Raw genomic sequence first — 205,989 nt, forward strand, 5'->3', positions numbered from 1 at the left:
TTTTCAAGCTTGTTTTGTTTCAGGTAAATCAGCTGTTTCTGATGCGTAATTTCTTCGCTCATGCCGATAGTTTTCTCAATTTTATTATACACATCTATGGCGTCTGAGTATTTCTCCTGAGCAATGTAGGCATTAGATAACTCCAGGTAGTTATCAATATCTCTGGGGAATTTATCTGCAAGTTTTTCATATACCGCAGCAGCTTCTTTAAAGCGTTTCTGCTTAATGTATATTTCTGCCAGGAATTTCCGGTAAAACTTGTTTTCTTCATCAAGTTTTGTGGCTTTTTCGCTGTAGATGGTAGCATTGGCAATGTCGTTGGTGGCAAGGTAAGTCTTGGCAATCATGAAAGTGGCACCGGGGCTGGCCGGATTCATTTCTGCTGCTTTTTTAAAATGTGTAAGGGCTTTATCGTAGGTTTCGGCAATGAAAAACTTCATGCCGTCGGTAAAAATGGCCTCTGCCTGCAGTTCCTTTTCAGAGATGGTTCCGGCATCAACTTTTTTAGTTTTCTGTGCCGTACCTGCAAAAGGCAGCAGTAGCAATGCCCAATATATGATGCTTGATAGTTTCATTAATCAAAGTTTGTAGGTACTTTAACGCCCCTAAAGCCATAATATTGCCCGGTATATTTGTTGCCCGATAACGCCGATATTCAAAGTTCTCTAAATTATCTGATAATACAAAAACCATGTATTCAATCCTGGGGAGCTTTTCAGCAATCTATGAAATCTGTGCCGGATTTACAAGTTGTAATAATGCAAACGGAAAAATGAAGGTTGGCACTATTTAAACTGAATAACTGTATCCGGCTCGGTGGTATCAGGCAATTGATAGAAAAAATCTAATGGGTTTTTGAACAGGAAACGATACCCGGACCGCTCAAGCCACTTATCAGGGTTTATTACTTTAAAAGGTTGTGGTGTTGCCGGTTCTGAAAATTCGGGCACATCAAAACCAAACTCTTCGCAATTTCTTAGGTACACTTCCCGTCGGACGGGATGCTCCGGAGATACTACATTGAAAGTTTCTCCCCAGATATCTTTTTCTATTACAGTTTCAATAATCCTGATGATGTCATCGCGATGAATATAGTTTACCGGAATGCCGCCGGTGGTAAGTCCTTTCCACCCGGCAAAATATTTAGCCGGGATGCGGTCGTAGCCCATCAACCCGGCTGCTCGTAGAATGGTTACGCCGGGTATAAAATCTTTCAGCAGGTTTTCGGCTTTTACCATAGTAGGGCTGGCCGATTCCCCGGGAGTTTGCACGTCGGCTTCCACAACTTCACGATTGAGTTCGGGATATACAGAGGTAGAACTGATGTAAATAATTTTTTTAACGGCAGACATACGCACGGCCTTTAGCAAATGTGCTACCTGCTCAACATGCGCATCTGTTTTTTGCTTGCTGATGCGTGGAGGGATGTTGATAATCAGGATTTCACTATCCAGTAGTTTATCCAACTGCGCGCCTTCCGGTTCTGGATTGAGCTTGAGAATAAAAGGCTCTATGCCGTTTTGCTGCAACTTGCTCAGTTTCTCAGGTGTGGTAGTACTGCCTTTTACCAGATAGTTTTTTTCTGAAAGATAGGCGCCCAATGGCAGTCCCAACCAACCACAACCTATAATGCTTATTGTTTTCATGTATGCCTGATGTAATTCTTAAACCAAACTGTGCTATTAAAACATCATTTCTGCCTGACTGGTTATCTCAGACACGAAAATACCTGGTAAGCCCCAGACTCTTACGCTCAAGAAAAGCAATAATGAGTATAAATACCAGGCTAAGCGTAAGGCGGAACGGAATAGAATAGTAGGGGTTGTCTATTTTGATTTGCCATACGGCAAAAATCAGAACACCTGCCGCTGTAAGATAAGCCGTAACGCTGCTTAGCTCATAGGGTATGGGGTAGTATTTTTGGCCGAACCAATAACAAAGGGCCATCATTACAAAAGAAGAGGTGGCAAAGGTAAGCGCACAACCAACATAGCCCATCTGAGGGATGAGGATGAGGTTCATGACTACTGAAATAAAAACCCCTATAAAAGTAAGAATGGTACCAAAATGGGTTCTGTTGCTTAGCTTAAACCAGATAGACATGTTCTGATACACACCTATAAACAAATTGGCCAACAATAGTATGGGTACAACTTCAAGCCCGAACCGGTAATTTTTGCCAAGCAACAGGCTGATTAAATCTATATTGAGGCTTACCCCAACCCAGATAATAATACAGGCTATGGTAAACCATTTGGTAGCTGTGGCGATCATAGCCGGAGAGTTTTTGTCTTCTGCCTTAGAGAAAAAGAAAGGGTCTGCCGCATACCGGTATGCCTGCACAACCAGCAGCATAAAAATAGACAGCTTATATACATTGGCATAAATACTAAAAGCGGCATCGGTAGAAAGGCCCTCGTAGAAACCCTCCGGTAAAATGCTTCTGAACATCAGCCTGTCGGCTAATTGATTGGTAGCACCTGCCAGACCCATAATTAACAGTGGGTAAGCATAGATAAGAACCGGTTTGAATTTCTGGAAATCGAAAGTAAACCTGAAACCGACAAACTCGCGCCAGAGCAACAACAATGTAACAAGGCTTGCAATAAAGTTTGCCCAAACGATGTAATCCGGCCCTATTTTCGGGTTATAGAAGAAATCGGCAAAGGGTTTCCAGTCTGGCAGCATGAAGCCATCATGAATGTATTTACAGAAGGTCAGGTAAAAGACGTTCAGACCTATATTGACAAATATGTTAACCAGCCGTATGGCTACAAATTTTTTGGCTCGGTTTTCGGCACGTAGTTTAACAAATGCAATGGCGGCTACGGCATCAGTAGCCAGAATAATAGCAAACCAGACAATTAGCCGTTCTTTACCGGGGAAACCCATCAGGTTAATGATTGGGGTAGCTGCAAAATAGATTATACCAGAAAAAACTACACTGGTTAGGATAACGTTTGATAATATCAGATTATAGTATTCCTGGCGGTTTTCTTGTTTACTGCCATAGCGGAAGAAAGCAGTTTCCATACCGTAGGTATACACAATGTTTAACAGCACAGCATAAATATAAAGCTGGTTGTTGTCGGCAAGTAAGCTCTGTTCAGGAAAAACCCTTGTGTGTACGGCCACCAGAAGCCAATTCAGAAATCTACCGGCAATACTACTGATACCATAGAGGGCCGTATCACTTGCTAATTTTTTTACTACGCTCATGTTTTAATTGAAGGGGGGTGTCCCGCTCAGAATCTGATTACCTGAACCTTGTCGTTATTTTTTGCCAAAATTAGCATATTTTTCTTTGCCCCTTTTACAATTTTCATGCGCCGTACCTGTCCGGTACTGAAAAGGCCTGTGGCGTTTGGTTTCATTACTTCAAATTTACCCTGTCCGGTACCGTGAAGTACTAATCCGCGGTTACTATCATAACGCCCTATTTCAGGTAGTACATCATAGAAATTGCCTGTAAGAATAACATCAAGCTGGTTGTCATGGTCGAAATCGCAGGTTTCTATGCCATAAACCGGAGAAAACTGTACTTCAATGGGTAAGGGCAAAACACTGAAATTTCCTTTGCCGTCGTTGATAAAGAAAGAAGTCTGCGGTTGTACAACCGATTTCTCAATCATGCCCTCTTTTTGAGCGCCGGTAAATATTTCATCCACCGATTTATTAGCATAGTCTTTATGATACACAAACCGTTCTTTGATAGACGGAATGGCTCTTTGTAGGTCAGGCTTTTGCATCATAGGTACCAGCTTGCCGCCGTTATACACGCAAATGAGTTGTTCTACCGAGCCGTTTTTATCAAAGTCGTTCACATAAAGCATGGCAGGTTGTTCTTTAGTGGCTCTGAGTTTAGAGTTTAAGCCCAGATTACCCACAATCAGGTCGGGGTCTCCGTCGTTATCAATGTCCGCCACTTTTATGGCATTCCACCAGCCTTGCGTGTTTGCCACAGGTTCTGGCATAAGTTTTCCTTTCTGATTTTTGAGAATCGTAACCGGCATCCAGTCTCCGGCCAATATCAGGTCTTGCCAGCCGTCGTTATCAACGTCAGCCCATGACGCATCCGTTATCATGCCCAATTCTCCAAGGTCTTCGGTAGTAAATTGTCCTTTGCCGTTATTTCTTAATATATGGCTTTTTGGGCTTTTGCCATACTGGGCGCTAATCATTCTTGAACCCACAAATAAGTCCTGGTCTCCATCTTTGTCAAAGTCGGCCGCCACTACACAAGAAGCATTCTGGTAAAGAGCAGGTAAAACTCCGGGTGTAAAATTCCCCTTGCCATCGTTAACAAAGAGGTTGTCTTTCAGTAGCGGGCTACCATTCAGAAATTCATTACCACCTGTGGCAATGTATAAATCCAAATCTTTGTCGCCGTCTGCATCAAAAAACGTAGCGGCTACCTCGTCGGCATGAGTACTGGCAAACAATTGCCCGGATACTTTGAAAGCCCCGGCTGGGGTTTGTAAAAACAGCTGACCTACTGTATTGGCAGCAGCGCCAACATATACATCTTCCAGGCCGTCACCGTTTACATCTCCTGCCGCCAAAGCAGGCCCTTCTCTTGAAAACATCTGCTTCAGGGTAGCATCACGGTTATAGTCAACAAAATCGTTTTCTATATGTTGATAGTTTAAACCCGATTGTGCAGTAATATCGGTAAAATACCTGGTTTGTGTTGCGAGTGTCTGAATGGCAGCCTGATTTGCATTTCTTTGTTCTAATACTAAATCGGCATCAGCTTTAGGGTTTTTTATGGTTTGCTTTCTGTCATTTTGCCAGATAACCGTCAGCGAGTCAATAGTTGGGTTATTGTCAAGCCCAAAGATTAAGATATGGTCGCTTGATGACTGAAACCCGTGATTAGGTATGGCCTGGAGAAACTGTATTTTGCCTTGCTGATACACATAAACTTTGGCTCCTATACCCAGCGTATTTTTATTCTGACCTTTCAGATTTATTCTCAAAAAGTGTTTTTTAAGTTTTTCTACTGTGTGGTTTTTATAGATAGATACCGGCATATTGTTGTTATTTACCACCAGGTCAAGGTCTCCGTCGTTATCTAAATCGCCATAGGCAGCACCGTTTGAGAAGCCCGGCTCTCCCAGCCCCCATGCTGCTGCTCTGTTTTCAAAGGTTAGACCACCCAGATTACGAAACGCATAATTGGCAATTGGCTGAGAAGGCATTTTCTCTACCATTTTATTGATGTTGAGCTGCCCGTTCTTGTCTAGCATTTGTGGAACCGTATTTTTATCAGCCAGAAAGCTGATAAAATCCTGGTCGGTCAGGTCATGTACTATACCATTGGCTACGAAGATGTCTTTCCGGCCGTCATTATCCATATCAAAAATTAAAGCGCCCCAGCTCCAGTCGGTGGCATATAAGCCTGACAAGGCCGCTATTTCGCTGAAAACCGGAAGGCCGTCACGGTTATAGCCACTGTTCAATTGCAGGGTATTGCGCGTATATTGATGATAGAAGTCCCGGTTTAATTTGATTTGCTCTAATTCATACGCCTCAAAGCTGGCGGTAGTTTTCAGGCGGTAATCGTCATGGGGCAGCATGTCTGTAACAAAGATATCCGGCTGGCCGTCGTTATTGATGTCACCGATATCAGCCCCCATCGAGTTAAGGCTGGTATGCCCCATCGATTCTTCAACGGCTTCTTTAAAGGTGCCGTTTTTCTGGTTAATATACAGGTAGTCGCGTTCGTAGAAATCGTTTGAAATGTAGATGTCCAGCCAGTTGTCGTTATTTACATCTCCTACGGTAATACCAAGGCCGAAACCTATCAGGCTTCCGTAAATACCTGCCTGTTGGCTTACATCTACAAAATGATTGTTATCGTTTCTGAATAATTTATGCCCGCCAAAAGGGTCGCGCTGGCCGCGCAGGTTCTGGTATTGCAGTTTATTGACCTGTATAAAACTGTTATTGAGCAGATACATATCGAGGTCGCCGTCGCGGTCATAATCAAAAAAAGCGGCGTGTGTAGAATATCCCCCATCAAAAAGGCCATATTCCTTCGCCATTTCTTTGAAAGACGGAACACCGTTCCGTCCTACGCCCTGATTAATAAACAGCTCATTTCCTCGGGTATCATTTTTTAGTTCACCAGAGTTACAAACGTAAATATCCATCAGGCCATCGCCGTTTACGTCGGCAAAGGTTACGCCGGTGCTCCAGGCCTTGGTACCCTCAACCCCAGCGAGTTGAGTGATGTCTTCAAACCGAAATGAACCATCTTTTTGAGCACCTTTATTGAGATACAGTTTATTGTCTCCCTGATTAGCCGTAAGATAAATATCAGCAAAGCCATCGTTGTTTACATCGCCAATGGCAACCCCTGCCCCGTTATAAAAATTACGGTAGTTAATGATATTCATTTCGGGGGTATCCACAATTTTATTCGTAAACTCAATGCCCGTCTGCGAGGCATCGAGCGTTTCAAACAGATAGTCCTGAGAATTTTCTTTGCAGGAAAACAGTGAAATGAGAATAAAACAATAAAGCAGTGATTTGGTCATCATGAAAATATAAGCATGTAAAATTAACAATAGAAATGGAATATTATTGCTATTGAAGAGCCAGGCGATAATTATAATTAGCACCAGATAGAGGTATTTTAATAAAGCAAAGCACAAAAAATTGACAGGCAGGGTTTTAGGCGAAAGGCTTTTTGGGGTAAATCATACATTGGCTTCCACTTTCTGACAGCGGCATGCCGAATAATTCTTTTATACTTTTTAAATTATTTAGCTTCATAATCAGTAATTTTGAGGTCTTGAAAACGCGTACAGGAAAGATAAATGACCACCGAAAGAATGCTTGATACCGAACTTAACCAGCTTGCCCGAACATTAGAAGGAGAACTCCATTTTGATAAAGTGATGCGCACACTCTATGCCACCGACGCATCGGCGTATAGAGAAATGCCATTGGCCGTTGCCATACCAAAAAATGAATCTGATTTAAAAAAACTCATATCTTTTGCCAGAGCCAACAACACGTCGCTGATACCCCGCACGGCAGGTACATCACTGGCCGGGCAGGTAGTAGGGAACGGCATTGTGGTTGACGTATCAAGAACCTTCACCCAAATACTGGAGCTTAACCGCGAAGAAAGCTGGGTAAGAGTACAACCCGGCGTAGTACGCGACGAGCTGAACATGTTCCTGAAGCAGCACGGGCTGTTCTTTGGCCCCGAGACCTCAACGGCCAACAGAGCCATGATTGGCGGCATGGTAGGTAATAACTCATGTGGTTCTAACTCGGTAGTGTATGGTTCTACCCGTAACCACCTGATGGAAGTAAAAGGATACCTCAGCGATGGCAGTTATGTAGAGTTTAAGGATTTAAGTATTGATGAATTTAAGAAAAAGGCCGGTTCAGCCGATGATAGTCTGGAAACCAGAATTTACAGGCATGTCAACCAGATATTGAGCAATCAGCAAAATCAACAGGAAATAAGGAATGAGTTCCCGAAGCGAACCATTGAACGCCGCAATACAGGCTACGCCATTGACGAGCTGCTGGAAACAGAAGTGTTTACCCCAAATTCAACAGCGCCTTTCAACTTTTGTAAGCTGATAGCAGGCTCAGAAGGGACGCTGATTTTCATTACTGAAATCAAGCTGCATGTAAATCCGCTGCCACCCAAATTTTCAGGACTGGTATGCGTGCATTTCAATTCGGTAGACGAGTCGCTGCGTGCCAATCTGATTGCGCTTCAATACAAGCCATCGGCCGTAGAGTTGATAGACCATTACATTTTAGAATGTACCAAAGAAAATAAAGAGCAGCGGCAGAACCGCTTTTTTGTACAAGGCGACCCCGGGGCGATACTGGTAGTAGAATTGTCAAGAGACAGCATAGAAGAAATTCAGCAACTGGCAGCTGCTATGGAAGCCGAAATGCGTGCTGCCGGGCTGGGCTATCATTTTCCGGTATTGTTCGGAGAAGATACCAAGAAAATATGGACTTTGAGAAAAGCAGGATTGGGTTTATTGTCGAATCTGCCAGGTGATGAAAAAGCCGTAGCTGTGATTGAAGACACGGCAGTTGATGTAAACGACCTGCCCGAGTTTATCGTAGATTTCAATAAGATACTGGCGCAACATGGTATGTCGGCGGTGCATTATGCCCATGCAGGGTCAGGGGAGATCCACCTTCGCCCCATTATTAACCTGAAAACGCAGGAAGGGCATCAGCAATTCAGGTTAATTGCTGAAGAGATTTCAACCCTTGTAAAAAAATATAAAGGCTCGCTTTCTGGTGAGCATGGCGACGGTCGTTTGAGAGGAGAGTTTATCCGCCAGCAAATAGGGGATAAAAACTACGATTTAATTAAAGAACTGAAGCAGGTCTGGGACCCTCAGCATATCTTCAATCCAAATAAGATTGTTGATACCCCGCCAATGGATAAGTTCTTGCGTTATGAGGCCGGCCAGCAAACACCAGCATTTAAAACGGTGTTCAGGTTTCATAATCAGGATATTTTGCAGCACGCCGAGCAATGCAATGGCTCAGGCGACTGCCGTAAAACAGAGTTGAGTGGGGGCACTATGTGCCCCAGCTATATGGCTACCCGCAACGAAAAAGATACTACCCGCGCCAGAGCCAATATATTGAGAGAAACCCTGACACGCTCTGACAAGCTCAATCGCTTTGATAGCAAAGAAGTAAAAGAGGTGATGGATTTGTGCCTGGTTTGTAAAGGCTGTAAGACAGAATGCCCGTCAAACGTAGACATGGCCAAGCTGAAAATGGAGTTTTTGCAACATTACCACGACGAACACGGCGTGCCGGTGCGCTCATGGCTGGTGGGTAATTACTCAAAAATGAGCAAGATAGCGTCTTATGTACCCTGGGCCTATAATCTGGTTTTCGACAACGCACCTTTACGGAAAATAGCGAATAAATTAGTGGGCTTCCATCCGGAGCGCACCATGCCCCTTTTACAGAAAGACACCCTTAAAAGCTGGTACGATAAAAACGTAGCCAGAACAAACGACAAAAGTGCTGAAAAGAAGGTTTATCTGTTTTGTGATGAGTTTACCAATTTTAATGATGTTGAGATTGGCAAAAAGACTGTGTTCCTGCTTCAAAAGCTGGGGTATCAGGTTGTTATCCCCGAGCATACAGATGCAGGCCGGGCGTTTCTGTCTAAAGGTATGCTGAAAGATGCACAAAAGCTGGCCAATAAGAATGTTAATCTCCTGAAGGGTATCATAAATGAAAATACACCTTTGATAGGCATTGAGCCGTCAGCCATTTTAACGTTCAGAGATGAATATCCTGACCTGGTTGATGCAGAGTTAATTGATGACGCCCGCGAACTGGCTAAAAATGCCCTGATGGTAGACGAGTTTATTGCCCGTGAAATAGATAAAGGAAATATCAGCAAAAACAGTTTTACTGACGAGAAAAAACTCATAAAACTGCACGGGCATTGCCAGCAAAAAGCGGTGGCATCGCTTACACCCACCAAAAAAATGCTGTCGTTCCCGGCCAATTATGAGGTCCATCTCATTCCATCGGGCTGTTGCGGTATGGCGGGTTCATTCGGTTATGAAGAAGAACACTTTGATATATCAATGAAAATAGGTGAGTTGGTGCTTTTCCCTGCGGTAAGAAAACAACCCGAAGAAGTAATTATTGCGGCACCCGGTACCAGTTGCCGCCACCAGATACATGATGGCACCGGCAGAAAAGCCCTGCATCCGGTAGAGATTCTTTGGGATGCCCTGGTCTGACCAGCGCTACCGGCAAGGGTTGGTTTGTATCCAACAATATCAAAGAATATAATTTTTTAAAGAAGGGTTGTTTTTATTATGTGTACAAACAATTGAAAATCAGTTGTTTGTAATTAAAAAATTGATTGTTTTTTTGAACTCAAACTTATAAAAGACAGTTTTGTTAGGTAAGTTTGACAGTTAATCAGGATACAAAAAGTAAAAAATGAGCAATCGCACACTGTTAAGTTTAGAGTTAACAACACCCACCGACGACGATAGACCAGTTTACCTTACCGGAAATTTCTGTAACTGGTATCCGGATATGGCAGAGTTTGAAATGCAGAAGGTAGCAAAAGGAAAATATAAGTTTAATTTTTCGCCAGAAGGGCCGCTTCCCGAAAAAATAGAATACAAATATACCAGAGGCGGTTGGGACCACGTAGAACTGGATGATTACGGTAACTCTCCGGCTAATCGGATTATCACCAGAAAACAGGGCAGTGTAAAAGACTTTGTGCCTTACTGGCGGCTAGAAGGCTCTACCGCATTTATTGCTAATCTGATGCCCGAGGTTGAATTGGTTTCCGACAGTTTTGCCATTCCGCAATTGGTAACAACCCGTGCCATTCATGTGCTTTTACCACATGATTATAAAAGAAACACAGAAAAGCATTATCCGGTATTATATATGCAGGATGCCCAGAACCTTTTCGGTGAGGGCTCTGACTACGGTAACTGGGAAATAGACAAACGCTTGTCATTACTGGCCAGGCAAAAGAAAGGCGATGTTATTATTGTAGCCATAAACCATGGAGACAAAGACCGCTTTAAAGAATACTCGCCCTACACCGTGCCCTCAAAAGGCAAAGGGTTGGGCATGAAATATGCCAATTTTGTAGTTCGCACACTGAAACCTTATATTGATAAAAACTACCGTACCAAACCAGAGGCTACCGCAACGGGTATAGGTGGTAGTTCAATGGGCGGATTAATCAGTTTATACGCAGGTTTGATGTACCCGGAGACCTTCGGTCGATTAATGGTATTTTCACCTTCTTTGTGGGTATCAGGCAAGATTTATTTTGATATCGGCGAATTCTTTAGCCCCGTTAGCAGTAAAATATACCTTTATGGTGGCGGCAAAGAAGGTACTCCTATGATACCTGATTTGAAAAAACTAAAGCAGACCATGGAGGCACAGGGCTGGAGCCAGGAAAAACTGGAAATAAAGATTTCGCAAGACCCGAAAGGCGGGCATGACGAAAAAAGATGGGGGGAAGAGTTCCCGAAAGCCCTTGAATGGCTGTTTTATTAATGCCATGATGCTATTTAATTGTTTTTTACCACTGCTTTATTAAGTCATTGGCATTGGTGTATTTATTGTACAGGTCTTATTACTGAACACAAAGCTTATGAAAATTAATATCTCTTCTCAACTGAACAGCCCGCAGGCGATTGTATATCCATTGTTAGATAACGAGGAGCTATCAGCTAATCTGGTTAAAATTGCCGGTGAGGCCGGGCTCAGTGCAGACGCATTGCAACAAGATTTTAAAGCAGGGCTGAAAGAGATTCTGCCACTTTACACAGCCAAACAAGACCTTCAAAAGATTTATCTTATTGGGCTTGGCAAAGAGCCTAAACAGGCTGATTTTATCAAAGTTTTACGTTCATTCTTTTATAAGCATAAAAAAAGGCTACCGTTGGCGGTAGGCATAGACCTGAATGCAAGCAAGCTGGAAACCAGCATTGAGTATATAATCAACGGTGTTTGTCTGGCCGAATACGAAATCGGAGTTTTTAAAACAGATACAAAAGCGGAGGCTGATTTCTTTTCAGCTGATTCGGAGCTGACTATCGTCGTTCCTGAAAAAACTGTGGAAAAAGCTCGTACATCAGCGGAGATAGGGGAGGAGACTGCCAAAACGCAAATCAGGATTATGAGCCTGGTAGATGCCCCGGCCAATATCAAATATCCGCAAAAAATGGCTGAATACGCCCTGCAGGCAGGCGAACTGTATGGCTTTGATGTAAAGGTATTTGACGAAAAAGAATGTGAGGGCCTTGGCCTCGGTGCCTTAGTGGCCGTTGGCAAAGGCAGCACCGAAAACCCGCCGCGATTCATAGTGCTTGAATATAACCTGTCAGCACTGGCTGAAAAACCCCTCAGAAAAATCGGTCTGGTAGGTAAAGGCGTAACTTTTGATACCGGAGGGGTTTCTATTAAAGGTTCGGGTAGCATGAGCTACATGAAGTCTGACATGGGCGGGGCTGGGGCCGTATTAGGTACTATTGAACTGGCCGCTAAGTTAAAACTTCCGGTACATCTGATTGGGGTGATTCCTGTAACAGAAAACTGTGTGGATGGCAATGCTTTAAAACCCAGTGATGTAATCAATACTTATTCAGGCAAAACTATTGAGGTAATTGATACTGACGCCGAGGGTCGCATCATTCTGGCTGATGGTCTGTCTTATATAAAAAAGGTATACGAACCGGAAGTAATCATAGATTTGGCAACGCTTACGGGCAATTGCATTGCGGCACTGGGGTATAATGCTGCCGGGCTGTTATCTAATAACGATGAACTGGCAGAGCAACTATTGGCTACCGGACAACTGAGTGGCGAGAAACTCTGGCGCCTGCCTTTGTGGGATGATTACAAAGACATGATGAAGTCTGACATTGCCGATGTGAAGAACCTTTCTTCATTGCCCATTGCAGGGGCGATTACGGCGGCCAAATTTCTGGAGATTTTTATCGATGGGCACAGCAACTGGGCGCATTTAGATATCGCCGGTATGGCCTTTGCAGACTCTGAGTACGGCTCTATGAAGTCGGCCACTGCCTATGGTGTAAGGTTGTTGACCACCTGGCTGAGAGGGTTGTAATTTCAGCTTAGCTAAAACGTAATTTTCATCAGATTTTGTTTAAATTTGACCACTACCTAAACAAAATCTGATGAAAAACATTTCTCTCTTTCTTCTCCTTTTTGTTCTTTCTCCTGCCTTTGCTCAAAAGAAAAAAGCAAAGGCGCCTGTTGCTCCCGATACACTGCAACAACTGGATGTAATTGTTAATAAAATGCTCACTGAATGGAGCGTGCCAGGTGCGGCTTTGTGTATAGTGAAAGACGGAAAACTGCTATATGCCAAAGGATACGGGGTTAAAGATGTAAAGACCCAGGCCCCGGTAACTGCGCATACGCTTTTCGGCATTGCCTCATGCTCTAAGTCTTTTACGGCTGCCTGCCTGGCTATTCTGGCTGATGAAGGTAAGCTGGACTGGAATAAACCTGTAAAAGAATACATGCCGGATTTTCAGCTGAATGATGAATACGCCACGCGCACCATTACAGCGCGAGACTTGGTTTCGCATCGTTCAGGTCTGCCTCGTCATGATTACGTCTGGGTATCGGCTCCACTGAATAGAAAAGAAATGTTCGACAGGCTCAAATACCTGCCACTTAACAAACCCATATATGCCCAGTATCAATATAATAACCTGATGTACATGGCAGCAGGTGTGTTGATAGAACGCCTGTCGGGTAAAACCTGGGAGGCGTTTATGCAGGAGAAAATCCTTGACCCCCTGGGCATGAAAACCACAGTATTGACCTACCCCGAAATGCTGAAAAGTAGTGATTATGCCCTTTCTTATGATGACGAGAAGAACCCCACCAAAGAAGCAGGCTTTGATAGCAATGTAGACGGCATTGGCCCTGCCGGGGCAGTAAAAGCAAACGTAACCGAAATGAGCAACTGGCTTATGCTGCAACTCAATAAAGGAAAAGCCGATGGTAAGGTAATAGTATCAGAGAAAAACCTGAACGAAAACCACACCCCCTGGGCGGTTGTGCAGCCTGCCGAAGCAAAATACCCTGAACTGGGCTTTAGCACCTACGGTATGGGGTGGAACATCAACACCTATCGCGGGCATCTCCGGCGGCAGCATGGTGGGTCTATAGAAGGTTACCGGTCTTTAATGACCGTTTTCCCGAACAATAACTTGGCGGTATTCATAACCACCAACACCGGTGCAGTGGGCTACAATTTGGTAAACACTGTTACCAATTACATTGTAGATACATACCTTGAAAAAAACGTAATAGACTGGAACAGCCGTTTGAGAAAAGATTTCACGGATGCCAAAGAGAAATCGGCCAAAGCAAAACTAGATAACGAAGCCCAACGCCAGAAAGATACCAAACCTACACACACGCTCAGCAGCTATGCAGGTATTTATGAACACCCTGCCTACGGAACGCTTACATTGGCAATGGATGGTGAAACACTGAAGGCCGACTTCCACACTGAAAAAATAGCGTTGCGCCACTATCATTACGATATCTTTGAAGGCCAGGGCGATTGGGAGGGTATTAAATTCAAATTCCTGATGAATGCCAAAGGAGACATCGACCGGGTTTCTGTTGAAATGCCTGCTGCCACGATGGACATTGAGTTGAAGAAGAAGTGAAGTTTATCTAACCTAACTGTCTGTTTCAAATTGATTTTCTGCCAAATAATATTTTTAACTTTTCTTTTTGAAACACCAACCTGAAAAACCATTTCGCTAGACTATTCTGTTTTAATCTACTCATCAACAGGCTTTTAGTAAGGCTGTTCAGTTAAAAAATCTTAATTCCAATCTATCTACGAAAAAATTCGTAATAAAATTTGGAAGTGTAATTCCTTTTATACTACATTTGTTACGAAATAATTCGTAGATGATTTCTTCGGTCCGGAAAGAAGAAAACAAATTAAGGAAAAAGATAATTATGGAAAAGCCAATCAAGATTAAACCCACAGAGTCGGAACTGGAAATATTGCAGATACTCTGGGCATTAGGTAAAGCCACAGTTCGACAGGTGAACGACGAGCTGTCTAAAACCAGAGAAGTGGGCTATACGACAACACTCAAACTGATGCAGATTATGTTTGAGAAACAACTGGTAAGCCGCACCGACGAAGGCCGGTACCATGTCTATGAAGCCGCAGTAGGTGAGGAGTCAACCCAGGGCATGCTTCTCGATAAATTTATTGACACCGCGTTTCGCGGCTCTGCTACCCGCATGGTAATGCAGGCTTTGGGCAACCAGCAGGTAAGCAAAGCAGAACTGGATGAAATCAAAAAACTGATTGATTCTATCGAAAAAGCAAAGTAACCTATTACTAAACGTACAATACAAATACTTAACAAATTATGAAAAAGCTTTTTGACTTTACTACGGGTATCCCCGAAAACATCAGTTCTGCACTGGGCTGGACCCTCTTTCATTCGTTATGGCAGGGCATTGTTATTGTAGTTGCATTCGGCATTTTACGCCAGGTTTTCAAAGTATCTCATGCGCGCTATTGGCAGGGTATAGGTGCATTAAGCCTACAATTTATTAGTGCTATTGTAACATTTTTTGTTGTGTTCGAACCAGCTGAAAATCTGGTTGAAGGCAAAAAAAGATTCACGGCATTTTTTATTCAGAACGCGGCCACCGGCCTTGACAACGTTTCCGTCTTTGGTGCAGCCACCCGTTTATCGTTCATTCAGCAGGCAGAACTTTTCATACAGTCCAACCTCAATTCGTTCGTTCTTTTCTGGTTCATTGGCGCTAACCTGCTTTTGTTGCGCCTAATTGTAGGCTTTGTGTATGTACAACAACTGAAAGTACAATCTATTAATCCGGTAAAAGATGAAATACTGGGCATGATGGAAGATTTACAAGCTAGAATGCAGTTGAAATTACCCATACGTTTGTTCGAATCGGCTAAGGCAGTTGTACCTATGACCATCGGCTGGATAAAACCTATCGTTCTGCTACCGGCAGGTATTATGTCTGGTCTTACTGTTTCACAACTAGAGGCCGTTCTGGCACATGAGCTGGCGCACATTAAACGTTACGACTACCTCGTTAATATCTTCCAGAGTTTTGTAGAAATTCTGTTTTTTTATCATCCGGCTACCTGGTTTATTTCAGCACAGGTGCGTGATGAAAGAGAAAACTGCTGCGACGATTACGCCGTTAACATCTGCGGTGACAGACTGGCCCTTGCCAAAGCACTGACCCAGGTGGCTACTTTTCAGCAGCAACCACGCCTGGCAATGGCCTTTGGCGCCAAAAGACAAACTTTTATGGACAGAATCAAGCGCATTGTAGGCATTAACGACGCCAAACCAATGAGCTACGGCAACTGGGCTGTTTTTGTAGGATTGGTTATGATTATTGCAGTTGGGGTAGCTTATGGGCAGGAGAGAATTGCCACAACTGATAAAACAACCCGAAGCAGTGCCAGGCCAGATAAAACCAGAGAAGAGATGGACTTCTACTTTTTTGAAAAAGATAAAAAGGATGTGGGTGTTTATAAGAATAAAAAAGGTGAAATAGTAAAAATTATAGAAGAAGGTAAAGTACTTGAAGGCCAGGAGTTTGATAATATGAAGCTTTTTGCTATTGATTTTCTGAGGTCAAAAAACGCAAATTTTGCAGTAGTGCCAGGTATTCATGAATCTGAAATGGATGCAGTAAGGCAACAGTTTTTTGAGTACGGAGGCTATACAGCCGATACTACAAGATTGCAACAGGTAGAGAATGAGATGGAATTGCTAAATAAAGAGATGGAGAAATACAACCAGCTAAGAGAAAAACACTGGCAAAAAATAGAGGATAAATATAGTAAGCAGATGGAGAAGCATAGCAAAGAAATGGATTTGATATCGGCTAAAATGGAAGTGCCACAAAGAAAGATAGAGAACATATCCATAGAAATGCAGGAAGTCGACCTTGCGATAAGAAAACTCGAAAACCAGTATCGTGGTTCAAAAATGCCGGCAGATGCCGAACAAAAGGTAAAGGCTTTACAGAAAAAAGAGCGGGAGCTAGAAAATCAGATGCGCCTGGTTGAACAGGAAATGAAGAAGGTAGAACAGGAAATGATGTCTGTTCAGCAAAAAATGGAACAACTGAACGCTCCTATGGACAGTATGCAAAGGTTAGTAGAGCGTTTTGACAAACCAATGGACAGCCTTAGCCACCTGATGGAAGAAAAAGGCCGCATAATAGAAAAGCTGGCCAATGAAGAAGAAGCCCGTTTCAGGAAAGAGTTTGCCGATTTTACGGAGTCGCTCTATAAGGCAGGATTAATTAAAGACAAGAAAGACTACGAGATACGGCTGAAAGGCGAAAAGCTGCTGATAAATATGGAACCACAGCCACAGGCAGTTTATGAAAAAGTATGGAACCTGATTAATAAAAACTGGGGCAGCCAAATGAGAGGTTTGAAAGATAAAGATTTCAGGATAGAAGTAAAAGGTGAAAGTATTAATTTCAGTACTTATGCTAATGGCGGAAACATCAATCATTACTTCGGTAAAGCCCTTCCTCCTGTGCCACCCAAGCCACACCTGATTGGCAGGGCCGGGGTTTTGCCACCTGTGCCACCGGCGCAGTTAGATGCCCCCATTGTTCCAAAATCGCCGATAAGACGTGTCCCTCAACCTGCAGCCGCCCCTAAAGCACCTCCTGCACCAAGAGAGGGAGTTGTAAGGTATTGATTTCTGAATTTGTCTTAAGAATTGTATAGAGCCACCTTTGAAGTGGCTCTATGCATTTTAACCTTAGCCATTTAAGAATTGCATACTGGCAGCCGGATAGCGGTCGCCCACAGCAATGTTCTTTGGGGCAATGCTATTTATTTCAGTTAGTTCTGCTGCTGTTAATTTAATATCGGCAGCAGCCATGTTTTCGTCCAGATATTTGATGCGTCTGGTACCCGGAATCGGGAAGACGTCGTCTCCCTGAGCCATTACCCATGCCAATGCCAACTGAGAGGCCGTACAGCCCTTTTGCGCAGCCAGTTGTTTTATTTTATCTACCAGAACCAGGTTTTTGTTGAAGTTTTCTCCCTGAAAGCGTGGTGAGAATCTTCTGAAATCGTCCGCAGCCAAATCATCAAAGCTCTTGATTTCTCCTGTCAGAAAACCCCTTCCCAGCGGGCTGTAAGGCACAAAACCAATGCCTAGTTCACGGCAGGTAGGTATAATCTCATCTTCAGGTTCTCTTGACCACAACGAATACTCAGTTTGCAAAGCAGACACCGGATGCACCTTAAATGCCCTGCGCAGTGTGGCAGGAGCTGCCTCTGATAAACCAATGTACCTTACCTTGCCTTCTTTCACGAGGTCGGCCATTGCGCCTACCGTTTCTTCAATGGGTACGTTCGGGTCTACCCTGTGCAGGTAATACAGGTCTATGGTGTCAATACCCAGCCTTTGCAGGCTGTTGTCGCAGGCTTTTTTACAATATTCGGGCGTGCCGTTAAAACCCCTTACGGTAGGGTCTGTCGCACTTCTTACAATACCAAATTTGGTGGCAAGCACCACTTCGTGGCGTCTTTCTTTTAAAACCTTGCCAAGCAGTACTTCATTTTTAAAAGGGCCGTAAATATCTGAGGTATCAAGTAAATTTATACCTGCATCAATAGCGTGGTTAATGGTGCGCAAAGATTCGGTGTCATCACTATTACCATAAAATTCTGACATGCCCATGCAGCCAAGACCCATCTGCGAGGCTACCAGCCCCTGATTCCCGAGTTTACTTTGTTTCATTGTAATCTATTTGAAGTGTAAGAAAATAGTGCGATGCAGGCAGAAAACAGGCCAAAATCATAAACACCTGCCTGTATATCAACAACAGGTGCAGGGGTTTGGTTTATGCTTAATAGCAGATTAAAACAATTTAATATTTCTAGTGGCATTAGTTGGTATCAAACATAAATGCCGCTCTTTTGTGGAGGCGGCATTTGTGTTTAACTTTATATGTAAGCTGTTAATATTACAGCTTTCTTATCCAGATGTTTCTGAACTGTGTTTTGTTACCGTGGTCTTGCAGGTGAATTACGTCATCACCATGCGCCTCAGGATACAAGTGCAGGCCGATGTAGTTGGTCAGACCCAGAATGGTTGTATTGTTCTGAATCAGCACACCGTTATGCAATACTGTAATGCGGGCTGGGTAATCCAGGCGGCCATCTGGTTTAAAACGAGGTGCGGTATAGATTACATCATAGGTGTTCCACTCTAATGGTCCACGCATGGCGTTTACTAATGGAGCTGCGTCTTTATATATACTACCCGCCTGACCGTTACGATAAGTGCGATTCTGGTAAGAGTCTAATACCTGTAGCTCATAACGGTCCTGGAAGAAAACCCCGCTGTTACCACGGCCCTGGCCTGCGCTTGCTACTTCATCCGGGGCGCTCCATTCAATATGCAGTTGGCAGTCGCCAAATTTCAATTTGGTTTTAATGTCGCCCGATCTTGGAACTACCTCTAATATGCCGTTTACGATTTTCCATTTTGCAGGGCTGCCGTCTTTAGCGCTTACCCATTGCGACAAGTCTTTGCCGTCAAAAAGCACAATGGCATCAGACGGAGCATCGGCATTGGTCTTACCTGGTGTAACCACTACTACCTCAGGATTCCAGATTTCTGTCATTTCAGGTTTCATGGGCATAGGCGAAACTTCCGGAGGGTTAGACGGGTATCCGTTCTGAGCGTAGGTGTTACAACTGGCTAAAAGTGCAATGGCAAAAGAAGCAGCTAGAATCTGTATTTTTTTCATCTTGAATATATAAGGTTGAATGTTACTGTATCTGCCTGTAGCAGGCATAGATTTCTTTGCAAGCTACAAGTTTTTTAAAAAGAATGCTTCAAAAAAATTATAAAATTTATTCTTTATTTCTCTTTCAAATAGCCTCTGCACGCGCTTTTGGCTAATAATTATGGATGAAAAATCCCCGCGAATAAAGTGTAGAGTGTACGGAAACGGAATATAAACGTACGATAACGGACAAATTTTTGTAGCTGTTGTTTTTTTTTGGCACGCAAAAATGTATTTAAGTTGTTGACTATAAGTCTTTTATGTGTTTTTTAAAGAATTTTAATTTTTTTTGGCACGAGTTTGTCATATATATATAACGAACGGATGAAGGAAAGGGCTCGAAAACGATTTTGCCGGAATATTATTTTGTTTGTAACCTTTTTTTTAAAGTAAAGTATATACAGATAGAATAAAATTTTGTGAAACCAGTGAATCAAGCCAATGACACATAAATCTTTAACCGTTCATGAATTAGCTTTGACCGCTCATAAATTTGGAGTTAACTAATTGAAAAAGACACTCTAGATTTGAATCGTCAAAGCAGCAATAAAAACAAAAGAGCAGTAAAAGTAAAAATTAGAGATTTTAACAATATTTAACTTTTTGCAGAATAAAATTTTGTTTTTGTTGCGAATGAGTAAAATAATTAAAAATTGACAAAATAAAATTCTGATTTCAATGACAATTAAGACTATCAAATCTACTAACCGTTTATCCTTTTAAAATAACCATTCAAGTAGTTTGTATAGCATAGTACCAAGTAAAACACATAACTTTGAATCAACAAAGAAAAACAAGTACCGGTTGAGGCAAAAAAACAGAGGCATAATAAAATGAAGATTGAGAACAAAAAATCAGGTATTCATCACAAAAGCCAAACTGACAACTAAAGCCCGACTAATTTTAAATCATCAAAAATTATTAAATAAAATCTTAAAAAATAAAATTATGAAAACGTTAACATCAACCATCGCCATCGCTTTATTAGCAACATCAATCGCATTCAACGCCAATGCTGATGATAAAAAAATTGAATATAAAAGTAGTAACCTTAACGTAGGGATGTACGAAGCCGGTTATACTAATTCAATGAAACTGAACATGAATCTTACTAAAGATAAAGGGGTTTCGGCCACTATCAAATTAATGGATGCTGACGGAAGCCTGCTACACGAAGAAGTACTCGGTAAAAAAGTTACCGCATACAAATTGTGTTTCGATATGAGTAACATGAAACCTGGTAAATATTATGTTGAGTTGAAAAACGGCGACCGTATTATTACCAAAGAAATATTAAAAGGTACCGGTTCTTTAAGCTATTAAGCATTTAACCGCTCATCAGGTTATTTTGCCGATTAACTTAAATGCTGACACAAAAGTTTTTTAAGTGCATCTATTAAATTGAAAAAGCTAACATTTAAATTTTAAAAAATTACAATTATGAAAAAGTCTGTAAAAAATTTCGCTTTAGCTCTTGTAGCTGGTTTGTTCACTATCTCATCAGTATTTGCTACTGAATTGCCTGAAGGCAAAACTTTTGATGTGGGTATGTATCGTGTGATGAACTCCATGAAAATCAATGTTATGATTGCCAAAGAGCAAGGTAACTGGGTGGAGATTCGTGTAAAAAATGCTAAAAATGAAACCATCTATGTTGAGGTGGTAAACAGAAAAGCAACTCAGTTTGCCAAGAAATTTAATCTGGAAGGCCTGGAAGACGGCGCTTACCGTTTTGAAATTACAAATGGTAAAGAAACCGTGGTGAAAGAAGTAAGCGTGCAAACGAACTCTCCGAAACCAACTGATTACAGAACTGTAGAAGTAAAATAATAGATCATTAGTATTTAGTTTAGGGTAATCAGACAGCGTTGTGGTCATTTTCCGCAACGCTGTTTTTTATTTACGTTTAGGCATAGGTGTTTCTTAAAACAAAAGCCCTGCTTGGCACGCAAGCAGGGCTTTCTGTTATGTTACGGTTTTATACCTTATTGCACATTCTGAGCGGCACGTCTCAATTCTTCAAGAATCACTTCTTTCATCAACAACTTGCGTCGCTGTGTCTGAATGTTCGAAGTCATGATTTTGTCCATGTCAGGGTTACGTGCCACACCGTCATAGCTTTCAATGAGCTGTTTCAACTCACCTCTGGCACGGGTAACAATCGTTTCCATTTCACGATACTTGGTCAGTACCTGTTGTCTTTCGCTCAGATAATTATAGTTCGGCAATTTTCTGGTGATAACCTTCATCAGGTAGCTCAATTCAAAAATCTTGTCGCAGGCAGCTCTGAAGCGCTCTGCCACGTTCCGAACAGCCAGATGAGAAGGAACCTTGATGTTTTTCCAGTCGTTCAACAATACTTTTGCTCTTTCTGTTGATGCAAAAATATCCTTCGCTTCTGCAAGTCTTTCGGCTTCCTCCATCATTTTTTGTTGTGCCTCTACGCGAGGGTCAACACGGGTTTTAATCTGAATACCCTTAGCCGCGCAGTATTTTTCATAATACGTGGTGGTAAGTTTCTTGAATCGGCGGAATTCAAACTTCAAACGTTTCGGAGGTACATCCCCCACGTTTTTCCATTCATTCTGCAATCTTTTCAATTCAGCAAAAGACAACTCCCAGTTACCCATGCGGAACAACTGCTCGGCGCCTTTAACCAGCTCGTTATATTTTTCCATCCGCTCGGCAATGATTCTGTTCTGCTCTTCGTAGAAGGCTTTTCTACGCTGATAGAACTCATCCAGTACTTCGCGGAATTCGGTTTCAATATCATCCTGATAAGGTTTGTCAACAGGGCCCGTTCTAATCCAGCGGGTTTTAATGTCCTGCAGCTTTTCAGCTACAATACCCCAGTCAACATCTTCTTTGGCTTCTTTGGCTTCGGCTATCAACGCTTGCTTAATAGTAAGGTTGTTTGCCTGGTTGCCAACAATAAGCCCACGAAGATAATCCTCTTGCTCATCTAACTTGTTGAGCAATGGAATGAAATCGCCGATACCGTCGAAGTTCAGCAGTCGCTTGCGAAGTTGCGTGAGTTTCGTTAAGAAGGAGCCCTTATTCTGGGCTTCAACGATTTCTGTTTCAAGTTGATTAACCTTATTTACCGCAATCTGGTAACGGTTAATGAAATACTGGAAAGCTTCTTCTTCTGTGCGTTTTACTTCGCCAATTTGTCGGTCGGGCATATCTAAATAGCCCTTTAAGAATACCTTACCGTCTTTGATGTAAGCGTATTCGTTTTCTAATGTTGCGCCGTCCATAATTAAAATCACATGGCTTGTGAGTCAAGGGTTGTGGTTTGAAAAGGTAAAATTCGCAGTTTTTTTGTATAATGCAAACTTGAATGACGATATTTGAAACAAAATTTTATTATTTGGAGAAAAAAAACAGATTTTCCCTTTATTATTCAAAAAATTTAACTTAAAACAACTAATCTTTCTTAGAAACCACGTTTAAAGATGAGTGAGCAAATAATTTTTTCTATGGAGCGGGTGAGTAAAATCATACCTCCCAATCGCCAGATTCTCAAAAATATCTACCTGTCTTTTTTTTATGGAGCCAAAATCGGCGTACTTGGGCTCAACGGCTCGGGTAAATCTACCTTGCTAAAAGTAATTGCCGGCTTAGATAAGAACATCAATGGCGATGTGGTTTTTTCGCCCGGCTATACAGTAGGTCTTTTAGAACAAGAACCACAACTGGACACGAACAAAACCGTGAGAGAAGTAGTGGAAGAGGGCGTACAGGAAATTGTGGATTTGCTGAAAGAGTTTGATGATATTAACAATGCCTTTGGTGAACCCGATGCCGACTTTGATAAACTTCTTGAAAGACAAGGCGTGGTGCAGGAGAAGCTGGACCAACTGGATGCCTGGGAACTGGACACCCGCCTGGAGCGCGCAATGGATGCCCTGCGTTGCCCGCCGGAAGATGCCAGGATTGAGACATTGTCTGGAGGGGAGAAGCGCCGTGTGGCACTTTGCCGCCTCTTGCTGAAACAACCTGATGTGTTGCTGCTCGATGAGCCTACCAACCACCTGGATGCCGAGTCGGTATTATGGTTGGAAGAACACCTGCGTCAGTACAAAGGAACGGTAATTGCCGTTACCCACGACAGGTATTTTCTTGATAATGTGGCCGGATGGATTCTTGAACTGGACAGGGGAGAGGGTATTCCGTGGAAAGGCAACTACTCTTCATGGTTGGAGCAAAAACAGAACAGACTTGAGAAAGAAGAGAAGTCGGAATCTAAACGCCAGAAAACCCTGCAACGTGAGTTGGAATGGGTGCGCATGGCGCCCAAGGCTCGTCAGGCTAAATCGAAAGCCCGTTTGGCAGCCTACGACCGCATGGTGAATGAAGATAGCAAAGAAAGAGAAGATAAACTGGAGCTGTTTATACCGCCGGGGCCGCGTCTGGGCAACAAGGTAATTGAAGCCAAAGGTGTAAAAATGGGCTTTGGCGACAGGCTGTTGTATGAAGACCTGAATTTTAGCCTGCCGCAAAACGGTATCGTAGGTATTATCGGGCCCAATGGTGCGGGTAAAACCACTTTGTTTAAACTTATAACCGGGCAGCTGCAGCCACTTGAGGGCAGCTTTGAGGTAGGTGATACCGTGAAACTATCTTATGTAGACCAGGAACATAACCAGTTGGAGGGCAGTAAGTCTGTTTATGAGATGATATCAGGTGGTAACGACTGGGTAATTCTGGGTAACAAACAGGTAAATGCCCGTGGCTATGTGAGCCGTTTTAACTTTCAGGGTGCAGACCAGGAAAAGAAAATAGGCAATCTATCTGGCGGTGAAAGAAACCGCGTGCATTTAGCCATGATGCTGAAAGAAGGCGGAAACTTGTTGTTACTGGATGAGCCCACCAACGACCTGGACGTAAATACCCTACGTGCTTTGGAAGAAGGTCTTGAAAACTTTGCTGGTTGTGCGGTGGTTATCTCCCACGACCGCTGGTTCCTTGACAGAATTGCTACGCATATTCTGGCGTTTGAGGGAGATTCGCAGGTGTATTGGTTTGAAGGCAACTTCTCTGAATACGAAGAAAACAGAAAGAAACGCCTGGGTACTGATGTAACACCTAAGCGTATTAAATATAAAAAATTGCAATAGAGTTAGTTTAAAAACGAAGAAGCCCTGTCATCAGACGGGGCCTCTTCATTTTTATAGATGTTTGTTATTTCTGTCTGAAAAAAACCGTGATTGGTACACCATCAAAACCGAAGTGCTCGCGTATCTTGTTTTGTAAGAATCGCTCGTAGGCATCCTTGATGTACTGCGGCAGATTACAGAAAAACACAAACGTAGGCGACGGCGTTGGCAACTGAATACAATACTTAATCTTGATTTGCTTCCCTTTCAACATCGGCGGTGGCGTGTTCTCTATAATTGGCAGCATTACCTCATTCAATTTTGAAGTGGTAATTTTTTTGGTTTTGTTTTCAAAAACCTCCATGGCCTTTTCAATTACCTGAAAAATACGTTGTTTTTCTATAACCGAGGCAAATATCACGGGCATGTAATTCATGGGCGCAATGCGTTCAAGCATCTCCTTTTTCATGGTATCGGCAGTTTTTGAGTCTTTTTCTACCAGATCCCATTTATTAATCATCAGCACAATACCCTTTTTAGAATTATGCGCGTTGGCTATAATGCTGATGTCCTGCGCCTCAATTCCTTTGCTGGCATCAAGCAGAATAATACATACGTCAGAGTCCTCAAGGGCTTTAATAGAACGCAAAACCGAATAAAACTCAATGTTTTCGTGTACTTTCGCTTTTTTACGGATACCGGCTGTATCGGTCAGAATAAAATCTTTGCCATAAAGTTTGTAGTGGGTATCAATGGCATCGCGGGTAGTACCGGCAATATCGGTTACAATGCTGCGGTCTTTACCGGTAAGGGCATTCAGAAAAGATGACTTACCCACGTTCGGCCGACCCAGAATTGCAATTCTCGGTATACCTTCGTTCGGGTTTTCAATACCATCGTCTTCAAATTCTTTTACCACGGCATCCAGCAAATCACCGGTTCCGCCTCCGTCTACTGCCGAAATAGCAAAGATTTCGTTACTTAAGCCCATCTCATAGAACTCTGATGCCGTTTGCTGGCGCTCAAAAGTTTCGGCTTTGTTGGCCACCACAAAAACAGGTTTCTTTGAGCGACGCAGAACGTTGGCAAAATCTTTATCCAAATCGGTTAATCCGGTCATGGTGTCTACCACAAACAAAATAACACTCGATTCCTCAATAGCAATTTCTACCTGATCACGGATGGCTTCTTCAAAAGTATCTTCCGAGCCCACCACGTATCCGCCGGTATCAATTACTGTGAAATACTTCTCTGTCCATACGGCATGTCCATAGTGGCGGTCGCGGGTAACACCCGGCATATTATCTGTGATAGCCACACGGCTCTCAATTAAACGATTAAAAAGTGTAGATTTACCGACGTTCGGCCGGCCTACAATTGCAACAATATTTGCCATAAACCCCTAACCCTTAAGCGGGTATAAATTATAAATGAAGACCTCTGAACTAAAAAAAACAAAATTTCAAACACCTTTAAAGAGAGAGGTCTGTGAGTCTCTTTGGGTATTTGCCATAATTGGGGGAACAAAGATAGGGAAAACAGAGGGAATTCTGTTGAGTATCAACATAGTACTATGGCTTTGGGTTCACGTATACCTAAAAAATTCCCCGAATATCCTGCCAGGAAATCAAAGCTATGGCCACAATGGCAAGCATAAGCCCTGCTTTGTTGAGATCCGTCAGCTTTTCTTTAAAAAACAACCAGGCAACCGTGGCCGAAACCAGTATTACGCCAATGTTGTAAATGGGGTAAACAAATGCACCACTGTTACCATAGGCCGAGAGTGTAAGTATCAGGAAATAGAACGATAAAAAATTGGGTACCCCCAATGTAATACTGGCAAGCAGGTTTTTACCGGCTAGTTTTTCTTTGCCTCTGACAACCTGAATCAGTAACGATACCGCCCCGGCTATTACTGCCCCCAGCACCATTACAAGCGTAACGGGTACGGTGCGGTCGGTAGAGGTGATGTATTGCATGTTCAGGTAATTGATAGCCGTATTGGTAACGCCATATAGCAAAAACACAGCAATGGGCAGCAGGAAATCCAGCCCTTTGCCTGAAATCTTTTCCTTGTTGGGTTTATAGGTACTTAACCCTACGGCCACAACAGCCAGAGCCAGGCCCAGATAATTGAGCCAGTCGAAGGCGCGACCAGTATTTTTTAACACAAAAAGGCTGAAAAGAACCGGAATAACCAACGAAATATTATTGGCCAGTGAGGTTACCGTAATACCCATTTTTTGGGTAGAAACACCAGACAGAATAAAAGTGATAATAAACCCCACACCCAGCAACAAGGCATAAATAGGCCAGTCCTCAGTAAAATTCAGTTCGAAGTGCTGCCCTTCGGGCATCAAAGCCAGTCCTGTTAAAAAACAGACCGGATAATTGAAAGCAATAGCCTGAAAAGTGCTGATTTGGTATTTCGGGTAAATCCGGAAATTAATCAGCAACAAGACCGAAAAAACAATACTTAAGATAAGGTATAACATTGGTAGCCGGGTTTAAAACTTCTGCCTGAATTATTCGTAACCAAATTTTTCTAATTTATTGCGCTTGTTTCTCCAGTCAGGTTCAACTTTTATGTACTGTTCCAGAAAAATCTTTTTGCCGAAAAATTTTTCCATTTCCTGTCTGGCCTCTACTCCGACTTTTTTTATTCGCTCGCCCTTGTGGCCAAGCAGAATGGCCCGTTGCGTGGTACGTTCAACATAAATCTCGGCACTTACCACAATCATATCTTCTTTTTCCTTGAAGCTCGTTATTACAACCTCGCAGCTGTAAGGAATCTCTTTGGTATAATTGGTAAAGATTTTCTCACGAATAATTTCTGCCGCAAAGAATCGCTCCGGCTTATCTGTCAACTCATCTTTCGGGAAATAGGGCGGGTGATTAGGCAGAAAATCAATGATTTTATCAAGCAGGCCTTCTACATTCTGTTGTTCCAGCGCCGAAATGGCAATTACATCAGTAGCTTTGAAGTTTTCTTTCCAATAGGCTATTTTTTCTTCTATCTGCTCTGGTTTTGCCAAATCTATTTTGTTGATGATTAGCAGAATAGGAGATTCTATGCGCTGAAGTTTCTCTAGCACATCGTTCTCATCGTGTTTTTCGAAAATATCGGTTACAAACAAAATCACGTCGGCATCATCTAAAGAGCCATGCACAAAGTGCATCATCGATTTATGAAGCTCATATACGGGTTTGATGATACCGGGGGTATCAGAATACACTAGCTGAAAGTCGGTGCCATGATGCACACCGTTAACAATACCCATAATGCGGTGGCGGGTAGTTTGCGCCTTAGAGGTAATAATTGAGAGGCGTTCGCCCACCAGAATATTCATCAGGGTAGATTTACCCACATTGGGCTTACCGACAATACTGATAAACCCGGCTTTATGATTCGGAGAAATGATGTCCACAAGAAAAAATATTTGTTTTTTTGCAAAGATAGTTTTTTTATTTCGAATAAAGCTGTACCTTTGCAGTCCGATTTAGGAACAACATCGCGGGATGGAGCAGTTGGTAGCTCGTTGGGCTCATAACCCAAAGGTCACAGGTTCGAGTCCTGTTCCCGCTACTCTGATTATCAGGCAGTTACATGTAAAAATGTAGCTGCCTTTTTTTGTTGGTACAACATAGGTACAACAATTTGCTGTTTTCTTCATTCTTATTTTTGGGGATTTTTGTGTTTTTTTGCTTGTATTTTTACTACATTAGCAGTCCAAAAATCATTTTATATGCAGGTAATTTGTCTTGAAGATAGTGCTTTTTACGAACTTGTTGACCAGGTAGTTCAAAGACTAAAGGAAAAAAACGATATTAAAAATGATAAATGGGTTACTGACGAAGTGGCAATGAGGAGGTTAAATATCAAATCCAAAAGCACTCTTCAGAAACTTAGGGATGAAGGCAGGATACGATTTTCCCAACCCCAGCCTAGAATAATACTTTATGATACAGATTCTATTGATATCTATCTTGAAAGGAACGCCAAAAACCCATTTAGAAAATGAATAACAATGAATATATTGACCCAGAAATAGTACAGGGTTGCAATGATGGTTATCCGCTGCTTTCCGCAATTACTTTTCATGGGATTCTTCCGACTCTATTTTCTCTCTAATAATTTAATTGGTATAAAAGCGGTTTTTTACGCTAAATTAAAACACAATACCTGATTAGAAATAGATAACCTGTGAAACATATTATTTAGAAAACGTGATAGTCTATTAGTTGGTGAAAAGGAGTATGATTGTGTATTAATGCTCAGTAAATTATTACATTAAATCAGTTCAACTATGCAGGTTATCTGTCTCGAAGAATCAGCCTTTTATGAATTAATAGAAAAAGTTTTTGCCAGGCTGCAAGAAAAGCAATATCCCAAAAAGGATAAATGGGTGTCTGATAAAGTTGCCATGCAAATGTTGAATATCAAATCAAAAACAACTTTGCAGAAATTGCGTGATGAAGGAAAAATCCGTTTCAGTCAGCCACAGAAAAAAGTCATTCTATACGATACAGATTCAATAGACACTTATCTTGAAAGAAACACCAGAAACACTTTTTAGTTATGGACCAAAACAATACAACTGACCCAAAATTAGTACAGGGTTTCAATGATGGTTATATCATAGCCAAATTTGAACCAGGACTTGCAGAGAAGCTTTCTAAGATTGATGCAGTAAGTTCATATTTAATAGGCATCCAGAATGGCCGTGAACAATATCTCAAAGACCAGCTAAAAACGAAACTGCCAGACTACCTTAAAGAAGACTCTGCACCAGATAAGAACCCATATCCGTCAAAAGATAAAGACAAGGGAATGGAAAAGGAATTTTGAGTTATTCCATTTCCTGTGTTTTATCATCTTTTCGTTTGTCGATATTCTTATCGTCTGGTGTCTTATAAACGGGCTTCTGAACATTTATCTGATAATTGAGGTATCCAGGATTGGGAGTTTTAGGATTAAGTTTCTCATCATTCATTTGTTTTTCCTCTTTCACTTTATTCTGTCCCAGCTTTATTTTATTTTTCTCAAGCAAATAAAAATAATAATCAGTATCTACAGGAATATTCTCTTTAATGTTATCCCTTATTTCTCTTGCCTCATTTGGCTCCTTATCCTGATAAGGGTTTTCTATAGTAATGCTATTTTTTCTACCAATCTCCTTTTCTTCCTCCGGGCTTTTGTTCTCATATTTTTCCGGGTGAATCTTCTCGTCTAGAATGGTCATTACCTGTTTTGCCTGTTCAGGTTCAACATCATTCTCCTTTAAAATTCCCTCCATGTATCCAATTGTCCTTGCCTCCAATTTTTCAACTTGGCCTTCCAAATCTTTTATATTTTGCATTAGGCCTCTCTCTAATGACTCCAGATTTTTATAGCTGGTATGGAAGATAGTGATCTGTTCCAAATTCTTTATGACTTTCTCCCACTTATTTTTATTATGTTCCAACTCCTGATAAGCATTTTGAAGATTGGCAATATGCGGGTCCAATTCCTCATTGAAAACTTCAAATGGTGGAGGAAAAGAAGGTTCACTAGCAGATTTATCAGGCTTATTCATACAGAAAAGATTTGACATTAAATGAATATGCTAATATAATAAAAGTGTTCTTATTTCTCGGAGCAAATAATGGGGATTTTGGAAGAGACACTTACCAGCCTAGAAATAGATATCGGGAACGGATTTGAAGATTCCGTTTCATGGGACGAATTAGTATTAAAAGAAAAAGTATATCCTGAACTGGATGGCAAGATTAAAGAGTTGATTGAAAAAAGATTAGGTTATCTACCCAGACCGGCTGTAACAATTGCACAGGAACCTGACTTGCGTATCCTGTATAATCAGTATCGCTTTGGGTCACTAGGCCAGGCTGACTTCTATGAACAGGCTGATAGATTAATCAAACATATCCGTAATAAAGATGTAAGCCCTGAACAAAGATTGTTTGATGCACCTGAAATATATAAGCTGTACTGCAAAAACTACATGACCTATGTTCACAGAGCGCATGAAAGAATAAATCAATTTCTGGGTTATGAACCACCCCTGGAATATTCAATGGCAGCGGTTATCTGGTTGACCCATCAGCTTTCAAAAGAAAATGTCAATCTTTCGTCTAAAGAATTATTGCCAATAGACTATAAAGTAATGACCAGTATTCAATACAGGGAATTAATGCTTACATATGGTGAAGATATGGCCATTCAAGCACCGTTGTTGGCGATGAATCCTATTTAGTAGCAGCCGAATAATAAATTTCCTGAAAAGCATTTTCAGTACCAAATGATAAATCGTATTTTAGTCTCATCCATTTTATGTGACTAAAAATTTCTTACGTGATGAGTGAATTCGATTTAGATAATCCACTTATTGAAATCTCCACGAATGCATCAACCGGCTACTGGACTATTCGCAACGCTGTTGAAGGTGTTCAGATTTTCGGCGGTATAGGCTCGGGCAAGACTTCCGGTTCCGGTCGGATGCTGGCTTTGAAATTCCTGAATGCCGGATTTGGTGGATTGGTTTTGACTGTCAAGCCGGACGAAAAGGAAGTATGGGAGGAATACTGCAAGATTACAAACCGTGAAAAGGATCTGCTGGTTATTGAACCTAATGGACAATATCACTTCAATTTTTTGCAATATGAAGCCGAACAATCCAGAAATGCCATCACCGAAAATGTAGTAGAGGTCCTTAAAACTGTTATCAAAGCAAGCGAAGAAAGAAACGGGAAAAGCAATGATGGCTTTTGGGAGACAGCATTGGACATGCTGTTATTCAATACAATTGACCTTTGCTTATTAGCCTACGGCAATATTTCCATCAAGGTTCTCTATGACATTGTGCAGTCAATCCCCAAAACAAAGGAGGAAGACGATTCGATAGCAACCAATGCTTATAATACAGCTTTTAAAAAAGCCCTCAACATAGTCAATGAAAAAGTAGATAACTGGTATATAAAACTATCGCAGGAGGAAAGAGACAGAATAGATGAAGAAGGTTCTTTGGAATTTGAAGTTGAAAACCAGTTTCCAGAGGTAAGGGTTTATAATTCTGTCAGGCAGTTTTTCAAAGATAATTATATTGATATGCCAGATAAGACCCGTTCCATCATCGACTTTACCTTTTCAGGTTTTCTTTTTCGTCTGCTGCGTGAACCAGTCTATTCTTTATTCTGTCGGCATGAATCAAATATAAGCCCAGAAGATTGCCTGAATGGAAAGATTATTCTTATCAATCTTCCTGTGAAAATCTATAACAAGGTTGGGCGCGATTGTCAGATTTTATTTAAGTACATCTGGCAAAGAACAATGGAAAAACGGTCTATCAAAGAGAATAACCGACCCTTATTTTTATGGGCAGACGAAGCCCAAAATTTTCTACATGAGCATGATGCCGATTATCAGGCAACTGCCCGGAGCAGCCGGATTTCTACCGTATATATCTCTCAGAATCTACCCAATTACCATGCCTGTATGAGCGGTGAAAAGGCTGAATACCGCGTCAAAAGTTTTCTGGGAACATTAGGAACCAAGATATTCCACGCCAATGCTGATTTAGAAACCAACCGGTATGCCTCTGAACTGATTGGAGATATCTATGTAGTTGATGAAACTTCCAATGTTACCATCACACAGGAATTTACCCAAAGCCGTGGGAAATCAATCAAACTTGAAAGGGCTGTCAGACCCGAGGATTTTAGTAAACTCAGAACAGGCGGGAAAAAAAACAATGCACAGGTTGATGGCTATTTCCATCAACAGGGAGACAGTATTTTCAAAGGGAAAAACCACATCAAGATGAGTTTTGATCAGAACTATAAACCTTAATTTTCAAACTTAAATCTTCCCGTTTATGAAACAGAATTTATATTTCAAAGGTGTTTTGCAACCCGGCGGCCAAAATCTATTAGTTACTGCAACTATACTACTACTTTTATTACCCACCTCATTTCTGGAAACTTTCATAAGAAGGAATATGGGTGTCCGGCGTTACGAAAGGTTTATTGTAATAATCAATTTTTTAATACTTATATTTTTTGGGTACAAGATGTTTAGTATTACCGGCGGCATCATGTATTTTGCGATTGACCTAGGTATATTACCTTGGCAATTAGGCCCGGGTCAATGGCAAGCTATTTTCGCACCGGCTCCTCTCAAAGAATTTGGTGATTTTGTGATAACTTTTTGGAAGTTTAGCATTCTCCAAATGGCCTCATGGTTTATTGTTAGCATCTGGTTGTTAATTGCGGGTCGCCAAAGAAGACTTGAAATCAAACGTCTTCCTTCTGTTTTTGATATGGCCCGCACTAGTGTTTATTCAGGTGATATTCACCCGTTTTTTATTAGGTGGAGTGGAAAAAATAAAGAACCGGATTTACGAGAGATTGAAACCAAACTGGAACCAGGGTTCTTTTTCCTGCTGGGTTTGGCTCTGGTCCTATTGCTTCAACCAATCGGCCTTGTTTTGATTTTCTGTAGTTTGGCATATGGATTGCATTATCGCTTGTTATACAGACTAGGAGATACATTCATTATGAATGTGATTGATAACAAGCTTTTCAATGAAGAAAAAGAGGAAGCCTTTGTCGAATTGGGTATCAACAATGCAAAAGGGGTAAGATATTATGGTCGCAAACCAGCCGACCCTGACCTACGCCGAGAGCTGGCAGATGAGTTCACAGACGATGAAATTGCGGTGGCAAAATAACACCTAAGCTGTGCTTAGGGAAGATGTCTGATACTAAACTTGAACTGCTCCATACAGAAAACACAGCACAGCCCCAGGGCAGATAATTCAGGCCATTCATTATACCAGATTTAACGAACCGACCGATTATCTAATTAACCAATCCGGCAAGCTATAAATTCAATGGCTCATGATACGGATGATACAAAGCACGTCTGCTGCGCATGCCAAAGCCTACTTCAAAGATGAACTCTCAAGGTCGGATTACTATGTAACTGACCAAGAGTTACAAGGGGTCATACATGGCCGTTTGGCAGAACGTATGGGGATTACCGGACAGGTCACCAAAGACCTGTTCGATAAGCTATGCGACAACAACCACCCCGTAACCGGCCAGCCCTTAACCCCCCGAACAAAAGACGACCGGACGGTCGGATATGACATCAACTTCCATTGTCCGAAGTCCGTCTCCATCCTGCACGTCCTGTCCAAGGATGGTCATATCCTGACCGCTTTTGAAAAAAGCGTCAGGGCGACCATGCAGGACATGGAGCGCGACAGCAAGACAAGGGTGCGTACCAAAGGCCAGGATTACGACAGGTCAACAGGTGAGCTGCTGTGGGTCGATTTCACCCATCAGACGGCAAGACCCGTGGACGGGTCAATGCCGGACCCACATCTGCATGCCCATTGTTTCGTATTCAATGCGACATGGGATGCAGAAGAAGACCGCATCAAGGCTGGTCAGTTCCGCGACATCAAGCGGGATATGCCTTATTATCAGGCCCGTTTCCATAAACGGCTGGCCGATGAACTGATTAAGCTGGGCTACGAAGTACGCCTGACCAAGAACTCGTTCGAGGTCAAAGGTGTTCCGAGACATGTGATTGAACTGTTCTCCAAGCGCACCGATGAAATCGGCCGCGCGGCCAGAGAAAAAGGAATCACTAGCGCCAAAGAACTGGACGAACTTGGCGCGAGAACGCGCAGCGCCAAGCAGAAAGTTCATTCAATGGATGACTTGAATGTGGAATGGGTCAGGCAAATTCACGAACAGTCCGCCCGAGAGGGCCGGACTGAAAACTCGGTCGTCCGTTTTGCGAAGCAAAAAGACGAGCAAATACTGACCCCCGAAATCTGTGTGGATTATGCCCTGAAGCATGGCTTTGAACGGGCCTCCGTCCTTCAGGACAGGAGGCTGCTCGCATCAGCCTATCGCTACGCGACAGGCCATACTGAAGTAACGCTGGACACCATCACTCAAAATTTTGAACAGGATGCCCGTCTGATATATGTACAGGAAAAAGGCAGATTAATGACCACCACAAAAGAGGTGCTGGCAGAGGAAGAAAGGATGGTCAGGCTGGCAAGACAGGGACAGGGGAAACTCCGGCCTTTGTATAGCCAATTGCCAGAAATCAAACTGAAAGGTGAGCAGAGAAACGCCATCGAACATGTATTAAGTACCACCGACCGGGTTTCGATTGTGACCGGCAAAGCCGGCACAGGGAAAACCACCACCTTGCAGGAACTGGTGCCTCTGATTGAAAAGGCCGGTAAGACCGTCACCATCGTTGCCCCATCGGCGGATGCATCCCGTGGGATGCTCCGGCAGGAGGGCTTTACACAGGCAGACACCATTGCCAAATTGCAGCAAGACAAAGAGATGCAAGCCAACCTGTTAGGCCAGGTCTTGATTGTCGAAGAAGCAGGCATGTTAGGAACCCGGAACATGACAAGCCTGCTGGAATTGGCGACCTATCAGAACGCACGGCTGATACTGGTAGGCGATACCCGGCAACACGCAAGTGTGGATCGGGGGGATGCCTTGCGGATATTAAATACCGTAGGCGGTATCAAGACCGCAGAAATCAGCCAGGTTTATCGGCAACAAAATGCCAGATACAAAGAGGCAGTTGAGGATTTATCGGTGGGTGATGTGCAAAGTGCCTTTGAAAAGCTGCATGAAATGGGTGCCATCAAAGAAATAGATAGGATGAAACCCTACGAAGGGTTGGCGAATGATTATATAGAAACCGTCAAGAATAAAAAGTCGGTATTGGTGATTTCACCAACGCACAAACAAAGTGATGAAACGACCGAAGCCATCCGAAAGAAAATGAGAGCCGCAGGCATGCTAGGCAAAAAGGAGCTGGAAGTCTCACGCCTGCAAAACCTGAACCTGACAGAAGCGCAGAAAGCCGACTGGCGCAATCTGCATGAAGGACACGTGATACAATTCAACCAGAACCGACCCAGTATAAAAAGAGGCAGTCAATGGACAATCAAAAACAGTTCAGCAAAAGGTGTTGAAATACAAAATGAAGAAAGCACAAGTGTTCTGTTGCCCTTGGATAAAAGCAGGGATTTTGAGGTTTACGAAAAAAACAAAATCCTGCTATCCAAAAATGATGTTGTGAAAATAACAAAGAATGGTTTTGACGAACAGAAAAACAGGCTTAACAACGGGCAAATGATGGAAGTGATAAGGGTCAGTAAAAACGGCAAAGTACAATTAAGAAATGTCATCAGCAATGCGGAATATGAATTAGATAAGGACTATGGACACCTGACCCATGCCTATTGCATTACCTCCCATGCATCACAGGGCAAAACAGTAGATGAAGTGCTGATTGCGCAACCGGCATCTACATTCCCGGCCACCAGTTCTAAGCAGTTCTATGTATCAGTCAGCAGAGGTCGGGAACGTGTCAGAATATATACAGACGATAAAAAAGAATTGATGGAACATGCCTCCAGGATTGGCGACCGTCAATCAGCCATTGAATTGGTAGGAAATAGGAATAAAGGCAATACTATAATCCAGCAGCAAATCCGGGATAAAATGAATAAGGACATGCCAAAGGATATACAGAAGACCACCATAAAACAGGTAAAGAAACAAACACCGGATAAAGATAAAACTTATGAACCAGGACTTTAAGCTGCGCATCGGTCAGATGAAAGAAAACAATCCGGCACAATCAGAGACAGAGCCGCAAGGCGATGACGATGAACAGTACCAGAGCAAAGGTTCAATCCGAACCTTTGCTCTAATCTGGAAAGACGGCAGAATGCTCGGAATTCCGTATGCCTATGTCTCTGGCTTTAAGTTTGCTATGGAGAACGAAAAGAATGTCATTACCATTGAACTGTCATCTGAAAAAATCAAGTTATACGGCTACGGACTGGCAACCTTATATTGGCAATTTTTTGACCAGTTACCTAGAATTATCAGAGAAGAAGATGAGCGGTATGCAAAACAAAAAGCATGTGTAGTAACCCGAATTGAGATTGAAGAAAAGAAGTAAAGCCCGACAGGGGTTAATCTGCCGGGCTTGAAGATTATTGAATATAAGGTTCACGCTTGCGTATTGTGAAGTAATTACCATTGATAATGCTTACAATGTCATTTGAATTTTCCTGAAGCCAACCAGGGCCTACCTGAAACCATTGGGATTCATTAGGGTTTCTTCCTGAACTGATGATATGAACGCTATGTGTTGGCCGATTGGGATACTCTTCATCAGGCTGAGCCTTATTCTCACGAATTACATACATAGTTCCATTGATGCGAAAGTTGATACCTTTTCCATCTTTGTTCTCCCATCCAGAGCTGATTTTGTGCTTTCTGGGTTCGGAATAACCTTGAGTAAAGATATGTGCAAAGACATCATGCGTAGGAAGTTTTTTGGCAGTGGTTTCAGTTTGGTTTGTCATCATCAAATCTCCTTTGTTTGTGTTGATGATGGCAGCATATAAGGCCCAAAAAGCGGGGATATGCCTCCCCGGACGAAAAAAAATTGATCCGTAGCGCAGCGAAGGCATCCATTTATTTTCGGGAGTCGCTTGCGAGCTTTTTTTACGCAGTAAAAAAAGAGGGGTTAGCATATCAATGCGTTTGGGCCATGCTGACAGCAACATAAACGACAAACAAAGCAGATATTTCTATGATACAAATAATTGAAATCATCTGATAAACTTCAATCTGCCATTATTTTGTCAATGCGTATGTCTGAAAGCCGTGGAGAAACTCAATAGCTTTCTGTGCGTGGGATGCTGCGGAAAAAATCAGGCGTTTGTCATCCTGTAATGCCTTAAGCCAATTCTGAATATAAGCAGCATGGTTTTCCTCCGGCATGGGTTCAAAACCTAAATCAGCGGCCAGAAAGCATGCCCCGATTTCAGCGACCAATTCTTCTTTGGCGTATCCTTCATCCCCCCATTGTTTACGGCCAAAATCACGGTTCAAGCGTGTCGGGTGTTTTGTCCAATGGGTCATTTCATGTGCCAGTACGGAATAATAGTCTTTTGCTGCTTGAAAACTCTCAATGGGCGGCATCGTCACATAATCATCTATTGAATAATAGGCTGCCTTGTTTCCGGCACGGATATCCGCTTTGGTTTGTGCAAAGAATGTTTCCAGCTTTTCAATGCGCTGTGGTGCATCATCTGTAATTTGCAAAGCAGTTTCATAGAAATGCGCGGGCAAACCTTCAATCTGGCAGGCATTAAAGACGGTGTAAGTCTTTAAAAAAGGAATCGGCACGATTTCCTTTTCACCGTCTACGTTCTCTTCCTCTTTCAAAAATTTGTCTGCATAAATGACCTGTGAACCTTTTTCGCCTTTACGGACAGATGCTTTAAAAGTGATAGCTTGGTTAAATGTCATCCAATGCGGTAAATGATACCCTTTCTCTGCACCATAAGCCCAAAGGGCAATGGTGTTGATGCCTGTGTAAGGGATACCATTTGAGCGCAAAGGTCGCTGGACGTTTTGGGATAAATAATCTGCATTCCAGGGCTTGCGCCACGTCAATTCTCCCTTTTCAAGGTCAGTAATGATTTTATTAGTAATGCGGGAATAGATATCATCAGCCTGTTGCATGTATAAACTCCTGAATGCTAGATGGTTTGAAAGTGTGAGGGTTTAAAAAAGTTTGAGTTGCAACGCAATCGGGGCAATGTTCTCATCTGTGTTTAAATGAGTGGAATCATTCACAGATTTATCTGATTGTTGTGCATTTCCTATATCAGCACTGGAAACGATTTTCTGGAGGTTGAGAGCTTTACTTTTTTGGGACAGCTTTGTATTCCAGAAGCCTAATTGATGGGCTGGTGTGTACCAATGGCTAAATTCTTCGAGGGTTATAGTATTGCCATGTACTACAACCGCCGGAATATGAAGCAAAGAGAATTGAACAAATGCGGCATGGACACAGGTAATATCCAGGTCAACGGCTGTTACATGCATGGATTGCTGATAATTAAAACCCTGTTCTTTCAATTCCTCAGCAATGGCAATAATCATGGCACCAGTGCCACAAGCTGGTTCTGATACATTGATAAAGTCAAATTGATTGATAATGTCCTGATGTCGTTTACCAATGGTCATTTTGGACATCATCCGACCGATTGGAAAAGGTGTAAAGAATTGGCCTTTTAGTTCGTTGTGCAGTTCAAGCGCATGGAAAACATCACCAAGAATGTCTTGCGGTCTTTCTTCCAGATGATTGACAAGCAAACCCAAAAGATTAGAAAATTCGTTGAGTTCTTCTTGATTATAATTTTTCACGATTTCTAGATAACGGTCTTCTCTGGGTTCAAAATGGGCTTTATCCGTTGCATTGCTTAATGCAATGGCGGACATTTCGACAAAATCTGAAAATACCTTGTGTGTACGGTGGCGATAGGAAAGCTGGCGGATAAGTTTGACCATGTCTTGCATGGGGATTCCTTTCATATAGGGAGAGATTATTAATTTGGTAGAATTTTATTTTCTGCAAAGGAAAAGTACCCGTAACGTGACAGAATGATGTGGTCCATAATTATGATGTCTAGAAGCTTTGCTCCAGCGACAATTCTTTTGGTTGCTTCCAAATCATTCTGACTAGGTTCCAGACTTCCGGAGGGATGATTATGTGCCAATACGATGGCTGTTGCATTGGCTTTCAATGCAGGTATAAGGACAGTTCTTGCATCAAGTGGGCAAGAATTGATAGTACCAGAAGTCAGACTTACGATACCTAGACAGTGGCTGCTTTGATTAAGCAGTAAAATTTTGGATTGCTCAATCAATTCAATCTTATCTAAATCCCATGAGGAACTGAAAATGTCGTAAGCAACCGAAGGCTTGGAGACTTTAATTCTATCTTGGTAAGGTGTTGGGTTGTAGTAACTGATTTCAATTTCTGATACCTGAAACAGTTCTGAAAAAAGCGGTCTGTTCATCATCAGTTCTCCTTTGTGGGTGGTGGATGATGGCAGCAAAAATGGCTCAAAGCGCGACGATAGCTCCCCGAGCGCTTGCGCGAGTCCCCCCGGGAACCTTTTTTACGCAGTAAAAAAGGGGGGATGAGCGTCATCGGCGCGATTTGAGGCATGCTGACAGCATGCAAACACCACCCATAATGAGGTAATGAATAGATGCTTGTTGAAATGATTTGTTTCAGAAAGATTTGGAAATCAGACAGACCAACATTAGATTTGATTTTTAGTCACAGCAAAAGTTGTTTTGGTTCATGGGGAGCGTCTTCGGCTCCCTTTGACTTTTACAGGATTTACCTTAGGAACCATCAGGTCATTTTGCGCAAATGAAAAATAATCTTCTTTGGTCAATATCAAATGATCTAATATCGGGATATCAAGCAATCTGCCACCTTCTTGTAATCTTTCAGTCATTACTTTGTCACTAGGGCTTGGCATAAGCGTTCCGCTAGGATGATTATGAGCCAGGATGATACCGCTTGCATGACCTAGAAGCGCAATAGAGAAGATAATCCTAGGGTCGCTATGTGACAAGCTAACGCCCCCGGTTGAAACATCAGCCACTCCCAGACAATGATTGCCTCTGTCCAACAACAAAATCTTGAATTGTTCCAGCAATTCGATTTTGCTAAAATCCCACGCACGACGGAAAATGGAATAGGCAATGTTTGGGTCGTTTACTATAATCCTTTCTGAATGTGGAATTTTATTGTGATAAGAAATTTCAATTTTGGAAATGTTATATTCACTCGTCGGAAATGAGTCCATTTCATGCTCCTTCAATTAGTGGCTAGCCTGAGAATACCAATCATTCACATTATCGAATGGTTGGTAGAAGGCATTCATTTTGATGTGAATGAGGCTTTTTTCCGAACCCAAAAGAGAGGAAATGTGCCGAATGGCGCGTCGGCCAGTCGGGTTATTGGGAAGCCAGGAATAAACTTTCTTGTAGGCAGATTGGTAGATATATCCCAAGATTTGTGTTCTGTCTTCCAAGGAATTAAGAATGATAGCGTCAGTTTCCATCTTTTCCACTTTTAAATGAGAAAGCAGTGAAAGATAATCCAAACAAGAATGAAAGATATGTAGTGTATCAGTTTTTGGATTCTTCCCTTTAATAAAGGATAAGTATGGTTCACCAATCCAGCCTTCCATCAATGGATTGGTAATAAAGAAGCCTTCATTTTCATTAGGAAAACCAAGAGCAAAAAAATGCTTCTTGTGCCTAGCTGAATAAATCTTCAATTCAACCAAATACTGTCTGGCGATATTGATAGGAAAATTCAAGTCATTCAGATAAACCAATAAAGCCGGATTTCGGATTGAACTATTCTTTTTGATAAGTTGAACCTGATTGTCTGTTGAGGCCTCTTTTTCTTGGGAGGAACCCATAATAGAAATCCAACGTCTTGCATCGAACGGCGTATGGTCTTGTTTATGAGTTTTCAGGTATTCACAGACCAGTTCAATAAGGGGTTTATCTTCAAGAGGATTAGGCGAAAGCCGGATTTTTTCCTGAATTTCAGTAATAGACAGTTCATTCGCTGCATGAATATTCATGTTGCGCTCCAAAAATTTGAAAGAAGAAATGTTGAAACTTAGTAAGCTAACCGTTGTTCAAGGAACAAACGAAGGTCGGAAGTTCTGTATCGAACCAGTCGTCCAACTCTAATAAAGTTCAGATTGTACCGTCCTGTACTTGCCCAGACGGCTAGGGTGTTAGGGGAAATACCCAGAAACTTTGCAGCTTCTTTGCGAGATAATAGTTTTCCTTCATTATCAGGCATTTTACAGTCCTTCTGATTGCTTGTGTCATTGCAGAATCATTTCGATTGCTGTCATCTGGACTATTTGTAATTGGATTCTTTGCAGGACTGAAATTCAGTTGATACATATAACGTCAGAAAACCTAAATGAAATAATTTACACACATTTGCATGAAATGCTGATGGATTAGGCTCCATATTTATTGATTTCACTAAACCTGATTACATGTCACACAAAATAGCCAATTCACATCATGAAGCACTTAAAAGAATAATCATTCCATTTTTAAAACACAGGAATGCAACATGCTTAATAATTTAGCTCAGTTAGAGAAGATGGACGGATTTATGCGATTGAGCCAGGTATTGAAAGTTATCCCTGTTTCAAGGGCAACGTGGTGGAATGGATGTAAAACGGGAAGGTTCCCGAAACCTTATAAGATTTGTCCACGTGTGACGGCATGGAAAATGAGTGATATACAGAAATGCTTGGAGGAGATTTCTTCCTTTCAGTCAAAGAATCAATAAAATCAGCCCAATCCTGCATCATCTTAATTCTATCAGGAATAAATGTAGCCCGGTCGTAGGCCTGATTAACTTCACCCTTTGGTAGATGCGCCAATTGTCTATCTACCACTTCATGTCTGTAACCCAATTTCTCTTTCAAAATACTCATGGCCAATGAACGGAATCCGTGCCCGGTCATTACTTTTTTGAAACCGAGTTTTGCAAGACCCTGCAAAATGGTGTTATTACTGATTCGGTCATTGCCATGCACAATACTTGGCAGAATATATCCTTTTGTCCCAAACGTATCAGCTAATTCATTTAATACGGATATTGTTTGTCGTGATAAAGGAACAAGGTGAGACTTTCTCATTTTCATTCGCTCTGGTGGGATATTCCATGTGCCTGCTTTCAAATCAAACTCATCCCACCGAGCATCTATTAATTCGATTGTCCGTACAAATGTTAGCAGTAAGAGTTTCATTCCCAAAATTGTCTGTTTATACAGGCGCGGTTCGTTACGGTCTATTGCTTCAAGTAATAAATTCAATTTATCTGGTTCAATAGATGCAAAGTGCTTTTTCTTATATTTTTTCACAGCACCTTTCAAATCTGGTGTAAAATCCCGTGAGGCTCTTCCGGTTATTACTGCATATCTTAAAATTTGTCCGATGATTTGAACAATTCTTTTGGCCAGGTGAAGTGCCTCCCGTTCTTCCATTTTTTGCAGACACAGTAAAACATCCTGAATTGAAACTATGCTTATAGGTTTCTGCCCAATAAAGGGGAATACATTTCTTTGCAATCGGCGAAGTATATCTCTAGCATAATTAGCAGACCAGGTACTGTAATTGCGTTTATGCCATTCTAGTGCCACCAATTCAAAAGTTTGGGCATATTCAAGCTGTTTAAGTTTTTTGTCTTCCTGTTTTTTTTGTGCAGGGTCAACGCCATTCAAAATGTTATTCTTTGCTTCTTCATGGTTAATGCGTGCCTGTAATAATGAGACATTTGGATATCTTCCAATGGTCAACAGCTTTTCTTTTCCATAAAACTTATATTTGAAACGCCAGATTTTTGTTCCTGTAGGTGTTACTTCAAGAAATAATCCACCGCTATCAAACAATTTATACGTCTTTAATGATGATTTAGCGATTCGGCAGTCCAGATCAGACAGGGGCATTACAACCTCCCTTTGGGGTATTTCTTTTGGGACATGAAAAAATACCCCAAAATCTACCCTCAAAATGAGTTGGATTTACCAAGTTTATCTTGCATCTATTTTGGTATAAGAACAGAATAAGCCAGCAAAAGCAGTGGCTTATTAGACTGTATTGGATGAGATTGGATAAAATCATGGAGCGGGTGAAGGGATTGGAGTTGAGTGGATAAATGGTTGTTGTGAAAGTGCTTTTTTCCAAGAAGATTTGAAAATACCCCAAAAAATACCCTATAACACTTGAGTACTAAATGAAGCACTACTTAATTATATGATTATCGCTTGAATTTTACAAGATAAAATCAGTTCCAGATTCTAATTGTTAAAATTGGTTTTCTCAATAAGTCCAGTCCCCATGACTGACTGGAAAACGATTTAGTTCTTCCTTATAGAATCTCCATTGAGGCATGAAACTATCCATCAATGTTAAAAAGCGGTCATTATGATGGCGTTCCAATAAATGGATAAGTTCATGAACCACGATATATTCTAAACAGATAACAGGTTTTTTGGCTAACTCCAGATTTATCCAGATTCTTTTTTGCTCAATATTGCAGGTTCCCCATTTGGTTTTCATTTGTTTAACCTGCCAATCGTTTACCGTAACCCCAATACGGTTTTGCCATTTATCAATAATACCTGGAACAAGTTTCTTTAGTTCTGTCCGATACCACTCATTGATGGTTTCCTGTCGATGCGAGGTGGTGCTGTTTGGTCTTATATACAGGTCTAAATAAGTCTTAGTTTTTAATAAAACCTTCGGTGCTTCATTTTGCTCTGTTATGCGTAGCAAGTACCGTTTACCCAGAAAGTAGTGGCTCTCTCGTTCTTTATATTGTCGTGGGGGTTGTCTGTCTTGTGCTTCAAAATTGCGTTGGTTCTTTTTAATCCAGCTTAATTTTGAAATGGCAAAAAGTCTTACGCCCTCATCGTTTATACGCAAAGGTGCTGCAATACGCACCCTGCCGGTTGGTGGATAAACTGCCAGGTGCATGTGCTTGATGTTTTTACGGATAATATCAATAGATATTTCAGGAGTGATATTTAAAACTTTTGTTTCTTCCATTATCACTTATATCCGTGCTGTTGTTTAATGATTTCAAAAATTAGGTCTAATTTTTCTGATTTCCCAAACTCTTCCAATACAGGCTTAACAACTCTATTCTTTAAATGTTTTTCTTTTGATAGCGTACCTTCCCAATCATCATGTTTGCCTTCAATAATGGCACTATCCAAGCCAAGCGTTAGTAGTTCGTCCTTGTCCAGATTATCATATAACGCTCTTTTGGCTTGTGTATTTATACTTATCGGATATTCCCGACTTGTTTCAGGTTTTTTCACTTTTACAGCTAAATCAACTATGCTTTTCAAATAGGTTTCATATTCTGTGGCTTCTTCATTTCTTAACTGGATTAGTTCGTTTAACAAAGTACTCATTTTCTCATAATAGATGGGGTTGGTCGGGGTTTCTTCTATTATTACCTTTCGTAAGTTATTTTCAATGGTTTCTGCCATTGCTTCTTTGTTCTTCCTGATGTTATCAGGTAATTTATCCAAGGCACTTTCGCCATCTTTTACCAGGAGTTCTACCAGACTAAAATCATCAAAAGAGGAAACTTTTTTGCTTTCTTCTGCACCTATATAGCTGTCAATCAGGTGTCGCATAGCCGGTTCATATTGTTTCAAATCGACCCAGTCGCCGCTAGCCAACTGAATTTCCTCGCGAACACTCTCAAAATGCTGTAAATCCTTTTTAATAGAGGCTATTTCAGCAGTATTATAACCTGCTTCTAACATTTCATCCGCAATGTTAGCATATGCCCGAATCAAAGAAATTACAGCTTTGTATAAAGCTACCCGCTTAGGTTCGGTGTCTTTCAGGTCTTCTTTTATTTGGGTATTACCACAGAAGTAAGCAATGTAATCTTTTGTTTCTTTAGGTGGTGCTACCGGTTCACAAAGTGCTTTAATGATTTCTAGGGCATCATCAAGGCGTTCTTTGCCTTTAGTCAATCGGTCGCTTAATAAGCCTTTCACATCTTCCTTATCGTAATCTTCAAAGGCTTTTGAAGTAAAGTCGTTATAGGCATTTTCAAGACTGCCGAATAAATCTTTGTAGTCAACGATATAGCCGTATTCTTTATCCTCCCCATCCAGGCGATTTACCCGACAAATAGCCTGGAATAAGCCGTGGTCTCTCATACTTTTATCAATATAGAGATAGGTAGCACTTGGGGCATCAAAACCTGTCAATAGTTTGTCCACTACTATCAGGAGTTTCATTTGTGCAGGTTCATCTATGAATCGCTTTTTTGCATCATCTTCAAAATCTTCCGGTGTTTTGCCGTTGAGCATTCTTTGATAAATCTCATACTGCATTATCTTTTCAGTATAATTTTCACCTTCGCCTTTAATATTGGTATGCGTAGGGGCAAAAGAGGTAATAATGGCGCACCTAGTAAAACCACTCTCCTGAAATAACTGATAATAACGACAGGCATTGTATATGCTGTCTGAAACCAAAATGGCGTTTCCTCGTCCGTTTTGTAACCTTTCCCTGGTCTCCATGTCTAAAAGAATATCCGCAACAATTTTTTGAAGGCGACCAACGGAGCTGAAAACCTTTTTCAGAGTTCCCCATTTTTGCTTGAGTTCAATTTTGGCAAATTCAGTTAATCCTTTTGTTTTGCTTTCAAACCATGCATCAATTTTGTCTAATGAGGTAATCTTTTGCTCTATATCTCTTGCTTCATAGCGTAAATCCAGCACCACACCATCTTTTACAGCTTCATCAAATTTGTAAGTGTGAATGTACTTGCCAAAAATTTCGATGCTTTTTTGCTTATCGGCTTTCATTAGGGGTGTTCCCGTAAAACCAATAAATAGGGCATTTTCGCCCAGTAGTTGGCGCATGGCTTTGTTTAAGTCTCCGCTTTGGGTTCGGTGACATTCATCTACAAATACATAGAAATCGCCTTTGGGTTTGAAATCTTTAGGTAAACTGTTTTTTAATTCAGCCAAATAGTTATCGTAATCAGAGGCGCGGCCTTCTTCCTTGTTCCCGAACTTATGGATGAGGGAACACAAAAGCCAGGGTGCGGTAGCATTTAATTTTTCAATGAGGTCAGCACCGCTTTTGGTTCTTACTATCTGTTCATCAACCCCTTTGAAAACCTTTTCAATTTGTTTATCCAACTCGTCACGGTCGGTTATGATTAGCACCCGTGCATTGGGGTTGTATTCTCTTATCCATTTGGTGAGCCAAACCATTGTTAAGCTCTTACCGCTACCCTGTGTATGCCAGATAATGCCTCCCTCTTTTTGGCGAATGCTTTCCTGGGCTGCTTTTAAACCAAAGTATTGATTGGGGCGGCAAAGCTTCTTTTGCCCTCTGTCATATACCACAAAATCGTGCATCAGTTCGAGCAAACGTTCTTTGCCCAACATTTCAATGATATTCTTATCTAATAGATTATCAGCTTTGTCTGCTATTTCCCTGATAGGTTGGGTAAGTGACAAAAGATAAGTGTCATTCGGATTAAAGTCTTCATTGATTTCCTTCCATTTAAGATAATATTTTTCAGGCGTATCAATGGCAGCGTATCTTAGACCTTCTACATTCTGGCCGGCCATGACAATCTGAATCGTTGTGTAAAAGGGTTTTATAAAAAGATGTTTTTGGTTGTCGTTATTCTGCCGGATACCTTCTGAAACGGAAACCGTACTACGCTTCAATTCTAAAACGCCAATGGCAATGCCATTGATGTAAATGACAATGTCAGGGCGTTTATTGTACTGCCCTTTGATAGTTACTTCTTCGGCAATGGCAAAATCATTGTTGAGCGGATTCTTCCAGTCAATCAGATAAACGGTTTCTTTGTTTTGTCCGGTTTCTTCTTTTACATTAATGCCATAGCGGAGAGCGACGTAAACATTTTTATTGGCCTGGTACAGGTCGTCATTAGTGTTGATGGTTACTATCTTTTTAAATTCAAACAGGGCTTTGCTAATAAGTGCCGGACTATACCCTTGCTTGGTTAAATGTGCTTTCAGTAAAGTTTCATCAACATTACTATTGACTTCCTCCTTTTCTAAATTGCCCAGATAGCGGTAGTTCAGTTGTTGCTGAAACAAGGCAACAATGCGGTTTTGGGTAGCACGTTCTATTTGTCCGACTTTGCTCATATCAATCTTATTTTTCCGGTTAAAAGGTTTTGCATCATTCCTAATTTAACTTTTCTGTATTTCTCTAATTTGGCTTCTAAAGCTGTTATTTCATTATCCATATCAGAGAGGATGGTGGCAATGCGGATTTGTTCTTCAAGGGGCGGTACTGGTATTTGGACGGTTTTAAGATTGTTTTTTGAAACGCCATATACTTTTAAGCCAGTTGCAAGTCTATCAAATTGTTCCTTTACATTTTTACAAGAATGTATATAACCTCGAAATCCATTTGTAAAAACACTTGTATTATCTCTCAATAAAAATGTATGCAAGCCGGAAATAATTTTCATAGCTCCGACATTTCTAACTTCTATACTTTTACCAATTCCATTATAATCTTCTGAGGCATCAGCCATAATTAAATCACCTTCTTTTATAAATGGATAATTTTTTAGCAGCTCATTTTTTATTGTTGGTAAGGTGAAATTTTGAACATTTAAGAATGAATCCCATTTAGTGTGAATGTCTCCATAATGGATATATTTTACATTTCCTGATTCAGTTAATTCAGCTCTTGAATAGGTTGCGGTTGGTAAAAAGGTAAATACCTCTCCATAAGTCTTTACTTCCCAACCCTCTTTAGGATGCAGCAATTTTTGCATTACTCCTTGCTTAATATTACGTTTTTTAGCAATGAGTTTTTCTAAACTACTTATCAGTGCATCAGCTTCTGATAGGGCGGAGGCTATGGCAGTTTGTTCGGCTTTGGTGGGCGGAAAAGGAGCCTTTATTAGACTAATTAATCTGGTGTTTAGGTTTGGTTGGCCATTACCTGTCGCCACTACTTCACGTAAATATTTAATTTTAGTATTTAAGAAATGTACTAAATATTCTTTACTGACATTGCTATTGAAATTTTGAAGTGCTGCAATTCCGTCATTAGCACAACATTTAACTCCTAAAATTTTTGCAACACCTAATGTTGCCCCACTATTTGCTATAATTATTGTGTCTTTTTCTAATATCCTGCTGTATTGTGAACCCTCCTCAGTAAGTTTGCTTTCAGTATTATTAACGTAAATTTGAGATACTGGAATGTTTGTTAAGGCAGCTACGGTAAGCCAAGGAATAAAATTTCCATTGAAATATCTTGGGTCTCCGGCCGGTCTTGGAGAGCCTCCTCTGACAGATGTTGAAATTTCTCCAATAGTTTTCACTTCCCAATCCTCAGGAAAAACCCCTACTTCTGTATTTTTATAACCCGCGCTTAGTTCCATACAAATCCCATTTCTTGAAGGTGAGCAATTACTTTTTCTTCCAATTCTACTACAACTTTGGTTTGTTGAGGTAATGGCATTTCGTAACGTTCTGCCAATTCTTTTATCCTTTGGGTGAGGCGTTGACTTATACGTTCCATCTCTGTTTTTATACTTCGCTCTATATTTGCCATCCACTTATCATCTACTACCAATTGTTTTATTTCTACTTCAGTCAATGATTTGTAGCGTTCAATCACCTTAATATCTAATGCAGTTGTGTCTTCTTTGAGTTTTTTGTTCAGTTCTGACTGGTCATCAACCAGTTTTAGGTATTTTTTTAAAACCTGCAATTCTTCGGCATTTTCGGCTTGGGATTTTGAGTTATCAATGGCTTTCAAACGCTTTTGAATGTTAGCTTTGTTTACTTTGTCAAATTCTGCAAAATATCCCTCTTCGGTATTATGTTCTTCTTCTAATTCAGCAAGTTGCGTGGCAATGGTCTCCTTATCAGCTTCCAGTTTTTCAATTGCTTTTTTCTCATTAAAAAAATAACGGTCAATTACTAAGGACTTTGGCACAAGATCACAATCCCAACCTTTATCGGTTGTTTTGTCTGTGTTTTTGTTTTTGACTAAAATCCGATAAGGTTCAGCTTTCCACCCATCTGTTGCAATCAAATAACAATCATCCTGCATTACTTCATTCCAAAAGTTCATCAAATGCTGATAAACATCGTATTTATCAATTAATGCTTTATCTGTGTAGGTAGTAAGTATATCCTCTGAAATACGTTGAATTGTTTGCTTAGGTTTGGTTCCAATTGTTAGGCCTTTTAAGAGCTTTGTATTTCGGATTTTCCAATCGGCAAATAATGCGTCCATTTCTTCACTAAAACTTACAAATTCGGGGTGATTAAAAATAGTTTGCTTGATTTGCTCTTTGCTTATTTTCAATTGGCTGTAATTCGGTCTGCTGCATGCAGCAAACAATTCAGTTTTTAAAGTCTTGTACACTTCCCAATACTGGTTCAATGCTTCAATATCAGCATTCGGAATGCCGCCTAATAGATGCGCTTCTATGTCCTGAATATCTTCCGCCACCTGGCTATCAATGTACCGTGGTATATTTAGGTTAAAATCATTCTTAGGGTCGCTGATTTCTTCTACACTCACCAAACGGCTATATTTTGGCACATCAGTTTGTTTGTTAAAAATATCCACAATTTTGTGAATATCCTGCTCACGCAAGCGGTTTTTATTACCATCTTTTATAAAGCCTTTGCTGGCATCAATCATAAAGATATGTTTGCGTTCACTTGCGCCTTCTTTGTCTAATACAATTATACAGGCCGGAATACCTGTGCCATAAAACAAATTGGCAGGTAGGCCGATAATGCCCTTGATGTACCCTCTTTCAATAAGGCTTCGGCGTATCTCTGCTTCTGCATTTCCCCTGAACAATACTCCATGCGGTAGAATACAAGCTCCTTTACCAGTACTTTTTAGAGATTTGAGGATGTGTAAAAGGAACGCATAATCTCCGTTTTTTTCTGGGGGCGTTCTATAGACTGTCTTACCTGTTTTTTTACTTTCAATCTCATCCTTTTCAAAGCGTCCATAGATATCGTCTTGTGGATTAAATCCAGTTGCCCAGTTTTTGGACGAGAAAGGAGGATTGGCTACCACAAAGTCAAAGGTTTTCAGATAACCGTTACTGTCTTTAAAAAACGGGTCTGAAAGCGTGCTTTGCCCTCTGTGAATTTGTATGGCTTCTTGTCCATGTAAAATCATATTCATGCGAGCAAGCGCAGCCGTTGCTACATCTTTTTCTTGCCCATAAATAGTGCCTTTCCCATCAGCCTCATCTACGGCTTTTAGAAGCAACGAACCCGACCCACAGGTGGGGTCGTAGAAAGTCGTTTTATTAGTAGCATGATGAATATTAAGCACTTTTGCCATTACGCGGCTTACCTCGCTTGGCGTATAAAACTGCCCTTTACTTTTCCCGCTTTCAGTTGCAAACTTTTTCATCAGATACTCAAAAGCATCCCCTAAAATATCATCTCCATCGGCACGATTTTTACTAAAATCAAGGGCAGGGTTCTCAAAAATAGTGATAAGATTAGTGAGCCTATCGACCATTTCTTTACCCTTGCCTAATTTGTCGTCATCGGCAAAGTCAGCTACATCAATCACTCCCTTCAAATCATTTGCACCGGCTAATTCTCCAATAATAATATTAATTTGGTTGCCAATATCTTTGTTGCCCTTTAGGGCTTGCATATCTTTAAAACTACCGCCTTTGGGTACTTCAATAATGGCATCTGTATCACCAGCATATTTGTCTGAAACATATTTTACGAATAATAAAACCAATATATAGTCCTTATATTGACTTGGGTCCATTCCCCCTCTTAGCTCATCGCAACTTGCCCAAAGAGAACTGTATAACTCTGATTTCTTGATTGCCATTTTTCTCTATCCTTTATTTCTGATTTATGAGTATTTATAAAATTTATTAACTATCTGCTAAATGTATTAAATTGTGAAAAAAGACCAGATAAATGCCTTGCTGGCCGGTTCGTTTTCTGTAGTAAGCGTAAATCGGTTTTTTTTATTCATTTGCGAAATTACCAAAAATCGGACATCAACTTTCAATGTGGAATTACGTTAGGAAAAATAATTATTTTTAAGTCATGGGTTCTCCAAATTGGTTTTTATCCTATCCGCAATATTTCTTATAATTTTAGAGAGTTTTGCAATAATCAGAAAAGATGTTGTCGAAATATCTAAATTCTATCAGTATTTTGTTCAGTCTAAATAAGTAATAGAATGTGCTACCACCTCTCCTTCCTGGTCAAAAAACTATCCGATTTAGCCATCAGGTACAATGATGTGCTTGCGCCAAACTGGCAAGCAAAGATTGATGATTTTCATGTGAACATCGAGAACCCCAATCCTGGCCAGCCGATTTCCACTGAATTAATAGAAGAATGGCAAGCCAGACTGGATGCGATTGAATTACCGACCTACCACCATGTTACTGGTATGGTGCATCCAAGACTGCCTGTCATTGTAAAACAGGGTATTTTTCTGGTTGAATGGGGGCTTATTCCTTCCTGGGCTCAAGCGGGGTTTAACAGTATTCATACCTTGAATGCCAGAAGCGAAGACATTTTTACTACCCCATCCTATAGGGATGTAATCATGAAAAGAAGGTGCATTATACCGGTGAGTAGTTTCTTCGAGACCAGACATGTCCATTCAGAAACAGGCAAGAAAAAAGACACACTCAAAGTCCCCTATAGAATATTCAGAGAGCATGACCTGTTAAGCCTTGCCGGGGTTTGGGATGTATGGCTAGACCCGGTATACGGTCGCCGTGCCACTTTCTCAATTGTCACCACCAAAGCCAGTCCGCTCATGGCGCAGATACATAATAATCCAGACCGACAGGGGCCACGGATGCCCCTCATTCTAACAGAAGAAAACAGGAACGACTGGCTCAACCTGAATTTACCAAAAGAAAACCTAAAGGAAATCATGCAACCTTATACAGGGGTTCTAAACGCTTATACCGTTTCAACTGATATAAACAATTATCGCAGGGAACCCAACCGACCCAATATAGTAGAAAAGGTCGAATACCCCATTCCGCCATTAAACGACTAACCGACAAGGATTTTCAGTTGCTACGAGCGACTATCTCTTCCATCCGTTCCTTAAACTGGTCGATGTTGTGGGTCAAACCACGCATCTGAAAAAACAGATTTTCAAAGGAAAACTCATCTTCCTTATAAACCTTTGCGCTAAAATAACCTTTATATTCCCACAGCTCATAGATGGTTTCAGGAGCAATCTTGTAAGGTTTGTATAATTTATTGTCAGACACTAAATGAAGGAAACCATTCTCAGCTATTTTATCAAACACACGCTTGAAAACAATCCCATCTTCGGAGACAATAATATAACAATGGCCATTTTTGATAGCCTTTAAGCTCTCCACATGCCTTCCGATGATGATGGCATCATCAGGAATAGGAAGCATAGAATCTCCCGTAATAGGAAATGCCCTGTGCATACCACTACCCTTTGCAATAAACGGCACATTAATCGTGGGCAATTTTTCAATGAACTCAGGGTCAGCATATCCTTTCAGATAACCCGCAGACGCTTTAACCGGAACAACCTCTATTCCCTGGTATTTTTCATTTTCCGATATGAGAATAGGAAAGAGTAATCTGTTCTCACTACTCTGCATGATTCCTCTCATATCAATCTTACTCAAATCAGATTTGGTAATCGCATCAAGAGCAATGTGAAAGTGGCTTGAAATCATATTTAGCAGGTCAATGGGAATAGCCCGGGTTCCGGTCTCATAATTAGATAGTCGGGAAGGGGATATTCCGAGGGTATCCGCTAACTGCTCTTGTGATACACCCTTATGCAGCCGTAAAAGCTTGATGTTTTGGGCTATCTGTAATTGCGTTTTGATATTCTTTTCCATTGGTTCACGGTTTGTGGATACAAACATACACAAAGTGTTAATACTTTTATTTTGAAATCTCAAAATAAATTTTCCAGGATATGCCTCATTTGACTGATAAAGCGATTGTTCACTATGACCTTGATAGCTTTTTTGTTTCAGTAGAGCGATTAAAAAATTCATCACTCATCGGAAAACCAATCGTTGTTGGCGGGACAGGTGAACGGGGTGTAATTGCTTCGGCCAGCTATGAAGCCCGTAAATTTGGTGTTCATTCAGCCATGTCCTCCCAAATGGCCAGGCGACTCTGTCCCGATGCCATATTTGTGAAAGGAGATTATGAATCTTATTCTAAATATTCCTCAATGGTCACTGAGATTATCAGCGAGTCGGTGCCTGTGTTGGAAAAGGCCAGCATTGATGAATTTTACTGTGATTTCACAGGCATGGAAAAATTCTTTGGTTGCTACAAATGGGCTTCCATGATTCAGGACAAAGTCAAAAGTGAAACAGGCCTGACGACCACCTTTGCCTTAAGCAGTAATAAAACAGTCAGTAAAGTTGCCACCAATGAAGTAAAGCCCAATGGAAGAACACAGGTACTTAACGGAAGAGAAAAGACATTTCTTTCCCCATTGCCGGTGGGCAAATTGCCCCTGGTCGGCGAAGTAGCTACCAAAACCCTGCGAAACATGGGCATTCAGCAGATAGGAGCCTTGGCTTCCATGCCCCTGAATTTACTGGAGGGCGTTTTTGGCAAACTAGGAAAGATTTACTGGGAACGAGCGAACGGAATAGATGATACGCCCATTGTTCCTTTTCATGACCAGAAATCCATTTCAAAAGAACTGACCTTTAATGAGGACACCACCGATACCGCCAAAATCAAAAGCCTCTTGGTTCATATGGTGGAAGGCATCACTTATGATTTAAGAAAACAACAAAAATGTGCCGGAACCATTGCCGTCAAGATACGCTATTCCAATTTTGATACCCATACCAAGCAGGTGAATGTATTCTATACTTCTGACGATCAATTAATTATAGAAAAGGTCATGGCCTTATTTGATAGTCTCTATGACCGTCGCCTGTTAATCAGGTTGGTTGGGGTAAGGCTTACCAAATTGGTTCAGGGGTATTCTCAGATTAATCTATTCGATGATTCATCCAAATTTGCTTCTCTTCATCAGGCGATGGATAAAGTCAGACACAAATACGGAGAAAGAATTTTAGGACGGGTTTGGGGTATGCAACTCAACAAGCCCAAGATTTTGACAAGGAAAGCCCGCAAGTACCTGAAATAATAAACTGCTCAATAAAATGTATATAAACTGCCATTCCTACTTTAGCCTGTCATACGGGACATTAAGTATCAAATCACTTGTGCAACGCGGAAAAGAATCAGGTTGCAAGATCATGGCCTTAACGGATATCAATGCTTGCAGCGGTGTCTTTGATTTTGTCTATGAGTGCCAACAGGCAGGCATAAAACCGTTGGTGGGTATTGAGTTTCGCAATGGGGATGATTTCAAATACATCATGCTGGCTGCCAATGCAGCCGGTTTCTATGAAATGAACCAATTTCTCACGGATTATCTCGAAACAGAAAAGCCCTTTCCCACCAAAGCACCTGAATCAGAAAATGTATTTACCATTTATCCGCTCTCTCACTTCAATGCCGGTCGTGATTTGCGGATGGGTGACAATGAATATATCGGCATCCGGTTTTGGGAAATAAATCAGCTTTTCAGATATAAAGACCATCCGGTCATTCACAAAGTGCTTGCCTATCACACCTTAACTTTCGATGATAAAACCTCCCATAATGTGCATCGACTGCTACGGGCAATCGGTAAGAATACCCTGCTTAGCAAACTGGACAAAAACATTGAAGCAAACAATCATGAAACGTTTTTTACCATTCCTGATTTGCTAGACAAGTTTCAGAACTGTAAAGCCTTCCTTCGGAATACGGCCTTGGTAGTGAATGGGTGTGATTTCCAATTCGATTATAAAACCAACAAAAGCAAGCAGGTTTTTACCACCAGCAAGCCGGCAGATATGGCCATGCTTCGCAAACTCGCCTATGACGGTGCAGAGAACCGCTATGAAAGGATTACCCAGGAAGTAAAAGAACGCATAGAAAAAGAACTGGCCATCATTGAAACCCTGAATTTTGCATCATATTTTCTTATCACCTGGGATATTCTGCGTTTTGCGCGTTCCAAGGGCTATTTCCATGTTGGCAGAGGTTCAGGGGCTAATAGCATTGTGGCGTACTGTGTCGAAATTACAGATGTTGACCCCATCGAATTGAATCTTTTTTTTGAGCGTTTCATCAATCCTGAACGGACTTCGCCACCGGACTTCGATTTGGATTTCAGTTGGGATGAACGCGATGAAGTTATAGAATATATTTTCACCAGATATGGTAAAGACCATGTTTGCCTGATTGCTACCTACAATACATATCAGAAGAACAGCGCGGTCAGGGAGCTGGCGAAAGTATTCGGACTACCCAAGCGTGAGATTGATGATTTGATTGATTATCCTGAAAAGGTGAGTACTAACCCGCATGTCAGATATATTTTAAAGTATGCCCCCTTACTCATTGACCTGCCGCACAACCTCTCTATCCACGCGGGTGGGGTGCTTATTTCTGAACTTCCAATATACCATTACACCGCCTTGCTGCCTATGCCCAAAGGGTTCCCTGTCAGTATGTGGGACATGTACGTCGCAGAAGATATTGGCTTCCCCAAGTTTGATATCTTAAGTCAGAGAGGCTTGGGACATATCAAAATGACGGTTGATATCGTCCGGCAGAACCATCAAATCAATATAGATATTCATCAGGTTCAGAAATTCAAAAAGGATGAAAACATCAAAAAACAGCTTCAGAAAAATGAAACGATGGGCTGTTTTTATATTGAGTCACCTGCCATGCGTCAATTGATGAATAAACTGCATGTAGATAATTATCTGCTGCTGGTAGCTGCCAGTTCAATTATCCGCCCAGGCGTAGCCAGTAGTGGGATGATGGGAGAATTTATCAGACGACACCACAACCCACATAACATCAGCTATCTGCATCCCCGGATGGCAGAATTATTGAGCGAAACCTATGGGGTAATGATTTATCAGGAGGATGTATTAAAGGTAGCCTCGGGATTTGCGAACCTTAGCTTATCGGAAGCCGATGTGCTAAGAAGGGCCATGTCCGGCAAATATCGGTCGCGTGTGGAATTTCAGAAACTGGTAGATAAGTGGTTCGCCAACTGTAAGGAAATGGGATACCCTGAAGAACTGGCCAAAGAAGTATGGCGACAGGTGGAAAGTTTCGCAGGATACAGTTTTTCAAAAGCGCATAGTGCGTCGTATGCAGTTGAGAGTTATCAGAGCTTGTTTCTGAAAACCTACTATCCACTCGAATTTATGACCGCAGTTATCAACAATCAGGGAGGCTTTTACAGAGCGCAATATTACTTTCATGAAGCCAAACGATGGGGTGCAGAGGTAGAAGTGCCGGAAATCAATGAAAGCGAATATATCACTACAATACAGGGAAAAATTATCTGGATGGGCTTTATGCATGTGAAGTCCCTGGAATATAATCTGATAACAGAAATCTGCCGGGAGCGAAAGCAGGGAGGGGTGTACAGGTCATTTGATGATTTTGTGAACAGGGTCAATGTTGACCTGCAACAATTGATAATTCTTATTCGGGTAGGAGCCTTCCGAAGATTGGGCTCTTCCAAAATAGAACTGCTCTGGACAGCCCATTTATTGTATCATGGCCGGTTCAAACCTATTACTTATAAAGAAACGCTGTTTGAAAAGATTGAAACCCCGACATATAAACTACCCGTTTTTTCAGAAGATTATAAAAGGATTGAAGATGCCTATGACGAAATGGAACTCATTGGCTTTTCAATGCTTTCCCCGTTTGAATTGGCAGATGAGCCTATTTCAAGTAATCTTGGTGCAGACGATTTTCAAAGTCTGTATAATCAGAATATCAGAATCTATGGTTACTATGTGACCAATAAAACCATACGAACTAAGAATAAAAAATTGATGGCCTTTGGGTATTTCATTGATGTGTATGGGAAGTTCTTTGATACCACACACTTCCCACAGGTATTAGAAAAGCAAAAATTTACCGGTACTGGTGTCTATGAGATCAAAGGAAAAGTAGTGGAGGATTTCGGCTTCTATTCCATTGAAGTGCATCACATGCGTAAACTGCCAGTCAAGCCAGACCCGAGGACTGTCGGTAACTTAGAGCAAACGGAGACAATTATGCTTGCGGAGTAACACAAAAATTAAAAGATTAAAATTATGGATTTTTAGCATTAGAGCCTTTATCTCCAAATTTAAGAATTGAGAAACCAACACCCACTCCCAACCAAGGCCAACCTTGATATTCCCAGTTTTTACCTAAGTCCCGAGAAAGATAGTCAAAGCCCAAAACTGTAGAAATTTGTAAACCAGTTCTTTTATTTGTGAATATAAATCCTAACGCAGGAGTAATGGCAGAAGCATTTGTTTTTTCTATAACAAATCCATTTGTTGACTCCTTATCAACAGGGATGCTGCTTAATCCTATTGAGGCAACAAGATCGGTTTTGAGTGCTGCATTTCTACCAGTTAACCTAAGCGCTAATGATAGACCGATATTAATTTCAGATGAAAAATCGAATGCTCTCAATATTTTATCATTGCTGCCTTTTTCTGCAAATCTAAGTTTTAGAGGTAAAACCATTGTGCCAAATCCAAATCGTCCTTCTACTTCTTCTGCTAAATCTCCAAACTCTTTGGACGATAACACGAAAAATACGTTTGGATATGAGGCATCATCAATCAAATTTTTGATTGCTGTCTCCTTTGCTACTGCAATTGAAGCTGCACCCATACCTTTGGCATTGGCATCAACCACAACTGGAGTAGCATTGATTTCAGCAGAGGAAGGCTCATAAAAATAGACTTTATTTAATGTTACATCATCGCCAAATTTATTTATAAAGATAACTTTTCTGCCATCCGTGAATTTATTAACAACTGTAAACAACCAACCTGGCAAAACTGATTCCTTTTTTGGATTGGCTAGAGGATTACCATTTATATCACATTGGTCTAGTTTTGCGCCCAGTTTGAATTCATATGTTTGAGAGTAAACACTAGAGAAGCTCAAAATCATAATAAGTATTAGGGCAAATTTTTTCATTTCTATTTAGGTTTAAAATTTTGCCAGTAAGTTATTTCATTAAAGCCGCAAATGCGATTTGTTTTTATTTACTGGTACCTAAATCTTCAAATCCAAATCAACTAATGAGAAACTTTATGATTGCTTTAGCACTAATTGCATCTATTGGACTTGTCTACACGCCAACCCAAAGCAATTTTGAACGAGGACAAAACCATTAACATCTGTGATTCTTATTTGACATCAAAACACTTCAAATAAGAAAAGTACGCTAATAGGGTTGCCTTAAATAAACTATAAAACCTGTAGCATATCAAGTAGAACTTTTTGAAACACTTGAAATGTCAACTTATACATTACCAGCCAGGGCAAATGAAAACCAATAGATTGAGGAGTTCTTCGACGAACTTGAATATTTAGGTTTTACGAAAAGATCACCCTTTGAACTGGTGAAAGAACCTCTGAAAAGCAACTTATCTGCCAATGATCTGTTATCGCAATTGGCATGAACAATCACTATTTACCGTTATTATGTAATATGGAAACCTGTGCGCACCAAGAATAAGAAATTGATGGGTTTCGGATACTTCGTTGATCTGGCCGGAAACTTTTTTGACACCACACATTTTCCGCCATCATTGGAAAAATACCCTTTTTTAGGTCGTGCGGTGTATGAGATTGTTGGAAAGGTGGTAGAGGAATTTGGTTCTCCATCACTTGAAGTCAGCACCATGCGAAAAATGGCAATCAAGCCAGACCCCAGAAGTGTTTTTGAATACGGACATGATGAAAGTGTGATGATGATTGGTTAATTTAAAAGATGTTCGTCGGATAAGTAGTCAATTAGAGTATCAAAAAATTTATTCTTTATTATTAATGATATTCTGGACTTTACCATTTAAATCATTTTTGAATTTACTGCTCGACTGGATTGCAAGAATCAATGGCAATGTGCAAACAAAGAATGCCAAAAAACTAACAAAAAAGTTAGCCGTCGAAAGACCTGCTATTAAAGCTAAGACTATACCCACCGGAACTAATATGCCTGCTATTACTCCCATTGCAACTTCTGCGCCTAAACTTTCAAACCGTAAGTTAGACCGTATTGTACTATTGGTTGTATTATAAGAAGTATTTAAATTATTATTCATCACATGAAGAACATACCAGCTATTTTTATCCTTACGCGAAGACGTAATCATAGTCAAATTATGACCCACACTAATTGGGATTATTTCATGGATTCTATAGAAAAATTCACCATATTCGTTTTTTATAAAAATGTCCAACCATCTTTGAGTATCAGAAGATACACTACCTTTAAAAGATGAAATTTGGACATCTACACACTCTTTTACATCAGTAACTACTCCTTGTATTTTGCGAAACTCTAAGTTTTCAATCATAATTTATTCGTTTAGGTTTTTTGTGCAAAATAGTGTCTCTGGTTTTTCATTCGTCTGTATTGATCTATACAAATAGATAGACTTCGCTTTACATTTTGTCAAAAGCAGTTTTCTTTGTTGACACAAGAAGGTGTTAAACGAGAAATAGAACCGAAATAGATGTTTGATTTGCAGGTATTGGTTTTCAAAAAAAAGCGAGGGTTTCCTCGCTTTCAATGCACCTACATTTTAGTTAGTCTCCCAACGGTTAGCTGCAAAATGACCTTCTTTTTTAGATAGAACAGAGACAGCGTAACAAAGTCATTTATCATCGTCTTGTTTTTCAGGTACAAAGACTCCCCATAAATCTCGCACATAAACTGTTGGACCTGATACGATTTTAGTTGGCTCACCTCTAAAGTCAGTTTCTATGACCTGTCCAGTCATTGTCCCGGTGTTGCTTAATACTTCAGTCTCCATATGATTTTATTGGTTACAATTGACGATGATTTTCCGTCCATCGCATGACGGTTAAAAACTATATGAACAAAGGATTGATTATATAAGATAGGCTCACCGTTTTCGACCCTCAAAAAAGAGTATGTGAATTTTAAAACCTACTTGATGCAAGTTAAAGAGTTTTATTTTTTAGGTCGCGATTTTGACCCATACATGATGAAAAGCCCGGATTTACATTTTGTCAAAGTAATCCGCGCTATCAATAAAAAGTTAAAAAGAAATATGAGATAGAAGACAAGTGGCAAAGGTATAATCCTTGTAGTATTAATTTTAGGAGCGTTATTTGGCCGGTAATGCTGTAATTAATCCAGACTAATTGGCAAAGGATAATTTAAGAACTGAACAGTTTTGTGGGTGAGTAAACGTTTATTTACGATGATAAGATAGGACTTTTAACTATTGAATTTTTAATATGAGATTTTACTTTTTCTAATTCTGCGAACCATTCTTCTCACGCCAATATTTAGCTTCCAATTCTGCTTTTTCTTTTTCAGCTTTGAGTTTTTCTATCTCTAATTTTAGTTTCTCCATTTCAAGGTCTTCTTTCGTTGGATTATAATTGTTCGTAACAGAGCCATTACTCGTGTTTATTCCAATAGCACCTTTACATTGGTCAAAAAAATTATTGACTTTCTCCCCGAAGCTCAAAATATCTGCTGGTGACACACCTAAAACGTCTGCGATCTGTTGTAAGCGCGAATCTGAAACATCTGTTTTGCCTCTCTCAATTTCACCATACGCCATACGCGAAAGGTTCAGCATGTCGGCCATATTTTCTTGTGAGTATCCTTTTAGAAATCTAATGCCTCTGATTTTATCTCCTGTATGCATGCTCATGACAAAATGTATTGATTGAGTTGTCCAAATGTAAAGTTCAATGCAAAAGTAATGAAAATAAATCCACCTAACTTGCAGGGGTGTGATTTATAGAAACGTCAATCTGTTTGCAGGATTGAAAATACAAAAATTTCGGCATCAGTTTCGCAATCCAAGACATTTTTGCGAAAAAATATCAAAATTTGATTCGCCCAAAATCTGGCTCGGTAAAACTGATAACAAAAAGCAAGCATTTAGGGCGGCTTAATTTAACTATTTTTAACTCATTAGATTACAGATACTTAATTGATAAAACGACCTGTTGTTTAACCAATATAAAACCTTTGAAAACAATGGATTTCCTATGCTATAATAGACACGTCAACACCAGGAGGTTCGTGATGACAAACAAGATTATGCGCTATGCTCGTTCTGCTGCCTTGCCAGTTCTGGCACTTGGTTCCTGCATGTTTGCTCTTTCTTCCTGCGACAAAAAAGGTGACCCCGGTCCAAGCGGCGGCGGTGGAACCAAAGGTGTGAACACATTTGAAGTTGCGCATGATACGGTTGGTGTTAAAATCAGAATTAATGACGCAAGTACGAATATCTTTACGCCAAGAACTATTACAGAATCTGATGGCACTAATGCAAGTGGGTTTGCAACGGTGGTAGATGGTGATGGAGGTTCACGTTTGGCAGCAGCCTCCTCAACAGCAAGTAATATTCCGTTCTCGATGGAGATCGACACACTTAATGTGCGCCTGACAGATGACTCTAAAGAAAATGTTGTCCATGGTGCCAAGATGACATACGTTAATGCCGATCGTCCGATAATGACATTTTACCCCGCCACCAAAGATGGCCAACTTAAGGAAGACGTCATCATTGAAACGCGCCAGAAAGATGATGGCGGCACGCATACAATTGAGCGTCACAAACATATAGTAGAAGCAAAATTATTTGCCTCCAAGAACGGCACTACACTTTTCGGGAAAGCGTTTACAAAGGCAACCTTCAAAGAATTTGTTAAAAACAGCGGTAAGAACACAGCAACATTTGCAAAACGGAATGTTATGGATCTTGTAACCCCTGAAAAAAAACCTGATGGTTTTTATTATAAGCCACAAAACTGATTGTTAACGGCAATAAAATCCTGAACAGGCTGGCTTAATCATAAGTAGGCCTTTTTTTATGTATCATTTTTTACTCCTGGGGAATAACCGTGCAGGGATTCCCGGCAGAAGGTGCGTTTCTTAACCAGCTTTGCAAGGTCGTCGTGACAAGACCGCTTTCGCTAAAAATATTGGTATTCAACAGGTGATATACAGGCTTCCCTTCATTCCCCATTTTGATGTGATCAGTAAATATAACCAACTCACCTCCCTTTGCCAGATAAACGTCCACAGCATCATCCAGCATATCCCGTGAATCCGTATAAGGCTTATTCCCCAATGCCGCACATTGTCTTACCCCGTCAAAAGACGCATATTCTTCGTTATAAGTTCCAAAAATCATCAGCCGGGAGAAGTCTGTTGAAGCAATGTTACAAATGGCATTAGCATCGTTGAATAAAGGCACCGACGTACTTGGCGCAACACGAAGAATGGCATTACCGGGCGGCAACGGCGTCTCAACATAGGAAAAATAGGAATTGACTAATTGATCAAACCTGCCCCCTTCACCAATATAGAGAAGAGGCTCATTCTGGTCCTGCGAGCATACTCCTTCTCTACAATTAGCCTGGTCTTCACCCAGAATGGGATTGCATCGTTTATGTCGCGCGACTGAACAGGTCAGATTGACCATAGTAAAATTACCATCCCCAGTATAAGGCCACAGCCGGTCGCTTTCCGCCCATACTTCAATACCTGTCTGCGGGGTGGGAATTCCACATGGGTTCCCATTATTATTGCATGACACAATCGGTGCCTCTATCGATGATGGGTCGGCCTGGCGCATGGCATCGACCAGTTTTTCGGACCAGACCCGTGAATCGGATATCGAATCCAATTCCGCCCGCGTTGTTGCCGGTATCACGGCGGGCGGCTTGTTCGGCGCACTCATGGCGGCTGTTTCCCTGACCTCTGTACGGCTATCGGTTGTCGCAATCCGCGTTGTATCCCATGCTGCCGGGCCTGGCTTATTTTCACTCCAATCCAGAGCCACAGGTTTGAGCATTCTGGCATGCCGGACAACCCACAAGCGTTTATTCGGGTCTGACCCCGGCACAAGCGATGGGTCAGGACAGGCCACCGTTGTTTCAATATCGCGCTCACATTGTGCCTGGGCATAGCCAATTCGATAAATAGTCTGTGGCGTGGAAATAATTGTGGTAGAATTGTACCCATCATTTCTTTTTAGTGTGCAGCGACGAGCAAGGTAACGTGCAGTTAATCTTCCTCGCCATCCACGCCCACATTCCCGAATTTCTTGTTCATTGCCTATTAAATCCCCGTTCTCATTCATTTGAAGCGGTTCAACGGGATTGATTACAAATCGAGGGGGATTGGGTTCCACTCTGCCACAATCCAGAAAAGTTCGTGGTTCAGGCGAATAAGGCTTGGCCTCACATGCATTAGAACCGTCCTTATTCGGACGGCAAAAGAAGGTGTAATATCCCGGACCGTTGTTCTCAAGTGCTTCTTTCAGGTTGACCATCTGCATTGCCACCGCATTATCGGGAATTTTGGTGATATCGTTCGCCGGATCGCGGCAATAAACCGCGATTTCCTCCGTTGTGGGTGGTGTTTGCGGTTGGGATAAATCAGGGGTGCATTCCCAATTTTTAGTCAGTCTCTGTCTTTCATTGGGCGCATCGTTGATAATGATGAAACCGTCTTCCTTCACAGTTTCATCATCCTTTGATTTCAGCCGGCATGTCTGATCGCGTTTGATGACACCGTTTGTCCCGGCAGGACAAGGCATCGTGATAACCCGGTCAAAAACAGGTTCTGTCGTTTTCGACGGATCAGGCAAGCCGTTCATTCCATCCGTTAAAGCAAAACCAGCCACAAATATCGGCGAGCCATCCAGAATATCATTGCCCACCGTACAACCCAACTCAACTGCTTTCTTCGGTAGTTGAATCCAATATCCACTTTTCATGCCGACAGCATCATGACCGAATGTCGGAACCAATGAAGCCGCCATGGCATTTCCATGCATCAATAGGCTTCCTATGCCTGACGGTAGCGCATGATAATAGGCAATCGCACCGTAGTCGCCACAAGGGCTTGCCGTAATGGCCGATGGCGGTACCGGTACCTGAAGATTTGTCACCGTGAAATCATTGGCATCATCCGAAACAACTTGCCCGTCAGAGTCTAGTAATGCCCGTCGTTTCATTTTTGTGGCAGACAGATAGGAAGATAAATTCATGGCAGAGGTTGCCAGGTCCCGGGCGGTGTTTTCAATGACTGCGCGCTGGTTAATCCGTCTGATTCGCTCACTATCGTCTGGCAGGCAACCTGAAATCAGAATGGCAATCAAGAGAATGACGATTTTACGCATGTTATCACCGAGTAAGTGTTTTCTTATGCATGCGTATAGTTTATGACCAAAGTATTAATATTTGTTAATATGGGCTTGATCTTGGAAGTTAAACCTGTATAATTATCTGGAAGCCTTTGCAGGCTTTAGGGTTTGGAATCCCTGATTTCATAGCGGTTTGTGACCGAAATATCACTCCTCGATTTGTCGGGGAGGCCTGAATGTATGTTCAGCCCGAAAGGGTAAAGATTCAGGCGGCCTTTTCTATGAAATCGGCTTTCCAACTCCCTGACACCAATCGAGGGGGAGTGTATGGCTGAACAGAGAATAATTTATAATCCAGACACATACATTGAAGATTTAAAAAAGAGGATTGGACGTGCCAATTATGACGCACTTTATGAAGGACAATTATTGATACAAGTACGATGTTTAAAAAGTGGGCTTCATACCTACAAAGAAATTGCAGAGATATTGAATAAATCTAAAGTTCCAAGTTCCTATCAAAATAAAAACAAAAGATGGACAGATAAAAGAGTCGGAATTGTATTGCGCAGATATATGAAACTAATGAACTTGGAGGAAGACGATATTAGAGAAAGTTTTCCAGATATTGATAGGCTTTATAAAGATTTTATCGTCAGGCATTTTAGCTTTGAATGAACATTATCTGTGTCACAAATATTGCCAAAATTTGTGACAGAAAATAATTAGTATGTTCAGAAATTGCAGTTTAATAGTCCACTTATATTAGACAATTCCAAAGCCTTTAAAAAACTAATTTGATGTTCGCGATATCATGGGATTTTTGAACCATGATTTAATCTTCCTTTTCCTAGTAAGCTGGAGATTTGATGTTCATCCTTGTAAATTTAATATTCAATATTAAATTTACAAGGATGATATGGAAATTTGTACCGGTTGAATGAATCAAAAAATCATTCTAGATTTTTAAATAAAATTCAAAAGACGAATCCGTGTGCAAATTGTGTGCAAATAAAAAAAGCACTTACAAGATTTCCTCGTAAGTGCTTGATTATCAGTGTGGGAGTTACAGGATTCGAACCTGTGACCCTCTGCTTGTATGCCGGTTAATGAGAAGTTTTTTGAAGTTCAGATAAGTTCACTTCACCTTCAGACTGATATAATTTACCCATACAAGCTCACGGTCGGTGTTTGTTTTAAAGTTCTTAACCATAAAGGCCTTGTTGTAGGGAATTTTTTTGTCGAAAACCACTTTGTTATTTAAAACCACCTTAATGTTTTCGTCGATATTGACCATCGCCGGACTAATGAAAATATCAAATTCATTTACTCTTGATGTTTCCACATAAAAAGTGTTGCCCTTCAGTTCGGCCTTAATCATGCTGCTTTCTTCATTGTTGTAATAAGGTAGGGTGTCCCACTTTTTGCTTTTTTTGTTATAACTCTGCATGGCTATGGGCTTATGAAATGAAGCTCTGGGTTTTTTAGTATCAAACTTCCTGATAGCTATCCAGTCGCAGGTAGTGTTCATGTAATTGCCTGTTTCCCAGTTGATTGTTTTCTTAAAGGTATTTCTTGTGGTATTATTCAGGAAATTGATGCTATTCGGTATGTCTTTATCCAGATGTTTATCGTAGTGCTGATAACCCAGATACTCTTTATAGGTTACCGGGCTGCCTGATTCGGTAAGTTTTTTACGGATTACCCTTATCTGCTCAATGGGTCTCAGGTCGTCGCGGTCTGAATGCACAAGAAATAATGGGCGGTTTACCGCATTGCTTAAATAGGCATTGTTGGCAAATATATTGGTGAGCATAGAGTTATAGCATACAAAGCCTGCAAATGGGGTAGGGTAACCGAGTTGCAATAGAAAAGTGCCATCGGCGCCGTCTGAATGCCCGTATGAGAAAACCTTCTGGTCGTTTACATTCAGAAAAGACTTACAATAATTGACAATCTCAACCAGTGTTCGGTAGGTTTCATTGTTTTTTGATGTACTTACCGATTCACCAAAATCTTCAAAGCGATTAATCGCCCAGTCAAACTTTTTAGAGGGGTCGGCAAAAGGCCTGATTATGATATAGTTTTGTTTGGCCAGGGCATCAAAAAAAATATCATGAATCTTCGTTCGGGTATCGTAAGCACGTTGAAAATTGCTTTCGCCAACGGCGCCATGCAGCAAAAGCGCCATAGGGTTTTTTACTGCCGGATTATACCCTTTGGGTATAAACAGCCTGAAAGGTACCTTGCCAAATACCTTGTCTTCAATGGTAAGGATGTATTCTTTGCCGGTTTCGTTTATTTTTTCGTATTTATTGAATTGATGAATCTGATTGAGGGCCATTTGAGCAGTTATTTTGCCATCAGTCTCCAGCTGCCTGATAAATTCGGCGCGTGGTTTATTCAATAGTATTTCTTTATTGATACTTTGTGCTACAGAAACCTGGTTTATCATAACGATTGCTGAAATTAAAGTAAGTTTTTTCATGTTAACAGATTTTTTAAACTTAAAAAGCAAATGATTTATGCTGGTTTTATACATACAATCAATTTTTGCGGCATTCTGGCTCAGGTTTTGGGTTTAACATTTGCCCGGTTTTGAGAACTACCACTAATATTGATTGCGTAGGAAGGTGTAGTCTTCAAAACGGTTGGTAACGGAAGACATATCTGCTCTCTGGAAAGCTAATTTAGGCTTACTTACAAAGGAAAGCCCACGAGGGAAAAGTACATTTGCGTAAACCACATCGGCCGGGCCTCTTAGCTTGCTTAATTCATCTATTAATAACTGATACACCGAGCGATGAACCGCGTGGCAATGCAGGGCAAAACCATAGTTTATTTTTTCCCAGTATCCATTAAATTTCTCCTGCTCCATGGTATTTATGCCAAAGAATAATGACTCCCACCGTGCGGGTATGTTATGCAGCAAAGCTGGTAGAAGCTCGTTTAATTCAGGCAAAAACTCTATGTCATCTTCTATAATCAGGACATTCTCCCAGTTTTCTTTCAAGGCCAGTCTGAAAATTTCCAGAAGCGAGAGGCATACGCCTAAGGCGCCCCTGTTCCAATGTGCCGGAAGCTCATGTATCTCTGCTGCTGTAACCATTTGTATATCTGGTCTTTCATGCCCATTAATGGCTGCAAACCTTTCAAATTCCAATTGATTTTCTCTTAGAATTTTCTCGGATTTTTCCAGGCGGTCTTTTCTGGTATCCAGATTAAGAAGAAGTACTTTCCTGAAATGCTTGTTTAGTAAATTCATGATTTTGTTTTGGTCACAGGTAAATGAGTAATTAATGAGAAAACTTTCATATAAAAATGCGAAGATCAAATCAGCGCTAAGTCTGAATCTTTTCAGTGAACTCAAATCGTGCTATTTTTTCCTGATAAGGAATCTGAAATGCCGGACTAAAAATATACTTTATTTTAGCGGTTATACTTGCTGAAGTTTCCCTTATATTGCCTTTAAGGCCTAAAGCATTAAAATGTACACGAGCCGCATTTCCACATAAATCAGAGGTTTTATTAAAGGGGTAAATAATCATGGGGACCTTGCAATAAATACTCTCACGAATGCTGTTTAAGCCCCCATGGGTTATATACAGGTCGCACGATTTCAGGATTTTTAATTGAGGAAGCCTTTTATCAATATACAACCTGTTGTGTTGTGTGTACGAAATTTTAAAATCAATGTCTCCGGTTGCCAAAATCAAATAATAATCGGGATGCTCATTTATCAGTGTTGTCAACCTGGTAAAAAAAGGAATAATTTTTTGGCTGTACTCAGCACTTAATGTACCGAGCGAGCAATATATAAGGCGGGTATCTGAATTAATTGATTTCCTGATTATAATATTTTCTAAAAATGTCTCCAGAATTTTATTTTCCTTATTTATAAACCGGTAAGGTGCCATGTTAATAAAATTCTCATTTTTTTGGGGTAAATACCAAGGATATTCTAATGCACGAGGTGCCAGAATAATTGTTTCAGTATTTAAATGCGCAGGGTTTAACTCCAGATAAAATGAGGTTTTATACCTACTTAGGAAAATACTATCAAAATCAATATTCCTTTTTTTTGATAGATGCTTTAAAAGGGAATCATCATCCCGGCCATTATATAAGAAATAGCTTATAATTTTTTTAAAATATATCTTTATAGCATGTATAGACCACGCTAATGGCGTATAAATGGCCTTCTTGTTGATGAGCTGATGGCCAAGATATAACGGCGGGATATGTGGTTTTCTGGAGGTTGCGAGTTTTGTGTTGATTATCACTATCCTTTGCCAAGGTTTGATTATCTTTAAAATAAATAAGTAATAATAAGATAAATGCGGGTCAATATAAATCACATCGGGTTCGAGATCAGTGATTAATTTTATTGCAGACATTTCAGCATTTAATAAGTTTCTTAGCCTATTTATATTGAATTTTTTCGAAAACCGGCTTGCTATAAACAAGGATATGAAAACTTTCCAGCTGGTTACAAAGTAATGGTTGAAATAAATTATAGGCACTGGCATAAAACCTGCCTTCTTCATGTAATCGTAGTAGGAAGCAGGTGATGCCATAAAAATATTACTCCCTTCTTTTTTTAGTGCTTCAGCATAAGCAAAAGCACTATTAAAATGACTTGTAACCGGAAGAATTATGAACAGGCATTTTTTTTCATTCATACTATAAGTTATCTTGATTTTTAGTCGGTTTAAGCAAAAGCCATCAATTGCAGCATTTATTGCGTGATAATGAATCAGATTGTTAAACCAGCAAAATTTTTAGTCGCTACCATCAGTATTCTGCAATCATCATCCATGTTATTTATGCGGCCATGCATCTATCTTTAGTGAATTATATAAAACCCGCAGCATTGACTGCTTCCTGACCTTAAAATACAATTCGGTTCCAGAGATTTTTAATCTGGCAGTTGTTGCGAAACGAATTTGGATACTATCATTCCCTACTTCTTTAATTTCAACTATCCTTAAAGAAGTTATTCCAGATAGATGTTTGTCTTTTGCGCCTGAAACCTGAACAGGGTCTCCGTTTTTTAGGTAAATAACTTTAGAAGCATCTGTATAAGTAGTAATAGTGCTATCTCTTTCTATAGCTGTATTGCTATAAAAGCTGCCATCAGGCATGGTTACTGTTGATAAAATGACTAACAACACACATGGCACTAGCAGAAATAACCAGAGACCATGTTTTTCTGTAAAACTTGAAATGGAGTCAATACTTTCATAATCTTTGCTCATATCATTAGTCGCCCAACTCCAGTTGGTTTTTAATTAGTTGGTAATATGTGCCCTTTTGTTTAATCAGTTCTTCGTGGGTGCCCTGTTCAATAATTTTACCTGTTTCAAGCACTACTATGTTATGTGCGTTTTTTACTGTACTAAGCCTGTGGGCCACCACCACCACTGTTTTATTTGTAAAAAATGAGTTCAGATTTTCTATGATTACTTTTTCGTTTTTGGCATCAAGAGAGCTTGTAGCTTCATCAAGAAAAAGTATCTCGGGGTCTTTGTACAAAGCTCTGGCTATTAAAACTCTTTGTTTTTGACCGGTGCTTATTCCGATCCCGTTACCGCCTATTTTGGTTTTGAAACCCATAGGCAACGATTCCACAAAATCTGTAATATTGGTTAAATCTGTAGTGTATCTTATTTTAGCAAGCTGGTCTGAATTATATACATCAGCATTTCGCATGGTGATATTATTAGCTACTGTTTCAGAGAATAGATATCCCTCCTGAAGTACCACACCACATTTGCTTCTCCAATAATCTGAATCAATATTACTAAGGGGCAAACCACCAATGAGAATTTCACCTTCCAGCGGCTGGTAAAATTTCATCAATAACTTTAATAAGGTAGTCTTGCCGCTTCCACTGGTTCCGACAATAGCAGTTGTTTGGCCTTTTGGTATTGACAGATTCAGGTTGTCAAATATTAAATCGTCATAGGACTCTGTGTAACTAAACTTTAGATTTTTAATGACTATATCGGCCGGTGCTACTTCTTTTCTGAGTAATTCTATATTTGCATCTTCGTCTTCACGTTTATGAATCTCCCCCAAACGCTTAAAACTGATCTTTGAATCCTGATAAAACTGGAAAAAGCTCACAATTTGGTTAAATGGCCCATTCAATTGCCCTAGAATAACAGATACACCCAGCATTACACCAAGAGTCATGGTGCCTTCAACCACATAATTGGCAATCAAAAAAGTAACCAGTACATTTTTTATTTGTACAATCACATTATTGCCGATATTCTGATACTGCTGTACGGATAATATTCTGATATTTATATCGAACATTCTGATTTGGATTTTTTCCCATGATTTTTTTTTTTCATTTTGGGCATTATTAAGCTTTATCTCTGGCATTGAAACAATGGTTTCAATTAGGTTGTCGGTGCCTTCACTTGCAATATCAAATCGCCGGTAGTCTAGTAATTCTCTTTTCCTCATAAAAATGGCAATCCAGCATACAGACAATACAGTGCCTAACAGATACACGTAGAAAACCTTCAGGTCGTAAAAAATCAGTATGCCCATCAGCACTAAAAGATTGATGGATGATATAATAAATTCTAACAAATATGTTTTAATAAATAATTCTATTCTGTTGTTATCACTTATTCTTTGCATTAAATCTCCTGCCAATTTTGAATCGAAATAAAACATGGGCAGTTTCATTATTTTGGATAAAAACCTGGAGGTTAAGTTTATCTCGATTTTTGTGCCAATAAATAAGAGTATCCACGATTTAATGGAGTCAATTATTGATGCTCCGATGAAAATAAAAAGTTGGGTTAGCAATATAAGCTCTATATATGTCGGGCTTTTGTAGTGTATGCCTACATCAATCAGTTTTTGTGTAAGCAATGGGAAAGTTAAAATTAGCGCTCCGCTCAGAATCATACCGATAAACACTTTTAATAAACCGAATTTGTATTGGCTTACTAATTCCCATACTTTATTAGTGTAACTCTGTGGATTTTTTGCAGGTATTTCCGGCTCTAGATAATCTGCAAAGTTTTCGTTCGGTTCAAAAAACAGGGCTATCCCATTGCCATTTGCTTCTTTACACCAATTATTGGTAAAATCGGACAACCCTAATTTAATAATACCAAAAGAAGGGTCGGCAATGATAAACATCTCTTCACTAGTAAATAGCTTAAAGAAAAATGATCGTTTTGGTATGATGCCCTTAAGAATTACAAAATGTGATTTTCTCCAGAAAAGTATGCATGGGTATGATGCCAATTTCATGAGGTCAGGCAATGATAATTCAAGTGACATTGAATCAAGATTTATCATTTTAGCCCCTTCGCTCAATCCTTTCAGTGATGTTCCCAGCTTTGCTGTCTTACAAATACTTCTAAGGTAATCAAGGCTTATGTCACGTCCATAGTATCCTCCTATCATTTTAAGGCAGGCGGGTCCGCAATCCATGCTTTCTAGTTGTCTCGTAAACCTTAATTTGTTTTTGGAAGCGAATTTCAGATAATTCAGAATTTTTCGCATAGGTTGTTAAAGTCTGCTTTTGAAATGTCGTTGTACTTATACAAATCTGATGCACCTTTTACCGCCTTAAGCTGGTTCGGAATGTAGAGGGCATATCTGAATTCTGAATCTCTGAGCGACTCAATTTTATCCGGCTTAATCAGCCATAATCTTTTAAAATTATCTTTGTCTATTACTTTAGAAAGTGATTCGCGATTTACATTCCCAAAAGACTTTTTAAGGGATAAACAATTCTTGATATTGCCACCAATGTCTATACAAACCTTAGCATTATAATAAGGATTGTAAAAATGGCTCTCCATGAAATAATCGATATTGATGACCACCTTTGGCGACGTGTAGTAAGTAGTTGTTACTTTATCAATTGTTTTTTCTGTAAATATAATTTTACAGCTGTCAGCAAACATAATTTCCGTTTCGTGATAGCCGGCAATTACTATGAAGCCAATTTTTTTATTTTTATCGAGCAGTTCATGAATGGATTCTTTTGTCAGACCTTCATACGTACTAAAAATCAGTTCAATGCACCTGATGGTTGAATTGGCAAAATAATCTAACACTTCTTGTAACTCTTTAATATTGGCAAGAGGAGATAGATATCTCAACTCTACCATTTTGCAGTTTAGCGAATCCAACTCCATTACAAGTTTTTCAATGGAAAAACCTTTAGTGTATTCTATTACCGCCGAGGCAACATTGCTGAAGCTTTTATAGACAATTTCTGTCTTTGGAAAAAATCGGGGCGTATTTGTAAAAAATACCAAATCATGCGTGGTCAGGTAATTCATGTATTCATTAAGTGTGTTTTCCTGCCCTTTGTATAGCTTATAAACTTTTTTTACAGAATAAGTATTAAGTAGGTGAACAACTTTAGATAAGCTTTTAGGGATTCTTAAAACAACACCTTTATGAAAGTCATAAATTGCACTGTTTTCAGACCCGTCCACTACAAAGCAATGAGAAAAAAGTCTGATGTATTTCTTTTTCATCTGAATCGGATTACGAATGAGTTTTCTCAGTTTTATTAAATACCGGATACTTTGATATTAGACTTTCAGAGGTCAAAAAGATTCAGCTCAGAAACCGGTTTGTGTCCGCTATAATTGAGGTAATTCTTACTAAAGTGCCTTTTACTGGTGCCGAATCTTGCCGTAACCTTCAGTTCACCTACTTCCTCGGTTTTATAAACGGTCATACACCTATAGAAAACAGGTATTTTTAGGAGTGTTTTTTTATTGAACGGAGGTTCTTTTGTCTGCTGCATTTTTAATATCATGTTTAATTAGCCAATCTGCAATTTTTTCTTCCAGGTAAAAGTTTCCACTTGCCGACGGATGACCATATTGCCCTACAGGGTTTACTTCTATAAAATTATAATTTCCATCTTTATCAAGAATGATATCCATAGAGCCGGTATTTAGGCTGACCAGTTTCATGAATTTTGTTATCTTTTCTTTTACAATGTCAGGCAAAGAAAAAACGGTCCAGTGCTGAGTATCGGTGTTAAATCCTCTCTTGATATCCACTTCAGGGGTTTCATTACTATTTATCATTGCCATAGAATAAAAGTCACCATCCAGGTAGAACACGCGTATCTCAATGTCTCGTAGTATTTTCTCCTGAAATAATGAAGGGAAGAAAAAATCAGGCAAAGCCTCAATATCTTCGACTGAAATATCTTTTACATGGACAAAGTAGGTTTTTTCGTAATTTATAAAATAACTTGATTTATTTATTGGTTTAGTTATTACGCCATGCTTTGTAAGACTAAAGAAATGTTTTAAGTCTCTTTTATTATTAATAATGCTACTCTTTGGAACTTTAAGACCTGCGTTTTGGGCTTTGTCGGTAATGATGAGCTTGTTCACATTGGCCACGTTAGAAGCCGGAAGCCAGGCTCTGTCTTTTAGTAAATAAAAAAGGTAGTAGATAAGATTAATTGCTTCATCTGTTACCTCATTTTTGATTTGCGCACTGAATGGTTCTTCATCTGAAAGTTCAAAGTAATTAAATATCCTTCGATAAAAAATCACCCTTATTTCTGATGTAATATCCTTGCCATTGTGAAAAATTTTCCTTGTGGCTATATTTACATGAAATCTTTGTTGATTATCAACCGAGTATAAGTCTTCTATTGTCACTTTAATAAAGTTTGCCTTTTTGTGCAGCAACCAGTCTATTACTTTTTCAGTGCCTTGCTCATAAGAAGAATAGGATAAAACCAATATCATATAAAATTTAGTCAGAGGTGCTTTTAAAATGTTTCAATTGGTCCGCAAAATTGATTAATGTAAACAACCAGATAAGAAAATAAAGCTATACTAAACTAGTATTTTTGTGTTCACAAAGAATAGCTAGATGGAGTATATTAACAATTTAGAGTTGGGTGCATGGTATATACTCAAATGTTGCCGGAAACTTTAATAGCCTCAGTTTCCTAAACAAAATGGCCAAACGAAACAACTTAAAATGAGGGGAGGAGTTCTCCCTCCCTTCATTCAAGCCTCAATCGTTATTATTTGACTTATCATTACTAGTTGATGAGTCATGGTCATTTGACGAGTCATTTGAAACGGAAGTATCATGCGATACTGAGTATCCACCAAATACCCCTCTCGCCTTGTTAAGGTCAACTAATTGATAATTGTCAACTGAAGTCAATTTCTCCAATAATTTTTTCATTGTTATAAATGTTGAATATTGTGCCTACTCTATAAACGGTTTTCAGCATACCCGTAAACTCTATATGTGCACCTAATAAAGAATCATAATTAAATGGCCATTAAGACTGTTCGATTCATCAGCATGAACAAGGCTATTCTGACAGAATTGTTATTTGGAGGTCCGATATGTTTCTTGACTGTTGCTTTTCGGAGCGCGTCTTTTGTTATAATCCATACCTCTGCTTATTGAATGAACTAATGTCAATGTTACTTTCCGGGAGTTCCAGCGGTTCAGGCTAAATGTTTCCTGCTCGTCGGTATTTATTCTGACCCGCTCCCAATTAAAGTAAAAAGGGTCTTCAATGGACAGTTTGACGTAGGTTCGCTCTTTAAATGTTTTACTAATGCCCAATGATAAATCGTTGCGCCTCAAAATCATTGTTTGGCCTGTTGTGTTGGGGCTTATGTACATGCCGTTAAACTCCAGATTATAGCCTTTAGGCAAAGATAGGGCGCCTGAAATATTAATAAGTATCGAGAACGCTGACTGCCGTAAAAGCATCCCATTTCCTATTGGCCCTTTAAATTGATTATAGCTTAAACCAGCGTAAGTATTTATTGATAAAATCTTATAATTGACAGGAATACTGAGGGTCAATTCAAGATTTGAACGTTGCGACAGGTTTTCGGTAGTAGAAACAAATGACGAGTTGTCCGGATTCTGATAGGCTATTGATGTGAAAACATTGTTGTATTTTTCGTAAGCCAGTGTCAGCGAGTAATTGTTTTTATAGATATACTTGCTTTCTACTCTGTTTACAAATTCAGGCTTCAAAAACGGATTGCCTACCGAATATGCATAAGCATTGAGATAGTTTGGAACGGGACTTAACTGATGATATTTAGGCCTGGATATTCGTCTTGAATACGAAAAATTCAGGACATTGTTTTCCGCAGAATCTAAAGCATATTTAACAAATAAGCTTGGAAAAAAACTGTTGTACTTCAAGACGTACGATGTTTTATAGAAGGCATTTGACCTGCTGCTTTCAAACCTTAGCCCTCCCATCAGTTCCCATCTTTTGTATTTGGGCAAGTGTTTGTTAAAATAGGCAGCATACACTTCTTCCTGGTAGTCAAACTTTCCTCCAAAAATATTATCTCCCAGATTACTTACTAATTTCTGATAATTTAAATCATAAATAGTATTTACATTGCTGAATTTTCCACCGTACTCAAGGTAACTGCCGTTGCTTTTGTTTTTAAGAATGTCCATCTGCAATGTAAATATCTTTGAATTATTACTGGTTTTATAGATAAGATTATCCAGGGTATCCTTAGTGGATTTTGTTACCGAATAGTTATCAAAATTTCCTTTATCTGCTGAAAACCAGTAGTTGGCCTTTACATCTACATTGCTACCCAGGCTGTCGAGCCTTTTCAGATAAAAAGCGCCCAGATTATCTTCATTAGTATGGATACTCTTTTTGTTTTTTCCGAATGAGTCTCCACCTGCAGTGCTGATTAATGTATTGTTTATGTCTGTATTACTTTTATTAAAATTTTTGAAACCAGACCACACAGCCCCTATTTCCTGATTGTTACGAAGGGTATTGAAATAATCCAACTGATATGATACCAGCCTGTCAGTTCTTAGCTCTTCTGTATTCTGAAATATCCGGTTATTATTCGATTTGAATTTTCTTTCTATTTCATACACATCTAATTTGGGGTCATTTATAAGGGTAATATTGGCTTCTATGATGGTGTTCTTTCTCTTATGAGAAATTTGAGGACTATACACACCTGTATGCACACCTGAATAACCATAAGAAGCAAAATTGGTAATTTTGGTGCCCTGCTGATTATTTCTTTTAGGTACTATACGAATGATGGCCGCGGTACCTTCAGCGTCATATTTTGCTGATGGGTTTGTCATAATCTCCAGTGATGATATATTTTCTGATAAATGTGTTTTCAAAAAGGCATTAAGTGCTTCGCCACTTAATTTCATGGTTCTGCCATTAATCAGGAATGTAATATTAGCGTTCCCGTTGATACTCACAGTCCCTTTAGAGTCTATCACAACGCCTGGTGCAAGTTTTAAAATGTTGTCCAGGCTTTTACCTTTAGCCAGATAATTACCTTCTACGTTGATAATTACTTTGTCCAGTTCATGTTGAATCAATGGTTTTTTGGCTTTTATCGAAATTTCGCCTAGCATTGTTGCGGTTTCTGAAATAATGAAATCCTTGATTTCATGGCTACTTTTCGTTTCTGATAGTGCTATTAACCCTGTAAAAGTTTGGTTTGTATCGCTAAACTGTCTGAATCCCAATATGTAATCGCCGTATTCAGATAAATAAATGTTGAATTTACCAGTAGAATCTGTGTATTGTCCTCGTAATACTGATACGGTGTCAGGCATTTTATAAACAAAAATTTCAATGCTTGAGAGACTTTTTCCATGCTCGTTTGTTACATTTCCAGAAATGAAAATCTTCTTTGTTTGAGCAAAGACATCTCCGGAACTCATTAGCAAAGAGATTAGAAAAAGAAAAAATACTTTCAGATGCATCATCGTTAAATTTTATCAATACGGGCCCTTGTAAGCCGCATTTTCATGATTGAATACTCCACTTTAAAATGATCCAAACATTGCTACTGGTCGTTACACTTATGTGTTTGTCTGAAAAATATAATGTAATATTGTAAAAATTATATTTTAGAAAAGACATAGTATTTCCATAACAATGACTTCATTTAAAATTTTGTCATCGCCATTAAATGATTTTTTAATGGAGTTAGGTTTAAATCAATAATTCTTCTGCCTATAGCAAAAGAGCAAATTAAATTTTTAATACTGAATGGTTTCCATTCAGGACTTGCGTTTGATTGTTATAGATACAGTTTGCAAATAGATAACATACCATCACGGCATTGGTATGCAGAGGTAAAAAAACACTAGGGAGATTTTAGTACCAGCATTTAATTAGTAAATGAATCAGACCCTTCTGGCTATTAAAGAGATTATGAATTATTTACTTGTGCTAATGTATAAATTAAATATTACACTACAAGAACTTTGCCTTATTTTTCGGTGTAAAGTTATTTAACGGTACCTGTCTTGAATTGAGTTTAATCGAGTAGCAGGGATTGTCCTCTGATAACTGAATTAAAGAGTTCGTCAACAAATAGAGGTGCCCAAAAAAGTTATTTATTAGAGAAGTTTATAGAAGTTGATTTCTAACCAATTGTCCTATGCGTCATACGCAGAATTATTTTCATGCAAATTATGTGATGTAAGAATAAATTTTGCTTATATGGCTTACTTGGAAAAAAAGCGGTATTAAGAATGGACGTATCAAATATCGTCGCCGGAAAACAGCAAAAATATATGATATAAATATAACTCCTTCGCTGGAAAAAATACTAACAAACTATATTGAACAAAATGCTGATTCAAAATTTGTATTTCCAATTTTAAAGAGAGAGGAAGCTGCTTTTCGAGACAAGGAAATTCAATGGTCAAGGAGAAGGTACAACAAAAAACTAAAGACACTTGCAACTTTGTGTGGGATTGATTCAAATCTAACAAGCTATGTTAGCCGTCACTCATTTGCCACACAAGTAATGCTTCTTGATATTCCTTTAACAGCTATCAGCTCAATGCTTGGGCATTCAAGCATAAAAACCACCGAGATATATTTGAAAGGATTACCAGTAAATATATTGGATGATTATAATGATAGGCTTTTAGGGTAAAAGCAATATTTATTTTTGCTAGTAGATGGATAGGAGTGTACAGAGTAAACCTGATTATTGGGTTATTCAGAAGAGTGCTTTTCCAATTTTCTTTATATTTTTTACTGTTCTTAATTCAGATGATTCTTTTTATTTATATTTGCCAATGTCCCGTAGAAAAAATTGAAGAAAGCGCGATTAAGATTTTGAGTATAGTATAATTGATTATAATTTTTTTTTACTTGCATCTCCTAACTTTATTGCATTTAGAATTTAAGCAAGTACCAGCTGATTTAAAAAAAGATAAATGATGTCGACTAAATTTTTTACAAACGAAAATACACTTCTTACTAAAATAGAGGGCATATTCAAACATCGAAATATCTATTTCTTTGATGCACTAGTAGGATACTTCAGAGCATCAGGATATTTCCGCATTCGTCCTTTTGTAGAAAAAGCAAATGAAATACGCATTCTGGTAGGTATACGCATGATAGTAGTTCAGTGATATTAAGAATATGCTGAAAGTGAGTAAATATACCATATTTGTCATTTATCAAGTATAAAATCTCAACTATATATATATATATTCGTACTAAGGTATACTCGCTTTGTATAGGGGAACAGCAAATGAGTAATTATCTTTTTATTGTTAAAGTTATGAGCCTTGGAAGAGATTTAAGGATCACTTTTCAGTTTTATCCAGATCAAATTAAATACACTATAAAATTCGGTTTACAAAAAAAGAACTTACAAGGAAACCTCATAATTGCTTAATTATCAGTCTGGTAGTTGAGAGATTTGAACCCAGACCCTCAGCTTGTAAGGTTCTGAATTTTTAAAAAAAAAGATTAGTCACTAAGAACGTCTCGCCATGTCCATGGAACACGTATCATTCAAATAAGATTTAGCAGACAATCTTTTTAAAATTTTAAAAAGATTGCACGAACTTTAAATACTTATAGACGTGGATGTTGTTATCCCGAGAAAGAGAAAGGATGGACTGGAAGTAAAGTTTTGAAAGTCTATCAGCGATTTTTAAAGTTAAATTGAATCAACGAATATTATACCTGGAGCATCTTCCCAAATTTCTTATCGACAGGAATTTTAGATAGGTATAGACCCTAAGCACCAATAACAGAATCCAAAGCATCATCTTCATTTTGGTGGATAAAGTTCGCCTGATACCCGATTGTGGTTCTTAAATCTGTGTGACGATATAATTTTTGTAGAATTTTTATATCAATTTTTCCACCTGAAATATTGCCAAAAGTATGTCGGGAAATATGCATTGTTAATGGCTTTGTCAATCCAATTTCTTTTGCGATCTTTTCTAAAGATTCATTGATATTTTTATCTGCATAAGATGTTTTCCTTTGAACATGATAGCTGTCGTTTAGGTCATTCAACACTTTCAACTCTGGGAAAATTAAATCGTTTTTGTACTCATGATTGCGGTATTGGTCCAGAATTTTGAAAACTTTTTCCGGAACCTTTAAAGAACCAGGTTTCAAGTTTTTATCCATTGAGTAGAAAAGACGGTCATTTTGAAAGTCTGTCCATTTGATTTGCAGTAAATCGCCAAGTCTGATACCCGCGAAATAAAAAGAGAATAACCACAAATTTCTGGCATGATTTAGGTTTGGCTTACTACTAAGGTCTAAGTTTTCTATCAGCTTTACTTCTTCGGAGGTAAGCCCAATTTTTAGAGAGTCTGGTATTTTAATTTGTATTTTATTTTTACCGAATGGATAATTCGTTTTATCAATAATTCCACTTGCAATAGCTTGATTAAAGATTGTCCGTATAATCATCAGGTTGTTAACTATTGACCTTTCTTTTAGCTTAGACTCACCTTTTAAATAGGCTCTATATCTTTTTAGTAATGGAACTGTAATTTCATCAAAAGTAATATCTTTTTCTTTCAGGAATTTCTTAAAGCTGTTTATTCTGGATTGTTCAGGCATTTCACGATTGTATTTACCCGCTTTCTTCATATTGGCAATAAATTCATTCGCCTGGTCAAAGAAAGATTTCCCTCCTGATGGTTTTAAATTTTGTTTTATATCATTTAGGGTTACGGTTTCTGACTTGTTTTGCAGGTCTAAAAGAACATCACTTGCTTCGGCTTTTTTCTGTTGAATCAAATTATTCAAGCGTACCGAATTGGGATGCGATTTCCGTACCTTTTGGCCGACTATGTCCCAATCTTTTTCGAGTATATTATATCCTAAGTAAATAAAAGTTGTCTTACGATCTGTTGTTATTCGTATCGTAAGAGGATAGGTGTCATCAATGTTTTTCTTTTTGCGAAGAACAGCTTTTATAGACGATGCCATAGAGAAAATTATTGTCTTTATTTTTGCGTTGAAACAAAGATAATAAAAATTTGGTACAACATAGGTACAACATTTTGTGTTTTTCCTTAAATTCTATAAGATTTTAAATTTTGTAAATGGCTAATAATAAGATATTTATAATACAATAGAAACCAATAAAGACCGATTGTTTTTGGGCTCATAACCCAAAGGTCACAGGTTCGAGTCCTGTTCCCGCTACAAAAAAGAAAGCCCTGATTAGCAAAATTATTAGCTGGTCAGGGTTTTTTTAGTTTTATTTGTTTTGACTATTAGCTAATATATTCTGACTAAAAAAGATTTCGATAGGCCACATCCATTTGGTATAAAACCAACAACCTATTAAATCTTCTTGTAGACTAGAAAAAATCACAACCCAATAATAAGTATTCTGAATGAAAAAGGCCTTTCAAGTTAATCTTGAAGGTGTTTTGGATGTTCTGTCCAATCACCTCTATAGTAGTGAACACGTATTTATCCGTGAACTTCTGCAAAATGCTACCGATGCCATCACAGCAAGAAAATTTAAAGAATTTGACAGTACGCCGTCTATTCATGTTGAATTATATGAGCATGAAAATCATTACGAATTGATTTTCGAAGACAATGGTATTGGATTAACACTAGATGAAGTCAATAATTTTTTGTCAAGTATTGGGTCTAGTACCAAGCGAGGCTATTTTACCGAAAGCCGCGATACATTCATTGGCCAGTTTGGAATAGGGCTTTTGTCTTGCTTTATGGTTTCTGAAAACATTGTTATAATTACAAAATCAGAGGGAAATAAACCAATAAAGTGGGTAGGTAGAATAGATGGAACTTATGAAGTGTCAGAGTTGGATATCGAAATGGAAATTGGTACAAAGGTATTTTTATCGGCAAAAAAAGGATATGAATACTTATTTACAGAGCACGAAATTTCTTCTTTATTAAAAAAGTATGGTGAGATTCTACCATTCCCTATTTATTTTAAAAGTAACGAATCATCTTCAGAACTGGTCAATCGTATTCAACCAGTTTGGGAAACTAAATATAGCAATTCAGGCACTAAAAGAGCAGCTTATATAGAGTATGGAAGGGAGACCTTTCACCTTAAATTCAAAGAATACGTTGAAATCAATCTACCTAATGTAAAAGGGATTATGTACTTACTCCCGATGGCTGTTAGTCCGAGCAATCGTAACCGGCATAAGGTTTTTCTGAAAAATATGCTTTTATCAGATGAGATTGAGAGCATTCTACCACGATGGGCCTTTTTTTTCAAAGCCGTTTTAAATGTTACGAACCTCCGTCCTACAGCATCGAGAGAGAGTTTGTACGAAGATAAAAATCTGGAATCAACCCGATTTGAATTAGGAAAAACTATCAAACGATATTTTAAAGATTTAGCACTTGAAAATCCGGATAAACTAGCCAGAATATTTGAAATTCATTCAGAGACCTTTAAAATGGTTGCTCTTGAAGACGATGAGTTTTTTGATTTAATCATTAATGAAATTTCATTTTCCACAAACAAGGGGCCAAGGAAATTGAACGATATTAAGGAAGATGTAATTAATTACATTCATGACTTAGATGAGTTCAGAAAAGTTTCACAAATTTCGCACTCAAAAGATATTACTATAATCAATTCGTTTTATGGGTATGATTATGAACTGCTCATAAAACTTCAAAACAAGGGGTATGAAAAACCTATTATAAAAGTAGATATTGGTAGTTTTTTTAAATCATTTGGTAATCTGAATGCGTCAGAATCAGAAGAATGTGAGCTTTTGTTAGAAGTAGCAACCATTGCATTGGAAAAGTTCAGGTGTAAGCCTGATATTAAGCGTTTTTCACCTGCTGCATTGCCGTCGCTCTATTATATGTCAGAAAGTGTTGGTTTCCAACGAACCATAGACCAGGTTTCTTCTATCTCAGATAATCTTTGGGGAGGTATTTTAGATACATTTTCGCAAACATCATCCATAAATTTCTCAGTGATTTGCTTCAATTATGAGAATAAGCTTATCAAGAAACTAATTAAATCCACACACCGGGATGTTATTTATTCAATTGTTGAATTAATTTATGTCAATTCTCTTTTGCTGGGTCATCACCCTCTCAACTCAAAAGAGGTAGAAGTTTTAAATAATAAATTATATGAATTAATCGAAAAGACGGTTTAGAAATAATGGCAGATTATCAACAAGAGATAGAAGACCTTTTTGAACAATATCGTTGGGCAAATACACCTTCAGAAAAGATTATTCCCATTGAAAAAGCAATAAAAATTGCCGATGCACATCATGATCTGAATAAACAGGCGTTAGCACGCATATATTATACAGACAACTTACAGAAAAGAGGCTTTTATAAAGAAGCTTTGATACAGAATATATGGTTGTTGGCTAAATTAGACCAGAATCAAGGTGTGGATAATCTCGTTTATCAAAATAGAAAAACAATCTTGTGGCTATATAAATCTACCATTAGGTCATTACCTGATTTTCCTGAAATTCCATTTTCGAAAATTGAAGAAGCTTTGACCGATATGGAACGTCGCTTTTTGGCCTATGACTCAGGAAACCAAAAAGCTGTATTAGATTTTAAGAGAAAAGTTTATAGTTCTTTAGGGTATCTAGAAAAAGCCAAAGAACTTTTTACTGAATATAGAAAATATGAGTACAGGGAACGTAGCAGAGAAAATTTGAGTGATTGTAAGGCATGTATGTATAGCGCTGATGTTTCGTTCCTGATTTCGATAGGAAAGCATGAAGAAGCGATTAAAGTATCTGAAATAATTTTCAAGAATAATTTATCGTGCGAAGCTGTTCCAAGAGCAACTTATGAAGCACTGTGTTTTTTATATACATCATTAAATGATGCCGAAAAAGCCAAAGAGAATTATATAAAAGCAATGAGGTTGGCTACAAAAAAAGAAGATCATAATTATATAGACGAGATTTATTATTGGGCAAAATTCAAAAAGTTTTCAATTGGTTTAAAATACATCAATGCTATTTTTACTATGCAGGTCAGAGATAATCTGACACCAAAATCTATTCATAGTTTTTTATTGGCTTGCTATCATTTTTTTAACCAACTGAAAAAAAGTAGACCAAAGATTAAGACCATTGAACTTGCCTTTGGGCCCAATGAATATTTATACGAACAAAGCGGTATTTACCAAATTGAAGAAGTGATATTGAAGCTAAAAGAGGAAGTTTTTAAATTGTCTGAAAAATTTGATGCCCGTAATGGAAACGATTATTATTCTGTTCATCAATGGAATCGTTATGAGAAGTTTTTTGAAGTAACCGACTAATATTATTGCACTTTCCCTGCACCACCCCAATGCCAAACCAATTACAACTGAAAAGCCTCAACGGCATACGGGCAATGGCTGCGTTTTAGGATGGTGCTGGGAAATCCTGAGCTATTGCCTTTAAATCTGCTGCATTTTCAATAACTTGTATCTGTTATATGCCCCACAATCTAATATCTCTTCATAATCTTTATCAGCGGCTTGGCTATCAGTTCATAACCTTTGTCGGAAGGATGCAAGCCATCGTAGGTCATATCTATAGATGTTACCGGATACGGGTATTCATCGGTTTCAGGGTTGAACGGGATATTGATGAAATCCGGAAAACGATAGTTGGTGTAGGCGCCTGTCTGCGGATTTTTAAGGCGTTTAAATTTTACCAGATTTTCCATTTCCAAGCCTTTGGTATGATACAAATCAACTACCGGGAATTTCTCATATTTGCCTATTGAATCAATAGCCATGGCGAATGACTCAAGCGTTTGTCCGTTCTTGGGCTTGTAAGAGCCGTAGGCATTGTTCTTGAAATTGAAAAGATACACAAAATCTACCCGCTGCATGGGTGTTATCAGAATAATCGGCGCGGCAGGATTGAGGCTGCGTAGCTTATCGACAATGATTCTGAACGAGCCGTAAACAGTATTATTGCCGGTGTTATTTTTATAATCAGTCAGTTGGCCCAGTGGTCTGCCTTGCCACCAGTCGTTCGTGCCCAGAAAAATAGAATAAACATCGGCTTTAGTTAGGTTGAGCTTCTCAATGGAGTTGGCAATTCCGCCCGATGTCCAGCCGTTATGGCCCTGATTAACATACTTAATGTGTGGTAATCTTTCAACCACTAAGGTCATATACCCTTTTGTAATGCGGATATCGGTTTCTTTCTGATGGTCGTTCAGATAGGTGATTGAGTCGCCGATAGCCACCCACGAAAGTTCTTTGAAACTGAATGAACTGAAAAACGCCAGCAGGACGATAGCAAAGGTTAGTTTTTTCATGAGGTTGAATGTTTTAGGTGAAGTAAAGTTAAGCATTTTGAAAATGTTTTCTGTTTTTCTGTCGTCATTTTGCATTTAGAAATCATACGCTTGCCAAGCACTGCCGAATCTTCTTCAAAAGCGATAAAAACTCTTCAATATTTTTGTTTAATTTGAAATAGATTTAAATCCTCTATTCAACCAGATAAACCTTGAAATACCTACGCATGAAAAATCTGCTTCTGTGGGCATGTTGTTTGTTCACCAACTTTTCTTTCGCACAAGATGTAAGCCTCGCTCTTCAAAAAAAGCCAGATGTTACTCCCGCTCAATTATCAGCACAATGGGCAAAAGTAAATAAAAGTGTCAACGTAAGTTTTGCCTCAGCTAGCAAGCGCTTTGCTCAGGAGTTGCCTCCGGCAATTCAACAAAATTCTATATGGACAGCAAGCGCCTGGAAAGGAGAAAAAGTTCATACCCAACTTTTGGTATGGGCAAAAACAGAGGTAAATAATGTAACAGTTAGTGTAAGCGACTTAAAAGGCAGCAGCGGAAGCCTGATAAAAAAGAGCGCTATTTCAACCGGATTTGTGCAATATGTAATGACTGACGAGTTCAGAGACGGCTGCGGATACCGGAAACCTCAGAACTTCGATTCATCTAAAGTAGCTGATATTATCAATGTAGACCTCAAGAGTATTCAGGTGAAGAAAAATACTACGCAACCTGTATGGCTCAGTATTAAAGTTCCGGCCGATTGCCAGCCGGGCATATATTCAGGGACAGTTACGGTAACGGCAGATAAGAAGTATACGCTTAATGTTAACCTGAATGTGGTAGATAAAACGCTGCCACCGCCATCGGAATGGAGTTACCGACTTGATTTCTGGCAACATCCTTTTGCCATTGCCCGTGTGCATCAATTGCAACCGTGGAGCGAGGCACACTTTGCCATGATGCGAAAGTATTATACCATGCTGGCTGATGCCGGACAGAAAATCATCACTACCAGCATTGTGAATGAGCCCTGGGGGCACCAGACTTATGATGATTTCCCGAGTCTGATTAAATGGACTAAAAAGAAAAACGGCGAATGGGTCTATGATTACTCACTGTTTGATAAGTACGTGGCTTTTGTAATGAGCTGCGGTATAAAGAAGCAGATTAACTGCTACAGCATGGTGCCTTGGAAAATTGCTTTTACTTATTACGATGAAGCCGAAGGGAAAGAAGTCGTGTTCACGCAGGCCATTGGCACCCCGGCATATAATGATTTCTGGAGAACAATGCTGACAGATTTTACTGCGCACCTGAAACAAAAAGGCTGGTTTGAGATAACCACCATAGCCATGGACGAACGCCCCATGCCTGCCATGCAAGCGGTTATTAAATTACTGAAAAGCATCGATACAGGCTGGAAGGTATCTTTGGCAGGAGATTTCCACCCTGAAATTGAAAAAGATATTTTTGATTACTGTGTGGCATCCAGATGGAAGTACCCAGATGATGTTCTGCAAAGCAGAAAACAACAAAACAAAATAAGTACATGGTACACCTGCTGTGCAGAGAAATACCCGAACGCTTTTACATTCTCTCCACCTGACGAAATGGTCTGGATGGGGTGGTACACCGCTGCCACGGGCATGGATGGCTATTTGCGCTGGGCGTTTAACAGTTGGCCCAAAGCGCCTTTGACCGACAGCCGTTTTACGGCCTGGCCTGCCGGTGATACCTTTCAGGTGTATCCGGGTGCGCTGTCATCTATCCGTTTCGAGAAAATAATTGAGGGCATTCAGGATTTTGAGAAGATTCAATTACTACGAAAAGAATACCAAAGTAAACAGCAAACAGCCAAGCTTAATAAACTGGAAGCCGCACTAAAAACATTTGAAATTAAGCATTTAGAGACAGCAAGTGCAGAAGCAACGGTTGCACAGGCAAAAAGTTTATTAAATGAGTAGTTTATCTTATTCAATACCGATACCACTATGAAACATATTCTCAGTCTTTGCTTTTCGTTGTTGCTGATTAGTTTTTCCTCATTAGCGCAGCCCATCAAATGGTGGAATCCTGCCCAGGCTACTTATCCGGTTATTGAGGGGAGGGCTTGGCATACCAATTTGGTGAGACCTTATGACCGACTGCCTGCGAAGGCAGAAAAAACGGTACGAGACGCCGTGTGGTCGCTAGGGCAAAATACGGCCGGTGAATACATCAAATTCACTACCAATGCAACTGAAATAACGGTTCGGTACCAGGTAACAAAGAGCAAAAGCATGGACCACATGCCTGCCACCGGCGTTAGCGGGGTTGATTTGTATGGCTTGGATGCCAACAATAACTGGCAATGGATTCGGGGCGCTTATAGCTTTGGTGATACCGTTCATTATAAGTTTACCAATGTTATAAGCACTGTACCTTTCAAGGAGTTTCGCCTGTATTTGCCTTTGTATAATATCCCGAAATGGATGCAGGTAGGTGTGCCTGATGGAAAATCATTTACCCCTATTGAGGTGAATAAAGAACCAGCTCTGGTAATGTATGGCACCTCTATTATGCAGGGCGCCTGCGCCAGCAGACCCGGTCTGGCATGGACAAATATACTGGGGCGCAAACTTAATTTGCCAATTGTTAATCTGGGGTTCTCGGGCAATGGCCGGTTAGAGCCACCTGTTATCGACCTATTGAATGAAACCAATGCCCGTCTATTTGTACTTGATTGCCAGCCCAATCTGGTTGATAAAAAAGTGTATTCCGGTGGAGAGATAGAAAACCGGATACGCACTTCAGTAAAAAGCCTGCAGGCCAAACATCCGGATGTGCCGATTCTTTTGGTAGAACACAGCTGTGGTGTGCCGGAAGTGGGAGTGGATACCACCTTTTTTAACCGATACAAATGGAGCAGTGAGGTAATGAATAAAACCTTTACCGCCATGAAAAAAGAGGGCGTAAAGCATATTTACCTGCTCACGGCAAAAGAAATAGGCTTCGATGCTGCCTCAACCGTAGACGGCACCCATCCAACTGATATAGGCATGATGAAATATGCAGCCGCTTATGAGAAGGTGATTAAAGGGATTTTGGGGCGGAGGAAGGGAAATAAAAAAAAAGATTAAAGAAATATTCAAAGTAAGCATTTAGTAACGATTATTTTATGTATTATAAAAACAATTTATAGATTATTTGAATTTTATTACTTTTCTAGTGCCGTAAAATAATTTATGATAAACCTAATTGGTGAATTTTCTTTTCTTTGTTAGAATTTAATTAGTTATACTAAACAAAGGTGTGGTATAAGTACGTTAAAATTGGTTTAAAAGAATCCTCTAAATGAAAATACTATTTGATTATTTTAAAAGAAATAGTTTGATTTTTTTCTTAGTTATTACTCTTGCAGTTTTAATTATTACAATTAAATCAGATAAATACATTGGTAATATATATAACCTTGAGTTCAGTATTTTTATAGTTTACACAAGTGTAACTCTGGTATTGTTATTTAGATTAAATAGTAAAAATACTAATGAAATTACTCTGTCTGATGAAAAACGCCTATTCGATAAAAAGCGGGAATATTTAGACGCAATTCTTAATACTTTAAAATTAAATATTGATAAGGATTTACAAAAGAGCCTTGAAAGTGGAGACGTGGAAGAAGCGAATAATTTGATAGAAGATAAAATTAGTGCACTCAATAAGTTAGTACAAACAGTTAAGGGAGATAATTCAAAATCATTAAGAGGTACAGAAATAAGTTCAGTATCAGAATTTTATGACTCTACAAGTCTCCGCATTCGTAGAGAAATAAATAGAATACAGAATAATGCTTATGGAAATATAGTAATTGGTGTTGTGGCGTCAGCATTTGCAATTTATGTCTTATATCAAACTATTCAAGTGCACAAAATAGAACTTATTGAAATTATTCCTAGAGCCACAATTTCAATATTAATTGAGGCGTTTGCATTTTTCTTTTTTAGTCAATACCGAAAGCAACAGGAAGAAATAAAGTATTGGAATAATGAAAAAACAAATCTTGATTTAAAGATATTCGCTTTATCCATAGCTATTGATGACGAAGAAATAGGAACAAAAGATTATATGAGGTCTTTAATAACAGATTTTATAAAAACAGAAAGGAATTTTTTCGGAATCGCTCAAATCAAAGATACTAAAGAAGAAAAGCAAAGAGAGACAATAGATGATAAAAAGCTATCAGACCAGGTTTTTTCAAAAATTAAAGAATTAGCAGATTTGTTACCCACAAAATAACCAACTCCCCCTCAATCCTCCAATATATTCCCTACAAAGGTATTTTTAAAGAAAAAGGCGGTGAGTAGAAATACTACTGCCCAGTTGAGATAGATGTAGTAAAAGTCCTCAACGTCGCGGTAGATGCTGTCTTTGATTTTTACTTTTTCAAGTCGGTTAATCTGTGCAAAAATATTCTGTAGCGTCTGGTTGTCGGTGGCTGTAAAAAACTGTCCGTTACCCTGCCGGGCAATTTTCTTAAGGGTGCTTTCATCTACTTTTACATTCTGGCTGTCTTTTCCCACCAGAATGGTGTACACCTTTATACCGAACGATTTGGCTAAATCAGCAGCCGTAAGCGGGTCTAACGTTCCTGCGGTATTATCGCCGTCACTTAATATGATGGCTACTTTACTGCTGCCCGGCACTTCGCGCAGGCGGTTGATACAGGTAGCCAGAGCGCTGCCAATGGCTGTACCCGAGGTTTTTATCATGTTACTGTTTATCTCATCCAGATACTCGTTCAGCATATCGTAGTCGGTCGTGAGCGGACAGATGGAGTAAGAATCGGCAGCAAAAATAACCAGCCCGATACGGTCCTGAAAACGGCCTTTAACAAACTCCCGGGCCACATTTTTGGCGGCATCGAGGCGGTTTGGGCTCAGGTCTTTTTCAAGCATAGACTCTGATATATCCATCGCCAGCATAATATCAATACCTTCTGAAAACTGTTCTTTGCTTTCTCGTACACGTTGCGGACGCGCCAGTGATAACAAAACAAAGGCAATGCCCAGGACAAAAAAAAGTGGCGGCAGGAACCGTAAATAACTAATTAAGCTGGGTTTTAGCTGAGGGTTGCTCAACGATAAACCAAGTTTCTGTTGGCCGCGGTTGTAAAACAGCCAGCGCAACAAAAACAAAAACGGGATGCCCGCAATGCAATACAGATACACCCGCTCAGCCCATACGAACGAACGCAGGGTTTCCCATTTAAGCCAGTCTATCGAGAACCAATCCCACATTTGTAATTAGTGAATAACTATTGAGTGAATGAGTGATTTAGTGAATGAGTGATTATAAGGATTGCTTGTAATAATCTACTGCTTTTCTTACGCTGCCGTGTTGTAGTACCAATGCGTGAGCCTCTTCATGAGGGATTTTCAGCTCTTGCATAACCATTCGGGTGGCACGTTCAATCAGTTTCAGGTTGGTAAGTTGCATATCTACCATTTTGTTGCCACGTACCCTGCCTAACTGAATCATTACTGCCGTTGAAATCATGTTCAGCACAAGCTTCTGTGCCGTGCCTGCTTTCATACGCGTACTGCCTGTTACAAATTCAGGGCCTACTACGGCTTCAACCGGATATTCTGCCTCGGCTGCTACGGCGCTTCCGGCATTGCAAACCACACAGCCTGTCAGGATACCGTGCTGGCGGGCAGTTTTTAAGCCACCTACTACATACGGCGTTCTACCTGATGCTGCAATGCCAATGAGAGTATCTTTATCGTTTATTTTATATTTCGCCAGGTCTATCCATGCCTGTTCAATATCATCTTCGGCATTTTCAACGGCTTTTCTGATAGCCTTGTCTCCACCGGCCATAATTCCTACCACCATGCCGTGCGGCACCCCGAAAGTAGGGGGGCACTCAGAGGCATCTACAATACCCAAACGGCCGCTCGTTCCGGCGCCGATGTAGAAAATCCTGCCCCCGGTTTTCATGCGTGGTACTATCTGGCTAACCAATGCTTCTATCTGCGGAATGCACTTTTCTACGGCATCGGGTACCGTTTTATCTTCTTTATTAATATTGATGAGCAGTTCATGCACCGACATCTTTTCAAGATTATCGTAATGCGAACTCGATTCTGTTGCCAGTTTTTCTAAGCCAAGAGACATATTCTGCTATTCGTAGTGTTTTTAAAAGTTTTAATTTAGATGCGCCAGAGCTTATAAAACAGCAATGCACCTATTTATTCCAATATATTATCAGGTTCTTACTCGCTCTCCCTGCGGCAATAATATCCAAACGGCCGTCGCCGTCCATATCCGCACACTGCATGTCCTCGCAGGCCATTGTGTTGTCGTCAATAATGTGTTCAGTCCATTGGGTAAAAGTGGCATCAGGTATATAGAATTGAATACCTACCTTTTTATCCTTATTTGGTTCACGCCAGCCTACGGCTATTTGCGGCCTGCCCAGGTTCAGGAAATCGGCCAGTGCCAGTGCATGCCCCTGATTCAGGTTTTCGGTCAGCACTTGAGGCTCACGGTTATCGCCTACCCAAACCAGCTTATTGCCATGCATGGGCTGAACGGTTGCAAAATAGCCATTTTTGTTTACTTCTGCATATTTCAGTTCACCAATCATCATGTTTTTGTGTTCTTTACCCGCTTTCTCCCATTTGTTGGTGTACTGATAGGTGCGAAGCCCTTCCTTGCCTCCGATGGTAAGGTATGTGGTGGTATTCTCTTCTGTCACTTCAAAATTATGGGTCAGGTGCATGGTTGAATCAATCAAATTGCGCTTCCATTCCGACTTTACATTCTTTGGTACTTCATAAGCCCATATTTTCACACCGGCACCTTCGCCATTGCGGTTACCCAGGCCGTGCAGGGGTGCCACCACCAGTTGATATTTGTTTTTGGCCTTTACTCATTTCATACGGTGAATCGTTACCTCATGAGGCAGTTCTACCGCTTCCCATTTTTGTGTAGGGTCAGCAGGACGAATCAGATAATGCACCGAACCTGATTTTATGGGGTCGTTCGTCTCGGCCGGATTCCAGTTGGCGCCAACTGCTACTTCTACTTTGCCATCACCGTCTATGTCTCGCGCGGCTATGCATACATTATCTCGGGCTGTCAGGTTTTCAATCATCACAAAGCGTTTCCAGTCGCCGTTTCTATACCATACAAACTGTTTCTGGTCAGCCAATAATATATCGGGTCGTTTGTCGCCGTCTACATCACCTATGGCCAGTCCATAACCGATACTTACCTGATTATCGATAATTTGAGGTATAAAATTTGGGGCTTGCGCAAAACATAACTGTATTGAAAGCACACAGAAAAGGAGAGTTTTCATAGGTTGAAGGAGAATCAGTAAAACATACTACAAAGTTTACAATAAAATTAATTGATTGCGATTCAACCGATAATAAACTTTGTGCCAGGCAGCGATAAGATGGGATATAAACAGCAGAAAGCCCTCTTGGATGTAGAGGACTTTCTGATTGCGTAGATAGTTATTTCATTAATTCAGCATAATGCTTATAAAACAAAGGAATAGTTTCTATGCCCTTGTAGAAGTTGACTAAACCATAATGCTCATTAGGCGAATGCAGCGCGTCAGAGTCAAGCCCGAAGCCAAACAAGATAGATTTTAATCCCAGTTCTTTTTCGAACAGAGAAACAATCGGTATGCTGCCTCCGCCACGGGTAGGCACAGGTTTTTTGCCAAAGGCTTCTTCCATAGCCAGCATGGCTGCTTTATATCCGGCCGATTCGGTAGGGGTAACATAAGGTTGCCCTCCGTGGTGGCGGGTAACTGTTACCTTTACAGTAGGCGGTGCAATGCCTCTGAAATGTGCATCGAACAATTCGGCTATTTCTTCCCAGTCCTGGTCAGGCACTAAACGCATTGATATTTTGGCAAACGCCTTTGATGGTAAAACCGTTTTTGAGCCTTCGCCAGTATAACCTCCCCAGATACCGTTTACATCCAGTGTCGGGCGGATAGACGCACGCTCACGAGTGGTGTAACCCTTTTCGCCGGTTACTTCGTCAATATCAAGGTCAGCTTTATATTCTTCCAGACTGAACGGAGCGGCTTCCAGGGCGTCGCGTTCATCGGGTGTCAATTCAACTACTTTATCATAAAAACCCTTAACTGTTATTTTGCCGTCGGCGTCATGCATAGAGGCAATCATCTGGCACAATACATTTACAGGGTTTGCCACAGCGCCACCATAAACACCCGAATGCAAATCACGGTTAGGGCCGGTTACTGAGACTTCCATGTAGGTTAATCCGCGTAAACCTGTTTCAACTGATGGTATATCATTAGCGATGATAGAAGTATCTGAAATCAGAATCACATCAGCCTTTAGTTTCTCTTTGTTCTCTTTTACAAAATTACCCAGGTTTTCAGACCCCACCTCTTCTTCTCCTTCAAACATAATCTTTACATTGCACGGCAGATGCCCTTCGGCCAGCATCATTTCAATGGCTTTTACGTGCATGTAAATCTGTCCTTTGTCATCGCATGATCCGCGGGCAAAAATAGCCCCTTCAGGGTGAATCTTTGTTTGTTTGATGGTAGGTTCAAACGGTGGCGAATCCCACAGTTCATAAGGGTCAGCAGGTTGCACATCGTAGTGTCCGTAAACCAGAATAGTGGGTAGAGAGGCATCCACTATTTTTTCGGCATATACTACCGGGTGCCCGGCTGTGGGGCATATCTCGGCTTTATCAAGGCCTGCCTGCTGTAACTTTTCTTTGATGTATTCGGCTGCACGAATCATGTCAGGTTGAAATTTAGAATCGGCACTGACAGACGGAATCCTCAGGAAATCAAACAACTCGTTCAGAAAACGGTCTTTGTTCTGGTTGATGTAAGTACTCATAATATTTTGTTGAAGCGCCCTTGCAAGGCGAGGCAGATAATTATTTGCATGGTAACAGAAAGCAAAAAGCCTGCTGTCTTTTACACAAAGTAAAAGAATTGCCGCAGAGAATACAAGGAATTTGGCTAACCGCTTTTATTTCTTAGTGCCGAACTTATTTTCGGTTCCGTTCATTAAGCGCTGAATGTTGTGGCGATGAGTAAAGGCCAGAACCACAAATAAAACACAGCCAAAAGCCAGATAGTAGGGGTCTTTATCAGGGTTTATTCCCCACACATTAAAGGCTATCTGTATCGGAAAGAACAGCGCACTCAGAATGGAGCCTAAAGAAACGTATCTGGTAGTAAAAACAATAAGCAGAAAAACTGCCAGGCAGATGATAACTGTGTAAGGAAACGAAGCAGCAATAACACCCAGTGCCGTGGCTACTCCTTTGCCGCCTCTGAATTGGGCAAACACCGGGAACAGGTGGCCGGCCACTGCTGAAATACCCATGAGCAGAAAGAGATATTTATTAGCATCAGGAAAAAGCAGATGGGCTGCTTCTACTGCCAGAAAACCTTTGAGAAAATCGATGAGCAGTACGATTATGCCTGCTTTGCGGCCGAAGGTGCGTAAAGAGTTAGTTGCCCCGGCATTACCACTGCCATGTTGACGGACGTCAACGCCATGAAAAATTTTTCCGTACCAAACAGCAGTAGGAATAGATCCCAGCAAATAGGCTAAAACAACGCCCATTACAATCATAAATTTTCTTTAGTTTTGATATTGATTTGCAAAGCTATATAAATATTGTGAGATTTAAAGATTTAAAAATTCATTAAAATCTATAAAATACTTATATTCAATATTTTATGAGTATAAATTTTTTCAATAAAATTGTATATTTCGCTTAAACAGTATTCGCGCATACTAACTTTCCTGTTCATGCTTTCAAGCCTCCTGTATTCAGCATAAATAGCCCTTGCAATAGATTAACAAAATGTTTTTTTTCGTCAGTCAGTAAATTTTTTTTACTGAGGCGGTGTTGTCTTTTTAAAATCACTGTTTTAATCTGGCAATAAAGCCGGGTTGTGTGGCCATTCTTTGGGGTAACTTCCACAACATCGTATGAGTATTAATCTATTATCACCTGCTTTTCGGGACGAGGCAAAAAAAACTGTTTTACTGGCTTTGCCTATCATTGTGGCCCAACTGGGTTCTATTCTGATGGGCGTAACCGATAATATCATGGTAGGCCACTATCTGGGTAAAATCGGTCTGGGTGTGGCAGGTATAGCCAATTCAATAGCTTTTCTTATATCGTCTATCGGTGTGGGTGGGTTGGCTGTTGTGGCGCCGCTTATCTCAAAAGCAAAAGCAGAGCAGAATGCCGCAGAGGTAAACCGGTTATTTCGGGCAGCCCTTTGGGCGGCCGGATGGTTCGGTCTTTTTATGTGTATCGTTGGTTTTTTGTGCATTACTTTCTTTGAAGTATTTCAGCAATCGGCCGAAATCAATGAAAAATCGCCCGCTTTTATGGGCATCATTCTGATTTCTAATATATTCACGTTTTTGTTTATTGCTTCCAAACAATTATCAGACGGACTTTCAAAAACCAAAGTTGCCATGATGATTACCATCATAGGGCTGGTTGTCAATTTTGTATTAAATGTACTTTTAATCAATGGGTATCTGGGTTTGCCTAAAATGGGGCTTAACGGAGCGGCAGTTTCTACACTTCTGACAAAGGCTCTGATGTTTATGGTGATGCTACTGTATTTATACAGGGCAAGCGCTTTTAAAGATTACCTGAAAAGCATTTATAACCCGCTGCCGGTTGCCGATTTGGTGAAGCTGATTTTTAAGATTGGCGTACCCAGTGGTTTGCAGTTTTTCTTTGAGATTGCGGCCTTTTCGTTGGCAGTGGTGATGATGGGCTGGTTGGGCGAAACCCAGTTGGCTGCGCACCAGATTGCCATTAATATAGCCTCAACCACATACATGATGGCCTCTGGGTTGGGTGTAGCCGGGGCTATCAGGGTAGGCGAGGGCAGGGGGCTGAGGAGCATCAGAAAGATAAAGATGTCTGGCAATGTGGCTTTGCTGCTGGTGGGTACTTTCATGACCATCATGATGTTGCTTATTATTGTGCTGAACCGTTTTCTGGTAGAATTGTATATATCAGATGCCGAAGTAATTGTGCTGGCCGGTAAGTTAATGCTCATAGCAGCCGTATTTCAGTTATCTGACGGCATACAGGTAGTGGCACTGGGTATTCTGCGTGGCATTGCCGATGTAAATATTCCTACCTGGATTACCATGTTTGCCTATTGGGTTGTAGCTTTGCCACTAGGCTATTTTCTGGGTTTTAACCTCAAGCAAGATGCCGTCGGTATCTGGATTGGCCTCTTTGCCGGCTTAACCATTTCGGCCGGATTGCTCACTACAAGGTTCTATTATATGGTGGGCAAGCTGAAAAAGACTGAACATTATCAATTGGAATTACAAGATGCTTAAAAGTCACGAGTTGCTCAGGTCATATTATAACGAAAATCTGATTGAAGCAGGGCTTGACGAGGCCGGAAGGGGCTGTCTGGCCGGCCCGGTGGTGGCTGCCGCCGTTATTTTACCCAAAGATTATAAACATAACTGGCTGAATGACTCCAAACAATTAACCAAAACCCAGAGAAACAGCCTGCGTGTAGAAATAATGAAAGAGGCTGTTGCTTATCAGATAGCGGAGGCATCTGAAAAAGAAATTGATAAAATAAATATTCTGAAAGCCAGTTTTCTGGCCATGCACCGGGCGGTTGATGCCTTGGCTACCAGACCTGAACACCTGCTGATTGACGGTAATCGGTTTGTGCCTTATCCGCTTATTCCGCACACCTGCATTATTAAGGGAGATTCCAGGTTTTTATCCATAGCTGCCGCCTCAATTCTGGCCAAAACCTATCGCGACGACCTGATGGAAAAACTAAGCGCCGAGTATCCGCATTATAACTGGCATATCAATGCCGGGTATCCTACCACCCATCACCGGAACGCCATTCTGCAGCATGGGCTGTCGCCTTACCACCGGCTTACATTCAGGGGCGTAAAACAATAAAACCCCTGTAAAGTTGCCTCTACAAGGGTTTTACTTATAAAATCAGCGCTTAGAAAGAAAGAGTTTTCAGATAAGCGGCATCGTTTTTCATACTTTCAATGGGGCTAACCGGATATTGCTCCTGCTCAACCAGATAATATCTGATACCGGCATCTTTAGCGGCACGAATCAATTGTTTGTAGTCAATAATACCTTTTTCCAAATCGGTTTGTTTGGGTCTTGGGTCTTTGGTTTCCAATTGTTTAATATGGCAAAGTTCATAGCGTTTGCCGTATTCTTTCAAGTGCGCAAGCGTATCTTCCCCAGAGGCTTCAATCCAGCACATATCTAATTCAAAACATACTAAAGACGGGTCGGTATTCTCTAACAAAATACGTTGGCCTTTTACCCCGTTGGCATTCTGAAACGAATACGAGTGATTGTGGTAGCCGTAACGCAAACCATATTTTTTGCAGGTTTCGCCATGCTGGGTAAAGGTTTCTGCTTTCTTTTTCCAGGCGTCTGCCGAGGGTTGCATCCCAATACCCGGGCAAATTACATAGCTTAAACCGGCTTCGGCACATTTGGCTATCATTTCCTCGTTGGTTTCCTGCAGCCCCAGGTGCGTACTCACCATTTTTACGCCTATATCAGACAAAAACGCCTTGGCATCTTTGGGCGACATTCCCCATAGCGGGTCTTGTGAATAGCTCTCAAAATATTTATAGCCCATATCGGCCAATTGTTTCATATAACCTCTTGGGTCTTTAGGCAGCACATCGCGTATACTATAAAGCTGGCAACCAAATTGTTTAAGGGTTTCTTTGGCATCTACTCTGTTTGCTATAAGTGCCATAGCAACCAAAGAAGCAGATTGCTGCAGGAATTTTCTGCGGTTAATATTCATAGTTTTGAAAGAAGGTTTGATTTTTTAATAACACTTGGCAATTTAGCTGATTTTACAAAACCTTTAAGATTAAGATTATGATTTTTTTTGTGAAAACGCTAGAGTAAACCGCTTTTGCTCATAAAAAAAGGCACAAGCAGCAATTTGCCTGTGCCTATAAATATAAAGTGCCTGAAATCTTAGCTTTCAAAGATATTGCCCAGCCCGCCCAGAATTGAGCCGCTTTCTTTATTGGCATTGCCACCATAAGGCGACAGGCGCTGAATCAGCTTAGAAATCGGTAAAGATTGTATCCAGACCTTCCCTGTACCGCGAAGCGTTGCCAGGAAAAGACCCTCACCACCAAAAATCATTGATTTAAGGCTGCCCGAACGCTCAATGTCAAACTGTAGCTGAGGCTCAAAGCCAACCACACAACCCGTATCAATACGAAGGGTTTCATTATTTAACTGCCGCTCAATTACCACACCACCCGAGTGGATAAAGGCCATGCCGTCGCCCTGTATTTTTTCAAGAATAAAGCCTTCGCCCCCAAAGAAACCCGAGCCCAGGCGTTGATTAAAATGTATTGAAATACTAGTGCCCTTAGCTGCACACAAGAATGCGTCTTTTTGAACAATAAGCGTGTTGCCCATAATATTGGCCAGGTCAACAGCCTTGATAGTGCCCGGATACGGAGCGGCAAATGCCACTTTGCGCTTCATGTTTGAAGTTGTATTGGTAAAGTGGGTCATAAAAACAGACTCTCCCATTAACACCCTTGAGCCAGCCTGAAGCAATTTGCCGAAAATGCTTTGCTGAGGTTGCGAGCCGTCGCCCATTTTAGTTTCAAACTGTATGCCGTCTTCCATAAAAAGCATTGAACCGGCTTCTGCTATAACGGTTTCGTAAGGGTCCAGTTCTATTTCTACAATCTGGATATCTTCGCCAAATATTTTGTAATCAATTTCGTGAGAACGCATGTCTTTAATGGATTAAAATGATGAGGCGAATATATAGGTTTAAGAATAAAAACTTCAAAAAAAACTACATAAATGGGCAAGCGCCACATTGGAGTGGTTGTTTTTTTATATTGTTTTTTTCCAACCAATTGCCGGTATTCAGTATCATAGTAGAAAAACATTTTATAGACAGCAACAAAACGGCAGTTTTCAACGCAAACGGAAGGCTTAACGCTGGTGCAAATTAAATTTACAGGTTTTATGAAAAAGTTAATGGTAATTATGCTGGTTGCATTGGCAACCGCGTGCTCAAAAGAGACGGCAGAGCCTCAGGCCAATTTAGGTGGCAAAATTGAAATGTCTTACGCGCAGGCAGTAATGCTGCAGGAAGGCGTATCTGTAAAGGTTACAAAAATAGAAGACAGCCGCTGCCCCAAAAATGTGGTATGTGTTTGGGCAGGTATGGTAAAGGTTTATTTCAGTGTTACTGAAAACAACGTTACCAAAGATGCCTCGGTAGAGTTATACGCCGACAACTCAAAAACCCCCAGAACAACTGTTATATTAAATGGAACAACTTATGCAATTGAAGTAACTGAGGTTTCTCCGTATCCGTCAACGCCAGACCCTATCAGTCTTGAAAATTACCGAATCGTCTTTACAATTAAAAAGGTGTAAAAACAATTAAAGCCGGCTACCTAGCCGGCTTTAATTGTTTAATCAGGCCTGAGGTTCAGGTGATGGCGGGGTCTGGCTACCGGTATTTCTGGCAAAAAAATCCTGCAGAAATTTCTCAATACCCGGAAAATGTTCTTTCAGTGCTTCGGCTCCTTCGGTTTTCAGTTTCTCGAAATACTCAGGCGCTTTGTCAATGGCGCCTTCGGCCTCATCCTTTAGTTTACCGGCTTTGTCTTTCAGGTTTTCAAGGGCCTTTTCGCCCTCTTCGGTTTGTAAATATTTGTGTAATGCTACCCCTGCAACTGCTCCGAGTACAAAAGTGGCCAGATGTTTTGCGTTAATCATGGTCTTAATATATGCTTTAGTTTAAAATCATACTTTATTATAAAACGAAATTATCTGATAAAAGTGTCTGAAACTTGGTCAGATAATCTATATTTTTGTCTAAGCTAATAATGTTCTATTGATGACTGATAACTTGATTGATACCTACGCCAGAATACTATTTGATTACCATTTTCTTAAACAAACAATTAAAAAGGCCGACTGCATTTTTGTTTTAGGTAGCCATGACCCCTCAGTGGCCGACTACGCCTCTCAACTTTACCACAACGGCATGGCTCCATTTATTATTTTTTCGGGTGGGGTTGTGAGGCCGGCCGGCGAATTACGAAACACAGTGCCCAAAACAGAGGCCGAGGCTTTCTTTGACATTGCAGTTAAAAAAGGAGTGCCACCCCATGCCATTATTCTGGAAAATGAGGCTACAAACACAGGCGAGAACTTTATATTTACCAAGAAACTAATACAGGCTCAGCAGCTTAACTTCGGCAGCTTTATTCTGGTGCAGAAGCCGTATATGATCAGGCGAACCTACGCAACCGCTATGGTTCAGTTTAAAGAGTTTGATTTTGTGGTTTCTGCTATTGCTGATTCGTATGACACCTACCTGAGCCGTTGCGCACAAAACGGTATCAGCAAAGCAAGGGTAATCAGCAACATGACCGGAGACCTGCAACGGTTGAAAATTTACCCCGAAAGAGGGTTTCTGATACCCACGGATATTCCTGAAGAGGTATGGAATGCCTATGAAAGACTAATTGAAGCAGGCTATGAAGGGCGCATGGCAAGCTGAATTTTTTCCGCCCAATAAAATAATCGGCAAAAAAATCCATGTTTTTATTTTAAACCAGAATTTCAGAATTAATATTGTCCTGTTGACAGCATAACAAGCGTGCAGGCTTCTAAAGGCTCTATATTGTTTTTTGCAAGTAGGTCTTCAAATTCTGTATTTTCGGTTCCTGGGTTAAATATTACTCTTTTGGGTTTCAGACCCACAATGTAATCGTAATATTCAGGCTGGTGTTTCGGGCTTACATACATAGTTACGGTATCAATGCCATCCAGGTTTGGTTTGCTTGTCTGTATTTCTTTATTACCGATATTCCCTGTATCTCTACCTATCAGTTCAATTTCATGACCGTGATTCAGCAATCTGTTGGCTGCCAGGAATGCATATCGGGCGGGGTCGGTTGATGCACCAATGATTAATGTTTTTTTTGACATTGTCTTAATCTGTTATAGTTAAATAACATTACCCAAAGCCGGTTTTGTTCCTTAAAAATACATTAAGCAAGCCCATAAGAACAATTTACCGAATGAAATGCTGTTTAATATGCGAGGATAATCCTGTCTGATGTGGTGTACTACCTATTTTGCTGGCATAACTTTTTTGCATTGATTGAATATAGTTAAGATTAAATTTTTTTGTGATGAACCGAGGACTGAATAGCGAAAAAAATGCCCTGTGGGCAGAACGATGGACCCCCGTTGTAATAAATGTAGAAGGTGTTGAGAACCCTCCCCGTTATGAGGTCTCAAATTTTGGCAGGCTGCGCAGCCTGCAGAGTGACGTGAAAGGAACAATTATCAAAGGCTCGGTTATACAGGGCTACAGGTCTCTGAATGTGAGGCTGCCTAAAGGAAAAACGTTTAACCGTTATATCCACAAGCTTGTTGCCGAAACCTTTGTAAAAAGAGAAAGCCCCGACCATAAGTTTGTAATACACCTGGACTTCGATAAGATGAACAACCATTTTGAAAACCTGAAATGGGTAACCAAAGATGAAATGGTTGAGCATAACCGTGAGAATCCCGCAGTGAAAAACAAACCTGTACCCAGAAATACCAAAAATTATAAACTGACAGAGACGAAAGTTCGCATGATAAAAAAGATGTTGCAGAATGAAAATACACGCCTGAAAATGATAGCCAAGCAGTTTGGTATTACTCACACACAATTGAACCGCATACGCTCAGGAGAAAACTGGGGGCATTTAAAATTAGACGAATAATTGCACCTCTATTAATGCCCTGTGCAAATGGGCAGCTAACCCAAAAAGGCCTCCAAAGAATGCAGCTTTGTTAAACTGCCACAATGCTTAAGGTATATGCAGTGCTTTTAGTATGGTATTGGTAATTTCAACTCGGTCGGCGCCAAAAGATGGTAGTTTCTTATCTATGGGTTTATACACTCTGGTAACAAAAAAATAGGTGTTGCTTTTGGCTTCTATGTAGCCAATAAACCAGCCTATATCGGTAGGTGGGAAATTAGACCATCCGGTTTTTGCACGTAGCAGGTATTCCGGAGTTTGCTCTCGAATCATTATTTTCTTTACGATGTCAAACGTCCTTTTAGAGAAAGGTAGTTTTTCTTCATGAAGTTTTACTAAAAATTCAAGCTGGTTCTTGGGCGAAATCAGCATGCTTGAGCCCAGCCAGAAGGTTGTAAGCCCCCCACTTATATCTTGGTTTCCGTAATTACAGGCTTTCAGATATTTCCGGTATTTGTCTTCGCCTATTCGTCGGGCAAGCTCCTGATAAAACCAGACCGTTGAGTTCTTGTAGGCAATCTTCAGGTCATGGTCGGCATTCCATGCACTTTGCGACCGCTCCTGCCCGTCCCATTTAATTATTTCATTTTCATCTTTAATGGCTCCGGTTTCCAGGGCTATCAGAGAATTTAGTATTTTAAAAGTTGAGGCTGGCGAAGTTGCTTTTAAAAACTCTCCCTTATCACTTACAAGATATTCTTTCTTTTGGTAGTTGTACATAAAAAAACCACCTTCAAGGTCTTTTTCTTTAAAATAAGAGCTGAAATCCTGAACTTTCTGCGCAGAAATATCAAATAATACGCCAAGAGAAAAAATAAAAGCAAGTAGTTTTTTCATTCTAAAGAAGCGCGGGTTAATTTTGGAATGGTTTCTAACAAAAATACGCAAAAGAGACAAGAAATATAGATGGGATGATTCAATTTCTGAAGATATTTTTATTCTTTTTTGTGAGAAACAACCCAAATAAGCTGATTGTGGAAAAGACTTAAAGGCCGCTTAAATATGAATCTGAAAGTACTGTGTTTCGGGATAACCCGCGATATAATCGGGCAGTTTGAGTATAAGGTCTCATTGCCTGCCAATGCCACTGTGGCCGACCTCAAAAATCACTTGGCCGTACAGTTTCCGGCTTTTGGCAAATTGAAATCGTTACGTATTGCACTGAACGAAACGTATGCCGAAGACCCCATGCTATTAAAGGAAAACGATGAAATAGTGCTGATTCCCCCGGTTAGTGGCGGGTAATTGTGGCGTTAATAAATTTAAAAAATGATTGACATTCAACTATTGCATACAGCGCTATCTGAACAGGTCTGCCTCGACTTTGTGAAAACAGCCGATGCCGGGGGTATTGTAACTTTCGTGGGTACAGTACGAAACGCCACCCACGGCAAAGCAGTAGTGCGGCTTGATTTTGAAGCCTATGAGCCTATGGCGATATCAGAAATGAAGAAAATTGCTGATGCTGCCCTGGTAGCATTTTCATTAAAGAAAATTGCTATTCATCATAGGGTGGGTACGCTTTCAATAGGAGAAGTACCCGTGGTAATTGCAGTGTCGGCTGCTCACAGGAAGGCCGCTTTCGACGCCTGCGAATATGTAATTGATACCCTGAAGGAAACCGTACCCATCTGGAAAAAAGAAATATTTGAAGATGGTGAGGTATGGGTATCTGCCACACCCTGATAGCACTTCTGCTACCGGGCTTCCAGCTTAAAATCTCTTTTGCCTCCTGTTTTCTCAATCAAACGGGTTTCTTTTATGATAATATTATGAGAGAACGCCTTACACATATCATAAATAGTGAGTGCTGCTACGCTGGCGCCTGTAAGCGCTTCCATTTCTACACCGGTTTTACCTGTCAGTGAGGCAGTGCATTCTATTACTATTTCTTTCTGCGCATTAACGCTAATACTTACCTGGCAGTTTTCCAACCCCAGCGGATGGCAAAGAGGTATCAGCTCTCCTGTACGTTTGGCAGCCATTACCCCAGCAATAATGGCTGTCTGAAACACCGGCCCTTTTCTGGTGTGTATTTCGTTTTGTTGCAATTGGGCAAGTATCTCATCATCTACCACCACAATGCTGCGTGCTTTTGCCAGCCGTCTGCTGATTTGCTTTTCTCCTACATCTACCATGGTAGGGTTTCCGTTGGCGTCTATATGTGTAAATTCTGACATATTCATTATTGTTTTTTCTGTAAAATACCCAATTCGCTATACCACACCTCTTCGCTTTCCAGCATTCTTCTGATAACCTCTGCAATAAAGTCTTTATTTTCAAAAAAATGATAACCAATTATCTGGTTAATGTCTGCCGGTAGAATCTCCAGTATTTTCTGGCGGTATCGGGCATAAGTATCAAAAGGTACTTCTCTTTTTTTGCGCTTCAGGCAATTATCACAAATGCCACAGCTGGTCTCGGTAAATTCATCAAAATACTCCTGCAAAAACTGCATACGGCAAAGACGTTGTTCCTGAGCAAACTGCACTACGGCTTCTACTTTTTCTATTTCTTTCTTTTTACGTCGTTCAAATTCAACACGGTTAATCGAAAGATAGTCGGCATCCTGCCTTGCCGTCAGAAAAGTAAGTTGCGGGCTGCTTTTCTGTTTCTGGTAATCGGCTATTCCTGCCTGATTCAGGTACGTAAGCATTTTTTCAACTTCACCGGGTTGCGCATAGAAATTCCGGCCTATGGCGCTTTCAGATATAGTGGTGAAGTCGGTAAACAAATGCCCACCATACATACGAAGCAACAATTTAGTAAACCTGTCGTAACTCTCGTTTTTAATCTGAAAATTATATAATTCATGATTATCAACCTTGAAACGGAACTTCGAGGGGCTGAAATACGAGTCGCTTAGCTGAATGAGCCCTTCGTCTTCCAGTTTTTTCAGGGCATGGTGTGTATCGTTGGCCATCAACCCGAAAGTGCCTATGAACTCCTGAAAATCAAAATCATAACTTTCAAAGTTTTCGCCACCCATTGCCAGCCTGAAGTAGTTAGCCAATGCCTGATACGTTCGTTTAAGCGCTTCAATAGGCGGATACTTCTGCTCAATCTGCTTGTAAATATCCTTCAGGTCAGCTTTAAAATATAACAGAATGGCGTAAGACTTCAGCCCGTCACGCCCTGCCCGCCCAGATTCCTGATAATAGGCCTCCAGGTTTTCAGGCAGGTCCAGGTGCACAACCACCCGCACATTGGGTTTGTCTATACCCATGCCAAATGCATTGGTAGCCACAATAACCCTTACCTGATTTTTTATCCAGGCTTCCTGTTTTCTGAAGCGCTCAGCCATTGAAAGCCCGGCATGGTAGTACTCAGACCTGATACGGTTGCTATTCAGCCAGTCCGAAATCTCTTTGGTTCTTCTGCGGCTTCGTACATACACAATAGCGCAGCCCTGTACTTTCATGAGTATCTCAAAGAGTTTTCGTTCTTTGCTTTCTTCGCAAAAAGCCGAGTAAGAAATGTTTGGCCGGGCAAAACTCTGCTGGAAAATCTGAGTATTCTGAAAACCCAGTTTTTGGATAATATCCTGCTTTACATCTTTTGTTGCCGTTGCCGTAAGGGCTATCATAGGCGCCTTGGGCGCAAATTTTCTGAATTCCGGAATTTTAAGATACGGCGGGCGGAAATCGTACCCCCATTGAGAAACACAGTGGGCTTCATCAACCGCCAGTAAGCACACTTTCATACGTTTGGTGCGCTCTTGCATTATCTCCGTCAGTAAGCGCTCGGGCGACACATACAAAAACTTGAAGTCGCCATATACAAAGTTATCCAGAGTATAGTCAATCTCTGTCCGGTGCATGCCTGAGTAAATGGCTGCGGCCTTGATACCGCGTCTTTTCAACTGTTCAACCTGATCTTTCATCAGAGCAATCAGCGGTGTTATAACAATGCAAACACCGTCCATTTGCATGGCAGGTACCTGAAAACAAACAGATTTGCCACCACCTGTAGGCATTATAGCCAGGGTGTCGTTTCCTTGCAGCACAGAATTAATGATGTTTTCCTGTAACGGCCGGAACGAATCATACTGCCAGTATTTCAGTAATATTTCTTTTGATGCTTGCATCGTTCAAAACGCAGTTTCCGTCTAACATGCAAAGATACAGAGTTCGGCCGTTAATATATTAACTCAAGCCCGTGTATAAAAGATGTTTATTTATTTAAACAAGGGTGGAGTAAAACCAAAATGAACAGCCGATAAACTTAACGTACCAGGTATAACGTGTATCAATCATTAAATCTGCCTTTCAGTTTATACAAAATGTGATTTTATGCGTTAGAATTTATACCTTGTATAGAATTTTGTCAGCAACCTAAACCTGGCAGATTACGTAATTTAAAATAGACTTTGAAAAACAGGAATTGATATAAAAATATGAGAAAACTTTACCTTTCCGGCTTACTGGCTTTTACCGTCATGTCAGCGCTGGCTCAAAAGCCAAATAGCCCACGTGATAAAGACCTTGCAAAACCCAACACCGGCAAAATAGAGTTTATGAAGGGCAATATGATAGTGTGCCCCGGCGATTTTGTTGATGCTAACACCTACGTGCCTCCGGCTAAAGATGTTCAAGCCGCCCTGAAAGCAAAAAGCTCAAGAACAACAGCGGCTACTTCAACCACATTTATAGTTACCTATGAAGGGTTTACACCAGAAGCGCAAAAGGCATTTCAGCAGGCGGTAGATATATGGGCATCTATACTTAGTTCGCCGGTGCCTATCCGTGTGCTTGCCATCTGGCATGACATCCAGAGTAACAGTGCCACCAGCACTATTCTGGGGCAGGCAAGCCCGGCCGATTTTACACGCAATTTTCCCGGGCAGCAAAAATCAGGTACCTGGTATCCGATTGCCCTTGCTGAAAAAATTGCAGGAAAAGAACTTAACTCAATTAATGATTATGATATAAGAGCAGAGTTTAACAGTTCTGCTAACTGGTATTTAGGTAGTGGCGCTCCGGCCCGTAATCAGTTCGACTTCACATCCGTTGTATTACATGAGCTGTGTCATGGGCTGGGCTTTACCTCTTCCATGAGTTCAACGGCTACCTCTACAACGGCATCGTGGGGGTATAGCACCGGATACCCGATTATTTTTGACCAGTTTATGGAAAACGGCACCGGCCAGAAATTACTTAATACAACTTTGTTCGCCAATCCTTCTTCTGCATTGCGTCAGCAGTTAATAGGAAACAATCTTTTTTTTAACAGCCCGATGTCTCAGATGAAAGGGGACGAAAAACCCAAGCTTTATGCACCAATTGTGTATGAGCCGGGTTCCAGCGTTTCTCACCTTGACGATAACACTTATACATCGGGTAATGATAATTCCTTAATGACCTCCAGAGCCAGTTTGCGTGAGGTAATTCGTGACCCCGGCCCGCTGGTACGCAATATGTTTGCCGATATGGGCTGGAAGAGCACCTCTCTGGTACACACACCTGTTAAAAGCATTGAAAACTTTGTTTCCAGTGTAAAGATATCGGCTAAAATAACGAGTGACACCACGCTGGTGGCAGGCAGTGCCAAGTTGTATTATTCAGAAGACGATTCCATCAGTAAGGCCAAGGTTCTTGATTTGGTACGTGTAGCCAATACTGACGAATACACTGCCACTATTCCGGTTAGTAAACCCGGTGCGGTTATCAGATATTATCTGGTAGTACAAGACAACTACAAACGCACCAATACTTCTCCGGCGGAAGCGCCATCAAAAGGCTTTTATGGTTTTCAGGTAGGCGCAGCAGATATTTCAGCGCCATTTGTAACGGCTGTTCCGCTTACTTTTGTGCCACCTGCAACAAAGCCGGATGTTTTTCTGAACGCCGAAGACGACTTTGAACACGGTATAGACACCGTGTACGTAGAGTATCTGGTGAATGGGCAGGCTAAACCGGCTGTTGGTTTGAAAAAGTATAATCCGGAAACAGACGACAAGCGCTATTCGCAGGGAAGAAATGATGTATATGCCTATCTGGGCAAAGAACTCTTTGGCAACCTGCAAAAAGGAGACCGCGTTTTGTATAGAATTGTGGCCAGTGATAATTCAAAGAACAAAAACACCACAATTATTCCTTCATACTTTAATACACCCGGCAAAAATGTAACGCTTTCACCTGATTACTTTGAGTTTGTGGTTACAGACCTGAACACGCAAGTGCCGGTGAGAGAATACAGCACCGATTTTAATACCCCTAATGCTGATTTTATCGGAATCGGGGGATGGGATATCCGGCAGCCATCCGGATTTGACGACGGTGGTTTGCACTCGGCGCATCCCTATAAAAACGGTGGAAACGAGTATCTGGAATCAAATACAATGGCATTGTTCTTAAAGCCTATTGAGTTGAAAAATCAGAAAGATTCTGCCAATATTACTTTTGATGAAATTGTTTTGGTTGAGCCTGGTGAAGCCGGCGCCTCATACGGAAGTACCAATTTCTTTGATTATGTGGTGGTAGAAGGCTCTTATGACGGTGGAGCATCTTGGGAGCCCTTTGAAGATGGGTATGATGTGTCTTACAATAGTGAGTGGGTAAAGACTTATAATAATTTTGAGGAAAGTACGTATATAAATCAGGATGGCGAAACAGAAAAAGTTAATGATTCAAAAGGGGTAGGAAAGCAAAGCCTGTTTAGAACCAGAACTATCAAGATGCTTAACAGTGGTACTTTTGTAGCTGGAGAAACCATTTTGTTGCGCTTCAGATTGTTTAGCGACCAGTTGGTTCATGGCTGGGGCTGGGCTATTGATAACCTGAAAATACAGATGAAACCACCCGCCCCGATACTGGCTGTTGAACCCGGTCTTGAAAAAACAATTACACTGGCACCTAATCCATCACCTGACGAAATCCAGATTACAGCCACCCTGCCCAAACCGGGTCGTGTGAAAATGGAAGTAATGGGGGCAAACGGCAAAAAAATGATGGACCGCGAGTACCTCACCGATATTAGTATGTTTTACGAGAAAATAGATGTAAGAAGTTTGAATGCAGGTACCTATCTGGTGCGTTTGCATACAGAAAACGGCATTATTGTAAAAAGATTTGTGGTGAGCCATTAATTATGTTTTAAAGTACTATACCGACGGAGTCTGTTCCTGCATTTGGGACAGACTCCTTTTTGTTCTGATTCAGGGCAATCAGAACAAATAAGGAATGAATAATTGAATTTAGCTTGCCGGGTTTTTCCGGATTTTGTTTTTAATGCTTAAATTGGGTCAAAAATAGGCTATGTATAAAACAATACTTTGGGTGTTTCTGGCCATAATCGGCATTTCATGTACTACTTCCAACAATTTATCCCGTCGGCAGCCTTTTGCCCGCATGATAGACACCTCAGAAGTGTTTGCCCATAATTTTACCGGAATGGCCATTTATGACCCGACCGCGAAGAAAGCTATTTTTGAAAGAAATGCCGACAGGTATTTTACACCTGCCTCTAATACCAAGTTATTTACTTTTTATGCCTGCCTTAAAACGCTGGGCGATTCTATTCCGGCCTTGCGATACACCATTAATAAAGACTCACTGATTTTCTGGGGAACCGGAGACCCGACTTTTTTTCATCATGATTTAAAAAGCACAAAGGCTTTCAACTTCCTGAAAAGCCAGAAGGGTACAAAAAACCTGTTTTTTTCAGATGGTAATTTTACCAATCAGCCTATGGGGGAAGGCTGGGCCTGGGACGACTACAATGATTATTATTCTGCCGAAATTTATGGGTTACCCATGTATGGCAATGTGATACGTGTGAGTATTGATAAAGGTACCTTTGCCCCGCAACCTGCTATTTTTAGTAATAGTTTCTACAGAAAAGATGAGGGTAGCAGCATTAAACGTATCCAGACCGATAATATATTTGTTTTGCCGAAATCTACTTTGCAAAAAAACAACTATAAAACAGATATACCCTTTAAAACCTCTTCGGCACTTACCCAGCAATTGCTGATGGACACGCTCAGAAAAAATGTAAGCCTGCTGCATGTTCCGGTGCCGAAAGATGCCAGAACTATTTACAGTATGGCCTCTGAAGATGTATACCGGTTGATGATGCAAGAGAGCGATAATATGCTGGCCGAACACCTGCTGCTGCTGTGTGGCGCTGTATTGAAGGATTCGCTGAACACGGCATTTGCAATAAAATCTGTTACCGAAAAGCACCTGCAGGACTTGCCCGATGCGCCAAAGTGGGTTGATGGTTCGGGGTTGTCCAGGTACAATCTTTTCACACCCCGGTCTATCGTAAAGCTGCTTGAAAAAATAAGCGCTGAAATGCCTCAGGAAAAACTCTATACTATTTTACCGGCCGGCGGGCAAACAGGTACACTCAAAAACGTATTTAAATCTACAGGAAAGCCTTTTATTTTTGCCAAAACCGGCACCTTGGGTGGCGTTTATAACCTTAGTGGGTATCTGGTTACTAAAAAGGGCAAAACCCTGATTGTAAGCCTGATGAATAATAATTTCAACCTGCCGGCTTCTAAAATACGGCGTGAGGCAGAAAAAGTACTTACATGGGTTTATGAACTCTATTGATTATTTTACTTCGGCATAATATTCTTTGTCAAATATTCTGTAATAGAGCCAGGCGGGTACCTTATCAAAGTAAGGTTGCATGTCATTAAACGTAGGTCTTTGCGAGGCATGCAACAACATGGCTTGCTTTTTAAATTCACCTACGGTACTAATCCTGACAGCCATTGCAGGTGTTGGCAAGGTGATGTTTTTGCTGAAATTCTTCTTAAAGCTGGCCGAAATCTTCTTAGCGGTTGCTATCATAGGTGCGGGCAATGTAACCTGGTAAAGCCTTGTGGGAGAAAAGCCGTTTGTGCCTTTATCTGCCAGAAAAACCTCTTTGGTATATTGCGCCATAAGGCGGTGGTCCGGGTGGCCGTATAAACCAATTACATCATCATAAGTAATTAAAACAGTAGGCTGGTAAAGGGTTATTTTCTGGCGGATTATCTTTTTTAATGAATCAGCCGGAATATCTTTAATGCCACCATCAGGGTAATTGAGTATTTCCTGATGAGCCACACCTAATAGCTGTCCTACAGCCTGCAGTTCTTTCTCTCTGATGTCAGCCAGTGCTATTTTCTTTTTTATGGGGTCGGTTTCATTCACCGTGCCGTTACTGTTGCCTGCTTCGCCATGTGTAAAAGTAATCAGGCTGGTTTCTATGCCCTGTTTATTCAATAATTTCAGGGTTCCGGCACAGGTAATTTCGTCGTCAGGGTGAGGGAATATAAACATCACCTTTTCTCCGGTAAAACCATCGGACAATGGAACAGAATCATCCTGCAACTGGCCTCTTAAATAGAGGAAGCCGCCGGCCAGAATAATAATAATAGCTATCAGGCTGAATAGAATTACTTTTTTCATAAACAAATGGTGAAACATTGGTTAAAGTCTGCCACTAAGCTAGGAAGATAACGCTGGTTTTTCAATCATATAGCCTATTTTTGTGCGCACCTTTTAAGGTTATCAGTAAACTCATTACCCCATGAACCGAAACATAGAAGCACTTTACAACATTGCCCAAAAGCAGGAACGAACCATTATCGGTCTGATGTCAGGCACCTCAATGGATGGTCTGGATATTGCGCTTTGCAGATTCAGAAAAAGTGGGGGAGAAACCGAAATTGAACTGGTAGATTTTGATACCATTAGTTTTGCCGAAGATATAAAAGACGAAATAAGAAAGGTATTTGCCAAAAAGGAAATTGATTTCCAGCAATTGTGTGTGCTAAACCCCTGGATTGGTAACTTACATGGGCAATTGGTGAATGATTTTCTGGCCAGCAGGGGCATCAGACCCAACGAAGTAGATGTTATAGCCAGCCACGGACAAACCGTTTTTCATGCACCTAAAATTCTGCATGGCCTGGCTAAATTCCCGAACGCTACCCTGCAGATTGGAGATGGTGACCATCTGGCCGTTAAGACAGGTATTATTACCTTGTCAGACTTCCGCCAGAAACATTGTGCTGCCGGGGGTGAAGGCGCTCCTCTGGCTGTTTATGGCGACTACCTGATTTTCTCGAAGCGCGGCGAAAACCGCTTATTGCTCAATATGGGGGGTATAGCCAATTTTACCTATCTGGCCGGAAACCTGGATGCCAACGAGGTTTTTGCTACTGATACCGGCCCGGGTAACACCATAATAGACGCCTACATGAAGAGGTTTTTCAACCTGGCTTATGACAAAGACGCACAGATGGCGAGCGAAGGCACAGTGAATGAGGCACTGTTGCAAGCGCTAAAACAGGATGATTTCTTTGGTAAAGGTTTTCCAAAAACCACAGGGCCAGAGTTGTTCAATCTCGGCTATCTGGCCAATGCGCAACAAAAAGCCGGTGCAGCCCATTTATCGCATGCCGACATACTGGCTACTTTGTGCCGTTTTTCTGCTGATACCATTGCCGGGGCTATTCTAAAATTAGTAGCGCAATTGCCTCAGTACAAAGCAAATCCGGCCTCGTTCAAGATTTACGGTAGTGGGGGCGGGGTACATAATCCGTTGATTATGCAATCGCTGAAAGAGTTACTACCTGCTTTTGAGTTCTACAAAACTGATGACCTGGGGATATCAGGCGATGCCAAGGAGGCGGTGCTATTTGCCACCCTTGCCAATGAAGCGCTTGTGGGTGGCAGAACCGATTTCGGCGCAAGAAAAGGTGTACCGGGTGTATCTATGGGCAAAGTTTCTTTTCCGAATTAATAAGCAAAAAAAAGGCAAAAAAATAGCCACAGTTTGGTGTTTACTGCGGCTATTCGTATTTAAAAGGCAGATTTACGCTGAATTTCTACTGGCGTTGATGTTGCCGAACAAAGAGCGGGTAACCATTTTTTCGTAAACCAGCCTTAATTGTTCGTCTGTTGTTTCTTCTATTTTTTGTAGTGCATATTGCTGAATAGTGAGCAGGGGCAATACTATATGTTCGCGGTAATCGATAGACAATTTGCTTAGCCTTTCATTGGCCATCAGGCTTTGTTCGCCTGACACCCGCAGCATATTGGCAACAGTAAGCTTATATTCATCGTAAAGTATCTGCCAGAAATTGCCATATTCAGGGTCATTTTTCATATAGTAAGTCAACGGAAAATAGGTTTTGGTAAGTGCCATCATGCTATTTTCAATCAGCGTCTTAAAATACAAAGAGTTTTTATACAAAGTCTTGAGGTCTTCAAGGCGGCCTTCGTCTATCACTTTCTGCAGGGCCGAACCAAAACCGAAATATCCCGGCACGTTCTGCTTCAACTGGCTCCAGGACCCAACAAACGGTATGGCGCGCAGGTCTGATAACGTGAGTTGCTTGCCCGAACTTCTTTTACTCGGGCGGCTGCCTATATTGGTAAGGCCGTAATATTTCAACGGACTTTTGTTTTCAAGATAAGGTACAAACAATGGGTGAGCCTTGAGCTCAAAATATTTTTTCACGCCTACGTCGGCCAGCTCATCAATCAGGCTGCGTTCATAGTCGTTAATTACTGAGGCGTCGTCCTGAAAAACATCATTGATGATACCCGCCGATAGCAACTGCTCAAAGTTGTACATTGCCTGCGACCGCGAACCATACATAGACGTAATGGTTTGTCCCTGAATGGTAATCTGAATCTCGTTATTGGCAATGGTCGGGCCTTGCGAAGCATAGAACTGGTGGGTTTTACCACCGCCACGTGCAGGCGGGCCGCCGCGGCCGTCAAAGAATATCACTTCTACTTCATTCTTGTTCGATATGGCGGTTAGTTTCTCTTTGGCCTGATAAATCTCCCAGTTGGCTTTTACATAACCACCGTCTTTGGTACCATCAGAAAACCCAAGCATGATTGACTGCTGCTTGCTGCGGTGTTCGAGATGCTTTTTGTAGAACGGTAACTGGTAAAGCGTCGACATCGTGTTTTCTGAGCTGTCGAGCCCCTCAATGGTTTCAAACAAAGGTAAAACATCCACATTGATTTCCTCAGCCTTGTAGCCGCAGAAACGGAAAAGCGCCAGTACTTCCAACACTGAGAAAACAGAGGTGGAGTTGCTGATAATGTATCGATGGCAGGCTTTTTCGCCGTTAAGGGTCTGTATCTCCTTAATCACTTTTACGGTCTTGAAGGTGTCTTTCACAAGTGCATCTTCAAAGTCGTCTTCATTTATATCCAGTTTATACTCGGTCAGGAAGCTGAGTTTTTCATCAAAATTCCATTCGGCATAAGGCTTGGCAGATATACCATATTTCTGGTTTATCTGCTCCATTACATTTTCATGTATGCTGCTGTCCTGGCGGATATCCAGGCTGGCAAAGTGCAGGCCAAACAGCTTTACCTGCTGAATAAAGCGGTCTAGTAAATCAAGAAACAGGCCTTTATGTTGGGTTATCAGTATTTGCCTTACCTCGTCTAACGACGCAAGCAGTTCCTGCAATGTCAAGTCATTTTTAAGGCCGTTCATATTGGTATAAATGCGGTTGCTGATGGCTGTGAGCAATGGCATTACCCCTTTAAATGTTAAACGGCGGCAAATAATTTTGAAATCGTTATAATAGCATTTCAGGATGCTGGTTCTCAGTTCTGTCGAAACCTTTTTGGATATTTCGGCCGTCACAAAAGGGTTGCCGTCGCGGTCGCCGCCCGGCCAGAAACCCAACTCAAGCACAGGCTTGAAGCCCTGGCTGTTATTATTATTCTGAAAATAGGTGTTCAGTTTTTCGTGTATCTCACCTATTACCTGATAATACACATGGCGCAGGTAAAATATAATACTTTGTGCTTCTTCAAGCGGGGTTGGTTTTTTATCGTTAATAAAAGGCGTTTTGCCCAGCTGTTGCAGCAGCGAGTCAATGCCGTTAATATCATTTTTAGGAATAAGCTGTTCAAGGTCTTGAATAATTCGCAGTACACTGCTGGGGTAAAACTGCGTAGGGTGTGCCGTAAAAACTATACGTACTTTAAAGTTCTGTAGTTTTTTCTGAACTTCATCCAGCTTGTTTTGTTGTACGGCCAGTTCAAGTGTGCTTTGTAAAGTACCTTTGCCATTGAGCGGATATAGCTTTTCAAAGGCTGAGTCTTCTACACTGTCAAAAAGTACCACCTGCCGTTCTATATAAGTTATGAACCTGAACAAAAGGTCAATTTTTTCCTTTTCTTCTTTGATAGAGGTATATTGCCTGAAAAACGTGTCGATGATTTCTTTAGGTTCTTTGCCTTCTTCAAAACCGGCCTCTGACATATCGTGCAGAAAAGGCATTAATTGACCAATTTTAGTCATCTTGTCATAAGGCAACCTTGAAAAAAGCGTATTAAATACAAGGTATTTATTATGAATTTCCTGTGTAAAAATCGAATCAATAGAATTTCCCAGCATTTTTTTACTAGTATTAATGTTTTGAATGAGCAAACTACGTAAAAATCTACTGTATTTTGATTGTTTAGCCGAATAAAGTTTGGCTTTTCTTGAAAAAGTTAAAATATTTCAAAAGATAAATCAATTCTTTTGAAAGCCATTTCTTTTTCGGTAGCAGTAATCGTTAAATTCAGTATTTTTACTTTTCAAAGGTAGATATAAACACAACACAACCCGTAGGTATTAATTTTTTTAATGCATGGAGTACCCGATTTACATGGATTACAACGCTACCACACCTCTGGCCCCTGAGGTGCTAGACGCCATGTTGCCGTATCTTACCAGCCATTTTGGCAATGCCGCCAGTCGTTTTCATGCTTATGGCTGGAAAGCAGCCGAGGCAGTAACTGCCGCGCGGCGGCAGGTAGCTGGCTTAATAGGTGCAACAGAAAAAGAAATGGTGTTTACCAGTGGGGCAACAGAATCGGTTAATCTGGCTATTAAAGGCGTTTATGAGGCTTTTAGCGCAAATGGGGGGCATATCATAACAGTTGAAACCGAGCATAAGGCGGTATTGGATACCTGCGCCCATCTAGAGAAATCTGGTGCAGACATTACGTATCTGCCTGTAGATAAAGAAGGCAATATTGATTTAGAAAACCTCGAAAGGTGTATCAGACCCGATACAATTCTGATTTCTGTAATGGCCGCCAATAGCGAAACGGGGGTCTTGCAACCGCTAAAAACAATAGCGCAGATAGCCCACCGGCATCAGGCGTTGTTTCATACCGATGCAACCCAGGCAGTGGGTAAACTGCCAATAAATGTAATGGATGACCAAATTGATTTGCTGAGCCTGTCGGCACATAAGTTTTACGGGCCAAAGGGGGTAGGTGCGCTATATGTCAGAAAGAACCTGAATATCATTGCCCAGCAGGATGGGGGCAGGCATGAACGCGGCTTGCGTTCGGGTACACTTAATGTAGCAGGTATAGTGGGTTTGGGCGCAGCTGCTGAACTTTGCCAACGGGATATACATGAAGAAAACGAGCGCCTTGCCGGGTTAAGAAATAAACTTGAAGAAGGAATATTAAACCAGCTGCCGGAGGCCGGAATCAATGGCAACAGGGCTAATCGCCTGCCTAATACCACCAACATCAGATTTGGCCGGATTGATGGCGAGCAATTGCTGATGAGCCTCAACGAAATTGCTGTTTCTAATGGCTCGGCTTGTAATTCAGCCTCAACAGAACCTTCTTATGTGCTGAAAGCCATGGGGCTTGACGATGACACCGCCTACGGCTCAGTTCGGTTTAGTCTCGGAAGAAACACCACTGCCGAAGATGTTGCTTTGGGTATCAGTCATGTATGTGAGGTGGTAGGCAGAATGAAGCGCGTGGGAGTTTATGATTGAATGAGTATCTAAGCCCCGGAACTTAAAAGACCGGTAATGATTTGAAATCAAAGAATCCACAGGGTAATTGACAATAGAGTCATGGAAGACAAAAAAAGAGAATTTATGCAGAAAGCCATCCAATTATCGTTGATTGGCAGCCAGGCGGGTGTTGGGCAGGGCCCCTTTGGGGCAGTAATAGTGAAAGATGGCCAGATAATAGGGCAGGGGCATAATCAGGTTGTTGCCACCAACGACCCTACCGCACATGCCGAGGTTATGGCCATAAGAGATGCCTGCAAAAACCTGGGGACTTTCGACTTAAGCAATTGCGAAATTTATACTTCATGTGAGCCATGCCCCATGTGCCTGAGCGCCATTTACTGGGCTCGGCTTGGTAAAATTTATTTTGGTAATACACGTAATGATGCCGCCGAAATTGGTTTCGATGACGCATTCTTGTACCATGAAATACCGCTTCCGTTAGAACAACGGAAGATACCCATAGAAGCAATGAGCAGAGACGAAGCGCATGTTGCCTTTGAGCTTTGGGCAAACAAAGAAGATAAAATAGCCTATTAAATTACGGATATGCCTTTTTTTAGGATATATATGAAAGAGATTAAGCAGATTGTTGAGGCCTATCAGAAAATAGACTTTAGTAAGAATAAAGCCGCTTTGGCAACCGTGGTGCGGGTAGAGGGGTCTTCATATCGGCGAACCGGTGCAAGAATGCTGGTGATGGAGTCTGGCGAATGGATTGGGGGTATCAGCGGTGGATGTCTGGAAGGGGATGCACTCAAAAAAGCCCGGCTGGTAATGCTGCAAAATAAAGCTACGCTGATAACTTATGATACTACCGACGACGACCCCTACCAGATAGGCGTCGGGTTGGGTTGTAATGGCATAATTGATGTGTTGATAAGTCCGCTCGACCCACGAAATGAGCAAAATGCTGTTTTGCAGCTAAGCAGTTGCCTCAACCAACGCACACCCAATGTTATTGTAACCGTAACAGATGTTAAAAAACCGAATCTGCAAGAAGCGGAAATTGAATTGGGGCAGGTTTTCAGGTATGACAACCCAGACCACTTCAACAGCAGCTTCACTCTGGACACCATCAAAGCAGATGTGGTTCATGAAATAGAAACGGCACTTTTAAACACCAAATCAGTTTCTAAAACCTATGTTTTAGCATCAGAGGCAACAATAAGTTTATTTATTGAAGTGGTGCCACCACCCGTACACCTCTATGTGTTTGGAAGTAACTACGATGTTTATCCAATGGTGCGCATAGCCAAAGAGCTGGGTTGGAAAGTAACGGTTATCTGTAATCCGGCCAGAATGCATCCGTCTCTTTTTGCAACTGCCGACGCCGTAATGCCCAAGAATCACATGCCGGTTGTAGATAGATTCACCGCGGCTATTTCTATGTGCCATGATTACGAGACCGACTACGCTAATCTGCAAACCCTGCTTAATACCGGTATTTCTTACATTGGTTTGCTGGGCCCTAAAAAGCGTACAATAAAAATGTATGCACGTATGGTAGAAGAGGGTAAGGCCATTACCACTGAAGACGAAGAACGCATATTTAGCCCCGTAGGGCTGGATATAGGCGCTAGCACGCCAGAAGAGATTGCCCTTGCTGTATGTGCCGAAATACGCACAAATTTCAGCGGAAGAGACGCCGGAAAACTGAAATTCAGAAATAAACCTATTTACGAGACTTAAAATTTGCTTTTTTGTAAAATCTGAAATATTATTGTCCCCTGATTACCCCTACCCGGTTAACCTTAACCCTTTATAATTTTGCTATTGAGTTAGAATAAGCTACTGCTGATTGATCAGATGCTTTGGCTTTTGAAAAAACCGTCTTCATGTCACCCAGGTTTGTTTCATTACATGGGATAGTTGTTCTATTAACTGTCCTGTTCTTTCAGTTCTTGCCCGTACCGGAAATGCTTTCCTGGGAAGAGCTTTTGCTGTCTAAATTTTTGAATCAGGCGCCAACTTTGCTTTGCCTGGGGTACTTTCTATTTCACAGAAAAAGAGTTCATGACAGCCTCAGTTATTTTTTGTTGATTGCCTTTCTGTTTCTTGAAATCCTGGTCGAAATCTATTATTATTTTGTATCAACCGGTTCTTTGTTTGTTGCTAATCTTATCAATGATATTTTGGCCTTTGTGGTATTGTTTGTGCTATATAACCAGCAGCGTTTGCGTCTAAGGGCGTCTGGTATTTACAACAAAAAGCTGGGTTATGTTATTTTTGCGTGCTTTATAGTTGCATTAGGCTTTAGTTTTTCTTTGTCAAAGGCGTATAAAATCTATTTTTCGTCCGAAAAACTAATATTTTTCTTAATAATGGTTGAGATGGCTCTTAACATCATTACTGTGGGCATCAGCTTTTATGTAAACGGGCCTTTAAGCCGCAACCGATACAGGCTGGCAGTTGGTACAATAGCCATTGTTACCTTAAAAATTTATTTATACCTGAGCCGCTTCGTTTTTGAAGTTTATCCGGCATTTGCGTTCACTATCGGAAAAATTATTTTCTCAATGGGTATTTTGCTGATTGCCGATAGTATTATGCGCAAATGTATGGTTAAAAAAAATGCTCCTGTTTTTATTCCCCGCTAAAAAAGCCTTGCTTCAGCCTGCTGATTGGTAGCTTTTTTCTTCTTTGGCCAATTGTATGGCCTTAAATCATTCTAAAAAGCAAATATTGAATTAAGTTTGCATCGCCCTGTGTTTTTTTTTACCATTCAGGTATTTACTTATTAATAGTTTCAGAAAACAGGCTGTTGAACCGGGCAATTAAACAACAGATAAACCTGTAAAAGCCAGCAGATATGATAACAGTTGAACAGGCTGAATCAATAATATTGAGTCAGGCAATAACACCACAGGTAGAAAAATTAGCAATTGAAGACGCCACAGGAAGAATACTGGCTGAAGATTTTTATGCCGACCGCGATTTTCCTCCTTTTAACAGAGTATCTATGGACGGCATTGCATTGGCTTTTAAGCAGATAGTTGCCGGTCAGGTTAGTTTTCGTATTGAAAGCACGGCAGCCGCAGGTAAGCCACAGGTAATGTTGCAAAACCCGATGAATTGCATAGAAGTAATGACGGGCGCTATATTGCCCGATGGAACCGATACGGTTATCAGATACGAGGATGTGACCATTAATGACAGCCTGGCAACCATAAATGTTATACCGGCAGAACAGGGCCTGAGCATACATAAACAGGGTGCAGACAAGAAAAAGCAAGATAAGCTCGTAAAAACAGGTACCAGAATTACACCAGCAGAAATTGGAATAGCTGCCACTATTGGTAAACATGAAATACTGGTGCAGAAAAAGCCAAGAGCAGTTTTAATTGCCACCGGAGAAGAGATTATACCTGTTACTGAAACCCCGTTACCGCACCAGATACGAACCTCTAACAGTTATGCTTTACAGGCTTGCCTTAAAACCTGGGGCGTACTTGCCGACATCGTTTTATTGCCTGACAACCAGGAAACTATAGAGCAGAAGATTAAGGAGTTTCTGGATACTTACGATGTGCTGGTTCTGAGTGGAGGGGTATCGGCCGGTAAATTTGATTTTGTACCTGCTGCTTTAGAAAACCAGGGGGTGCATAAACTTTTTCATAAAGTGGCGCAAAGACCGGGCAAGCCATTCTGGTTTGGCGTGAAAGACACAAAGGTAGTTTTTGCTTTACCGGGTAATCCGGTTTCTACTTTTATGTGTTTGCACCGGTATATTAAACCCTGGCTTGATGTGTCGCAGGGGATGCCGCTTAAGCCCGAGCTGGCAGAGCTGTCGGAAGATTTTGAAGTAAATTTCCCACTGACTTTTTTTATGCAGGTGCGCCTGATACAAGAACCCGGCGGCATTGTAAAAGCAATACCAGTAGCAGGAAATGGCTCCGGCGACCTCACCAGTCTGATAGAAGCAGACGCGTTTATGGAGCTGCCCAGGGGTAAAGGAGTTTTCAGAAAAGGCGAACTTTACCCAGTCTGGCGGTACAGGCAATAAAATTCGTTTTGGGTACCAGCATTAAAAAACCGTTTACTCAAATTAGAAGTTGTTACCACGCAAATACAAAACTTTTTGACCGGCTGATAAGTTTAGTGTTTGTCGGCGCAGGCTGGCAGCTTACTGCTTAAAAACCGGAAGGATTACATTTACCTGAAATCTTTAATTGCTATAAACAGGCTTCAGCCTTTCTTTTTTTAGCATTTTTCAATAATTTTGAACAAAAATCTGTGGGAAAGTGAAAAATCTAAGAGAAACCATAACCAGAGTGCCTGTTGTACCGCCAAAGGCCAATCGTGAAGAACGCAAAGAACAGTTGCAGGAATCCATAGATAAATATTTAGGTGCCATTGAAACCCAGATAGGAGACCTTAAAAAAGTAGGTAAAAATGCTTTGGTTATCGGTGGAATCATTGTGGCCGTATATGCAGTTACCGAGCTACTTTTACCTGCCGGGAAAAAGACTATCGAAGACCACGAGCCACTGCCTGAGCCAGAACCTGAAAAAGCCGGCGATTCTATGTTATGGGCTGCCATGAAAGGTGCTGCTACCTCTATTCTGTTAGCTGTTGCAAAAGAAAAATTACTGGAATTGATAGATCACCTCACAACTAAAGATGCCGAAGCAACTTCTTGATAAAATATTAAATCTTAATCACCTCAAAAAAAAGGCTTTAGCTGTTTTGCTTGATCCTGACAAGGTGGAGATTGCTACATTTAATCGATTTTTATACAGCTGCGTAGAAAACCGGGTTGATTTCTTTTTTGTGGGCGGTAGCCTCATTACGAATCAGATGATGGCTGAAATGATTGCCGTCATCCGCCAGCAAACCAATATTCCTGTTGTAATATTCCCTGGCAATAGCCTGCATATTGAGCCATCTGCCGATGGCATTCTGTTACTTTCGTTGATTTCAGGCCGCAACCCGGACTACCTGATTGGCCAGCATGTGATTTCGGCCCCCTTACTGAAACACAGTGGGCTTGAAATACTGCCAACCGGCTATATACTGGTAGACAGCGGCCGGCAAACAACGGTTTCTTATATCAGCAATACAACGCCCATTCCGCACGACAAAGCAGATATTGCCGCCTGTACAGCCATAGCCGGAGAAATGCTTGGCCTGCGCCTTATTTATCTTGACGGTGGCAGCGGGGCCATTAATCCGGTATCTGCTAAAATGATTCGCATGGTAAGAGAAAACATCGCTGCGCCACTTATTGTGGGCGGTGGTATTAACTCTGCCCAAAAAGCCCATGATGCCTTAGAAGCCGGTGCTGACATCATCGTAATAGGCAATGCATTTGAGAAAAACCCTGCCTTATTGCCCGAAATAGCAGAGGTGGTTCTATCTTTCAATTTAATAACCGCTTAGTGAAAATCAATCAGGTTTATCTGGGGCTTGGGTCAAATCTTGGTAACAGACAAGAGAATCTTAATATGGCCCGTTTGCAAATTTCCCAAAACGTAGGTTCTATTATTGCGCAGTCTGCCATTTATGAGACAGCTGCCTGGGGGCTAAAAGAGCAGAACGATTTTCTGAATCAGGTAATTTGTGTTTCCACAACGTTACCACCGCTTGAGGTACTTGCAGCCGTTTTAGCTGTTGAGCTGGCGATGGGAAGAAAGAGAGACCTTAAATGGGGGGCAAGGTTAATTGATATTGATGTGCTGTATTACAACAACGAAATTATACAGCTGCCTGAGCTGGTTGTGCCGCATCCGTTTATTCAGGAACGACGATTTGTGCTGGCTCCTCTTGCCGAAATTGCCAGGGCTCTTCTGCATCCTCAACTTCAGCTAAGTAATGCACAATTGTTAGAGATATGTGCAGATACCAGCGAGGTCAGGAAAAAACAATAGCCGCAACAAGCCGTTGCAGCTATGTTTCTTATTATTTATTCCTTTACTAATTAATTCTCCATTCTCCGTCTTTATAGAAGTCCAGAATTTTTTGTTGTAGCAGTACTTCGTATTTCGCCTGAACCAGGTTGCTTCTGGCACGGTCATAATTTACTTTAGCCAGTACGTATTCTACCGAATTAACAGTTCCGGCACTGATTCTGCTTTCGGCGGCTTTTACATTCTGCTCGTTAATGGCTACCTGCTCAGTAGCTACCTTGTATCTTTCAGAGGCCGCATCAAAAGACTGGAACGATTGCTCAATAGCCTGGCGCAATTGAAGTTTAGCCGTATTTAAATTATTTTCTGTCAGTTGTTGTTGCACTCTGGCGGCTGCTACCCTTGGTCTGTTTTGCAAACCACCAAAAATAGGCACACTCAGGTTTAATGACAACGAACCATTACGCGTACCGTTTATCTGCTTTATATATGTTTCGGCTTTATTGGATGTAGAATAAAAAGCGCCATAATTGGCCGATAGCGTTAAGCTGGGTATAACATTGGCCTTTGTTGCTTTTATGAGGTTGTTGAAGCTTTTCAACTGTAATTCAGCCCTTTTTACTGACGGGAAACTGTTAATCGATTGCTCGTATAATTGATTAACAAAGTTATCATCTGTTTTGTAAATGTTTACCTCATCATTAATAGGCTCAAATCTTACATTGTTTGAGGGGGTCTGGTTCATCAGCTGAAATAAAGCCAGCCTGTTAGTTTTTAATGTGTTGCGAGTGGTTACAAGTGCAAATTCATCATTAGCCAGCTGAGATTTTATCTGGAAATATTCTGTTTGGCCCAACACTCCGGCATCAACAAGCTTGGTTATACGCTCAAGCTGGGCTTTAGATGTTTCTACCTGCTGCAGCGCTACTTCAAGCAGCTCCTGCGACGCCAGCACCTGCAAATATGCCTGCATCAAATTAATAGTAATCATATTACGGCTGGCCTCAATACCTTTCTGGCCGGCCTCTTTCAGCAATATGTTCTGTTGTATCTGATTCTTTATCTGAAATCCGTTAAACAAAGCTATTGAAGCGTCAATCCCAAAGCCATTGGTGCTGTATAGCTCTTCAATGTAGGCGTTTGTAAAACGGTCAATACTTCTACCCAGGCGTACGTCCTGGCCTATGCCAAAACCTATTCTTGGATACGCCAGTGACCTCACCCTTTGTAGTTCCACATTGGCTGCTTCAGCTTGTATCTGGCTTTCGCGATAAGTAAGGTTGTTCTTTATGGCTATGTCCAGGCATTCTTTCAGGGTTAGCCGGGTTTGTGCACTAACACCCGAGAGGCACATCGAAAACGAAAAAAGCAGTACGTATTTGCGTAAATTGTTCATTGTATTTTTTCTATCACTAATTTCAAAACAAGGGTTGTGTTAATCAATCCAGCCGTCTTTAAGCCTGATAACTCTATTACCATAGGTAGCGTTTTCTTCTGAGTGAGTTACCTGTACTATGGTTACGCCGTCTTTTTCGTTCAGTTCTTTAAACAGCTCCATAATTTGTTTGGCTTGTTCAGAATGCAGGTTTCCGGTAGGTTCATCGGCAAAAATTATCTTGGGTTCGGCCACAATGGCTCTTGCAATACCTACCAACTGTTGTTGTCCGCCTGATAACTGTGTCGGGAAAAGGTCTTTTTTAGCTACCATATTAAAGCGGTCTAATACGTCGGCTACTCTGCTTTTACGTTCCGAGCCAGACTGCCCTTTGTATAAAAGCGGGGTTTCTATGTTTTCATAAACCGTAAGTTCGTCAATGAGATGATACGCCTGAAACACAAACCCAATGCTGGTACGGTGTAATTCGGTGCGTTTTTTTTCTGAAAGTTTCTGTACCGGCATATCCTCAAACAAATACTCGCCTTCTGATGCTTCTTCAAGCAAACCCAGAATATGCAGCAAAGTTGATTTTCCAGAACCTGAAGGCCCCATGATAGATACAAATTCGCCCTGATTGATGGTCAGGTTAATATTTCTCAGCACATAAGTTTTCCCGAAACCCGCAGGGTAATATTTAGATATGTTTTTTAATTGAATCATTTTTGATTGAATTGATTAGTTCTGGTTGTTAAGATACTGTATCCTGGCCGATTTTCCGGTTTCACTCTTCTATAACTGTTTGCCAAAGTTTATGCCATTAAATTTAAATGTCTTATAGTAAGCCATTTAAGATGTTTTTGTAAAATAAAAATGTCCGAAAACGGACAGGATTTGTACGCCTTCGGACAAGGGGTTGGGTTCTTTGATTACTAAGGTCAGTTGATGTATTTCTTCCCGTTTGAGTACTTCATATCAATACCCGAGCGGAACCTGGTGTTATCAAAATTACCAGAGTCTTTAAATTCAGTATATTTAAAATCGGCATTGTTATTAAAGGTTGAACCTTTAAATGTAACGCGTTCGTTAAAATTGGCATATTTAAAGTCGGCATAGTTTCTGAAGTCTGCGCTAAAAAAATCGGCATCATACTTAAAGTCAGAATACTTGAAGTTGGCGTATTCGCCGAATCTGCAATTAGCAAAGTTTGATTCTTTCTTAAAGCCTGCATATTTAAAATTGGCTTCTTTCTGAAACTTGGTTCCGGCAAAAGAGGCTTTGTCGGCAAAATCAGAATATTTAAACTCGCTTTTTGCTTCAAAAGTACAGTTTTCTATGGTTACACTCCGTTCAAAGTCTGTTGTAGAGGTGGCACCTTCCCCAATGCTCCATGAGGTGTTGCCCCATTTACCACCTTTTTCATTTTCAGAGTTTTTGTAAGCAATGAAATCGTTTTTAAAAACGCAGTTTCTGAAAGTTATGGGTACTTCAACATAGCTTTTATACTCTTCGTATCCTTTGCTTTTTTTGATTCTCTTTTTGTTTGATAGCTCTGTCAGGTCCAGGTTACCGGTTATGGTTACACCTTCATAATTAACAGCTTTGCCCTGGTCTATGGCTTCGAAAATTGTTTTGGCCGAAACCTCTTTTTGTGCAATGGCAGAGCCGCCAATTCCGGCACATAAAAGAAAGATGAATAGTTTTTTCATGTTTTATCGGTATTAAGTAATAAATTTTATGATTTAATTCCGGATTTGCTTAATCATTAATACTGATGCTGCCAGAATTGGCATCCATTGTTACGGGTATTCCGCCACCGTTAACCGAACCTCTTACACGGTCTTTTTCGATACGACCATTGAAGTTTCTTATTTCTGGGATACGCACGCGGTTAGCATCCAAATCAAGGTTCATGCCTTTATCCAGCGGCATTCTTACCGTAATACTTCCTGCACTGGTTGATAACGACAAGTATTTACCTAATGATTTGATGTCGGCATGTATACCGCCACCACTGGTAGATGCTTTTACACTGGCAGTAATGTCTTCAAGATGTATAGAGCCACCTGAAGTTGAAGTAATGAACTCTCCACCGATTTCCTCTGCTCTGATACCCCCACCACTGGTAGAAGCTTTTACCATGCCGTTCAGCCTTTTTAGGCGAAGACCCCCGCCAGACGTAACAAGTCTGATATCGCCTTTGCAATTAGTAGCGTCAATGCCACCACCACTGGTGCTTACGTCAATGTTATCGCGGCTGTCGGTAATATCAATACCACCGCCTGATGTTCTGCCTTTAATATTACCACCCAGATTATATAGTTTCAGGCCACCACCGCTGGTAGAAAAACTCAGGTTGCCGGTAAGGTCTTTAAGGGTTATACCACCACCGCTGGTTTGCAGGTCTGTTGAGATTTTTTCAGGCGAGTAAATTTTGAATGAAATATTCAACGATTTTTTCCAGTTGTTCCAGCCACTATCATTTTTTCTTCTGGCTACGCAGTAAATGGTGCTGCCTTCTTTTTTTACACTTAGTTCGTATTCTCTTAGTCTTTCCTCAATTTCAGATTTACTTAACGAGCTCCCGTTCCAGTTATTAGGTTTTACGTATATTTCAACACGGGCTTCGCTGCCTTCCTGGCCGATAACGGTAATACTACCGCCGGAGGTTCGAACATTAACATTCTGAATTTCGGCCGAGCGATACGTTTTTACAAAATATGGTGATTCTTTGTCCTGAGCATACGAAATGCTGATAGCAGATAATGCTGTTACAAACAATAAGCGTAGTTTTTTCATAATTATGTATAGTTAGAAAATGATAATTTGATACAGTTTACCTTAAGATGCAGAAAAATAAAGGCAAGTTGCGTAAATAAGACAATTTTTTTTTGATGGTTCATTTACGGGGTCACTTCTGGCTTTGGTTTAAAAACAAACGGGCAGAATCACACCTGCGATTCTGCCCGTTTGTTGGGTGTCTTCTACCTGTTATTTGGTTGAACCCAGCAGTTCATAGAACTGGTTCAATTTTGGCATCAGAATAATTCTGGTTCTGCGGTTGGTAGAGCGCCCTTCTGCCGTATCATTGCTTGTCAGCATATTGTATTCGCCACGGCCGGCTGCAATCAGTTTATTAGGGTCTACCTTAAACTGGCCTTGTAGTGTTCTTACTACAGAAGTGGCCCTTTTTACGCTCAGATCCCAGTTGTCGGTAATACAATCATTTTTAATAGAAACGTTGTCTGTGTAGCCCTCAACCATTACTTCAAGTTCTGGTCTTGACTGCACTATCTGTGCAATTTTACCCAGCACTACGTTTGCTCTTGGGGTAATTTTATAGCTTCCGCTGTTAAACAACATTTTGTCAGAGATGTTAATCATCACCACTGTTTTATCAACCTTTACTTCAATGTCTTTATCTTCAATACCGTCTTTCAGCACGCTGGTCAGGTTAACGGCTAAGGCCAGATTAATTGAGTCGGTCTTGGTTCTGGCAGCATGAAGCCGGTTGATGTACAGGTCTTTTTGTTGCATTTGCGACAGCGTGTTGTCAATGTTAGCATTCGCGGCCCTTGATAACACCGTCAGGTCGCCCACTTGTTCCAATTGTCTGTCGCGCAGTTTTTTCAGGTCTTCCAGTTGGTCTTTCATGTAGCTAAGCTGTTGGTCGCGCTGCTGAATAGCGCTTTGCGAAGCCATATTCTGGTTTTCGGCATTTCTTGTAGCGGCGGCCAGGCGGTCTTTATAGTCTTGCACTTCGTCGCCACATTTTACCAGATTAGACTGCGAGCGATCATATTCATTTTGCAGGGCAACATATTTCTTTTTTGTTACGCACGAAGCCAGCGAAGTGGCTGCAAAAAGGATAATCAGGGGTTTTACTAAAACTTTCATGAGATTGCGTGTTTTAATATTACATATTTACGGCCGGAAGGATTTAGATATGTGATGTTGTGCTTCCGATGCCTTGATTGGATAGAAGTGCAAAAAAGTATGCCAACAGATGTATAAACGTGTCATGATTGACCATTAAAAACAATGCAGAATACACGAAAATGAGGTTTTAAAAGGTAGAAGAGCTCCATATACTTATTCCTTAAAATGGAGAAGCAGTAAGCTGCGTAGGGGAAAAAAATACTCAAAAATGGAGAGAGGCTATTATACTGAACGCGCATGGTTCAACATAATAGCCTCCTGCATATAATCAATAGACCTGCAAAATAAGCTGATATTAACTTTTTAAAAGAAACCCCTCATCTACTCACATTCACCTTCTTCACCACAGCATTTCCGTTTTCTTGTTCCAAAACAATCAAATAGGTGCCAGTAGAAAAGCCAGTAAAATCAATGGTATGCGTATCCTGCTTAACAGTAGACTTACCAACTAATCGCCCTGCTGCATCTATCAGTTTATAGGTAAACAGCCTGGCAGATTTCAGATAGACCTTATCGGCAGTCGGGTTGGGGTACATTTGTATGTAAGGAGTATGTTCTTCATTGGCCAATAACACAGGTTGAAAAACAGCCGAGATAGGGCTTTCACACCCTTTATCAAACACCTTCACCTGATAACTGCCCAATTGAGTGAATTGGATTTTAGGGCTGGTTTGAGACAACTCACCACCATTAAAATACCACTTATTTCCGCTGGCGGCACTGGATACCAAACTATCATTCGATTGTTTAATACTAGGCTGCGGAATAACTACTTCGGTAATGGTTATGGTATTGGCCGACATCGCCGAGCAACCTTTGGTGTTGGTGACTTTTAGTTTGTATATGCCTGCGGAGGTGGGGGTATAAGCTTCTTTGGTTGCCTCTGCAATGCCAGTATTATTTTTAAACCACAAATAGCTGTTTTCTTTGGCCGCAGTAGTTAAACTAACGGTTGCACCGGTACAAATCTGGGTACCGGAAGGCGATAATATGGTGGGCGCCAGCGGCTTGGCATTTTTTCTGATTTCAAACAAATCTGTTGATGCCGAACATCCGGCATTATCAAAAACACGTAGTATATACTTGTTTTCCTGGGTTACTACCAGCTTTGGTTCATAAGAAAATGTGTTGTCGGCAGAGGCCCAGATATAGCTAAATGGGGCAATACCCCCGGTAATGACAGGCTCCAGCACGGTTGAATCTTGTTCGCAAAACTCTTTACTGCCTGTTATTGCCGTTATTTGCAGGTTAGATGTACTCACTACGGTTATGGTAAACTTTAAACTGGGCGCACTCTGGCAGGTCTCATTATTGATGGTTTGCTGGCATACGGCACTATAACTGGTAGTGGCAGTTGGGGCAACCCAAAGCGTATCACCCGTATCACCGGTAGACCATACCACCGTGCCTTCGCAGCCCAGCGCTCTTAATGAGGTCTGCGTGCCCTGGCAAATGATTCTTTTATCAGTTGTTACAAAAGGCGACGTTTCATTTACTATTTTCAGTGTTACCGATCTCGATAAGGCTTCGCAATTTCCTTGCGTCACCTCCAGTCGGTAATTGCCATTAATAGAAGTGGTATAGGCACTGTCTGTGGCCGATGTTAAGGCAAAGTTGCCTCTGTACCACTGAATTGAAATATCTGTGAGAAGCGCCATGTGCTTAAACGAAACTTTGCCAAACGAAGCGCCAAGGTCTATGCTGCCGTTTTGGCAAAAAGTGGCGCTATTGCCTGTAATATCAAAAGACATTTTGCAGGGCGAAGCCGGAGCTGCGAGTTTGAAAACGAGAAAATTTGGAGAAGTATTGAACGTTGTGGCATTTTTTACTGCATTTACATACAAGCCAAAGTCTGATGCCTCATGAATATCCTGAATGATATAGTGATTACGGTTGAAGTTTTTTGTCCAGAGGGTCTCATTGTTATAATTGAGCTTGAAAATGGCGTTATCTCTGACAACGAAAATCTTATCATCGCCCGAAACAGCTATTTTGCCGGAAGTATAATCAACGTTTTTCCATTGAAGCACACCTGATGAATTATACTTATACAAACCAGTATTAGTACTGAAAACACAGCCGTTATCAGATGTTCTCTCAAAATCGCTAATGGTTTCACCGGTTAAGGACTTTGTCCAGGTTGCATTGCCATTAGAAGAATTAACCAGAACCACATAGCTGATATTTGTGGTGTTATTACGGGCTAAAACATAGAAAGATGCATCGGCAGAGGGCATAATCTGATAGCTGCCAAAGATACCGGTATTTGACCAGGCCAGTGAGCCATTGGCGTTATATTTACGAACACCGTTTGAATAGGCCACAATCAACCCATCATCAGCACTGGTTTTCAGATCAGATATGTTTATAATATCTGTTAATTCAATTGTCCATTCTTCACTGCCGTCACTTTTTATCCTCTTTATTTCAGTTACAGTCGTGTTGCTGACAAATCGGTTGGTTAATAAATAGAATCCGTTTGACTGTGTTGGTGTGGCATTTTGCACCTGGTAGCTGACATTTTTTTGCCAACTTAAATTGAGGTTATCATCATATTTTCTCAGTACCCTGTCCATCAGCAAAAATACAAGAACGCCACCATCCTGCGATGCACATTGAGTCATTACCGGAGCATTTGAAGAACCCCCTTCTGCGCTGATGTATTGGTCTTTTACAATGCCATCAGCATTAAACTTGCTAATATTTGCTGAGCCGCTGTTTGAATTCTGGTATTTGATTAATGCAAATAAATGGCCAGGCCCCTTGAAAGGTGAGATGCTGCCCCCTCTTGTACCTCCGCGATAAGGTTCGGCCCATTCAACTGCCGGGGGTTGTTCCTGACTAAAACCGCAAAAGAAAGTCAGTAATAGCAAAAGCGTAGCGAGTAAATTCTTTTTCATTTTTGAGACGTCGATGGATTCCGAAAAGTAATAGAATTTTGTTTGCAAAACAACATTTTGCCTGAAACCAAAAGGATAAATTAATGCCAGCAATAATTAAAAAAATATCTGGTATATTGTATGGCAGAAATCAGACTTCACCATTTAGAGATTAGACATTTAATCCATGACGGTATCAGTAAAACAATTAATTGACAGAGCAGACTACCAGGGTTTAAAAAGCGCGCTTTCTGCCAATCCACAATTGGCAAACGAGGGCTTGCCTTACGACGAGCTGAATACAACCAAGGCACATCCGCTACACCGGATTTGTGATGGTGTTTATAACTGCAAATATTCAGACGAAGAGGGAGTAGAAATGGCCAGACTTTTTCTGGAATATGGCGCTGATGTAAACGGAGGTGAGATGATAGAAAAAAAGGACAGCCCGCTTGTTGCAGCAGCCAGCCTGCATGCAGATAAAGTGGCGATTCTTTATATAGAGCAGGGGGCAGACATTCATCATGGAGGTTGTCACGGAGGTACGGCCCTGCATTGGGCAGCCTGGTGTGGCAGAGCCACTGTAGTTGAAAGATTGATACAGGCGCAGGCAGAAATCAATAGAAGATGTATTGACTTTCAGTCGACACCGCTTTTCTGGGCCGTTCATGGTTTATATAGCAGTGATAAGAAAGATATGGATAGTTACCTGCAATGTGTTAAGCTCTTGCTTGAAGCAGGGGCAGACAAGAGCATTCCAAACAGTGGTGGGAAAACAGTTTTTGACATGATTGAAGAAGAGGATAAAGCACTAAAAGAATTGTTGAGTTGATTAATTTAAAAAGCCTTTCAGCAGTTGCATATCTACTGCTGAAAGGCTTTTATTTTTGCTTAATTGACTGAGAATTTTAATTTTTCAACGAAGCCATATCAATTACAAACCGATACTTCACATCGCCTTTCAGCAAGCGCTCGTAAGCTTCATTAATCTCATCCATTTTAATCATCTCAATATCGGCAACAATGTTATGCTGGCCACAGAAATCAAGCATTTCCTGCGTTTCGGCAATCCCTCCAATCATTGAGCCGGCAAAGTTTCTGCGGGCAGGTATCAGGCTGAATGCAGCCACAGGCAGCGGACGCTCAGGCGCACCTACCAAAGCAAGAGACCCGTCTACCTTCAATAAACCCAGGTATTGGTTAATATCGTGTTCGGCAGAAACCGCATCCAAAACAAAGTGAAGCTTGCTTCTGTATCTGGCCATCTGCGCTTTGTCTTTCGACAACACCACGTCATCGGCGCCCAGGCGTTTGGCATCTTCAATCTTAGTTGTTGAGGTAGTAAAAACAATTACTTCTGCACCCATTGCTTTAGCCAGTTTTACTGCCATGTGGCCCAGCCCGCCAATACCCACAACGCCTACTTTCTTGCCCGGCCCGACGTTCCAGTGTCTTAGTGGAGAATACGTGGTTATACCCGCGCATAATAGCGGAGCAGTAGCGGCCAGATCAAGGTTTTCAGGCACATGCAACACAAAAGATTCATCAACTACTATGCTTTCAGAATATCCACCAAAGGTGTGTGTGCCTAAATGTACATCAGGTGCATTATAGGTGCCTGTATTGCCCTGTTCGCAGTATTGCTCCAACCCTTCCTTGCAATATTCGCAATCTCTGCAACTATCAACCATACAACCTACGGCAGCGTGGTCGCCCACTTTAAATTTGGTTACATGATTACCGACACTGACAACCTTTCCTACTATTTCATGCCCCGGAACGCATGGATAAACCGTGCCGGGCCACTCGCTTCTGGCTGTGTGCAGGTCTGAATGACAAACGCCACAATATAATATTTCAATCTCAACGTCGTGCGGTTTAGGCGTTCTGCGTTTAATTTGCAGTTGGTCTAATCGTGCATCTGCGGCTAGCGTACCAAATGCTTTTACTTCTTTTGACGGAACATCTGTTGCGCCACCGGTTACTGATTTTACGGATTCCATGGATAAGTTTTTTATAGATGTATAAGTAAAGTATTCGTGCTGTATTGGCCCATTAGCTGTAAAAACCGCCAATGTGGTATTGGAAATTTTACACGAAGTGTGTCTGGCACAGTTTGCCTGCCTGATTAGAAAAAAGGATAAGCAAAGTGCGGCACGGCCGGATTTCGTGATTGGGCCGCTGTCAGTTTAAACAACCATAGAGGGTCTGTTGGTTGGCCGAAAGGATTAAAATGTTTATTTCATGTCATTCCCGAACAAACTGTTCCAGATTACATCATAAACATCGGTTGCAGCTATCTCTTCGGTTATTTTTTGATTACTTACCAGTACAGGATAAAACTCTTTTCCTATATCGAGCGTGCCGTGTGAGCCCTTGACAAGACTGGCATCAAGCGGAATAACATCCATTCTGTATCTGAAGCCTGTTAGTTTACGAAGCAACTTGTAAGCGGCTCTTAATTTAATGAAAGGATTAGCCGGATTCATAAACATCTCAACGGGGTCATAGCCCGGTTTGTTATGAATATCAACGCTGCGGGCAAAATCAGGGGCCAGTTTATCATCAAACCAGTAATAGTAGGTAAACCAGCTGTCGGCCTTGGCCATTAACACAAAATCACCGGCTCTTTTATGATTGATGTGGTATTTTTGTTTCTCCTCTTCATCCATTATCAGGGCAATACCATCAATTTTAGATAGAATTTCTTTTACCCGTTCTTTCTGGCTTTCGTCATTAACGTACACGTGAGCAATCTGGTGGTCGGAAGCCGCAAAAGCTTTTGACGCGCCGCAGTCCAGCAGTTCCAGCCCGCTTTCTACCCGTACAGAAAGTAATCCATGCTCGCGCAAGATTCTGTTGATGTGTATAGGGTGGCTCACATTGTTGATACCGTACTCAGAAAGCAATATAACGTTTGCATTGCGTTGCTCATAGTAATTGACCAGCTCTTCTACGAGGCTATCAATTTCATGTAAATCTTTAGAGATTTTACCGAAATCAACACCGAATTTTTGCAGGCAATAATCTAAATGAGGCAGATAAATCAGCGTTAGCGTAGGGTCTTCGGTTCTGTCAACCTCCAATGAGGCATCGGCAATCCATTTAGAACAATCAATGCTTGTATTAGGCCCCCAGAACTTAAACAATGGGAAGGTACCCAACTTGGCCTGTAGTTTATCTCTTAAGTCGGCAGGATAGGTGTAACAATCGGGTACTTTTACACCATCTGAATGATATTGCGGGCGAGGCGTAGCTGAAAAATCGGCTGATGAGTACATATTGTACCACCAGAACATCTTTGAAACCGTAAAGGCCGGATTTTTTCTTCTGGCAGCCTCCCATATTTTTTCAGACTGAACCAGTTTGTTAGATTGTTTCCAGAACTTCATCTCACACGCATCGTGGTCATACCAGCCATTCCCTACAATGCCGTGTGCATCCGGGTTTTTACCGGTTATATAGCAGCTTTGCGCTGTGGTAGTAACCGCAGGGAAAGCCGGCTTAATGTGCGTAAGCGTATTTTTTGCAATGAATTTCTGTAAAAACGGTGTGTGTTCACCAATGACACTGGTACTAAGGCCAACTATATCAATAACTACAGTTTTTTGCATTTTAGTAGAATTTTAGAGCCTCTTATAATAATCCTTTTACCCAATTTAATTCTCTGATGATTGACTCGTTAAGCGGAGCCTGAAATTCTTTCGGTAAAACGCCCCAGGTATAGGTTTCTACTTCAAGATGGTTGGTAAATGGCTTTGCCTTATGTACATCAACGGTATTGACAATATCAGATTGCGTAGAACCCAGCAAACCATACTGCTCTAAAAACAAAGGCACATGAAAATGTACCCTCCACGAGCTGATGCTGTTATCAAAGCCTGCAATGGCCTCACTCAGGTCGGGGTATTTTGTAAAGCTGCCGTCATATCTTTGAGCAACAACCTGATGCAGATAAACGGGTTCGTTATACTGAGCAATTACGTCCAGTTTTTCCTGCGCTTGTTCAGCAAAGTCAACTTTCAGGGCCGAGCTTATTTGTATTTTCCCAACTTTCAGTTGCTCAGTCTCCATTTTTACAATTACATCCTTTGGCGCCTCAAAACCAACCGCAAAATGGCAAATATCATAGCAAAGCTGAATATGCGTTTTAATGGCCTCAATGGCTTGCCCGGGCGAAAAACCTTTGGTAGCCAATTGCTCAATTCCTATAGGTAACAGATAGTTATTATACCAGCTAATGAACTCTTCAGAGTTTTCCAGAATCCCGTCGGGTTCCGGTTCAATATCCAGATGAAGGGTTTTTCCGGTGCTTGCTTTTAATGCTATCAGCTCCTCAACTACCAAAATCATGTTTTTGGTAGCTTTAATGGTTGCTTCCTTTAGTGCAGCATCGTTTAACCACCAGAACCGATAGGAGAGTGGTGAGGTAGATATACCGCCCTCTTCTAAAGTGTCCGGCAATAATCGGGCAAGCAGATTAAATAACCTTATGGTATAATCCAGCCTTTCCTGTGTTGTCCAATCGGGTGCATGCACTTGGTCTTTTACTACTGTATGATGAAAGTTTCCGAACGGGAAACCGTTCATAGTAAAAACATAACAATTCTGTGCGGTCAACCAGTTTTGAAAGGTCTCAAAATTTTGTTCTGCTGATAAATCAATACTGGCCTGATTGGCTAGTCTTAAGCCTATGCCCATAGGCGCATCGGGACAAACCCCTGCCTTGATTTCCGGAATACTGCTTTGCAGAACCGCAAAATGTTCTTTCCAGTCTTCGCCGGGATGAATATTGCTACAATAACTCAGGTGTCCGTATGGTGTTTTCATTTTAATCGAGGGTTAATTTCAGGCGGTCAACGGCCAATTTCACTAAATCAAAATCCACCTCATGAATTTCTTTGCCCTTACCGAGCTTTTCTAATATGGTTATGGTCAGCCTTCCGCCCAGGTGTTCTCTGAATTCATTCAGCCCCTCCCATAAATTCAGCTTGTCATTCGCTGCAAGCGAGTCGTGGTACAAGGTAAATCCAAGCGTCTTTAAAAGTCTGATAATGCGGTTGGCATCTTCTTCTGTTATCAGCCCAGACAACTGCGAATAAACAGAATCAAGCGCAATGCCAATAGCCACGGCTTCTCCGTGTCTTATTTCAAAATTACTCAGATATTCTAATTTATGAGCTGCCCAGTGCCCAAAATCTAAAGGCCTTGCCGAACCCATTTCGAATGGGTCACCACTTGAAATATGATTGGTATGCAGGGCAGCCGAACGAAAAATCTGTTCATTCATCACATTCATCTCGCGGTTTGCCATTGCTTGTGCATGGGTCTCCAGCCACTCAAAAAAGGGCAGGTCTTTAATTAAAGCCACCTTCACGGCTTCAGATATACCCGAACGCCAGTCGCGGTCTGAAAGAGAGGTTAAGAAGTTGGAATCATTAAATACGGCCACAGGAGGCGCAAAAGTACCGAGGAAATTCTTTTTGCCCAGAAAATTGACACCGTTTTTAACACCCACGCCTGAATCGTTTTGCGATAGCACGGTGGTAGGTATCCGGATATGCTTTACGCCACGGTGTGCAATGCAGGAGGCGTAGCCTACCATGTCAAGAAATGCGCCACCGCCAATGGCTGCCACAAAAGAATGCCTGTCTATACCGTATTGATTGATAGCCAGCAGCACTTTGTCGAGATACTGGCTGTCGTTTTTAACTAATTCTCCGCCCGGTAAAACCAGTATTTCGTCTGCCAGGTCAATCTGGGTTTGGCCTTGAAAATACTGTTTGATTGATTCAGGCAAATACTGATGTTTTTCAGCAACACCGGCATCTATTAAAAACAATATTTTTTTCTGAAAACCGGGTTCGCCGAAGTTTGTAAGAAAATTGATAAACGCTTTGTTTTCAGAAGAAAAAAGGTTTTGTGTGAAAATAATATTAAAAGAAAAAGGCACCTGAAAGGCCTGTTGAATTACATTCATTGGTAGATAAAATAAATAAAATCAAAAAAAAATAGCTGCCGGGGCTATGTAACTGCAAAAAACCTGGCCAGCCATATTGAAACAGGTAACAGGCAAAGCACTGCCAGCGCCAGCAAAATATTGCCCGAAACACTTACCCACGCGGCGTTCATGACTATTAACGACAGAACCCCTGCTTTTACTGCCTTGCCAATATTGGGGCCAATCGGGTTTGCTATGGCTGCCAGCAATGGTTTGAATATCAGATAAATATGTAAAACCACAAATGCTGCCGCTACCGGAAGATTGTTTAATTGATACGAAAAATACAATTGGGCTGTACTTACCATAATATAAAGAAACGCCGCAAAGTATAAGGTGTTTTTATTACCACCATGCACTTCGCCCCGGCTAATCATTGTAATAGCAGCAATGTAGCAAACCGGCAAAAGGCCGATAAACCACCATTGCTCAATAGAGCGCTCAATGATACTCATGCCCAGTATCAGATTACCGCCGCGGCATAAACCCATATTTATAGGGCCGAAAAAGGAATGATGTTTGCCATATTTGTCATAAACCAGCGCACAGGCTGCAACCAAAGCCGCTATTATTGCACTAAGCGGGCTATTGAACCACGCCGCCAATACTCCGGAAATCAGCAGAAAGGAGCCATAAACAACGGCATTGGTCTTGCTTATCTTTCCACTTGGAATCACTCTTTCAGGGCGTTCAATGCGGTCAAGTTCCAGGTCAAAAATATCGTTAAACACAATGCCGCCACCATAAAGACCCATAGTGGCCAGGCACAAAAACAAAACACCCGTGATATTTACGTCTTCATACGAAAAAGAAAATACAGCAATAGCAACCCCGGCCAGTATATCTGATACTGCCGTTATTACGTTGGCGGGGCGGGTTATTTGTATGTAAGATTTAATATTCAAGATACAAGCGGTTGTTTAAGAGATAAAAATTGAATTTTTATCAACCCTCGGAATCTGGCCACCTCTCAGAATGGTGTTCCCGTTAAATTTCAGGCTCTGGTCAATTACTACCGGGTTTTCAAAATCTGCCACATTTATCTGGCCGCTTTGCGCAAAAGCGTCAATGGCGTTCTGATAAGTAACCAGACGGATGTCTTCGTCTGATATTCCTTTAATTTTCATCAGGGCGGCTGTTTTTGGTACAGCCAGAGGGTCGCTGATACCCCAATCGGCGGCCGAATTAATCATTATTCGTTCAGAACCGTATTTTTTTACAATTTCTACCATGCGTTCGTTACCCATTTTGGTAAACGGATAAATAGTAAACGCAGCCCAGAAACCTTGCTCCAGCACACTTTCAACAGTTTCTTCGTTGTTATGGTCAATTATTACCATGCCGGGGTCAATGCCATGCTCCAGGGCAATAGACATACTCAGTTCGGTTCCTTTTTTCTTGTCGCGGTGAGGCGTATGTACCTGAACGGGTAAGTTAGCTTCTTTAGCCAGTTCCAGTTGAAGCCTGTAGTATTTTTCTTCGGCGGGTGTCTGGTCGTCAAAACCAATTTCGCCCACACCTACAACACCTTCTTTGTAAACAAACAGAGGTAATACTTCCATTACCTGCTCTGCCAGTGCTTCGTTATTGGCCTCGCGTGAGTTCAGACCGATGGTGCAATAATGTTTGATGCCAAACTGCGAAGAGCGGAATCTTTCCCAACCAACCAGGCTGCTGAAATAATCTTTGAACGAGTCTACACCTGTGCGGGGTTGTCCGAGCCAGAAAGCCGGCTCAATGATGGCAACCACTCCGGCATCTATCAGCGCAGTGTAATCATCGGTAGTTCTTGAGGTCATGTGAATATGAGGGTCAAAGAACTTCATTCCTTTGATGTAATCGGTATAATTGGCCTGAATCTCTTTTGAAGTTTTTAGCTCTTCTGCGCTTCCTTCAAAATGTGACGGATTCTGCGATATTTCTGATTGTTTCTGGCACATAACTTACTTAATAATTTAAAATACTTCTTTGGTGGTCTTCTACCATTTGCCAGCTAAGGATTCCGTTCTGCCATTGCTCATGCAAGGCTGTTTGTTTCGTTAGCAGGTCTTTAGCGGCAGGTAAATCAGACTGGCCACATACAATTGCTGCCGCAATGGTGTCAGCGGCTGTTCCTGTTGTAAACAAATGCTCAATATCTTTCAGAATCGCCTCGTTCATAAATCTGGTTACCAGACGCCAGGCCTGAGACGGAATAGTTCTGCCTGCAGCCCAACGCTCATGCGCCAGATAAGATATTGAATCGGCCAGTTCCTGATTGGCTCTTTCATCAAGCCCGTCTATATTATGAATGGGCTTATCATTAAAAATGCATTTTAAGACTAATTGATTCCAGGCCGGTTCAGAAAAATGAATTTTAGGGAACGGGTTTCCGAATGCAATAGCATCAAAAACAGGCCCGATGTTTGACCTGACGGCGTTTGTGGCTCTTAAAAGCCAATAATCGGGGAATGCCAAGAATGGGAGAGCCGCAATTAAAGCGCTGGCTTCATTGTTTTCTGCAGTATCAAAAAGGATATCCAGTGTTTTTGTGTAAGTTTCCTTATCAGTGCTATCCAGACTAGCCAGTAAATAGACTCTTACCAGTTTATCCAGTGTCCAGTTATCGAAAGAAACACCATTGATGGTATCGGCTGCAAGTACAGGGCTTTTGCTGATAAACCTTGGTACGGCCACAAATGCTACCTGTAATGATTGTAAACTACCATTACTTTTAGACTCAATCCAACTAAGCTCTTTGGCAGATGCCTGAATTTTAATTTTTTCAAGCAACAATGCAGAATAATTCATAAGGTTAGGCACTTTGTATTAATTAGAAGCAAATCTAAAGAAGAATTCTGAGCTTATTAAAGTATTTATACCAAAAATGATATTAAAATAGACAAAAGGGGCAATTTTGTGTAAATGGTTAAGCCCCCAAAACAAAAAAGTACTTAACATGATTGCTAAGTACTTGATTATCAGGTGACCCCGGAGAGGCTCGAACTCTCGACCCACTGATTAAGAGTCAGTTGCTCTACCAACTGAGCTACGGAGTCATTATACTACTTTTAATTATTTTCTGAACTCTCGACCCACTGATTAAGAGCGAGCGACGTTCGCCGGGTGACGTTCACTCAGTTGCTCTACCAACTGAGCTACGGAGTCTCATACGCTGCAAATTTAATTTTTTTTGGCCTGTTGCTGCTATATTATTTAAAATTATTTTCAGTGCCTGCAATTGGTATTTAAAAACTAATAATTACTTCTGTTAACTCGGGTTAATGAAAGAGAATACATCATTTTCTATATATTTGTGTATCCCTTTAACCCGATCTGACCTCGCTATGATTACGTCGCTTTCAGACTTGGCTCATCGAAATGCTTCGGGCCGGAATATTATTATATTCTTTGTGCTGCAAATGGCCATTTCAGGCGTGGTTTTGCCTTACCTGCAAACCAGGTTTGACCCAATGGGCGTATTAGGTGTGCTAGATTTGAAATTTGGATTTACGCCTGATGAAGCCTATCAACTGTTGTCGGCCTATGGCGAAGAGGGTAGAAAAATTTATTTTGTGATGGAAGCCTGTGTAGATATCATTTACCCTGTTTTTTATAGCATTACCAATTTGTTGTTGTTGAGTTTTGTATTCAAAAGAGGTTTTCAGGCTGATAGTTTTATGCAGAAACTCAACGTTTTTCCGTTGCTGGTTTTCATTAGCGATATGTTAGAAAATGCTGGTAATATTGCTATGCTGATGGCGTATCCGGAAAGAATAAACGCTACTGCCAGTCTGGCTTCAACGGCAGGAATGTTTAAATGGACTACCTTTGGTATCAGTATAGCTTTGTTTTTAACAGGCTTGGTGGCCTGGGCTTCTGCAGTTGCCAAAAGGGAAAAAAACTGATGGGAGCGTTAATTTAAAATTTATTTTTAATCATATTAAATATCAATTATGGAGTACAGGAGATTTGGACGTACTGGCTGGAATGTCAGCGAAATAGGTTATGGTATGTGGGGCCTTGCGGGATGGACCGGCTCTGACCAGGACGAAGTAGGGCAGTCGCTTGACCGGTCGGTTGAACTAGGCTGTAACTTTTTTGATACAGCCTGGGGATATGCCGAGGGTAAAAGTGAGCAAATTTTAGGAAGGGTATTGAAAAAATATGCCGACAGGCGATTGTATGCCGCCACCAAAATTCCACCAAAGAATTTTACATGGCCGTCAAAATCACATTTCTTGTTGGAAGACTGTTTCCCGGCCAGCCATATCATAGAGTATACCGAAAAAAGCCTGAGTAACCTGGATGTTGATTGCATAGACCTGCAGCAATTCCATGTCTGGGAAGACGCCTGGGCAGGTAAAGATGAATGGAAAGAGGCAGTTGCCAAGTTGAAACAGGAAGGCAAAGTGAAACACTTTGGCGTAAGTGTGAACCGCTGGGAGCCCGCCAATGTGTTGGAAACCCTGAAAACCGGGCTGATAGATTCGGTACAGGTAATATACAATATTTTCGACCAGAATCCGGAAGATGAATTGTTCCCGCTTTGTCGCGAACTGGATATTGCCGTGATTGCCCGTGTACCTTTTGATGAAGGCACCCTTACCGGTTTGCTAACCAAAGACACGGTGTTTCCGGCTGATGACTGGCGGTCTACCTATTTTGTGCCTGAAAACCTGATTCCGAGCGTAGAACATGCCGATGCCCTGAAACCATTGGTGCCAGAAGGTATGACGATGCCTGAAATGGCGCTTCGTTTTATATTAGGTAACGATGATGTACATACTATAATACCGGGCATGAGAAAGATTCGCCACGTAGATGCCAATATCGGTACCAGTGATGGCAAAAAACTAGACGAAAATCTTCGTTTAAAACTCAAAAGCCACAGATGGGACAGAACCCCGACTGAGTGGTCGCAATAGTTTTAAAAGTGAGAAAGGAACAGGACATCCAAGTCATTTCTCCTTTTTTCATTCACCATAACATTCATGTCAGAAACCACAGTTTTGGCCTGCATAGCTGCTTTTTTTGCAGGTTTTATTGATTCTATTGTAGGCGGGGGCGGCTTAGTGCAGGTCCCTGCTTTGTTTATATTGTTTCCTCACTATTCGGTTCCGCAGGTTATTGGTACCAATCGTTTTGCCTCTTTTATGGGTACAGCCGTGGCCGGGTATCAATATGCCAAAAAGGTGAAGATTCCGTGGAAAACCGTTATCTATGCCGGGTTAGGGGCGGCCGTAATGTCTTATTCAGGGGCGTTAATATCCAGCCTCATGAGTGCGCGCATCTTAAAGCCAACCATATTAGTGCTGATGAGTGTGATAGCCCTTTATACCTACCGGAAGAAGAATCTGGGGCATGAAGAAAAACTCCGTTTCAGCCTGGCGGTGGTTCCGCTATATGGCTTACTGATAGGCATGGCTATTGGTTTTTACAATGGTTTTGTGGGGCCGGGTACCGGCAGCCTGTTGGTATTTGGCTTCGTGAGCATGATTGGTTACAGTTTTTTGTCGGCCTCTGCCATTTCAAAAGTCATAAATGTAATAGCCGATGTAGCCTCTCTCATTTTCTTTGTCAGCAAAGGCTTTGTGGTTTTTCAGATTGCCTTTCCGATGATGTTGTGTAATATGGCAGGCGCTTATGTTGGTAGCAGGATAGCTATCCTACGCGGCAACTCTTTTGTGCGGGTAATATTTCTGGTTGTGGTGTTTGGCCTCATTCTCCGGTTTGGGTATGACGTATGGCAGCTTTATAAATAAAACAAGCCCTTTGCTGGTAGACTGCTAACGAAATATTAGACGAAATTAGTAATAAATTTTAGAATGATGAGCTCGGTATTGTATCGGGCTCATTCCATTTAGATTGAGTTTAATTCTTTCATTGTTATAGTATTTGATATGCTGCTTAATTTCTTTTTTTATGTCATCAATTGATTGATATTTATTCAGTTAAAATAGTTCTGCCTTAAGTATGCCGAAGTAGTTTTCAATAATTGCATTATCTAAACAATTACCTTTTCTGGACATACTTTGCGTGACTCCACTTTTCTCAAAGACATGCCTGTATTGCTTCATTTGATAGTGCCAACCTTTGTCAGAATGTAATAATAATGGTGTTTGTCTGTCTGATTTTTTCAAGGCCTTCTCAAGCATAGTTATCACACATTTAAAGTCAGCACGCTCAGAGAGTTCATAGCTGATGATTTCCTGATTGAACAAGTCTATCACAGGTGAAAGATAGAGTTTTCTGCCAGCCACATTAAATTCAGTTATATCGTTTGCCCATTTTTGATTAGGCTGATTTGCCTTAACTACTCTGTTCAAAACATTAGGGGCGATTTTGCCTTGTTCTCCTTTATAGGATTTATATTTCTTCACTCTGATTATACGCTTTAAACCCAGGAATTGCATTAATCGTAAAACAGTTTTATAATTAATTACTATTCCTTTTTTACGAAGTAAGAGTGTAATACGTTTGTATCCCAACCTTCCCTTGTGCTTATGATAAATACTTTGAATCAATGCTTTAGTGTCTGCATATTTATCTGTAAGCCTGGTTTTCTTTGAATAATAGTAAAAACTGCTTCTGGTCATGTTCATACAATTTAGCAATACGTCTAAATCATATCTATGCCTTAACTCCATTATGGTTTGTGCTTTTTGTTGGTTTGAGTTATGGCTTGTAGCTTTTTTAGTAGTTCATTTTCCGCTTTTAAACGTTCATTTTCCAACAGCAGCTTTTGATAGTCTGTTAAAGGGGCAGAAGACTTTACTGGTTTTCTTTTGATAGGATGCTTCATCTTTTTAGGACGTCCTTTAGGTTGAGGTAATAAACCCGACAACCCTTTTGATTCATACTCTCGCCGCCAGCGTATAATCACTGGCTCAGTAGGTATATTGAATTTAACACAGGCTGAACACAAAGATAAACACTCTCTATTGATAGTTTCTGGCACTTTAAGCTTAAAAGATACTTCATAGGATTGTTTATTCCTCTGGTGAAGACCCAATTCGCCATATTGCTCATAGAACATTATCCATAACCTTAAATTTGATGGATCAAATCCTTTGTCAGCAGCCACTGAAATAATGGAACGATGTTCTTTTAAAACGGCTTCTACACATTGAAGCCTGAATTCGTAATCATACTTGTTCCTTTTATTCATAAAAATGCCCCCAAGAAGTGTCTGACTTTTTGGGGGCATTGTATTGCGGAGGGCTTTCTTTTTTATAAATCGCTGAAATCGAAGGTTTCAAGAAATTTGGTGGTAAAATGACCAGATTTAAACTGCTCATCGTCCATCAGTTTTATATGGAACGGAATAGTGGTTTTTATACCTTCAATTACAAACTCCTGTAATGCACGTTTCATTCTTGTAACAACTTCTTCTCTTGACTGCCCCGTTACAATCAACTTGGCAATCATTGAATCGTAGTTGGGCGGAATGGTATAGCCTGCATACACGTGGCTGTCAACCCTTACCCCATGCCCACCTGGCAGGTGCAGATTGGTTATTTTACCCGGCGAAGGGCGGAAACCATTGCCAGGGTCTTCGGCATTGATACGGCATTCCATAGCAAATAACTTAGGGAAATAGTTCTTACCCGAAATAGGCACACCGGCAGCAACTTTTATTTGCTCTTTTATGAGGTCAAAGTCGGTTACTTCTTCCGTAATGGGGTGTTCTACCTGAATACGGGTGTTCATTTCCATGAAGTAGAACTTGCCATATTTATCAACCAGAAACTCAATCGTACCTGCACCTTCATATCCGATAGCGGCAGCACCCTTGATGGCGGCTTCGCCCATTTTCTCGCGTAGTTCCTGCGATACAACTGGCGAAGGTGTTTCTTCTACCAGTTTCTGATGGCGGCGCTGAATAGAACAGTCACGCTCTGAAAGGTGGCATACTTTGCCATATTGGTCGCCCACCACCTGAATCTCAATGTGGCGGGGTTCTTCAACAAATTTTTCCAGGTATAAGCCATCATTTCCAAAAGCAGCGCCCGATTCCATCTTGGCGTCGTCCCAGGCTTTTTCAAATTCACTTTCTTCTTTAATGATGCGCATACCACGGCCACCGCCTCCGGCAGTTGCCTTAATGATAACCGGATAACCGATTTCTTTGGCCAGTCTTTTACCTTCTTCTACCGACTCTAACAGACCCTCTGAACCCGGAATTACCGGTACGCCAGAGTTTTTCATGGTTGCTTTGGCCGTAGCTTTGTCGCCCATGTAGTTAATTTGCTCGGCAGTGGCGCCAATAAACTTAATGCCATATTCGGCGCATATTCTTGAAAACTCGGCGTTTTCAGATAAGAAACCGTAACCCGGATGGATGGCATCGGCATTGGTGATTTCGGCGGCGGATATGATATTAGGAATATTGAGGTAAGATTGCTTGCTGATAGCAGGCCCTATACAAACTGCCTCATCGGCAAAGCGTACGTGCAGACTGTCGCGGTCGGCAGTTGAGTAAACAGCCACCGTTTTTATGCCCATCTCCCGGCAGGTTCTGATGATTCGCAGGGCTATTTCGCCACGGTTGGCTATAAGTATTTTCTTGAACATATAGTGTCAATTAGGAATTGTATGCTATTTAGGCTATTAAATCTATAAACAGTTTTTATAAAAAAATGTTAGAACGCCTTTTCTTGAAAAAATCATGCAGGCTCAACCAGGAACAACGGTTGGTCAAATTCAACCGGAGTGGCGTTTTCAACCAATATTTTCACGATTTTTCCTGATACCTCTGATTCAATTTCGTTAAACAATTTCATAGCCTCAATAATGCAGACTACCTTGCCGCTTGAGATTTCATCACCTACTTCTACAAATGATGGTTTATCAGGCCCGGCAGAACGGTAAAATGTGCCTATCATCGGAGATTTAATGGTAATCAGATTGCTGGCTGGTGCAGCCTGCGCAGCCGGAGCAGCTTGTGGAGCCGGGGCTGCAGCTACCGGAGCGGCTACCGGAGCCTGTACTACTACTGCCGGAGCCGGCTGAGCAGCAGCCGGAGCCACGTTTGAATAGCGCTTGATGGCCAACTTTAACTCTGATGTTTCGATATTTACTTCATCTAGTCCTGATTGTGCAATAAAATCAATCAGTTTTTGAATGTCCTTTGTTTCCATGAAGGGTAAAGATTTGTCGTTTTGTAAATGAGTATAGTTTGTTTGGTTCCAGAAGTTTTTGAGAAAACCGGCTTTTAACTGGGGCGCTTCGGGCTTTTGCCAGCAGACAAGGTCCGGATACAGTGGAAAGTTGTCTGGCGTTGGAGCGCATAAAAAACTGGTTAATCTTCTGCAAAAGTAAACATAAAGACGACACCCACAAAGAAAGCTGAGGCGCCAGGGCTTGATTTAAGCATTAAAAGTCACTTAAAATCAGTATCATGTTACGCTTGGTTTCTATAAAATGCGATGTCGTCTTTTATAAATATCTTATTTCTCTTTCACGCGTGAGTCGTACTCATACGTAGTTGTATTTACACGAATAAGCTCGTCTGTATCAATAAAAAGAGGTACTTTAATAGTAGCGCCGGTTTCTACAGTAGCCGGTTTAGACGGGCTGTTGGCGGTATCGCCTCTTACGCCTGGTTCGGTGTAGGTTACTCGTAGTTCAACATAGGTTGGTAGCTCTACGCTCAGAATAGTTTCTGTTTCTGCATGCACCAGAATATCAACCTGTTGGCCTTCTTTCATCAGGTCGGCCTGTGGCACCAGTTTTTCTTCTATATTTATCTGTTCAAAAGTTTCAACTTCCATGAAATTGAATCCTGTTTCATCTTTATATAGAAACTGGTATTGTCTTTTTTCTACCCGTGCAGTTGTAATGTTTACACCTGAAGTAAAAGTATTGTCAATTACCCTTCCTGTACGAAGGTTTCTGAGTTTAGTTCTAACAAAAGCTGGTCCTTTGCCGGGCTTTACGTGTTGGAACTCCACAATGGTGTAGAGGTCGTTATTCCACTCCATACAAAGGCCATTTCTGAAATCTGCTGTTGTTGCCATTACTGTTCAGTAAGCTTAATTATCAAATAGTTATTATCGTTCAAAATTAAAAACCACACTTATAAAGGGCAGAAGGGGGCTTTCATAACCAAACCGCCCGAACGGAACATCTTTCCGGTTTCTTCTGTATCGGGCATCATACTGGCTGAAAATCATGCTGAGGCCAACTTTGATGGTCAGTTCTTCCTGCGGCCTGAAACCAATATAAATTTCGTTATTGGTGGTTCCTCTTTGCCCCAGGCCCAAATTGTACCGGGTAGGTTTGGCGTTGAGGGTGTCTAACACTAAACCCGATTTGTTGTAAACAGTCAGGGAATCTTTTCTTTTTCCGAACGCCAGCCCCACGATGTCGAAGTTAGCGCCTATCACTATTTTCGAAGTTCTGAACTCCAGCATTAGGGGTACATTAAGCGCATTGGCATTGGCTCTGGGGTAAGGAGTAAAACTCACCCGTGTATTGCTGGACTCCAGCCCTTTAAAGGCATTGCCAGCTGTAAAAAAAGAGGTAAGTCTGAAACCCGTACCAACTGCAAAAGCATATTTACCACCTAAAACCAACGATTGCCCATACATTATTGATGGAACATAAGTGCTCTTCTCAAAGCCGTAGGTTACACTAAAATTTTCAATCACTCTTATCCGTTGTGCAAACGAGCCTCTGAAACCCAGAAGTAATAAAGTCAGTATCAGTATTTTCTTCATGGTATGCCGTTGTAGAGAAAAATCCTCAGTTGTTTGGTTTACTCAGTATGCCCACTTTATATAAGCCGAGCCCCAGGTGAAGCCTCCGCCAAATGCTGCCAGAATCAGGTTATCTCCTTTTTTGATTTGTTTTTCGTAGTCGAAAAGACAAAGCGGGATAGTTCCGGCAGTTGTATTACCATAGTTCTGTATATTGAGCATTACCTTTTCGTCGCCTATACCCATGCGGCGGGCAGTGGCATCAATAATGCGTTTATTAGCCTGATGCGGCACCAGCCAAGCAATGTCGTCGCCGGTAAGTTGGTTGCGTTCCATTATTTCCGCAGAAATGTCGGCCATGTTGGTTACGGCAAATTTAAATACCGATGGGCCTTCCTGATGGATGTAATGTAATCGTTGGTCTACTGTATCATGGCTGGCCGGGAACCTGCTTCCGCCACCCTTCATAATCAGATGATTCTCGCCTGTTCCGTCAGAGCGTAACAGAAAATCCATCAATCCGTATTCTTCGGTGGTAGGCTCAAGCAAAACAGCACCTGCACCGTCACCAAACAGTACGCAAGTAGTGCGGTCGGTGTAGTCAACAATGGCAGACATCTTGTCGGCGCCAATTACAATTACTTTTTTGTATTTTCCAGACTCAATAAACTGTGAGCCAATTGATAATGCGTAAAGGAAACCTGAACAAGCCGCCAGAATATCAAAGCTGGCAATGGTTGGAATTCCACATTGGGTACATACCAGATTGGCTGTTGACGGGAACATGTAGTCGGGGGTTACCGTTGCACATATTACCAGTTCTACTTCTTCAGGCTTAGTGTTGGTTTTTTTAAGAAGACCTTTCACGGCTTCAGAAGCCATGTGAGAGGTGGCAAGACCGTCTCCTCTTTGAATATGACGTTGTTTGATACCTGTCCGGGTAGTAATCCACTCGTCACTGGTTTCCACAATCTTAGATAAATCCTCGTTTGTCAAAATATCTTCTGGCACGTAGCCATGAACACCCGTGATAGCTGCTCTAAGTTTCATTGTACAATTTTTTCCAAGCCCATTCAGAAGAAAACGATAAGGATACTTTTCTTTTTCGGGATTAGTTTTTCAGTGGGAAAAGTGTCTGTATAAATATGATGCAGATAAACCCCGCAGGTTGTCTGCCGGGGTTTATCAGTATTCGTATGCTTCTATGATATGGTCTGTTACTTTTGATTCAATCTGGCGTTTGGCCAGCAGAATCATGTTTTTGATAGCCTCGGGGCTTGAGATACCATGTGCCACAATTACGTTACCCCTGATACCTATAATGGGGCTACCACCACCCACTTCATAATTCATGCGGTCAATGAGCGGGTCTTTAATACCTCTTTCGGCGGCGTAGTCATAAAACGACTCGCCCATTTTAAAAATCACATTGCCTGTAAAACCCTCGGTAACAATTACGTCAGCCTTGCCTTCTAATAGATCGCGGCCTTCGATGTTTCCGATAAAATTTACTTTTTTGTTGATTTTTAAGAGCTGATAAGCCGCCTGAACAACGGTAGAACCTTTTTGTTCTTCTTCACCTATATTCAGTAAGGCTACTTTGGGGCGTTCAATACCGAAAGAGAATCGGGCATATAAAGAGCCAAGTTCTGCAAACTCGGCCAGTACTTCCGGCTTGCAGTCGGCATTGGCGCCTATGTCTAGCATAAGGCTGTAGCCGCCGTTTTTAAGCGGAAAAAAACCAGCGATAGGAGGGCGCTGAATATTGCCTACCGTTTTAAGGGTAAACAAAGAGCCCACCATCATAGCACCTGTGTTACCGGCGCTACAAAAGGCATCTACCTGCTTTTCTTTTAAAAGTTTAAACCCAACTCCAATGCTGGAATTGGGTTTCTGAGAAAATGCCCTGGTGGGATGCTCACTCATTTCGATAATGTCATCGGCATTAACCATTTCAATAGCATGTGCAGGATACTTTAATGTTCTTAAAATATCTAGCATTATGCTTTGTTTTCCTACCAATACAATTTTAGTACCTTCAGGTAAATGATTAGCGGCAATTACGGCACCTTCGACAATGGCTTTGGGGGCGTAATCTCCTCCCATAGCATCAACGGCAATTTTCATAAAGGAATTTCTTTAGTGAATAAATAGTAACCTTTTCCTGAATTTCACCCGGAAGCCACCTTCCTAAAGAACAGAATCAGGTGTTATTACGAAAGTATTACGCTTTTTCGTAGCTTTCAACCACTAATTTACCTTTATAATACAAGTTTCCTTCAAATACGTGTGCACGGTGGCGCAGGTGAATTTCACCTGTAGTTGCATCAACTGACAATGCTTTGGTCGACAAAGCGTCATGAGTTCTACGTTTATCTCTTCTGGTTGTCGAATGTCTTCGTTTTGGATGTGCCATTGTTCAATTTAATTTAATTAACAGGCTTTTTTGAAGCAGCTATTAATATTTTTGTACTTTATAATTGTCTTAATTTTGTCCGTCTTTGGTGTTTTTTAATGCTAACAGCGCTTTCCAGCGTGGGTCAATGTCTTCCTCTGTTTTTACTTCTTCCTCAGCGATTTCACCTGTTGAATAGATAAATCTATCGTCATCATCTTCTTCATCTCTGAACCGCGGGTGTAGCTTTTTCATAGGAAGCGAAACCGCAATAAAGTCATAAATATGCTGTGCAAGGTTGACGGTGGCGGTATTCATCGGAATCATCTCCAGCTCGTCGGTTATTTCTTCGTGCCTGTCTCCAAACTTAAAGATATACTTTTCTTCTAATTGCACAGGTTCATCAAATAGCTCAAGGCTTCTGTCGCAGACAAGCTCAATCTGTCCTTCTATTTTAAAAAACAGCTGAATCATGGTTGAGTTTTTATCAAGCAGAACATGGGCTTTAAAGTGCCCTGATTGTATAATATCCTGCTCAAAAAACTCAAAAAATTCATCGGCTCCCTCAAATTCGTAATTATAACGTTTATTTTCGAGACCCTGAATGTGAATGTCATATTTTGATAATACCTTGCTCACGTTTTCACAGAAAGGTTGCAAATTTACTGCTAATTTTGGAATTAAGAAAGTTTTTATACAAAATGCTTAAAATTCTTAGAAATCACCGTTGGTTTTTTATCATATTTTTCATCTGGCTGGTAATTCTGGCAAGTTTACAGATTGTCTGGTCGCCTGCCGAATTGATGTTTTTTGTAAACCGGCATAACAGCCCGCTGCTTGACACCCTGTTTGGTTACATCACCCTGTTGGGCGAAGACGGCTTCTGGCTTATACCGCTGGCTGTTTATCTGTATCAGTGGTTAATGAGAAAAGAAAATGTAAAAAACCAGGCAATAATGCTCATAATTATTTGGATTACCAAGGGCCTGGTATCAGTTATTATGAAAAATGCGTTTAATCTGCCCAGGCCGATGGAGGTTTATGAGTATAGCGGCCGGGTTATACATATAGTTGAAGGCCTGGAAATACACCATTGGCAGAGTTTTCCGTCGGGCCATACTTTTACGGCTTTTGCCTTTGCCTGTTATTTTATATTGGTAGCCAGAAACAACTTCTGGGGCTTTTTGTGGTTGGGCCTGGCAATGCTGGTAGGATATTCGAGAGTCTATTTATTTCAGCATTTCCCGAGAGATGTTTTTGCCGGCAGTATTCTGGGTGTTGCCGTGCCAGTTGGGCTTGTGCTGTTGTTTGATAAAATGAAATGGCCGGCCAGCCAAGCCAAAGGCTGACACCTGTTATTTTCTGTTATCTTCACCCAGCACCATGCTTAGGTAGCTGTTATAGCGGCTTTCGGCAATGGTGCCTTCAATAACTGCATCCTTCACGGCGCACTTGGGTTCGTCAATGTGCAGGCAGTTATGAAAGCGGCATTCGCCGAGCTTTTCTCGCATTTCAGGAAAGTAATGGCTTATTTCTTCTTTCTCCATATCTGCCAGGCCTAGTTCTTTGATGCCGGGCGAATCAATAATAAAGGTGTCCGGGCTAATCTCAAACATTTCGGCAAAAGTAGTGGTGTGTACCCCTTTATTGGCGAAGGTCGATATTTCTGAAGTACGCAAATCTAAATCGGGGGCAATGGCGTTAATTAAGGTGGACTTCCCGACACCCGAATGCCCGGATAACAAAGACACTTTGCCATTCAGTAAATTACGGAAGGTGTCAACACCGATATTATTGGTGGCCGAGGTAAACACACATTGGTAGCCGAGGCTTTCGTATAGATTGGCCAGTTCTTCCTGGTAGGCAATGGCTTCATCAGCCAGTATGTCCAGTTTATTAAATACCAGAATGGTAGGAATACGGAACGATTCGGCAGTAACCAGAAAGCGGTCAATAAAGCCCAGTGATGTTCGCGGAAAAGTCAGCGTGGCAATCAGTATAGCCTGATCAAGATTGGTGGCAATCAGATGGCCATGAGCCGTTTTATGCACCGACTGCCTGATAATATAGTTTTCGCGGGCGAGTATGTCGTATATAATACCGGTGTTTTCAGTTTCGCTTTCCAGGTCAAAAGCCACTTTGTCGCCGACTGCAATAGGGTTGGTTACTTTTAAATCCTTGATTTTAAACTTCCCCTTCAGACGACATTGCAAAATATTGCCCTGCTCGGTACGTACCTCGTACCAAGAGCCAGTAGAACGCATCACTAAACCTATATTCCGGCTCAATATTTTTTTTCGTTTAAAGTCTGAAAATGATAATTTACTCTAATCAAAACTTAAATTAATCTTAAAAAGTGCCAGTCATCTTATTTTTAAAGCAAAGGTACTGAACAATTTATGCCTTAAACGACCGGTAAACCTGTAAAATTTACAATTGTTGGCCCAAGGGTGCCGGTACTGTTCAAAAGCCTGAAAGGCCGCTGTGGCAGCTACATAGCAGCCTTTAAATAAATTTTTAAGATTTTTTTAAGTATCGGGCAACGTTTTGTGCAATTTTTTCGTTTATAGGTTATAGAACATCTAATATTTACTAATTATCTGGTACCACCAATGAAAAAGGGAGTTTTATTCGGATTAGCCGCTGTAGCCGTAGGAGTTGTAGTTTATTCTTTAGCCAAGAAAACCAAACCAACATTACCGTATTACAGACCCAATGTAAGATAATTTTGTGCATGCCCGTTAGCCAAAACCATTTTACAGTTTCTCAAGATTCTCAGTGATTGTCCGGCCTCAGAACCGGGTACCGCTGAGAATCTTTTCATTTCTGGTCAGGCAGTACCCATTTTATGCATGGTGTTTCAGATACTCGTTTTGCAGTTTCTGTTTTTCAATAGGCATAACACCTACGTACTCACAAACCAGACCACCGCCCAGGTTTGATAACTCGGCAATTGTTCGGGGCGGCAGGTTTAAGCCCAGGCAAATAGCGGCAATACTTACAACGGTATCGCCAGCCCCTGAAACGTCAGTGATGCTCCTGCGATGCGCCGGTAAATGGTGTATTTCGTTTTCAAAATCAATGAAAACGCCCCTTTCAGAGAGTGTCAGAAAAATACCATTTACCCCCAGTGCATTTTTGGCTTCGGCTACTACTGCTTTCACTTCATCCAGGTTATCGGCATCAAAATCTATCTTCAGGCCTTCTTTCAGTTCTTTCAGGTTGGGTTTAAATAAGTCGGCACCTTTATAGTACTTAAAGTTTCGTTTTTTAGGGTCTACAATGGTGGGCACTTTATGTTGTCTGGCAAACGCCACTATTTCCTGAATGCTCTGTTCGTCAAGCACGCCTTTGTCATAATCTTCAAATATTACAACCTGGCAGGTAGGTATCAGCGATTTGGCTTTTTCAATCAGCTGGCTGCGTTCTTCGGCGTTAATAACGGAGTCCATCTCTGAATCGATCCTGACAACATGCTGCGAGCCAGCCAGAATCCTTTGCTTAATTGTAGTTATCCGGTTGCTGCTCTGGATGATTCCATCCGTAGGCAACTGGTTTGAAGCCAGCAGCTCTATTAATTCTTTGGCTTCGGCATCTTTACCAACCACCGAGCATAACACAGGGGTAGCGCCCAGAGACTTGATGTTCATGGCTACGTTTCCGGCTCCTCCGAGCCTTATTTCCTTTTGCTTTACGGTTACTACGGGTATGGGCGCTTCGGGCGAAATTCTGTCAACTTTTCCGAAAATATAAGAATCAATCATTACGTCGCCAATAATCAGGACGCGAAGATTATTAAAAGAATCAAAAATCTGATTTACATTCATTCAAAAAAGTATTTGTTGTGTTCTAATGCCTCGTTTACAATGCAGGTCGCTTTTTTGGAGTTACAAAACTAAGGAATTTAACAGGATTTTTAAAAAAATCATACATTTTGGGCAATAGATTGCGTTATTTGTAAGTGAAAATTGCAGGCTTTTGATTAAGCGGTATTTACCTGCCCCTTGCAAAAGCGCACATATATAATACCCACTACAAACAACATTATGCGTTCTTTAGCCTTTTTACTTGCTGTTTCTTCTTTTTTTGCCGCCAAAGCACAAACACTTGAACAACTGGGAACAGCTATCAATTCTGAATATAACGAGCTAAGTCCGGTCATATCACCGGATGATAAAACACTGTATTTTGTGCGGGTGAGCCACCCATCTAATACGTTCGGAACCAAAGGCAGCAACGATGTATGGTATTCTGAAAAACGAGACGATGGCAACTGGACGATGGCGCGCCGTATGCCCAATTCTATTAATAAAGACCAATACAACAGCTTGTTCAGTATTACACCCGACGGTAACAAGATTCTGATTTCAGGCGTGTATCATAACGGGCGAAGAGATAATGCAGTGGGGATATCGATGTGCAAAAGAACCAAAACCGGCTGGTCGGAACCGGAAGAGGTGGTTATTCCAAAGCTGGCCAATGTATGTAAAGGACAATATCTGGCAGCTTGTTTGTCAAACGACGGAAAAACACTGATACTGGCTTTTAGCGAAAAGAAGAATTCGCAGGAAGATAACCTCTACGTATCTTTTCTTTCAAGAGACGGCAAGTGGTCTAAACCTGAAAGCATTGGGGGAGACATCAACACAAGCAGCACAGAAACATCGCCCTTTCTGGCTTCAGACAATTATACGCTATACTTTGCCACCGATCGTAAAGATGGCTTTGGCGGAACCGACATCTGGGTGTCGAAACGATTGGACAGAAGCTGGAAGCGCTGGTCGAAGCCGGTAAATATGGGTAATAAAATAAACTCTGATGCCAACGAGTATTCATTTTCAGTAGGGGCATCGGGCGAATATGCCTATGTGAGTACCAAGAAAAACTCTTTGGGCAAAGGCGACATAGTGAGGTTTAAACTGAGAGAAGAAAAGAAAGAAGCACCTGTAACGGCCTCGGCATTGCAAACGTCACGATCTGAAGAACAAAAGAACCTGGACAATGGCGGAACACCGATTGACGCCAAAAGCCTGGCTCCTTCGCCAGTGGTGGTTATCAGTGGCAGGGTGGTTGATAACAGAACAGGCAAACCAGTGCCTGACGCTAAAATTGTTTATCAGGCATTACCTGATGGAGAAGACGGAGAGGCCTTTACTAATCCGGTTACCGGCGAATATAAAATTGTATTGCCTTACGGCGCCAAATATAGCTACAGGGCCGAAGCCAAAGATTTTATCAGTATCGAGAAAGGAATTGACCTGACGCAAATCAGGGAATACAAGGAGTTAAAAAACGAGACACTTCGTATTGCTGCCATTGAAGTGGGTATTGATATTCCGCTCAATAATATCTTCTTTGAATACGCGAAGGCTAATTTACGCCCTGATTCGTATCCTGAGCTGGACAGAATGGTAGAAACGCTTCAAAGGAACCCGAATCTGGTGATTGAGATTCAGGGGCATACCGATAACGTGGGGTCGAACGAGAGTAACCTCAAGTTATCGCAGGATAGGGCAGAGGCCGTAAGGAAATATCTGGTTTCAAAGAAAATAAATCCTGAAAGAGTAAGCAGCATTGGCTACGGTGAAACACGCCCGATTGCCCCCAATGATACCGATGAGGGGAAGGCTTTAAACCGCAGGGTGCAAATGGCTATTGTGCGTAAGTAAATTTTTCTGAACTTTGATTTAACAGATTTAATGATTACCCTGGCTTTTGAATGAATGAGTATGAATTTGATTAAATTTATAAAATCGAATAGTAATCAATTCTAAACCGGAATCAAAAAAATCAGACTAATCAGCGTTCAAGACCTAACTACAATATCACGGTTCTGTTGCCATAAATAAAAACCCTATCGTTAAACACCAGTTTCAGTGCCTGGGTTAGTACCGATTTCTCTACTTCCTTGCCATCGCGTGCCATGTCCTGGTAAGTATAGCGATGGTTTACTTCTTTGATGTTCTGGGCAATGATGGGTCCCTCGTCCAGATTATTGTTCACAAAGTGGGCCGTAGCGCCAATAATTTTTACACCGCGTTCGTAGGCCTGGCGGTAAGGGTTAGCGCCTATAAAGGCAGGTAAAAACGAATGATGGATGTTAACAATCTTATTGGGGTAATGCGAAACAAATTCTGGCGATAAAATACGCATGTATTTGGCCAGCACCACAAATTCGGGTTTGTAGATTTCCAGCGTTCTTAAAAGCGCCTCTTCGTGTTCTTCACGGGTTTTATGCTCGTGGCTTACAAAATGAAACGGAATACCAAATTTGCTGGCCAGAGGTTGCAGAAGATTATAATTGCTTACCACTGCTATAATGTTGGCATCAAGCTCATCGAAATTATAACGTATCAGTAAGTCAGACAGGCAATGGTGTTCTTTGGTACAAAGCACAACTATGTCTTTTTTCTTCTTCGGAATTATCCTCAGGTTAATGGCATTCGAAAGAATGTTGTCTCTCAGGTCTTTCAGTACTTTTTCCGGGTTCAGTTCATCAGGCGCTTCAAATTCAGTGCGCATAAAAAACTGCCTGTCAGGGCTTACGTATTCGTCCTGGGCAAGAATATTGCACTCGTTTTTATATAAGACACTGGTTACATGAAAAATAAGCCCTTTGGCATCGGGGCCGTCCATTAAGAGAATATGTTTTACCATTACTTTACTTTTGCTGTAAACTGATCATTAATAACCGGGCAGGTTTATTTACATACCCATAAAACTCTGCAATATAATCACGGCACTTATTTTATCCACATTGCCTTTTACTTGTCTGTCCTTTTTTTTCATACCACCGGCAATCATGGTTTGTACGGCCATTTTAGACGTGAAACGCTCATCAACCAGATGCACGGGCATAGCCGGAAACTGAATTTTTAACTCTTCAATCAATTTATTTACATAAAAGGTGCCGTGGGTATCGTTACCGTCCAGATTTTTGGGCATACCTACCACAAATGCTTCCACTTCTTCTGCAGCGGTGTATTTTTTCAGATAATTAATCAGTGTGCCGCTGGGTACTGTTTCCAGCGCCGAGGCAATAATCTTCAGCGGGTCCGTAACGGCCAGGCCTGTGCGTTTGGCACCGTAATCGATGGCGAGTATTCTTGGCAATGGATTCTGATTTTAAATTAACTACAATTTTTTGGCTTCTTCCCAGAACACGTCCATTTCGGCCAGTGTCATGTCTTTCAGTTGTTTGCTGGCGTCTTTGGCTTTTTGTTCAAGGTACTGAAAACGCTTGATGAACTTCTTATTGGTACGTTCCAACGCCGTTTCCGGATTCAGGTTGATGAACCGCGCATAATTTACGAGCGAAAACAACAAATCGCCAAACTCGCCCTCGGCCTTTTCGGCATCAATTACCTCCTGCTTTTCGGCATTAAACAACTCCTTAAATTCCTGCATTTCTTCTTCAACCTTAGCCCACACCTGACTTTTTTCTTCCCAGTCAAAGCCCACACCTCTTGCTTTTTCCTGTATCCGCATGGCTTTCACCAATGCCGGCAATGATTGCGGAACTCCGGACAGTACAGATTTATTGCCTTCTTTTAGCTTTAGTTGCTCCCAGTTCTGTTTTACCTGCTCTTCGTTTTCAACTTTCACATCGCCATAAATATGCGGGTGGCGGGCTATGAGTTTATCGCAGATGCCATTCAGTACATCAGCTATGTCAAAATCTCCGGTTTCAGAGCCAATTCTGGCGTAAAACACCAGGTGAAGCATGATGTCGCCCAGCTCTTTTTTTACCTCCGTAAGATCCTTCTCCAGAATGGCGTCTGACAGCTCATAAGTTTCTTCAATCGTCAAATGACGCAGGGTGTCCATCGTCTGTTTTTTATCCCAGGGGCATTGCTCGCGCAGTTCATCCATGATGGTCAGCAGGCGGTCAAAGGCCATGAGTTTTTCCATACGCTCCTGAGGAAATACTAAAGGAAGTTTATTACTCATATCTCAATTGTTCGAAATTTCTGTAAAGGTCGGTAATAAAAAACAAAAATGCCACCTGAATTAAACAGAGGGCATAATCAAACGTTGTAATTTGGCTTTCAATCAAGACTTCCATTTAATGGCGCAGCCGATAGGTTTGGTTGTTGTGGTTACAACGGGTTTGCCCAGCAGCAGATTGTTTACGGCATCGCTTACGTAGTGTCTGGTTACCAGGGCGGGTTCTTGCGAGTTGTCGTCAATGGCACCGATGTACTGAACAACCAGGTGGCCGTTTTCTTTTTTCAATACAAAAGCCTGCGGGGTGCGGGTGGCACCAAAGAGCCTGGTTACGGCCTGTGTGTTATCGTTCAGGTATGGATACGTATAACCTCTTTCTCTTGCTCTTGCCTGCATATTGGCAAATGAGTCTTCTTCATAGGCTTCAGGGTCGTTAGGGTTAATGGCTATAACGGGGAAGCCCTGTGCCGCATACTTTCTGTCGATGCTGTTGATACGGTCTTCGTAAGACTTAGAGAATGGGCAATGATTAGAAACAAAAATGATGACAAAGCCTTTGGCCGACTCAAAATCTTTCAGCGAAACCATTTTACCGTCAATGTTTTTCAGTCTGAAATCAGCCACCTTGTCACCAATACCATAACCGGAGGCTGCTTTATGTGGTTGGCTGACCGATTCATGCGCACCGGCCACCGTCTGTATGTTGCTTAATAACAGGTACAGCCCGGTAAGCAGAGTCAGCATCAATCCCGGTATCGTTTTCATACAATCTGATTCAATAAGTTAGCGTAATTTTTATTGGGCAAACAAATATAGAAAGATTTGGCCGATAAAACACTTTGTTTATAAAATCGGAATTTTAACGATTATTAGATGCTAAGATTCATGTACCGCATCGGGGTATTAAACATTGCTAAAACCTGCTTTAATGGCTTTATGATGATGCCCTATGTGGTAGTGCATAAAGTAATAAATTTCACGAATAGTGAGCAGCTTTAAGACCGGATGTTTTATGCAAAGCTCGTCGAGTTCGGTTTCAGTGAAGGTATCCAGGAAATGTACCAGTGCCTCATGATGTTTAACAAAGCTGCTCATTAAAACGGCTTTTGAAGGGTTTTCTGGTAGCTCAGGTATAAATGCGCCACGGGCTTTGAGACCTGTACCAAGAATGGCCAGATAGCTGGCCACTACTTCATCATAACTCATTTGTGGGCGGTCAATTTTACCAAACTGCTCAACCAACACAGATTGCGGCAGGGCTAAGCCCACATTCAGGGTTTTGGCAGACTGTGTAAGATGCAGTATGTTTTCAGCAATAGACCATTTATCGCCAATGGGTGCAAAGAATTCTTTTTCGTCAACTGATGCTAATTCCTGTGCAATGGTATTGAAACTAGTGGTAATTGCTTCTTTTAAAGTAGGTTTTGTCATGATTAGTAGATTTGAAATTGCAGGATGAAATCATGGGGGCCCAAAGCAGGCGCCCCCTGACCTGTTACCTGTTAACGCACTATTAAAATCTTTGTCTTTAAACATTACTTCAGTTTTTCCATTGTCCGCAGAAAAGCATCATGCAAGAACTCCTTGCTGCCATATAGTTTAGCGAACATTGCGGCTCCTTCAAACTCCATAATGGTTTGCTGTGCCATTCTGAATGCGGTATCAGGGTCTTTTCCGCTCATAAAAATATTTTGCAGGGCGTTGGTCCAGTCATTCATGATAAGCTTTAATATATCATGAAACCCGGGTATAACGCCAACTGTCTCCAGTGTGGTGTTTCCTATCAGGCAGCCTCCTTCTTTTTCCAGCAGCAGCCTGCCCATTTTTTTTAGCAGTTTTTCCATGCGTTCTTCGGGGCTTACGGCAGCATCATACGCAATCGGGAATACTTTTTCCTTCAGGTAAACATGAATCCATACCAGTAAATCTTTCATCAGCATTTCTTTGCCGGAAAAATAATGATACAAGCTACCTTTAAGCAAGCCACAATTATTGGCAATGTCTTGCATGGATGTATTGTGATACCCTTTTAAACGGAAAACATCTGACGACTTAAGCAGTATTTCTTCTTTGGTAACTTTCTGAACAGGCATATTTTAAAAGCGCTTAATAGGCAGCCAAACAAATGTAAATATATTTTTTTATTTACCAAACGGTTGGTAGGTAAAATTTGATTTTTTTTTGCTACTGTCTTCCATTATTATGGTAAATAAGCCTTTCATCATATAAATGCATTAAAAATCAGCCTGTTGAAACCAACTTTTCTGTAAAACCGTTTCTTGTTCGTTGGTTTTACAAACACTTTCAAGATATATTTATGAATAAAATTGCAGGACAAGTCATCATGGCTGTCGTTTTTGTGTTGATTGACCTCTACGTATGGCAGGCTGTCAGGTTATTGATGCGGTCAACAAGTGAAATGACCCAGAAGGTAATCGGAATCGGATATTGGGGTCTAACCATCTTTTCAATTGTAGGGTTGTTTGTGGTTTTTAACTATACGCCGGCTACTGCACCCGTAAGGGCAAGTTTCCGCACTTTTCTGATGGCCGGTATCTTCATTTTTTATATTTCTAAGATATTCTCGGTGCTGGTATTGTTTATTGATGATATCATCCGCTTTTTTAAGTGGATTGTCTCGTTTTTTCAAAGTTCATCTCCACAACCGGCCACTGTTACGCAGAACCTGGAACCTGTGGCAACGGGTATCAGCCGTTCAGATTTTCTGGCCAAGTCGGCCTTGGCTCTGGGTGGTTTGCACATGGGAGGTATGACCTGGGGGATTCTTTCAGGTGCGCATGACTATCATGTAAGAAAAGTAACTCTTAACCTTAAAAACCTGCCAAAGCAGTTTGACGGTATGCGGATAGCGCAGTTGTCTGACATTCACTCTGGCAGTTTCTTTAATAAAACGGCAGTAAAAGGCGGGGTGGAGATGCTGATTAAAGAAAAGCCGGATATGTTTTTTTTCACCGGCGACCTGGTGAATAATATTGCGCCGGAGGTAAAAGATTATATTGAGATTTTTTCAAAAATAAAGGCACCACTCGGAACATTCTCTACTCTGGGTAACCATGATTACGGTGATTATACACAATGGGTTTCGGCAGAGAAAAAACGCCAGAACCTGAATGACCTGATTGGGGCCCATAAAACTATGGGCTGGGATATTTTGCTTGACGAACACAGAGAAGTGAAGGTTGATGGTGAAAAACTGGCTGTTCTGGGTATTCAGAACTGGGGCGCGGGTGGTTTCTCTAAGTATGGTAATCTTGAAAAGGCGCACGCCGGTACGCAGGAGTATCCGGTGAAATTATTGTTATCGCATGACCCAAGCCATTGGAGAGGCCAGGTGCTACCTCAATATAAAGATATAGACGTGGCCTTTGCCGGACACACACATGGTATGCAATATGGGGTAGAATTGGGTAGTTTCAAGTGGTCGCCGGTGCAGTTGCGCTACAAAGAGTGGGCAGGTTTGTATGAGGAGAACGACCAGAAGCTGTATGTGAACCGTGGTTTTGGTTACATCGGTTATCCGGGGCGTGTGGGTATTTATCCGGAAATTACTATTTTCGAATTGAAATCAGCATAAATTAAAAGGGCGGATATCCAATCAGATATTCGCCCTTCGTTTTAATACCGGATGGGTTATACCAGTAAGTCCCACTTATAGAGGCCGACTCTGGTTAACAAATATCGAAGAGATACCCACAAAACACCCAGGCCATATTTAGAGCTTCTTACAAAATTGATAGAAGAGGCTTCTTCAAAATATTTGGTAGGGCAGGTAACCTCAGCTATTTCAAAATCTTTCCAGAATATCTGCGCAATCATTTCATTGTCGAAAATAAAATCATCGTCGCATTTTCTGAAAGGTACAGTTTCAAGCACTTGCCTTGAGAACGCCCGGTAGCCGGTATGGTATTCAGATAGTTTCTGGTTAATCAGCAGATTCTGTGTAAAGGTAAGAAATCTATTAGCAATGTATTTATAGAGGGGCATGCCGCCTTTCAATGCGCCCTTGCCCAGTATTCTTGAGCCGAAAACAACCGGATAGAGTTCTTCTCCGATGATACTTACCATGGCTCTTATTAACTTGGGGGTATATTGGTAGTCGGGGTGAACCATCACCACAATGTCAGCCCCTATTTCAAGGGCTTTGGTGTAGCAGGTTTTCTGGTTTCCGCCGTAGCCTTTGTTTATGTCATGGCGTATTACGTGGTTGATGCCTAGTTTTCTTGCAACCTCAGACGTATCATCGGGGCTGTAGTCGTCTACTAAAATTACTTCATCGACAATATCGAAGGGAATTTCCCGGTACGTACGTTCAAGTGTTTGAGAGGCCCGGTAAGCGGGCATAACCACCACTACTTTTTTATTATTATACATATTAATTATTCGAGTTTTCGGTGCAAATTTGCATCCGATTTCCGGCAAATAGCCGTATTATTACATTTTGGTGCAAAATAGGGCATGATTCTTTTGATTTCCAAGAATAAATTAGTGAAGCACCTATTAAATACAGGCAATAAGAATGCCAGAAACTATTGAATAACACACGGAAGTAGATTTCGTTTTACACATTTATACTATGACATTATCTAGTGAGACAATATTTTTTATTGGCTTTGCCATTTTTGTAGCATTTGTGATGGCTCTTGATTTGGGGGCTTTCAGCAAATCTAAAAGCCATGTTGTGAGTTTTAAAGAGGCAGGTATCTGGAGCGCCGTTTGGGTGTCGCTGGCCATAGCCTTTTTCTTTTTTCTTCGCCAGTATGGGTATTTGATTCATGATATCAGTGATGAGAGCCATTTGCAGCATGTAAAGTCGCTTTATTACGATTCTTTACAGCTACCGCCAAATTTTGATGCCGCCCTGCGTACTTTCCAGAATAGCATGGCTATTGATTACCTGACGGGTTATCTGACAGAGTATTCGCTTTCGGTTGATAATATCTTTGTGTTTATACTGATTTTCAATTCGTTTGGGGTTGATAAAAAGTTTTATAAAAAGGTTTTGGTATGGGGTATTCTTGGCTCTATTGTTTTGCGTTTTATTTTCATTTTTATCGGGGCAGCCCTTATTCAGGAGTTTGAGTGGATTTTGTTTATTTTCGGCGCTTTTCTGATTTACACTGGTATAAATATTCTACGTAACAAGGAAGAAGATGAACAAATAGACCCGGCGCATCACCCTATTGTGAAATTCGCTTCCAAATATTTTAACGTGTATAAGCGTAATGTAATTGACCATTTTCTGGTGTATCACCGCCGTTATAAAAAGTGGTATATTACGCCTTTATTTCTGGTGATGCTGGTTATTGCAGGTACCGACGTGGTTTTTGCTGTTGACTCTATTCCTGCTATTTTCTCGATAACGAAAGACCCGTACATTGTATTCTTTTCCAATGTGTTTGCTATTATGGGGCTTCGCTCTATGTTTTTCTTCCTGGCAAGTATTATGGGCCTTTTCCGGTTCTTAAAATTTGGTCTGGGTATACTACTTACATTCATTGGCGTGAAGATGCTGTTGCACCACCAACTGTCTGCCGTAGGATTCACCAACGTGCATTCTTTGTTGGTAATTGTGGGTATTCTGGTGGTGAGTATTGGGGCCAGTGTGGTGTTTCCGGAGAAGAAAAGTAGCGCGGAGTGATACTCCGCGTGAATGTTGCTCGGAGTGATACTCCGCGTGAATGTTGCTCGGAGTGATACTCCGGGATTTCCGCTCTGAGGTGTTCTGCCTCAAAGTTTGCTGAGATAATGAAAACCCATTATAGAAGAAATTTACCTCATATTCTTCCTCCTGACGAAAGGTTGTTCATAACTTTCCGTCTGGCTAATTCTTTGCCAAAAGAAATAATTAAGAAACTAATGGCCGAGAGAGAACTTGCAGAAGCACAGGTTAGAAAAATAGTTGCTGATGAAACAATAAGGAAGGTTGAACTATATAAAATTCAGAAGCGATACTTTGCCAGGTTCGACAGCTATCTGCATCAAAGCCTGAATGGGGTAACATGGCTTGGGGTTGAATCTATAGCAGAAATATTAGCGGAAGCACTACATTTCAGAAATACCAAATATTATCAGTTACATGCCTTTTGCATAATGCCCAACCATGTGCATGTGTTGCTGACTGCCACAATTCATCAGGAAGGATTTTACAGGGTTCTGCAATCACTGAAAAGCCATACGGCACGCAAATCAAACGAATTACTGGATTTGACCGGCAATGCTTTCTGGGCACCAGAAAGTTATGACCACGTAGTGCGCAACGACGAAGAGTTTGTTCGCGTTGTGGACTATATTGTTCAGAATCCGGTTAAGGCAGGGCTGGTCAATAACTGGCAGGCATGGAAGTATACCTATTTGTCAGATGCTGTTAAGGGCTGGTACTTGCAGCCCTGAGTATAACTCTCGGAGTGGCACTCCGAGGAACTGTTCCGCGGAGTATCACTCCGCGTTACGGCTCCAGATTCTTTCAAATTTCCACCCTTTTGCCCGCAAACTTATAGGCAAGTAAGCATGCGCCTCTTTAGGCGAAATGCTTTCGAAATACAAATCATCGTCTGTCAAAATCAACGATTCATATCTGCCAGCGTCTTTTACAGTAACATCAGCAAAGGGCAGCTCCAGGTAAAATCCGGAGTTCTCCTGAACCAGCTGGTGCTTCAACAACCAACGCGTGTTCAGCTTTTCGGTAGAAAAAGGCTCAGGCGAGTATTTACCCTCCGATACCTCCAATGCGTATTCCAGATATTTCTTCAATAGTTTCGGGCCGTTGTTGGTTGCCTGCTCTACCTGCAACTGATGAGGCAGAATACTACTTACAATATATACCTGTTCTCTGGCGCGGGTAATCGCCACATTCAGTCGGTTTTCTCCTCCCTGCTGGTTCAGGCTACCAAAGTTCATCAATAGCTTACCTTTCAGATTAGGGGCATATCCTACCGAGAAAATCACAATATCATACTCATCGCCCTGAATATTCTCAATATTTTTAATTACACCCCAGTCTTCACCCAGTTCGGGGGTAATGGTCTGGTAAATCAAATCAGCCTGTTTGAAGTTGAAAGTAACCACACCAATAGTTTTGGTTGGTAGTTTTTTCTTGAGGTCAGTTACAATTTCAAGCACCCTTTGGGCTTCAATCGGATTAGTGTTATTTTCCCAGAAACCATCCAGTTTAATAAAGCTGATGGCAGGTTTATTCTTACTTATCTCGGAATAATGAGGCAATAGTTGAAGTGAGTTCTTATAAAAATGCTGATTCGAGAAGTCAATCAGATCTAAAGACTGGCTTCGGTAATGGCCTTTGAGCCAGGCCTGAGGCAGATACTGTGCGGCCAGGTCTAGCAGAGAGTCAATTTCCAGAGCAGGTTCGTCTTCGGCGTCTTCATCGTACCTTACCTGATACAGGTCGGTTGGCTGCAATTGCTTGGAGTCGCCGGCAATTACCACCTGCTTACCCCTGTAAATAGCCGGGATACCGTTTTCAGCAAAGCATTGAGAGGCCTCATCAAAAATTACGAGGTCAAATAAAGAGTCCTCCGGATTTTGAGCCGACAACGGAAAAATAGCAGACACCGATTCCGGCGAAGCCATCCAGCAGGGTATGAGTTTGAATATTTCTTCTGAATGATTCTCCAGTAATTTCCGTACCGACCATAACTTGCGTTTTTTGGTGGTCTGGTGTTGTAAATCCCGGTAGGTAACCACATTTTGAAGACGATTAAACTCAAGGACCTGATATGTCTGCTCTCGCAGTTTCAGCAGCAATATTTCCTGGCTCAGTTCCTGTTTTTTCAAGACACTTTCCTGTAACTCTGCTTCCAGTTGTTCCACCTTAAGCGAGCTAACCCCGCGGAGAATCGGATAAAGATTCTCAATGTGGTTTCTCCAGGCCAGGCGTAAAGCGTTCTGAAAAACAGCTCCTAACTCAGCAATATCTGCCTGTTGACTTTTGTAATTCAATAATCGTTGCACAACTTCCAGTTCTGCAGCCAGAAAAGACTCTTTCAGTTCATCGGCCTCTACCATCAAATCAAAGTGCTGTTTCAGGTAACCCAGTCGCCCTATCTTTAAGTCGGGCACATCTACCAGTTTTTCTATCTGCGGTACAGAAAGATGCTCATTCCATTGTACAAAATGCCGCTTGGTGTCGGCAATTAATTGTTCCAGCGCATTAAAAGTTCGTAAAAATATAGTCTTCGGATTCTGGAATATATGCGTTGTCTGTCTCAGAACAGCTTCCTCCTGCTGGTATTGGGCATAGGCCTTATTAGCCAGAATGAAATTCTGAAGATATTCCGAGATGGTATCCCAACTGTCTTTTTCATCAATCAGAATTTCTTTTTTGCTAAGTTTTTCCTTTATATCCTCAAAGGTAATACGCTGATGAATCTTCTTTCTCAGGTTGCTTAGTCCTTCTTCACTAACAGGCAGCCGGTTATTAGCCAAAAGCGCTTCTATGTCTTTTTTATCTTTTGAAAACAGTTTCCAGATAAACCAGTTTAAAGCCGACTGGCTGGCAGCATAAGCTTTTTCTATCTGCGCTTTTCTGAAATTTAAATCGCGGGCCGGAATACTCGGCTCAATGCCATCGTTGATAAACAGTTTTTCAAGCGACTGGTAGATTTTTTCTATGTCAAACAGCCGGTTACTTGTAAATTTACCCTGCTGAATGATAGACCTGAAAATTTCTTCAACCTCTTTGTTTTCAAAGTTCTGAATAAATCTCTTGAGCATTTGCTCATCAAAATTATTCAGTTCAATAACTGAAAACAGTTGCCCGTGTTTTTGTTGAAAATCTATGATGTCTTCAATCGTTTCTGATATTCTGGGCAGTTCAATGAAATTTTTATTCCGGAACGAATTCCTCAATTGCCAGAAGTCGTAACCTGCTGATGCCTGAAGTTTAGCCTCGTATTTCAAAAAGCGGTTCAGGCGTCCTTCAAAGTCGGCCAGCTCATCAAACCTGAAAGAGCGGTAAAGGTCTTGTATCTCAATGGCAGGCTTGTTAATATTGCTGCTCAGATAAAGTTCTTTTACCGATACTCCACATACCGACTCATCAAAAAGTGCGTCTTTCAGTTCCTGCAATTCTTCTGAAATCTTATCTATCCGCCTGCTGATTTGCGTAAAGTTGCGTTCCAGAAAAATGGCATCCAACCCTTTGTTCTTTTTCTGAAACTCTTCAACACGCGCTATTTGTCCGGCTATTTTATCAAAAAGTGTTTTCCTGTCATTTTTAAAATCATGAATCAACGCTACGAAATCTGTCATCAGTATTTTTTGTAGCCGCTGGTACACGGTGTCGAGGGCCACACGTTTCTGGCATACAACCAGCACTTTTTTACCGCGGGCTGTAAAATCGGCAATCAGGTTGGCAATGAGCTGAGACTTGCCCGTGCCCGGAGGCCCCTGCACTACAACAGAGCCACCTTCTTTTACCTGTTTAATGGCCTCTTCCTGAGAGGCATCAATGGCAAAGGGTAAAAAGGCTGTTTCTTCCTTATACTGGGCCTGCGAGGCAGGTATAGAAGCATGCTCAAAAAATTCTTCAAAGGTATCAAGCTCATATTGCCCCTCTTCGGCGTTTTTTATCAGCTCTTCGTAATCAGGCACAAGGTAAGACCCCGCCTGCGGAAAAATACCCAACACCGCCTGAGGCTGTAGTTTCAGCTCGCCATTTCTTTCTGATTTATCGAGGTCGGCACGGTTTAACTTTTCAAAATCAATTAGCTGATTAGTGAACAGTTCCTGATTAAAATTAACCTCAACCGGGCTGTCTTTCAGCATTTCATACAATTGGGTACGAAACGCCAGGCTGTCTTTATCAAAATCCTCAAACGATTTCTCCAGCCATTCGTCGGGTAGCTTTATCTGGTTAAAATGCGAGTACGCCAACAGGAAACTCCTGTTCAGGCTTACGGGTTCATCGCGCTGTTCAAGCATCCACTTTTTGCCGTTGTTTTTTAGCGTAACCGGAAAAAACAATAGCGGGCACCTGACAACAGTGCCATCTGAAAGTTTACCTTTTACAAACGGATACCCAATGTATAAATCTTTAGCACCCCGTTCTTCTTCAATGAATGCCTCCGTACGTGCCAGCTTGCGAAGCCGTTGGCTGGCTTCATTTACTTTATCGAAGCGGCTGTCGTGTACATCGCACAAAGGTATCTGCGTTTTTTGTGCAATTAATTGATGGATGTAGTCGAACGATGGCTTGCTGTCAAGAAAATTCAGGATATGTAAATCAATGAACTGTTCCTGAGGTAAACTTAACAATAATAATGACCGATTACGGGACGTAAGATTAGTCAGTCTGCGGAGGTATGTCTTAAGTAATTTCTGCACGGTTCTTTCCTTTCAAAGCTCAAATATGTTAGTTTTTATGGCTGTTAATTAAACAAAGTTAACCATTCATCAACGTTCAACAAGTGTCAACATTTTTTGGCTGGTACAAATTATTTAATCATGTTATGTCGTTAATGTTAAAATTAACTCGGCAATTTAAGCGAAAGTTAAATACTTATGCTTATTTTGGGGCCTCTTTATTTGTAAATATTTACTTTATACTTCTCAAAATTATGTTAAAAAACTACCGGCGCTTCCCAATCAGGCATTTGGCTATTACTTTGCTTGTGGGTATTTTCCTGCTGGGTGGAGACGCATTCGCTCAGAAAAAAGGAAAGAGAAAGAAAAAAGGTGAAGTTGCAGCTGCGACCGAAAAACCGGTGATTCCGGACCCCGTAAAAGTTACATCGGTGGAAGGTATCACAGAGTATGTTCTTGGAAATGGCATGCGGGTACTGATGTTCCCGGATCCATCTAAACAAACCATTACCGTTAATATTACCTATCTGGTGGGGTCTCGCCATGAAGGCTATGGCGAAACCGGTATGGCGCACTTGCTTGAACACATGGTGTTTAAGGGCTCAACTAAACATACCAATATTCCGCAGGAACTGACCGACCACGGCGCCCGCCCTAATGGTACCACCTGGCTTGACCGCACCAACTATTTCGAGACCTTCTCGGCCACTGAAGAAAACCTGAAGTGGGCGCTGGACCTGGAGTCAGATAGAATGGTTAACTCGTTCATCAAAAAAGAAGATCTTGAAAAAGAGTTTTCTGTTGTAAGAAATGAGTTTGAAATGGGAGAAAACGACCCGGAAAGCGTATTAAGCGAAAGAGTTATAGCAACGGCCTATCTGTGGCATAATTATGGTAATTCAACCATCGGGTCTCGCGAGGATATTGAGCGAGTGCCTATTGAAAACCTGCAGGCTTTTTATAGAAAATATTATCAGCCGGATAATGCCGTACTATTGGTTGCCGGAAAAATAGATGAGGCTAAAACCCTTAAAATGGTAAACGAATATTTTGGTGTTATACCACGCCCTACACGTGTGCTGCAGCCTACTTATACGGTTGAGCCTGTACAGGATGGCGAGCGTTCGGTTACTTTGCGCCGTGTAGGCGATGTGCAGGCTATTGGCGTCGCATACCATATTTGTGGCAACGCGCATCCTGACTACCCCGCACTAGACGTGCTACAGGGAATACTGACCAGCGAACCAGCCGGTAAAATCTATAAGGCATTGGTTGAAAGCAAAAAAGCATCAGGTCAGTATTCGTATTCTTTCACTAATAAAGACCCTACATTCTTGTATTTCGGCGCTTCTGTACTGAAAGACAAAGATCTGGAAGACGCCAAAAAAACAATGCTGGCAACGTTGGATGCCGTACCGACCATGAGCATCACGAAAGAAGATGTGGACCGTGCGAAGAACGAAATCCTGAAATCGCTTGAATTGACCTTGCGCAACACCGAAAGAGCAGGCTTGCAAATGAGTGAGTATATAGGTGCAGGTGACTGGAGACTGGCCTTTATCTACCGTGATGCCGTTGAAAAAGTAAAACCGGAAGATGTAGCAAGAGTAGCTAAGTTCTACTTTAAGCCATCAAACCGCACCATTGGCTTGTTTATACCTGAAGAAAACCCTGACAGGGTACGTGTGCCGGAAGCACCGAACGTTGATGAGCTTGTGAAAAACTATAAAGGCCGCGCAGTGGTAGCCCAAGGAGAAGCTTTTGATCCGTCGCCGGCTAATATTGAAAGCCGCACAAAGCGCGGTCAGGAGCCTAACGGTCTTGAGTATGCGCTTTTGCAGAAATCAACCCGCGGAAATACGGTAAGAGCAAATATTGTTTTAAGAATGGGCGACGAGCAAAGCCTGCAAAACAAACAGACTATTGCTTCTTTTACGGCCTCAATGCTCAATAAAGGCACCAAAACCATGAGCCGCCAGCAAATTAAAGATACCCTTGATAAGCTGAAAGCGCAGGTGTTTATTGGTGGTGGTGGTAACAGTGTATCGGTAAATATTGAGTCTAACAAAGAAAATCTTCCTAAGGCGCTGGCCATTGTAAACGATATATTGAAAAACCCGGTATTTGATGCCAACGAGTTTGACAAACTGAAACAGGAAAACATTGCACAGATAGAGGCGCAGAAGAGCGACCCGCAGGGTCTGGCATTTGTGGCATTTCAGCGTACCATGAACCCTTATCCGAAGAGCGATGTGCGCTATGTAGGAACTCTGGACGAGCAACTGGAGAATGTAAAAAATGTAAAACTGGAAGACCTGAAGAAATTCTACAGTGATTTCTACGGTGCCTCAGCCGCTACCGTTTCTGTGGTAGGTGATTTCGATGAGCCAGCCATCAAAAACTTTATCAGCAGCTCATTGGGTACCTGGAAAAGCCCTACGCCGTTTAAGCGCATTCAGGCTGTGTATCAAGACATTGCTCCTACAAATAACGCCATCAAAACCCCTGATAAAGCCAATGCGCTATTTCTTGCAGGCTTGAACTTGCCGTTACAGGATACCGATGTTGATTACCCGGCGCTTTTGCTGGGCAATTATATGCTAGGTGGTGGCTTCCTGAGTTCTCGTCTGGCTGTAAGAATCCGCCAGAAAGAAGGTATCAGTTATGGTGTGGGTTCTCAGTTGTCTGGTGCGCCGTTCGACAAATCAGGCAATTTTATGACTTACGCCATTTATGCGCCAGAAAACGCCGAAAAACTTGAAAAGGCCTTTTATGAAGAAATGAATAAAGTAGTTACAGAAGGTTTTACTGAAGAAGAGTTGAAGGCCGCCAAAGCAGGCTGGTTGCAAAGTCGTAATGTGTCTCGTGCACAAGACAACGAGCTGTCGAGCCGTTTGAACAGCTATCTTTATTACGACAGAACCCTTGCTTTTGATGCCGATTTTGAGAAAAAAGTTGAGGCTTTAACAGCAGAACAGATAAATGCAGCTATGAAGAAATTCATTGATCCTAAGAAAATCACGATTGTGAAAGCAGGTGATTTTGATAAAAAGGCAGCTAATGGTACACCTGCACCTGCTCAGGGGGTGTCTGGTAGTAAAAACTAATATTTATGAGGCGACCTTACGGTTTGCTTAATTAAAAATCTGAATCAACGGGGGCTCTATTGCAGGGTCTCCGTTTGTTTTTGCAACTCCCGGTATTCTGCCAGCCCCTTCTCTGTAAGGTAGGGTACAATGAGTGTAAATGCAATATTCAGATACGTAAGCAGTTTGTCTTCTTCTTTGCCTTCATACAAAATCTCGGCGCTTACCAGCCAGAAATCACCAATGATAAAAAGCTGGTTGAAAAAGTTTTCATATTGCCCTGCTATCATTTCAGGTTTTAAGAATCCGGCCTGAATGCCGGCGTCTATCCCGGCCTTAAAAAAAACTCTTCTATTATTGATTAAATCGCGGTGCTTCTGTTTCAGGTTGGGGATTCTCCTCATAAGGCTGATGAAATCCTGCATCAGAAATTTATACTTATACAGTTTCTCAAATACAAAAGCAGCAAGTTTGTACAGGGTTTGCAGGTTGACGGCATCCAGTGAGGCAGGCTCATTGATAACGGCATTCAGTTCATTAATCAATTGCTCATACAGTTTTTCAGCAATGGTATCGGTATTCGGGAAATGATAGCACAGATTACCGTGGCTCATACCCAGTTCTTTTGCTATGTGCCTCACCGTTACGGCGTCTATGCCCTGTTCATTGAATAACTGAAGTGATGTATGGAGAATGCGTTCTTTGGTGGTCATGAAAAGCAATTTTTCACGAAGTTACAAAATCCTATCAGTTTTAGTGCGTTTGTACTAATTCAGCAGGATGTTTAGAATATTCAAAGAAATAAGCCAAAGCCCTGAAGCTGATACAAATCCATCGGGCTGAATGCTTTAGCCCGATGGATTTGTATCTAATTTATTTCTTGAAAATCCTGTAAAGACGGCCTTCATCGGTAATGGCATATAAGGCTCCGTCAGTGCCTTGTGCAATATCGCGGAAACGTTGTTTTTCTGATTCCAGCAATCGTTCTTCGCCCGTTACCTTGTTGTTTTCTATAACCAGCCTGGCAATGTGTGTGGCACTCAGGCAAGCCAGAAACAAATTATTTTTCCATTCTGGCATGGCATCGCCGCTATAGAAAGTCATACCACTGGCCGACACGACGGGGTCCCAGTAGTAAACCGGTTGCTCCAGCCCTTCTTTTTGCTGAATAGCGCCTCCTATTTTATTGCCGTTATATTCTATACCATAAGTAATAACAGGCCAACCGTAATTTTTGCCGGGTTTTATGAGGTTTACCTCGTCTCCACCCTTAGGCCCAAATTCATTTTCCCATAATTCTCCTGTTTGCGGGTGCAAAGCAAGGCCCTGTACGTTTCGGTGGCCATAGCTGTATATCTCAGGTTTGTTGTTGGCATCTGAGGCAAAAGGGTTGCCGCTTACGGGTTTTCCGTCTTTGGTTATATATAATATCTTACCCAAAGCCGAGTTCAATTGTTGCGCCTGCGGGCGGGTTTCAAGGTCAGAGCGCTCTCCGGTACTCACAAAAAGGTTGCCGGTTTTATCAAAAAGAATGCGGCCGCCATAGTGCTTGTCGCCGTCATAAGCGGGGGTGGCTCTGTAAATTGTGGTAGCACCTTCAATTCTTTTTTCATCAGCCGACAACTTGCCTTTTCCAACGGCGGTCAGATTACCCCTCGTTTGTGGCTCTGAAAAAACCCAGTACACCATCCGGTTGCTGGTAAAGGCAGGGTCAATCGTTATCCCCAATAAACCACCTTGACCGTCAGCATCTACTTTGGGCAGCCCTGTAATGGGCTCGCTTAGTGTACCTGAACTGCTGGCTAAACGCAAGGTCCCTTCTTTTTCTGTAATTAACAATCTGCCGTCGGGCAAAACCGCAAGTCCCCAGGGTTTTTTCAGGTCGTTTGTAAGTACTTTACCTTCGTATGCCGTCTGTGTTTTTACGGCGGCAACGCGTGTCTGGCCTGCAAAAGCCGGTTTGTAGTTTGTATTGGGGTCTTTGGTTTCAACTGAGGCCGCAGTTGAGATACTGTCGCCATTGGCAGTAGTTTCAGGCGCTTCGGTAGAATTGTTCTTGCATGAAGATAGACCCATCAGGCCAACCACCATCAATGTCAGAATTTCGTTTTTCATTGTTGTGCTTTGTTTTTGTGTGATATTGTTTGTCGTAAAATTTAATGCCAGCATGGGCTATTTATGTTTTAAGACATCAATATGTATAACTGAATTGAAAGCAAAACGGCTGAAAATTTTATTAGCTGATTAATTTGTTCGTACGGTATTAAAACCTTAATTGCTTAATTTTAAATAATAAACCAATGGGTTTTAATGCTGATTCTGTCTCATGTTGTGAATGATATCCCGTATTTATTTTGTGCTGGCTACCGTTGTTTTAATATGTGAAAAAGGAGCCAGATTAATACCATGAATACTTTGAAGAGGGGTGATAGTTTTCCAGGGGTAATTTAACACCAGATGGTTTACCGTGTCGTTGACCAAACCAAGCCGAAAACTCACTACTATGCCGTTATCAGACCACGCCAAATTATTATTGGCACTATTAACCGTTACTTGTTCTGCTTTTACTTCGCCATTCTGTTCAATTACCCGAACTACTGTAAATGACGAAGCCTGATGCATGGGCTCTGAAAATCTGATAACAAATGTTGCGGTAGTGTCATGAATCGTTTTATTGTTGAGGTCGCATTCCTGGATCATTGGTTTCGTTAATGAAGTTTTCAGCAAGCCTGTTCTCTTGATAAATGTGGCATAGATATCCTTTAAAGTCTGTTTCGGTTTACGGTTATGATACAGGGTCTTTAGTTCTTTTGTAAACAATGCGCTGGCATAGAATCCACGGGTTTCATTCTGCATTGTCCAATCCAGACTTACTTTAGTGGCAACCGACGGGAAATATTGTTCTACGAAAATATCATAAACTGCCCAGGTCATGTATTCGTTAAATGTAGCCAGGGTGTCTTTTTCATAGCCACTGCCTGCATCCCACAGCTGATTATCAAAATGGGCTTTTATCAGAGAACGATATTTTTCTGAAAGCGGATTAACAAAGGCATGGTCCAGTTCGGTAAATAACATGTGGGTGCCAGAGGCAATTTCTTCCTGGCTGGCCTCTTTTATGGCTTTGCCTGTCAGCAGAAAATCGGGTAAAGTAATAAAATCAGTTTCAATTCCATTAACTCTTCTATGGCAATTCATACGGCCAACCAAGGGAGACATAACCATTGCATAAGTACTACCCACAGCATGTTTGCCCAGCTCTTTTTCCAGAAAACCAAGCATGGCAGGGTAATGTTGACTGGCCAGGTAAGCAGTTGCCAACTCCTGATAGTAGGAGGCATGGGCTTTATAAAACTGCCGGAACCCCGATACATTCACAAAGTCTTCTATCTGTTGCAGGTTTTCTTCAAAAGGATTAAAACCCTTGTTAGTAACCATCGGGAATTTTCTGACAAGGTGATTGACCGCATCAAAGCTGAAAGCATAGGCGTCGGTACGGAAACTGAGATAATTTTCCCATTGTTGCCGTGAGTAATTGACCTTTGTAAGAAGGGGATGATTACCAAACCTGTCAAAATGAGACCTAACCTGTTGATAGTAGCCAGATTGTTGAGAAACCTCCCAGGGGTCAGACTTGCCATAGTCAGTCAGCGCAAGAATAATATTCGCCAACTCGTAGGTTTCTGAAAGCCTGACAGGCGAATCAGGCTCTGATAAGATTTGTCCCATTGAGGCCTGAACGCTAAAAAAGAGCATAAGAAAGATAGCTGATAGTTTTTTCATCAGTTATTAAGGGTTAATATGTTTGAAAGAATTTGCCTGTTAGAACAGTAGAAGCCGGTTAGATATGAAGGGCATTTTTGACAAGCTCTTTTTTGCCTCTTGAAATTGGCACCTGAGTTCCATCGGTGAGTAGCAGAAAATCTCCATGCTCTTTTTGCCAGCTTCTTATGTACGACTTATTGACCAGATGCGACTGATGGCAACGTAAAAAGCCATTATTGCTTAGCAGGTCGTCGTACTCATAAATAGGTTTGCTAACCAGTAGCTTTGTTTTATCGTTTAAAAAGAAAGTAGTGTAATTGTTGGAAGACTCACACCGTATTATCTCGTTTGTCTTTACAAAGCGTGTTTCCTGAGTGGTTGAAAGTGCAATCTGAAGGTCTTCTTTTTTAGATTGCGCTTCCAGCCACTGTATCAGATGAACTACCTGTTGGTTCTGTACTTTTAGCTGCCGTTGTTTAGCTGCTCTGGCTACTGCAGCTTGCAGCTCAGTAATGTTTACAGGTTTAAGCAGGTAATCAACAGCCGAAAATTTCATAGCCTGAATGGCGTATTGGTCAAAAGCTGTAACAAAAATAATTTCAAAGTCATATCGGGTCAGGCTTCTGAGCAATGCAAATCCGTCCTGACCGGGCATCTGGATATCCAGAAAAAGTAAATCAGGCTGATAAGTGTAGATAGCCGCTTTTCCCTGGTCGGCACTCTGGGCCATCGTACATACTTCTACCTGCGGGCAATATGTTTCCAATAGAGCCTTTAAATTATTCAGATTATTGATTTCATCGTCAATTAAAACAGCTTTCATAATAGCCAATGGGTAAGGGTCAATATTGCTTCGGTTCCTACTGATAAAGAATTGTTAAAATTCAAAGAAACTGGTTGCTCAGGGGTCAGGTCATTCAATAGTGCGATGCGGTTACGGGTTAATTTCAATCCAAAACCGTTGCCGGTTTCAGGGATTGGAATCCCTTTGCCGTTGTCAGCAATCCGGATAATCAGATGAGCATCCTGCTTTTCAACACCAATAGCAATCCGGCCGGCCTGTTGTAAGGGCGCTACGCCATGTTTAACAGCGTTTTCAAGTAAAGGCTGCCATAACAATGAAGGCAGGTTATTGCTGTACAAATCTAATTCTTCATCTACTTTGATGGTGTAGCTAAAGCCAAACCGGAGTTGTTCCAGCCGCAGGTAAGTTTCCATCATTTGTAGTTCCTGCCAAAGTGGTGTTTCTTCTTTGCTGCCATTAGTTAGCGATTCCCGCATTAAACGTGCGAAATCAGACAAGTATTCGTTGGCTCCTTTAATATCCTGTTGATTAATCAGCCCCTGTATGGAGCTAAGCGCATTGAATACAAAATGTGGATTTAGCTGTGCATAAAGTGCCTGAAGTTCTAAGTGCAGTTTTTGTTTTTTTGCGGTTTCCTGTATCGTTTTATTTCGTTGGCGTATTAACAGAAATACAAATATAACAAGCGCCAGTGTAATGATACCTATGCCTGTAATTAAGAGCTTAAACCAAAGTGTCTGATACCAGTTTGGTTCAACCACAAAGCTATATTCGGTTATGTGTTGCGGCTGCACCGTATAACGAATCCTGATTTGATATTGACCCGGTGAAAAATCTCTCAGCCAGATAAAACTATTATCATATTCGTTGTCTTGCCAGGGTCTAATGAGCTTGTTGTTGCGTAACAACTGGTACTGAACCTGGTTTTTAGAGTAAATGTCGGCATTCAGTATAAATACTAAATTTGTATTGGTAGCAGGTAAATTGAGCTTTTCAAGCGTGTATTTAGAATGGTCGGTTCTGGTTCTGGCCCAGGGATACTGTAATTTTTGCAGAAATATATCCAGATTATCAGAAGTATAAATTTTTGTTATCTTGGGGCGTATGGATTCCCAAGCCACCAGGCTGCTTGCAATAATAGGAGGGCTTCCTTTTTTTCGTACATCCATAACAACCATACTGCCAATGGGCGCTTTATATCCCCCCAGATATGCCATTTGTGGCAAGCCGGAGTCTTTGATTACGGTTGACTCCGTAAAACGGGTAATTGATTGCCACTGAACAATAATCTTTTGGCTGGGGTACTCTGTAACCCGAAACTGGTAGGAAGAAGCGTTTTTTATGTTTACTCCATGTAAGAAGAATTGAGCCCGGGCGGTATCAAAGGTTGTGCGGGCAACGATATTATTAACGCGTAAATCTTTGAATGAATTATACTTTACAAAATCATTAAACCGACTGCTATTACCGTTATTTTTCCAGAATGAATTATTTTCTTTTGGAATAGCCAGAATCAAAGCTACTGTTGCAGGTTTGTCTAATGACCCGGTCTCAAAACTCTGTGAATAATCACCCCATTTAATTTGAGCGTTAACAAGGGTAGGAATATTGAAGAGAAAAAAGAAAAATAGGTATATCTTGTTCATAGCACTATGGTTATGTTTCAAAGATATAGCTAATTTTTCAGAGTGCCGGGGCAACTGTGAATTTGGTATAGATAACTGTGAATGTAGTATTTTGTCGGCCTTTTAGGCCTGAAGTACGTTTTTGTGATTTTATTTTTGCTAGTTAATTAAGAATTAGTACATTTGTTCTAAATTTTAAATTCTGCTCCCATGACAGCAAATACACATAAATCAAATCTGGTTTTAGTTCGTAATATTTTCATAGCCATAGGCACCGGTGCGTTAATAGCCTACACTAATTTTCATGTTGAAACAGGTTATTATGCCATGAGCGCCATTGCGTTGTCTAGCTTTCTGATTGGTTTTCTGGAGCCCCGCCGTGGTTGGATTCTGGCACTGGTACAAGCAACCGTAGTAATCAGTTTTTATTACCTCAAACCCATCAAACCTGTTAGTGAAGACCTGGCCATGTTTGCCTCTTATGTGGCAGTGGTGATGTCGCTGGTGTTTAGTTTTGTTGCAGGTGGTTTAGGGCGACTTTTTCAGAAGAAATAGAATCTGTATTTCTTTTGGTATTGAAAGGGCTTCTGATAGCCCTTTTTTTGTGCCTGTTAGTATATATTGATTGACAGGATTAAAATGGCAAACTGGCAATTTGTTTATTATATACTGGTAAAATGTCTCCAGTATGGTTTTTTACGCGCCCCGTAGCTGTTACCATCTGTTTTTTTGTTAAATTACCAATCAGAGTCATATCTTCAAAATTCTATTCTATGCGCTATTTATCCATTATTCTTGTATGGCTGCTTTTTGCATGTGAGCAAAAACCTCAAAAAGCTCTTTCGCCTGAACATCAGAAAGCGCTGGCTTCCCTTACTGTCATGGACGGTTTTAAGGTAGAAATGGTAGCTGCTGAGCCACTGATAGCAGACCCCGTAGCCATGGAAATAGACGAAGACGGCAATATGTATGTGGTTGAAATGCACGGCTACCCGCTTGATCTGAGTAATTCGGGCAAGGTAAAGCTGCTGAAAGATACAGACAATGACGGGGTGCCTGACACCAGCATTGTTTTTGCAGATAAACTAAAACTGCCCACAGGAATTATGCGCTGGAAGAAAGGCATTCTGGTTACTGATACGCCGGATATCATTTATCTGGAAGATTCCAATAACGATGGGAAGGCCGATATCCGAAAGGTGGTATTGACAGGCTTTGCGTTATCTAACCCGCAGCATAACCTGAACACACCCCGCTTTGAGCTAGATAACTGGATTTACCTGGGGCATGAAGCCATCGTTACGCCTTTTGTCTATAAAAAGGAATTTGGCGATGAAGGGAAGGATATTTATTTTGCTGATAAGCCTGATGGGCAGCATCTGGGTAAAAACGCCAACGGACGTGCAGTAAGGTTTAATTTAGATAGCTACCAGGTAGAGGAGTTGTCGGGTGAGACACAGTTCGGGCATACCGTAGACGCCTGGGGGCACAGGTTATATACCAGTAATGCCGACCACCTGTTTCATGAAGTGCTGGCTGCACCCTACATGAAAAACAATCCTGATTTGTTGCTTCCTACTGCAACGCATGATATCTCTGACCACGGCAATGCAGCAGAAATATACCCCATCACAGAAAACCCGAATCACCAGTTGCTAACTGATGTAGGGGTTATTACCTCTTCATGCGGTGTTACCTGGTATCTTGGCGGCGCTTTCGGAGATAAATTTAAAGATGTTACGTTTGTAGGTGAACCGGTTCATAACATGGTGCATGCCGACGTTATCAAGCAGGCAGGAGCCAGTTTTATTGCCAGCCGCCTGAATGAAAAATCGGAGTTTCTGGCCTCAAAAGATGCCTGGTTCAGGCCGGTAAATTTCTATATCGGGCCAGATGGCGCTTTATACGTAATTGACTATTACCGCCAGATTATTGAGCATCCGGAGTGGATGTCTGACGAAATCAATAAATCAGGCGCCTTATATAATGGTACAGACAAAGGCCGTATTTACAGAATTGTACCTGAAAACGGATTGCCAATGGATTGGCTGGGTAAGCTGAATTTATCGAAGAAATCAGATGCTGAGCTGGTAAAATTGCTTGAGAACGACAACATCTGGTACCGGCGCACTGCGCAACGTTTGCTACTACACCGCCAGGCGAAAGGCATAGCAGGTAACCTGAGAGAAATTATAGGCAAAAGCGCATTGCCCGAAGCCAAAGTACATGCACTTTGGTTGTTGGATGGGCTGAAAACTGTAGACGTTCAAGACATTATCCAGACTTTCCGCGATGGTGAAGCAGGCGTGCGTGAGAATGGTATCAGAGTGGCTGAAAATTACATGAGCCGGAATCCGGCAGGGGCGAACACTGAAAAACTAAAGAAGGAATTGATTGCCTTGCAGAACGATGGCAACAATAAAGTGAGGTTTCAGCTATTGAATACACTGGGTTTTGTAAAAACGCCTGCTTCAGAGCAAGCCCGGCTTGCCATTCTGAAACGCGATTTTCATGATAAATGGGTCGGGGTGGCCTGTATCGCATCTTTTGCGGGTAAAGAAAACCAGGTTTTTGACTTTGCAGTAAAAGAACTGGCTGCTGAGAAATCAAATGAAACAGCCGAGTTTTTCTCTAATCTGGGGGCAACCATTGCCAATAGTGGTAATAAAGAGGTATTTACGGCAGTGTTTGCCAGGGTAAGCACCAGTAATGGCAATAGCGATGCCGATTGGTGGAAAGCCGCAACCCTTAGCGGTATATCTAAATTATGGCACTATAAGGGCATAACGGTGCCTTTGGCAGATGCACAGAAAGAACAGCTACTGACTGCTTTTTCTGCTCAAAGTACAGCAGAATACAGAAAAGCCTGCCTCGATTTGCTGGAAGCAACAGGTTTGCCCAGGTCAGCAGAGGTAACTGCTAAAATAAAAGAGGCCGGAGTAATATTGAGCGATAAAAAACAGGATGAAAAACTGCGAGCCGATGCCGTTGAGCTATTGTCTATTGCCAACGCCAGCGCTTACAAAAATGAGTTTCTGCAAATACTTACCCGCAAAGAGCCTGAACTGGTGCAGGTAACTGTTCTGAATACCCTGAGCAAAATAGGAGATAAGTCTACTTTTGATTTTCTGCTGAAAGAATTCAAGACGTTCTCGGCGCCTATTCAGCAAAAAGTGGTTGAATTACTGATGGCTAAGCCTGAACGGATTCCGTTATTGCTTTCAGCTTTAGAAACCAAGAGAATCGACAAGGCTGCCATAGGCTGGCGGCAGATGGTTGATCTGATGAATTATGAAGAAACCAATATACGCGCCTTTGCCCGTAAGGTGCTTGCTGTAAATGAAGACCGGAAAGCAGTATTACAGAACTACCTGAAGGCGCTGGATACAAAAGGCGACAAAACCAACGGCAAACTGGTTTTTGAAAAAAACTGCGCTACGTGCCATCAGATTGAAGGCGTAAACGGTGTAAACTTCGGGCCGAACCTTTCTACCTTGAGAAGCCGTAATGCTACTTCAATCATTACGGAAATTATCAACCCGAATAACTCCATTGCCGATAAGTATGATTTCTGGACACTGACCTTCAAGAATAATAACACCATGGCCGGCCTGATATTGCAGGAAAACGCCAATGTGCTAACCCTGCGGGAAGTAGGCGGCAAAGAAAGTGTGATTCAGAAAAAAGATATAGCCAAAATGGTGAAGTCAGAAACTTCTATAATGCCTAACGGCCTGGAGAATGCTATCAGCATTAAAGAAATGGCAGATTTGATAGCCTTTATTCAAAACAAATAAGAGAGGCTTCAACCTCTCTCATTTGATCTTCCCAGAATAATTTTCTCAGGCATAAGGGTTACTTACATGGGTATTTTTACCTGTGCCTTTCTGATGAAACTGCCTTACGGTATCTACGGCGCCTTCTTTAAGCAGGGTTGTATCGTTGGCGGCGGTTACAAATCTGAAACCCATTTCAGACATCCGCACGGCTACTTCCGGTGACGGACACTGAATGCCCGCTACCAGATTATTTTTTGCGCAGGCATTTAGCACTTTTTCAAAGGCTTTCAGCAGCTCTGCATCATCAAAGTCGCCCTGTTTGGGGCGTCTCATGGCAATGCTCAAATCCCAGGGGCCTATATACAGCCCTGTCATGGTTGGTGTTTTGGCAATGTCTTCCACGTTTTTCAAACCTTCGGCCGTTTCAATCATGCTCATGGTTACTATTTCCTCTGTCGATTGCTCAAAATAGCCGTCTCCTCCATACACACTAGCCCTCACCGGCCCAAAACTTCTGTAACCATTGGGTATGTACCTGCAGGCGCCTACAAAACTTTCAGATTCATCGCGGGTGTTTATCATGGGGCATATTACGCCGTAAGCGCCCATGTCGAGCATTTTCATGTGCGTAGCCGGGTCGTTCCATTGCACTCTCACCAGCGGAACCGAATCTGTGGTTGAAATAGCCTGAAGCATGGTCAGTATGGTCATGTGGTCGCTTGCCAACCCGTGCTGGGCATCAATAGTCATGGCATCAAAGCCTGAATGCGCTACTACTTCTGCTGTCCACGACGAAGGTATCGTTACCCAGGCATTAACAACGGTCTTGTCTTCTTTCCAGAGTTGTTTTAGTCGGTTAGGTCTCATAGGTTTTTGGGTGGTTTGAATGGTTCAGTAGACTTATTCTTCCCGCATGCGTTCTCTCGATACATCTCTTTCTTTAATGGTATCGCGTTTGTCATACAACTTTTTACCTTTGGCCAGTGCAATTTCCAGTTTGGCCAGGCCACCGTCGTTAATAAACAGGCGGGTGGGTATTATGGTTAATCCTTTGTCGGTCAGTTTATTATCTAAACGTTTCAGTTCTTTTCGCTTAAGCAGCAGCTTTCTGTCGCGTAGAGGTTCATGGTTATAATGCGTACCCTGGTCATATTTAGATATATTCAGGTTTTTCACAAACAATTCACCATTAATAAAAAAGCAATAAGCGTCTGTCATATTGAATTTATTCAGACGTATCGATTTTATCTCGGTGCCTGTCAGTACCATTCCTGCATCATATTTTTCCAGGAAAAAATACTCAAAGCCAGCCTTTTTATTAAATACATCAATCTTTTTTGCAATTTTCTCTTTCATAATACTACAATTGTCATAAGACGGGCTATCTGCCTTATGGTTGATTCCGTCACCATTATCCAGAACAGGTAATGGGGTGCCGGATGTTTAATGTTTCATACAATTTTTAAGAATAAAAAATCCCTGTCTCAAAAATAGTGACAGGGATTCCGACTTACGTGCTTTCCTAATAATCCATGTATAAGCTCTATCTGGATTCGATTCCAAGGTGAGAAGTTTCAAAAAAACATTGGAAACTTCCCGGTACAAAGCTGAAAATTTTATTAGATAACCATCCCTGCCACTTTCTCAAACGCTCCGTTTGTATATCTATATTCAGTCTTTGAAGGTATATTAATTAAATAGTGCAATTTATGATATATAACATGAAACCACAATGAAAAATCTAATTTTCTTATTTTATGGTAAGTTAAAACCACTGGTTCTTCGGCTTTACAAACAGCATTAGCCACAAAATTAATTATCTAAATCTATGCCGGATTCCTGATTTGCCTGTCAGAAAAACAGATAAATTATTACCTGTTGGTATTCAGAAAGGTAGACTTTTTTTACTCTTTTGGTTGTTGTTCAAATATCGGGGATGTAAATTTATCCAAAAAAATATATAATGTTTCCATTTTTTTTATTATATTTATTAAGAACCATTCGTTCTTCTGAAGTCGGTCTGGCAAAAGCCTATCAGCACAGTTAATGCAATTATGTTTCTGCTTTATGATGGTATGCTGGTTATCAGGCTTCAAAATACTTGTTTGAGTGTTTTCTTCCCAATTGCGCAAGGCCGCGGGCAGAAACTTTTCAAGAAGTTAAATAGTTATCGTTTAGTAAACAAAAATTAGTAAAAATTGCTTAATTCACCCATTTTTTCAACTGCAAAGCATCAGGAAACGGCCGTTCTGGTTGGTCTGATTACGCAGAAACAAAACGCTGAGCGTACGTATGACTACCTCAACGAATTAGATTTTTTGGCTACAACAGCCGGAGTAATTACAAAAAAGACATTTGTACAAAGACTGGACAGAGCCGACCAGAAAACCTTTGTTGGAAAAGGTAAACTGGAAGAGATAGAAACCTGGATTATTGAAAATCCTGTTGACACCATTATTTTTGATGATGACCTCACGCCTTCTCAGGTACGTAATCTGGAAGCAGCATTTAAGGATATTAAGATTCTTGACAGAAGTCTGTTGATTTTAAATATTTTCTCGCAGCGAGCCCGTACCGACCAGGCAAAACGCCAGGTAGAGTTGGCACAATACCAATACCTGTACCCAAGGCTAACCCGTATGTGGACCCACCTGAGCCGTCAGAAGGGTGGTATTGGTATGCGCGGACCCGGTGAAAAGGAGCTTGAAACCGATAAGCGTATTGTGCAGGACAGGATTGCGTTTCTGAAAGACAAACTTGAGAAAATAGATAAACAAAGTACAACCCGCCGCAAAGAGCGTAGCCGCCTGGTGCGCGTGGCATTGGTGGGTTATACCAATGTAGGTAAGTCTACACTGATGAGGAGGCTGGCAAAGGCTGATGTATTTGCAGAAAACAAGCTCTTTGCCACTATCGATTCGACGGTAAGAAAAGTTGTGTTGGGCAATATTCCGTTTTTGCTTACAGACACCGTCGGGTTTATCAGAAAGCTGCCAACCACCCTGATTGAGTCTTTTAAGTCGACACTGGATGAGATACGAGAGGCTGATGTGCTGATACACGTGGTTGATATTTCTCACCCGGGTTTTGAAGAGCAGATTGAAGTGGTAAATGCAACACTGGCCGAGATTGGCGCTGCCGAAAAACCAACGGTACTTGTTTTTAATAAGCTTGATTTGTTTAAGCCTGAAACTGAAGAAAACCTGGACGAGCATCTGGAAACCGTAACAGAAGAAGACCTGCAACGGAACCTGGAAAAACTTAAGAAGAGTTACCTGACCAAAAATACCGAGAATGTAGTGTTTATTTCTGCCGAGCACAAAGAGAATATCGGTCAGCTGCGCGATATTCTGTTAGATAAAGTACAGGAGAAACACTTCAAAATTTATCCGAACTGGGACCCGACCCTGAATCCTTTGTATGAATGGCAGTAAGCTTGTGGCGCGAACTTTCAGTTCGTCGCAAAAACTGGTAAAGGCAACAGAAATATCTATAACCGGTGCCGAGGCAATCAACCGCGAACTATAAGTTCGCGTCACAAGAAAATTGTGAGGCGAAATTGTAGTTCGCTATAAAATAGAATTTAGTTTATCTGTACAAATAAGTTATGGTTCAATGTTAATCTAACCGCGAACAGGATGTTCGCGCCACAAATTGCTGTTACTAACATATTGCTGTTACCCAAATGAAGCAGGAAATCAAGTCCTTTTACAGAAAAGATTTACCGCATTATCAACCACCACACGATACAATCTTTTTTATAACAACGCGCTTGGATGGAAGCTTACCTAAACATAAAATAGAGGAATTAAAAAAGGCACGAGAGAAAGAAATTCAAATCATTCAAAGTTCAACTTGTTCTCATGAAGAGAAATTAAAACAAGTAGATAATGCACATAAAAGGTTTTTTGGAAAATATGATCGTATACTTGACAATCTGACCACTGGTAACCATTGGCTTAAAATACATCCTGTTGCAGAAATAGTAGCCGAATCTTTAATGTATTTTGATGGACAGAGGTATGATTTAATTTGTTATACCATCATGTCAAATCATATTCATGTGGTTTTTGAGCTTAAGAAAGAGTTTGCCTTATATGGGCTATTGCAGTCGATTAAAAGTTTTTCAGCAAAGAAAGCAAATGAATTGTTGGATAGAACCGGACAATTCTGGCAACATGAAAGTTATGACAGAGTAGTAAGAGACAACAATGAATTGAGTAAAGTAGTTAATTATGTTCTGAATAATCCGGTTAAAGCAGGACTATGTAAAAACTGGCAAGACTGGAAACATAGTTTTGTAAGCAAAAAGTACCAAGACTACACTCAGCCATGACCTAATAATTAATATAAAACAGACGGACGGTGTCCGTCAATAATAAAATGTCAAAAAACAAACATCAATCATATTATGAACGACAAAAGGCAGAAATTCTGGCCTTTTTGTCGATTAACACCACACAACCCTATACCTTACAAGACCTTTATCAACATTATGATATACATAACAAGCAGGAAAAAAAACTGTTTGCGATGATTATTGATGATTTGCTGGAAGAAGGCAAGGTACAGCAGACAGAAAAAGGCAAATATACCGTTGACGAAGAAACAAATGCAGTCGTAGGGCGGCTTGACCACGTAAACCCACGTTTTGGGTTTGTAAGGCATGACGACAGCAAGCCGGATATCTGGGTTGAAGCAGATAACCTGAATGGCGCCATAGACGGCGACCTCGTTAAAGTGGTTACTTTCGGCGACTTTTATCGGAAAGGTGAAAATCCGGAAGGCAGAATTGTAGAAGTACTGGAACGCGGCAGGAGCGAAATAGTAGGCAAAGCCCAGATTTTTGGCAATTATGCATTGATAAGGCCCGACCATAAAAGTTTGCATGAAGATATATTTGTTCCGAAAGAAAAAATAAACGGAGCAACCAGGAACGACCTGGTAATTGTGAAGATTCTTTCTTATCCGGCCAATGGCCAGCAGGCAGTGGGCGAGATTATTGAAATATTAGGAAAAGCCGGCGATAATAATGCTGAAATGCACGCCATTCTGGCCGAATTTGGTCTGCCTATCCGTTTCCCGAAAGAAATTGAAGAAGAAGCTGAGCGTATTCCGGAAGCCATTGATGAAGCCGAGATTAAGAAAAGAAGAGATTTTAGAGAAATACTCACTTTTACAATTGACCCGCACGATGCCAAAGACTTTGACGATGCCCTGAGTTTCAGAATACTGGAAAACGGAAACTACGAGATTGGCGTACATATTGCCGACGTAACACACTATGTGAAGCCCGGCACCAGACTTGAAGAAGAAGCCCTGAACAGGGCTACCTCTATCTATCTGGTAGATAGAACCATTCCTATGTTGCCTGAAAAGCTCTCTAACAATTTGTGTTCGCTTCGCCCCAACGAAGATAAGCTTACCTTCTCGGCCGTTTTTGAAATGACCAATGAAGGTATCATTACTAAAGAATGGTTTGGGCGAACGATTATTCATTCCGATAAAAGATTTACTTACGAAGAGGCACAGGAGATTCTGGAAATAGAGGACGAACAATTATTGGCCGACGCAATAGCCAGCCAGTATGGTATGCCCTTGCATACGCTTAACAGGCTGGCAAAGATTCTTAAGCAGGAGCGTTTCAGTAAGGGAGCTATTAATTTTGAGACCAATGAAGTGAAGTTCAGGCTCGATGAAAAAGGCAAGCCGCTGGGGGTTATCTTAAAAATAAGAAAAGACGCACATAAACTGATTGAAGAGTTTATGTTGCTGGCTAACAAGAAAGTGGCCGAATTTGTATTTAATCTGGGTAAGCGCAAGCAGAAAGAGCCCAACGAAGAAAACCCTGGTAATACCATGGTTTATCGTGTACACGAACCGCCAAACCCTGAAAAACTGAGTACCTTCGCCAATTTTGCAGCGCGTTTTGGGTTTACCATCAAAACAGACTCTGAGAAGGGGTTATCGACCACCATGAATAAGATGATGGAAGAAGTAGAGGGTACGCCTGTACAAAATGTGCTTGAACAACTGGCTGTAAGAACCATGTCTAAAGCAAGGTATACAACCGAACCACTAGGGCACTTCGGCCTGGCGTTTGATCATTACAGCCACTTTACTTCTCCTATTCGGCGGTACCCCGACATGATGGCGCATCGTTTGTTACAGAATTACCTGGACAAAAAAAAAGCCCCGAGCCTGGAAGAATACGAAAAGAAATCGAAGCATTCGTCAGACCGCGAGCGACTGGCAGCAGAAGCCGAAAGAGCTTCTATCAAGTATAAACAGGTAGAGTTCATGAGCATGCAAGACCACAACACCATTTTTGATGGGGTGGTAACAGGCGTTACAGACTTTGGTGTGTTTGTAGAAATAACCTCTACCAGTTGTGAAGGGATGGTTCGTCTGGCTGATTTGAATGATGATTTCTATGAACTCGATAAAGAGAATTACCGGGTTGTTGGTAAACGCAATGGCAGGGTAATATCATTTGGCGAAGCCGTTAAAGTGCGTGTAAAAGCAACAGACATGGAACGCCGAAGCATGGACCTTGAGCTGGTGAGCGTTTCAGGAAAGGCTTTCAGGGCTTCTTCAGGCGTAAATACCAAGTCAAGAAGGGCTGCCTCGCGTGACAGGGGCAGCAGAGGGGGCTCAAACAGAAGTGCAGGCAGAAAGTCAGCCAGCGGTAATGCTGGTAGTAAGGATAAAGGCAAAAGAAGAAGAAGAAGATAATCTATGTTTTTTTCAAAAAGAGACATTCAGTTTAATCTATACCAGCTGCTCAATATTGAATCGCTAAATCGTTATGCCTATTTTCAGGATCATAACCGCGAGTCTTTTAATATGGTGCTTGATGCCGCAGGACATATAGCCGAAAAAATGCTGTATCCGCTCCTGACAGAAATGGACAGGAAAGAACCGCAACTGGTAAACGGCAGAATAAAAGTACACCCCGGAATGAAACCGATTGTAAGGCAGTTTGGACAGGATGGCTGGATAAACGCCGGGTTTTCTTATGAAGAAGGCGGGCAGCAACTACCTGTAACAGTGCTTAATGCCGCAGGGTTTATCTGTCAGGCTGCTAATTATTCGGCTAGTGTTTTTCCGTTTCTTACTTCCGGTGCCGCTAACCTCATCCGCAGTTTCGGCTCGCAACAACTGATTGATACTTTTACTCCGCCCATGTATTCTGGCGAATGGCAGGGTACTATGGCTCTTACCGAACCCAATGCAGGTAGCTCTTTGTCTGACATCAGCACCTCGGCCGAGCCAACTGAACAGGCAGGCGTCTACAACCTGAAAGGACAGAAAATATTCATCTCTTGCGGAGACCACGATGCCTGCACCAATGTAGTGCATCTTATGCTGGCCAAAATCAAAGGCGGGCCGGCAGGAACAAAAGGCATTTCTTTATTTGTGGTACCCAGAGAACGCATCGGTGCCGGTGGTAGTCTGGTATCAAATGATGTTGTTACGGCTGGTGTATATCATAAAATGGGTTACAAGGGCGCACCCATTGCGCATTTGATGGTGGGTTCGAACGATGATTGTGAAGGCTATCTGGTAGGAGAACCCCACAAAGGTCTTGGTTACATGTTTCAGATGATGAACGAGGCCCGCATAGGCATTGGTATTAGTGCTGCCGCTATTGGTACGGCGGCTTATTATGCCTCTCTGGCTTATGCAAAAGAAAGACCACAAGGTAGAAAAATTTCTGAAAAAGACCCTTTGCAGCCGCAGACACCTATAATCAATCATGCAGATATTAAACGGCAGTTGTTATTTCAGAAAGCAGTAACAGAAGGGGCGTTTTCTCTTTTGATGTATTGCAGCCAACTGGCCGACCTTGCGCATGTTGAACAAGGAGAGGCTAAAGAGCGTGCGCAGTTATTGCTTGATTTACTTACACCCATTGCCAAGTCATACCCTTCAGAAATGTGCTGTCTTTCTACCAGCGCGGCCGTTCAGATTCTGGGCGGTGCCGGGTACACCACCGATTTCCCTGTCGAACAATATTATCGTGAGGCCCGCATTCATCCTATACATGAAGGTACAACGGCTATTCACGGGCTTGACTTACTGGGCAGAAAAATCACTATTCATGAAGGTAAAGGGGCACAGCTATTCTTTGAAGAAATAAGCCAAACAATAAACCAGGCGCTGGCTATTAATGAGCTTAAACCATTGGCAGACCAATTGCAAAAAACATTGGGCAAGGCTCAACAGGTAACGGGGCATTTATTGAACCTGGCAGGCAAAGGAGAGGTTGAAAAGTATCTGTCTGAAGCCACACTATACCTTGAGCTTTTCGGCCTTACTACCATTGGCTGGCAGTGGCTCAGGCAGGCCATTACAGCGCAGCAAAGTATGCCGGGTGCACATGATACAGACAGAGATTTTTATCAGGGCAAGCTCATGACAGCACGCTACTTTTATGAATACGAACTCGTAAAAGCCGACGCACTAATGAAGCGTTTGCTAAGTGCAGACCAGGTAACCATTTCTATGCAAAGTGATTGGTTCTGATAATAGCACTGCTTCTCTGCTGAGGTGTTAGCCATGCAGAGAGAACAGATAAATACCGAAAACCATTAATAAGAAATATCCCACCAGCGAAGCCGCTCCGGCATAGTCTTTAGCAATGCGTTGCCCCGTAAACAGGCAAAGAATGGCCAGGGTAGATACCTCTAAACCTAGCACCGCAAAATCTGCCTGGCCTTCTGCAAAATAGTACACTCCACCTAAGAAGCTAAATATCCCTGCCGAAACCTCCAGAATCAGAATAACAATAAATAGCATCGTAGAAACACTGCGCAGGAATGTCTTGGCAAATACACTCTGAATATAAGACTTATTGCCGCTGAAATCAATTACTTTATCGAAACCGGATTGAAGAAACAGCACCCCGGCAAAAAGGGATATCGCAACCTGAATCAATTTAAGCAAGGTATGGTCAAAGATTGGGCTCATGGTATTTTAGTTTTTTAGCAAATATATCGAAAATACCTTATCGAAAAATATTGCAGAATAATATTTTGAATAGTGCCAGCAAAAGCGTTTTTTTGTTTGTAAATCAGAATAAAATTTTGAATCAATGGCTTCTTTCGGCTTCGTTACTCAAAAAGAGATTGATTACCTGGTAAGTGGCTTTCTGGCCAAAACGTTACCTTCTGCTGATTGGACACACCAGGCACATCTTATTACCGGCCTGTGGCATGTAGCCGGAATGGGTTACGAAAAGGCCCTTGCTGAAATGCGCGCTCATATTCCGGTTTATAATGAGGCTGGCGGTGGAATGAATACCGATTCAGGCGGGTATCATGATACCATCACGGTTTTCTGGGTCTGGTTGCTGAGCGAATGCTGGATAAGGTACTCGGAGGGAGGCCGGTCATTTGAAGATATTTGTAATGCCTTTCTGCAAAGTAAATACGCAGACAGAAACAACGCCCTGATTTTTTATTCGAGAGAACGCCTTTTTTCTAAAGAAGCGCGGCTGGGTTATGCAGAGCCGGATATACAGCCTCTTGATTTTACTAAAATCTGAAGGTAGGCTTGCTGAAATTAAGCGTGCCACGGCTTTACTCGTTAGAGTTTAACCGTGGCACGCTTTGACTTTTTATTTTGATTACAGACGAATACCAAACATAATAGTGTTGCCGTTTACAGGGTTGTTATCTTTGAACACCGGGGTCATTTGATAGCGGGCAAAAAGTGTAAAGTTCTTGTGTCCTAACTCTGCTGCCAGCCCATAGTGAAACTTGTTCATGTTAAATGCGCTGTGGTCACGTTTGGTGCCGTTTTCGCCTTTAATTTTGGTGTAGCTGTTTATTCTGGCTCCGCCATAAGCACCCAGGCCTAGTATCCATTTGCTTTCTTTAAAGCCAAATTGCAACATTAAAGGCACATTGAAACTGGTAACTACAAGTTTAGATTTGTCTAATTGGTCTTTCACTTCTACAAAATCTGCTCCGGTAGCCTGATTCTTCAATGTAATATTGTCTTTAAACATATAGTTATTCCAGGCAAACTCAAATCCGGTTCCCATGGCCACATCAACTTTGTTGCCTGTAATAAGCCGATGGTTTTTCTTCCAGTTAAGTGCCACATAACGTGAGTTCCAGTTGTCAAGTTCTGGCGTTTTATCATTGTCGAAAGTGTTCAAACCCAGGTATAAACCAAAATCTCTTCTTGAAAACATATTCCGGCTTTTGCGTTCGGTGCGTTCTTCTTTATAGCTTTTGCTGTTATAGTTTCTATTGTCAGAGTCGAAGTGGTCTTCTTCATCCTGGGCCATTACACTTACGTGGGCTGTCATGGCAATTGCTAAAGCGGCGATGGTTGTTATAAGCGTTTTCATAATAGTAATAATTAATAATGGTGTAATCTGATATATTTAAAAAAACTGCCGCGGAGTTTTTAAAAAGACTTTTTTTGTTGCATTTCATAAACAAGATGCAGAAAGCAAACACCGGGGTTGCGTAGAGGTAAAAAAAAATTTGAGGCAATGACAAACGGCAGTAACTGCCCTGTCAGCGGTTTGGCAGGTAGATGATTCTTAAAAGTAAAAAATATGATTTACACAAAATTGACCTCGGCTTGCAGTTGGATGCCGAATTGCTCAAGAACAGATTGTTGTATTTTCTGAGAAAGTTCCTTTATCTCGTTCCCTTTTCCGCCGCCATAATTCACCAGCACAAGTGCTTGCTTGGTGTGTACACCCACCTGTCCGAATCGCTGGCCTTTCCAGCCGGCCTGTTCAATCAACCACCCTGCCGGTACTTTTACGGTATTTTCATTTACCGGATAAGAGGGTACAGACGGAAACCTCTCTTTCAGTAAATCAAATTGTGCTTTGGGTATTTCAGGATTTTTGAAGAAACTTCCTGCATTACCTATTTCGGCAGGGTTAGGTAATTTACTCTGGCGGATACTGATAACCGCCTCACTGATGGCCTTGATGCTCAGCGTCTCCACGTTCATAGCAGCCAGTGTTTCCTGAATGGCTCCATAAGCTACCTGAAAAACAGGAGCTTTACACAGTTTAAAGGTTACATTTATAATGACATACCTGCCTTTGGCTTCATGCTTAAAAATGCTCTCCCGGTAGCCAAAGCGGCATTCTTCTTTTGTAAAAGTTTTTATGTTACCTGTTTTTATTTCAATTGCTTCCAGGCTCTCAAACACTTCTTTAATCTCAACCCCATAAGCGCCTATGTTCTGCATAGGGGCAGCGCCTACTGTACCGGGTATTAGCGACAGGTTTTCTACACCTGCATATTCATTATTGACACAGTACATCACCAGGTCATGCCATACTTCTCCGGCACCTGCTTTCAGCCAGATGTTCTCTTCGTCTTCTTTAATTTTCTCAATGCCCTTAATGGCTATTTTGATTACTATACCGTTAAAATCCTGAGTCAGTAACAGATTGCTTCCACCCCCTAGTATTAGTCTTTCAGTTTGCTGAAACGCCGGGTCATTCAGTATGGCATGCAATTGTTCAATACCTGAAACTTCAACAAAATATTTAGCAGTAGCTTCCAGACCGAAAGTATTATAAGGCTTAAGCGATACGTTGGTTTGAACCGTCATGAAGAAGAAATAAAAAGAATTTTAATTACACGTTGCGCAAATTTAGTGCTTTTGCAGGAATGAGAACTAACAAAGTTTGAAATTATAGTTTTCAAGGTGAAGTTTGTAAACGGGCAACAATAGCGGTAACGGCCTGATTTATAGATTATTATTGATTTCTGAAGATGTGGCATGATTATTAACCTGCAAATTCCGTTGGTTTTTTATACTTTAAATATGAAATATTCTATATTTGCAGCATCTATTCAAGCTTACCTCTTATTTAGTAATTGATTTACTAAACCACTACTCACCCTGCCTATAAATTATTTTCAGGTACGTTTTAGCCTGCCAATCGGCACTTGCATTAAATAATTGTGAAAAATCAAAGGGTTTTGAAATTTTAGTCAGACACTTATGTCTTATAATCTGTTGACTATCAGATTCTTATATTTTTCGCCCAAAGCAGGCAGGTATTTGCATCAAAAAAACTTTTGCACTTTTCTCATTTCAAGCTACTTTTACGTAAAATTGAGAATCATTCAGTTTGCTTGCAAACGCTGTCTCTGTTTTGAGTAAAAAAATCTACTAATCATCTAATCAATGATATAATGAGCGTTTTAGTCAATAAAAATTCAAAGATAATTGTTCAGGGATTTACCGGCTCTGAAGGAACTTTCCATGCCGGACAAATGATAGAATACGGTACTAACGTGGTGGGTGGTGTTACACCCGGCAAAGGTGGCCAGGAGCATCTGGGCAAACCTGTTTTCAACACTGTTGAGCAGGCCGTAATCTCAACAGGAGCAGACGTTTCAATTATTTTTGTGCCACCTGCTTTTGCAGCTGATGCCATTATGGAAGCGGCCGATGCGGGTATCAAGGTAATCGTTTGTATTACTGAGGGTATCCCAACCAAAGACATGGTAGTGGCAAAGTCTTATATTCAAGGCAAAGACGTTCGTTTAATTGGCCCTAACTGCCCGGGTATTATCACAGCAGAAGAATGTAAAGTAGGTATTATGCCAGGCTTTATATTTAAAAAAGGAACAATCGGTGTGGTTTCTAAGTCAGGTACGCTTACTTATGAAGCAGTAGACCAGCTAACCAAAGCCGGTTTAGGGCAAACCACGGCTATCGGTATTGGTGGTGACCCGATTATCGGTACTACTACCAAAGAGGCTGTAGAATTGCTGATGAACGACCCTGAAACAGAAGGTATTGTGATGATTGGTGAGATTGGCGGAGGCATGGAAGCAGAAGCGGCTCGTTGGATTAAAGAAAACGGTACCAAACCTGTGGTTGGTTTCATAGCCGGCCAGACCGCCCCTAAGGGCCGTCGTATGGGTCATGCGGGTGCCATCATTGGCGGAGCTGATGATACAGCTGCAGCAAAAATGAAAATTATGGCCGAATGTGGTATCCACGTGGTGGCTTCGCCGGCTGATATCGGTGCCACAATGTTGAAAGCATTAGGCAGAGCATAATAAAAATTTTATTAGATGGTAAAGGTCAGATGTAGATATCTGACCTTTTTTTGTTAATTTTGCGAAAAATTTCATAATAATAGTTTGAAAAAAGGCCTCTATTTACTCTTCCTTTTGCTTTCCTATAATTTGTTCGCTGGAACTGTCGGGCCAAACGGAGAGTATTACCTGGTGCATGATTACCATGACGACTGGCGCGTGTATAGCGACCGGGCGAAGGCTTACGTACCTTATATTTCAGAGCAGCATGTCAATTATCCGGCACATACTGTTTTTTGTGATATTGAAAGCAACCGTGGCTATAACCTGTTGATTCAGGTGCAGAAAGAAGATAACTTTTTGTTTATCAATGGCTCACTCAGGCAGAAAATACCAGCAAACAGCTGGATTGTGCTGAACGTAGACAGCCTCTACAAGGTTTATCGCCAGCCCCAGATTTTCATAACTTTATACGGCTCGCCGGATATAGCGTATAAAAAACTGTATATGGGCTATAAGCGGCAATTGAATCAGAAACCTATTATACTGGCAGAGTCGGGCATTAAGGCGCAACCACGCGCGCCAACGCCATACAAAAATTATTTTGTGCTGGTGTCGGTATTTATACTGATTATATTTACCTACCTGTCAAACTCATACGTAAGAGCGTTTGACAGATACTATAATCTGCAGGATTTGTTCAAAACCCTGGTGAGAGATCAGTCTTTTCTGATTAACCGCCCGTTGAACCGCATGAACATTTTGTTTATTTCAATGCTGGCTATGCTTATCAGCTTTTTTTATATGCTACTACAAAGCAAGGGCATTAATGTTTTTGGGTCGAAGACATTCCTGCAGGAAGGCGAAACCTTTGGTGTGCTGGCGTCAAACTATTTCCGTATCTGCCTGATTGTGTTTATTGCGCTTATTTTCAAGTATTTTTTCATCAGTCTGATTGGCCAGTTATTTAATCTCGAAAAAGTAGTAGACCTGCACTATTTTAAAATTATTCAGTCGTCTATTATTTTCTACAGTGCTTTGGTTCTGGTTTTGCTGGTGATGTTTTTAGAGTATTTTCCGATTGACCTTAACTGGTCGGCGTACTTATATACACCCGTTATTTTGTTCTATCTGGTACGGTTCTTTATTGTGTATTTTACGATAAATAGAAGTGTAACCATTCCAAGTCTTTATTTAATTTCGTACCTTTGCATTGTCGAACTGTTACCTATTGTGCTTGGAATCAGATTCGCTATTTAATGGTCGGGTGTGTTATAGACGCGATTTATTGACTTTTTTGTTGAATTAAAATAAGAATTCTGTACTTGAAACCCGCAATTGGATGAGTGTAATGACAGATAAACTTCTTCAAGAACGCCTCCGTAAAGTTGAGAGCATTTTAGTGACCCAGGCAAGACCGGCAGACGAGAAGTCTCCGTATTTTGAATTAGCCAGAAAATACAATCTTAAGGTAGATTTCCGCCCTTTCATTGAGGTAAAAGGCTTGGATCACCGCGACTTCCGCCGTCAGAAAGTGGATATCCTGGCGCATACGGCTATCATACTTACCAGCCGTAATGCCGTTGATAACTTCTTCCGGATAGCGAAAGAACTACGCATTGAAATACCGATAGACATGAAGTATTTCTGTATTTCAGAGCAAACTGCCAATTATTTACAGAAATACATAGTTATTAGAAAACGTAAGATTTTTGTAGGGCAGAAAACAGCTGCTGACCTGGAAGCATTGATTCTGAAACATAAAAACGAGAAATTCCTGTTTCCGTGTTCAAACATCAGAAGCAATGATATCCCCAATATCATGAACCGTAATGACCTGCACCTCACAGAGGCCATTATGTATGAAACTGTTCCGGCTGACTTATCAGATCTGACAGAGGTTTTCTATGATATTATCTGTTTCTTCAGCCCATCAGGTATTACGTCTTTAGACCATAATTTCCCGAACTGGCAGCAAAACCATACGCGTCTGGCGGCATTCGGGCCAACCACGGCCAAGGCCATCAGAGACGCAGGCTATATTCTTGATATTGAAGCGCCGCTTCCTAATGCACCTTCTATGACAGGCGCCCTGGAACTTTACATAAAAAAGGCGAATCATATCTGACACAATTAATTAGGCTAAACTACAAGTTTAGCCTAATTTTTTACGTTATACTCTTGCACATAGTATTTTTGCTTATATTGCTTTAGTAAAACAGAAATAGCCCCGGGCCAACTATGAAAAAAATTTACATTTTAATATTGTCTTTGGCATATTTTACAGCTTCTGCTCAACAAGACACACAATTCAGTCATTATTACTTTAACCAGTTATTCTTTAACCCGGCCACTGCGGGGTCAGAGAATGTTACACGTTTTCAGGCCCTTTACAGAACACAATATACAGGTTACCAGAGTACTTATGACGAAGGCGGCGCACCTGTTTCTCAGGTTATTTCGGCCAACGTGCCTTTAAAATTAATCAAAAGCGGTATAGGTCTTACATTCGTAAACGATAAGATAGGGGCGAGTATCCAGCGAGACCTGAAACTTTCTTATGCTTATCATATACCCATTGGCGGCAGCCAGCTGGCTATTGGTGTTAATGGGGGGCTGTATACCAGAGGTATTGATTACGGTAAATTGCGCCCGAGAGACAATAATGACCCCTTGCTGGGTACCGGTATTGTGAGCCAGTCAGAGTTCGATTTCGGCGCCGGTGCTTATTTATATAATCCGGGGTATTCGCTGGGGTTGTCAGTTAACCATATCAACGAACCCAAGTTTGGTCTGGCAACCAAAACAGCCACTAACGCGTTGCAAAGGAGTGCATACCTGACGGGCAGTATGTTGTTTGGGGTTTCTTACATGGTTGATATCAGCCCCATGTTTATTGTTAGTTCAAATCTTAGCAACATGAGCCTTACAACGGTTTCAGCCGGAGCCATAGCAACTTATGACAACACCTATTGGGTAGGTGGCAGCTATAGAATAGGCGATGCCGCAACAGCGCTTTTAGGAGCCAATATTTTTAACGGCAGCATGAGAATAGGCTACGCCATTGATGTGATAGTGAACGGGGCGAAGGCAAAAAGCGCTACCACGCATGAGATACTGCTCAGCTATTCGCTGGCACCACCAAGAGCCGGTAAAAAATCGATTATCAGAACACCACGATATAGATATTAAAACCAGCTCTGAAACTAAACTTGGATAATAAAATTGAACTGTTTTGATTAATATTGACAAGGTTTTGAATCATTAAGCAACATAAAAAGAAGGCCGGAGGAAACGTTAGTGATTCATTAGGGTATATTTCACTTCTCAGCTCTGAATCGTCAAATAATAGTTTCGGTAAATCTGCCGTTCAATTATCAAACGGAATCTTCCTCATTTTTTATTTTATTGCTTCTTTACCCGGCCCATTACGCTGTGCAGATAAACAGCTCAGATACCGCAAAAAAAACAGTTTTTAATGCGATAATGGCCCGAAACTTGTGGATTATCCTATTGATTCAATTTTTTTCATAACTTTGCATACTAATACAATAATAAATTCATTGGCCTCGTTTTTACAACGAGTAGATTAAAATACCCCAAAATATCAGATTATTAACTTGTTTTACACGTATGAACAAGCAAACGCTTAAGACCTTATTTAGAAGTCTGTTAATTGTTGCCCCAATTGTTATGATGCAGGCGTGTGGTTCTTCGGGCAAGAATCCTCTCAGCGGACTATTTGGAGGAAAGAAAGGAAAAGGCGGTAACTCCGGAATGGATGGCATCCGTAATGGGCAAATTAATGCGAACGCTCGTAAAGGATATAAGCAGGTTGCACCCGACGGTATGGTATTGATTCCCTCAGGGTCATTGTTGATGGGTCAGGCCGATGAAGACGTGATGTCAGCAAGGGTTTCAATGAATAAACGCGTAACCATTGTGTCGTTCTATATGGACGAAACCGAAATCACCAATCATGAGTACCGCCAGTTTGTCAATCGCATGATTGAAGATTCTGCTTCTGTAATTGGCGAAGAGTTTATTATGTCTGAGTTATATCCTGATACTTTAGTATGGACCAAAGACTTTACCTATCATAACGGCGACCAGATGACAGAAGATTACTACGGGTTACCGGCTTTTGACAACTACCCTGTTGTGGGTGTAAGTTGGGATGCCGCCCGTTATTTCTGTAAATGGCGATCAAAGTTATATAATGCGTATCTGGCAGAGCATAAGTCTTACCGCTCGCCCAGTTTCCGTCTGCCATCTGAAGCAGAGTGGGAGTGGGCCGCACGTGGTGGTAAAGAAGGCGCCAAGTATCCGTGGGGTAACCCTTATATTGCTAACGGAAAGGGTTGTTTTTTGGCCAACTTTAAGCCGTATCGTGGTAACTACCGTGCCGACGGATACCCATACACCGCCCCTGCCAATGCCTTTAATGCCAACGACTACGGCTTGTATAACATGGCAGGAAACGTAGCCGAGTGGTGTGAAGACGCCTATGCTGATTCTTACATGCCTATTACCTGGGATTTGAACCCTGTCTACAACGACGAAAACGAACCCAGAAAAGTAATTAAAGGTGGCTCATGGAAAGATGTGGCTTATTTTCTGGAAACTGGTACTAACACTTTTGAATACCGCAATGTGCGTCGTTCATACATCGGTTTCCGGTGCGTGATGAACCGCCTGGGGGGTGTTCCAGGAAGAGACTGATATGAATAATTAATTGCGAAACATGAAGGACGTGTATTCTTACAGAATGCTATCTTCGTGTTTCGCAATTGTGCTATTTAGATAAATATTTTTTTATCAGAATAATTGGTGATTAATTTTTTATAGTCGCACAAATTCTTTATTTCGTAACCGAATAACCTTATTTATACTTAAGTAAACTCTTAATTTATTTAAACAGATGGCAGCAAAGAATAATACGAATTTCTTTTGGGACAAACTAGTACCTACTATTTATGCATTGGGTGCATCAGTTGTGATTCTGGGTGCGATGGGTAAAATTATGCATTATGAGTCACTGGCATTTATGCTCCCCATAGGATTAGCAACCGAGGCATTTATTTTCGTTTTATATGCAATTCAATCTTTTTTGTTTCCTCCGGTAGATTATCAGTGGGAAAGAGCCTATCCTGAACTGGCTGATGATTATCAGGGCGAGCCTGTAAGAAGAAGCGCTGCAGCACCTGCACAGGGCAATGGTCTTACTGCCAGATTTGATGATATGCTGGCTAATGCCAAAATTACGCCTGATGTATTTGATAACCTTAAAAGCGGTATTCAGAATCTGACAGGCCAGATAGCTAAAATGACAGACATCAGCGATGCAACAGTAGCCACCAGCGAATATGCAAAAAATGTAAAAGCGGCTTCAACACAAATAACTGCTATGAACAGCGCCTACGGAACAGCCGTAGTAGCCATGAACAGCATGGCAGATGCCACCAAAGATGCGCAGGAATACAGAGCGCAGTTTGGTAAAATTACCCAGAATATGGGCGCTCTGAATGCCGTTTATGAATTGGAGTTACAAGATACCAACAAGCACCTGAAAGCCATGAATGCATTCTACAGCAACCTGAGCGTTGCCATGCAGGATATGGCAGAGGCATCTAAGGAAACACAGCAATTTAAGTCAGAATTGTCTAAATTGACTAATAACCTTAGCTCGTTAAACAATGTATACGGCAGCATGTTGTCGGCAATGAGAGGCAACTAATCGTTTGGCGTTTGTTAAGCCGGCAAGTTAATCTTATGGCTTTATAAACGGCAGGCACAGTTAAAATTTTTACTAACCGTATAATACTCAATATATATGGCAGCTGGAAAAGAGTCACCACGGCAGAAGATGATCAATATGATGTATCTTGTTCTGACCGCAATGTTGGCACTCCAAATAAGTAACGCTATTCTACAAAAATTTCAGTTATTGAATAATAGTCTGGAAAGAGCAAACTCATCGGCTAATGAAACAAACGAAAAGTCGGTAGGGGCAATCAAAAAGGAAATTGAAAAACCTGGTGGCGAAAAATATGCAGATGTTTTACGTAGAGCTAATGATGTCAGAAAACTGACAGCCGAAATAGATTCTTACATAGGAAGCCTGAAGCAGGAGGTTATCAATGCCGGAGGCGGATTTGACGCCGAAACTGGTGGTGTTAAAAACCCTTCAGAAGAAGAGAAGGTTGCTATACTGATGGTAGGGGCCAACAAAAACGGTAAAGGCTATGAATTGAAGAAAAAACTGAACGAATACGTAATTGCCCTGCAAAAACTAGGCGACCCAAGCGTAAAAATGTCTGACCTGGCCATTGATGCCTCAGAAGACCCCGCGCTTGCCAAAACCGATGTTACCACCAGAAAGAAAGATTTTTCTGAACTCTATTTTGCTCAGACTCCGGTGCCTGCGGCATTGGCCGTATTGAGCCAGAAACAATCGGAGGTACGCCGTCTGGAAGCGCAGACCCTTGAGTACCTGGCTAAACAAGTAGGTATACAAGAGATTAAGTTTGACGAAATTTTTGCGGTGGTTATTCCTGATGCCCGCGCCGTCGTGGCAGGCCAGAAATACCATGCCGAAATTGCCATCGGAGCCTATTCAAAATCTATTACTCCGCGTATCAGTATCAATGGTAGCTCTATCCCTGTAAAAGATGGGAAAGGAATTTATGAACTGACAGCACAAGGTGGTGAGTACGATAAAAACGGTAAGTTGACGCGTTCTTTCAGAGCCAGTGTATCTTACCCTGCGCCTGACGGTAGCCTGAAAACCGTTGACAAAGAAGAATCATATACCGTATTACAGCCATCAGTACAGATTGAGTCTGCCTCATTGCCTCCTTTGTACTTTAAGTGTGCCAACGAGATTCAGACTTCTTCGCCTGGCCTTGGCGCGCTTTATTCACCAACTTTTGGTGGTTCTGGCGCTGAGTTCATTCCAGGTGGTGGTGGCAAGGTAACTGTGGTGCCTAATTCGGCACAGGTAACCATGAATGTAAGCAACGGTGGTTCTGTTCTGAAGAGCTTCCCTTTCAGAGTACGTCGTGTACCTAAACCTGATGTATATTTTACAAATCAGTCTGGTGCAAAATTGAACGAGAAAGGTGGAGAAACGGCGGCTTCATTGCGCGTTATTAATGCAGTGGCCGCAGCAGACGAGAACTTTAAAACTACTAACCCTAAAGATGCCGCATTCCGTGTGGCAGAGTATCAGGTTTTTCTGGCACGTGGTAGCAAACCGCTGGGTAGCGTGGTGTCTAATGGCGGCCCGGCAAATATTTCAAGTTTGGCGCAACAAGCACAAGCAGGAGACCGTTATGTAATTGAAATAAAAAGGGTAGAACGTAGAAACTTTAAAGGTGAAATTGAGTCGGTTGAGATTGGGAGTTCGTCAATTACAACAATTAACTTGAAATAAAAGGTTTAAATAAATTGAAGCTAATGAGAAAATTACAAGGCCTGGCTCTGGGTGTTGCATTAATAACCGGCCAGTTTGCAGTAGCTCAGGAAAAAACAAATGCTCAGGGTAATCCATTGTCGTTACGCCCGGTTAATGATGCTAACGTAATGTATAAAGTTACGCTATGGAGAAAGATTGACCTTCGCGAAAAGATGAATCAACCTTTTTTTGCAAAGGGTAATGAAATTACCAAGCATCTGATTGAAGGTGTGAAAGCGGGTGTTCTTGATGCCTATGCCAACGATTCATTAGTTACTAAACTGACACTGGAGCAATTCAGTGAACGTTTGCAGATTAAAGAAGAAAGTAGTGGGTTGTCTAAAGAAGAAAGAGAAGCTGGTTTTACTGATGCTCCTACCAGCGACGACGGCTGGGGTGGCGGAGGCGACAGCACCTCGAAGAATGACGGCTTCGGAAATAAAACAGTTATGCCAAGCGGTGCCACTGAGTATTTCCCGAATCAGTTAACAACCCTTGAATTGCGGGAAGACTGGCTTTTTGATAAACAACGCTCGAGACAGTATTATGATATCCAGTCTTTAGGAATCGTCATTCCTGCGGCACAGACAGCCCTGGGTTTTGACCGCGCCGTGGCGTATTTCAAGTTTAAAGACTTAGACCGTTATTTCAGATCAAATCCAAAATGTATCTGGTATAATGCAGCCAATACGGCTCAGCATAAAAACCTGGCTGATGCTTTTGAATTACGTTTCTTCCGTGGAAGAATCACCAAAAAATCAAATGCCGCAGACAGAGACCTGGACGACATCTATAAGTCGGCTCGGGAGGGTTTGCTGAAATCAGAACAACTTGAAAATGAATTAATGGAACTGGAGCATAACCTCTGGGAATATTAAGCTCATTCAATCAATAAGGCAAAAGGGGAGTAGCATCAGGCTATTCCCCTTTTTTATTGCCCTTTAGCGGTTCATCTACCTGAATACCCGGGTTTAGGGTTGTTTTTAACACTCTTTAACTTTTTTTAGCATAAAAAATCTTTTATTAGCTGCAACTTTGTTCCATCAATTCGCATCTTATTGATGTGTGAATAAAAGCGGGTAAATGACAAAAAACCAACAATGCCGTTCATCAGTCTATTTAGCCATTCATCCACAACTCAAGAAAAAAATAGTACTATGTATTGCATAATACCAAACAAAACATATATCTTTGTATTGTCAATGAAATAACGGTAAATGTGCACTGAAAATAAAATTATGAAAAAGCTATTATTAATTTTTGCAACACTTCTGATAAGCCTCAACTCAATGGCTTTGAGTTTCCCTCGCAGCGCCTACGGACACCAACGTATCCTGACTAATGCAGTTGAAAAAACGGCAGCACAGGCACAATCATTGAAATCATCATTGATAAAAGAAACAGCAATCAGTGTAGAAGAAGAAACCAATCAGCAATCGTTTATACAAATGGTGGCAGATTACGTTATTCATTTGTTTACCGAAACCATCTGCAAGCGTAAAAGCGTAGCGGTGGTAAATACATTTGAAAAAGCGCGCTATGAGTGCTTTGCAATTAAACAAGATTTTGAATACCAGTTTATTGGTTAATCATAAAGATTCTTATTTTCATACGGTTTAGTTAAGGTTTAGATAAAAAGCGCGGCTCTTTGAACCGCGCTTTTCTTGTATATATGCTGTATGTATATGAACCTTAGAGTTGAAACAACGGATAATCGAGCATCCAGCTATTGATTTCTTTTTTAACGGCTGCAATGGTAGCAGCTTTATCGTGGTTCATTAACACATCGTCAATCAGATTTACAATTCTTACCATATCGGCCTCCACCAAACCGCGGGTTGTCATGGCGGCAGTTCCTACGCGCATTCCTGAGGTTGTCATGGCGGTTTTATCGTCAAAAGGCACCATATTCTTGTTTACAGTAATATCGGCTTGTATAAGGGCGTTTTCTGCTATTTTACCAGTTAAACCTTTTGGGCGCAGGTCAATCAGCATCAGGTGGTTATCTGTTCCGTCTGAAATAACTTTATAGCCACGGTTTACAAATTCGGCAGCCATTACACGTGCATTTTTCTGAACCTGCACGGCGTAGTTATAGAAATTCTCGGTAAGGGCCTCACCAAATGCCACAGCTTTAGCAGCAATGATGTGCTCTAAGGGCCCGCCTTGAGTGCCCGGGAATACACCCGAGTCTAACAATGACGACATCATTCTTACATCGCCTTTAGGTGTAGTTATACCAAAAGGGTTCGGGAAGTCGTTACGCATCATTATTACCCCACCACGTGTGCCACGAAGCGTTTTGTGTGTAGTGGTGGTTACGATATGGCAATGGTCGAATGGGTCGTTCAGTAGGCCTTTGGCAATTAATCCTGCCGGGTGAGAGATGTCTGCCAATAGAATGGCGCCAACTGAGTCGGCAATCTGGCGCAGACGCACGTAGTCCCAGTCACGAGAGTAGGCAGACGCACCACAAATAATTAATTTTGGTTTTTCTTTATGGGCGGTTTCTTCAACCTTGTTCCAGTCAATCAGGCCAGATTCCTGCTCAACTCCATAGAAAAACGGCTGGAAATATTTACCAGATATATTAACAGGCGAGCCATGCGATAGGTGGCCGCCATGAGACAAGTTAAAGCCTAAGATTTTGTCGCCCGGTTGTAAACATGCCAAGAAAACAGCCATATTAGCCTGCGCACCAGAATGTGGCTGTACGTTTGCCCAGGTAAGGTTAAAGAGCGCCTTCAGGCGGTCAATGGCTATTTGTTCTACCTGATCTACCACCTCACAGCCTCCATAATAACGTTTACCGGGTAGCCCCTCTGCATATTTATTAGTAAGCACACTACCTGCAGCTTCCATTACCTGTGGCGAAACAAAGTTTTCAGAAGCTATCAGTTCAATACCATGTAACTGGCGATTGTTTTCTTTCGTGATTAAATCGAAGATTTCGGTATCACGATAGAGCGATGTTTGGACAGACATATTGATTATTTGATGTACGATTAAAGAAGTACGACTGATAAAATGAGTACAAATTTAATGGAATGTTGTAAGAACAAGAATTTTGCACCAAATAATCTTTTGCGTGGCAGTAAATAAAACCGTACTTTCTTGGAAAAATACTATTTCATTTAAGCATTACAGTGCCGCTTATGGTTTTATCGATTAACTCGCAACTGGGTATATATGCCAGCTCGGCTAAGTAAGTGCCTCCTAAAATTAGAAAAGGAGTATTACGGGCTTTAAAAAATGCCTTTTTATAGGCGTCTTCCAGTTTTTCCAGCCCTATGGCAAGTCGTTTTTCATTGATTTCCATCTCCGTCATGGTGCCAGGGCGCTCTTTTTTCCAGAAAAACTGCTCTTTCTTTTGCTCCCAGTTTTCATTCGGGCAGTCAATGTTATTCTCCAGGCGCAATTGCAAAACCAGTACCTTTCCCATGGTGTAGGGTTCGTCGGTTGAGTAATCAATTAACGACTTGAGTATGTGAGGGTCTGCCTTACCGTCTCTGATGGCTTGTTTAACAACCGATAATATGTCTATGCGATTGGCTTTTTCCTGAAAGATTTCATCTAACAAAGTATTTTGAAAAAGATAAGAAGCCGTAACATTAAACGCATAGGGGCTGCCTTCCGGAAGGGGAGAGTTAAGGCCTATCATATTCTCGTCAGGATACCCGTTTAAATCAATTATGCTAAGGGTTGTTTGTATTCTGTTGTAGGTGTTGGCAGTGGCTATTTTGGCATTAATGAGCCGCAGACTGTCTTGCTGGGCAACAAGATTTTTAGGCATATCAGGTAAATGTATCAGGCTGTCAACAGGTACCCATTTAAAATTTTTAAGGTAGGGTTTATAATAGTTACGGAGGTCGGCGGTAATAGGGGCAACATGGTAAATAAACTGCTGCTGTTTAATTTTTTGCAGTGAGTCGCGCACTTGTCTATTAATTGCGGGTTCAATCAGAAGTACCTGTTTCTCAAAGTCGGGCCATTTTTTGCAAGTGTCTGCCACGTTTTTGAAGAAGGCGTCTTTTCTGAAATTAGCTACTTTATAGCCTTTCTCAACTATTTTCTCAAGATACTCAAATACCAGCGGCATTTTGCCTACCATAGTGGCGCAAATGGCAGCGTTGTAGTAATCTTTGGCGAAGGGTCTCTGTACATTGGCAAAGGCTTCATTATAAAATTGCAGGGCTTCATAATAGCTGGTGTCTACAATGGCCAGTTCGGCCTCGTTAATGATAGGATAATACACCCGGGTAAAGTCTGCCTGTGCAAAGCAAAAGGGGCCGCATAGGCAAAATAGTAAGAGTAGCTTTTTCATGGTAGAAGAAGGGCAGGCAGTAAATGAGTTTTAAATGCCTATAAAATTAAAGAGGCTGTCTAAAAAGGTCTAAAAAATAGGAATCCCCGGTCAAAAAAGACGCGGGGATTTTTCTTTGTTCCTCTAAAAAGTGTTATCTTAGAGGTGCAACACAAAGAGAAGATGAAGATACAT

174 protein-coding genes, 2 tRNA genes and 1 pseudogene (1 of these 177 cut by a window edge) are annotated in these 205,989 nt (G+C 41.3%); 76 read left to right on the top strand and 101 right to left on the bottom strand.

The genetic code is table 11. The features are described 5' to 3' along the window. The 4 genes from NZ848_RS10790 to NZ848_RS10805 all read right to left on the bottom strand — a co-directional run. Window positions 1–575, bottom strand: partial view of a tetratricopeptide repeat protein gene (locus NZ848_RS10790; protein ID WP_259015494.1) — the 5' end (the start) only. 1,150 nt of this gene lie to the left of the window's left edge; the window shows 575 of its 1,725 coding nt (coding positions 1–575); it begins with the start codon at window positions 573–575; the stop codon falls past the left edge of the window. A 210-nt stretch (window positions 576–785) separates the two neighbouring features. Continuing rightward, a complete protein-coding gene (locus NZ848_RS10795) occupies window positions 786–1,646 on the bottom strand; it encodes an SDR family NAD(P)-dependent oxidoreductase (protein WP_259015495.1) in 861 nt (286 codons plus the stop codon). A gap of 67 nt (window positions 1,647–1,713) precedes the next feature. Further along, window positions 1,714–3,219, bottom strand: a complete 1,506-nt coding sequence (locus NZ848_RS10800) for a lipopolysaccharide biosynthesis protein (RefSeq protein ID WP_259015496.1) — start codon at window positions 3,217–3,219, stop codon at window positions 1,714–1,716. 26 nt (window positions 3,220–3,245) lie between these two features. Then, complete coding sequence (locus tag NZ848_RS10805; protein WP_259015497.1) at window positions 3,246–6,545, bottom strand: VCBS repeat-containing protein; 3,300 nt, start codon at window positions 6,543–6,545, stop codon at window positions 3,246–3,248. 279 nt (window positions 6,546–6,824) lie between these two features. On the opposite strand from NZ848_RS10805, the gene NZ848_RS10810 reads away from it, so the two are divergent. The 6 genes from NZ848_RS10810 (at window position 6,825) to NZ848_RS10835 (ending at window position 17,297) form a co-directional block, all read left to right on the top strand. Continuing rightward, window positions 6,825–9,770 (top strand): FAD-binding and (Fe-S)-binding domain-containing protein, encoded by a 2,946-nt coding sequence (locus tag NZ848_RS10810; protein ID WP_259015498.1) that lies wholly within the window; start codon window positions 6,825–6,827, stop codon window positions 9,768–9,770. 205 nt (window positions 9,771–9,975) lie between these two features. After that, window positions 9,976–11,067 (top strand): alpha/beta hydrolase, encoded by a 1,092-nt coding sequence (locus NZ848_RS10815; RefSeq protein WP_259015499.1) that lies wholly within the window; start codon window positions 9,976–9,978, stop codon window positions 11,065–11,067. 97 nt (window positions 11,068–11,164) lie between these two features. After that, the gene (locus NZ848_RS10820; RefSeq protein WP_259015500.1) at window positions 11,165–12,643 is read left to right on the top strand and encodes a leucyl aminopeptidase family protein; all 1,479 of its coding nucleotides are present in this window, start codon (window positions 11,165–11,167) and stop codon (window positions 12,641–12,643) included. A 70-nt stretch (window positions 12,644–12,713) separates the two neighbouring features. Next, window positions 12,714–14,228, top strand: coding sequence for a serine hydrolase (locus NZ848_RS10825; protein WP_259015501.1), 1,515 nt, complete (start codon window positions 12,714–12,716; stop codon window positions 14,226–14,228). Window positions 14,229–14,529: 301 nt separating this feature from the next. Continuing rightward, a complete protein-coding gene (locus tag NZ848_RS10830; RefSeq protein WP_101728277.1) occupies window positions 14,530–14,916 on the top strand; it encodes a BlaI/MecI/CopY family transcriptional regulator in 387 nt (128 codons plus the stop codon). Window positions 14,917–14,954: 38 nt separating this feature from the next. Next, on the top strand, window positions 14,955–17,297 hold the full coding sequence (locus NZ848_RS10835) for a M56 family metallopeptidase (protein WP_259015502.1): 2,343 nt from the start codon (window positions 14,955–14,957) through the stop codon (window positions 17,295–17,297). Window positions 17,298–17,360: 63 nt separating this feature from the next. Here the strand turns inward: NZ848_RS10835 and NZ848_RS10840 are convergent, their stop codons facing one another. Together NZ848_RS10840 and NZ848_RS10845 are read right to left on the bottom strand one after the other, a co-directional pair. Beyond that, window positions 17,361–18,350, bottom strand: coding sequence for an aldo/keto reductase (locus NZ848_RS10840; protein WP_259015503.1), 990 nt, complete (start codon window positions 18,348–18,350; stop codon window positions 17,361–17,363). 226 nt (window positions 18,351–18,576) lie between these two features. Beyond that, window positions 18,577–19,365 carry a 3-keto-disaccharide hydrolase gene (locus NZ848_RS10845; RefSeq protein WP_253532430.1) on the bottom strand — a complete coding sequence of 263 codons (789 nt, stop codon included), beginning with the start codon at window positions 19,363–19,365 and terminating at the stop codon, window positions 18,577–18,579. A 987-nt stretch (window positions 19,366–20,352) separates the two neighbouring features. On the opposite strand from NZ848_RS10845, the gene NZ848_RS10850 reads away from it, so the two are divergent. Beyond that, window positions 20,353–20,727: a hypothetical protein gene (locus NZ848_RS10850; RefSeq protein WP_253532432.1), complete on the top strand. Its 375-nt coding sequence runs from the start codon at window positions 20,353–20,355 to the stop codon at window positions 20,725–20,727. Between the two features lie 117 nt (window positions 20,728–20,844). Next, the gene (locus tag NZ848_RS10855; protein WP_253532434.1) at window positions 20,845–21,234 is read left to right on the top strand and encodes a hypothetical protein; all 390 of its coding nucleotides are present in this window, start codon (window positions 20,845–20,847) and stop codon (window positions 21,232–21,234) included. 155 nt (window positions 21,235–21,389) lie between these two features. Here NZ848_RS10855 and NZ848_RS10860 read toward each other — a convergent pair whose 3' ends face one another. After that, the gene (locus NZ848_RS10860; protein WP_253532442.1) at window positions 21,390–22,664 is read right to left on the bottom strand and encodes a DUF349 domain-containing protein; all 1,275 of its coding nucleotides are present in this window, start codon (window positions 22,662–22,664) and stop codon (window positions 21,390–21,392) included. 198 nt (window positions 22,665–22,862) lie between these two features. Between NZ848_RS10860 and ettA the strand changes: the two genes are divergently transcribed. Further along, on the top strand, window positions 22,863–24,527 hold the full coding sequence (gene ettA / locus NZ848_RS10865) for an energy-dependent translational throttle protein EttA (RefSeq protein ID WP_259015504.1): 1,665 nt from the start codon (window positions 22,863–22,865) through the stop codon (window positions 24,525–24,527). 64 nt (window positions 24,528–24,591) lie between these two features. On the opposite strand, the gene der is transcribed toward ettA, so the two are convergent. From der to era, 3 genes are all read right to left on the bottom strand, one after another. Continuing rightward, window positions 24,592–25,902 (bottom strand): ribosome biogenesis GTPase Der, encoded by a 1,311-nt coding sequence (gene der, locus NZ848_RS10870; RefSeq protein WP_253532446.1) that lies wholly within the window; start codon window positions 25,900–25,902, stop codon window positions 24,592–24,594. A 199-nt stretch (window positions 25,903–26,101) separates the two neighbouring features. Then, the gene (locus NZ848_RS10875) at window positions 26,102–27,001 is read right to left on the bottom strand and encodes a DMT family transporter (protein WP_259015505.1); all 900 of its coding nucleotides are present in this window, start codon (window positions 26,999–27,001) and stop codon (window positions 26,102–26,104) included. Window positions 27,002–27,031: 30 nt separating this feature from the next. Beyond that, complete coding sequence (gene era / locus NZ848_RS10880) at window positions 27,032–27,934, bottom strand: GTPase Era (RefSeq protein ID WP_101728151.1); 903 nt, start codon at window positions 27,932–27,934, stop codon at window positions 27,032–27,034. Window positions 27,935–28,019: 85 nt separating this feature from the next. Between era and NZ848_RS10885 the strand changes: the two genes are divergently transcribed. From NZ848_RS10885 to NZ848_RS10900, 4 genes are all read left to right on the top strand, one after another. After that, window positions 28,020–28,092 (top strand) — tRNA-Met (locus NZ848_RS10885). Window positions 28,093–28,252: 160 nt separating this feature from the next. Continuing rightward, a complete protein-coding gene (locus tag NZ848_RS10890; protein WP_259015506.1) occupies window positions 28,253–28,528 on the top strand; it encodes a helix-turn-helix domain-containing protein in 276 nt (91 codons plus the stop codon). 285 nt (window positions 28,529–28,813) lie between these two features. Further along, window positions 28,814–29,083, top strand: coding sequence for a helix-turn-helix domain-containing protein (locus NZ848_RS10895; protein ID WP_259015507.1), 270 nt, complete (start codon window positions 28,814–28,816; stop codon window positions 29,081–29,083). A 2-nt stretch (window positions 29,084–29,085) separates the two neighbouring features. Continuing rightward, on the top strand, window positions 29,086–29,355 hold the full coding sequence (locus NZ848_RS10900; RefSeq protein ID WP_259015508.1) for a hypothetical protein: 270 nt from the start codon (window positions 29,086–29,088) through the stop codon (window positions 29,353–29,355). Between the two features lies 1 nt (window position 29,356). Here NZ848_RS10900 and NZ848_RS10905 read toward each other — a convergent pair whose 3' ends face one another. Continuing rightward, window positions 29,357–30,082 (bottom strand): hypothetical protein, encoded by a 726-nt coding sequence (locus NZ848_RS10905; protein WP_259015509.1) that lies wholly within the window; start codon window positions 30,080–30,082, stop codon window positions 29,357–29,359. 78 nt (window positions 30,083–30,160) lie between these two features. Here NZ848_RS10905 and NZ848_RS10910 point away from each other — a divergent pair, with 78 nt between their 5' ends. The 5 genes from NZ848_RS10910 to NZ848_RS10930 all read left to right on the top strand — a co-directional run bounded on the left by NZ848_RS10910 (window position 30,161) and on the right by NZ848_RS10930 (window position 36,522). After that, window positions 30,161–30,760, top strand: a complete 600-nt coding sequence (locus tag NZ848_RS10910) for a hypothetical protein (RefSeq protein ID WP_259015510.1) — start codon at window positions 30,161–30,163, stop codon at window positions 30,758–30,760. A gap of 101 nt (window positions 30,761–30,861) precedes the next feature. Beyond that, on the top strand, window positions 30,862–32,352 hold the full coding sequence (locus NZ848_RS10915; protein WP_259015511.1) for a type IV secretory system conjugative DNA transfer family protein: 1,491 nt from the start codon (window positions 30,862–30,864) through the stop codon (window positions 32,350–32,352). A gap of 25 nt (window positions 32,353–32,377) precedes the next feature. Next, entirely contained in the window at window positions 32,378–33,232 is an 855-nt protein-coding gene (locus NZ848_RS10920; RefSeq protein ID WP_259015512.1) for a hypothetical protein, read from the top strand. Window positions 33,233–33,401: 169 nt separating this feature from the next. Continuing rightward, window positions 33,402–36,155 (top strand): MobF family relaxase, encoded by a 2,754-nt coding sequence (gene mobF, locus NZ848_RS10925; protein WP_259015513.1) that lies wholly within the window; start codon window positions 33,402–33,404, stop codon window positions 36,153–36,155. Continuing rightward, window positions 36,139–36,522 (top strand): hypothetical protein, encoded by a 384-nt coding sequence (locus NZ848_RS10930; RefSeq protein ID WP_259015514.1) that lies wholly within the window; start codon window positions 36,139–36,141, stop codon window positions 36,520–36,522. The genes mobF and NZ848_RS10930 overlap by 17 nt, the downstream gene beginning before the upstream one ends. Window positions 36,523–36,556: 34 nt before the next feature. Here the strand turns inward: NZ848_RS10930 and NZ848_RS10935 are convergent, their stop codons facing one another. From NZ848_RS10935 to NZ848_RS10965, 7 genes are all read right to left on the bottom strand, one after another. Further along, entirely contained in the window at window positions 36,557–37,102 is a 546-nt protein-coding gene (locus tag NZ848_RS10935; RefSeq protein ID WP_259015515.1) for a hypothetical protein, read from the bottom strand. A gap of 103 nt (window positions 37,103–37,205) precedes the next feature. After that, on the bottom strand, window positions 37,206–38,099 hold the full coding sequence (locus NZ848_RS10940; RefSeq protein WP_259015516.1) for an ArdC family protein: 894 nt from the start codon (window positions 38,097–38,099) through the stop codon (window positions 37,206–37,208). A gap of 42 nt (window positions 38,100–38,141) precedes the next feature. Continuing rightward, window positions 38,142–38,954 carry an N-6 DNA methylase gene (locus NZ848_RS10945; protein WP_259015517.1) on the bottom strand — a complete coding sequence of 271 codons (813 nt, stop codon included), beginning with the start codon at window positions 38,952–38,954 and terminating at the stop codon, window positions 38,142–38,144. A 14-nt stretch (window positions 38,955–38,968) separates the two neighbouring features. Beyond that, entirely contained in the window at window positions 38,969–39,445 is a 477-nt protein-coding gene (locus NZ848_RS10950) for a JAB domain-containing protein (protein ID WP_259015518.1), read from the bottom strand. 285 nt (window positions 39,446–39,730) lie between these two features. After that, the gene (locus NZ848_RS10955; RefSeq protein ID WP_259015519.1) at window positions 39,731–40,246 is read right to left on the bottom strand and encodes a JAB domain-containing protein; all 516 of its coding nucleotides are present in this window, start codon (window positions 40,244–40,246) and stop codon (window positions 39,731–39,733) included. A 15-nt stretch (window positions 40,247–40,261) separates the two neighbouring features. Continuing rightward, window positions 40,262–41,038 (bottom strand): hypothetical protein, encoded by a 777-nt coding sequence (locus tag NZ848_RS10960; protein WP_259015520.1) that lies wholly within the window; start codon window positions 41,036–41,038, stop codon window positions 40,262–40,264. A gap of 38 nt (window positions 41,039–41,076) precedes the next feature. Continuing rightward, window positions 41,077–41,265, bottom strand: coding sequence for a helix-turn-helix domain-containing protein (locus NZ848_RS10965; protein ID WP_259015521.1), 189 nt, complete (start codon window positions 41,263–41,265; stop codon window positions 41,077–41,079). 327 nt (window positions 41,266–41,592) lie between these two features. Between NZ848_RS10965 and NZ848_RS10970 the strand changes: the two genes are divergently transcribed. Continuing rightward, window positions 41,593–41,772, top strand: a complete 180-nt coding sequence (locus NZ848_RS10970) for a helix-turn-helix transcriptional regulator (protein WP_259015621.1) — start codon at window positions 41,593–41,595, stop codon at window positions 41,770–41,772. A 58-nt stretch (window positions 41,773–41,830) separates the two neighbouring features. Here NZ848_RS10970 and NZ848_RS10975 read toward each other — a convergent pair. From NZ848_RS10975 to NZ848_RS10995, 5 genes and pseudogenes are all read right to left on the bottom strand, one after another. Next, window positions 41,831–42,934, bottom strand: a pseudogene (locus tag NZ848_RS10975) (tyrosine-type recombinase/integrase); the annotation flags it as partial. Between the two features lie 373 nt (window positions 42,935–43,307). After that, the gene (locus NZ848_RS10980; protein ID WP_259015522.1) at window positions 43,308–44,036 is read right to left on the bottom strand and encodes a M48 family metallopeptidase; all 729 of its coding nucleotides are present in this window, start codon (window positions 44,034–44,036) and stop codon (window positions 43,308–43,310) included. 2 nt (window positions 44,037–44,038) lie between these two features. Continuing rightward, window positions 44,039–47,155: a type I restriction endonuclease subunit R gene (locus NZ848_RS10985; protein ID WP_259015523.1), complete on the bottom strand. Its 3,117-nt coding sequence runs from the start codon at window positions 47,153–47,155 to the stop codon at window positions 44,039–44,041. After that, complete coding sequence (locus NZ848_RS10990; protein ID WP_259015524.1) at window positions 47,152–48,411, bottom strand: restriction endonuclease subunit S; 1,260 nt, start codon at window positions 48,409–48,411, stop codon at window positions 47,152–47,154. Before NZ848_RS10990 ends, NZ848_RS10985 begins: the two co-directional genes overlap by 4 nt. Further along, on the bottom strand, window positions 48,402–50,864 hold the full coding sequence (locus NZ848_RS10995) for an HsdM family class I SAM-dependent methyltransferase (RefSeq protein ID WP_259015525.1): 2,463 nt from the start codon (window positions 50,862–50,864) through the stop codon (window positions 48,402–48,404). The genes NZ848_RS10990 and NZ848_RS10995 overlap by 10 nt, the downstream gene beginning before the upstream one ends. Before the next feature lie 360 nt (window positions 50,865–51,224). Here NZ848_RS10995 and NZ848_RS11000 point away from each other — a divergent pair, with 360 nt between their 5' ends. Further along, complete coding sequence (locus NZ848_RS11000) at window positions 51,225–52,064, top strand: SOS response-associated peptidase (protein WP_259015526.1); 840 nt, start codon at window positions 51,225–51,227, stop codon at window positions 52,062–52,064. A 13-nt stretch (window positions 52,065–52,077) separates the two neighbouring features. Here the strand turns inward: NZ848_RS11000 and NZ848_RS11005 are convergent, their stop codons facing one another. Beyond that, complete coding sequence (locus tag NZ848_RS11005) at window positions 52,078–52,899, bottom strand: XRE family transcriptional regulator (protein WP_259015527.1); 822 nt, start codon at window positions 52,897–52,899, stop codon at window positions 52,078–52,080. Between the two features lie 80 nt (window positions 52,900–52,979). On the opposite strand from NZ848_RS11005, the gene dinB reads away from it, so the two are divergent. Both dinB and NZ848_RS11015 read left to right on the top strand, forming a co-directional pair. Then, window positions 52,980–54,182 (top strand): DNA polymerase IV, encoded by a 1,203-nt coding sequence (gene dinB, locus NZ848_RS11010; protein ID WP_259015528.1) that lies wholly within the window; start codon window positions 52,980–52,982, stop codon window positions 54,180–54,182. Between the two features lie 16 nt (window positions 54,183–54,198). Next, window positions 54,199–57,195: a DNA polymerase III subunit alpha gene (locus NZ848_RS11015; RefSeq protein ID WP_259015529.1), complete on the top strand. Its 2,997-nt coding sequence runs from the start codon at window positions 54,199–54,201 to the stop codon at window positions 57,193–57,195. 22 nt (window positions 57,196–57,217) lie between these two features. On the opposite strand, the gene NZ848_RS11020 is transcribed toward NZ848_RS11015, so the two are convergent. Next, a complete protein-coding gene (locus NZ848_RS11020) occupies window positions 57,218–58,105 on the bottom strand; it encodes a hypothetical protein (RefSeq protein ID WP_259015530.1) in 888 nt (295 codons plus the stop codon). Between the two features lie 527 nt (window positions 58,106–58,632). On the opposite strand from NZ848_RS11020, the gene NZ848_RS11025 reads away from it, so the two are divergent. Next, a complete protein-coding gene (locus NZ848_RS11025) occupies window positions 58,633–58,896 on the top strand; it encodes a hypothetical protein (RefSeq protein ID WP_259015531.1) in 264 nt (87 codons plus the stop codon). 48 nt (window positions 58,897–58,944) lie between these two features. On the opposite strand, the gene NZ848_RS11030 is transcribed toward NZ848_RS11025, so the two are convergent. Further along, window positions 58,945–59,490, bottom strand: coding sequence for a sulfite exporter TauE/SafE family protein (locus NZ848_RS11030; RefSeq protein ID WP_259015532.1), 546 nt, complete (start codon window positions 59,488–59,490; stop codon window positions 58,945–58,947). Between the two features lie 927 nt (window positions 59,491–60,417). Then, window positions 60,418–60,825: a helix-turn-helix transcriptional regulator gene (locus NZ848_RS11035; protein ID WP_259015533.1), complete on the bottom strand. Its 408-nt coding sequence runs from the start codon at window positions 60,823–60,825 to the stop codon at window positions 60,418–60,420. A 380-nt stretch (window positions 60,826–61,205) separates the two neighbouring features. On the opposite strand from NZ848_RS11035, the gene NZ848_RS11040 reads away from it, so the two are divergent. Beyond that, window positions 61,206–61,937 carry a hypothetical protein gene (locus tag NZ848_RS11040; protein ID WP_259015534.1) on the top strand — a complete coding sequence of 244 codons (732 nt, stop codon included), beginning with the start codon at window positions 61,206–61,208 and terminating at the stop codon, window positions 61,935–61,937. 70 nt (window positions 61,938–62,007) lie between these two features. Here the strand turns inward: NZ848_RS11040 and NZ848_RS11045 are convergent, their stop codons facing one another. Further along, complete coding sequence (locus tag NZ848_RS11045; RefSeq protein ID WP_259015535.1) at window positions 62,008–64,314, bottom strand: hypothetical protein; 2,307 nt, start codon at window positions 64,312–64,314, stop codon at window positions 62,008–62,010. Between the two features lie 291 nt (window positions 64,315–64,605). Here NZ848_RS11045 and NZ848_RS11050 point away from each other — a divergent pair, with 291 nt between their 5' ends. Continuing rightward, a complete protein-coding gene (locus tag NZ848_RS11050; protein WP_259015536.1) occupies window positions 64,606–64,956 on the top strand; it encodes a hypothetical protein in 351 nt (116 codons plus the stop codon). A 460-nt stretch (window positions 64,957–65,416) separates the two neighbouring features. Here NZ848_RS11050 and NZ848_RS11055 read toward each other — a convergent pair whose 3' ends face one another. The 9 genes from NZ848_RS11055 to NZ848_RS11095 all read right to left on the bottom strand — a co-directional run bounded on the left by NZ848_RS11055 (window position 65,417) and on the right by NZ848_RS11095 (window position 77,013). Continuing rightward, window positions 65,417–66,766 carry a lipase family protein gene (locus NZ848_RS11055; RefSeq protein WP_253532471.1) on the bottom strand — a complete coding sequence of 450 codons (1,350 nt, stop codon included), beginning with the start codon at window positions 66,764–66,766 and terminating at the stop codon, window positions 65,417–65,419. Between the two features lie 123 nt (window positions 66,767–66,889). Then, complete coding sequence (locus tag NZ848_RS11060; protein WP_259015537.1) at window positions 66,890–67,543, bottom strand: glycosyltransferase family 25 protein; 654 nt, start codon at window positions 67,541–67,543, stop codon at window positions 66,890–66,892. A 76-nt stretch (window positions 67,544–67,619) separates the two neighbouring features. After that, on the bottom strand, window positions 67,620–68,960 hold the full coding sequence (locus NZ848_RS11065) for a glycosyltransferase (protein WP_259015538.1): 1,341 nt from the start codon (window positions 68,958–68,960) through the stop codon (window positions 67,620–67,622). A 138-nt stretch (window positions 68,961–69,098) separates the two neighbouring features. Beyond that, complete coding sequence (locus NZ848_RS11070; RefSeq protein ID WP_253532474.1) at window positions 69,099–69,536, bottom strand: hypothetical protein; 438 nt, start codon at window positions 69,534–69,536, stop codon at window positions 69,099–69,101. Window positions 69,537–69,540: 4 nt separating this feature from the next. Further along, window positions 69,541–71,814, bottom strand: coding sequence for a peptidase domain-containing ABC transporter (locus NZ848_RS11075; RefSeq protein ID WP_253532476.1), 2,274 nt, complete (start codon window positions 71,812–71,814; stop codon window positions 69,541–69,543). Next, the gene (locus tag NZ848_RS11080) at window positions 71,799–72,803 is read right to left on the bottom strand and encodes a hypothetical protein (protein ID WP_253532477.1); all 1,005 of its coding nucleotides are present in this window, start codon (window positions 72,801–72,803) and stop codon (window positions 71,799–71,801) included. The genes NZ848_RS11075 and NZ848_RS11080 overlap by 16 nt, the downstream gene beginning before the upstream one ends. A 65-nt stretch (window positions 72,804–72,868) precedes the next feature. After that, complete coding sequence (locus NZ848_RS11085; RefSeq protein ID WP_253532479.1) at window positions 72,869–73,078, bottom strand: hypothetical protein; 210 nt, start codon at window positions 73,076–73,078, stop codon at window positions 72,869–72,871. Next, window positions 73,047–74,045, bottom strand: coding sequence for a hypothetical protein (locus NZ848_RS11090; RefSeq protein ID WP_259015539.1), 999 nt, complete (start codon window positions 74,043–74,045; stop codon window positions 73,047–73,049). Before NZ848_RS11090 ends, NZ848_RS11085 begins: the two co-directional genes overlap by 32 nt. Before the next feature lie 601 nt (window positions 74,046–74,646). Beyond that, a complete protein-coding gene (locus tag NZ848_RS11095; protein ID WP_259015540.1) occupies window positions 74,647–77,013 on the bottom strand; it encodes an outer membrane beta-barrel family protein in 2,367 nt (788 codons plus the stop codon). Between the two features lie 779 nt (window positions 77,014–77,792). Here NZ848_RS11095 and NZ848_RS11100 point away from each other — a divergent pair. Both NZ848_RS11100 and NZ848_RS11105 read left to right on the top strand, forming a co-directional pair. Beyond that, the gene (locus tag NZ848_RS11100) at window positions 77,793–78,242 is read left to right on the top strand and encodes a site-specific integrase (protein WP_259015541.1); all 450 of its coding nucleotides are present in this window, start codon (window positions 77,793–77,795) and stop codon (window positions 78,240–78,242) included. A gap of 289 nt (window positions 78,243–78,531) precedes the next feature. After that, the gene (locus tag NZ848_RS11105) at window positions 78,532–78,729 is read left to right on the top strand and encodes a hypothetical protein (protein ID WP_259015542.1); all 198 of its coding nucleotides are present in this window, start codon (window positions 78,532–78,534) and stop codon (window positions 78,727–78,729) included. A gap of 616 nt (window positions 78,730–79,345) precedes the next feature. Here NZ848_RS11105 and NZ848_RS11110 read toward each other — a convergent pair. Further along, window positions 79,346–80,560: a site-specific integrase gene (locus NZ848_RS11110; protein ID WP_259015543.1), complete on the bottom strand. Its 1,215-nt coding sequence runs from the start codon at window positions 80,558–80,560 to the stop codon at window positions 79,346–79,348. A 413-nt stretch (window positions 80,561–80,973) separates the two neighbouring features. Between NZ848_RS11110 and NZ848_RS11115 the strand changes: the two genes are divergently transcribed. Next, window positions 80,974–82,746 carry an HSP90 family protein gene (locus NZ848_RS11115; protein WP_259015544.1) on the top strand — a complete coding sequence of 591 codons (1,773 nt, stop codon included), beginning with the start codon at window positions 80,974–80,976 and terminating at the stop codon, window positions 82,744–82,746. Window positions 82,747–82,751: 5 nt separating this feature from the next. Continuing rightward, window positions 82,752–83,885, top strand: a complete 1,134-nt coding sequence (locus NZ848_RS11120) for a hypothetical protein (protein WP_259015545.1) — start codon at window positions 82,752–82,754, stop codon at window positions 83,883–83,885. Window positions 83,886–84,055: 170 nt separating this feature from the next. On the opposite strand, the gene NZ848_RS11125 is transcribed toward NZ848_RS11120, so the two are convergent. Beyond that, a complete protein-coding gene (locus tag NZ848_RS11125; protein ID WP_259015546.1) occupies window positions 84,056–84,880 on the bottom strand; it encodes an SGNH/GDSL hydrolase family protein in 825 nt (274 codons plus the stop codon). Between the two features lie 206 nt (window positions 84,881–85,086). On the opposite strand from NZ848_RS11125, the gene NZ848_RS11130 reads away from it, so the two are divergent. The 3 genes from NZ848_RS11130 (at window position 85,087) to NZ848_RS11140 (ending at window position 89,131) form a co-directional block, all read left to right on the top strand. Then, complete coding sequence (locus NZ848_RS11130; protein ID WP_259015547.1) at window positions 85,087–86,820, top strand: DUF4091 domain-containing protein; 1,734 nt, start codon at window positions 85,087–85,089, stop codon at window positions 86,818–86,820. Between the two features lie 27 nt (window positions 86,821–86,847). Then, window positions 86,848–87,975, top strand: coding sequence for an SGNH/GDSL hydrolase family protein (locus NZ848_RS11135; protein ID WP_259015548.1), 1,128 nt, complete (start codon window positions 86,848–86,850; stop codon window positions 87,973–87,975). A gap of 214 nt (window positions 87,976–88,189) precedes the next feature. Further along, entirely contained in the window at window positions 88,190–89,131 is a 942-nt protein-coding gene (locus tag NZ848_RS11140; protein ID WP_259015549.1) for a hypothetical protein, read from the top strand. A gap of 11 nt (window positions 89,132–89,142) precedes the next feature. On the opposite strand, the gene NZ848_RS11145 is transcribed toward NZ848_RS11140, so the two are convergent. The 6 genes from NZ848_RS11145 to plsY all read right to left on the bottom strand — a co-directional run bounded on the left by NZ848_RS11145 (window position 89,143) and on the right by plsY (window position 94,479). After that, a complete protein-coding gene (locus tag NZ848_RS11145) occupies window positions 89,143–90,132 on the bottom strand; it encodes a VWA domain-containing protein (protein WP_259015550.1) in 990 nt (329 codons plus the stop codon). Window positions 90,133–90,184: 52 nt separating this feature from the next. Beyond that, window positions 90,185–91,012 (bottom strand): N-acetylmuramic acid 6-phosphate etherase, encoded by an 828-nt coding sequence (murQ, locus tag NZ848_RS11150; protein WP_259015551.1) that lies wholly within the window; start codon window positions 91,010–91,012, stop codon window positions 90,185–90,187. Window positions 91,013–91,082: 70 nt separating this feature from the next. Then, window positions 91,083–91,739 (bottom strand): FG-GAP repeat domain-containing protein, encoded by a 657-nt coding sequence (locus tag NZ848_RS21505; RefSeq protein ID WP_309600829.1) that lies wholly within the window; start codon window positions 91,737–91,739, stop codon window positions 91,083–91,085. A 30-nt stretch (window positions 91,740–91,769) separates the two neighbouring features. Continuing rightward, window positions 91,770–92,201 carry an FG-GAP and VCBS repeat-containing protein gene (locus tag NZ848_RS21510; RefSeq protein ID WP_309600830.1) on the bottom strand — a complete coding sequence of 144 codons (432 nt, stop codon included), beginning with the start codon at window positions 92,199–92,201 and terminating at the stop codon, window positions 91,770–91,772. A 160-nt stretch (window positions 92,202–92,361) separates the two neighbouring features. Beyond that, a complete protein-coding gene (locus NZ848_RS11160; protein WP_259015552.1) occupies window positions 92,362–93,741 on the bottom strand; it encodes a dipeptidase in 1,380 nt (459 codons plus the stop codon). A gap of 135 nt (window positions 93,742–93,876) precedes the next feature. Continuing rightward, window positions 93,877–94,479, bottom strand: coding sequence for a glycerol-3-phosphate 1-O-acyltransferase PlsY (plsY, locus tag NZ848_RS11165; protein WP_253532534.1), 603 nt, complete (start codon window positions 94,477–94,479; stop codon window positions 93,877–93,879). Window positions 94,480–94,851: 372 nt separating this feature from the next. On the opposite strand from plsY, the gene NZ848_RS11170 reads away from it, so the two are divergent. Both NZ848_RS11170 and NZ848_RS11175 read left to right on the top strand, forming a co-directional pair. Further along, the gene (locus NZ848_RS11170; protein WP_259015553.1) at window positions 94,852–96,240 is read left to right on the top strand and encodes an MATE family efflux transporter; all 1,389 of its coding nucleotides are present in this window, start codon (window positions 94,852–94,854) and stop codon (window positions 96,238–96,240) included. Window positions 96,241–96,250: 10 nt separating this feature from the next. Next, window positions 96,251–96,832, top strand: a complete 582-nt coding sequence (locus NZ848_RS11175; protein ID WP_253535499.1) for a ribonuclease HII — start codon at window positions 96,251–96,253, stop codon at window positions 96,830–96,832. A gap of 49 nt (window positions 96,833–96,881) precedes the next feature. On the opposite strand, the gene NZ848_RS11180 is transcribed toward NZ848_RS11175, so the two are convergent. Together NZ848_RS11180 and NZ848_RS11185 are read right to left on the bottom strand one after the other, a co-directional pair. Further along, window positions 96,882–97,718: a sugar phosphate isomerase/epimerase family protein gene (locus NZ848_RS11180; protein WP_259015554.1), complete on the bottom strand. Its 837-nt coding sequence runs from the start codon at window positions 97,716–97,718 to the stop codon at window positions 96,882–96,884. 179 nt (window positions 97,719–97,897) lie between these two features. Further along, window positions 97,898–98,680: a TIGR00266 family protein gene (locus tag NZ848_RS11185; protein WP_101726884.1), complete on the bottom strand. Its 783-nt coding sequence runs from the start codon at window positions 98,678–98,680 to the stop codon at window positions 97,898–97,900. A 240-nt stretch (window positions 98,681–98,920) separates the two neighbouring features. Here NZ848_RS11185 and NZ848_RS11190 point away from each other — a divergent pair, with 240 nt between their 5' ends. After that, window positions 98,921–99,337: a hypothetical protein gene (locus NZ848_RS11190; RefSeq protein ID WP_259015555.1), complete on the top strand. Its 417-nt coding sequence runs from the start codon at window positions 98,921–98,923 to the stop codon at window positions 99,335–99,337. Between the two features lie 42 nt (window positions 99,338–99,379). Here NZ848_RS11190 and NZ848_RS11195 read toward each other — a convergent pair whose 3' ends face one another. Then, entirely contained in the window at window positions 99,380–99,682 is a 303-nt protein-coding gene (locus NZ848_RS11195; RefSeq protein WP_253532542.1) for a YtxH domain-containing protein, read from the bottom strand. Between the two features lie 121 nt (window positions 99,683–99,803). Here NZ848_RS11195 and NZ848_RS11200 point away from each other — a divergent pair, with 121 nt between their 5' ends. Further along, window positions 99,804–100,472, top strand: a complete 669-nt coding sequence (locus tag NZ848_RS11200; protein ID WP_259015556.1) for a YdcF family protein — start codon at window positions 99,804–99,806, stop codon at window positions 100,470–100,472. 68 nt (window positions 100,473–100,540) lie between these two features. On the opposite strand, the gene NZ848_RS11205 is transcribed toward NZ848_RS11200, so the two are convergent. Next, window positions 100,541–100,903: a CoA-binding protein gene (locus tag NZ848_RS11205; protein WP_253532546.1), complete on the bottom strand. Its 363-nt coding sequence runs from the start codon at window positions 100,901–100,903 to the stop codon at window positions 100,541–100,543. A 206-nt stretch (window positions 100,904–101,109) separates the two neighbouring features. Here NZ848_RS11205 and NZ848_RS11210 point away from each other — a divergent pair, with 206 nt between their 5' ends. Next, window positions 101,110–101,691, top strand: coding sequence for an NUMOD4 domain-containing protein (locus NZ848_RS11210; protein WP_101726878.1), 582 nt, complete (start codon window positions 101,110–101,112; stop codon window positions 101,689–101,691). A gap of 87 nt (window positions 101,692–101,778) precedes the next feature. Here NZ848_RS11210 and blaOXA read toward each other — a convergent pair whose 3' ends face one another. Then, window positions 101,779–102,567 (bottom strand): class D beta-lactamase, encoded by a 789-nt coding sequence (blaOXA, locus tag NZ848_RS11215; protein ID WP_259015557.1) that lies wholly within the window; start codon window positions 102,565–102,567, stop codon window positions 101,779–101,781. A 165-nt stretch (window positions 102,568–102,732) separates the two neighbouring features. Here blaOXA and moaD point away from each other — a divergent pair, with 165 nt between their 5' ends. Both moaD and NZ848_RS11225 read left to right on the top strand, forming a co-directional pair. Further along, window positions 102,733–102,975, top strand: a complete 243-nt coding sequence (gene moaD, locus NZ848_RS11220) for a molybdopterin converting factor subunit 1 (RefSeq protein WP_259015558.1) — start codon at window positions 102,733–102,735, stop codon at window positions 102,973–102,975. Window positions 102,976–102,999: 24 nt separating this feature from the next. After that, window positions 103,000–103,416 carry a molybdenum cofactor biosynthesis protein MoaE gene (locus tag NZ848_RS11225; protein WP_259015559.1) on the top strand — a complete coding sequence of 139 codons (417 nt, stop codon included), beginning with the start codon at window positions 103,000–103,002 and terminating at the stop codon, window positions 103,414–103,416. A gap of 11 nt (window positions 103,417–103,427) precedes the next feature. Here NZ848_RS11225 and moaC read toward each other — a convergent pair whose 3' ends face one another. Together moaC and NZ848_RS11235 are read right to left on the bottom strand one after the other, a co-directional pair. Beyond that, the gene (gene moaC / locus NZ848_RS11230) at window positions 103,428–103,910 is read right to left on the bottom strand and encodes a cyclic pyranopterin monophosphate synthase MoaC (protein WP_259015560.1); all 483 of its coding nucleotides are present in this window, start codon (window positions 103,908–103,910) and stop codon (window positions 103,428–103,430) included. A 5-nt stretch (window positions 103,911–103,915) separates the two neighbouring features. Beyond that, window positions 103,916–105,817 carry a RecQ family ATP-dependent DNA helicase gene (locus tag NZ848_RS11235; RefSeq protein ID WP_259015561.1) on the bottom strand — a complete coding sequence of 634 codons (1,902 nt, stop codon included), beginning with the start codon at window positions 105,815–105,817 and terminating at the stop codon, window positions 103,916–103,918. Between the two features lie 309 nt (window positions 105,818–106,126). On the opposite strand from NZ848_RS11235, the gene NZ848_RS11240 reads away from it, so the two are divergent. Together NZ848_RS11240 and NZ848_RS11245 are read left to right on the top strand one after the other, a co-directional pair. After that, window positions 106,127–108,817: a T9SS type A sorting domain-containing protein gene (locus NZ848_RS11240; protein ID WP_259015562.1), complete on the top strand. Its 2,691-nt coding sequence runs from the start codon at window positions 106,127–106,129 to the stop codon at window positions 108,815–108,817. Window positions 108,818–108,986: 169 nt separating this feature from the next. Continuing rightward, window positions 108,987–110,291: a D-alanyl-D-alanine carboxypeptidase/D-alanyl-D-alanine-endopeptidase gene (locus NZ848_RS11245; protein ID WP_259015563.1), complete on the top strand. Its 1,305-nt coding sequence runs from the start codon at window positions 108,987–108,989 to the stop codon at window positions 110,289–110,291. Here NZ848_RS11245 and NZ848_RS11250 read toward each other — a convergent pair whose 3' ends face one another. After that, window positions 110,292–111,137 (bottom strand): PIG-L deacetylase family protein, encoded by an 846-nt coding sequence (locus NZ848_RS11250; RefSeq protein ID WP_259015564.1) that lies wholly within the window; start codon window positions 111,135–111,137, stop codon window positions 110,292–110,294. It lies immediately after the preceding gene. A 121-nt stretch (window positions 111,138–111,258) separates the two neighbouring features. Between NZ848_RS11250 and NZ848_RS11255 the strand changes: the two genes are divergently transcribed. Next, window positions 111,259–112,476 (top strand): anhydro-N-acetylmuramic acid kinase, encoded by a 1,218-nt coding sequence (locus tag NZ848_RS11255; RefSeq protein ID WP_259015565.1) that lies wholly within the window; start codon window positions 111,259–111,261, stop codon window positions 112,474–112,476. Window positions 112,477–112,548: 72 nt separating this feature from the next. Here NZ848_RS11255 and NZ848_RS11260 read toward each other — a convergent pair whose 3' ends face one another. Further along, window positions 112,549–115,110, bottom strand: a complete 2,562-nt coding sequence (locus tag NZ848_RS11260; protein ID WP_259015566.1) for a phosphoenolpyruvate carboxylase — start codon at window positions 115,108–115,110, stop codon at window positions 112,549–112,551. A 238-nt stretch (window positions 115,111–115,348) separates the two neighbouring features. Between NZ848_RS11260 and NZ848_RS11265 the strand changes: the two genes are divergently transcribed. The 8 genes from NZ848_RS11265 (at window position 115,349) to folK (ending at window position 122,394) form a co-directional block, all read left to right on the top strand. Further along, a complete protein-coding gene (locus NZ848_RS11265) occupies window positions 115,349–116,503 on the top strand; it encodes a cysteine desulfurase family protein (RefSeq protein ID WP_259015567.1) in 1,155 nt (384 codons plus the stop codon). Between the two features lie 81 nt (window positions 116,504–116,584). Further along, complete coding sequence (locus NZ848_RS11270) at window positions 116,585–117,064, top strand: nucleoside deaminase (protein ID WP_259015568.1); 480 nt, start codon at window positions 116,585–116,587, stop codon at window positions 117,062–117,064. Window positions 117,065–117,094: 30 nt separating this feature from the next. Then, window positions 117,095–118,216, top strand: coding sequence for an XdhC family protein (locus NZ848_RS11275; RefSeq protein ID WP_259015569.1), 1,122 nt, complete (start codon window positions 117,095–117,097; stop codon window positions 118,214–118,216). Window positions 118,217–118,362: 146 nt separating this feature from the next. Further along, entirely contained in the window at window positions 118,363–119,124 is a 762-nt protein-coding gene (locus tag NZ848_RS11280) for a hypothetical protein (RefSeq protein WP_259015570.1), read from the top strand. Window positions 119,125–119,336: 212 nt separating this feature from the next. Further along, window positions 119,337–120,530 carry a molybdopterin molybdotransferase MoeA gene (locus NZ848_RS11285; RefSeq protein WP_259015571.1) on the top strand — a complete coding sequence of 398 codons (1,194 nt, stop codon included), beginning with the start codon at window positions 119,337–119,339 and terminating at the stop codon, window positions 120,528–120,530. 238 nt (window positions 120,531–120,768) lie between these two features. Beyond that, a complete protein-coding gene (locus tag NZ848_RS11290) occupies window positions 120,769–121,167 on the top strand; it encodes a hypothetical protein (RefSeq protein WP_259015572.1) in 399 nt (132 codons plus the stop codon). Further along, complete coding sequence (locus NZ848_RS11295) at window positions 121,148–121,906, top strand: geranylgeranylglyceryl/heptaprenylglyceryl phosphate synthase (RefSeq protein ID WP_259015573.1); 759 nt, start codon at window positions 121,148–121,150, stop codon at window positions 121,904–121,906. Before NZ848_RS11290 ends, NZ848_RS11295 begins: the two co-directional genes overlap by 20 nt. Further along, window positions 121,906–122,394, top strand: coding sequence for a 2-amino-4-hydroxy-6-hydroxymethyldihydropteridine diphosphokinase (gene folK / locus NZ848_RS11300; RefSeq protein ID WP_259015574.1), 489 nt, complete (start codon window positions 121,906–121,908; stop codon window positions 122,392–122,394). The genes NZ848_RS11295 and folK overlap by 1 nt, the downstream gene beginning before the upstream one ends. A gap of 46 nt (window positions 122,395–122,440) precedes the next feature. Here folK and NZ848_RS11305 read toward each other — a convergent pair whose 3' ends face one another. From NZ848_RS11305 to NZ848_RS11330, 6 genes are all read right to left on the bottom strand, one after another. Then, the gene (locus NZ848_RS11305; RefSeq protein ID WP_253532594.1) at window positions 122,441–123,769 is read right to left on the bottom strand and encodes a TolC family protein; all 1,329 of its coding nucleotides are present in this window, start codon (window positions 123,767–123,769) and stop codon (window positions 122,441–122,443) included. Window positions 123,770–123,808: 39 nt separating this feature from the next. Continuing rightward, entirely contained in the window at window positions 123,809–124,471 is a 663-nt protein-coding gene (locus tag NZ848_RS11310) for an ABC transporter ATP-binding protein (RefSeq protein WP_259015575.1), read from the bottom strand. 215 nt (window positions 124,472–124,686) lie between these two features. Next, window positions 124,687–125,457 carry a pentapeptide repeat-containing protein gene (locus NZ848_RS11315; protein WP_259015576.1) on the bottom strand — a complete coding sequence of 257 codons (771 nt, stop codon included), beginning with the start codon at window positions 125,455–125,457 and terminating at the stop codon, window positions 124,687–124,689. 49 nt (window positions 125,458–125,506) lie between these two features. Then, window positions 125,507–126,547, bottom strand: coding sequence for a DUF4097 family beta strand repeat-containing protein (locus tag NZ848_RS11320; RefSeq protein WP_259015577.1), 1,041 nt, complete (start codon window positions 126,545–126,547; stop codon window positions 125,507–125,509). A 192-nt stretch (window positions 126,548–126,739) separates the two neighbouring features. Further along, a complete protein-coding gene (locus NZ848_RS11325; protein ID WP_259015578.1) occupies window positions 126,740–127,645 on the bottom strand; it encodes an OmpA/MotB family protein in 906 nt (301 codons plus the stop codon). A 359-nt stretch (window positions 127,646–128,004) separates the two neighbouring features. After that, on the bottom strand, window positions 128,005–130,587 hold the full coding sequence (locus NZ848_RS11330; protein WP_259015579.1) for a T9SS type A sorting domain-containing protein: 2,583 nt from the start codon (window positions 130,585–130,587) through the stop codon (window positions 128,005–128,007). Between the two features lie 166 nt (window positions 130,588–130,753). On the opposite strand from NZ848_RS11330, the gene NZ848_RS11335 reads away from it, so the two are divergent. After that, a complete protein-coding gene (locus NZ848_RS11335; protein WP_259015580.1) occupies window positions 130,754–131,398 on the top strand; it encodes an ankyrin repeat domain-containing protein in 645 nt (214 codons plus the stop codon). 76 nt (window positions 131,399–131,474) lie between these two features. Here NZ848_RS11335 and NZ848_RS11340 read toward each other — a convergent pair whose 3' ends face one another. The 8 genes from NZ848_RS11340 to NZ848_RS11375 form a co-directional block, all read right to left on the bottom strand. Further along, window positions 131,475–132,569 carry an NAD(P)-dependent alcohol dehydrogenase gene (locus NZ848_RS11340; RefSeq protein WP_259015581.1) on the bottom strand — a complete coding sequence of 365 codons (1,095 nt, stop codon included), beginning with the start codon at window positions 132,567–132,569 and terminating at the stop codon, window positions 131,475–131,477. Between the two features lie 234 nt (window positions 132,570–132,803). Continuing rightward, window positions 132,804–134,180, bottom strand: a complete 1,377-nt coding sequence (locus NZ848_RS11345; RefSeq protein ID WP_259015582.1) for an alkaline phosphatase family protein — start codon at window positions 134,178–134,180, stop codon at window positions 132,804–132,806. Window positions 134,181–134,202: 22 nt separating this feature from the next. Continuing rightward, entirely contained in the window at window positions 134,203–135,396 is a 1,194-nt protein-coding gene (gene eboE / locus NZ848_RS11350; RefSeq protein ID WP_259015583.1) for a metabolite traffic protein EboE, read from the bottom strand. 1 nt (window position 135,397) lies between these two features. Continuing rightward, window positions 135,398–136,546, bottom strand: a complete 1,149-nt coding sequence (locus NZ848_RS11355; protein ID WP_253532631.1) for a 3-dehydroquinate synthase — start codon at window positions 136,544–136,546, stop codon at window positions 135,398–135,400. A gap of 44 nt (window positions 136,547–136,590) precedes the next feature. After that, a complete protein-coding gene (gene eboC, locus NZ848_RS11360; protein WP_259015584.1) occupies window positions 136,591–137,472 on the bottom strand; it encodes a UbiA-like protein EboC in 882 nt (293 codons plus the stop codon). 15 nt (window positions 137,473–137,487) lie between these two features. Then, on the bottom strand, window positions 137,488–138,507 hold the full coding sequence (locus NZ848_RS11365) for a TatD family hydrolase (protein WP_259015585.1): 1,020 nt from the start codon (window positions 138,505–138,507) through the stop codon (window positions 137,488–137,490). A 7-nt stretch (window positions 138,508–138,514) separates the two neighbouring features. Continuing rightward, window positions 138,515–139,357 carry an EboA domain-containing protein gene (locus NZ848_RS11370; protein ID WP_253532645.1) on the bottom strand — a complete coding sequence of 281 codons (843 nt, stop codon included), beginning with the start codon at window positions 139,355–139,357 and terminating at the stop codon, window positions 138,515–138,517. 175 nt (window positions 139,358–139,532) lie between these two features. After that, window positions 139,533–139,605: transfer RNA gene (locus tag NZ848_RS11375), tRNA-Lys, on the bottom strand. 288 nt (window positions 139,606–139,893) lie between these two features. Here NZ848_RS11375 and NZ848_RS11380 point away from each other — a divergent pair. The 3 genes from NZ848_RS11380 (at window position 139,894) to NZ848_RS11390 (ending at window position 142,311) form a co-directional block, all read left to right on the top strand. Then, window positions 139,894–140,454 (top strand): hypothetical protein, encoded by a 561-nt coding sequence (locus NZ848_RS11380; protein WP_259015586.1) that lies wholly within the window; start codon window positions 139,894–139,896, stop codon window positions 140,452–140,454. Window positions 140,455–140,502: 48 nt separating this feature from the next. Then, the gene (locus tag NZ848_RS11385; RefSeq protein WP_259015587.1) at window positions 140,503–141,474 is read left to right on the top strand and encodes an aldo/keto reductase; all 972 of its coding nucleotides are present in this window, start codon (window positions 140,503–140,505) and stop codon (window positions 141,472–141,474) included. A gap of 66 nt (window positions 141,475–141,540) precedes the next feature. Next, on the top strand, window positions 141,541–142,311 hold the full coding sequence (locus NZ848_RS11390; protein WP_259015588.1) for a sulfite exporter TauE/SafE family protein: 771 nt from the start codon (window positions 141,541–141,543) through the stop codon (window positions 142,309–142,311). A 45-nt stretch (window positions 142,312–142,356) separates the two neighbouring features. On the opposite strand, the gene NZ848_RS21585 is transcribed toward NZ848_RS11390, so the two are convergent. From NZ848_RS21585 to NZ848_RS11440, 11 genes are all read right to left on the bottom strand, one after another. Then, window positions 142,357–142,500: an IS3 family transposase gene (locus NZ848_RS21585; protein ID WP_390890878.1), complete on the bottom strand. Its 144-nt coding sequence runs from the start codon at window positions 142,498–142,500 to the stop codon at window positions 142,357–142,359. Further along, window positions 142,501–143,196: an IS3 family transposase gene (locus NZ848_RS11395; protein WP_259015589.1), complete on the bottom strand. Its 696-nt coding sequence runs from the start codon at window positions 143,194–143,196 to the stop codon at window positions 142,501–142,503. Then, window positions 143,196–143,756, bottom strand: a complete 561-nt coding sequence (locus NZ848_RS11400; protein WP_259015590.1) for a transposase — start codon at window positions 143,754–143,756, stop codon at window positions 143,196–143,198. The genes NZ848_RS11395 and NZ848_RS11400 overlap by 1 nt, the downstream gene beginning before the upstream one ends. Before the next feature lie 23 nt (window positions 143,757–143,779). Continuing rightward, window positions 143,780–145,123 carry an acetyl-CoA carboxylase biotin carboxylase subunit gene (gene accC / locus NZ848_RS11405; protein WP_259015591.1) on the bottom strand — a complete coding sequence of 448 codons (1,344 nt, stop codon included), beginning with the start codon at window positions 145,121–145,123 and terminating at the stop codon, window positions 143,780–143,782. A gap of 92 nt (window positions 145,124–145,215) precedes the next feature. Next, on the bottom strand, window positions 145,216–145,689 hold the full coding sequence (gene accB / locus NZ848_RS11410; protein WP_259015592.1) for an acetyl-CoA carboxylase biotin carboxyl carrier protein: 474 nt from the start codon (window positions 145,687–145,689) through the stop codon (window positions 145,216–145,218). A 309-nt stretch (window positions 145,690–145,998) separates the two neighbouring features. Further along, complete coding sequence (gene efp, locus NZ848_RS11415) at window positions 145,999–146,568, bottom strand: elongation factor P (RefSeq protein WP_101726839.1); 570 nt, start codon at window positions 146,566–146,568, stop codon at window positions 145,999–146,001. Window positions 146,569–146,601: 33 nt separating this feature from the next. Next, window positions 146,602–147,270, bottom strand: a complete 669-nt coding sequence (locus NZ848_RS11420) for a hypothetical protein (protein WP_253532672.1) — start codon at window positions 147,268–147,270, stop codon at window positions 146,602–146,604. A 42-nt stretch (window positions 147,271–147,312) separates the two neighbouring features. Further along, window positions 147,313–148,299 carry a beta-ketoacyl-ACP synthase III gene (locus NZ848_RS11425; protein WP_259015593.1) on the bottom strand — a complete coding sequence of 329 codons (987 nt, stop codon included), beginning with the start codon at window positions 148,297–148,299 and terminating at the stop codon, window positions 147,313–147,315. 135 nt (window positions 148,300–148,434) lie between these two features. Then, a complete protein-coding gene (plsX, locus tag NZ848_RS11430) occupies window positions 148,435–149,376 on the bottom strand; it encodes a phosphate acyltransferase PlsX (protein ID WP_253532676.1) in 942 nt (313 codons plus the stop codon). Window positions 149,377–149,473: 97 nt separating this feature from the next. Beyond that, a complete protein-coding gene (rpmF, locus tag NZ848_RS11435; RefSeq protein WP_101726835.1) occupies window positions 149,474–149,665 on the bottom strand; it encodes a 50S ribosomal protein L32 in 192 nt (63 codons plus the stop codon). A gap of 69 nt (window positions 149,666–149,734) precedes the next feature. Beyond that, window positions 149,735–150,283 carry a YceD family protein gene (locus NZ848_RS11440; protein WP_253532678.1) on the bottom strand — a complete coding sequence of 183 codons (549 nt, stop codon included), beginning with the start codon at window positions 150,281–150,283 and terminating at the stop codon, window positions 149,735–149,737. A 62-nt stretch (window positions 150,284–150,345) separates the two neighbouring features. Here NZ848_RS11440 and NZ848_RS11445 point away from each other — a divergent pair, with 62 nt between their 5' ends. Continuing rightward, the gene (locus NZ848_RS11445; protein WP_259015594.1) at window positions 150,346–150,993 is read left to right on the top strand and encodes a phosphatase PAP2 family protein; all 648 of its coding nucleotides are present in this window, start codon (window positions 150,346–150,348) and stop codon (window positions 150,991–150,993) included. 6 nt (window positions 150,994–150,999) lie between these two features. On the opposite strand, the gene rsgA is transcribed toward NZ848_RS11445, so the two are convergent. Both rsgA and NZ848_RS11455 read right to left on the bottom strand, forming a co-directional pair. Beyond that, window positions 151,000–151,908, bottom strand: a complete 909-nt coding sequence (gene rsgA, locus NZ848_RS11450) for a ribosome small subunit-dependent GTPase A (RefSeq protein WP_259015622.1) — start codon at window positions 151,906–151,908, stop codon at window positions 151,000–151,002. Between the two features lie 582 nt (window positions 151,909–152,490). After that, a complete protein-coding gene (locus NZ848_RS11455) occupies window positions 152,491–153,471 on the bottom strand; it encodes a bifunctional heptose 7-phosphate kinase/heptose 1-phosphate adenyltransferase (protein WP_253532682.1) in 981 nt (326 codons plus the stop codon). Between the two features lie 219 nt (window positions 153,472–153,690). Here NZ848_RS11455 and NZ848_RS11460 point away from each other — a divergent pair, with 219 nt between their 5' ends. Next, a complete protein-coding gene (locus NZ848_RS11460) occupies window positions 153,691–155,313 on the top strand; it encodes an OmpA family protein (protein WP_259015595.1) in 1,623 nt (540 codons plus the stop codon). 148 nt (window positions 155,314–155,461) lie between these two features. Here the strand turns inward: NZ848_RS11460 and purU are convergent, their stop codons facing one another. The 6 genes from purU to NZ848_RS11490 all read right to left on the bottom strand — a co-directional run bounded on the left by purU (window position 155,462) and on the right by NZ848_RS11490 (window position 159,684). Continuing rightward, a complete protein-coding gene (purU, locus tag NZ848_RS11465) occupies window positions 155,462–156,301 on the bottom strand; it encodes a formyltetrahydrofolate deformylase (protein WP_253532686.1) in 840 nt (279 codons plus the stop codon). 48 nt (window positions 156,302–156,349) lie between these two features. Then, entirely contained in the window at window positions 156,350–156,757 is a 408-nt protein-coding gene (gene ruvX / locus NZ848_RS11470; RefSeq protein ID WP_259015596.1) for a Holliday junction resolvase RuvX, read from the bottom strand. 21 nt (window positions 156,758–156,778) lie between these two features. Next, window positions 156,779–157,594: a nucleoside triphosphate pyrophosphohydrolase gene (gene mazG / locus NZ848_RS11475; protein WP_253532690.1), complete on the bottom strand. Its 816-nt coding sequence runs from the start codon at window positions 157,592–157,594 to the stop codon at window positions 156,779–156,781. A 102-nt stretch (window positions 157,595–157,696) separates the two neighbouring features. Further along, window positions 157,697–158,356 (bottom strand): thioredoxin family protein, encoded by a 660-nt coding sequence (locus tag NZ848_RS11480; RefSeq protein ID WP_259015597.1) that lies wholly within the window; start codon window positions 158,354–158,356, stop codon window positions 157,697–157,699. A gap of 138 nt (window positions 158,357–158,494) precedes the next feature. Beyond that, complete coding sequence (locus NZ848_RS11485) at window positions 158,495–159,022, bottom strand: DinB family protein (RefSeq protein WP_259015598.1); 528 nt, start codon at window positions 159,020–159,022, stop codon at window positions 158,495–158,497. Between the two features lie 104 nt (window positions 159,023–159,126). Then, on the bottom strand, window positions 159,127–159,684 hold the full coding sequence (locus tag NZ848_RS11490; protein WP_253532703.1) for a TetR/AcrR family transcriptional regulator: 558 nt from the start codon (window positions 159,682–159,684) through the stop codon (window positions 159,127–159,129). A 224-nt stretch (window positions 159,685–159,908) separates the two neighbouring features. Here NZ848_RS11490 and NZ848_RS11495 point away from each other — a divergent pair, with 224 nt between their 5' ends. Continuing rightward, entirely contained in the window at window positions 159,909–161,186 is a 1,278-nt protein-coding gene (locus tag NZ848_RS11495) for a metallophosphoesterase (protein ID WP_253532706.1), read from the top strand. 56 nt (window positions 161,187–161,242) lie between these two features. On the opposite strand, the gene NZ848_RS11500 is transcribed toward NZ848_RS11495, so the two are convergent. Further along, complete coding sequence (locus tag NZ848_RS11500) at window positions 161,243–161,983, bottom strand: glycosyltransferase family 2 protein (RefSeq protein WP_259015599.1); 741 nt, start codon at window positions 161,981–161,983, stop codon at window positions 161,243–161,245. Between the two features lie 202 nt (window positions 161,984–162,185). Between NZ848_RS11500 and NZ848_RS11505 the strand changes: the two genes are divergently transcribed. Continuing rightward, window positions 162,186–163,250: a TerC/Alx family metal homeostasis membrane protein gene (locus tag NZ848_RS11505; protein WP_253532714.1), complete on the top strand. Its 1,065-nt coding sequence runs from the start codon at window positions 162,186–162,188 to the stop codon at window positions 163,248–163,250. A gap of 107 nt (window positions 163,251–163,357) precedes the next feature. Further along, window positions 163,358–164,002, top strand: a complete 645-nt coding sequence (locus NZ848_RS11510; RefSeq protein ID WP_259015600.1) for an REP-associated tyrosine transposase — start codon at window positions 163,358–163,360, stop codon at window positions 164,000–164,002. A 45-nt stretch (window positions 164,003–164,047) separates the two neighbouring features. Here NZ848_RS11510 and NZ848_RS11515 read toward each other — a convergent pair whose 3' ends face one another. After that, the gene (locus NZ848_RS11515) at window positions 164,048–167,953 is read right to left on the bottom strand and encodes an AAA domain-containing protein (RefSeq protein WP_259015601.1); all 3,906 of its coding nucleotides are present in this window, start codon (window positions 167,951–167,953) and stop codon (window positions 164,048–164,050) included. Between the two features lie 233 nt (window positions 167,954–168,186). On the opposite strand from NZ848_RS11515, the gene NZ848_RS11520 reads away from it, so the two are divergent. Then, entirely contained in the window at window positions 168,187–171,039 is a 2,853-nt protein-coding gene (locus NZ848_RS11520; RefSeq protein ID WP_259015602.1) for a M16 family metallopeptidase, read from the top strand. 56 nt (window positions 171,040–171,095) lie between these two features. Here the strand turns inward: NZ848_RS11520 and NZ848_RS11525 are convergent, their stop codons facing one another. From NZ848_RS11525 to NZ848_RS11545, 5 genes are all read right to left on the bottom strand, one after another. Next, complete coding sequence (locus NZ848_RS11525; RefSeq protein WP_259015603.1) at window positions 171,096–171,731, bottom strand: TetR/AcrR family transcriptional regulator; 636 nt, start codon at window positions 171,729–171,731, stop codon at window positions 171,096–171,098. 160 nt (window positions 171,732–171,891) lie between these two features. Next, a complete protein-coding gene (locus NZ848_RS11530) occupies window positions 171,892–173,133 on the bottom strand; it encodes a PQQ-dependent sugar dehydrogenase (protein ID WP_259015604.1) in 1,242 nt (413 codons plus the stop codon). A 234-nt stretch (window positions 173,134–173,367) separates the two neighbouring features. Further along, the gene (locus tag NZ848_RS11535; protein ID WP_259015605.1) at window positions 173,368–174,801 is read right to left on the bottom strand and encodes a DUF4932 domain-containing protein; all 1,434 of its coding nucleotides are present in this window, start codon (window positions 174,799–174,801) and stop codon (window positions 173,368–173,370) included. A 58-nt stretch (window positions 174,802–174,859) separates the two neighbouring features. Beyond that, window positions 174,860–175,606: a LytR/AlgR family response regulator transcription factor gene (locus NZ848_RS11540; protein WP_259015606.1), complete on the bottom strand. Its 747-nt coding sequence runs from the start codon at window positions 175,604–175,606 to the stop codon at window positions 174,860–174,862. Next, a complete protein-coding gene (locus tag NZ848_RS11545; RefSeq protein WP_259015607.1) occupies window positions 175,603–177,234 on the bottom strand; it encodes a sensor histidine kinase in 1,632 nt (543 codons plus the stop codon). The genes NZ848_RS11540 and NZ848_RS11545 overlap by 4 nt, the downstream gene beginning before the upstream one ends. 189 nt (window positions 177,235–177,423) lie before the next feature. Between NZ848_RS11545 and NZ848_RS11550 the strand changes: the two genes are divergently transcribed. Both NZ848_RS11550 and NZ848_RS11555 read left to right on the top strand, forming a co-directional pair. Then, the gene (locus NZ848_RS11550) at window positions 177,424–177,768 is read left to right on the top strand and encodes a hypothetical protein (RefSeq protein ID WP_101726817.1); all 345 of its coding nucleotides are present in this window, start codon (window positions 177,424–177,426) and stop codon (window positions 177,766–177,768) included. Window positions 177,769–177,986: 218 nt separating this feature from the next. After that, on the top strand, window positions 177,987–181,010 hold the full coding sequence (locus NZ848_RS11555; RefSeq protein WP_259015608.1) for a PVC-type heme-binding CxxCH protein: 3,024 nt from the start codon (window positions 177,987–177,989) through the stop codon (window positions 181,008–181,010). Between the two features lie 45 nt (window positions 181,011–181,055). Here the strand turns inward: NZ848_RS11555 and NZ848_RS11560 are convergent, their stop codons facing one another. After that, window positions 181,056–181,859, bottom strand: a complete 804-nt coding sequence (locus tag NZ848_RS11560; RefSeq protein WP_259015609.1) for an HpcH/HpaI aldolase family protein — start codon at window positions 181,857–181,859, stop codon at window positions 181,056–181,058. A gap of 33 nt (window positions 181,860–181,892) precedes the next feature. Then, window positions 181,893–182,348, bottom strand: a complete 456-nt coding sequence (gene smpB / locus NZ848_RS11565; protein ID WP_101726814.1) for an SsrA-binding protein SmpB — start codon at window positions 182,346–182,348, stop codon at window positions 181,893–181,895. Window positions 182,349–183,190: 842 nt separating this feature from the next. On the opposite strand from smpB, the gene hflX reads away from it, so the two are divergent. The 4 genes from hflX (at window position 183,191) to NZ848_RS11585 (ending at window position 189,521) form a co-directional block, all read left to right on the top strand. Then, entirely contained in the window at window positions 183,191–184,426 is a 1,236-nt protein-coding gene (hflX, locus tag NZ848_RS11570; protein ID WP_253532756.1) for a GTPase HflX, read from the top strand. A 251-nt stretch (window positions 184,427–184,677) separates the two neighbouring features. After that, window positions 184,678–185,328 carry a transposase gene (locus tag NZ848_RS11575; protein ID WP_259015610.1) on the top strand — a complete coding sequence of 217 codons (651 nt, stop codon included), beginning with the start codon at window positions 184,678–184,680 and terminating at the stop codon, window positions 185,326–185,328. A 47-nt stretch (window positions 185,329–185,375) separates the two neighbouring features. Continuing rightward, window positions 185,376–187,727 carry a ribonuclease R gene (gene rnr / locus NZ848_RS11580; RefSeq protein WP_259015611.1) on the top strand — a complete coding sequence of 784 codons (2,352 nt, stop codon included), beginning with the start codon at window positions 185,376–185,378 and terminating at the stop codon, window positions 187,725–187,727. Window positions 187,728–187,730: 3 nt separating this feature from the next. Beyond that, complete coding sequence (locus tag NZ848_RS11585; protein ID WP_259015612.1) at window positions 187,731–189,521, top strand: acyl-CoA dehydrogenase; 1,791 nt, start codon at window positions 187,731–187,733, stop codon at window positions 189,519–189,521. A gap of 27 nt (window positions 189,522–189,548) precedes the next feature. Here the strand turns inward: NZ848_RS11585 and NZ848_RS11590 are convergent, their stop codons facing one another. Further along, a complete protein-coding gene (locus NZ848_RS11590; RefSeq protein ID WP_259015613.1) occupies window positions 189,549–189,965 on the bottom strand; it encodes a DoxX family protein in 417 nt (138 codons plus the stop codon). Window positions 189,966–190,089: 124 nt separating this feature from the next. On the opposite strand from NZ848_RS11590, the gene NZ848_RS11595 reads away from it, so the two are divergent. Next, window positions 190,090–190,542, top strand: a complete 453-nt coding sequence (locus tag NZ848_RS11595; protein WP_259015614.1) for a hypothetical protein — start codon at window positions 190,090–190,092, stop codon at window positions 190,540–190,542. Between the two features lie 81 nt (window positions 190,543–190,623). On the opposite strand, the gene NZ848_RS11600 is transcribed toward NZ848_RS11595, so the two are convergent. Continuing rightward, entirely contained in the window at window positions 190,624–191,355 is a 732-nt protein-coding gene (locus tag NZ848_RS11600; RefSeq protein ID WP_259015615.1) for a PorT family protein, read from the bottom strand. Window positions 191,356–191,573: 218 nt separating this feature from the next. Continuing rightward, window positions 191,574–192,590, bottom strand: coding sequence for a UDP-N-acetylmuramate dehydrogenase (gene murB, locus NZ848_RS11605; RefSeq protein WP_259015616.1), 1,017 nt, complete (start codon window positions 192,588–192,590; stop codon window positions 191,574–191,576). 590 nt (window positions 192,591–193,180) lie between these two features. Here murB and sucD point away from each other — a divergent pair. The 9 genes from sucD to NZ848_RS11650 all read left to right on the top strand — a co-directional run bounded on the left by sucD (window position 193,181) and on the right by NZ848_RS11650 (window position 203,080). Continuing rightward, window positions 193,181–194,056 carry a succinate--CoA ligase subunit alpha gene (gene sucD, locus NZ848_RS11610; protein WP_101726805.1) on the top strand — a complete coding sequence of 292 codons (876 nt, stop codon included), beginning with the start codon at window positions 193,181–193,183 and terminating at the stop codon, window positions 194,054–194,056. 84 nt (window positions 194,057–194,140) lie between these two features. Next, the gene (locus NZ848_RS11615; RefSeq protein WP_259015617.1) at window positions 194,141–195,295 is read left to right on the top strand and encodes a DUF4271 domain-containing protein; all 1,155 of its coding nucleotides are present in this window, start codon (window positions 194,141–194,143) and stop codon (window positions 195,293–195,295) included. Window positions 195,296–195,377: 82 nt separating this feature from the next. After that, window positions 195,378–196,163 (top strand): uroporphyrinogen-III synthase, encoded by a 786-nt coding sequence (locus NZ848_RS11620; protein ID WP_173830544.1) that lies wholly within the window; start codon window positions 195,378–195,380, stop codon window positions 196,161–196,163. A gap of 113 nt (window positions 196,164–196,276) precedes the next feature. After that, window positions 196,277–197,227 (top strand): PorP/SprF family type IX secretion system membrane protein, encoded by a 951-nt coding sequence (locus NZ848_RS11625; RefSeq protein ID WP_253532787.1) that lies wholly within the window; start codon window positions 196,277–196,279, stop codon window positions 197,225–197,227. A gap of 441 nt (window positions 197,228–197,668) precedes the next feature. Continuing rightward, a complete protein-coding gene (gene porK / locus NZ848_RS11630) occupies window positions 197,669–198,757 on the top strand; it encodes a T9SS ring complex lipoprotein PorK/GldK (RefSeq protein WP_101726801.1) in 1,089 nt (362 codons plus the stop codon). 199 nt (window positions 198,758–198,956) lie between these two features. Further along, complete coding sequence (gene porL, locus NZ848_RS11635; RefSeq protein WP_259015618.1) at window positions 198,957–199,772, top strand: type IX secretion system motor protein PorL/GldL; 816 nt, start codon at window positions 198,957–198,959, stop codon at window positions 199,770–199,772. Window positions 199,773–199,913: 141 nt separating this feature from the next. Continuing rightward, window positions 199,914–201,470: a type IX secretion system motor protein PorM/GldM gene (gene porM / locus NZ848_RS11640; RefSeq protein WP_390890879.1), complete on the top strand. Its 1,557-nt coding sequence runs from the start codon at window positions 199,914–199,916 to the stop codon at window positions 201,468–201,470. Between the two features lie 23 nt (window positions 201,471–201,493). Further along, window positions 201,494–202,369, top strand: coding sequence for a type IX secretion system ring subunit PorN/GldN (gene porN, locus NZ848_RS11645; RefSeq protein ID WP_101726798.1), 876 nt, complete (start codon window positions 201,494–201,496; stop codon window positions 202,367–202,369). A gap of 360 nt (window positions 202,370–202,729) precedes the next feature. After that, on the top strand, window positions 202,730–203,080 hold the full coding sequence (locus NZ848_RS11650) for a hypothetical protein (protein ID WP_259015619.1): 351 nt from the start codon (window positions 202,730–202,732) through the stop codon (window positions 203,078–203,080). A gap of 103 nt (window positions 203,081–203,183) precedes the next feature. On the opposite strand, the gene glyA is transcribed toward NZ848_RS11650, so the two are convergent. Next, window positions 203,184–204,476 carry a serine hydroxymethyltransferase gene (gene glyA / locus NZ848_RS11655; protein WP_253532795.1) on the bottom strand — a complete coding sequence of 431 codons (1,293 nt, stop codon included), beginning with the start codon at window positions 204,474–204,476 and terminating at the stop codon, window positions 203,184–203,186. 145 nt (window positions 204,477–204,621) lie between these two features. Then, window positions 204,622–205,815, bottom strand: coding sequence for a hypothetical protein (locus tag NZ848_RS11660; protein WP_259015620.1), 1,194 nt, complete (start codon window positions 205,813–205,815; stop codon window positions 204,622–204,624). Between the last annotated feature and the right edge of the window lie 174 nt (window positions 205,816–205,989).

Origin of the sequence: Emticicia fluvialis (assembly GCF_024793945.1) — a bacterium.
GTDB classification, from domain to species: Bacteria; Bacteroidota; Bacteroidia; order Cytophagales; family Spirosomataceae; genus Emticicia; species Emticicia fluvialis.

Coding starts and splice junctions, on each gene's coding strand:
- NZ848_RS10795 (WP_259015495.1), bottom strand. CDS start 1,646: ATGAAAACAATAAGCATTATAGGTTGTGGTTGGTTGGGACTGCCATTG.
- NZ848_RS10800 (WP_259015496.1), bottom strand. CDS start 3,219: ATGAGCGTAGTAAAAAAATTAGCAAGTGATACGGCCCTCTATGGTATC.
- NZ848_RS10805 (WP_259015497.1), bottom strand. CDS start 6,545: ATGATGACCAAATCACTGCTTTATTGTTTTATTCTCATTTCACTGTTT.
- NZ848_RS10810 (WP_259015498.1), top strand. CDS start 6,825: ATGACCACCGAAAGAATGCTTGATACCGAACTTAACCAGCTTGCCCGA.
- NZ848_RS10815 (WP_259015499.1), top strand. CDS start 9,976: ATGAGCAATCGCACACTGTTAAGTTTAGAGTTAACAACACCCACCGAC.
- NZ848_RS10820 (WP_259015500.1), top strand. CDS start 11,165: ATGAAAATTAATATCTCTTCTCAACTGAACAGCCCGCAGGCGATTGTA.
- NZ848_RS10825 (WP_259015501.1), top strand. CDS start 12,714: ATGAAAAACATTTCTCTCTTTCTTCTCCTTTTTGTTCTTTCTCCTGCC.
- NZ848_RS10830 (WP_101728277.1), top strand. CDS start 14,530: ATGGAAAAGCCAATCAAGATTAAACCCACAGAGTCGGAACTGGAAATA.
- NZ848_RS10835 (WP_259015502.1), top strand. CDS start 14,955: ATGAAAAAGCTTTTTGACTTTACTACGGGTATCCCCGAAAACATCAGT.
- NZ848_RS10840 (WP_259015503.1), bottom strand. CDS start 18,350: ATGAAACAAAGTAAACTCGGGAATCAGGGGCTGGTAGCCTCGCAGATG.
- NZ848_RS10845 (WP_253532430.1), bottom strand. CDS start 19,365: ATGAAAAAAATACAGATTCTAGCTGCTTCTTTTGCCATTGCACTTTTA.
- NZ848_RS10850 (WP_253532432.1), top strand. CDS start 20,353: ATGAAAACGTTAACATCAACCATCGCCATCGCTTTATTAGCAACATCA.
- NZ848_RS10855 (WP_253532434.1), top strand. CDS start 20,845: ATGAAAAAGTCTGTAAAAAATTTCGCTTTAGCTCTTGTAGCTGGTTTG.
- NZ848_RS10860 (WP_253532442.1), bottom strand. CDS start 22,664: ATGGACGGCGCAACATTAGAAAACGAATACGCTTACATCAAAGACGGT.
- ettA (WP_259015504.1), top strand. CDS start 22,863: ATGAGTGAGCAAATAATTTTTTCTATGGAGCGGGTGAGTAAAATCATA.
- der (WP_253532446.1), bottom strand. CDS start 25,902: ATGGCAAATATTGTTGCAATTGTAGGCCGGCCGAACGTCGGTAAATCT.
- NZ848_RS10875 (WP_259015505.1), bottom strand. CDS start 27,001: ATGTTATACCTTATCTTAAGTATTGTTTTTTCGGTCTTGTTGCTGATT.
- NZ848_RS10890 (WP_259015506.1), top strand. CDS start 28,253: ATGCAGGTAATTTGTCTTGAAGATAGTGCTTTTTACGAACTTGTTGAC.
- NZ848_RS10895 (WP_259015507.1), top strand. CDS start 28,814: ATGCAGGTTATCTGTCTCGAAGAATCAGCCTTTTATGAATTAATAGAA.
- NZ848_RS10900 (WP_259015508.1), top strand. CDS start 29,086: ATGGACCAAAACAATACAACTGACCCAAAATTAGTACAGGGTTTCAAT.
- NZ848_RS10905 (WP_259015509.1), bottom strand. CDS start 30,082: ATGAATAAGCCTGATAAATCTGCTAGTGAACCTTCTTTTCCTCCACCA.
- NZ848_RS10915 (WP_259015511.1), top strand. CDS start 30,862: ATGAGTGAATTCGATTTAGATAATCCACTTATTGAAATCTCCACGAAT.
- NZ848_RS10920 (WP_259015512.1), top strand. CDS start 32,378: ATGAAACAGAATTTATATTTCAAAGGTGTTTTGCAACCCGGCGGCCAA.
- mobF (WP_259015513.1), top strand. CDS start 33,402: ATGATACGGATGATACAAAGCACGTCTGCTGCGCATGCCAAAGCCTAC.
- NZ848_RS10930 (WP_259015514.1), top strand. CDS start 36,139: ATGAACCAGGACTTTAAGCTGCGCATCGGTCAGATGAAAGAAAACAAT.
- NZ848_RS10935 (WP_259015515.1), bottom strand. CDS start 37,102: ATGCTAACCCCTCTTTTTTTACTGCGTAAAAAAAGCTCGCAAGCGACT.
- NZ848_RS10940 (WP_259015516.1), bottom strand. CDS start 38,099: ATGCAACAGGCTGATGATATCTATTCCCGCATTACTAATAAAATCATT.
- NZ848_RS10945 (WP_259015517.1), bottom strand. CDS start 38,954: ATGAAAGGAATCCCCATGCAAGACATGGTCAAACTTATCCGCCAGCTT.
- NZ848_RS10950 (WP_259015518.1), bottom strand. CDS start 39,445: ATGATGAACAGACCGCTTTTTTCAGAACTGTTTCAGGTATCAGAAATT.
- NZ848_RS10955 (WP_259015519.1), bottom strand. CDS start 40,246: ATGGACTCATTTCCGACGAGTGAATATAACATTTCCAAAATTGAAATT.
- NZ848_RS10960 (WP_259015520.1), bottom strand. CDS start 41,038: ATGAATATTCATGCAGCGAATGAACTGTCTATTACTGAAATTCAGGAA.
- NZ848_RS10965 (WP_259015521.1), bottom strand. CDS start 41,265: ATGCCTGATAATGAAGGAAAACTATTATCTCGCAAAGAAGCTGCAAAG.
- NZ848_RS10970 (WP_259015621.1), top strand. CDS start 41,593: ATGCGATTGAGCCAGGTATTGAAAGTTATCCCTGTTTCAAGGGCAACG.
- NZ848_RS10980 (WP_259015522.1), bottom strand. CDS start 44,036: ATGGAAGAAACAAAAGTTTTAAATATCACTCCTGAAATATCTATTGAT.
- NZ848_RS10985 (WP_259015523.1), bottom strand. CDS start 47,155: ATGAGCAAAGTCGGACAAATAGAACGTGCTACCCAAAACCGCATTGTT.
- NZ848_RS10990 (WP_259015524.1), bottom strand. CDS start 48,411: ATGGAACTAAGCGCGGGTTATAAAAATACAGAAGTAGGGGTTTTTCCT.
- NZ848_RS10995 (WP_259015525.1), bottom strand. CDS start 50,864: ATGGCAATCAAGAAATCAGAGTTATACAGTTCTCTTTGGGCAAGTTGC.
- NZ848_RS11000 (WP_259015526.1), top strand. CDS start 51,225: ATGTGCTACCACCTCTCCTTCCTGGTCAAAAAACTATCCGATTTAGCC.
- NZ848_RS11005 (WP_259015527.1), bottom strand. CDS start 52,899: ATGGAAAAGAATATCAAAACGCAATTACAGATAGCCCAAAACATCAAG.
- dinB (WP_259015528.1), top strand. CDS start 52,980: ATGCCTCATTTGACTGATAAAGCGATTGTTCACTATGACCTTGATAGC.
- NZ848_RS11015 (WP_259015529.1), top strand. CDS start 54,199: ATGTATATAAACTGCCATTCCTACTTTAGCCTGTCATACGGGACATTA.
- NZ848_RS11020 (WP_259015530.1), bottom strand. CDS start 58,105: ATGAAAAAATTTGCCCTAATACTTATTATGATTTTGAGCTTCTCTAGT.
- NZ848_RS11030 (WP_259015532.1), bottom strand. CDS start 59,490: ATGATTGAAAACTTAGAGTTTCGCAAAATACAAGGAGTAGTTACTGAT.
- NZ848_RS11035 (WP_259015533.1), bottom strand. CDS start 60,825: ATGAGCATGCATACAGGAGATAAAATCAGAGGCATTAGATTTCTAAAA.
- NZ848_RS11040 (WP_259015534.1), top strand. CDS start 61,206: ATGACAAACAAGATTATGCGCTATGCTCGTTCTGCTGCCTTGCCAGTT.
- NZ848_RS11045 (WP_259015535.1), bottom strand. CDS start 64,314: ATGCGTAAAATCGTCATTCTCTTGATTGCCATTCTGATTTCAGGTTGC.
- NZ848_RS11050 (WP_259015536.1), top strand. CDS start 64,606: ATGGCTGAACAGAGAATAATTTATAATCCAGACACATACATTGAAGAT.
- NZ848_RS11055 (WP_253532471.1), bottom strand. CDS start 66,766: ATGAAAAAACTTACTTTAATTTCAGCAATCGTTATGATAAACCAGGTT.
- NZ848_RS11060 (WP_259015537.1), bottom strand. CDS start 67,543: ATGAATTTACTAAACAAGCATTTCAGGAAAGTACTTCTTCTTAATCTG.
- NZ848_RS11065 (WP_259015538.1), bottom strand. CDS start 68,960: ATGAATGAAAAAAAATGCCTGTTCATAATTCTTCCGGTTACAAGTCAT.
- NZ848_RS11070 (WP_253532474.1), bottom strand. CDS start 69,536: ATGAGCAAAGATTATGAAAGTATTGACTCCATTTCAAGTTTTACAGAA.
- NZ848_RS11075 (WP_253532476.1), bottom strand. CDS start 71,814: ATGCGAAAAATTCTGAATTATCTGAAATTCGCTTCCAAAAACAAATTA.
- NZ848_RS11080 (WP_253532477.1), bottom strand. CDS start 72,803: ATGAAAAAGAAATACATCAGACTTTTTTCTCATTGCTTTGTAGTGGAC.
- NZ848_RS11085 (WP_253532479.1), bottom strand. CDS start 73,078: ATGCAGCAGACAAAAGAACCTCCGTTCAATAAAAAAACACTCCTAAAA.
- NZ848_RS11090 (WP_259015539.1), bottom strand. CDS start 74,045: ATGATATTGGTTTTATCCTATTCTTCTTATGAGCAAGGCACTGAAAAA.
- NZ848_RS11095 (WP_259015540.1), bottom strand. CDS start 77,013: ATGAGTTCCGGAGATGTCTTTGCTCAAACAAAGAAGATTTTCATTTCT.
- NZ848_RS11105 (WP_259015542.1), top strand. CDS start 78,532: ATGTCGACTAAATTTTTTACAAACGAAAATACACTTCTTACTAAAATA.
- NZ848_RS11110 (WP_259015543.1), bottom strand. CDS start 80,560: ATGGCATCGTCTATAAAAGCTGTTCTTCGCAAAAAGAAAAACATTGAT.
- NZ848_RS11115 (WP_259015544.1), top strand. CDS start 80,974: ATGAAAAAGGCCTTTCAAGTTAATCTTGAAGGTGTTTTGGATGTTCTG.
- NZ848_RS11120 (WP_259015545.1), top strand. CDS start 82,752: ATGGCAGATTATCAACAAGAGATAGAAGACCTTTTTGAACAATATCGT.
- NZ848_RS11125 (WP_259015546.1), bottom strand. CDS start 84,880: ATGAAAAAACTAACCTTTGCTATCGTCCTGCTGGCGTTTTTCAGTTCA.
- NZ848_RS11130 (WP_259015547.1), top strand. CDS start 85,087: ATGAAAAATCTGCTTCTGTGGGCATGTTGTTTGTTCACCAACTTTTCT.
- NZ848_RS11135 (WP_259015548.1), top strand. CDS start 86,848: ATGAAACATATTCTCAGTCTTTGCTTTTCGTTGTTGCTGATTAGTTTT.
- NZ848_RS11140 (WP_259015549.1), top strand. CDS start 88,190: ATGAAAATACTATTTGATTATTTTAAAAGAAATAGTTTGATTTTTTTC.
- NZ848_RS11145 (WP_259015550.1), bottom strand. CDS start 90,132: ATGTGGGATTGGTTCTCGATAGACTGGCTTAAATGGGAAACCCTGCGT.
- murQ (WP_259015551.1), bottom strand. CDS start 91,012: ATGTCTCTTGGCTTAGAAAAACTGGCAACAGAATCGAGTTCGCATTAC.
- NZ848_RS21510 (WP_309600830.1), bottom strand. CDS start 92,201: ATGAAAACTCTCCTTTTCTGTGTGCTTTCAATACAGTTATGTTTTGCG.
- NZ848_RS11160 (WP_259015552.1), bottom strand. CDS start 93,741: ATGAGTACTTACATCAACCAGAACAAAGACCGTTTTCTGAACGAGTTG.
- plsY (WP_253532534.1), bottom strand. CDS start 94,479: ATGGGCGTTGTTTTAGCCTATTTGCTGGGATCTATTCCTACTGCTGTT.
- NZ848_RS11170 (WP_259015553.1), top strand. CDS start 94,852: ATGAGTATTAATCTATTATCACCTGCTTTTCGGGACGAGGCAAAAAAA.
- NZ848_RS11180 (WP_259015554.1), bottom strand. CDS start 97,718: ATGAATATTAACCGCAGAAAATTCCTGCAGCAATCTGCTTCTTTGGTT.
- NZ848_RS11185 (WP_101726884.1), bottom strand. CDS start 98,680: ATGCGTTCTCACGAAATTGATTACAAAATATTTGGCGAAGATATCCAG.
- NZ848_RS11190 (WP_259015555.1), top strand. CDS start 98,921: ATGAAAAAGTTAATGGTAATTATGCTGGTTGCATTGGCAACCGCGTGC.
- NZ848_RS11195 (WP_253532542.1), bottom strand. CDS start 99,682: ATGATTAACGCAAAACATCTGGCCACTTTTGTACTCGGAGCAGTTGCA.
- NZ848_RS11200 (WP_259015556.1), top strand. CDS start 99,804: ATGACTGATAACTTGATTGATACCTACGCCAGAATACTATTTGATTAC.
- NZ848_RS11205 (WP_253532546.1), bottom strand. CDS start 100,903: ATGTCAAAAAAAACATTAATCATTGGTGCATCAACCGACCCCGCCCGA.
- NZ848_RS11210 (WP_101726878.1), top strand. CDS start 101,110: ATGAACCGAGGACTGAATAGCGAAAAAAATGCCCTGTGGGCAGAACGA.
- blaOXA (WP_259015557.1), bottom strand. CDS start 102,567: ATGAAAAAACTACTTGCTTTTATTTTTTCTCTTGGCGTATTATTTGAT.
- moaD (WP_259015558.1), top strand. CDS start 102,733: ATGAATCTGAAAGTACTGTGTTTCGGGATAACCCGCGATATAATCGGG.
- NZ848_RS11225 (WP_259015559.1), top strand. CDS start 103,000: ATGATTGACATTCAACTATTGCATACAGCGCTATCTGAACAGGTCTGC.
- moaC (WP_259015560.1), bottom strand. CDS start 103,910: ATGTCAGAATTTACACATATAGACGCCAACGGAAACCCTACCATGGTA.
- NZ848_RS11235 (WP_259015561.1), bottom strand. CDS start 105,817: ATGCAAGCATCAAAAGAAATATTACTGAAATACTGGCAGTATGATTCG.
- NZ848_RS11240 (WP_259015562.1), top strand. CDS start 106,127: ATGAGAAAACTTTACCTTTCCGGCTTACTGGCTTTTACCGTCATGTCA.
- NZ848_RS11245 (WP_259015563.1), top strand. CDS start 108,987: ATGTATAAAACAATACTTTGGGTGTTTCTGGCCATAATCGGCATTTCA.
- NZ848_RS11250 (WP_259015564.1), bottom strand. CDS start 111,137: ATGAAAAAAGTAATTCTATTCAGCCTGATAGCTATTATTATTATTCTG.
- NZ848_RS11255 (WP_259015565.1), top strand. CDS start 111,259: ATGAACCGAAACATAGAAGCACTTTACAACATTGCCCAAAAGCAGGAA.
- NZ848_RS11260 (WP_259015566.1), bottom strand. CDS start 115,110: ATGCTGGGAAATTCTATTGATTCGATTTTTACACAGGAAATTCATAAT.
- NZ848_RS11265 (WP_259015567.1), top strand. CDS start 115,349: ATGGAGTACCCGATTTACATGGATTACAACGCTACCACACCTCTGGCC.
- NZ848_RS11270 (WP_259015568.1), top strand. CDS start 116,585: ATGGAAGACAAAAAAAGAGAATTTATGCAGAAAGCCATCCAATTATCG.
- NZ848_RS11275 (WP_259015569.1), top strand. CDS start 117,095: ATGAAAGAGATTAAGCAGATTGTTGAGGCCTATCAGAAAATAGACTTT.
- NZ848_RS11280 (WP_259015570.1), top strand. CDS start 118,363: ATGTCACCCAGGTTTGTTTCATTACATGGGATAGTTGTTCTATTAACT.
- NZ848_RS11285 (WP_259015571.1), top strand. CDS start 119,337: ATGATAACAGTTGAACAGGCTGAATCAATAATATTGAGTCAGGCAATA.
- NZ848_RS11295 (WP_259015573.1), top strand. CDS start 121,148: ATGCCGAAGCAACTTCTTGATAAAATATTAAATCTTAATCACCTCAAA.
- NZ848_RS11305 (WP_253532594.1), bottom strand. CDS start 123,769: ATGAACAATTTACGCAAATACGTACTGCTTTTTTCGTTTTCGATGTGC.
- NZ848_RS11310 (WP_259015575.1), bottom strand. CDS start 124,471: ATGATTCAATTAAAAAACATATCTAAATATTACCCTGCGGGTTTCGGG.
- NZ848_RS11315 (WP_259015576.1), bottom strand. CDS start 125,457: ATGAAAAAACTATTCATCTTTCTTTTATGTGCCGGAATTGGCGGCTCT.
- NZ848_RS11320 (WP_259015577.1), bottom strand. CDS start 126,547: ATGAAAAAACTACGCTTATTGTTTGTAACAGCATTATCTGCTATCAGC.
- NZ848_RS11325 (WP_259015578.1), bottom strand. CDS start 127,645: ATGAAAGTTTTAGTAAAACCCCTGATTATCCTTTTTGCAGCCACTTCG.
- NZ848_RS11330 (WP_259015579.1), bottom strand. CDS start 130,587: ATGAAAAAGAATTTACTCGCTACGCTTTTGCTATTACTGACTTTCTTT.
- NZ848_RS11335 (WP_259015580.1), top strand. CDS start 130,754: ATGACGGTATCAGTAAAACAATTAATTGACAGAGCAGACTACCAGGGT.
- NZ848_RS11340 (WP_259015581.1), bottom strand. CDS start 132,569: ATGGAATCCGTAAAATCAGTAACCGGTGGCGCAACAGATGTTCCGTCA.
- NZ848_RS11345 (WP_259015582.1), bottom strand. CDS start 134,180: ATGCAAAAAACTGTAGTTATTGATATAGTTGGCCTTAGTACCAGTGTC.
- eboE (WP_259015583.1), bottom strand. CDS start 135,396: ATGAAAACACCATACGGACACCTGAGTTATTGTAGCAATATTCATCCC.
- NZ848_RS11355 (WP_253532631.1), bottom strand. CDS start 136,546: ATGAATGTAATTCAACAGGCCTTTCAGGTGCCTTTTTCTTTTAATATT.
- NZ848_RS11365 (WP_259015585.1), bottom strand. CDS start 138,507: ATGTGCCAGAAACAATCAGAAATATCGCAGAATCCGTCACATTTTGAA.
- NZ848_RS11370 (WP_253532645.1), bottom strand. CDS start 139,357: ATGAATTATTCTGCATTGTTGCTTGAAAAAATTAAAATTCAGGCATCT.
- NZ848_RS11380 (WP_259015586.1), top strand. CDS start 139,894: ATGATTACGTCGCTTTCAGACTTGGCTCATCGAAATGCTTCGGGCCGG.
- NZ848_RS11385 (WP_259015587.1), top strand. CDS start 140,503: ATGGAGTACAGGAGATTTGGACGTACTGGCTGGAATGTCAGCGAAATA.
- NZ848_RS11390 (WP_259015588.1), top strand. CDS start 141,541: ATGTCAGAAACCACAGTTTTGGCCTGCATAGCTGCTTTTTTTGCAGGT.
- NZ848_RS11395 (WP_259015589.1), bottom strand. CDS start 143,196: ATGGAGTTAAGGCATAGATATGATTTAGACGTATTGCTAAATTGTATG.
- NZ848_RS11400 (WP_259015590.1), bottom strand. CDS start 143,756: ATGCCCCCAAAAAGTCAGACACTTCTTGGGGGCATTTTTATGAATAAA.
- accC (WP_259015591.1), bottom strand. CDS start 145,123: ATGTTCAAGAAAATACTTATAGCCAACCGTGGCGAAATAGCCCTGCGA.
- accB (WP_259015592.1), bottom strand. CDS start 145,689: ATGGAAACAAAGGACATTCAAAAACTGATTGATTTTATTGCACAATCA.
- efp (WP_101726839.1), bottom strand. CDS start 146,568: ATGGCAACAACAGCAGATTTCAGAAATGGCCTTTGTATGGAGTGGAAT.
- NZ848_RS11420 (WP_253532672.1), bottom strand. CDS start 147,270: ATGAAGAAAATACTGATACTGACTTTATTACTTCTGGGTTTCAGAGGC.
- NZ848_RS11425 (WP_259015593.1), bottom strand. CDS start 148,299: ATGAAACTTAGAGCAGCTATCACGGGTGTTCATGGCTACGTGCCAGAA.
- plsX (WP_253532676.1), bottom strand. CDS start 149,376: ATGAAAATTGCCGTTGATGCTATGGGAGGAGATTACGCCCCCAAAGCC.
- rpmF (WP_101726835.1), bottom strand. CDS start 149,665: ATGGCACATCCAAAACGAAGACATTCGACAACCAGAAGAGATAAACGT.
- NZ848_RS11445 (WP_259015594.1), top strand. CDS start 150,346: ATGCTTAAAATTCTTAGAAATCACCGTTGGTTTTTTATCATATTTTTC.
- rsgA (WP_259015622.1), bottom strand. CDS start 151,908: ATGCGTTCTACTGGCTCTTGGTACGAGGTACGTACCGAGCAGGGCAAT.
- NZ848_RS11455 (WP_253532682.1), bottom strand. CDS start 153,471: ATGAATGTAAATCAGATTTTTGATTCTTTTAATAATCTTCGCGTCCTG.
- NZ848_RS11460 (WP_259015595.1), top strand. CDS start 153,691: ATGCGTTCTTTAGCCTTTTTACTTGCTGTTTCTTCTTTTTTTGCCGCC.
- purU (WP_253532686.1), bottom strand. CDS start 156,301: ATGGTAAAACATATTCTCTTAATGGACGGCCCCGATGCCAAAGGGCTT.
- mazG (WP_253532690.1), bottom strand. CDS start 157,594: ATGAGTAATAAACTTCCTTTAGTATTTCCTCAGGAGCGTATGGAAAAA.
- NZ848_RS11480 (WP_259015597.1), bottom strand. CDS start 158,356: ATGAAAACGATACCGGGATTGATGCTGACTCTGCTTACCGGGCTGTAC.
- NZ848_RS11485 (WP_259015598.1), bottom strand. CDS start 159,022: ATGACAAAACCTACTTTAAAAGAAGCAATTACCACTAGTTTCAATACC.
- NZ848_RS11490 (WP_253532703.1), bottom strand. CDS start 159,684: ATGCCTGTTCAGAAAGTTACCAAAGAAGAAATACTGCTTAAGTCGTCA.
- NZ848_RS11495 (WP_253532706.1), top strand. CDS start 159,909: ATGAATAAAATTGCAGGACAAGTCATCATGGCTGTCGTTTTTGTGTTG.
- NZ848_RS11500 (WP_259015599.1), bottom strand. CDS start 161,983: ATGTATAATAATAAAAAAGTAGTGGTGGTTATGCCCGCTTACCGGGCC.
- NZ848_RS11505 (WP_253532714.1), top strand. CDS start 162,186: ATGACATTATCTAGTGAGACAATATTTTTTATTGGCTTTGCCATTTTT.
- NZ848_RS11510 (WP_259015600.1), top strand. CDS start 163,358: ATGAAAACCCATTATAGAAGAAATTTACCTCATATTCTTCCTCCTGAC.
- NZ848_RS11520 (WP_259015602.1), top strand. CDS start 168,187: ATGTTAAAAAACTACCGGCGCTTCCCAATCAGGCATTTGGCTATTACT.
- NZ848_RS11525 (WP_259015603.1), bottom strand. CDS start 171,731: ATGACCACCAAAGAACGCATTCTCCATACATCACTTCAGTTATTCAAT.
- NZ848_RS11530 (WP_259015604.1), bottom strand. CDS start 173,133: ATGAAAAACGAAATTCTGACATTGATGGTGGTTGGCCTGATGGGTCTA.
- NZ848_RS11535 (WP_259015605.1), bottom strand. CDS start 174,801: ATGAAAAAACTATCAGCTATCTTTCTTATGCTCTTTTTTAGCGTTCAG.
- NZ848_RS11540 (WP_259015606.1), bottom strand. CDS start 175,606: ATGAAAGCTGTTTTAATTGACGATGAAATCAATAATCTGAATAATTTA.
- NZ848_RS11545 (WP_259015607.1), bottom strand. CDS start 177,234: ATGAACAAGATATACCTATTTTTCTTTTTTCTCTTCAATATTCCTACC.
- NZ848_RS11550 (WP_101726817.1), top strand. CDS start 177,424: ATGACAGCAAATACACATAAATCAAATCTGGTTTTAGTTCGTAATATT.
- NZ848_RS11555 (WP_259015608.1), top strand. CDS start 177,987: ATGCGCTATTTATCCATTATTCTTGTATGGCTGCTTTTTGCATGTGAG.
- NZ848_RS11560 (WP_259015609.1), bottom strand. CDS start 181,859: ATGAGACCTAACCGACTAAAACAACTCTGGAAAGAAGACAAGACCGTT.
- smpB (WP_101726814.1), bottom strand. CDS start 182,348: ATGAAAGAGAAAATTGCAAAAAAGATTGATGTATTTAATAAAAAGGCT.
- NZ848_RS11575 (WP_259015610.1), top strand. CDS start 184,678: ATGAAGCAGGAAATCAAGTCCTTTTACAGAAAAGATTTACCGCATTAT.
- rnr (WP_259015611.1), top strand. CDS start 185,376: ATGTCAAAAAACAAACATCAATCATATTATGAACGACAAAAGGCAGAA.
- NZ848_RS11585 (WP_259015612.1), top strand. CDS start 187,731: ATGTTTTTTTCAAAAAGAGACATTCAGTTTAATCTATACCAGCTGCTC.
- NZ848_RS11590 (WP_259015613.1), bottom strand. CDS start 189,965: ATGAGCCCAATCTTTGACCATACCTTGCTTAAATTGATTCAGGTTGCG.
- NZ848_RS11595 (WP_259015614.1), top strand. CDS start 190,090: ATGGCTTCTTTCGGCTTCGTTACTCAAAAAGAGATTGATTACCTGGTA.
- NZ848_RS11600 (WP_259015615.1), bottom strand. CDS start 191,355: ATGAAAACGCTTATAACAACCATCGCCGCTTTAGCAATTGCCATGACA.
- murB (WP_259015616.1), bottom strand. CDS start 192,590: ATGACGGTTCAAACCAACGTATCGCTTAAGCCTTATAATACTTTCGGT.
- sucD (WP_101726805.1), top strand. CDS start 193,181: ATGAGCGTTTTAGTCAATAAAAATTCAAAGATAATTGTTCAGGGATTT.
- NZ848_RS11620 (WP_173830544.1), top strand. CDS start 195,378: ATGAGTGTAATGACAGATAAACTTCTTCAAGAACGCCTCCGTAAAGTT.
- NZ848_RS11625 (WP_253532787.1), top strand. CDS start 196,277: ATGAAAAAAATTTACATTTTAATATTGTCTTTGGCATATTTTACAGCT.
- porK (WP_101726801.1), top strand. CDS start 197,669: ATGAACAAGCAAACGCTTAAGACCTTATTTAGAAGTCTGTTAATTGTT.
- porL (WP_259015618.1), top strand. CDS start 198,957: ATGGCAGCAAAGAATAATACGAATTTCTTTTGGGACAAACTAGTACCT.
- porM (WP_390890879.1), top strand. CDS start 199,914: ATGTATCTTGTTCTGACCGCAATGTTGGCACTCCAAATAAGTAACGCT.
- porN (WP_101726798.1), top strand. CDS start 201,494: ATGAGAAAATTACAAGGCCTGGCTCTGGGTGTTGCATTAATAACCGGC.
- NZ848_RS11650 (WP_259015619.1), top strand. CDS start 202,730: ATGAAAAAGCTATTATTAATTTTTGCAACACTTCTGATAAGCCTCAAC.
- glyA (WP_253532795.1), bottom strand. CDS start 204,476: ATGTCTGTCCAAACATCGCTCTATCGTGATACCGAAATCTTCGATTTA.
- NZ848_RS11660 (WP_259015620.1), bottom strand. CDS start 205,815: ATGAAAAAGCTACTCTTACTATTTTGCCTATGCGGCCCCTTTTGCTTT.